Raw genomic sequence first — 229327 nt, 5'->3', positions numbered from 1 at the left:
GGGTGCGCAGGCGTACGGCGCCGAGGCGTTCGGCGCGTTCGGCGGCCTCGCGCAGGCACTCGCGGCCGTGGGCGCGTTCTCCGGCGCTGGTCAGCAGGCGGCCCTGGGTGAGGAGGGCGGCGATCAGTTCCGTCTCGGCCGGGGAGTTCCGCAGGAGGGCGACCGCCTCCTCGGCCAGGTCCAGGCCGCGCCGGCCGCCGGTCGCGCGGGCGAGGGCGCGCAGGGCCCGGCCGACCGTGCGCGGGGTGTTCCAGACGCGGGCCAGCCGCAGTTCCTCCTCCGCGAGGGCCAGGGCCTCCCGGGGGCTGCCGAGGGCGAGCCGGCACGCGGCGGCCGCGGTACGCCACGGCGTGACGACCGGGCTGAGGACGGCGCGGGCGGACTGGCGGCGGCCGCACTCCAGGAAGTCGTGGAGGGCGCCGGTGGCGTCGCCCTCGGTGAGGCGCAGGACGCCCCGGGCGTACAGGAAGCGGTTCAGTTCCCAGGAGTCGGGGGCCTCCCGCAGGTCGAAGCCGTCCGCGAGGCGCCGCGCCTCGTCCGTGCGGCCCGTCTCGACGAGGGCGAGCAGGGCGTGGGCGTCGGCGTTGACGGGGGCGACGCCGGGTCCGCGGGGGGTGGTGAGACGGTCGTACCGGCCGCGGGCGGCGGCGATGTCGAGGCGGACGTCGTGCAGGGCGCGCGTCATCGGGTGGAGGAGGGCGGGGCGCTGGCCGGCGAGGCCGCGTTCGACGAGCCGTTCCGCCTCGTCGAGTTCGTCGGCCCACTGGGCGACGGCGGCGGCGGTGCCCAGCAGGAAGGGCTCGGCGAGCGGGTCGGCCGGCACGGTCAGCAGGGTCCGCAGCCTGCTCATCGCCGCCTGCGCCGTACCGGCCCCGGCGGTGGCGGCGTACCGCACGAGCAGGGCCTGTCCGGTGGCGCCGACGAGTTCCGGGGTGCGTTCGGCGGTGTCGGTCAGCCAGCGGTAGGCCTCCCGGCGGACCGTCTGGTCCTGGTCGGACAGCAGCACGGAGGCGGTCCGCACGGTGCGGGCCAGTTCGGGGTGGTCGCCCAGCCGCTCCTCCAGCCGGCGCAGCACCTCCACGGCCGTACGGACCTCGCCGCGCCCCGTGAGGGCGGTGCCGAGCGCGATGGCCGTACGGACCTGGTCGTGGGGTTCGGCGGGCAGGTTCAGCGCCTCGGCGAGCCGGGGGATGCCGGCCGGGGCGTCGGCGGAGGCGTACTCCAGGGAGCCCAGCTCGGTCAGCAGCCGTTGCCGCAGGTCGTCGGGGAGGGGTTCCAGCAGGGCGCGGCGGAGATAGGAGACGGCGTCCTCGGGGCGCGCCTCGCGCACGGCGACGGTGGCCGCGTCGCGCAGGACGCGCAGCGCCCAGGGCAGGCCGACGGGGCCGGTGCCCAGCAGCTGCCCGGCGACCGCCTCGGCCCGGTCGCCGCGCCGCAGCATCGCCTCGGCGACCGCCCGGTGCGCCGCCTGCCGGCGGTCGGCGGACCATCCGCTGAGCACGGCGTCCCGCAGCAGCGGGTGCGCGTACCGGGGCCGGCCTTCGGCGTCCGGGCGGAGCAGCCCGAGCCGGGTCATCGCCGTGAGCCAGCCGGAGACGCGGGCGGGGTCGGCGCCGGAGGCGTCGGCGAGGAGGGCGGCCCCCTCGGTACCGCTCCCCCATCCGTCGAGCTCGGCCGCCGCCAGCACCCTCGCCACCTCGGCCGTCGCCGGGCCCGCGCTGTCCAGCCACCAGGAGACGGCCGCCGGGTAGGCGCCCGGGTACAGCGCGGCGCAGGTCCGCGGTACGGCCGCCGGGGGCGGGGTGCCGTCCAGGTCCTCCAGGAGGGCCCGCAGGAGCAGCGGGTTGCCGGCGCCCGCGCGGACGCAGTCCGCGGTCCAGGCCGGCGGGGCCGTGGGGAAGGCGGCCCGCACCAGGTCCGCCGAGGCGTCGTCGGTCAGCGGGGCCAGGGTGTGGGTGCGGACCAGGGACGGGGACAGGGCGTGGGTGAGACCGGTGGGCTGCCGGTCGATGTCGTACTGGCTGCGCTCGGTGGCGACCACCAGCACCGGTAATCGGTCGATGTGGCGGGCCGCCTCGACGAGCCAGCGGCGGGAGGCGCCGTCGGCGAGGTGGACGTCGTCGACGGCCACGAGCAGCGGGGACTCGGCCGCGTACGAGCGCAGCAGCCGCCACAGCCGGGCCGCGCTGCCCCGGTCGTCGAGCCCGGGGCCCAGGTCCGCGAACTCCGGTACCGGGCCGAGGAGATGGAGGACGGAGGAGAACGGCACGGCGGTGTCCTCGGGGGAGCAGCGGGCGCGCAGCACGCGCAGTCCGCGCTCGGCCGCGTGCGCGACGGCGGCCTCCAGCACGGCGGAACGGCCGGTTCCGGTGGCTCCGCGCAGCAGCACGAGCCGGCCGGCGCCGGCCCGGGCACGCTCGGCCTCGGACGCGAGCAGCGCCCGCGCGTCCTCGCGTTCGCGCAACGGTCCGGTCATCCCTGCCTCCTGCTGGGTGATGGGCGGTGGGTGAGGTGACGGGTGGTGAGGTGAGAGGTGGTGGGCGGTGACGTGAGGGCAGTGGGTGGTGGGCGGTGAGTGCCGGGCGATGACCCGAGGGGCGACGGGTGAGCGGCCCTACGCGTTCCTACGGCCGCTGTGGCGATGCTCACGGCGGTGCCCCAATCGGCCCACGAGCCCGCGCACACCTCTATGACCTGCGGTGATGTACGTACACCGTGGTAGTCGTGGCCCTGCCCTCGTGGTCCGCCTCGTGGTGCTCCACGATTGCGCTCGCCCCAGCCGCCGCAGAAGTGTGGGACCGACTCTCCCGCCACCGGCCGCCGCCGACCGGCGGGCCCGTGACCAGGGGGGAAACGGTTGCTCAGCACATCCCGCACACCACACACCGGTACCACCGCCGTCCGTCGGCGGATCGCCGTGTCCGTACAGGCCCCGGACCCCCTCTCCCGCGAGGGTGCGGTCAGCCAGCTGCGGTCCCGTCCGGAGGTCGAGCTGCGCGAGGAGTACGGGCACGAGACGGTGGCCCTGCTGATCGAGGACACACTGGACGAGGCGGCGCTGGCCCGGCTGCGCCGGATCGTGCGCAGCGAGGGCTCGCGGGCCGTGCTCGTGGTGGGCACGATCCGGGAGAACGAGCTGCTGGACGTCATCGAGTGCGGGGTCGGCGCCATCGTCTGGCGCCGGGAGGCCACCGCGCACCGTCTGGTGCAGGCGGTGGTGGCCGCCGCCCGGGGCGACGGGGACCTGCCCGCCGACCTGCTGGGCCGGCTGATCAGCCAGGTGGGCACCCTGCACCGGGGCGCGGCGAACCGGCCCGGCGCCCCCTCGCTGGGCCTCGCGCCCCGTGAGGTGGACGTCCTGCGGCTGGTCGCCGAGGGCCTCGATACCGGAGAGATCGCCAGCAAGCTGTCCTACTCCGAACGAACCGTCAAGAACGTCATGCACGGACTCACGACGCGACTGCATCTGCGCAACCGGGCGCACGCCGTGGCATATGCCCTCCGGGAAGGCTACATCTGACCGAACGGGCACTCGAAGGCGGACACGCGGGCAGGCAGCCGTGCCCGCCCGCCGACCCCGCCGCGCCTGCGGTCCGCCGGACGGAGGGGGCACGATCGGCGTCCGGGCAGGCCGCCCGTACGGCAAGGCAGTTGAGGAGCGCGACGGTGATCCACGAAGTGGACGAGGTCCTCAAGGGCCTGCTCGGCGGCGGCGCGCTGGCGGGCTCCGGCATCGAGGTCTCCTTCGAGGCACCGACCCGCGACTGGGCCGCCCGCCGCAACGCCCCCGTGATCAACACCTACCTGTACGACATCCGCGAGGACGTGGCCCGCCGCCAGCGCGGCCAGATGACCGTGCGGAACGAGCAGGACGTCGTCGTACGCCGACGCCAACCCCCGCGATGGTTCCGCCTGTCGTACCTGGTGACCGCCTGGACCAAGACCCCGCAGGACGAACACCGGCTGCTGTCCGCCGCCTTGGCGACGCTGCTGCCCCGCGAGCTGCTGCCCGCCTCCGAACTCCCCGGCTCGCTGGGCGCCCTGGGCCTCGCCGTCCCGCTGACCGTGGCCGGACTGCACACCGAGTCCCGTTCCCTCGCGGAGATCTGGTCCGCGCTCGGCGGTGAACTCAAGCCGTCCCTGGACCTGGTGGTGACGGTGCCCTTCCCGGCGTACCCCGAGTACGACGCCGGGCCGCCGGTCACCGAGGGCGCGGTGGTCCGCGTCCGCGGCCTGGACGGCGACCCGCCGGAGTCGGCGGAGCGCGCCCACCGCCCCCACCAGGTGGCGGCGGCCCGCGAGGCCCGGAGGCGGCGACGGTGACCGACGTGCGCACACAGCCCCCCGCCGTGCACCGCGAGCCCCTGCTCACCCGCCTCGACGCCCTGCGCGAGCGGGTCACCGCCCTGGTCGACCGGCGCGCAGCCACCGACCCGACGGCCGACGACCCCCTGCGCGGGCTGTACCTCTCGGAGCAGGCGGTACGCCACCTGCTGACCACGGTCGCGCCATCGCCACCGCCGCCCGGTGACCCCCTGGCCACCGACGGCCCCCTCCTCCTCCCCCTTCCCGTCGCCGGAGAGGACCGCCTCGCCGCCCTCGCCGCCCGCCTCCCCCTCACCGGCCTCGACGCGGCGATCCTCCTCATCGCCCTCGCCCCCGACCTCGACCGCGCCTTCGAGCCGCTCTACGGCTACCTCAACGACGACGTCGGCCGCCGCCGGGCCACCACCGGCCTCGCCCTCGAACTGTGCGCGGCCCCCGCCCACCACGCGCCGGCCCGAGCCCGTTTCCACACCTCGGCGCCCCTGCGCGCCCTGGGACTGCTGGACGTCGAGGAGCCCGAACGGCCCTTCCTCTCCCGCTCGTTGCGCGTCCCCGACCGGCTCCTCGCCCACCTCCTCGGTGACGACACCCCGGACGCCGCCCTGCACGGCCACCTCCTCCCCCTCCCCGATCCGCTCCCCACCGCCGACGACGACGAGCTTTTCGTCGACCGGCTCGCCACCCGCCTGCGGAACGGCCCCCTCACCACCTACCTGCGCGAACACCGCGAGGGCGACGGCCTGGCGGGCATCGCGGCCGCCCTGGACGCGGCCGGCCTCGACGCCCTGCGCTTCACCGGCCCCGAGGACCGCGTCCCCGAGCTGCTGCGCGAGGCTCGCCTGACCGGCCGGGCCGTCGTGCTGTCCGCCCTCCCCGAGCAGCCCGCCGCGCTCATCGGCCGGCTGACCGGGGCCACCGACATCACCGTGCTGCTGACGGACCCCCGCCCGTACGACCCGCACTGGTCGCCCCGCGACCCGCTGGTCCTCGAGGCACCGCGCCGCCGGGCGGGCGGAACGGCGGCCTGGGCTGCCGCGCTCGGCCCGCGGGCGTCGGACGTGGACCTGGCGACGGCCGTGGCGCCGTACCGGCTCGGCGGCGACCGGGTGGTCCGGGCCGCCCGCGCCGCCCGCGACCTGGCCGCCTTCGAGGGCGGCCCACTCACCGCCGCCCACCTGCGGCTGGCCGCCCGCCAGCAGTCGGCGTCCGGCCTGGAACGGCACGCCCGCCGCATCCGCCCCGACGTCACCTGGGACGATCTCGTCCTGCCCGACCGCCCCCTCACCCAGCTCCGCGAACTCGCCCTGCGCGCCCGCCACCGCGACCGCGTCCTCGGCGACTGGCGCCTCAGCGCGGGCGGCGGCAGGGGCCGGGGCGTCCTCGGCCTGTTCGCCGGGGAGTCGGGCACCGGGAAGACGCTGTCCGCGGAGGTCGTGGCCGCCGAACTCGGCCTGGACCTCTACGTCGTGCAGCTCTCCTCCGTCGTCGACAAGTACGTCGGCGAGACGGAGAAGAACCTCGAACGCATCTTCACCGAGGCCGACCGCACCGACGCCGTGCTCCTCTTCGACGAGGCCGACGCGGTTTTCGGCAAGCGCTCCGAGGTCAAGGACTCCCACGACCGGTACGCCAACATGGAGAGCGCCTACCTGCTCCAGCGGCTGGAGTCCTTCGACGGCATCGCGCTGCTCACCACCAACCTGCGCGCCAACATCGACGAGGCGTTCACCCGACGCCTGGACCTGGTGGTCGACTTCCCGTTCCCGGACGCCGAGCAGCGCCTCGCCCTGTGGCGGCACGGCCTCACCCATGTGCCGTGCGCCGACGGCATCGACCCGGAGCCGCTGGCCCGCCGGTTCGAGCTGGCCGGCGGTTCGATCCGCAGCGCGGTGGTCACCGCCGCCTACCTGGCCGCCGGCCGCGACGGACGGGTGGGTGCCGAGGACCTGCTGGAGGGCGCCCGCCGCGAGTACCGCAAGGCGGGCCGCCTGGTCCCCGGCGAGGCCACCTGGTAGGCGCCGCGGGCGGCCCGCGGCGGGCCTACTCCGCCCGCCACTTCTGGTTGGGCGTCCCCGAGCAGGTCCACAGTTGCAGCTTGGTGCCGTTGCCGGTGCCGCTGTCCTTGGCGTCGACGCACTTGTCGGCCTGCGGATTGACCAGGTCACCGGCGCCGCTCAGCACGAACTGCTGGGCGGGGTTGCCGCTGCACCGGGCGAGCTGGATGACGGCGCCGTCGTCGCGCGAGCCCCACGCGACGTCCATGCACAGGCCGAGCGCGCGGACGGTGCCGTCGTCGTGGAAGACCCACTTCTGGTTGGCGGACCCGGCGCAGTCCCACAGCTGGAGCGGGGTGCCGTCCTTGCCCTCGCCGTCCTCGGCGCCGGTGACGTCGATGCACCGGTCGGAGCCCTGGCCGATGATCACCGCCCCGGGGACCGGCTGGTCGTTCTCCGGTTTCGAACCCCCACCGGAGTCGTCCGAACCACCGCCCCCCGACGACCCCGACCCGGTCGTCCCCGAGCCGGTGTCCTGCTCCTCCTCGGGGGCGGACGGGGCCTCGGGCGAGGGCAGCGGCTCGGCGGGGGCGTCGTTCTTCGGCGCGGACGGCGCGGAGACGGCGGGACTGGGCAACGCGGTGCTGCCGGCCTCGGCGAGCTTCTCGGTGGCACGGCTGTTGACCTGCGGCTTGTAGGCCAGCCAGATCATCACGAACGCGATCGCCAGCGCCATGGTGACGCTCAGCGCGGTCGCCAGCCAGCGGGGCAGGAACCCGCGCTGCACGAACGTACCGTCCACCGACAGCGGCACCACCCCCGACCGCTGCACGGTCAGCGCGAACGGCCGCTGCTCCTTCGCCCCGAACCAGATCACCTGCCGGGGCCGCAGCGTCGCGTCGACGAACACCGCCCGCCCCGGCTCGATCTGCACACTCCCCGGCCGGATGTCGTACGACAAATGGTCGCCGGTGTCGGCCCCCGCGACGGACGCGGTGACCCGCGTGTTGCCGAGGTTGTCGATGGCGAGCCGGGGCCGGCCGCGGAACCTGCCCTTCACCGTCGGCGGCACCAGCTCGGCCCGCACCTCCGTGAACGGCGTCACCGTGAGGTTGCCCTCCGGGACGGTGACCGCGTCGGGGTGTTCGGTGGGCGTGATGCGCACCGCGTAGGCGTTCGGGCCGGCCGTCGCGTCCGGGGTGCGCGGCGGGGCGAAGGTCAGCTCGACCGTGCCCGTCGTCCCGGGGTAGAGCCGCAGCGTCTGCGGCTCCACCGTCGTCCAGGGAGCGACGGGGCCGACGGGTTCGAAACGGTACTCGTCGACGACGTCACCGGTGTTGCGCACCCGTAGCCGTACGGTCGTACTGCCGCCGGGGTCCACCGTCGCGGCCGCCGGTTCCAGGGAAGTCCACAGAGTCACCTGTCGACGCTAAGACGGCGGGTGGTGGCCCGTCAGGAGGCCCCGGGGCAGGACCGCTGCCCGAAAGGGACGTATCGCACTGCCCGTTCACACGGTGACGCCGGCCGCCTCCCGTCACGGCCTCTCCTCCACGCGTTGCCGGCGCCCGCGCCGGAGCGGAGACGGCGGCAGGAGCCGGAGTCCGGGGGCACGCCCCGGGTGCGGCCCGCCCCCGGGCCTGCCCTCGCGGGCAACAGCCCTGCCCCCGCCCCTGCACCGCAGGCCGTTTCGACCACGCGCTGCGCGCGTGACGGTGAGAGACGTCCTGACGCGTACCCCGAGGAGAGCACAGCATGCCGTCCTATCTGTCGCCCGGCGTATACGTCGAGGAGGTGGCCAGCGGCTCGCGCCCGATCGAGGGGGTGGGCACCTCGGTCGCGGCCTTCGTGGGGCTCGCGCCGACCGGCCCGCTGAACGAGCCGACGCTGGTCACCAACTGGACCCAGTACGTGGCGGCGTTCGGCGACTTCACCGACGGCTACTACCTGGCGCACTCGGTCTACGGCTTCTTCAACAACGGCGGTTCGGCGGCGTACGTCGTCCGCGTGGGCGGCTCCCCGGCGGGTGCGCCGGGAGACGCCCGGCCGTCCGCGGCGGTCACCGGTTCCTCGGCCCCGTCCGCGCTGCCCGCCGCCGAGCCCGCGCAGCTCGGCACGTTCACCGTCACGGCCACCGCGCCCGGGACGAGCGGCACGCTGAGCGTGGAGGTCGCCGACGCGGAGGGCGAGGGCCCCGCCGAGCGCTTCAAGCTGATCGTCAAGGACGGCGACAAGGCCGTGGAGACGTTCGACGTGACCGCCAAGAAGGGCAACCGCTCCTATGTGGTCACGCAGGTCAAGGAGCGCTCGAAGCTCATCACGGTCGCCGAGGCGGCGCCCTCGGCGCAGCTGGCCCGCCCGGACAACCAGTCGGTGACGCTGGCCGCGCCGCCCGCCGCCGCCCCCGCCGTACCGGCGGACGAGGAGGACGCGGCGCAGGCCGGCCCGGCGCAGTACCTCGGCGACAGCGCCGACCGCACCGGCTTCGGCGGCCTGGAGGCCGTCGACGAGGTGTCCATGGTCGCGGTCCCCGACCTGATGGCCGCCTACCAGCGCGGGGCGATCGACCTGGAGGCCGTGAAGGCGGTCCAGCTCGGCCTGATCGCGCACTGCGAGCTGATGGGCGACCGCGTCGCGGTCATCGACCCGCCGCCCGGCCTGAACGCCCGTCAGATCCGCGTCTGGCGCCAGGAGACGGCCGGCTACGACTCCAAGTACGCGGCGCTGTACTACCCGTGGATCAAGTCCTTCGACCCGGCCACCGGTCAGGCCCGCCTGGTCCCGCCGAGCGGCCACGTGGCCGGCGTGTGGGCCCGCAACGACGCGGAGCGGGGCGTCCACAAGGCCCCGGCGAACGAGGTCGTCCGCGGGGCCGTGGACCTGGAGATCCAGATCACCCGCGGCGAGCAGGACCTGCTGAACCCGATCGGCGTGAACTGCATCCGCGCCTTCCCCGGCCGCGGCATCCGCGTCTGGGGCGCCCGCACGCTCTCCTCCGACCCGGCGTGGCGCTACCTGAACGTCCGCCGGTACTTCAACTACCTGGAGGAGTCGATCCTGATCGGCACCCAGTGGGTGGTGTTCGAGCCGAACGACCACGCCCTGTGGGCCCGCATCCGGCGCAACGTCTCGGCGTTCCTGGTCAACGAGTGGCGTGCCGGCGCCCTCTTCGGCGCCCGGCCCGAGGAGGCGTTCTACGTCAAGTGTGACGAGGAGACCAACCCGCCGGAGTCGGTCGACGTCGGCCGGGTGGTGTGCGAGATCGGCATCGCGCCGGTCAAGCCGGCCGAGTTCGTGATCTTCCGGCTGGCCCAGTTCTCCAGCGGCAGCGGGGAGCTGGAGGAGTAGCCGAGCCTCCGCCTCCGTCGGTCGACCGCAGTCAACTCCCCCAGAAGGAAAGCCAGATGAGTCTCCAGCCGGGTGACGCCCTCACATCGCACAATTTCGGGCTCCAGATCGACGGCGTGATGGTCGAGTACCTCGCCGAGGTCAGCGGCCTCAGCCTCGAACAGGACGTCATCGAGTACCAGCAGGTCTCCGCGCAGGGCAAGCCGGTCACCAAGAAGCTGCCGGGCGTGAAGAAGGCGGGCACCTGCACGGTCGTGCGCGGCATGACCCAGTCCGCCGCCTTCAACCAGTGGATCACCGAGTCGATCAACGGCGTCATGGGCACCGCCCGCAAGAACGCCACGATCATGGTGATGGACTACCAGAACAATCCGGTCAAGCGGTACAACATGCGCAACGCCTGGTGCAGCAAGATCGACACCAGCACGGTGAAGGCGGGCGAGGCGTCCGCGCTGACCGAGACGGTGACCATCACGTTCGAAGAACTGGTCATCGAGTAATGCGGCGTACGGCTGTGCGGGTGCCGGCACCGGCGGGCGGGGAGCAGGAGACCACACCGCTCCCGCCGGCGGCGCCGGCGCCCACGCCTGCGCCGGTGCGGCAGCGTCTGCAGACGGAGTTCCCCTTCGAACTGCCGCGCGGCTACGTCGACGAGGCGGGCACGGTCCACCGCGACGGCGTGATGCGGCTGGCCACGGCACGGGACGAACTCGTCCCGCTGCGCGACATCCGCGTCCAGGAGAACCCGGCGTACCTGTCGGTGGTCCTGCTGGGCAGGGTCATCACCCGCCTGGGCACGCTCCCCCTCGTCCACGACGGGATCGTCGAGAACATGTTCGCCTCCGACCTGGCGTTCCTCCAGGACTTCTACCGCCAGATCAACGCGGAGGGCCACACCCGCGCGACCGTGGAGTGCCCGCACTGCGCGGAGCCCTTCGAGGTGGAACTCGGCGGGAGCCGCCTGGGGGAATCGTGACGTACGCGACCGACCGGCTGCACGAGGAGATCGCGTACGTCGCCTTCCACTTCCACTGGAGCCACGAGGAGATCCTGGACCTGGAACACCACGACCGCCGCCGCTACACGGAACGGATCGCCGCGCTGGTGGCGGAGGGCTGAGGGATGGGGTTCCTTGATCGGTTGAGGGGCGGGCGACGACCGGGCTCCGACGAGGCTGCGGGAGCGACGCGGGGTGCGGAGACGCCGGGTGCCGTGACGTCGGGTGCCGTGACGCCGGTGACCGGTGCGCGGGACGGCACCGGCGGCGTGGATGCGGTGCGTCCGCGTACCGCTGCCTGGCCGACGCTGCCTCCCCTCCAGCGGGCGGCGGCCCGGGGCACGGCGGGCGTCGCCGACGCCGGGTTCGGCAACCGGCTGGCCACCTGGCAGAACCCGTCCTTCACCGGCGGACGCCCGCCGGCCGTCCTGGACGGGGCACAGGGCCGCCTGATGACGACCCTGCCGCCCACCGTCGAACACCCCAGCCCCGACCACCCCACTCCGGAACCGCCGGTGACCGCACCGCCGCCACCGACGGTTCCGGCAGCCCCGGCCGCCGAGGCGCCGACGCCGACCGTCCGCGCGCTGCCGACGACGCGGCCGGCCACGGCACCGGTGCAACGACGCCCGCTGCCCGCCCGGGTCCCGCCCGCGGCACCCACCTCACCGCTGACCAGGTCGACCTCGGCCCCGGTGCAACGACGTTCGCTGCCCACCCGCATCCTGTCCGCGCCGACGCCGCACGGCTCCGGGGACGCCGGCGGGACGTCGGCACCCGGCGCCGGTGACACCGGCGGAACGACGGCACCCGGCCCCGGGAACACCGGTGGAACGGTGGCACCCGGCTCCAGTGGCACCGGCGGAACGACGGCCCCCGACAAGGAGCCCGGCCCATCTGCCGCGCCGCCGCCCCCGCCCCTGCCCCTGCCGCCCCCGCTCCAGCGGACGCCGACGGCCCGGCAGGACGCCGGCACGTCGCCAGGGCGCCCCGGCACCACGGCACCGGGCAACACGACACCGGACATCACGGGACAGGGCGACACGGCACCGGACAACGGCGGTACGACGTCCCACCCGGCACCGGTTCCGCAGCCGGCGCGGTCCTCGGTGCCGCGTGCGCGGTCCCTGCCCGACCGGCAGCTCCCACAGCAGCCCGCGTCGGCCAGTGCCCAGCCCTCGCCTCCGGCACAGACTGCTTCGAGGACGTCCGGCGCGGACACACCGGTCGTACAGCGGGCCCCGGCCGGGCGTCCGGCGACGGCAACCGGGTCGAGCGCGCCGGTCAGGTCGGGAACGCCGGTCGGGTCGGAGGTGACGGGAGCGGGGACGAGGGTGAGGTCCGACTCCGGTCCGGCAGTGGGGGCACGCCCGGCCTCCGGGGCTGGTCCGGCCGCGCCATCAGGTCCGGTTTCCGATGCCGGTCCGGTCACGCCATCAGGTCCGGCCGGCAGCACCGGTCCCGTCAGAGGACCAGGCCCGAACACCCACACCGGTCCCGTCACAGGGCCGGGCCCTGCCATCAACACCGGTCCCGTCACGGGAGGCCCGACCGGCAACACCGCTCCGGTCACCGGGGCCGTTCCGTCCGTCCAGCGCGCTCCGGCCGCCAGGACGCTCCCGGCGGTCGAGCACGCGCCGGCGCCTGCCGCACCGGCGGCCGCCCCGGCGAGGCCGGCTTCGTCGCCGCCCGCTCCCGCCGCCCCGGCCACCACGTCGGACACGACCGCCCCCGCTCCCGGCCGGACCGGCGCCGGAACGAACGTGCAGCGTGCCGCTGCCGGCCGTACGGCACCGCCTGCCGCACCCGAGCGGTCGGCCGGCGCCGAAGGCGCCCACGTCAGGGCGCCGGCCGCGTCCCCCGTCGCGGGCCCCGGCGCCGAGCCGTCCCCCGGTGCGTCGACCCCGCCCGTCGGCGGACCCGGCATGTCCACGGGCGCGACGGCACGCCGGGGAGTTCCGGCCCCGGTGACCAAGCCGTCCCCGCCGACGTCCGACGCGCCGACCGGCGTGCAGCGGTCGTCGTCGCCCTCCGGCCGTACGGAGTCGCACGCCCCGGCCGTACCCGACCCCGCTCCCGTACCCCCGACGACGCCCCAGGACCACACCCCGACCAGCGTGCGGCGGTCCGCCCCCGCCCGTGGGGGGCGGCCCGCCACACCCACCGACGCGCACCAGTCGCCCGACCCCGGCCCGGCTCCCCTCCTCCGGGCAACGCCTCACGTCCGCACCGCCACCGACGTGCAGCGGTCGGCCGATCCCCGCCCCGCATCCACCGAGGTACGGCGACCGGCCGCTCCCGCTCCCGGCCAGCCCGCGGCGCCCCACGGCCGTACGTCCACCCCCAGCCGTACGACACCGCCCACGCCGCACCACGTTCCGGACACACCCTCGGCACCACCGCCGGCAAGCCCCGCGATCCCGCCCGCACGCCCGGCCGTCCCGTCCTCGCCGGCCGCCAAGTCACCGGCTCCGCCCGCCGATCCGGCACCGAGCGTCCAGCGGAGCGCCTCCCCGGCACCCGCTCGCCCCCGCCGCGTCGGCCTGGGCGCCCCCGCGCGGGGGACCACGACCCCCATGAGCGGCTCCGCCGCACACCCCGCCACCGTCCAGCGCGTCTCGCCGTCCGCTGCGCCCGCGCCGTCCCCTCCGCCCGCGCCGTCCCCTCCGCCCGCGCCGTCCGGGCCGTCCGGGCCGTCCGTTCCGCCCGCGCCGTCCGCGAGCCCCGCGTCAGATGTTGCGTCAGGCCCGGTGCGGACACCCGGCGACCGTCCGGCCGAGCCCCTGCCCCCGGTGCGGCGCACCGCCGCCCTGGGCACCCCCCTGCCCACGGCCTCGCGTGCGACCGCAGCCCCGGCGTCTCCTCCCGGGAAGCCCGCGCGCCCCCTGCTCGGCGGCCCGCTGCCCACCCGCCCCTCGGACGCGACGCCGCTCCGAGCCCAGCAGGTCGTCCCCACCGTGCAGCGCACCGGCACCGGCGAAAGCGCCACCGCCCACCCGGCTCCCTACATGCCTCGCACCACCCCCGCGTCGCCCCCGCCCCCGGCCGTCTCCTCCCACACCCCCGGGCCCGTCGAGAGCCGCCACCCGACCATCCAGCGATCCGCACCACCCCGGGTCGCCCTCCCCACGCCACAACGCACCGCCGCGCCGCAACACACCACCGCGCCCGCCACCCCCATGCCCCCAGCCGTACCGACCCGGCGCCCGGCCGCACCCGTACTCGCACCCGCCCCGCTCACAGCGCCCGCGCCGACACCGACGCCGACACCGGTCGTACAGCGCAAGGCGGTTGGACCTGCCGTACCCCTGCGCCGCACCACCCCGGGCACGGACCCGCGCCCGGTCGTCCAACCCCGCCGAACCCCCACCGCTCCCCAGCCCACCGCTCCCCAGCCCACGGAGCCCACTCCCCGGGCACCCGTGACGGCCGCCCCCACCCCCACAGCCGCACCCATCCCGGCACCCGCGCCCGCACCGGCACCCGCGCCCGCACCGGCACCGGCATCGGCACCGGCACCGGCACCGGCACCGGCACCCACTCTCCAACGCGCCCCAGTCACCACCCCCACGCCCACCAAGCCGCCCGCGCCCAAACCCACCACCTCCTCCTCGACCAAGCCCCCCTCACCGTCACCACCCCCACCCCGGCCTTCGCCGCCCCCCACCGAACACCCCCCACCCCCCTTCGACCCCCGCTCCCTGACCGACTTCCAGCTGGACGAGCTGACCCACCGCCTCACCGGCCGCATCACCCGTCTGCTCCGCACCGAACTCCGCCTGGACCGCGAACGGATCGGCAGGCTCCGCGACCCCCGCCACTGACCCCTCGACCGCACGCCAGAACCCAGAAAGGCCGGCCCTCCGATGTCCCGCGATCTCGACCCGGGCTCCACCATCTTCTTCACCCTGACCATCGACGGCGAGAGCCTCGGTTACTTCAACGGGTGCGAGGGGCTGTCCTCCCAGGTGGAGATCGAGCACCGCCAGGAGGGCGGGAACAACGGGTTCGTCTGGCAACTCCCCTCCCGCGTCACCTTCTCCACGATCCGCCTGACCCGCCCCCTCACCCCGGACACGACGAAGGTCGCCAAGTGGATCTCGTCGATCACCACGGGGGTGACCCGCCCCACCGCCCAGATCGCGGCGCTGCGCGCCGACGGTTCGGAGGTGGCCCGGTGGGGCCTGATCGACGTGCTGCCGGTCAGCTGGCAGGGACCGTCCCTCGACCCCGCCAACCCGGGTGTCGCGACGGAGGTCCTGGAGATCACCCACCACGGCTTCACGGACTGAGGGAGGACAGCGAAGACATGCCCAGGGGAAACAAGGGCGGCGCCGGCAAGAGCCTGGTCCGTGCCACGCTCGCGATCCACGAACCACCGGTCGGTTCCAGCACCACGCCGGGCGGCCTCATCAGGTCCTTCGGGTTCGACTTCAACCCGGCCCAACTGCAACTCGGCCGCCGCGCCCAGTGGAAGGTGACCCCCACGGCCGCCGTCCGCGACGGATCCGTCCCGGAGTTCATGGGCCCGGAGCCGCGCGAGATGACGGTGGAGATCTTCCTGGACTCGTCCGACGAGCCGGGCAGCAACACGGTCCTGAAGAAGGTCGAGTCGCTCCTCGAATGCTGCGAGGTCACCACCAAGAGCATCGCCGCCAAGCAGCCCTCACCCCCGTGGGTCGTCTTCCAGTGGGGGTCCTTCTCCACGGCCCGTTTCACCGCCTACGTGAGCAGTGTCGACGCCACCTACTCCCTGTTCGGGACGACGGGCGTCCCGATCCGCGCCACCTGCCAGGTCCGCCTGCACGAGATCCCCAGCAAGACGAAGGGCCAGAACCCGACCTCCGGCGCCCTGACCGCCCAGCGCGTGCACCGGGTCGTGGCCGGCGACTCCCTCCAGTCCCTGGCCTGGCGCGAGTACGGCGACACCGCGGCCTGGCGGGCCATCGCCGAGGCGAACGGCATCGACGACCCGACCCGCCTGCCCACCGGCATCGAACTGGTCCTCCCGGCCGCCGAGGAGGTGCGTTTCTGATGGTGCGGTCGGCGTACTCCAGCGTCATCCAGGTCACCCTCGGCGGCCGTCCCCTCCCCGCCGACTTCGCGCCGCTCCTCGTCGAGGGCTGGGTCGACCAGGGCCTCGGTGTGCCGGCCGCCTTCCGGCTCACCTTCCGCGACCCCTACCACCAGATCCTCGGCAAACTGGGCGTGCGGTTCGGCACCCCGGTCGTCCTGGCCCCGGTCGCCGACGGCCAGGGCGCCGCCAACCCGCTGCTCACCGGCGAGGTCTGCGGCCTGGAGGCCGACTACGACGGCACCGGCACCTTCACCGTCATCCGCGGCTACGACCACGGCCACCGCCTGATGCGCCGGCGCCGTGTCGCCGCCTACCGCAACCAGAGCGCCTCCGACATCGCCCGCAAGCTCGCCGCCCAGGACGGTGTCCCCGTCGGGCGGATCGAGTCCACCAGGACGGTCTACGAGTTCATCAGCCAGGCCAACGTCACCGACTGGGACTTCCTCGCCCGCCTCGCCGACGAGAACGAGATGGTCATGTCGGTGGACGCCAAGGGGAAGTTCCAGTTCGTCCGGCCCGACCCCGCCTCCGGGGCTCCGCCCGTCTCCACCCCCGGTGAGAAGAGCCCCTTCGTGCTGGAGGCCGGTACCGACATCCTGCGCCTGCGCGCCGCCGTCTCCGCCGCCGAACAGGTCGGCACGGTCGAGGCGCGCGGCTGGGACGTCACCACCAAGAAGAAGCTCACCGCCACCGCCCCCGCCCGCACCAACCCGGGCATCAGCATCGGGACCACCCCCGGCGAGGCGGCCGCCCGGTTCAAGCCGGCCAAGCTGGTCGACGCGCAGGTGCCGTACGACCGGCAGTCGGAGGTGAAGTTCGCCGCCGAGGCCCTCGCCGACGACGTCACCGGCTCCTTCGCCGAGCTGGAGGTCGTCGCGCGCGGGACACCCAAGCTCCGTCCGGGGCTGCCCGTGGCGCTCGCCGACGTCGGCGCCCCCTTCGAGGGCAAGTACACGGCGACCTCCGTACGGCACGTCTTCGGCGACGGCAAGCACTACGAGGCCTGGGTCACCGTCAGCGGCCGGCAGTGGCGCTCGCTGTACGGGCTGTCCTCGGGCGGCGGGGACACGCAGAACGGCCTGCGGCTCCCCGGCACCGCCAACGCCCTCGTCACCGACGTGCAGGACCCGCTCGGACAGGGCCGCGTCAAGCTCCAGTTCCCGTGGCTGGACGACACCTACGTCAGCGACTGGACGCGGGTGGTCCAGTGGGGCGGCAAGGACGGCGGGTCGATCTTCCCGCTCGACGTCGGCGACGAGGTGCTGGTCGCCTTCGACCGGGGCGCCCTCGACCATCCGTACGTCATCGGCGGCCTCTACAACGGCAAGGACCGGCCGACGCCGGTGAAGGACGTCCCGCTGCACGACGGGGCACGGCGCCGGGCCGCCCGGCACACCCTGTCCGACCGGGACGGCAACCGTGTCGACCTGCTCAGCCAGCGGACCGGCGGCCGCAAGCAGGGCGTGCGCGTGACCAGCGGCGACGACAAGCTCGTCATCAACCTCGACCGGACGAAGACCGAGATCACCGTCGACAGCAAGGGCACGGTCAGCATCACCGGCACCCGGTCGGTGACCGTGGAGGCGGGCACGGACCTCACGCTCAGCGCGGGCCGCAGCCTGACGATCAAGAGCGGCGGGCCGCTCACCCTGCGCGGGCAGGGTCTGGTCAACCTCCGTTCGGTCGCCGGCGCGGTCAGCGTGAACGCCTTCGGCGCGCTCGACCTGAAGGCGGCCGGCGCCGCCACGCTCTCCGCCACCGGCACCGTGCAGGTCAACTCCGTCGCCAACGTGAGCCTGCGGGCCGTCACGCTCGCGCTCCAGGGCGCCGTGTTCGTCAACGCCAAGCCGTATCCGATCCCGTGACGGCCACCCAGCGGTCCGCCGGGAGAAGTCCGCCGGGAGACCGCCGGGAGAAGCCCGCCAGGAAAGGGATCGACAGGAATGAGGAGAAGGCAGGTGGCCCACTGATGGCCGAACAGTTCGTGGGGTCCGGCTGGGCGTTCCCGCTGCGGATCGGCCCCACCGGCGGCATCGCGCTGGTCAGCGGCGAGCGCGAGATCGAGGAGGCGATCCGGCTGGTCCTGGCGACCGCGCCGGGCGAGCGCCCGATGCGCCCGGAGTTCGGCTGCGCCATCCACGACCTGGTGTTCGCCCCGGTCAACGAGGCCACCGCCGGCCGCATCCAGCACGAGGTGTACGCCAGCCTGGACCGCTGGGAGCCGCGCATCGAGGTCCACGACGTCGAGGTCACCGCCGGCGCCGAGCAGGGCGTGCTGTTCATCGACGTCCGCTACTCGATCCGCGGCACGAACAACCCGCGCAGCCTCGTCTTCCCCTTCTACGTCATCCCGTCCCACGACGAGCCGGACTCCCCCGGCTCCTCCGGTACGGCTCCCGAAAGCGACCGCTGATGGCCCTGCCCTCCCCCAACCTCGACGACCGCCGCTTCCAGCAGTTCGTCGACGACGCCAAGCGCTACATCCAGCAGCGCGCGCCGGAGTGGACCGACCACAACGTCTCCGACCCCGGCGTGACCCTCGTCGAGACCGTCGCCCACATGGCCGACCAGATCGTCTACCGGCTCAACCGGGTCCCGGACAAGAACCACCTGGCCTTCCTGGACCTGGTAGGCATCCGCCTCTTCCCGCCCTCCGCGGCCCGCACCGACGTGACGTTCTGGCTGTCGGCACCGCAGGAGGAGACGGTGCTGCTGCCGGTCGGCACCGAGGTGGCGACGGTCCGCACGGAGAGCGAGGAGGCCGTCGTCTTCGCCACCGAACGCGAACTGGCCGTCGTGCCGTGCGCGTTGCGGCACCTGGTGGTGCAGCAGCAGGGCCGGCCGGTGACCGACCGGACCACCGACCTCGCCGAGGGCAAGGACCTGATGTGCTTCGCGGAGGCCCCGCGGCCCGGCGACTGCATGCTGCTCGGCCTGAGCGCGGCCGCCCCGCACTGCGCCGTCGCCCTCGAGCTGGACAGCCGCGTGGACGGCGTCGGCGTCGACCCGCGCCAGCCCCCACTGGTGTGGGAGGCGTGGACGGAGGACGGCTGGCAGGAGTGCGAGGTCGACCGCGACGGCACCGGCGGCCTCAACCGCCCCGGCGAGGTCGTCCTGCACGTCCCCGGCGGGCACGTCCTGTCCCGCTCCGGCGGCCAGGAGGCCGGCTGGCTGCGCTGCCGCGTCACCGAACCCCTCCCCGGCCAGCCCTTCTACACCACCTCCCCCACGGTCCGCAGCGCCGAGGCCTTCACGGTCGGCGGCACCGCCCCCACCGTGCACGCCGAGACGGTGTACGACGAGGCGCTCGGCGAGTCGACGGGCCTGCCCGGCCAGCGCCTGCGCCTCGCGCACACACCGGTCGTGGGCGACGACCCGCCGCTGCTGCTCCAGACCGCCGAGCACGACGGCTGGGTGGACTGGCAGGTCGTCCCCCACTTCGCCGCCTCCGGCCCGCACGACCGGCACATCACCCTCGACGCCGCCACCGGCGAGATCGCCTTCGGCCCGTCCGTCCGCGAACCCGACGGCCGGCTGCGCCAGTACGGCGCCGTCGCCCCCAAGGGCGCGGTCGTGCGCGCCCGCCGCTACCGCACCGGCGGCGGCCGCGCCGGCAACGTGGCCCGGGGCGCCGTCCAGGTCCTGCGCACCTCCGTCCCGTACGTGTCCGAGGTCGTCAACCGAGAGGCCGCGCGCGGCGGGGTCGACGGCGAGACGGTCGAGGAGGCGAAGGTCCGCGCCCCGATCACCCTGCGCGCCCAGGAGCGGGCCGTCACCCTGCGCGACTACGAGGAGCTGGCCCGCCGCGCGGCCCCCGAGACCGCCCGCATCACCTGCCTCGAAGGCAAGCCGGACGAGCACGGGTCGTACGCGGTACGGGTGTTGGTGGTCCCGCAGGCGGTCCCCGACCCAGGCGGCCGGCTGCGCTTCGAGCAACTCGTGCCGGGTGACACCCTGTTGGACCGCATCACCCGTCACCTCGACGAACGCCGGCTGATCGGGACGAGGCTGGCGGTCGGCCCGCCGTACTACCAGGGCGTCACCGTCGTGGCCACCGTGCACGCCTTCCGCGGCGTCGACACCGACCGGGTGCGCCGCCAGGCCCACGACGCCCTCTACCGCCACCTCGACCCGCTGACCGGCGGCGCCGACGGCCGCGGCTGGCCGTTCGGCCGCCCCGTGCAGTCCGGGGAGGTGTTCGCGGTGCTGCAACGCGTCCCGGGCGTCGAGCTGGTCGACCAGGTCACCCTGCACCCCGCCGACCCCCTGACCGGCAAGCGGGGCGAGGCGACGGACCGCATCGACCTGTCCGCGCCCTCCCTGGTCTTCTCCTACGACCACCGCGTCCGCGTGATCGGGGACGGCACGTGAGCGCCCGCGGGAAGGAGGCCCGCCGATGAGGGGCTCCGTCGACGGCCTCGGCTCGTCCGCCCCGATCGGCGCGATGCTGCCGGCCGTGTTCGCCGACGACGACCTCGCACAGCGGTTCGTCGCCGGGCTCGACGAGGTGATCGCGCCGATCCTCAACGTCCTCGACTGCCTGCCCGCCTACTTCGACCCGGCCCTCGCCCCCGCCGACTTCACCCGGTGGCTGGCCGGCTGGGTCGGCGCCGAGACCGACGGCACCGAACCGGAGCCGAGGCTGCGGGCCGCCGTCGCCGCCGCCGCGTACCTGCACCGGGTCAGGGGCACCCGGCGCGGCCTCGCCGAGGCGATCCGGCTGGCCTTCGGGGTCGAGCCGGACATCTCCGAGAGCGGCGGCGCCGCCTGGAGCGCCCGCCCCCTCGGCCCGTTCCCCGGCGAACCCCGCCCCCACCTGCACGTCACGCTCCGCCTGCCCGACCCCACCCCGGCGGACGAACACCGCCTGGACACCCTCGTGGCCGCCGCCCGGCCCGCCCACATGCCGTACACGGTCAAGGTGACCGCCGCCGAAAGGATCCCGGAGAGATGACCACCCACCACTGCGCCGAGTGCGGCACCCGGGCGGAGCCGGGCCAGTCCTTCTGCGACGCCTGCGGGGCCGTCCTGAGCTGGACGGACCGTGCGCCGGCCAGGACGGCGCCCGGACCGGCGCAGGAGACGCGCCGGCCGCCGGCCGCCCCGGAGCCGGAGGCACCGGGCACCCCGGCAGGCACCGGCGCCCCCACCCGTACGACGTCCGCCACGACAGGGACGGCGGACACGGAGATGTCGGCGGAGACGGATGTGGCGGCGGAGACGGCGGAGACGGCCGCACGGACGCCGGCCGGCCCGGCGGACCGGGTCACCACCCCGGACGACGAGGACACCACGGAGACCCCCCTCCCCGTCCTCCCGCCGGACGACCCCGCCACCGCGCCGGACGGCACCGGCACCCCGGCGACCGCCTCCCCGGTGGGAGCGGCCCCCGACGACACGGCACCCACCGAACCCGTCCCGGCGGCCCCCCCCCCCGCGTCCGCGCCCGCCCCCGACGACACGATGACCGCCCGGGCCCGCTCCCTCCTCGTCCCCGTGTCCGAGCCGGAGACCCGCCCGACCCCGCCGCCCGCCGTCGCCCCGGTGCTGCCGGGCCGGCCGGTGGCGAACCGGCCCCAGGTGCGCGCCCCCGGCCCCGAGCAGGGCGACGAGAACGGCGTCCCGTGCCCCTGGTGCGCCACCCCCAACCGCCCCGACCGGCACTTCTGCGCCCGCTGCGCGATGCCGATGACCCGGGAGGACCGTTCTCCGGAGCACCGCCCGTGGTGGCGCCGGGTGCTGGACTTCCGCAACCGTGAGACGCCCTGGGCCGGCGACCGTCCCCGTATGCGCCGTACCTTCGACCGCGTGGTGACCTGGGTGGTGGCCGCGGCCGTCCTCAGCCTGCTGGTCTGGGCCGGGGCGAACACCCCGGACGCGATCCAGGCCACCCGCGACCACTTCGCCAAGCGGGCCCCGGTCGCCCCCGACCTGATAGCCGCCTCCCGCTCCTACCCGGGCCACAAGCCGGAGCTGGCCTTCGACAAGATCAACAACAGCTGGTGGGGTCCCGGTGTCTCCCAGTCGGGCCGGGGCGAGTGGATCGAGGCCCGCTTCGCCGAACCCACCCGCCTGCTGGACCTGATCATCACGCCGGGCGTCTCGACCCGCGCCGACCAGCTCTCCCAGTCGGCCCTGCCGCACCGCGTCAAGGTGACCATCACCCGCAAGGACGGCACGACCACGACGCGGGACCTCACGCTCGACCAGAGCGCGGGCGGCCAGCGGCGCGCGTTCCGGGTCGGCGAGGTGACGAAGGTGCGCTTCACGGTGGAGTCGGCGTACGCGGCCTCCGCGAGCAAGCAGGTGGCCATCGCGGAGATCGAGTTCTTCGGCCGGTCGAACGCGAACGCGTCCTGACCGACGGGACGGGGTGGCCCCGCACGACGAGGGCGCCACCCCGGCCGGACACCCCGGACCCGGTCCAGGCGTCCGTACCGACCCTCACGTACGCACGAACACCGCGTACGCACGAACACCGGGTAAGCACGACCCTCGCGTACGCACAGCACGAGGCCCACCCCGCTCGACACGGGGTGGGCCTCGTAGTGAGAGCGCCGGGCAGGCCTTGCACCTGCATCTCCCCGCAGGAAGCGGGGCGTCTTTCCTTGGACCACCAACGCAGAACCGATTCACCGCTGTTGTGGCGACCAGCTCGTGATCAAGCTTACCGCATCCCGGGGGTGCTCCGAACCACCCGTCAGTGGAGCTCGTCCACGTCCAGGTCGGGGCCGACGACGAGGGTGACCGCACCCGCGGTGGCGTCCGCGGACGCGGAGGACCGCACCTTGGGCAGACGCGAGGAGAGGACCGCGGCCTGCTTCTCCAGGCCCGCCGGGTAGGTGACGGCCGTCTTGGTCACCGTCTCGGGCGCGTTGCCCGTCTCCGTGACGGTGAGGCCGGCCGCGCGCAGCTTCTCGGCGACGGCGGCGGCGCGTCCGGCGACTCCGGTGCCGTTGAGGACCCGGACGCGCACGGAGGAGGCGTACACGAGGTCCTTCACGGCCGCCTGCAACTGCGCCTTGGTCATCTCCTTGTCGTTCGCCAGGGAGGTGAACAGGTTGGCGGCCTGCGGGTACTGCCAGACGACGTTGGCCAGGTCCGTCGGGACGTCCGCCTCGCGCGGGTAGTTGGGGACGGTGAGGAAGGCCAGCCGGTCGCTGGGTATGCCCTTCAGCTCGTTGGCGAGGCCGTAGATCGGCTGGATGCCGGCCAGGTCCGGGTCCGTGGTGAGGGACTTGGTGCCGGCCTGGAGGAAGCCGTACAGCGCGTCGGGGCTGGTCAGCTTCGACTTGGCCTTCTTGACCAGGGAGTTCATGAACTCCTGCTGGCGGCCGATGCGGCCGATGTCGGAGCCGTCGCCGACGCCGTAGCGGACGCGGACGTAGCCGAGGGCGGTCTCGCCGTCGACGGTCTGGCAGCCGGCCTTCAACTCCAGGCGGGCCTTGTCCGACGTGATGTCCTGCTCGGGGCAGACCTCGATGCCGTCCAGGGCGTCGACCATGCCCTTGAAGCCGGAGAAGTCGATGGACATGAAGTTGTCGATGCGCAGGCCCGTGTGGGCCTCGACGGTCTTGATGCTGCACGCGGCGGCCTCGGCGACCTTGCCGCTGGTGCCGCCGATCGCGAACGCCTCGTTGATCTTGCCCTTGTGCGGGGAGGACGTCTTGCCGTTGCCCATGTCGCAGGCGGGTATCTCCACGTAGGAGTCACGCGGGAAGGACACCACCGCGGCCCACTTCCGGTCGGCGGGCACGTGCAGCACCATCAGCGTGTCCGACTGCATGGTGGTGAGGTCTTTTTTGTTGCCGTACTTGGCGTTCGCGCCCTCGCGGCTGTCGGAGCCCACGACCAGGATGTTCTTCGAGCCCGGGCTGAGGTTCTCCGGCCGGTCGGCGCCCAGCTTGTCGTCCACGTCGGCGGAGTCGATGTTGTTGTTGAGGTCCTGGTAGATCCACGCGCCGACCCCGCCGACCCCGAGGACGACGACCGCGGTCACCCCCGCGCTCCACGCCAGGACCCGCCCCCGCCGCGTCAGCCGGGTCTTCCCCGGCCCGCCGGTCCTGCCCGGCGCCCCGGTCCTGCCCGGCGCCCCGGTCCTGCCCGGCCCCCCGGTCCTGCCCGGCGGAGTACGCCGCCGCCTTCCTGTTCCGCTCACCGGCGCTCGCCCCTCCGCCTCGGCCGTCTTTCACCCCGTACACCGTGCTCGGATCGTGCGGCGTGGGTCACCGCCGAACGACGGAACACTACACGCAGGTGGGAATACGTCCCGAAAACACAGACGACTCATCCGCCTCGTGCGTTCCCGCCCCGCCCGCGGCCCCACGGCGGGGCCACGGGCGTCGGCGGCGGGAGGTGGTGCTCATGACGTCGTGCGCTCCCCGAGTCGACGGATCATGAGCGGGACGTCCTCGTCCCCGGCGTCCCGCCGCCAACACCCCACCCCTTACGGAGCGTTGATCAGGTCGTACGGCGGGACCGTCACCGTACGGGCACCCGGCGTGCCGCCGAGGACGACCTTGCGCAGCGAGACGTTGTTGTCGAGGTCGGTCTCCTTCAGGCGCTCGGCCGGGTTGGCGAGGACCTCGATGTAGTACGTGCCGTTGGGCAGGTCGGTGACGTCGAAGGACTGGCCCGGGCGGTACTGGGTGTACGTGTCGCCGGAACCGACGTCCAGGACCTCGCGGACGGAGATGGAGTTCTGCTGGCCGCAGGCGGTCGACAGGTCGGTGTTGTTCGGGTGCCAGTTGGCGTTCTTCACCGTGTAGTCGACGGCGTCGGTGTTGGCCAGGCAGAACGCCTCCTTGCCGCTGCGCACCTCCTTCGTCTTGTCCTCGCTCAGCAGGCGGTAGCTGGCGAAGTCGGTGAAGTGCCAGTGCTCGTGGCCGATGCGCGGGTCCCACTCCATGGTGCCGGTGGGGGTGTAGCCGACCTGCTTGCCGTTGGCGTCGTAGAAGTACTGGTAGGCGTCCATCAAATCCTGGCCGGGGCTGCGGAAGCCGTCCACGACGAGCGGGGCGGGGCCCGCGTTCCAGACGTTGGCGCTGAAGGCGAGGTAGTCCTTGCCGGGTACGTCGCCGTCCTCGCCGTCGGTGATCATGATGTCCCAGGCCGGCAGGGACCGCAGGTCGGGCTTGGGCACGTCGGCCGGGACGCCCGCGCGGCCGGTGGGCCGCTTGGCGTTGGCCGTCAGCGCGGGCGCGACGCGGGAGCCGTCGGTGTGCCCGCTGCCGTCACCGAGGTGGTGGGCCAGGCCGCGGTCCTCGAGGGCGTGGGAGAGGGCGGGCGGGGTGGGCGCGTCGGCGCCGCGCGGACCGTAGTGGTGGCCTCCGCCCCGCGCCTCGTGGCCGGCGTGCGCGGAGTGGGCGCCGTCGCCGCCGTGGCCCGCGGCGGACCGCAGGCCGACGCCGCCCCCGTCCTCCCAGCTCTGCTCGCGCACCGTCACCTTGATGGTCGGCCGGTCGTCGGGGATGGAGAACAGGTCCCGGTACTTCTTCGCCACCGACACCTTGGCCGTGTACTCGCCCACCGGCAGGTCCACCGGCTTGTCGTAGTCGACGGCGCTGGAGTTGGCCGCCCAGCCCTGCTCGATGCCCCACACCGAGCCGAGCGTGAACGGGTTGGTGGGGCAGCTCTCCGGGTAGTGCGAGGTCGCCGGGGCGTCCGGACGGATCCGCCCGGAGGCGTTGTTCGGGCAGAAGGTGCCCTTGCTGGTCGCCACCTCGGCCCCGGACGCGTCCGTGAGGGACACCTCCAGGAAGCCGGGCAGCCCCTTGAAGTCGTTCACCAGGCCGGCGGGCAGCTTCTTGGTCTTCGTCTTCTTCCCGTCGCGCAGGATCTGCTGGGCGACGACGGGGTCCTTGTACGACTTGCGCGTCACCTTGAACTCCAGCGGCGCGTTGTCGACCGACAGGTACGTGCCCAGGTCCAGGTAGACGCCGGGCTCCCCCTCCCACCGGTCGAGCGTCACGGACTTCGACGCGGCGATCAGCTTGAGCTCCGGCACGCCGGGCGTGCTCTTCGGCGTCGCGCCGGCGACGGGTGCCGCCCCGGCGACGGCTACGACGGTGAGCGCGGCCCCCGCGGCGAACGCCGCGCGCTGGAGCTTCTTGCGTTGTGGCTGACTGGTCATCGGTTCCTCGTCTGCGAGTGCCATGGTCAGTGGCATCGGACTGGACAGCCCACGGACGCGGCCCCGTACGGACGCACCCCACGCGCCCCGGCCACCTCTGTGAACATCCTGTGAGACAGGTAAAACCGTTGCCCTGGTTGCCTGTTGGGACAGAATTCACCTCACGCCGCGCTCTCCCACGGGGTCTCGGACCGGAAGCCGCACCCGCTTTCCGGGCCCGGCCCGCCTCTCACCGACGCGACCCCGCCCACCGCGACCGCACACCTCAACCGGCTGGTCGCGGGGGCCTCCTGGTCAACCCTCTTCCGCCACGCCCTCGACCAGACCTGGCTGACCCGCACCACCACAACCCCCATCGTGACGGTGACGCCCACGGGCCGATGGGCCCTGCGGGAGCGGTGGGGGGTGGCGGAGGAGGTGCTGCGGGGGCCGGGGGCGCGTCGGCGCCTGTCGTACGGCGGCGCCGTACGGGCGGCGCGTACGCCCCCCGGAGATGCCCCTCTTCCTCAGCCCGCGGCCGTCGCCTCCATGGGTGACGACCTGGGCGAAGCCGTTCGCTCCAGGTGGACCACGACGGTGCCGTGGAAACGCCGCACGGCGTCGTCGACGCTGCGGATGAAGCCGGACTCCGCGCTGCCCCGGCCGTTGCCCATGCCCTTGAAGAGGGTGAGCCGGAAACCGGTGATCTTCCCGCCGTTCTTCGGCAGCAGGTCCGCCGGTTCCGGGCGGAGCCGTTCCAGGGTGCCGCGCGGTCCGCCCGTCTCGTCGTCGACCAGCGTTTCCACGTGGAGGTCCGCCGGAGCCTCGGCCAGGCGTCGGACGAGCCGCTTGGCCCAGGTCAGGGGGTACCCCTGTACAGGTGCCGGGATCTCGATGGAGGTGCGCAGCTTTCCGGTCCGCAGGTCGGCGCCCACCGCGAGGACCCCGGGCGCGCCGTCGATGCGCAGCTCCGCCTGCAACCTCCCTTCCGCGCACAACTGGTCCGCCATGCGGGCCCGGCGGGCGGCGGGGTCGGTTCCACGCCTGGCCCGCTGGACGGGAAGCACCTTCTGCCCCAGGTCACCGCCGAGCCCCAGGCAGACCTGGCGGATGAGCCGCTCCCAGCTCTCCACGACCTCCAGGGCGCGCGGGTCGCCCTGGCAGAGGGTCTCGTCGTCGATGCCCTTGCGTACGGGGACCCAGGCCGCGCCCATGTTCTGGAAGCCGTGGCATCCGGAGTTTTCGTGCTGGAGGTAGTGGAGGAGTTCCTGGAGCAGCCAGGCGTGGGCGCTGTTGCCGACGCCCTCGTGCCGGATCAGCATCTGCGCCTGATGAGCCACCTCGGCCCAGGACAGGTGGCGCAGCGCCACCTTGTGCTTGCGGCGTCGGTCGATCTTGACGTCCACCAGGGGGCTGCCCTCGAGCGCCACGTCGTTGGAGAGCGTGATCACGGCCTCGTATCCGCGCCGTGCCGCGATGTCCATGTAGGCCTGCACCTGCTCGGACTTGAGCGCGTTGCCGTTGGTCTTCGTCTCGACGAGCGCGGTCCACAACTTGCCGGCCCGCTCGACGCGGATCACCCCGTCCGGGCGTCGTGGAGTCTCGCCGTGCGGCAGCGACACCTCGGTGAACGTCTCCATACGGCCCGCCGGGGCTCCGAAGGCCGCCGTGAGCCTCCTGCCGAACTCGGGCACCTGCGCCATCACGGACAGCAGCACCGACGTCGCCCGCGTCTCACGGTCGCGGTCGCTCTTGAGCGCGGAGACCGGGAAGAGCCGGGCCTGCTTCCAGGACTCGTTCTCCGCGAGGGACTTCTTCACCGTCTTCGGCAGGGTGACCTTCCTCTTCGCGGTGCGGGGCCGCGAGGTGGCCTTGCCCGCCTCCGTGTCGTCACCGGCCCGGCGCGGAGCGGGAACGGCCGGGAGGGCGGTCTCCTGTGCGGCCTCCCCGGCGACCGGAGCGGCCCCGGGCAGCCCGGCCCCCTGGGACTCGTCGGCCCTCTCGGCCCCGTCGGCGCCCGCGTCCTCGATCGCCTCGTCCTCGGCGGCGTCGTCCTGGATGTCGACGCCGAAGTCCGTGGCCAGTCCGGCCAGACCGGTGTCGTATCCCTGTCCGACCGCCCGGAACTTCCACTCGTCCGCGCGCCGGTACAGCTCGCCGAAGATGAACGCGCTCACCGACCCGGCGTCGTCGATCGAGAACCGGAGCAGGTCCTCCCCCGCGCCGTCGGCCAGCGTGACCCGGAGGTCCTCCAGTTCCCCGAACCGCGCGCCCTCGTACCGGCTGGCGGCGACCACGACCCGTTCCACGTCGGCCGGAATCGCCGTCAGGTCGAATCCGATGCGGTCCTCGCTGCCCTCCCCGGCCGGGACCTTGCCCAGGAGCTGCACGCTTCCGTCCGCGGCGACCGGGTTGTTGTAGAAGTAGAAGTCGGCGTCGCTGCGCACCTTCCCGTTGCCGTCGAGCAGGAGGACGGAGACGTCCGCGTCCCCCTCGCCGGTCGAACTGGCCCACCCCAGGCTCACGATCACCGCGTCGACGTTCTCGCTCAGCGCCGCCAGACCGACGTTGGCGCCTTTGACCATCTCGTGCACATGCCCCCCCCTAACGGCCCCCGCCGATGTGACGCGCGACACACGGCGCGCACGGGGAGACTCTAATGCCCGAAGGGGCGGGCCTCGAGGTGATCCGCGGGAATTGCCATGACGGCGGCAGGGGCCCGACGCAGGGCCACGACGGGCCCGGCCCGCCCTTCGTCAGTACCGCACCGCCCGCGGTACCTCCGCTCGGGTCCCGTCCGGGAGTTTGCGGGTGCTGCGGGCCGTGGCCTTTCGGGATGTGCCTGGCGGTACGTCGGGGACGGTGACGAGGACCGTGTCCCGCCACGTGCCGTCGGGGTCCTTGAAGTCGACCTGCACGGCGAAGGACCTGGTCGAGTCGTCGGGGTTGGTGGCGGTGACGTCGACCGTGGTGCGGCCGTCGGCGTCGGTGGACGGGGTGCCGAGTTTCACGTCGGCCTTGGCCTCGACGCCGCCCTTGATGCTGTCCAGCTTGCGGCCGGCCTCCGCGGTCGCCGACGCGAAGGCGGACGCGGCGCGGCCGCCGACCGACTCGGCGGCGGAGGCGGCGCGGCTGGCCACGGACGACGGGTCGCTCTCGTCCGTGCAGGCGGAGAGCACGAGGGCGCACGCCGTCGCCGTCAGGGCGGCTCGCCCCGCCCAGTGCGCGCGGTGAGAGGTCATGGGGTCTCCAGCCTGCGTACGTCGTGGGGTCGCCTCCAGTGAAGGGCCGGCCGCCCGTACCCGCACGTCGGCTCACCCGGACGGGCCACTCCTCGTGGTGGTGGTCGTCGGCGGGGCGGATGGTCGAGGGAGAACAGGAGAACAGCCGACGCTGGAACACAGAAAATGGGGTACGGCCATGAGCGAGCAGTCGTCGTCGCGGTCCCACACACCCTCTACCGAGGAGTCGCCCGTCTGGGATCCGTCCCACCAGGGCACCGGGCAGCCCGCGGCCGGCTGGGCCTCCGGTCCGGCGGGCGGCAGCGGGTGGGCCGCCGGTGGTGTCGTCTTCGCGGGGGTGCTGATGCTGGTGCACGGCCTCCTCGCCGTCTTCCAGGGCATCGCCGCGATCGCCGGGGACGACGTGTACGCCCAGATCGACGACTACGTCTACAAGATCAACCTCACCGGGTGGGGCTGGATCCTGCTGATCGTGGGAGCCGGCGCGGTCGCCACCGGCGCCGGCCTGCTCAAGGGGGCCGCCTGGGCCCGGGCCGTCGGCATCGCGCTGGCCGCGCTGAACCTGGTCCTTCAGTTCCTGTTCCTGCCGTACGCCCCGGTCTGGTCGATCGTCCTGATCGCGATCGACGTGTTCGTGATCTGGGCGCTGGCCGCGTACCGGCCGCCGAGGGCGACGGCCCGGCCGGCCTGAGCGGGCGGAGCCTCCGTCCGTCAGCCAGTCCGTCAGCCAGTCCGTCAGCCAGTCCGTCAGCCAGTCCGTCAGTCAGTCCGTCCGTCACTCCGTCCGTCCCTCGGCACGCCTCGTCACTCAGCGCCTCAGCTTCTTGTACTTCCGCATCAGTTCGACGATCCGTGCCTGGTCCGCGCCCCCGTTCAGCTCGGTCAGCAGCTCGTCCGGGCACAGCTCGTAGAAGTCGCCCCAGTAACGGCGGCCGCGGTTGTCCCATATGCGGTAGCCGCCGGGCACACCCCGGGCGACATAGCGCCGCTTGCTCACTCCCTGGCCTCCTCTGTCCCGTGGTCGACCTCACTGTGCCCGGCTCGCCCGGTCCCCGCGCGCGGTTTTCGCCCCCTTCCGCGTGGGTGCCGCGGGCTTGTTCGGACTCGTGCTTTCCGGCACCACCTCGACGGCCTTCCTCCGCAGCCACGGCAGTGGCGGCACCGAGGAGCCCATGTACGGCGTGATCCGCACCTCGAAGTGGAGGTGGGGGCCGGTGACGTTGCCGGTGGCGCCGGAGAGGCCGAGGCGTTGGCCCGCCTCCACCCGCCGGCCCTTGCGGACCTCGATGCGGGAGAGGTGGGCGTACTGCGTGAAGTACCCGTCGGGATGGCGGACCACGACCTGGTGGCCGAAGCCGTCGCCGCAGGTCGTCGCGCGGACGACGCCCGGGCCGACGGCGTACACGGGGGTTCCCGTGGCCACGGCGAAGTCCTGGCCGGTGTGGTGGTGGGCCCAGCGCGAACCGCGGTCGGCGTAGCCGGCGGAGAGCCAGTAGCCGCGGGTCGGGGCGGTCCAGTGCGCCGCGCCCGCCCCGGCGCGGGCGCGCGCGGGAGGGCGGCCCGCGGTGCGGGCGCGGGTGCGGGGGCGGACGGTGCAGTGGCCGGCCTGCCCCGTGGGGTCGACGGCGACCGGATCGCCGGTGCGGCGCGCCGTCGCCCCCAGCAGGTCCCGCAGTTCGGCGCGCACCGCCTCGCGGTGGCGTTCGGCCGCCTCGACCTTCTTGTGGCCGGCGTCGTCCTTGCGGAGCCGGTCGACTCGTGCGCGGGCCTGCTCGTGCGCCCGCACGAACCGGGCGGCCCGCTCGCGGACGCCCTCGCTCCCGGCACCGGCGGGCACCGCGGCGAGCGCCACCAGCAGGACGGCCGGCAGGACGGCGACAGCGGAACGGCGTAGGGAGTGTTCTCGTCGCATCTTGGGATCATCGGACCAGCGGCCGGCCGCACCCCGGCAGACGCGCCGCGCACTCAGCCGAACGGCCCCGCCGACCGCGACCGGGCGGCACGGCAACCCCGGCGGGGGCGGCGGCAACCAAGGGGCGTCCGTGAATCCCGTTCCCCACACGAGGAGTTCACCCATGCGCAGGCATCTCGCACGGTTGTTCACCGTGCTCGCGGCGTTGGCCGCGCTGCTCCACGCGACCGGCACCGCCGCTCCCCGCGCCGAGGCCGCCGACGAGTGGAACCCGCCCGCCCACCTCGTCCAGCCGCTCAACGAGGTCTGGAACCACGTCTCGACGACGTACCCCGACCTCTACGGGTTCCGCAACTACGGCTGGGACCAGGTCATGGCCAACAAGGGCAGCATCAACTACTGCGTCCGCTGGGAGTCCGACGCCCCGGTCAGCGCCGCCCTGCGCGACCGCGTCCACGCGGCGCTGAAACGGCAGTTCGCCCTGTGGATGGCCGCCCAGGTGCAGAACGGCCGGGGCTACAACAACTGGCCGTACACCACCGTGCCGGTCAACATCGTCGGCTGGGCCGTCAAGGACCGCGCCACCCTCCAGTGGACGGACAACTCCGTCGACATCTACACCAACGTCCTCGACGGCGGCGGCGCCCCGCAGTGCGCCCCCGACTGCGGCCGCTTCTTCCACCAGGACGGCAACTACTCCAAGTGCCCCGGCGGCACCGCCCGCCACTACGACCAGTCCCTGTGGCTGACCAAGGGCTTCCAGGGCGGCGCCGGGGGCGACTGGGGCCAGCGGCTCGGCCAGGAGTACTTCACCTCCGCCCTCGACCAGCCGAACATCCACATCTACCTGCACGAGGTCGGCCACACCTTCGGCCTCGACGACTTCTACGACTGGACCCCGACCGGCCAGTGCTGCTTCCTGATGAAGGCGGGCAGCGCCGCCCAGATCACCGAGTTCGACAAGTGGATGCTGCGCGACTTCTGGCGCCATCTGAAGGGGCGGTACGGGCTCTGACGTGCCGGCCGGGGCAGGCCCCGTTTCAGGTGCGGAAGGTGTGCACGTGCTCCGAGCCGGTGACCTCGAACTGGTGCATGTGGATCGTCCGCGACTGGGTGTCGGAGATCTTCTCGCACCACTCGAAGCGGCGGACGGGAACCAGTTCCGGGAAGGTGCCGGCCCACTCGACGCCGTTACTGGTGTGCGCGTAGGCGTACCAGAAACGGTTCACGTCGTCGGGGTCGTCACCGTAGACGACGACCTCCTGGCCGGGTTCGATGCGCCACCAGCCCTTCTTCAGCCAGTCGCCTCCGTCCGGGCAGTTGGGGAAGTAGCGCTCGAACATCGCCCAGATGGTGGCGTGGTAGCTGTTCCTGAACCTCAGTGACATGGCCCGTCCTCCTCACCTGTCACACGGAGGGAGCTTGCTTGCGGACTGCGGGCTTCGTGCCGTTGGACTGCGCCTCGGCGTTCATTCCGGAGGTGGGGCGGGCCTCACTGCGGCTCACCCCGCCTTCCCCGGCCACCGCCGCCCTGGCGGACGCCGCGCGGTCCAGCGCTTCCTCAGTGGTCTCGGTGGTCGGATCGGCCTGCGCGGAAGACTCGTGAATCATGGAAGTGCTCCAGACCTGGACCTGAAGAGAAGGGGTGCCCGTCGCCCCCCGGTCCCGGACTGCGGGGACGGGGTGGCTCAAGATGCCGCGTCATCCGTGAGACGCAGGCCGGACGAGTCCCTCGCCCTCCATTCTGGGCCCGCGTCCGGCATCACGCATGCGGAGCCCTTGTACGGCTGTACGGCGGCCAGCTCGCACCACACGTACTTGCCCCGGTGCCCGAACCGGGACAGCGGCTGCCAGCCCCAGACGTCCGCGCAGGCCCGCACCAGGGCGAGGCCCCGGCCGTCCTCCGCGTCGGTCAGCTCCTCGAACTTGGCGGGCGGGTCGGGCGGGTCGGGCGGTTCGGGGTCGGCGTCCCAGGCTCCGACGCGGAGGACTCCGTCGGCGTAGCGGACGCGGAGGGCGGCCGGGCCGGTGGTGTGCCGCACGGCGTTGGCGATCAGCTCCGTGGCGATCAGCTCGGCGGTGTCGGCGAGGTGGATCAGTCCGTGGAGGGTGAGGATCAGGCGGAGGGTGCGGCGGGAGACGGGAACGGCTCTGGGGTCGTTGGGGATGTAGAGGGAGTACTCCCAGGGTTCGGGCATGGCGGAACTCCGTTCGGCGACGGGGGAGGTTGAGGGCGCGGTGGCAGTGCCGCGGCCGTCGTGGCAGGACGGGGCGGTGCGCTTCCGCTGGGTGAGGTTCGCGTCACTGACGGTAGACCTGGATTTCCAGGTTGAGCAAGCTGATCGCGTAACCTTGCCTCGAACGAGTCGCGTCCCCAGGGGCGTTGGGAGGAGCGATCGATGGTGCTGAGGCGCGAACCGACGGCACGCCAGGTGCGATTGGCGGTCGAACTGCGCAGGCTCCGCGAGGCAGCCGGCCTCACCGGCCGAGAGGCAGCAGCGCTGCTCGGGGTGAGCTCCACCCAGATCAACCAGATTGAATACGGCCACACCGGTGTGAGCGAAAAGAGGCTGCGCAGCCTGGCCGCTCACTACGCCTGCATGGACGAGGCGTTCATCGACGCCCTGGTGGCGATGGCCACCGACCGGACGCGCGGCTGGTGGGACTCGTACCGCTGCGCGCTACCCTCGTCGTTCCTGGACCTCGCCGAGTTGGAGCACCACGCCACGTACCGGCGCGACGTTGAGTTTTTGCACGTCCCTGGTCTGCTTCAGACGGAGGACTACGCCCGGGCGGTGTTCTCTTACCGGGTGCCCGCACTGCCCTCCGAGGACCTTGAGTTGCGCGTCCGCCACCGAATGCAGCGCAAGGTGGTGATCGAGCGCCCGGAACCCACCCCTTACGAGGCGGTGATCCACGAGGCCGCGCTACGCATCAGAGTCGGCAACCGGACCGCAGCGCGGACCCAACTGGCCCGCATCCTGGAGGTGTCCGAGGCAGATCACATCACCGTGCGGGTGATCCCCTTCGACCTGGACGGGTTCGCTGGAGCCACAAACGCCATGATGTACGCGGGCGGGGCCTTGCCCAAACTGGACACCGCGATGCGTGACGGACCTCAGGGCTCGGCCTTCATCGACTCAGAAGCCCAACTCGGTGCATTTCGAGCACTGTTTCGTAAGGTGGAGTCGGCATCACTCGACCCCGAACGGTCGCGTGACTTCATCCACCAGTTGGCGAAGGAACTGTGAGGCAGCCCATGACCACCCCCGACAACTGGCAGAAGTCATCCTTCTCGGGCAGCGGCGACGGCAACAACTGCCTCGAACTCGCCTCCACCCCCACCACCACCCACCTCCGAGAGAGCGACGACCCCACCACCGTCCTCACCACCACCCGCACCCCCCTCACCCACCTCCTCGACGCCCTACGCGGCGGAGACCTCTGACGACCGCCGGAGGTGCGGGCACCGGGGGCAGGGCTACGGCCCCACCTCCACCGCGTCGCCCACCGACACCTTTCCCTCCCGTGTCACGGTGAAGTACGCCCCGAAGACCACCCCGTCCGGGCCCCGTCGGTAGTCGGCGAGGGTGCGCAGGGGTTCGGGGCCGTCGCGGTGGCCCGTCTCCTGGTCGACCATCGTGATGGCGCAGCGGACCGTGCGTTCGGTGAAGGTCAGTTCGACGTCGGCGATGCTGAGGTGGTGGGCGTGGTCCTCCGTGTGGGGGGTGGGCCAGCCGTCGATCACGATGTTCGGGCGGAAGCGGTTCATGGGGAGGGGCGGGGCGCCGCGCTCGAGCAGTTTTCCGTTCAGGAGGTCGAGGCCAGCGCGCGAGACCACGTGCAGGCGGCTGTGGTTGGGGGTCGTCCCGCCGTCCTTCGCCCTCGCCCGCAGCAGCCGGCTCGGCCGGCCCAGCACCCCCGTCAGCCACTGCGCCGCGGTGTCGCCCTGGTCGACGCCGACGTACGACCGGCCGGGCAGGTCCGTCTCGCCCGGTTCCCCGGAGCCGTCCAGCCGTAGTTGCCCGCAGCCCGGTGCGCGCAGGGTCAGCGAACCGTCGTCCGGGTCCCGCTCCGGGGTGATCAGGGCCAGTCGCGGGTCGCCCCACTGCCAGCGCGGCTCCCCCGCCTCGTCGACGATCACGTACGCACGGTCGTGGGCGAGGCCGTGGGCCGTGACCCGGGCCTGCGTGAGGGTGATCCCGGCGCAGCCCTTCACCGGGTAGTACGTGAGTTCCGCGACCCTCGCCGCCATGGGAAACGCCCCCTCGGTCCGTCATCGGGGCCGGGGCGGGAAACCGTCCCGGCCGATCTCCAGGATCGTGCGGGAGCCTCGCCGTCCCCGGTGCGTCGAGCAAGATTTTGCGGAAACCGGTGAATTCCCGCGCCCCCGCGTCCGTACTCCTGTGCGTCCGACCCCGCCGAGCACAGGCGGTATGACCGACCGGGCAAGGAGGAACGGTGCGCTTTTCGCGGAACGTGATGGGAACTGCCTTCGTGGGTGGAGCTCTGAGCTTGACCCTCGTGGCTCTCGCCTACCCGTCGATGCTGGGCCTGGAGACCGTCTCCACCTCGAACGACCGGATCATCGCCAACACCCAGTGGGGGCCGCTGACGGAGGGCGACCGGGCGTTCGTGGTGGCTGTACGGGCGGCCGGCCTGTGGGAGTACCCCGTCGGATTCATCGGGCTGCAGAAGGGGCAGAGCCCCGCGGTCAAGACGGCGAGCGAGCACCTCATCGACGGGCACGCGGCCCTGGACACCACCTGCCGCAAGATCGCGCCCATGCTGAACATCACGCTGCCCAACGTGGCCAGTCCACAGCAGATCGGCTTCGTCAACACGCTCCAGGCGGCCCAGGGTCAGCAGTTCGACATCGAGTTCGCCAACATCCTGCGCCAGACGCACGGTTCCATCTTCAACACCGTCGCGAAGGTCCGCTCCACCACCAAGAACACGCTGGTGCGGGCGCTCGCCGACCAGGCCAACGACACCGTCCTCGACCACATCACGGTGATGGAGAAGACCGGCATGGTCGACTTCGACCAGACGCTCTTCAACCAGACCACCCCGCCGAAGCTGCCCAAGTCGGACATGACCCCGCCACCGCCGGCCGCCGGTCAGCCGATGGTCGTCCTCACGCCGCCGCCGACCGCCACGTCCACGCCGGTGGACATCGACGGCGCGTCCGTGGTGGGCGGGGTGACCCCGGCCCCCACCCCCACGGTGGGCTGACGCCCCTACGCCAGCCAGACCGTCGTGTCCGGCCCGATCCGTCCGTCGCCGTCCAGGGGCACGCTGGTCAGCAGCACCTCGCCGGGCGGCAACGGCACCGACCGCCCGGACAGGTTGGCGACGCACCGCCAGCCGTCGGAGCGGGTGAAGGCCAGCACGCCGGGCGGGGTCTCCTCCGCCCAGGTCAGCTCCTCGCCCTCCAGCAGTTTGCGGCGCAGGCGCAGGGCCGTGCGGTACAGCTCCAGGGTGGAGCCGTCCGTGCCGTCCTGGGCCTGGACGGCGTACCGCGCGAAGCACGGCGGCTGCGGCAGCCACGCCCCGCCCGCGCCGAAGCCGTACGACGGACCCGTCGTCGTCCACGGCAACGGCACCCGGCAGCCGTCGCGGCCCTTGCGGACCCGGCCCGTCTGCTCCCAGAGGGGGTCCTGGAGGACCTCCACGGGCAGGTCGGCGACCTCGGGCAGCCCGAGTTCCTCGCCCTGGTAGACGTACGACGATCCCGGCAGCGCCAGCATCAGCAGGGTGGCCGCCCGGGCGCGGCGCAGGCCGGACTCCTCGTCGACGGGCGGGGCGTGGCCGCCGGACAGCAGCCAGGCGTTCTCGTCGGTGCCGGGCGGCAGCATCAGGCGGGAGGCGTGGCGCAGCACGTCGTGGTTGGAGAGCACCCAGGTCGCGGAGGCGCCGACGGCCCGCGCGGTGGCGAGGGAGGCGGTGATGACCTCGCGGATCGCCTCCGCGTCCCAAGGAGCCTTCAGATACTCGAAGTTGAACGCCTGGTGCAGCTCGTCGGGGCGGGCGTACAGGGCGCGGCGGGCGCCCGGGACCCAGGCCTCGGCGACCGCGGTGCGGGGCGGGGAGTAGCCGTCGAGGATGCGGCGCCAGTCCCGGTAGACCGCGTGGACCTCGTCGCGGTCGTAGAAGGGGTGGGTGCCCGGCTCCATCGACAGCAGCGCCTCCTCGTCGCTCAGCTCCGGGGCCCCGAGGTCCCGCAGCGGGTCGCGCAGGTCCTTGGCGAGGGCGTGGGCCACGTCGACGCGGAAGCCGTCGACCCCGCGGTCCGACCAGAAGCGCAGGGTGGTGCGGAAGTCCTCGCGGACCTCCTCGTGGTCCCAGTTGAGGTCGGGCTGCTCGCGGGCGAACAGGTGCAGGTACCACTGGCCGTCGGGGACGCGCTCCCAGGCGCTGCCGCCGAAGACGGACTGCCAGTCGGTGGGCGGGAGTTCGCCGTGCGCGCCGCGTCCGTCGCGGAAGACGTAGCGGTCGCGGGCGGGCGAGCCGGGGCCGGCGGCGAGGGCCTCCCGGAACCAGACGTGGCGGTGGGAGGTGTGGTTGGGGACGAGGTCGACGATCACCTTCAGGCCGAGGCGGTGGGCCTCGGCGACCAGCGCGCCGAAGTCGTCCAGGGTGCCCAGGCGCGGGTCGACGTCCCGGTGGTCGATGACGTCGTAGCCGCCGTCGGCCAGTTCGGACGGGTAGAAGGGGCTCAGCCAGAGCGCGTCGACGCCGAGGGCGCCGAGGTGCGGCAGCCGCTCGGTGACGCCTCGCAGGTCGCCGAGCCCGTCGCCGTCGGCGTCGGCGAAGCTGCGCGGGTACACCTGGTAGACGACGGCCTGGCGCCACCAGTCGGGGTTGCGGGAGGACAGGTCGGTCGCGGCAGCGGTGTCGTAGTCGGTCACGAACAGAAGACTGTCCACTTTGCCGGGAAAGGCAACGTGCACACCATGCGGATCGGATCATTCCTCACATGGGGAATTCGTGACGGAACCTTGAACTCCCCCTCCATAGGCCCAGGTTGACAGCTGTCCACCGCGCGACCCACGATGTGCCCACACTGCGGCGCATGTGACCAATGGGCCCAGTGTTTCTTTCTGATCTGACCCGTCACCCCGGCCTGCGCCCCTTTGGCCCTCGCCGGCTGTGACGGTCACTCGCCAAGATGGGATACGCATGTCCATAGCGAGACGTGTCACCGTGCGCCGCCTGCTGGGGACGGGCGCCGCCTCACTCGCCCTGTGCACGGCCTCCGTCGCCGCCGCGACCGGCGCCTGGGCCACCGGGACGCCCGGCGGCGACGGCTGGAAGTCCGGCGGCCAGTTCCAGCCGGGGACCGGCGCGGGCACGGAGACGGAGACCGACCGCTGCCAGTTCTCGCTCGACGGCAAGCGCTTCTTCGACTCCGTCCGCGTCGACGACCAGAACCTGAAGCCGACCGACGACGGCAAGGTCCACATCACGGTCCGCACCGCCGACAAGGCCACCACCTGCACCGCCTCCCTGGCCTCCTACCTGGCCCACGGCGCGGACTTCCGCACCTCCGGCGAGCAGGTCTTCGTCGACTTCGACACGGTGACGGTCAAGCCCGGGCAGACCGACACCCTCGACATCGCCGTGCCGGACGCGGGCTGCTACGCGCAGATCGACCTGTACCGGGGCGCGGTGAAGTTCGACGGCAAGCCGGACGCCAAGGACGGCTTCGAGCACGGTGAGCTGCCCAAGGGCCCGGACCGGCCGGTCATCAAGGACAAGCTGATCGCGGCCTGGAACGGCGGCTCGAAGGACTGCACGGTCGAGCAGCCGCCGGCGTCCACCCCGCCGTCCTCGCAGCCGCCGAGCGCCCCCGAGTCGCCGTCGGCGCCGGCCTCCGAGACGCCGCCCGAGAGCCCCTCGGACACCCCGTCGGGCACGCCGTCGGACACCCCGTCCGAGACCCCGTCGACGTCCACCCCGACGCCCAGCGCCTCGGAGTCCACCCCCGCTCCGGCCCCCACCCCCGACGGCGGTGGCGGCGACCTCGCGGAGACCGGTGCGAACGGCAGCACCGGCGTGATCGTCGGCGGCGCGGCGGCCCTGCTGGCGGGCGGCGCGGCGATCGTCCTGGCGACGCGGCGGAAGAGGGCGACCGGCTGAAGCCTGTCGTTCGGATCGGGTCGCGGGGAATCGACGTCGTCTCGGCAACGCCGCGGATGCGCGTGCCAAACCCGCGTCTGTGGCGTGGTCCGAACGACAGACCCCTTCGTCACTCGGTGACCTGATGACTCGACGCCGGCCGGGCTGTGGGAAACCGGCCGGCGTCGGCCGTCCGGCCGCCGTCCGGCGGCTACGGCTTCTCGACCGTCGTCAGCCACAGGCTGACGTACCGCTCCACGTCCACACCCAACGCCACGTCCACCAGCGGCTGTTCGCGGACGCCGTCGTGGATCTCCGACTCGCCGGGGCGGGGGCGGCGGTCGACGATCGTCTGACCACGGGTGGGGCCGGGGGCCAACGAGACCTCGACGGGCAGCGGTTCGGTGGTCAGGCCCGCCGGGTCGACGACCGCGCAGACCGCGCCCGCGTCACCGAGGCCGCCCGTGGGGGTGGGGTCGCCGGAGGTGGCCGGGTCGCGGTGGGCGAGGAGTTCACCGGCCAGCCTCAGCCGTGGCTCGGAGCTCGCGCGCAGCCGCTGGACGTCCGCCGCGGGGACCAGGACCTGCTTGAACACGTCCAGGCCGTACATCGTGATCGGCACCCCGGCGGTGAGCAGGATCGCGGCCGCCTCCGGGTCGTGCCACACGTTGAACTCCGCGACCGGCGTGGCGTTCCCCGTCGTCACCGCGCCGCCCATGAACACGATCCGCTCGATGTTCCGCACCACCTCCGGGTGCGTGCGCAGCAGCAGGGCGATGTTGGTGAGGGGCGCGGTGGGGATGAGGGTGACCGGACGCGGGGAGGCGAGGATCTCGCGCCGCAGCAGCGTCACCGCGTCCACGTCGACCGCGACCCGGGTCGGTGCCGGCAGCCCCAGGTCGCCCATCCCGTCCTGCCCGTGCACGTGCCGCGCGGTGCGGACCGGCTCGATCAGCGGGCGCTCGGCACCCCGCGCGACCGGGACGTCCCCCGCGCCGGCCTGCTCCAGCACGGTCAGGGTGTTGCGGACGACCCCGTCCACGTCGGTGTTCCCGGCCACGCAGGTCACCGCGCGCACGTCGAGACCGGGGTGCCGTACGGCGAACAGCAGGGCCAGGGCGTCGTCGACACCCGTGTCGCAGTCGATGATCACCGGAATGGGCCGACCGGTCACAGCGGCGCTCCTCTCACACGGATACGTCAGTACGGGTACGCCCGTACCGGTACGTCAGTGACCTTACGCAGCCGGCCACAGTTCGGACCCGCGATCCGCGACCCGGCCGGCGATCCGGTGCAGCACCTCGTCCACCGGCACCGCCCCCGGCCGCCGCCCGTCCCGCAACCGTACGGCCACCAGCCCGCCCCCGGCCTCCCGCTCCCCGATCACCGCCTGGTACGGCACCAGGCGCGCCGCCCGGATCCTGGCCCCGAGGGTGCCCTCGCCGGGACCGTCCACTCGCGCCCGCAGCCCTCGCGCCTCCGCCAGCCGCACGACCTCGTGCGCCCGCTCCTCCTGCGCCCCGGCCACCGGCAGCACCACCAGCTGCACGGGCGCGAGCCAGACCGGGAAGGCGCCGCCGTGCGCCTCGACGAGGTGGGCGACGGCCCGTTCCACGCTGCCGATGACGCTGCGGTGGACCATGACGGGCCGGTGTTTCGCCCCGTCGGCGCCGATGTAGTGCAGGTCGAAGCGTTCGGGCTGGTGGAAGTCGATCTGGACGGTGGAGAGGGTGGCCTCGCGGCCCGCGGGATCGGTGATCTGTACGTCGATCTTGGGACCGTAGAAGGCGGCCTCGCCCCCGACGGCCTCGTAGTCGACGCCGGAACTGTCGAGGACCTCCCTGAGCAGCGCGGTCGCCCGGCGCCACAACTGCGGGTCGGCCACGTACTTGCCGCCCTCGCCGGGGAGGGAGAGGCGGTGGCGGGAGGCACGGATGCCGAGGTCGGCGTAGGCGCGGGCGATCAGGGCGAGGGCGGCGCGGGCCTCCTCCACCGCCTGCTCCAGGGTGCAGAAGATGTGCGCGTCGTTGAGCTGGATGGCCCGGACGCGGGTGAGCCCGCCGAGCACGCCGGACAGCTCCGAGCGGTACATGCCGCCCAACTCGGCGATGCGGAGCGGTAGTTCGCGGTAGCTGTGGGAGCGGGAGCGGTAGATCAGGGCGTGGTGGGGGCAGAGGCTGGGGCGCAGGACGACCTGATCGGCGCCCAGGTCCATGGGCGGGAACATGTCGTCGCGGTAGTGGTCCCAGTGGCCCGAGATCTCGTACAGGTCGCGTTTGCCGAGGATCGGCGAGTACACGTGCCGGTAGCCGGCGGCCCGCTCCGCCTCCCGGACGTACTCCTCCAGGGTGTGGCGGACGACCGCCCCGTCGGGCAGCCAGTACGGCAGGCCGGCGCCCATGAGGGGGTCGGTGTCGAACAGGCCGAGTTCCCGGCCGAGTCGGCGGTGGTCGTTCGGGCGGGGGTCCTCGTGGACGCGGTGGTCGTTCGGGCGGGGGTCCTGGACGCGGGCATCGTTCGGGCGGGGGTCGTTCGGGCGGGGGTCGTTCACGGTGGGTTCCTCTCGGACGAGAGGCGAGCACCCGCACGACGAAGCCCCGGGGCACTCGCCCCGGGGCTTCGGACATCCAGTGGTCAGCGCGCCGGGACACTCTCCGGCGTCGTCGTGAGGGAGATGGGGGCGCGCTGCATGCGGGGACCGTAGCAAGGGGGCGGGAGGGCGGGCGATCGGTTTTCGCGGCCGTACGCACCGGGTGCTCGGCGGCCACCCGCCCGCACCAACCGCCGTAACCCGGACGGCCCGCCGCGCTGGTCGGCCCGCGGCCGTGATGGTGCCGTGAGAGGAGGCACCCCGCGCAGACCACCGCCCACGCAGACCACCGTCCCCGCGCACCACGCCCACCAGGAGGCAGCCCGATGACCCGCCGTCCCCTCCTCGCCTCCGCCTGCCTCTTCACCGGGCTGCTCCTCACCGCCAGCGCCTGCGCCACCCTCGGCCTGGAGCATCCGCCGACCGCCCGGCAGGCCCTGCCCACCGTCCAGGAGTCGTCGTCGGGCACGTCCTCCAACCCCGCCGCCGCCCCCGGCCTCACCGAGGCGCAGGCGCACGCCGCGCTGATCACCGACACCGACCTCGGCCCGCCCTGGACCCCGACGCGCGGGGCCGCCACCTGGCGGGACGGCCTGCTCAAGGCGACCACCCCGACCGCGGAGTGCCAGAAACTCCTCGACCGTCTCTACGCCGACGAGGTGCTCGGCGGCCCCGCCCGCGCGGTCGTCGCCCTCGACGACCCCCACAGCGAGGCCCAGCTGCGCTACCAGCTCACCGACCGCAGCCCGGCGCAGGCGGACCGCGCCCTGGCCTGGCTGGAGACGCTGCCGGAGAAGTGCGCGCAGTTCGCGGCGAAGGCGCCGGACGACACCGTGCTGGAGGTGACGGTCGCCGAGCTGCCCCTGCCGGAGGTCGGCGACGTCCGGCAGGGCCTGCGGGTCACACTGACCGACTGGAACACCGACGACGCCGAACCGCTCGTCCTCGCCGTCGACGTGGCCGCCGTCCGCGTCGGCCAGGACACGTTCGCCCTCACCAACGGCGGCCTGAACGACGTACCGAACGAGGCCACACAGGCGGCCGTCCAGCTGGGCGTGCAGCGGCTGACGGAGGTGAGGAAGCAGGGGCGGGTGGAGATCTGAGGATCAGGGGAGAGGGGCGGGCGAGAGGCGCAGGGGAGACGGGCAGGGGAGGGGTGCGGGGGAGAGGTGGTGAGATGAGCAGGTGAGGGATCCGTCCGGGACGGACGGTCCCGTCAGGCCGTAGCCCCCGTCAGTCGGGGTCGAAGCGGGTCGACCGGGCGACCACCTCGTGGGCCATGTCGAGCACCGTGCGGCCCTCCGCGAAGGCGTGCGCCCGGAGCAGTGCCAGGGCCTCGTCGGAGGCGACGCCCCGCTGGGCCATGACCATGCCGACGGCCTGGTACACCTCGTCGTGGTCGGTGGCCAGCGGGCTCAGCCAGAGGCCGTCGCCGAGCCGGCCGGCCTCCTCGCCGCGCGGCAGCGCCATCAGGGCCGCCGTCAGGACGTCGGCCACGAAACGCGCCGTGCGGATGTCGTCGGCGGCCAGCTCGCCGGGGACGTCCCGGTAGAGGTCGAGGGTGCCCACGCACACCGAACGGTCGCCCAGCGGCAGCGCGTACACCGCGCGCACCCCGGCGGCCGCCGCCTGCTGCGCGAACACCGGCCAGCGGGAGGCGTCCCGGCCGGCCGTCAGGTCGGAGGCGAAGACGGCGGCGCCGGTTTCCGCGGCCCGCAGACAGGGACCGTCACCCAGCGTGGCCTGCACCTCCATCAGATGCGCGGCCCGCTCACTGCTCGCGCTCAGCGGTACGGGCATCCCCTCGCCCCGCAACGACACGCTCGCCCCGCTCACCGGCAGCAGCCGCACCGCCGCCGCGCACAGCCGCTCCGGCACCTCACCCGGCTCGGCGTCCCGCACCTCCTGGGCGATCACGTCGGTGATCCGTTCCCGGTCCCGATCGCGCACGCCGACCACCTCCGCGTACGCCGGCCGCACACACCTTCCCCGTCGTCCGGCCGGGTACCCCCCGCCCGGCGGGAGAACCCGTGCCGCTACGCCTTCTCGTACGGATCCGCCGGCTGCTTCACCCGGGTCACCGTCACCGCGTCGAGGACCGGCGGCCAGGCCTCCGCGGAGCCCGGGGCGCCCTTCGGGTGCCAGGTGCCGGTGACGGTGACCCAGGTGTTGCGCCCACAGCCAGCCCATGACCACGGCGGTGCCGAGCGAGGCGAGCAGGCGGGCGAGGACCATCTCCGGCCGGCCCGGGAAGGCGATCGAGGTGGCGACGAGCACGACCGGGTTGATCGCGGGCGCCGAGAGCAGGAAGGCGAGGGCCGCCGCCGGGGCCACCCCGCGCCGCACCAGGCTCCCGGCCACCGGCACGGACGCGCACTCGCAGCCGGGCAGCACCGCCCCGGCCATCCCCGCGACCGGCACGGCGAGCGCCGGACTGCGCGGCAACAGCCGCTTGAGCACCCGCTCCGGCACGAACGCGCCGATCGCCGCCGAGACGACCGTCCCGAGCAGCAGGAACGGCACCCCCTGGACGGTGATGGCCGTGAAGACCGTCCACCAGGCGGCCACGGGCGGGGTGAGAGGTCGAGCGCGAGCGTCGGGCCCAGCACGGCCACGACGGTCGCGACGGTCGCGACGGCGAGGAGCGCGGTGCCGCCGAGGACGGCGTACACGCACGCCCGCACGGCGAACCGCAGCCCGTCGGCCACGGTGTGGTGGTTCTGCACGCCGGGATTCCCGCCCCCTCCGTGCGTACCGCCTGACGACGTCGTGGGTCGAGGTCGTCCGTCGATGTCGTCTGCCGATGTCGCGGGCACGCTAGTGAGGGCGGCTGTGGGCTGCCCAGGACTGGGCCGGGGGCAGCCTGTGACGGGGCGGGCCCGTCAGAGGGCCGGCGGGTGGACCGACGGGTACAGGGGTGGCTGTGCGGGTGCCGGTCCCAGGGTCGTCGTGCCGGGGGCCGTACGGTGGCCGAGCCCCGTCCGGTAGGCGTCGAGGGCGGCCTCCACCCGGCCCGTGCGCCGCAGCAGGTCCCCGAGGAGCCGGCACAGGTCGGCGAGGTCGCCGACGGCACCCGCGCGTTCCAGGAGGCTCAGGGCGCGGACGTAGTGCTCCTCGGCGGCCTCCGTGTCGCGGGCGTCCTCGGCGATGATGCCGAGCAGCCGGTGCGCGCCGGCGGAGTGCACGGCCCCGCGCTCGGGGGAGAGGTCCCCGAGCACGCCGTGCAGCAGCGCGGCGGCCTCCTCCGACCTGCCCCTGCGGTGCAGTACGTCGGCCAGCTCGACGGTGACCTGGCTGCCGTAGAGGGCCGCGCGCTGGGCGGCGAGCATGGCCTGGGCCTGCCTCAACTCGTCCTCGGCGCGGTCAAGTTGGCCGTTCTGGGCGTAGACGTAGCCGCGCATCCAGTGGCAGTTGGCGAGTTCGGTACGGAGCTGGAGCTGGCGGTAGAGCTCGGCGGCCTTGGCGAGGGAGGCGTCGGCCTCGGCGAGGCGGCCCTCGGCGAGGAGGGTGCGGGCGACGGAGCGGTGCATGTGCGCCACGAGGGCGGGGTCGCCGACCCGGGGGGCGAGGGCGAGGGCGAACTCGGCGGCCTGGGCGGCGCGGGCGTGGGCGCCCATGTCCATGTAGGGGCCGATGACGGAGGCGTAGAGCGGCAGGAGGGCGTCGGGGTCGTGCAGTCCGCCCCGGTTGAGTTCGTCGAGGGTGGACTCCAGCAGGTAGACGGCGTACCGGAGTTCACCGGCGAGGTAGTGGGCGACGGCGCGACCGCGCAGGGCGGGGACGCGGGTGGGCAGGGGCGCGCCGGCCAGGCAGCTCTCGGCGCGCTCGAAGTGCTCCCGGGCGGTCTCCAGGTCGCCGGTGCGGATCGCGCACTCCCCGAGCCCGAGCAGCGCGGTGGCCCGTGCCTCCGCCAGCCCGTGCTCCTCGGCCTCCGCGAGCAGGCGGGCGTACTGTGCCGCCGCGTCCTCCGCCTCCCCGGTGGCGAGGGCGCGCTGGGCCTCGGTGAGGCGCAGCCTGAGGTCGGTGGCGAGGCGGGCGGAACGCCCGGTCGCCAGTTCCTCGAAGTCCACGCCGAGCCGCTCGGCGATGTGCTTGAGCGCCTCGTCGGAGGGGCGCACCCGGCCCGCCTCCAGCGTCGAGACGTAGGCGGGGGTGTAGGTGGGTTCGGCCAGATGCCGCTGGGTCAGCCCGCGCTCGACGCGCAGCCGCTGCACCCGGCGCCCGATGACCTCCGGTTCGTCCCGCTCGCCCACGCCCCGACTCCCCCCGACCGCCCCTCGGCCCCTTGCCGTCGGGCTCGCACAGCCCCTAGGTTAAATGGCGGCTTAAGCATGCTTAATACATGGTTGACGCCGCCAGGCGTGGCAGAACTCGTCCTTTCGCCCGCCATTCGCTCTTTGACCGCCGTAGTCGCCGACGCTGCGAGGTTGCCGTGCCCGGACGCACCACCGCACCCTACGGACGTTCCACCGGCCGGTACGCCAGAGCCGTCGCGGCGGCCGTCGTCGCCACAGCGGCCCTGATCGCCGCGGCCAACGCGGTCCCGGCCCACCCGACGGACGAACGACAGACCCCGTCCGCGGCACAGGGGCAGGTGCGGGGCGGCTAGGCCGTGACACGGTCCGGGGCTGTCCGGCGGATCATGCGACTACTAGGCTGCGCCGATGGAACGCGCGACCGACGTGCCCGAAAGCTTCGACCCGCCCGTGGATCCGGTCCGGGCGAATGACTACGACGGCTTCGCCGAGGCGTATGCGGCGGAGAACGAGAACAACCTCGTGAACGCGTACTACGAGCGGCCCGCGATGTTGGCCCTCGCCGGGGACGTGGCCGGCCGTCGGATCCTGGACGCCGGCTGCGGCTCGGGTCCCCTGTCCGCCGCCCTGCGCGACCGCGGTGCCGTCGTCACCGGCATCGACGCCAGCGCCCGGATGCTGGCGCTGGCCGGGCGGCGGCTCGGCGACGACGCGGACCTGCACCTGGTCGACCTGCGCGACCCCCTGCCGTTCGACGACGGTGCGTTCGACGACGTGGTCGCGTCGCTGGTCCTGCACTACCTGGAGGACTGGGGGCCGACGCTGGCCGAGATGCGGCGCGTGCTCAGGCCCGGCGGCCGGCTGATCGCGTCGGTGGACCACCCCTTCGTGGCCTACACGTTCCAGGATCCCCGGCCCGACTACTTCGCGACCACCAGCTATACCTTCGACTGGACGTTCGACGGGCAGTCCTGCCCGATGAGGTTCTGGCGCAAGCCGCTGCACGCGATGACCGATGCCTTCACCACCGCCGGCTTCCGCCTTTCCGTCATCAGCGAACCCCGGCCCGACCCGGCCGCCCGTGAACTGTTCCCCGACGGCTTCCACGACCTGTCGACCAAGACCTGCTTCCTGTTCTTCGTCGTCGAGGTACCGCCGTCGGCCACCGGCTCGGACGACCAGCCAGTCGCGGATCCCGACACCACGACGGCCACGAGATCCGGCGGGCAGGCCCTGGGCCGGAACTCCGCACAGGGTGGTGCCGTCGGCGCCGGGGGGAGAGGGACTGACGGCCTCGCGAACGGGCGGCCACCAGCGACACCTTCCCACCCCGTCGAAGCCCGCCCCCCGCTGTCGCGTGGGAGCGGCTCAGCCCTGGGTCTGTAGTTGCCGCAGCTGTCGGCGGACGTGGTCCAGGGCGCCCTCGCGGCGGCCGGGGACGCGACCGCGGAGGTCGGCCAGGGCGGGGCCGAGGTCGCGGGCGCGGGTCGGGTCCGTTATGCGGCCCCACTGGTGGTGGGCCCGGTCCACGGCCGCCTCCACCGCGGGCGCGTCGACCGGCTGCCCGGCGGTCAGCCGCGCCGCCGCGACGGCCATCCAGGTACGGCAGCTGCGCTCCGCGTCCCCCGCGAACATCGCCAGGTCGGCCCGCACCTCGGTCCAGTGCAGCGCCTCCTCCGACCCCGGCCCGTGCGCGGCCGCGGCGGCCTGCTCCCAGCGGGCGGCCAGGGCGTCGGCGTCGGCGTGCTTCCCGGACTGCACGGCGGTGGTGATGGCGACGTGCGGGTCGCTTCCCGCCTGGTCCGGTCCCACCGGCCCGCCGGGGGGTGCCCCCTCCCCGGGCGCCTCAGGACGAGCCACGTCCAGGGCCGGAACGGGGGGCTGGGGGCGGTGGCCCCAGGGGACCGGAAGGGTCGGGGCGGCGGGGACGGCGTGGCCGGCGGGGGTGGCGGGGGTGGCGGGGGCGAACCCCGCGCCGGCACCGATTCCGACACCGGTACCCGCACCGGTTCCGAAACCGGTTCCGAAACCGGCACCGGCTCCGGTACCCGCCCCCACGCCGGACAGCACCAGGTCTCCCACTTCCCCCTCCCCGGCGATCCGGGCCAGCGCCATCTGGTGCAGTTGCTCCACCGCCGGACGGCCCCCGCTCCGCAGCACCGTCGCGACGGCCTTCATGTACGTGGGCGCGGCCACCTTCCGCCGTCCCGCCGGCGGGGCGATCCGGCCGTGCACGGCGACCCCGGGCCCACAGTCCAGGGCACGCCCCCGCAGCCACTCCCAGGTCTCCGCGTCCGCGTGCAGATCGAGCAGCAGCGTCGTCGACCCGGCCGACCGCAGCCGCAGTTCCTCCCGGAACCAGTGCCAGGGGAAGGCCGTGTACCGGACGGTCGCCGGCGTCGTACGGGCCAGCGCGAGGTGGGGCAGCCGCTGGCGGCGGTCGAGCTGGAGCTGGCCGGTGACGAACACGGTCAGCGGCCCGGGCGCGGCCGCGGCGGCCCGCAGCCGGGTGAGGACGGCCTGCGGCTCCAGCGGATCGGCGAGTTCGACGACGTTCGCGGTGTCGGTGCCGGCCAGCACGGCGGGCGGTACGGCCGCGAGCACGGGGAGTACGGAGGCCGCGTCCACCAGGCACCCCTTGCCCACGGGTGAGGCCGCGAGCAGCAGCACGGTTCCAGGCATCGTCCCTCCCCCTGTCGATCACGTACGTCAGCACCGTAACCGCTGCTGCTGCAAAGGTGGACCTCAGGACTGCAAACGTCCCCGTTCGGGGCCTTCGTGGGCATCCGCCCCCTGCCGCCGTACGGCGAAGATCGTCGTGTCGTCGGCGAGACGGCCGCCGCAGTGACGCAGGGTGCGGTCCCGGACGTGGGCGACCAGGCGGGCGGGCTCGGCGGTCCGGGGGTCGCGGGCGAGGGCCTCGGCGAGGTCGTCGGCGAGCGAGTAGAAGACGCCGGCGCGGTCCCGTGCCTCGGTGACCCCGTCGGTGACCAGCAGCAGCGTCTCGTCGGGGGCGAGGGCGACGCGCCGGACGCGCGGGGGCCCGTCGGCGGCGAGGTCACCGAAGCCGAGGGGGAGGCCGTCGCCGTGCGGCAGGGGCCGTACGCCCGCCGGGCCGACCGCCAGCGGCGGCTCGTGACCGAAGCCGACGACGTCCACCACGCCCCGCTCCCCCTGCGGGAAGCCGATCAGCACGGCCGTGGCGAACCGGTCCCCGTCGTCCCGTCCGAGGGCCACGGTGTGCTGCCGGTGCCGTCGCATCCGGGTCTCCAGCCGGGCGGCGACGGTCGCGAGGTCCGGCTCGTGGTACGCCGCCTCGCGGAAGGTGCCGAGGAGCGCGGCCGCCGCCTCCACCGCGCCCAGCCCCTTGCCCTGCACGTCGCCGAGGAGGACGCGGGTGCCGTGCGGGCCGGGCTGGATGTCGTAGAAGTCGCCGCCCATGCGGGCCTCGGCGTCGGCGGCGAGGTACACCGCCGCGTGGTCGAGGCCGCCCCAGCCGGGCGGCAGCGGGCGCAGCACGGTACGGCGGGTGGTCTCGGCGATCTGCCGCATGTGCAGCATCCGCCGCTCGGCGCGCACCCGCACGTCGGCCGCGAGGACGGACAGCACCCCGCCGACGAGGACGAGGACGAAGTCGGCGGAGCCCGCCCGGTACTGGTCCGGCCAGGCCGCGTCCGCCCCGACGTACGTGACGAGGGCGAGGACCGCGAAGAGGACCGTCGTCCACACCCCGCACAGGGCGGCGGCGATGGCGGCGACGAACACGCACCAGGAGACGATCCGGAACTCACCGGTGGTGTTGAAGTCGACCACGGCGATGACGACGAGCGTCACCAGCGGCACCAGCCAGGTGACGCTGCGGCCGCGGATCCGCAGCAACTGGTGGCGTTGCAGGACGTCCCGGCGCCGGGTCCGCGGGTAGCGGTCGAACAGCCCGTCGTCCCGCGGCTCCACGAGGTGCCCCGCCTCACGAGGGTCCCGCCGTATGAGGGGCCCCGCCGCATGAGAGCCCCGCCGCATGAGGGGCCCCGCCGCATGAGGCCGCTTCATGGGGTCAGCGAAACACGGGCGGGGGCCGACCGCATCCGGGCACGCGGCCCCTCGTGCCGGGCGTCCGACTTGCCACCGCACCCGCCCAGGTGTGCGCTGGAAGCCGGGGCGAGGAGAGAGGAGTGCTCTCATGGCTCAAGCGGCACCCGCACCGGACAGGCGGCCCCGTGCCCAGACACCGCCGCCCGACGTCTTCGACGAGCGGACCCACCGGATCGCGAAGTGGGCGGTACCCGTCGTCATCGGGCTCGTCTACGGCTACTGGGCCGCCGCCAACCGACGCGGCGGCGGACCCGTCACCGGCTGGAACATCCTGTTCGGCTTCGTGACCGCGCTCGTGTTCGTCGCGCTGTACGTCGCCGTCCGCGCCCTGGCCGCGCGGCTGAGGCGCGAGGGGCACGCCCTGCTGTGGTCGGCGTTCGCCGGCTGCGCGTTCGGCTTCCTGATCAACCAGAGCGGGGCGAGCGTGCTGTACTCCGCGGGCGTCGCGCTGGTGATCGCGGCGGGCTTCTTCGCGGTGCTGTTCTACCGCTACTACACGCACGAGGACGCGGAAGGCCGCCCCGTCCGCTGACGGACCCGCACATCCGTGGGCCCCGGCGACGCGTCGCCGGGGCCCACGTTCCCTCATCCCTCCACTCACCGCGCGAGCGGGATCCACTCCCACCCGCCCGACGAGGTTCCGGAAGCACTGAAACCCTCTCCCCACATCCATGAGACACCCGTTCGGGTGAACCCTCCACCGGAGGACACGGTCCCCGGCCGCCCCAGGGGCCCCGGCCCACCCGACCGGCGGCTCCCCGCTGGCGCACCCGCCCCCGCACCCCGTTGCCTGGATACGTGTCCCGAGCCCGCTGTCCCGTCAAGCCCCCGCCGCCGACCCGCCTGCGGACCGCCGTCTCGGCCGTCCTGATCGTCCTCGCCTGCCTCCTGCTCCCCTTCGGCACGCTGGCGGCCTGGGCCGCGTACGGCCTGACGGACACGGGCCGTTACGTCACCACGATGGCTCCCCTGGCCTCCGACCCGGCCGTACGGAACGAGGTCGTCGACACGGTGGTCGACGGCATCCTGCGCGAGGCCGCCGACGACCGCCTCCCCCTGCACCCCCAGGTGACGCCCTTCGTCCACGACGCGGTGCGCGCCTTCACCCACACCCCGGCCTACCGCAGGGCGTGGGACGCGGGCAACGAGGAGGCGCACAAGGCCGTCATGACGGCGCTGCACGACGACCGGGGCGGCGCGGTCACCGTGGACCTGGCCCCGGTGGCCACCCGCCTCAAGGACCAACTCGCCGCCGACCGCGTGCCCTTCGCCGACCGGGTCCCGGTCACGCACACCCGCGTCGCACTCCTCCCGGCCGGCGAGCTGGCCGCACTCCGGAAGGGCTACCGCGTGCTGGACATCGCCGGTTTCTGGCTCCCGCTCGCGGCGGTCGCCCTCGCCGTCACGGGCATCGCCGTGGCCGCCGGCCGGCGCCGGGCCCTCACCGCGACCGCGCTCGGCACGGCCATCGGCGGCGCCTTCCTCGGCCTGGCGGTGGCGATCGGCCGCCACCTCACCCTCGCGGACCTCCCCGACCAGAGCCACCGCCCGGCCGCGGCCGCCATCTACGACGCCCTCACCGCGACCCTGCGCACGGCGTCCTGGCTGCTGCTGGCCGCGGGCCTGACGGTGGCGGGCGGGGCGTGGCTCAGCCGGCACGTCCGCCCCCTCCACCGCGTCCACGCCGTCCGCGGCGATCCGGAACCGGCCTCGGCCCACCCGCCCGCCCCACTCGGCCGGCCGGACGACCCGCTGCCCGGACCCCCACCACCCCAGGCCCCGGCAGGTGCCTCGCCCCCTACACGCCCATAGGCCGCCTCATCCAGCCCCTTCACCCAGCTCTCTCATCCAGCCCTCTCACCCGGCACCCCCTGCCGCGCCACCCTCGCCAGAACCCCCAGCGCCCGCCCCAACTCCCCCTCCTCCGCCGACGCCAGCCCCAGCCTGACCGCGTTCGGGGTGCGGTGCGGGTCCACGGCGAAGGCGGTGCCCGGGGTGACGGCGATGCCGTGGGCGGCGGCCGCGGCGGTGAAGGTGTCCGCGCGCCAGGGGGCGGGCAGCTCCCACCAGGCGAAGTAGGCGTGCGGGCCGGTCCGTACGGCGAACCCGTCCAGGTGGGCCGCCAGCAGCCGTTGCCGGCGCGCCGCGTCAGCCCGCTTGGCCGCCACCAGCCGCGCGACCGTCCCGTCCCCGGCCCACCGCACGGCCGCCTCCAGCGCGAACCGCCCCGCACTCCACCCCCCGGACCGCACCGCGCCGGCCACCGCCTCGACCCGGTGCGGCGGGACGACGAGGAAGCCGACGGTCAGGCCCGGCGCGACCCGCTTGGACAGGCCGTCGACGACGTGCGTCAGCCCGGGAGCGTGGGCGGCGAGCGGGGTGGCGTCCGGCCGGAGGAAGGACCAGATGCGGTCCTCGACGACGGGCAGGTCCAGGTCGGTCACCGCGCGGACGAGTTCGGCGAGACGCCGTTCGCTCGTGGTCAGCGAGGTCGGATTGTGCAGGGCGGGCTGGAGGTAGAGGGCGGAGAGCGGAGCGGCGCGGTGGGCGGCGGCGAGGGCGTCCGGCCGTACCCCCTCGTCGTCCCCGGCGATCGGCACGAGCACGATGCCCAGCCGGGCGGCGACCTCCTTGACCAGCGGATACGTCAACTCCTCCACACCGACCCGACCGCCCGGCCGGACCAGCGAGGCGAGCGCGGCGGCGATGGCCTGCCGGGCGTTGCCCGTGAAGAGCACCTGCCGGGGCTCGGGACGCCAGCCGGGACGCCGGGAGGAGTCGGGCAGGCCGGGGGACGCGGGGAATCCGGGGGACCCAACGGGCCCGGGGAGCCCGGAGGAGTCGGGGAATTCGGCGGACCCGGCCGACCCGGGACGCCCGGCGGAGCTGGCCGACCCGGCGGGCCCGGGAAGCCCCAGCAGGTCGGCCGCGGCCTCGCGGGCCGTGGCGGTGCCGTCGGCGGCGGCCGGCCGCAGGGCCTCGGTCAGTACGTCGGGTCGGAGCAGCGGGGCGAGGGCGGGCGCGAGCAGGTCGGACTGTCCGGGTACGGAGGGGTAGTTGAGCTCCAGGTTGACCGGCGCGGCCGTCGCCGCCTCGACGAGGGCCCGCCCCTGTCCCACGGCCGGCGCGGCCCGTACGAAGGTCCCGCGTCCGACCTCACCCACCACCAGCCCGCGCCGCACGAGTTCGCCGTACACCCGCCCCGCCGTCGAGGCGGCGATCCGGTGCCGGCGCGCGAACCACCGCTGCGGCGGCAGCTGTTGGCCGGGGGCGAGCCGCCCGGCGGCGATGTCTGCGGCGATGCGGTCGGCGATACGCCGGTAGTCGTGCACGGGTCCCCCTGGGATTGCACCGAGGGCAAAGATCTTATTGCACCGATGAGTTGCCCGAACCTAGGGTCGACGCCATGGCACCCTTCCTCGCATACGAGGACAAAGGCGCGGATTCCTCCTCACGGAACCGCGTCCCCTTGGTCCTCGTCCACGGCCACCCCTTCGACCACACGATGTGGACCCCGCAGCTGGAGGCCTTCTCCCCGGCCCGCCGCGTCATCGCCCCCGACCTGCGCGGCTACGGCGCCTCGCCCGTCACCCCCGGCCTCACCCCCCTCTCCCGCTTCGCCCGGGACATCGAGGAACTCCTCGACGACCTGAGGGTGGACACCTTCGCGCTGGCCGGCCTGTCGATGGGCGGGCAGATCGCGATGGAGTGCTACGCCCGCTTCGGCGACCGCGTCCGCGGCCTGGTCCTCGCCGACACCTTCCCCTCCCCCGAGACGCCCGACGGCCGGACCGCCCGCAACGCGATGGCCGACCGCCTGCTGCGCGAGGGCATGCGCGGCTACGCCGACGAGGTCCTGGACAAGATGGTCGCCCCCTACGCGGCCCCCGACGTCAAGGCCCACGTCCACCGCATGATGACCACCACACCCCCCGAGGGCGCCGCCGCGGCCCTCCGCGGCCGCGCCGAACGCCCCGACTACCGCCCCCTCCTGGCCCGCGTCACCGCCCCCACCCTGATCGTCGTCGGGGCCGACGACGAGTTCACCCCGGTCTCCGACGCGGAGGCCATGCACGCACTGGTACCGGGCTCCGTCCTCCGGGTGATCGACGGCTGCGCGCACATGCCGAACCTGGAGCGGCCGGGGGAGTTCAACGAGGTGCTGGGGGACTTCCTGAGCCACGTCGACGAGCACGCCGCAGGGGCGTCCCCCGACCGCGCCACCACCACGTGATCTCCGACCGCCCCGCCACGTGATCGCCCGACCGCACCGCCACGTGATCGCCCGACCGCACCGTCACGTGATCGCCCGACCGCGCCGTCACGTGATCGCCCGACCGCGCCGCCGGGTAATCCCTTGGCCGTGCCGCCGGCCGCCCGGCTACCGTCACCTCCCATGCGCACCACCACCCTCTGGCGCCCCACCGGCCCCGAGGAGCTCGCCCTCGTCGAAGCCTCCGGGTGGACGGCCTGGCCGCCGCGGCTGCCCGAGCAGCCGATCTTCTACCCCGTGCTGAACGAGGACTACGCGATCCGGATCGCCCGGGACTGGAACGTCCCCGCGTCCGGCGTCGGATACGTCACCCGGTTCGAGGTCGAGAGCGACTTCCTGGAGCGGTATCCGGTGCGGCAGGCCGGGGGAGAGACCATCCTGGAACTCTGGGTGCCGGCGGAGGAGCTGGATGAGTTCAACGCGCACATCGTCGGACGCATCGAGGTCGTCCGGGAGTTCCGCTGACATGTCCGACGGGCGGCGGCGGGGGCGGCTGGCCGGCGGCTGGTGCGCGGGGCTGCTGTTCGCCGCGGTGAGCGTGGTCGTGGGGTGCCGGGCCGGTGACACCGACGCCTTCACGCCCGTACCGCAGCTGCTCGCCTTCCTGCCGTGGCTGCTCGTGCCGACCGGGCTCGGCCTGCTGCTGTCCCTGCTCGCCCGGTGGTGGACCGGGCTGCTGTGGGGGGTCGTCCTGCTGGGGCTGCTCGCCTGGTTCGTCGAGCCGTACGGCAAGGCCGACCGCCCCGACGGGGCGGCGGTCGCACGGCTGCGGGTGCTGACCTCGAACGTCGAGTTCGGGTGGGCGACGGACGCGCTGATCGCCACCGTGCGCCGGGAGAAACCGGACCTCGTGTTCGTCGAGGAGTGCGAGTACGGCTGCCAGGCGGCGGTGGCGCGGGAGCTGGGAACCGGCTACCCGCATCGGCGGGCCGTGCCGGGGGACACCTCCGTCGGGTCGGTCATCCTCAGCCGTTTTCCGCTGACGCCCACGGCCGGCGTCCCCGGCCGCATGGGCATGCCCGGTGCCGTCGCCGACGTCGACGGGCACCCCGTACGGCTCCAGCTCGCGCATCCCAAGCCGCCGCTGCCCCGCCAGGTCGCCCTGTGGAAGCGGGAACTGGGCCGGCTGCGGGACTTCGCCGACGCCCACCGCGACGACGGGCCCCTCATCCTCGCCGGCGACTTCAACGCCTCCCAGGACCACGCCGCCTTCCGCCGCGTCCTCGACACCGGGCTGTACGACGCCGCCCGCCTCGCCGGAGCGCATCGCGAGCCCAGCTGGCCCACCCGGACCACCCCCGCCTTCGGCACCCAGATCGACCACGTCCTCGTCTCCGAGGAGTTCTCCGCGCGCCGCGCCCGCTTCCTCGACCTCCCCGGCACCGACCACCGCTCGCTGCTGGTGGACCTCACACTGCACCGGCCGCCGCGCCGACCGCGGTGACCACGGCCCGGACCGTGTCGAGGAGTCGAGGAGTCGAGGTGTCGAGCACGGATCCGGGCCGTCGTCGGAAGGCGGAGGTCAGGCGCGTCGGCTAGCGCGTGTCTCTTTGATGGGTTGGTCAGTTGATCGGATGTGTCCGTCCGATTAGTGATCACCGATGCGATGTGGGACCGGATCGAGCCGCTGATGCCGGCGGATCCGGTCCGCGGGCGGCGATGGGCCGATCACCGCCGCACTCTTGAGGTCATCGCGTGGAAGTACCGCACCAACTCGCCCTGGCGGGACCTTCCCGACGAGCTCGGCTCCTTCCAGACCGCTCACAAACGGCTGATCAGATGGGCCGTCGACGGCACCTGGGAGATGATCCTCGCCGCTGTCCTGGCGGCGGCGGACGCCGACGACGACATCGACTGGACGGTGTCGGTGGACTCCACGGTCGTCCGGGCCCACCAGCACGCTGCCGGAGCACTCAAAACGGGGCGGCCCACTCCGGCGAGCCCGCCGATCACGCGCTCGGACGCTCCCGCGGCGGGCTGAGCACCAAGGTCCACCTGGCCGCAGACGGCCGCGCACGACCCCTCGCCTTCACCGTCACCGCAGGCCAGGCAGGTGATGCACCCGCCTTCGAGACGGTGATGTCCCGCATCCGCGTCCCCCGCACTGGCCCCGGCAGGCCCCGGACCCGGCCCCTGGCCGTTCTGGCCGACCGCGCTTATTCCTCACGTGCCATCCGCAGCCACCTGAGGCGCCGGGGCATCCGCGCGGTCATCCCACAGCCGTCCGACCAAGTCGGCCACCGCCTGCGGCGAGGCCGACTCGGAGGCCGTCCGCCCGGCTTCGACAGCGAGGCATACAAGCAGCGGAACACCGTCGAGCGGTGCATCAACCGCCTCAAGCAGTGGCGCGGCCTGGCCACACGAACCGACAAGCTCGCGATCGCCTACCAGGGCGCACTCCACCTCGCGAGCATCCTCATCTGGACCCGACGCTGACCAAAGAGACAGAACCTAGGTGTGCTGTCCGGGCAGGTTGGTGCCGCTAGGCGGAACTAGTGGTGCTGGTCGGCAGGGCCTGCTGATAGAGCGCTACCAACACACCGTGCACGGGCTGGTCGTCCGCATCCTCCTCGGCCTCATCGACCAGTTGGGCGAGGGTTTCGCCGAGTTCTCTTGCCTTCGCAGGGCTCAGACGCAGGTGGCGCAGTGTCAGGTGGGTGTCGACCGGAGAGTGGTCCAGCTCCTGGGCGACCGCGGCGAGCATCGCGGCGGTGCCTGCCGCTTGGGGTTCGGCGACGACCATCTGGCGGGCCGTGCGCTGGTAGTACTGCTCGGTGCCGCCGCGGACCTGGCGGGTCTCGGTGATGTGGACCAGCGCGGCTTCGCGGAGCACTTTGAGGTGGTGGGCCACGTTGCCCTTCTTCGCGTCGAGCTGCGCCGCAAGCTGGCTGGTGGTGGCAGGCTGGTGGCCCAGGGCGAAGAGCAACCGCTGACGCAATGGGTGAGAGAGCGCCGCGAACTGCTCAGGCGCACCGATCTCCAGGACGTCCTCAGGAGGCGGTGAATAGGGAGGCTGATCACGCATACCTAAAGCGTCTAAACTCTTTGACGCTTTCGCAAGGGCAGTGCTCTACTCCCTGCCATGACGACTCCGACGAAGCTTGCGCCGGCCCCTGTCATCGACGAGACGGCCCGGCTGCTCACCGAGCACTACGTTTTCCCCGAGATAGCTGAGCAGCTGGCCGGCCTGCTGCAACGACGCCTCACCGAGGGCGCCTACGACGTCGACGACGCCGAGGAGCTCGCCCGCCTGGTCACCGCGGACCTGCAGTCCGTCAACGGCGACCGGCACCTGAGACTGAAGCACCACGCCGCCCCGGCCTCCCCGAAGCAGGGGGCCGCCACCCGGGACGCCATGCGCCGGGACTTCGACTCCTCTCTGGGCGGTGCGCCCCGGATGCAGTTGCTCGACGGAGGGGTCGCCGTGGTGGAGCTGGCACCGATGCTGTTTCCGCTGGAGTGGGCCGCCGAACCGCTGAGCGCCGCGCTCACCCTGACCTCCCGCGCCCAGGCGCTGATCGTGGACCTGCGCGCCAACCGGGGCGGCGACCCGGACACGGTCGCGTTCGTCTGCAGCTACCTGCTGGACGAGCGCACCCACCTCAACACCATGTACTGGCACGGCGGCGAGCACAGCGAGCAGTCCTGGAGCCTGCCGCACGTTCCGGGCGCGCGCTTCGGCGGCAGCAAGCCGTTGTATGTGCTGTCCAGCGACAGCACCTTCTCTGCCGCTGAGGAGCTGGCGTACGACCTCCAGCAGCTCGGCCGCGCCGTAGTCGTCGGCGAGCCCACCCGCGGCGGCGCGCACCCGTGCCAGGGCTGGACCCTGCACCCACACCTTGAAGCCACCGTCCCCGTCGGCCGCGCCATCAACCCCGTCTCCCACACGAACTGGGAGGGCACCGGTGTGCAGCCAGATATCCCTTGCGCCGCTGCTGACTCCCTCGACCACGCTCACGCCCTGGCCCTCGCCCGACTGGCAGGCTGACCCAGTCCAGCTCATCGACAGCACTGCACGCAGCGCCCCCCAACGGTCGTAGGGGGGACGCCCTGAAGGCAGCTTTCGAGCGCCGGAAGCAGGCGCATGGGGAGGTCGTCGCAACTGGCTTGGTACACAGCGGCGAGCGTGGCTTCCCACAAGGAGAACCGTAGGAAGAAGCTGCTCAGCGGTTCCTGCTCGGGCACGGGGTGGCTGTCCTCGAACCATACGGTGGGGTCGGCGCGGGCCGACAGTGGGGCCCGTCCGGTGGCAAGACGGACGTTCGCCTTCAAGGACGGAGGACCAGCTTCCCCTTCGTATGACGGCCAAGCAGGTCCTCGTGCGCGTCGCGGGCCCGCGCCAGGTCGTACTCCGCGCCGACCAGGGGCCGCAGGCGACGCCGCGCCGTGAGGTCGAGCAGCTCCGCCAGCTCCGCACCGCCGGCGCCGTTCCTGGCGATGAGCGGGATGACCCAGAAGCCGGCGACGGTGATGTTGTCCACCGCCAGTCGGCTCGGCGCAATAGCGGAGGCTGTCTGCCGGGACGAGGCGCCGTAGGTCACCAGTCGGCCGAGGTGTCCGAGTGTGTCCAGGCCGGCGTCGAGGACGGGGCCGCCGATGGCGTCCAGGACGATGTCGACCGGGTGTCCGTGATTGGCGTCAAGGACCCGCTCTCGATAGCCTTCCGCGTCGCCGTCGATCGCCGCGTCCGCGCCGAGTTCGAGAGCAAATGCGCGCTTCTCGTCGGACGACGCCGTGGCGATGATCCGTCCTGCCCCGAACTCCCGGGCCAGTTGGACGACGAGACTGCCCGTCCCGCCCGCGGCGGCATGGACCACCACGCTCTCACCGGGCCTGATACGTGCGACCGACCGCAGCAGATGCCACGCCGTCAACCCCTGTACGAGAACTGCCAGCGCTTCGCCCGCAGCCACCCCCTGCGGTAACGCGACCAGGTGGCGGTCGGCGACGACCGTCTTGGCAACGTAACCGCCCTGCGGAACATAGCCGAGGACTCGTCGGCCGACGACCTCCATGCCAGGAATACGGGGCAGCGGGCCTTGGGGGGCGTAGGGACCGTCTGGCTTTGTTAGTGGAACCTGACACCACTTGTCGCTCAGGGCCGAGAACGCCTTGTTTCGCCGGAGGGCGATGTCTGTGAGTTCTGGCAACACTTGAGAGCTTGCGGTGGGAGCATGGACGTGCTCTGCGGGATGAGGCTGCGATGGCGCCACCGAAGTCCAAGGTCGATTTGTACGCGGCGATCCGCCGTGACGCCCGGGCAGGGATGTCGTACCGGGCCTTGATGCGTGAGTACGGAGTCGGATTCCGCACGGTGAAAGCCGCGTTGGAGTCGGTCTGGCCGGAGCCGCGGAAGAAGCCGCGGCCGCGCGACCCGCCTGGATGCCTACAAGCCCTTGATCGACGAGATGCTCCGGGTGGATCTGGATGCTCCGCGCAAGCAGCGTCACACGGTCAAGCGGATCTTCGACCGGCTCTTGGACGAGCACGGGGCGGAGGCGGTGACCTATCCGATGGTGCGGGCCTATGTCGCCGATCGGCGTCCCCAGATCGCTGTTGAGGCCGGCCGCGGGGTGGTACACGCGTTCATTCCGCAGTCCCACCGGCCGGGGGCCGAGGCGGAGGTGGACTTCGGCGACGTGAAGGTACGCCTGGCCGGTGAGCAGGTCACCTGCTTCGTGTTCGCGATGCGCCTGTCGTATTCGGGCAAAGCCGTGCACCGTGTCTTCGCCTCCTGCGGCCAGGAGGCGTTCCTCGAAGGCCACGTCCACGCTCTCAGCGTGCTGGGCGGAGTGCCAACCGGCAAGGTCCGCTACGACAACCTCCGCTCCGCGGTCTCCCGGGTGCTCAGCTCGCGCTCCCGCGCGGAGAACGAGCGGTGGACCACGTTCCGGTCGCACTACGGCAATTGCCTCCCCGGCATCGAGGGCGCTCACGAGAAAGGCGGGGTGGAGGGGCAGATCGGCTGGTTCCGCCGCAATCACATGGTCCCCGTTCCCGAGGTCGCCTCCCTCGCTGAGCTCAACGCGATGATCGAGCAGTGGGATGAAGAAGACGAACGGCGCCGGATCGGCTCCCGTCCACGGCCGGTGAGCGAGTACTTCGCCGTCGAACGGCCACTGCTGCAGCCGTTACCGGACGAACCCTTCGAGACGGGACGTCTGTTCAGCCTGCGGGTGGACCGCTTCAGCCAGATCAGTGTTCGCACCAACCGCTACTCGGTGCCGGTGCGGCTGATCGGCCGGACGGTGAGAGCGATACTGCACGCATCCGAGTTGGTCGTCTACGACGGTCAGCAGGAGGTCGCCCGCCATGAACGGCTGATCGCCAAGGGGAAGGCGCGGCTGGATCTTGACCACTACCTGGAAGCCCTGGTCCGCAAGCCCGGCGCGTTTCCCGGGGCCACCGCCCTCGAACAGGCCCGTTCCGTAGGGAAGTTCACGCCGGTCCACGACGCCTGGTGGAAGGCGGCGAAGGCTGCCCACGGTGAGCGGGACGGCACCCGGGCCCTGATCGAGGTCCTGCTGATGGGCCGCCACGTCCCCCACGAGCACCTGGTCGCCGGGCTTGCATCCGCACTCAGGGCCGGCGCCCTGACCGCGGATGCCGTCGCCCTGGAGGCACGGAAGGCGGCCGAAGCCGACGAGGTCGCGCCTCCGGTTGTCCCTGCGGAGCCGGAACGGACGAACGTGACCTCGCTGACCGAACGGCGACTGGCCCAGCTGCCGTCCGACACCCGGCCGCTGCCCTCGGTCGCGGCCTACGACCAGCTGCTGCGAGCCCGGCAGCTGGCCGACCGCCCCGCCATCCAGGGAGAGATGCCGTGACACTCAAACGCCACCGCGGGCTGACCGAACAGGCCGCGACCGCCGCCGTCGACCAGGCATGCCGCATGCTCCGGCTTCCCACCATCCGGGCCCAGTTCCCCGAACTCGCCGAAGCCGCCGCCCGGGACCAGATGTCCTATCGCGGCTTCCTCGCCGAAGTGCTGATGGCCGAGTGCGACGACCGGGCCCGCCGCCGCTCCGAACGGCGCATCAAAGCGGCGCAGTTCCCTCGGGAGAAGTCGATCAGGGCCTTTGACTTCGACGCCAACGCGAACATCGACGCAGCCGTCATTCACACCCTGGCGACCTGCGAATGGGTCAAGAAGGGCCTGCCGCTCTGCCTGATCGGCGACTCCGGCACCGGCAAGTCCCACCTTCTGATCGCGCTCGGCACTGAGGCCGCCATGGCTGGCTTCCGGGTCCGCTACACACTGGCCACCAAGCTGGTCGAGGCGGCGGACGAAAAAATCCTGACCAAGACCATCGCCCGCTACGGACGCGTCGATCTCCTCTGCATAGACGAACTCGGCTACATGGAGCTGGACCGCCGCGGCGCTGAGCTGCTGGTCCAGGTGCTGACGGAACGCGAGGAGAAAAACAGCGTCGCCATCGCCTCCAACGAATCGTTCGGCGGCTGGACCAGGACATTCACGGATCCGCGGCTCTGCGCGGCCATCGTCGACCGTCTGACCTTCGGCGGGAACATCATCGAGACCGGCACCGAGTCCTACCGGCTCGCACAGACCCGTGCACAACAGCAAGCCACCACTTGACCTCCGGATCCGGTCCCGCAGAACACACCTCGTGATCAAGAATGGACCAGTCGATTGCCACGCTGACCACAGATCACAGCCAGCGCGCTGAAGGAGGAAACTGAATTGGCCGCCCCCTGGGATGTTCTGGTGTCCACGAGCGTTGGTGCCGTCGCAACCATCATCGGCATCGTGGTGGGTGGCTTCGTCGGCCGCCGCAGCCAGAACCAGCAATGGCTGCGCGACACCCAGACAGCTGCCTACGGAGCCTTCCTCCAGGAGTTCACGGCGGTCGAGATCGAGTTGCGTGAGGCATACCTCGACGACCGGCCCAACAACGCCAACTGGCCACCGTTCAACGCCGCCTTGACCTCACTCAGCCTGGTCGCCACCCCCGACGTTGCCAATGCCGCCGGCGACCTGGCCGATGCGATCGGCCGCTTCGCGCTCCTGGTCGCCGACCGCGGCCCGAAGAACCGTGACAGCCTGCAGCGGATCACGGCAGAACTCGCATCCGGACAGCTCGCCTTCGTCAACGCGGCCCGCAGTTCCCTCGACGGCTCCCAGCAGCCCATCAACCGGCAGCTGGGAGGACCGCCGCCATGGCACGAGATCGAGCCCTACGTCCCCACACCACGCGCCGCTGACTGACGCCGCTCCTCAGTGCGGTGGGGCCAAAACTCGCTCCCGAAAACCGCTTCCAAGATCGCTAAGTGGGGCCGGGAATGACTCGGCCACTTCACGTCCCCGCAGCTCATCCCGGTCATGGAGAAGAACTCCCGGGCCGTGGCCACGATTCGACTAGCGCGCCTACGTCTTCCACGGCACCGTCGCCGCGGCTTCGATCCGCCTTTGGCTCAAGCCGTGATCAGCCGCATCACACGGCATCGGCCCGCCAGTACCTACGACCCCTGAACCACCGGAAAGAACCTGGGAGGCGTGCGTCACCGCCACTGGACGTCATCGCGCTGCTGGGCCGCGTCGGTCGCGGCGATCTCGGCAGAAAGAGCAGTCGTCCTCCACTTGGCCTTCGTGACACGATCTGGGTGTGACGACGTTGTTCCTGACGGTCGGCCTGCCAGGTGCCGGGAAGACCACGAGAGCTCGGCAGCTGGCCAAGGAGCACAGCGCGCTGCGGCTGACGCCGGATGAGTGGATGATCCCGCTGTTCGGCGATCCGCAGCCGGAGGGGAAGCGCGATGTGCTGGAAGGACGGCTGCTCTGGCTTGGTCTGGAGGCGCTGAGGCTGGGAACCCACGTGGTCCTGGACTTCGGATGCTGGTCTCGTGATGAGAGGTCCGCGATCCGCTGGTTGGTGACGTCTGCGGGCGCGTCCTGTCAACTTGTGTACGTGCCGGTGGACCATGAAACCCAACGTGCTCGGATCGCCCATCGCCAGTCGACCACCCCTGATCAGACCTTCGCGATGAGCGAGACGGACCTCTCGCACTGGAGGACGCTGTTCGAGGAGCCCGACGCCATGGAACTCGATGGACATGAGGTTGGGAGTCCACCTCCTGGGTGGTCAGGATGGCTGGAGTGGGCCGCCGATCGGTGGCCGTCGCTCGCGTGACTGTCCGGCCAACCTTGGTGCGGCCCACTACTGGCGCGGGAGCCTGGGGCCAGCCGTGGGCACACTTGGATAATTCGACAACGTAGCCGTGCCCGGCGCGCCGGGCACGGAAAGATCCGCCGGACAGGCTCTAGCGTCGGCCGCGCAGAAGCGATCCGAGCACCAAACCAGCGCCCAGACCGACCAGGGCGCCAGCCGATGCCCGCCATGCACGCGACGCCCCCGCAACGGGCGCGGCAGGTGGACTGGGGGCAGCCTACTTCCAGCCGCCGTGCGCTCCGAAAGCGTTGCTAGTTCTCATCGACATTTCCGAGCCCTGTGATGGCTAAGTGCTGCCCAAAACCGTCGACAAACGTTGCCAGCTCTCACCTACAGGACCAACCGTCGGTGTGCTCACCCGCGATCTGCTTGATGTCGCCGAAATTGACACCCGCGGCCTCCACCTGGACCAGAGTCTCGCCCGGCCCCGCCAACGGATCTGACACATCGGCCTCCTCCAGGACCTCCGGCCCACCGAACCTCCCGAACCGCATGGCACGCATGAATGCCCTCCTGTGAGATCACTGTTTCCAGCCCGTCTGAAGAGCTGTCCCGCACTGCTGGTCAACGGCCAAGCATGTGCGGAGTGCGGTCACCGGGCCGGGAAGCGGGTGCCTCAGGGTTCCTCTTCCAGGAGGAGCCCATTGGTCATGTAGCTGATCGTGCGGTACCAGCCGGCCAGAACGAGGGTTTCGAGCAGCTGGCCATCCTCGTAGTGCACAAAGCCAACCTTCCGGCCACTAACTACGGCCGGTGTACGGAGACAACCTCATACGGTACGAGGTCGAGCGTCGCGATCTCGAGTACTTGCTCCATGCACGCCCGCACATCGGCGTCTTCGCGCGCGGCCGCCAGATCCGCTTGCGAGCGCCACTGGTTGTAGTTGGCCACTCGAGTTCCCTCAAGACCCCGGTGAATATTGGCCTGCACATAGCCAGGCTGCTTCGGCATGACCTCCCGCGCCATGTACTGGAGCAGCTCGATGAGACGTTGCTGATTCTCGGGAGCGACAGTGAAGACATTGATGTAAGTGACCAGGTCGCCGCCCGTACTGATCTCGGTCATGCTCAATATCTCCTCGCAGGCCCTGTGAGAGATGGTGTCCTTCACAGGAAGCAACACGGATCGGCACCGCGTTTCTTCCAGGCCCTGGCACTGCCCAACGCGCGTGCCTGACAAGGAAGTTCGGACGCCATTCAGGACCTCCGGACGCCAAGCTTGGGGAGCACCGAACTGAACCCCTGTGCGCTGCGACAGTGGCCCGTCCCCATCCCGCACAGACCCGGGGCCCTGGACCGCTACCTGCGCTGGCGCACGCCAAGGCCCGCCACCCCGACGTCCTCGCCGCCCAGCGCAAGGAACACGCCTGCATCCGCAAGGAGAAGGGCATCCGCTGGGGCGGACGCCCCTCACCACAGCAGCCTGACCGCTCAACCCGGTGATCGGAAAAGGATCACCGGGCTGCTCAGCCATCGGCCACGCTTGTCGGGCCGGGAGGCGGTGGAACAGGGTTAGCCGATGTCAAGGACGTGGTACGGGCCTATGCCTGTCCCCGTGCCCGGTGCCGCTTTGCGTACGACCAGGTCACCGCGGTCATCAGGGCCGGGATGGCGAAAAGCGGGGCAAAAGCGAACCCCCAGACAGTCTGCGCCGTACCGCTCGACATGTACGTCTGGCTCTCGACGGTGAAAGCGACCATGAGTTGCCACAGTGCCACCAGGAACAGGACGCCCGAGGCGGTCCAGGCCAGCGGGGCGAGAACCCTGGGGCGCAGCGGCCTCCACCGGTCGCTGACGAGCAGCAGCGGAAACAGAGCGGCCAGCTCAGTGAGGACGGAGAGGCCGACGACGTACGCGATGCCCCAGCCCGGGATGTCGAAGACGTCGCGCAGCACTTGGTCGCTGTAGCCCACATAGACACCGGATGCCATGGCGATCCGCCACAGGCCGGAAGGGACGGCGCACAGAGCGATGGCGTGGGCGGCGAGGCGAGCCCAGACAGGCGCAGGTACGGAGGCGGGGAGAGGGGCGGTCGCTGTCGTCATGACGTACATGCTGGCCCTGGACATAGCGGCCGCGCTTCGTCCGCTACGGCGGACCGTATCCGCCCTGCGGATGAGGGCGCACCTGTTGAAGGAGGACCTGAGGCGGGCTCGATCGCCGCACGAGCTGGGTTGTCCAACCGTCCGGCGATCGAGCACATCACGACCAACCCGGTGAACGTTCGCGGTCACAACACTAGACGCCGATGTCCGCCCCGTCCTCACGCCACACGGCCACGACCGCGGGACGGACGAGCCTGCCGGGTCCGTCGGGCCAGGTGCTCGCCGGCTTCTCCACCGACGCCCCGTCGATCTCACCCGGGTGCTGCACGGCGACGAGGACGCGCCGCTCCTGGATGATCGGGCCGCAGGTCTCGGCGCCGTTCGGCACGGTCAGGAACTGCTTCAGCTCGCCGCGCCGCGCACCGCGCGTGGCGACACCGAAGAGACCGTCGTGCGAGCCGAGCTGGGCGCCGTCCGTGGAGATCCACAGGTTGCCGTACGGGTCGAAGGCCACGTTGTCCGGGCAGGAGATCGGGCTGACGTCGTCCTTCGGGAAGCCCGCGAAGTACGTCGCCGGGTCGTCCGGGTCGCCCGCGACCAGGAACAGCGACCAGGCGAACGTCGTGCTCTCCGGCCGGTTCCAGCGCTCGGTCAGCTCCAGGACGTGACCGTGCTTGTTGGCGTTGCGCGGGTTGGCCTCGTCCGCCTTGGCGTTCGTACCGACACCGCGGTTGGAGTTGTTGGTGAGGGCGACGTACACCTTGCCGGTGACCGGGCTGGGCTCGATGTCCTCGGGCCGGTCCATCTTCGTCGCGCCGACCTTGTCACCGGCGAGCCGCGTGAAGACGAACACCTCCGCGGCGGTCATGCCCGCCACGTGCGAGACGGCGCCCTTCGCGGTGGCCGTCGCCAGCGGGATCCACTCGCCGGCGCCGTCGAACTCGCCGTCCCCCGGCAGCTTGCCCGTGCCGTCGATCTCGAGGGCCGGGGAGTCGCCGGTGAGCTTGGCGACGTACAGGGTGCCCTCGTCGAGCAGCGAGAGGTTGTGCTCGCGCACGGCCCGGGAGGTGCCGTGCCTCATCCGCTTGCTGCTGACGAACTTGTAGAAGTAGTCGAAGCGCTCGTCGTCACCGGAGTAGACGACGGGACGGCCGTCGTGCGTGAGCCGGACGGTCGCGGCCTCGTGCTTGAACCGTCCGAGCGCGGTGTGCTTGCGGGGCGTGGAGGCCGGGTCGTACGGATCGAACTCGACGACGTATCCGAACCGGTGCACCTCGTTCGGCTCCTGCGCGACGTCGAACCGCTTGTCGAAGCGTTCCCACTTGCGCTCGCTGGCCCCGGTGCCGACGCCGTACCGCTTGTCCGTGGCGCGGCCGCTGTTCGCGAAGTACTGGTTGAAGTTCTCCTCGCCGTGGAGGGTGGTGCCCCACGGGGTGGTGCCGCCGGAGCAGTTGTTGAGCGTGCCGAGGACCTTGGTGCCCGTCGGGTCGGCGGAGGTTTTGAGGAGGTCGGAGCCGGCGGCGGGACCGGTGATCCGGAACTCGGTGGTGGCCGTGACCCGCCGGTTCAGCGGGTGGCGCGGGACGGCGACGAGCTTGCCGGTCCTGCGGTCCCCCTCCACGACGACGGCGGACAGCCCGTGCGCGGCCCAGGCGATCTCGACCTGCTGCCGGGTCGGGTTGGCGGCGTCGTAGCCGCGGAACATCAGGACCTCGTCGGTGTACTCGTGGTTGGCGACGAGCAGCTGCCGGTCGCGCTCCCCCGGCAGGGGCAGCAGCGCGAGGAAGTCGTTGTTGTAGCCGAACTGGCCCGCCTGGGCGGCCGGCGTCTGCTTCTCCGGGTCGAAGGCCGGCGCACCGCGCAGGATGGGCTCGCCCCAGCGGATCACGACGTTCTGGGTGTAGCCGTCCGGGACGACGACGGCGTCGGTGGTGTTCGGCGCGACACTGCTGTACCGCAGCCCACGCGCCCCCCTGCCCGGTTTCGCCGGTTTCCCGTACGACTGTGACGCCGCATCCGCATTGCCCGCCTGGTCCGCCTGCGGGGTCGCCGCCCCCGCCGGACGCGCCCCGGCGACGCTCGCCGCACCGGCGGCGCCCGCGACGGTGACGACGGCGGCGGCGCGCATCATCGAGCGGCGGCTGAGGGCCCCCGCGATGACGTCACCGACGTACTCGTTGTCGCTGGTGTTGGGCACCTCGTGGAAACAGGCGTCACCACACCGGAAACGACAGGTCATGGCGGATCGTCCGCCGGGATGCGACTGGTTCGGCGTTCCGATCAGCGGCAGCAGCTTGCGCACTTACATCTCCCCTTGCGTGCCCGTGGGTGTGGACGTGACGGTAGGGGCACGTACGTGCGGAAGCGCTGACGCCGGGTGAACGGTGGGTGAATCCCCGGCAGCCACAAGGGCGTTGGCGCGGGAGTGGGGCGGGGGCCGGCGCAGGGGTCGGCGGGTCACCGAGGCGGTGTTGACACACCCGCCTTCCGTCCACTCACCCCTCCCCAAGATCGCCACCGGGGGCCGCTAACCTTACGTGTCCGTCCTGGCCAGGGATTACGGGCATCAACTCACTCGAAGGGTTGCGCACATGGGCATTCTCACTCTCCTGCGGAACGCATTCGGCCGCTCACGCAAGACGCGCACGGCCGAGGCAGAGGGTGCGGAACGGGTTCCTTCGCAGGGAGCGCCTTCGCAGGCAGCGCCTTCGCCGGCGACCCCTTCGCCGGCGGCGGACACGAAGCAGCCGACGACCACCGAACCGACCGCTCCGGAGCCCACGGCCCAGGTGCCCGAGCCCCGCACGGCGTCCAACGACGAACACGAACTGGTCGCGGCGGCCTTCGACAAGGTGACGGTCCCGAGGCCGACCCGGTCCGGGGAGGAGCCGGAGGCGGGCACGGAGGAGCCGCCGGCGGACCGGACCGACGCGACGACGGCGGGTACGCAGGAGCCGGCACCGGTGACGCGGGAGTCCGCGGCGGAGCCGGTCACCGAGGAGCCGACGCCGACCGGGGAGCCGGTCGGGGAGACGCCGACGGCGGTTGCCGAGGAGCCGGTGACCGGGACCCGGGTGCCCGAGGAGCCGGTCAGCGAGGCGGCGGTCACCGAGGTGCCGGTCACCGAGGCGCCGGTCGCCGAGGCGCCGGTGGCGGACGAGCCGGTGGTGGAGGCCGTCACGCCGGAGGCCGAGCCCACGGTGGAGCCCGTCGCCGAGGAATCGTCCCCGCAGGGTGAGCCCGAGCCGGTCGCCGACACGCCCGCTCAGGGGGCCGAGGTCGAGACCGAGCCGGTCGCGGAGGAGGCGGCGCCGACGACTGAGGAGGCGACGCCGGAAGCCGAGACCGAGACCGAGCCGGTCGCGGAGGAGGCCACACCGGAACCGGAGGCCGACACCGAGCCGGTCGCCGAAGAGGCCACCCCGGAGTCCGAGCCCGAGGCCGTACCGGCCGCCGAGGGGTCGGCACCGGTGGCCGAGGAGACCACCCCGGAAGCCGAGCCCGCCCGGACGAGCGAGTCCGAGCTGACGGACGAGGCCGCGCCGGCCGACCAGCCCGCGGCCGCCGACCAGTCCGAGCCGGACGCGGAGTCCGAGCCGGTCGCAGCCGCCGAGGAGCCTGCGGCGGAGCCGCAGCCCGAGCCGACGGCTGAGACGTCCGCCGAGGCGGAGCCGCAGGCCGAGACCGCCGCGGAGCCCCAGCCGGAAGCAGAGCGGGAGCCGGAGCCCACCGCGGACGCGACGGCCCCGGCGGAGCCGACCGACACGGCGGACGCCGCTGAGCCCGTGGACGCCGTGGAGCCCGTGGACGCCGTGGCGCCCGCAGCCGCCGCCCCGGTGAAGTCCAGCGACCCCGCAACCACGGTCGACGCCCCCGTCCCCGCCCACCTCGCCACCGCCCACAGGGCAGCCGACGCCACCCTCGAGAAGCTGGACCTCTCCGGCGCCCGGGCCGACGTCTACCTCGTCCTGGACCGCTCCGCGTCCATGCGCCCGTACTACAAGGACGGCTCCGCGCAGGCCCTCGCCGACCAGACGCTCGCCCTCGCCGCCCGCCTCACCCCCGAGGCCGCCGAGCCCAAGGTCCACGTCGTCTTCTTCTCCACGGAGCTCGACGGCACCGCCGACCTCACGCTCACCGACCCCGAGAACAGGATCGACGAGCTGCACGCCGGCCTCGGCCGCATGGGCCGTACCAGCTACCACGCCGCCGTCGAGGCCGTCGTGGCGCACCACGAGAAGCACGGGAAGGCGGCGACCCCCCAGACCCCCGCACTCGTCGTCTTCCAGACGGACGGCGCCCCCGACGCCAAGACCCCCGCCACCCAGGCCCTCACCGACGCCGCGAAGAACCACCCCACCGTCTTCTTCTCCTTCGTCGCCTTCGGCGAGCACGACAACAAGGCCTTCGACTACCTCCGCAAGCTCAAGACCGACAACACGTCCTTCTTCCACGCGGGCCCCGCCCCCCGCGAGCTCACGGACCAGGAGCTGTACGAGGGCGTGCTCGCGACCTGGCGGCCGTAAGCCCCGGTCACCACCCGCGTCGCACCCCGCCGGGGGGTGGACGGACCCGCCGACCGGGCCCGTCCACCCCCCGAAACGCGTGTGAGTCGATCTTCGGGGGGCCAGTAGGATTTCGGGCATGGCGGCCACTGGAACCGAGAAGCAGGGTGCGAAGGCGTTCTACGTCTCGACCCCCATCTACTACGTCAACGACGCTCCTCACCTGGGCCACGCCTACACGACCGTCGCAGGGGACGTGCTCACGCGCTGGCACCGTCAGCGCGGCGAGAAGGTGTGGTACCTCACCGGCACGGACGAGCACGGTCAGAAGATCATGCGCACCGCCGACGCCAACGGAGTGACCCCGCAGGAGTGGTGCGACAAGCTCGTGGAGGAGGCCTGGAAGCCCCTCTGGGAGCACCTGGACATCGCGAACGACGACTTCATCCGCACCACGCAGCGGCGGCACACCGACCGCGTCCAGGAGTTCGTGCAGGACCTGTACGACAAGGGCGAGATCTACAAGGGCGGCTACGAGGGCCCGTACTGCGTCGGCTGCGAGGAGTACAAGCTCCCCGGCGAGCTGCTCGACGGCGAGGGTGACTTCGCGGGTCAGAAGCTCTGCCCGATCCACAAGAAGCCGGTGGAGATCCTCAGCGAGGAGAACTACTTCTTCAAGCTGAGCGAGTACGGCGAGAAGCTCCTCGCCCACTACGAGGCGAACCCCGGCTTCATCCAGCCCGAGTCCGCGCGCAACGAGGTCGTGAACTTCGTCCGGCAGGGACTCCAGGACCTCTCCATCTCCCGCTCGACCTTCGACTGGGGCATCCCGATCCCCTGGGACACCAAGCACGTGATCTACGTGTGGGTCGACGCGCTGCTGAACTACGCCACGGCGGTCGGCTACAACGAGAACCAGGAGAAGTTCGAGGCCACCTTCCCGGCCGACGTCCACCTGGTCGGCAAGGACATCCTGCGCTTCCACGCGGTGATCTGGCCCGCGATGCTGATGGCGCAGGGCCTGCCGCTGCCCGGCAGGATCGCCGCGAACGGCTGGCTGATGGTCGGCGGCGAGAAGATGTCGAAGTCGAACCTGACCGGCATCAAGCCGCAGGACCTGACCACGCACTTCGGCGTGGACGCCTACCGCTGGTACTTCCTGCGCGCGATCGCCTTCGGCCAGGACGGCTCCTTCTCCTGGGAGGACTTCTCCGCCCGGTACACGAGCGAGCTGGCGAACGACTACGGCAACCTCGCCTCCCGCGTCGCGGCCATGGTCGGCAAGTACTTCGACGGCCGGCTGCCCGAGGCCACCGCCGGCGGCGAGGCCGAGAAGGCGCTGCACGACGGCCTGGCCAGGGCGGTCGCCGAGGCCGACCGGAAGATCGGCGACGAGCTGGACTTCCAGGGCGGCATCCTGGCCGTCTTCGACTTCGTCAAGCAGGTCAACGGCTACATCACGGAGCAGGAGCCGTGGAAGGTGGCCAAGGACACCAGTGACGAGGGCAAGGCCCGTCTCGCCACCATCCTCTACACGGCCGCCGAGTCCCTCCGTGCCGTCGCCGTCCTCCTCAACCCGATCATGCCGGACACCTCCCAGCGGCTCTGGGACTCCCTGGGCGCCGAGCCGGCCCTGGGCGCACTCGCCGAACAGCGCGTGCAGGAGGCCGCCACCTGGGGCCTGCTCCCGCCCGGCTCCACGGTCACCAAGGGCGCGGTGCTCTTCCCCCGCCTGGAGGAGAAGCCGACGGCCTGACCGCCGTACACGTGACCAGGGGGCCCGGGACAACTCCCGGGCCCCCTGGTTGTCGCAGGACACGCCCGCAGCCCTCGCCGAACCCGGGCGAAGCGTGTGCCGCTCCCGGGCCCCTCGGGCGTGGGCTACTTCAGGACGCCCGCGCCCGTCGTCGTCGCCAGAGTCGTCGGCAGGTTCTTCGCCGAGGACTCCAGGCCCGTCGTGAGGGTCGGCGTCCAGTTGACCGTCGTCTTCAGGTCCTTCGACGAGGCGGCGTTGTACGCGGAGACGAGGTCGGTCACGGTGCCGTTGACGAGGTTGCCGCCGCCGGCGACCGAACCGGTGCCGTCGCCGCTGAGCAGCTTGGCGGCCTTCGCGCCGGAGGGCAGCTTCCAGTGGTTGTTCTCGGCGACGACCTGGGCCTTGGCGCGGGAGTTGATGCTGTACTGCGGCGCGTACCCGTTGAGGGTCGTGACGTCGTAGTAGTTGTTGTAGATGTGGATCTGGCCGATGCGGGCCAGCGGGGCGCGCTGGATGATGCCCTTCCACACGTTGTGGTGGATGGAGACGCGCAGCTTGCCGACGCTGTCGGTGTCGCTGCTGCCGATCAGCATCGTCTTGTCGTGGTTGGTGAACTGGTTGTGCGAGACGGTCACCAGGTCGGAGCCCTTGGTGATGTCGAGGGCGCCGTCGTGGATCTGGTACTCGCGGCCGAAGTACTTCGGGTTGGCGCTGTCGAAGTGCGGGGCGTCGGTGAACGTGTTGTGGTCCGCCCAGACGTGGGTCGCGCCGCGCAGGGTGACCGAGTCGTAGTTGGAGTTCCAGTTGCCGTCGTCGCCGTCGGTCGGGTCCCACTGCGGGAAGCAGTCCTCGGTGGCGGCGAAGGTGAGGTTGCGGACGATGACGTTGTCCACGTTCTGGATCTGGACCATGCCGCCGGAGATCCCGGCGTTGGTGCCGGGCACGCCGACGAGGGTGGTGTTGGCGGGGACCCTGAAGACGATGTTCTTCGCCTGCTTGGCCTGGGCGGCGGCGCGCGCCGTCTCCTGCGCGCCGGAGGGCAGCTTGGAGGTGCCGTAGGTGGCCGGGTCGAAGGCCTTCAGGTACGCCGACAGCGAGTAGCCGGTGCCGGACGCGTAGTCGGCGCAGGTCAGCTTCTTGCCGGAGTCGTCGGTGTTGGCATCGATCATGCCCTTGATCTTGATGATCCGGGGGGTGGTGTCGGACGCGGACCCGAGCGCCTTCACGAGCTGGGCGCGGGTCGAGACGGTGAAGGTGTGGGCGGCGTCGGCCTTCGTGCCCCCGGTCGTCCCCGTACCGGAGGACGCCCAGCCGTCCTTCGCGGCGAGCGTCTGGTGGTACAGGTCGACGGCGTCGGCGTTCGCGTTCAGCACGAACACACCAGCACCGGCCCCGGCGGCCACGACGGCGGCGGAGACGACGAGGGTGCGGCGCTTGCGGAGGGACCGACGGTGGGTGGTGGCTGCCACGGGGGAGTCCTTACGGGTGTGTCGAACGAGCCTTACGACCCGTCAGTGGGCGCCCGTGGAGGAAGAGTTGCCGCTTCGGAGGGATTTTTTTCCGCCCTCTCCCGCCGGTCTCCTCGGTTCTCCTCACCTGCGCTTGCCGGAGTTCCCGGTGGTCGGCGCCTGCCCCGGCCGGGCGTCCTCCCCGCTCAGGGCCGGCCCCCGCCGAAGCCGCCCTCCGGGGCCTCCCCCGCCGTCACCGTGGCGATCTCCCGCGCCGAGCCGAGGGCGCCCGTCGCCGCCGCGAGGCCGCCGGTGCCGTCCGGCGAGGGGACCGGGGCGCGCGTGGCGGCCACCACGTACCGGACCTCCACCAGGGTCGTGTCGTTGACGAGGTCGATGTTCTTGACCGACAGGTTCACCACCCGTCCGCCCAGCAGCACGGCGAGGTGCGCGCGCAGCGCGTCCTCGTCGGTGTGCGCGGAGTCCAGGCGCAGGGTGCGGGTGCGGTGGCGGGCGAAGAGGCGGGGGTGGTCGGCGACGTACAGCGTCAGGACGATCAGTGCGGTGAGGGTGACGGGCAGGGCCGTCGCGTCCTCGGGGATGCCGTTGAGCAGACCGATGGCGAGTACGGAGGACGTCTTTACGGTGCACCGGCACCCGGGGCGCCCGGTCACCCCGCGTCCGAGTGGCGGGCTCGACAGAACGGGGGCGTACGGTCACCCGCCGGGGCGGCGGTGCGGCCGTACGACCCCGCGGGGGTCGGTCCGAGGAGGCGGAAGGGGTCAGCCGACGGAGGGCGACGGGGACGCCCCGCCGGAGGCCGCGGCCGTGGCGGACGCGCCCGGCTGCACGGCGTCGTCGGTGCCGGTGTGGGTCGCCTCCGGGTCGACGCCCACGGTGATCGACGCCTGAACGCCCTTCGCGATGTTCTTCTTGTCGTACTTCAGCTTGAGCAGGCCGCCCTGGGTGCCGCTCTGGTCGTAGATCGTGTCCTCGGTGAGCGTGGTGCGCTCGGTGGTGCTGGTGGAGTACGGCGCCACCTCGGCGGAGGCGAGGACGGACTCCTCGTCGAAGAAGAACTGACCGGTGTGGCAGGTGTGCCCGCCCTCGTACCCGGCGTCCGTCCACGCGCCGTCGACGTGCACCTTCGTGTGGATGTGCACGCACCGGCCCCGGTACCACCCCGGGAAGACCGTCTTGAACGTGACCAGGCCCCGCTTGTCGGTCTTCCAGGTGCCACGCAGGTACCGCTCGTCGTCGGTGGGCTCCTCGTGGCCCCCGCCACCGCCGGCCCCGCCGGAGGGCGCGCCCGTCGGCGGCTCACCGGTGGGCGTACCGGTGGGTGTGCCCGAGGGGGCGTCGGCCGGCGCACCGCCGCCTCCGCCCGTGGACAGGCTCTCGTAACCGGAGTAGATGCCCAGCGCGTCGCAGTGCCAGATGTCCACGGCCACGTTCCGCAACGGCTCGCAGGTCTCGGAGTCGATGACCTTGATGCCGAGGCTGAGCGCAATCCCTTCCCTGTCCTCGGTGATGTCCTGGCGGATCTTGTCGGCGTCGATGTAGTAGGGGCCCTCGGTGGTCTCGGAGGTGAGCTTGTAGCAGACCTCGGCGGCACTGGCGCTGCCGGTCGCCGGGGCACCGGCCTTCGCCTTGCCCGTCTCCCCCGCGAACGCGCCCGCGGCCAGCGAGCCGCCCACCCCGACCGCGGCCACCGCCCCCGCACCGGTGACGACGACCTTGCGGCGCGTCAGATCCCGTTTGTGCCGGGGGCCCTGCTGGTTTTCCTTGTTTCCCGTCATGAGCGAGGAAGCTAGGAGACCGCCCTGTCAGGAGGGTGGGAAAGACCTGTGCGATCCCATGAGCCCGGCGACGGGCACCGGGGGGCAACACGTTTCCGGCCACTCTCCGAGCACTACCGCGCCCCCGCCCCGGCCGGCCGACGGGCCGCACGGGGGCGGCCCGTCGGCGGCCGGGGGCTTCTCCAGGCCCAGTGCCGTACGGGCCCGGCGCAGCTGGCGCAGTCCCTCCCGTGCCATCCGGGTGGCCTCCCCGTACTCCTCCGCCGTACGGGCCGTGGCCAGCCGGTCGCGGGCCGCCCGATGGCACTCCGCCGCGCGGATCAGCGCCCGGGCCGCCTCCTCGTCCGCGCCCGCCCAGACGCGCACGTCGGGCGGGACCAGACCGCCGCCCAGCCGTACGAGCCACTGGTTCGCCTCCACCTCCGCGTCCAGGTCGGACAGGCCCGAGGAGGGGTGGCGCCGGTGCGTCCGGCGCCGGGCCACGACGCCGACGACCGCGCCGGCGATCAGCAGCAGTGAGAGCGTGATCATGAACGCCATGGCTGGATTCCCTCCCTTGCCCCACAGGCCCCGCGGGCCCGCGCCGAACCCTGGTCGGCTCCGTCCGGTGTCCCATGAGACGACAGGCCGCTGTGGGTCCCCCTCGGGATTCCTGTGGGGCTCCGGTGAGGTTTCCCAGAGGCCCCCGGTCACCGGCCGGGGGCAGCGGGGCGGAGCCGGTGACCGGGGCCTTCCGCGCGTCAGGGCGTCGGCCTCGTCGACTTCCGCCGCGCATGGCCGCGGATAGCCGCGCAAGGCCGCGCAAGGTCGCGCATAGAAGAGGGACCTGAAATCGACGTGGATTTCAGGTCCCTCTTCAGCAGCCTTGCGAAAGGTGCCTGTCGGCCGACGCCTACTTCGGCTGCGGCTTGCGCACCGTGATGTGCAGCTCCCGCAGCCGCGCCTCCTCCAGCTCGGTCGGCGCGCCCATCATCAGGTCCTGGGCGTTGCCGTTGAGCGGGAAGGCGATCGTCTCGCGGATGTTGGGCTCGTCGGCCAGCAGCATGACGATGCGGTCGACGCCCGGCGCGATGCCACCGTGCGGCGGAGCGCCGAAGCGGAAGGCGCGCAGCATGCCGGCGAACTCCCGCTCGACGGTCTCGTTGTCGTAGCCCGCGATGTTGAAGGCCTTGAGCATGATGTCCGGCTCGTGGTTCCGGATCGCGCCGGAGGACAGCTCGACGCCGTTGCAGACGATGTCGTACTGCCAGGCCAGGATGTCCAGCGGGTCCTGGTTCTCCAGCGCCTCCATGCCGCCCTGCGGCATCGAGAAGGGGTTGTGCGAGAAGTCGATCCTGCCGGTGTCCTCGTCCTTCTCGAACATCGGGAAGTCGACGATCCAGCAGAACCGGAAGACGTTCTCCTCGAAGTGACCGGAACGCTTCGCGGCCTCGACCCGCACCGCACCCATGATCTTCGAGACCTCGTCGAACTCGCCCGCGCCGAAGAAGACCGCGTGGCCGGCGGCGAGGGAGAGCCGCTTGGTGAGCTCCGCGACGTTCTCCTCCGTCAGGAACTTCGCGATCGGGCCCGACAGCGAGCCGTCCTCGCCGACCCGCACCCACGCCAGGCCCTTGGCGCCCTGCTCGACCGCGTACTCACCGAGCTGGTCGAAGAACTTGCGGGGCTGGTCCTGGACCGCCGGCACCGGCAGCGCGCGCACGTGCTTGCCGGCGAACGCCTTGAACTCCGAGCCCTCGAAGATGTCGGTGATGTCCACCAGCTCCAGCTGGGCGCGCAGGTCCGGCTTGTCGGAGCCGTACTTCAGCATCGCCTCGCGGAACGGGATCCGCGGGAAGGGAGAGGTGACATGACGGCCGTTGCCGAACTCCTCGAACAGCTCGGTCATGAGCTTCTCGATCGGCTGGAAGACGTCCTCCTGCTCGACGAAGCTCATCTCGACGTCGAGCTGGTAGAACTCGCCCGGCGAGCGGTCGGCACGCGCGTCCTCGTCGCGGAAGCAGGGCGCGATCTGGAAGTAGCGGTCGAAGCCGGAGATCATCAGCAGCTGCTTGAACTGCTGCGGGGCCTGCGGCAGGGCGTAGAACCGGCCCGGGTGCAGACGGGACGGGACGACGAAGTCGCGGGCGCCCTCGGGGGAGGTCGCGGTCAGGATCGGCGTCGCCATCTCGTTGAAGCCGAGGTCCACCATCTTCTGACGGATGGCCGAGATGACCGCCGTCCGCAGCATGATGTTGCGGTGCATGCGCTCGCGGCGCAGGTCCAGGAAGCGGTACTCCAGGCGCCGCTCCTCGTTGACCCCGTCCTCGGTGTTGATGGTGAAGGGGAGGGGCTGGGCGGCGCCGAGCAGCTCGACCTCGGTCACCTCCACCTCGACCTCACCGGTGGGCAGGTCGGCGTTGACGTTCTCGGCGCCACGGGAGACGACCTGGCCGTCGACACGGACCGTCGACTCCTTGGTCAGCTTGTCGAGGGCCTCGTACGCGGGCGTGCCGGGACGGGCGACCAGCTGCGTGATGCCGTAGTGATCGCGCAGATCGATGAAGAGGATGCCGCCCAGGTCGCGCCGATTGTGCAGCCAGCCACTCAGCCGGACGTCGGTGCCGACGTCAGAGGCGCGGAGCTCGCCGCAGGTGTGGGACCTGTACCGATGCATCGTCGTTCATCCAGTCTTCGCGGATCGGGGGCACGTTTCACGTGAAACAACCCCAGGGTACCGGGCGGCCCAAGATCGGCTCTCCCCACTTATGCCGCCGCTGGTCTGGACGCACGAGGTCGTCGGCCGAGACGCGTACGGCCGTTGACCGAGACGTCCGAGGCCGTGATCGACGTCAGTGATCAGTGGCACGTCTCGATTACTTGTTCTTAAAGTGGGGCAATGCGCACTGGCGAGCCTCTGCCCGCCGTGGGGGAGGTCCTCGCCGCCCTCGCGACCGGCGTGTGGCATTGGAGCACCGCTACGGGGCTGGTCACGGTCGATGCCGAGGCGGCCCGGCTGCTCGGGCTGCCCGCCGAGGAGACCGTCCTCACCGAGGCCCAGACCCGGGCCCGCCTCCACCCGGTCGACTGGAACGAGATCACCGGCGTGGTCCAGCTCGCCGTGGCCGAGGGCACCCTCGCGGAGGTCCGGATCCGGATCATGGACGACCGGGGACGGGTCGTCCGGGTCGTCCGCAGCCGCTCCAAGCCGTCGTTCGATCCGGTGAAGAAGGCGTACGAGCTGATCGGGACCCTCCAGGAGGTCACCGAGCCGAGACCCGGCACCCCCGCCGGACGGACCGCCGTCACGGGCGACTGGCGGCGCTCCCGGGAGGCGTTCCTGCTGGACGCGGGCCGGGCGCTGGCGGAGGCCCGGTCCACGGAGGAGGTGCTGCGGGTCGCGGCGGCCCTGTCGATGCCGGGCTTCTCCCCGGACGGGCTGGCCGTCTTCGGGGTGGAGGGCGACCGGCTGACGATCATCGGCCACCACGGTCACCGGCCCGGTGACGAGGGCCCCTTCACCCAGATGTCCCTCCAGACGGACTACCCGGCCGCCGAGGTCGCCCGCACGGGCCGGGCCGTGTACCTCTCCTCGCCCGAGCAGTACAAGGAGCGCTACCCGCTCACCTGGCCGCTGGCCGCGCACTTCGGCCGCCAGTCCTGGGCGTTCCTGCCGCTGACGGTGGCCGGCCGCACGATGGGCGCCTGGATGGCCGCCTTCGCCTATCCGGTGGCGTTCACCCCGGACGAGCGGTCCGTCCTCACCACCGTGGCCCGCATGCTCGCCCAGGCCCTCACCCGGGCGGGTGCCGCCGAGACCCAGCGCGAGCTGACGGACGGCCTGCAACGCTCGATGCTGCCCACGCTCGGCCCCGAGATACCGGGCATGACCCTCGCCGCCCGCTACATCCCCACCGGTGGCGGCCTCCAGGTCGGCGGCGACTGGTACGACATGATCCCGCTGCCGAACAAGCGGTTCGCGCTGGTCATCGGGGACGTGCAGGGGCACGACGTGCGGGCCGCGGGCCTGATGGGCCAGCTGCGCATAGCCCTGCGGGCGTACGCCGCCGAGGGGCACCGCCCCGACGCCGTCCTCTCCCGCGCCTCCCGCTTCTTCTACGGCCTCACCCACGCCCAGGACACCGAGCGGGCCGAGCACACCGACACCTACGCCGACCTGCGGTTCGCGACCTGCCTCTACGTCGAGGTCGACCCCGTCACCGGGGTCCTGGAGACCGCCCGGGCCGGCCACCTCGACCCGGCGATCCGGATGGCCGACGGCACGGTCCTGGTCCACGACACGGCCGGTGGACTGCCGCTCGGCATCGACCCCGACTCGGACTACCCCACGACCCGCCTCATCCTGGAGCCCGGCGAGGCGCTGATGCTGTGCACCGACGGTCTGCTGGAGACCGGCGGCCACGACCTCGACAGCGGCTGGCGACGCGTCCGCAAGATCCTCGAGGCGCACGAGGGCGACCTGGAGGAGCTGGCCGACGCACTGGTCCAGGCGGTGCACGGGCCGTCGTCCCACCACACCACCGGCCCGTTCGCCGACCGGCGGGAGGACGACATCGCCGTCCTCCTCGTCTGCCGCCAGGGCCAGGGCAGCGGCCTCGGCGCCGCCGCACCCGCACGGCCGGCCGTCCGGCGCACCGTGCTCACGGTCGCGCAGGCCGAGCCCGAGCGGGTCGCCGAGGCCCGGCGCCAGGTACGCGAGCTGCTGCACGACTGGGCCTGCGACGACCAGATCGACTCGGCGGTCCTGCTGCTCTCCGAGATGCTCACCAACGTCCTCGTGCACACCGACGCCGACGCGCTGCTGCTCGCCGAGGTGACGGGCGGTTCCGGCGGACGCCGGATGCGGATCGAGGTCACCGACACCAGCGACGACCTGCCCCACAAACGACGCCCCGGCGAACTGGCCTCCTCCGGGCGCGGCCTGGTCCTCATCGAGCTGCTCGCGGACGAGTGGGGCGTGTCGCCCCGGGGCGAGGGCAAGACCATCTGGTTCGAGCTCTACGAGCCCGCCGGCTCGGGCGGGGACGGAGACGGGGACGGGCCCGGCTCCTGGCCGGGGGTGTAACGCTCCCGCAGCTCGTGCACGACCCCGAACGCCGCCGCCGTCAGCGGTACGGCGAGCAGCATGCCGAGAATCCCGGCGACCGAGGCCCCGGCCGTGATCGTCACCATCACCACCGCCGGATGCATCTGCACGGTCCGGCTCTGGATCATCGGCTGGAGCACGTGCCCCTCCAGCAACTGCACGGCGAGCACCGCACCGAGCACCCACAGCGCGATGACGAAACCGCGGTCGGCGAGCGCGACGAGCACGGCGACGGCACCGGAGATGAAGGCGCCGAGGTAGGGGATGTAGGCCCCGACGAAGACGAGCGCGCCCAGCCCGGCGGCCCCCGGGACGTCCAGGACGAGCAGCGCGACCGTGATGCACACGGCGTCGATGAACGCGATGAACGTGGTCCCCCGCATGAACCCCTCGACGGCATGGAAGGCCCGCCGCCCCATGGCCTCCATGGTGTCGGCGGTGCCGTGCGGCGCGACGGACCGCAGGGTGCCGACGGCCCGGTCGCCGTCCCGCAGGAAGAAGAAGACGAGCAGCAGCGCGAGTACGGCCATCGCGATGGTCTCGCCCACGACGCTGACGCCGCTGATGACCCCCGAGGCGGCGGTCCCGCCGAACTTCGTCAGCAGTTCCCGGGCGTTGGACGCGAGATCGTCGAGCGAGGTCCCGGCCGCCCCGAAGTGCCGGGCGAGATCCCGCGCCGCGCGCTTCAGCGAGGCGACGATCTCGTCCCCGCTGTCGACGAGCGCGACGACCACGATGTACACGGCCCCGCCGACCACCGCGAGTACCGCCACACAGGTGACACCGGCGGCGATCGACCGGTTGACCCTCGCCTTGACCAGCCGCCGGTGAAACGGCCTGAGCAGCGCCGACCCGAGCAGCGCCAGCAACACCGGCACGACCGCCGTACGGACCTCCGCGCACAACCGGATCCCGACATAGACCACACCCGAGACCAACAGGATGACGGCACACCAGGCGGCCAGTCGGCGGACGGGGTCGGGGAGCAACGGCACGCCTCCAGCGGATCACGCGCCCGGGCGCTTGTCCCGCGCGGACGGGCCACCCGGGTGACACCCTCCGCAGAATCGATGCCTCCGCTCCCTAACGGGTGAACGTACTTGCCACCGGCGCAAGTTGATCCTGCATATGCCTAGCTTCCGGGGAGGAGGTGATGCTCGATGCACGAGCAGAACGACACGCCGTCGGACGAACGGACGGGACGGCAGGACGCGATCGACATCAACGACTTCGTGTTCGCGGCCACGGGGGCGCGGGTGCGGAGACTGACCATGCCGGACGGGACGCACTGGTTCCCGGCCGTCGACGTGTGCAAGAACCTGGGGTACGCACATGTCGGATCCACTCTGCGCAACATTGCCGCAGCGACCAACTTCGCCAGTGCCGAGAGTGTGCTCCAGAAGCACAGTCTCAGCATTCCCGCAGGTCGAGAGTGGCGACGAGACATGAACCTCGTGAATCTCCCAGGCCTGGTCCGCCTGGTCAACGCCTGCACGAAACCCGAATCCCAACCCTTCAAGGCCTGGGTCTCCGAGGTCATCGCCACCATCCAGCGCGACGGCTCCTACGCCCTCGAACCCGCCCCCGTACAACCCGCCCCCAGCGGCGGCACCGCCTACGCCATGCCCCGGCAGGTCGCCGACGCCATCGTGCGGCTCGAGGAGCGGAACATCCGGGCCGACGAGATGCTGCTGGCCTTCCGGCAGGAGCACAACGACCTCCTGCGGGAGATCAGCCGCAGCCAGACCGCGATGGCGGAGGCGCTGCGCGACATCGCCACCGCCCTCAGGCAGCCCGGCGCCCCCGACCAGGAGTTGACGCCCCAGCAGCTCCTCGCCACCTGGAAGGCGAGGCACCTCGTCGTCACGGACGACGTCCACGCGGTCGCGGCCTACCTGGCTCCGGCTCTGGTGCGTGGCGAGGCCCGTTACCGCGTGGAGGAGATCGCGAACCGTACGGGACTGCCGCAGGACCGCGTGCACGACTGTCTGCGCATGCTGCTCAAGCGCGGCTGTGTGCGACAGACCGGGTGCGCTCCCGACGGCGCACCCGTCTACGTGCTGCCGTAGCGCCCCCCGACGCAAACAGGCCCGAAGCCGCACCAGAGGCGGCTTCGGGCCTTGTCGTACCGTACCGGAAATCAGACGGCCTGCGGTCCGCTCTCCGTCATCCCGTGCACCGCCGGGATGGTGCCGAGGCGGCCCTTCTGGAAGTCCTCGAAGGCCTGCATGAGTTCGTCCTTGGTGTTCATGACGAACGGCCCGTAGTGGACCATGGGCTCGCGGATCGGGCGGCCGCCGAGGAGGACGACCTCGAGGTCGGGGGTGTGCGAGTCCTGCCGCTCGTCGGCGCGGACGGTCAGCGACGAGCCCGCGCCGAAGACCGCCGTCTGGCCCAGGTGGATCGGGCGGCGCTCCGCGCCGACCGCGCCCTTGCCCGCCAGGACGTACGCGAGCCCGTTGAAGTCCTCGCGCCACGGCAGGGTGATCTCCGCACCCGGCGCCAGCGTCGCGTGGATCATCGTGATCGGCGTGTGCGTGATGCCGGGGCCCGCGTGGCCGTCCAGTTCGCCCGCGATGACGCGCAGGAGCGCGCCGCCGTCGGGCGAGGTCAGCAGCTGGACGTTGCCGCCGCGGATGTCCTGGTAGCGCGGGGCCATCATCTTGTCCTCGGCCGGCAGGTTCACCCACAGCTGGAGGCCGTGGAAGAGGCCACCGGACATGACGAGGTGCTCCGGCGGCGCCTCGATGTGGAGGAGGCCCGCGCCGGCCGTCATCCACTGGGTGTCGCCGTTGGTGATGGTGCCGCCCCCACCGTTGCTGTCCTGGTGGTCGAAGATGCCGTCGATGATGTAGGTGACGGTCTCGAAGCCCCGGTGCGGATGCCACGGGGTGCCCTTCGGCTCGCCCGGCGCGTAGTCCACCTCGCCCATCTGGTCCATCATGATGAACGGGTCGAGGTGGCGGTAGTGGATCCCGGCGAACGCCCGGCGCACCGGGAAGCCCTCGCCCTCGAAACCGCTCGGCGCGGTCGTGACGGCGAGCACGGGACGTGCCACGGCGTCGGCCGGTGCGGTCACGCGGGGCAGCGTCAGCGGGTTCTCGACGGTCACTGCAGGCATGTCGGTACCTCCTTGGGCGACGTACGTCCCAGTTTAGTTGAGCGTTGAACTTCCTGCCACCCAGAACGACGAAAGCCCGGAGGACATTCCCTCCGGGCTCCACCGCCTGACGACCCGCTCAGACGGTCAGATGACGTGGAATCTGCGACGTGGGATCTTCGGTCGCCGGACAGCCGTCAGCCGTACATCCGGCGCATCGCGAAGTCGACCATCTGCTCGACCGCCTTGGCGTCGAAGACCATCCGGTGCTCGCCCTCCATGTCGAGGACGAAGCCGTAGCCGGTGGGCAGCAGGTCGAGCACCTCGGCTCCCGTGATCACGAAGTACTTGGACTCCTTGCCCGCGTACCGGCGCAGCTCCTTGAGCGTGGTGAACATCGGGATCACCGGCTGCTGGGTGTTGTGCAGGGCGAGGAAGCCGGGGTTGTCGCCGCGCGGGCAGTAGACCTTCGAGGTCGCGAAGACCTGCTGGAAGTCCTCGGCGGCCATCTGTCCGGTCGTGAAGGCCCGCACCGCGTCCGCGAGCGAGGGCGGGGACGGCTCGGGGTACAGGGGCGGCTGCTGTCCGTATCCGCCGCCCATGGGCTGCTGCGGCGGGGCGTACTGCTGCTGAGCGCCGACGTTCTGGTCGTAGCCGTACATGGGCGCAAGCGTACCGAGCGCGCTGCGCGGGCGGGACGTCACGGGGGCCGACGGGGCACATGGGTACTTCACAGGCTTGTCCCTGGAATCCCACAGTGGACGCCCATAGCGTCCACTCGTCGAAGAACGCGCCATGGAACGGCCCAGCGCGGACCGCCACAGCACGGACGCGGGGCACCACACCGAGCGGACCACCACGGCGAGCGGACCACACCGCGAGCGGACCACCACAGCAAGGGGTACAGCGATGCCGCACCACCACCACGACGAAGACCACGAGCACGAGCACGACAGAGGGCTCTCCTACGACCTCCCGGTGCTCGCCCGGCGCCGGATGATCCGGCTGCTGGCGGGGGCGAGCCTGGTCCCGCTGGTGGGCTGTTCCGGCTCCGGGGAGGACACCGCGTCCGCCTCCTCGTCCACCTCGTCGGGCGCCGCCTCCGCGTCGTCCGGCGGTTCGTCCTCCTCGAGGGCGGAGTGCGCGACGATCCCGGACGAGACCGCCGGCCCCTACCCCGGCGACGGCTCGAACGGTGTGAACGTCCTGAAGGAGAGCGGTGTCGTCCGCAGCGACATCACCGCCGGCTTCGGCGACTCCGCGGGCGGCACCGCCGAGGGCGTCCCGCTGACCATCACGCTCACGGTCGTGGACGCCGCCTCCGGCTGCGGCACCCCGAAGAAGGGCGCCGCCGTCTACCTCTGGCACTGCGACCGGGACGGCAACTACTCCCTCTACTCCGAGGGCGTCACGGAGGAGAACTACCTGCGGGGCGTGCAGGAGACCGACGACAAGGGCCAGGTCACCTTCAAGAGCATCTTCCCGGCCTGCTACTCAGGCCGCTGGCCGCACATCCACTTCGAGGTGTACGGCAGCCTGGACGACGCCACGGCGGCCACGTCCATCACCAACACCTCGCAGCTCGCGCTGCCGAAGGACGTCTGCGACACGGTGTACGCCACGGACGGCTACAGCCAGAGCGTGACCAACCTCGGCCGGCTCTCCCTGGAGACGGACAACATCTTCAGCGACGGCCACGACCAGCAGCTGGCCAGGGTGACGGGCAGCGTCGACAAGGGCTACACGGCGACCCTCACGGTGCCCGTCTGACGCGTCACACCTTCCGGATCGGGGTTGCGACTTATTACCGACGGGTAGCATCATCGGAGCTACTTGTTGGTACGTGAACTAGAGCGAGGATCCAGTGCCTCGCCGATCTCTCTAACGGAGCCGGGAGCCGTCGCCATGGGGCACTACAAGTCGAATCTCCGCGACATCGAGTTCAACCTCTTCGAAGTACTGGGGCGCGACAAGCTGTACGGCACCGGTCCGTTCGAGGAGATGGACGCCGAGACCGCGAAGAGCATCCTCGAGGAGCTGACCCGCCTCGCGGAGAACGAGCTGGCCGAGTCCTTCACGGACGCCGACCGCAACCCGCCGGTCTTCGACCCGGAGACCAACACCGCGCCGGTGCCCGCGTCCTTCAAGAAGAGCTACCAGGCCTTCATGGACTCCGAGTACTGGCGCCTCGGCCTGCCCGAGGCGATCGGCGGCACCACCGCCCCGCCGTCCCTGATCTGGTCGTACGCCGAGCTGATCCTCGGCGCCAACCCGGCCGTGTGGATGTACTCCTCCGGCCCGGCCTTCGCCGGCATCCTCTTCGACGAGGGCAACGAGGTCCAGAAGAAGATCGCCCAGATCGCCGTCGAGAAGCAGTGGGGCTCCACCATGGTCCTCACCGAGCCGGACGCCGGCTCGGACGTCGGCGCCGGCCGCACCAAGGCGGTCCAGCAGGAGGACGGCTCCTGGCACATCGAGGGCGTGAAGCGGTTCATCACGTCCGGTGAGCACGACATGTCGGAGAACATCCTCCACTACGTGCTCGCCCGTCCCGAGGGCGCCGGCCCCGGCACCAAGGGCCTGTCCCTCTTCCTCGTCCCGAAGTACCTCTTCGACTTCGAGACCGGCGAGCTGGGCGAGCGCAACGGCGTCTACGCCACGAACGTCGAGCACAAGATGGGCCTGAAGGCCTCCAACACCTGCGAGATGACCTTCGGCGACCGGCACCCCGCCAAGGGCTGGCTGATCGGCGACAAGCACGACGGCATCCGCCAGATGTTCCGCATCATCGAGTTCGCCCGCATGATGGTCGGCACGAAGGCGATCTCCACGCTGTCGACGGGCTACCTGAACGCGCTGGAGTACGCCAAGGAGCGCGTCCAGGGCCCCGACCTGGCGAACTTCATGGACAAGACCGCGCCGAAGGTCACCATCACCCACCACCCCGACGTGCGCCGCTCGCTGATCACGCAGAAGGCGTACGCGGAGGGCATGCGGGCGCTGGTGCTGTACACCGCCTCCGTCCAGGACGCCATCGCCGTCAAGGAGGCGAACGGCGAGGACGCCTCCACCGAGCACGCGCTGAACGACCTGCTCCTGCCGATCGTCAAGGGCTACGGCTCCGAGAAGGGTTACGAGCAGCTCGCCCAGTCGCTCCAGACCTTCGGCGGCTCCGGCTTCCTCCAGGAGTACCCGATCGAGCAGTACATCCGCGACGCCAAGATCGACACCCTCTACGAGGGCACCACGGCGATCCAGGGCCAGGACTTCTTCTTCCGGAAGATCGTCCGCAACCAGGGCGCGGCCCTGAACTCCCTCGCCGAGGACATCAAGAAGTTTTTGGCGCTCGGCACCGGCGGCGAGCAGCTCGCGGGCGCCCGCGAGCACCTGGCCAAGGCCGCCGTGGAGCTGGAGGCGATCGTCGGCCTGATGCTGACCGACCTCGCCGCCACCGAGCAGGACGTCAAGAACATCTACAAGGTGGGCCTGAACACCACCCGCCTGCTGATGGCCTCCGGTGACGTCGTCGTCGGCTACCTCCTGCTGAAGGGCGCCGCGGTCGCGGCCGAGAAGCTGGAGACGGCCTCCGCCAAGGACCAGGCCTTCTACACCGGCAAGATCGCGGCGGCGAAGTTCTTCGCGGCCAACGTCCTGCCGGGCGTCACCCTGGCCCGCAAGGTCGCCGAGGGCGTCGAGCTGGACCTGATGGAGCTGGACGAGGCCGCCTTCTAGGACCCGCCCCGGCGGCTGCCACAAACTCCACACCGTCCTCACGAGGGCCCGCTCCCTTCACCGGGAGCGGGCCCTCGTACGTCGTTAAGGTGAACCCATGAGCGAACCCTCCCGCTTCGACCGCGGCCACACCGACGACCTCATGTCCTTCCTGACGGCGAGCCCGTCGCCGTACCACGCCGTGGCGAACGCCGCGGAACGGCTGGAGAAGGCGGGTTTCCGGCAGGTCGCCGAGACGGACGCCTGGGACGGGACGAGCGGCGGCAAGTACGTGCTGCGCGGGGGCGCGATCGTGGCCTGGTACGTCCCCGAGGGCGCCGCGCCGCACACCCCCTTCAGGATCGTCGGCGCGCACACCGACTCCCCCAACCTTCGCGTCAAGCCGCTGCCCGACACCGGCGCGCACGGCTGGCGGCAGGTCGCCGTGGAGATCTACGGCGGACCGCTGATGAACTCCTGGCTGGACCGCGACCTGGGCCTGGCGGGCCGGCTGACCCTGCGCGACGGCTCGACCCACCTGGTGAACGTCGACCGCCCGCTGCTGCGGGTCCCGCAGCTCGCCATCCACCTCGACCGGGCCGTGTCCACGGAGGGGCTGAAGCTCGACAAGCAGCGCCACCTCCAGCCCATCTGGGGACTGGGCAACGACGTCCGCGACGGCGACCTGATCGCCTTCCTGGAGGAGGAGTCCGGGCTGCCCGCGGGCGAGGTCACCGGCTGGGACCTGATGACGCACTCCGTGGAGCCGCCCGCCTACCTGGGCCGCGACGAGGAGCTGCTGGCCGGGCCCCGCATGGACAACCTGCTGTCCGTGCACGCCGGCACGGCGGCACTGGCGGCCGTGGCGACCAGCGAGGCCGACCTGCCCTGCATCCCGGTCCTCGCCGCCTTCGACCACGAGGAGAACGGCTCCCAGTCGGACACGGGCGCGGACGGGCCGCTGCTGGGCAGCGTGCTGGAGCGTTCGGTGTTCGCGCGCGGAGGGTCGTACGAGGACCGGGCGCGGGCCTTCGCCGCCACCGTCTGTCTCTCCTCCGACACCGGTCACGCGGTCCACCCCAACTACGCGGAGCGGCACGACCCGACCCACCACCCGCGCGTCAACGGCGGCCCCATCCTCAAGGTCAACGTCAACAACCGGTACGCGACGGACGGTTCGGGCCGGGCGGTCTTCGCCGCCGCCTGCGAGAAGGCCGGGGTTCCCTTCCAGTCCTTCGTCTCCAACAACTCCATGCCGTGCGGCACCACGATCGGCCCCATCACCGCGGCCCGGCACGGCATCCGGACCGTGGACATCGGCGTGGCCATCCTGTCGATGCACAGCGCACGGGAGTTGAGCGGCGCGGACGACCCGTATTTGCTGGCGAACGCGCTGGTGGCGTTCCTGGAGGGCTAGCCCCACCTGCGCAAAGGCGTGCTCCCGCATGGGAGTTCCCCGCCGGGGTACCCGGATTCGGACACCGGAACGACCGGTAGACCGGACAGGGAGGCGACACTCATGGGCCTCGGCGGGTGCATCATCCTCATCGCCGTGGGAGCCATCCTCACGTTCGCGACCGACTGGGACATGCAGGGGGTCAACCTCGACCTGGTCGGCATCATCCTGATGATCGTCGGCCTGATCGGCGTGACGACCTTCAGCAGCATCGCCCGGCGCCGCCGGGTGATGGTGCCTCCGGCCTCGACCACCGTGGTCGAGACCGACCGGCACCACCGTGACGGATACAGCGACGGGTACGGCGTGTGACCACTGCCGGGATCAGGCGTCCAGGCCGGCCAGGACCAACGGCAGCCGGTCGGCGCCGTTCTCGGTGAGCAGTACCGGGACACCCCAGTCCTGCTGGTGGACATGGCAGGCGGGGTACTCGTTCGCGGGATCGTCGTCGCAGGACGCGGCCATCGCGGAGACGTGCAGCACCCCTTCGCCCACCTCCGGGTCGAGCTCCAGCGTGCGGGAGAGATCCGTGTCCGCACCGGCCCCCGCCAGCAGCAGGCCGGGCGGCGTGGAGGACACCAGGAGACGGGTGGAGGGGCCGTACCGCGTGTCCAGCTTCTGGCCTGTGGGCGCCTCGAAGATCACGTCCAACTCCAGCCTGCCGGGCGCCACTTCGGTGGCGGCGCGCCGGGTGCGGTGGGCGACGGCCGCCACGCGGACCGCCTCCTCCGGCAGGCGCAGACGGGTGAGCCGGTGACGGGCCGACTCGACGACCACGATGTCGTCGCCGACGAGAACGGCGTCGCTGGGCTCCCGCAGGTCCGTCGCCAGAGTCGTGACCTCGCCCGTCGCCGGGTCGTAGCGGCGCAGGGCGTGGTTGTAGGTGTCGCTGACGGCGACCGAGCCGTCGGGCAGCGCGGTGACACCCAGAGGGTGCTGGAAGAGGGCCTGGCCGGCGGCGCCGTCACGGTGACCGAAGTCGAACAGGCCGGTGCCGACGGCGGTGTGGACCCGGCCGTCGGGGTCGACCCAGCGCAGGGCGGAGGTCTCGGAGTCGGCGAGCCAGAGCCGGTCGCGGGTGGCCGCGAGCCCGGACGGCTGCGCGAACCAGGCCTCGGCGGCGGGGCCGTCCACCAGGCCCTCGTTGGTGGTACCGGCCGCCACCGCGACTGTGCCGGCGGCCGGATCGTACGTCCACAGCTGGTGGACGCCCGCCATCGCGATCCACACCTTGCCGCCGAACAGGGCCACGTCCCACGGGGAGGACAGATCGGTCCCACGGGCCGGCCCCGAGGTCGGTGAGCCCTGCCACCACTGCCTTCCGGTCCCCGCCAGGGTCGTCACCGCACCGGAGGCGAGGTCGACGCGGCGCAGGGCGTGGTTGACGGTGTCGGCGACGACGACCGAGGTGTCGTCGAGGAGGGCGAGGCCCTGCGGCTCACTGAAGGCGGCCGTGTCCGCCGTGCCGTCGGCGAGACCACGCGTCCCGGAGCCGATCCGGCGCACGACGCTCTCCCCGTCGGAGGCCAGCTCCACCAGTTGGTGCCGGGTGGTGTCGCTGACCAGGAACGTCCCGGACGGCAGCAGGACCGCCTTGCCGGGGAAGCGCAGCGCCGTCGGCTCCGGCTCCGGCGCCACGTACGGGCCGTCGCCCCGGCGCAGGGTGCCCTTGGCCTCGTGCTCGGCCTCCAGCTCCGTCACCAGGCGCTCGATGGCGTGCACATGCCCCTCGCCCGCGTGCTGCGCGACGACGTACCCCTCCGGGTCGATGACGACGAGCGTCGGCCAGGCGCGCACGGCGTACTGCTTCCACGTGGCGAGCTCCGGGTCGTCCAGGACGGGGTGTTCGACGCCGTAGCGCTCCACCGCGTCGACGACCGCCCGGTGCTCCGCCTCGTGCACGAACTTGGGCGAGTGGACACCGATGACGACCACCGTGTCCCGGTGCTTCTCCTCCAGCTCGCGCAGCTCGTCCAGGACATGCAGGCAGTTGATGCAGCAGAACGTCCAGAAGTCCAGAATGACGACGCGCCCTCGCAGGTCGGCGAGGGTGTACTGCTGGTCGCCCGTGTTCAGCCAGCCGCCCTTGCCGATCAGCTCGGGGGCGCGGACACGGGCACGGCGGCGGGTCGGGGACGGGTGTGCGTCGGTCATGGATCAAGGGTGCCACTCGCCACCGACAGTCACGTCAGCGCGTGCCCCGTGGTCGCGTCCACATGGTCCGGTACGTCGTCGTGGCGGTCGCCGACGGTGGAGGTGCCGGTCGGCTCGAACACCAGGATCTCGGTGGGCACGGGCGCGTACGGCTTGTGCTCGGTGCCGCGCGGGACGGTGAAGACGGCGCCCTTGGGGAGGGTCACCGTACGTTCGCCGCCGGCCTCGCGCAGGGAGATGCGCAGCTCGCCGTCGAGGACCAGGAAGAACTCGTCGGTGTGGTCGTGGACGTGCCAGAGGTGCTCGCCCTCGACCTTCGCGACGCGGACGTCGTAGTCGTTGACGGCGGTGACGATGCGCGGGCTCCACTGCTCCGAGAAGGAGGCGAGGGCGGCGGACAGGACGACGGGTTCTTTGGTCATGGCGTCATCCTCGGCAGTGGCGCCGGGTCCGCACGAGTGCTAGGAATCGCACATGCCGCAAGGATCCTCTCCGCCGCACCGGGTCGCCGTCATCGTCGACGAGGGCACCAACCCGTTCGAAGTCGGCGTCGCCACCGAGTTGTTCGGGCTGCCCCGTCCCGAACTCGGCCGGCCGCAGCCGCTCTACCAGGTGACGCTGTGCACGCCCACGCGCGCGGTGCGGATGAACCACGGCTTCTTCACGCTGACCGGCACGGCCGGTCTCGACGCCGTCGACACGGCGGACACCCTCGTCGTGCCGGGCCGGCCCGACAACGTCGTCCCGCGCGGGGACGACGTCCTGGACGCCATCCGGCGCACCCACGCGCGCGGGGCGCGCGTCATGAGTCTCTGCACGGGCACCTTCGCGCTCGCCGAGGCCGGGTTGCTCGACGGGCGCCGTGCCACCACCCACTGGATGTGGGCCGACGCCTTCCGGGAGTCGCATCCCGGGGTGCGGCTCGAGTCCGACGTGCTCTTCGTCGACGAGGGCGACGTGCTGACCGCCGCGGGCAGCGCGGCCGCGCTCGACCTCGGGCTGCACGTCGTACGCCGCGACCACGGCGCCGAGATCGCCAACGCGTTCTCCCGCCGCCTGCTGTTCGCCGCCCACCGCGACGGCGGGCAGCGGCAGTTCGTGGAACGGCCGGTGCCCGAGGTGCCGGACGAGTCCCTGGGGCCGTTGCTGGCGTGGGCGCAGGAGCGGCTGGGGGAGCCGCTGACGGTGGCGGACCTGGCGGCCCGCGCGGCGGTGTCGCCGGCCACGCTGCACCGGCGTTTCCGCGCGCAGCTCGGCACGACCCCGCTGGCCTGGCTGACGGGGGAGCGGGTGGCCCTGGCGTGCCGGCTGATCGAGCGCGGGGAGGAACGGCTGGACGTGGTCGCGGCGCGGTCCGGCCTCGGAACCGCCGCCAACCTGCGGGCGCGACTGCGCCGTGAGACCGGCCTCAGCCCGTCGGCCTACCGGCGGCGTTTCGGACGGGCCGCCGGGGAAGCGCTGACCGTATGAGATTCCTCGTACGCGACCGGATCCTCGGCTTCGGCGACGACTACTGGATCGAGGACGACCGCGGCAACCAGGTCTACCTCGTCGACGGCAAGGCGATCCGGATGCGGGACACCTTCGAGCTGAAGGACACCCGCGGGCGGGTCCTGATCGACATCCACCAGAAGATGTTCGCCCTGCGCGACACGATGGTGATCGAACGGGACGGCGAGCCCCTGGCGACGATCCGCCGCAAGCGGCTGTCCCTGCTGCGCAACCACTACCGCGTCTCCCTGGCGGACGGACGCACCGTGCTCGACGTCAGCGGCAAGATCCTCGACCGGGAGTTCGCCGTCGAGTACGACGGCGAACTGCTGGCCGTGGTCTCCCGGCGCTGGCTGCACGTGCGGGAGACGTACGGCGTCGACGTCGTGCGGGAGGACGCCGATCCGGCGCTGCTGATCGCGGTGGCGGTGTGCGTGACCCACCTGGCGGAGAAGGAGCGGGAGGACTAGGACCCGCCGCCGGAGGGCGTACGGCCGTGGCCGGCTGCGTGAGCCGGACCGTGCCCGTCCCCGCAGTCGCCTCCGGGTTCCCCTGGGCCCCCGGGTTCCTCGGGGTTCGGCCCGGACGGCGCCGGGGCGTCCTCCTGCGGAGGGGTGGGGGGTTCCGAGCCGGGGGTTTCCGTGGGGGTTTCGGTCGGGGTTTCGGTTGTCGGGTTGTCCGTTTCCGGATACTCCGTCCCCGTACCGGGGGTGTGCGTGTCGGGGGTGTCCGGAGTGTCGGGGGTGTCGGGGGTGTCCGGGGGCACTGCCGGCTCCGTGTCCGTCCCGGGATCTGTCGTGTCCGATCCGCCCGGTGCCGGTGCCGGTGCCTCGTTGACAGGGGGCTGCGGCGCGGGGGGCTTCGGCGCCGGGTGCTCCGGCTCGTTCTCCGTTTCTCCGGGTTGCGCGGGTTCCGCGGGTTCCGCGGGTTGCGGCTCCGTGTCCCCGGGAGCGGGTTCCGCCGACGGGGGCGGAGGCGTGTCCTCCCCCGGCCTCTCGGTCACGTCCTCGCCCGTCGTTCCCGTCCCGCCGGTGCCCGTCACCGGCTCGGATGGGGCGGGCGTTGTGGTGGACGCGGCCGTGCGGGTGTCCGTGCGAACCTGCTCGGCCTCCCCGCTCCCGGCACCCCCGCCGGAGCCACCGTCCTCGGCCATCTCGGCGGGAACACCGACGCCGTCCTCCCCCGGTCGCGCCACAGGCGCCTCGGTCACCGGAACCTCGGTCACCGGAACCTCCGCCACCGGAACCTCCGCCACCGGCGACTGCGCCACCGGCACCCTTCCCGGCATGACGGGCGAGGCGTCGGCCGAGCCGAGGGCGAGGCAGATCGCCACGGTGCCCGCGACGGCCGCGCCCACCGCCACGGCGGTCTGCGTCTTCGCGCCACCGGTGGCGGCATGGCGCACCCCGTGCAGCAGCCCGCCGCCGTGCCCGCCCGCCGCGGTCGCCGTGGTCACCGCACCGGCGGACCCCGCGGTGAACGACAGCAGGAACCGGCCCGCCCCGCCCAGCGCGAAGACCAGCAGGGCCGGACCGACCAGCGCGGGCAGACGGTTGTTGGCGCGCATCAGGACCGCGAGCCGCCCGCGGCAGTCGTCGCAGGCGTCCACGTGGCCGAGCAGCCGCTCGGACTGCCGTGCCGTCGCCGCACCCCGCACGTACGCGGGCATCCGGGCGCAGTGCACCTGGCAGGCGGGATCGTCCGGGACACCGGTCTGGGTGCTGAGGTAGGCCTGCCGCATGCCCTCGCGGGCGCGGTGGAGCAGGACCGCCGTCGCGCCCTGCTTGGTGCCGAGCTGCGGCCCGATCGCCGCCAGCGGCTGACCCTCCGCCTCCGCCAGCCAGAGCGCCTTCACCCACCGTTCGGGCAACTGCCCCAGCACCCGCTTCAGCAGGTCGACGGAGGACACCTGGTCGGCGGGGTCGTCCCCGTGCGTGCCGGCCGCGGCGGGCGCCTCGTCGGTCTGCGGGTCGCGCGGTGTCTCCCGGGCGGCGCTCCCGGCGGCGATCGCGAGGTGCCGGACCGTCGTCATGAGATACGCGGGCACGTTGTCGATGTCGTGCCCCGCGGACAGCCGTCGCCACACCCGGAAGTGCGCCTCGGCGACGAGGTCCTCGGCGACCCAGGCGTTCCTGGTGAGCGAGCGCGCGTACGCGACGAGACGGGGCTGCTGCTCCTCGTAGATCCGGGCGTACGCGGCGGTGGAACCATCGTTCATGGCAGCAAGGCTCCCGTTGCCTGCGAAGGGGGCGATGAGTTTGTCAGCGTAGATGGCGAAACTTTCAACTACAGTTGCGGCAGCCTCGAAAGGTGATGCAGGTCACGCCCATTGCCGTCGTCATCGCGTAATGCGCGGCGCTCCGCACGGTCGAGAGGGCATACCGGCCCATGAATCGGAGACCGACCGTGCACATCACCCTGGACCAGCCCCTGGGCGCCCGCCTGATCACCCGCGATCAGGAGGTCGCGGTGCCCGTCACCCTGCGCTACACGTCCGACGACCCGCTCGCCGTGCGGTTCGTGTTCCCGGGCTGCGCCACGCTCGACGGCGAGACGGCGACATGGACCTTCGCCCGCACGCTCCTGGAGGAGGGACTGGACGCGTCCTCCGGTGTGGGCAGAGTGCACATCTGGCCGTGCGGGCCGTCCCACACGATCGTGGAACTCCACGCGGCGGAGGGCGTGGCCATGCTCCGTTTCGACTCCGCCGCGCTCCAGCGCTTCCTCCGGCGGTCGTACCGCGTGACCGAACCGGGCGGCGAGTTCCCCGGCACGGCCCTGGACCGGGGCCTGGCAGCCCTGCTCGACGGCGTATGAACCGCCTGCCCGTTCGGTGTATGAATCCGCTTGCCCGGCGCCGTACGAGCCGCTTGCCCGGCGCCGTACGAGCCGCTTGCCCGACGGCCTACGAGCCGCCTGCCCGACGGCGTGTCAACCGCGCCGCCCGGCGGCGTACGAGCCGCAGCGGCCGTCGGCAGGGGCCGCTCAGTGCCGGGGAGGCCGCAGTCCCAGTACCCGGTCCTTCAGGGCCGGGAACTGATCCCGGGTCGTCGCGACCTTCGCCGGATCGAAGTCCACCGTGAGCACCTGCTCGCCGGGACCGGCCTCCGCGAGCACCTCGCCCCACGGATCGACCACGATCGAGTGACCCGCCTGCGGAACCCCGGCGTGCGTCCCGGCCGTTCCACACGCGAGCACGAACGCCTGGTTCTCGACCGCCCGTGCCCGGGCCAGCAGCGTCCAGTGCGCCCGCCGGCGCTCCGGCCAGCCCGCCGGAATCACCAGGGTCTCGGCGCCGGCGTCGACGAGGCCGCGGAAGAGTTCGGGGAAACGGAGGTCGTAGCAGGTGGCCACACCGAGGGTGGTCCCGGGGAGCCGTACCGTCACGAGTTCGCTTCCCGCGCCCATCAGGACGGCCTCGCCCTTGTCGAAGCCGAAGCGGTGGATCTTGCGGTAGGCGACGGCCAGATCACCGGAGGGGGTGAAGACGAGCGACGTGTTGTAGAGGGGGCCGTCGGGGTCCCGTTCCGGGATCGAGCCGGCGTGCAGCCATACGCCCGCGTCGCTCGCGGCCTTGGCCATCGCCTCGAAGGTCGGCCCCTCCAGCGGCTCCGCCTCGCTGCCGAACTCCTCGTAGGCGAACGCCCCGGTCGTCCACAGCTCCGGCAGCACCACGAGGTCGGCGGCACCGGCCTGCTCGCGCACCAGCGAGGCGATCCGCACCCGCCGCGCTTCGACCGATTCGCCCTCTTCCACGGCGATCTGGATCAGAGAGGCGCGCACACTACCACCGTCCTGGCATTCGAGCCGTCCACACGGGCCTACGATCGTCACACGAAAGCACTGCCGGGGTGCCTCACAGCAGCGTAACTTAGCGTTTCAAGACACCCGCCGACAGCCACCTCCCGCTGGCAACGCCGCCATCACCTGCCCGCCCGTGTACCGACCGCCGAGGGGTCCCGTTCCGTGAGTCTGCATCCCACCCTCCAGCCCTACGCCGACGCCTGGACCCATTCCATCGAAGCGATATCCGAGCTGGTGCAGCCACTGGTGGAGGCGGAGTGGAACCGCCGCACTCCGTGCCCGGGCTGGTCGGTGCGCGACATCGTGTCGCACGTCATCGGACTCGACTGCGAGATGTACGGCGATCCGCGACCCATCCACTCCCTCCCGCGCGACCTGTTCCACGTCACCACGGACCTCCAGCGCTACATGGAGATGCAGGTCGACGTCCGCCGCCACCACACGGCACCGGAGATGACGTCCGAGCTGGAGTACACGATCATCCGCCGCAACCGCCAGCTGCGGAACGAGTCGCGCGACCCCGGCACCAAGGTGCGCGGCCCCCTGGGCACCGAGCTCACCCTCGAGGAGTCCATGCGCAACCACGCGTTCAACGTGTGGGTGCACGAGCAGGACCTGCGCGCCTCCCTGGGCCGCCCCGGCAACCTCGACTCCCCCGGCGCGCACATCACCCGTGACGTGCTCCTCGAGGCGCTCCCCGCCGTCGTCGCCGGCAAGGCCGACGCCCCGCGCAGCTCCGCGATCGTCTTCGACGTGCACGGGCCCGTCGAGTTCCTGCGCACGATCCGGGTCGACATCCAGGGCCGCGGCACCCTCGAGACGGTCCCCGCCCTCGGGCCCGCCGCCTCCTTCACCCTCGACTGGGAGACGTACGTCCGCCTCGCCTGCGGCCGGGTGACCCCGGAGGCGGTCGCCGACCGGGTCAAGGCGGAGGGTGAGCCGGAGCTGACGGCGGCGATCCTGCGGAACTTCGCGGTGACGCAGTAGCGGTACGACGCACCGGCGATACGACGCACCAGCGGTGCGACGCAGGAGCGGTAAACGGAGGCGGGCCCGTCGTGAGTGTCACGACGGGCCCGCCTCCGTGAAGCGTGCCGACGTCAGCTGATCTTCGCGTAGCCGAAGTTGATGAGCTTCTTCACGTCCGTCGTGCGGTCGGCCGCGGTGGGGGAGGTGAGGACCGCGCCCATGACCGACTTGCCGTTGAGCGTGGCGGCGAAGACGAGGCAGTACTTGGCCTCGGTACCGGAACCGGTCTTCACACCGAGCGTGCCGTTCCAGCCGAGAAGGGTGTTGGTGTTCGTCCACGGCGCCATCGTGCGCGTCGCACCGGTCTTGGTGATCGTCTTGGCCGTGTACGACTTGGCCTTCACGACGGCCTTGAACGTGGTGCTCTTCATCGCGCTCCGGGCGAGGAGCGTGAGGTCGCGCGCCGTCGAGTAGTTCGAGCCCTTGCTGATGCCGTCGAACGAGTCGAAGTGCGTGTGGGTCATGCCGAGCTGCTTCGCCTTGTTGTTCATCTTGGCGATGAAGTTGCTGACGCGCGCGGCCCGGGTGGTACCGGTGCCGAACTTGTCGGCGAGGGCGTACGCGGCGTCGCAGCCCGACGGCAGCATCAGCCCGTACAGCAGCTGACGGACGGTGACCTTGTCGCCGACGATCAGCTTGGCGTTGGAGGCGTAGTTGTTGGCGATGATGTAGTCGCTGTACGCCTTCTGGATGGTGACCTTGGCGTCCAGGTTCAGGTTCGTCTGCGAGAGCACGACCTTCGCAGTCATGATCTTCGTGGTGGAGGCGGTGAGCCTCTTGGTGTCGGCATACTTGGCGTAGAGAGCCTTGCCGGTGGCACCGTTCATCACGAAGCCGCTCTTGGCGGTGATCGTGGGCACCGTGACAGCCTGTGCCGGCGCCGCGGTGAGGCCACCGGTGACGAGCACGGCGCCAGTCGTCACGGCGACGGCAGCGGCCCTGCGGACACGGAGGCCCTTGCTGGCGGTTATCAACTGAAATACCCCGATTACGTCGAATGCCCCTACGGTGCGGCCGAGTTGAAGGGGAAAGCAGATGGGGCCGCATGTGTGTGACACGTAAGTAGCACAGAAGGTTGTGCGTCCGCTGCGGGGAAATTCTCAATTCCCCCTCCCGTCCCCCCTGCCGGTGATCTTCGTCCCCCGGGCGGCCCCTTCCCGGTCCGGATGGTGGACGCGGGGCACCCATGCGTACGCGTTGTATCTATCCTGTGGACATGCCTTCCGCCCCGGCGCCCGCCCCCGTCAAGCAGCCACCCGCCGCCGACCGCGTCTACGCCCACGTCAAGCAGGGCGTCCTCGACCGCCGTTACGAGGGGGGCACGCTCCTCACCGAAGGCGAGCTCGCCGAGGCCGTCGGGGTCTCCCGCACACCCGTGCGGGAGGCGCTGCTGCGCCTGGAGGTGGAGGGGCTGATCAAGCTCTATCCGAAGAAGGGCGCGCTGGTCCTGCCGGTGTCCGCGCAGGAGATCAAGGACGTGGTGGAGACCCGGCTGCTGGTGGAGGAGCACGCGGCGCGCAAGGCCGTACCCGCCCCGCCGGGGCTCATCGAGCGGCTGGAGGAGCTGCTCGCGCAGCAGAAGGCGCAGGCCGCCGCCGGCGATCTGGCCGGGGCCGCCGTCACCGACCGCTGCTTCCACGCCGAGATCGTCCGCAGCGGCGGGAACGAGATCCTGTCGCGGCTGTACGACCAACTGCGCGACCGGCAGCTGCGGATGGGCGTCGCCGTACTGCACTCCCACCCCGACCGGATCGCCAAGACCCTCGTCGAGCACGAGGAGATCCTGGAGGCGCTGCGCTCCGGTGACGCGGAGACGGCCGTCGGGCTCGTCCACCGGCACGTCGGCTGGTTCTCGCACCTGGCGCGGGGGGAAGTGCGATGAGGCCGGGCAGGCCGGTGAGCAACTCCACCCTTCCGGGTGACCCGCCCGGCGGACGGCGCGCCGTCGCCGTCTGGGGGATCGGTGTCTCCGTCTACTTCGTCGCCGTCATCTTCCGTACGTCGCTGGGGGTGGCCGGCCTCGACGCCGCCGACCGCTTCCATGTGAACGCCTCCGCGCTGTCCACCTTCTCGATCCTCCAACTGCTGGTCTACGCGGGCATGCAGATACCCGTGGGTCTGCTCGTCGACCGGCTCGGCACCAAGAAGGTGCTGGGCCTCGGCGTCGTGCTCTTCACGGCCGGGCAGCTCGGGTTCGCGTTCTCGCCGTCGTACGGCATGGCGCTCGCCTCGCGGGCGCTGCTCGGGTGCGGTGACGCGATGACCTTCATCAGCGTGCTGCGGCTCGGCACGCGGTGGTTCCCGGCCCGGCGCGGGCCGCTGGTCGCGCAGTTCGCGGGGCTGGCGGGCATGGCGGGCAACCTCGTCTCCACGCTGGTGCTGGCGCGGCTGCTGCACGGGGTGGGATGGACGGCGGCCTTCGCGGGGAGCGCGCTCGCGGGCGTCGTGGTCCTGGTGCTGCTGGTGCTGTTCCTGAAGGACCATCCGGAGGGGCACGAGCCCGAGCCCTTCCCCCACCGGGGGGCCGCGTACGTGCGGCGGCAGATCGCCGCGTCCTGGCGGGAGCCGGGGACGCGGCTGGGGCTGTGGGTGCACTTCACCACCCAGTTCCCGGCGATGGTGTTCCTGCTGCTGTGGGGGCTGCCCTTCCTCGTCGAGGCGCAGGGGCTCAGCCGGGCCACCGCCGGGGAACTGCTCACCCTCGTCGTGCTGTCCAACATGGTCGTCGGACTCGTGTACGGGCAGGTCGTCGCCCGGCACCACGGGGCGCGGCTGCCGCTCGCGCTCGGGACCGTCGGGGCGACCGCGCTGCTGTGGGCGGCGACGCTGGCGTATCCCGGTGAGCACGCGCCGATGTGGCTGCTGGTGGTGCTGTGCACCGTACTCGGGGCGTGCGGCCCCGCCTCGATGCTCGGGTTCGACTTCGCACGGCCGGCGAATCCGCCCGAACGGCAGGGAACGGCGTCCGGGATCACCAACATGGGCGGGTTCGTCGCCTCCATGACGACGCTCTTCGCGATCGGCGTCCTGCTGGACGCGACCGGGGGTGACTACCGGATCGCCTTCTCCGCGGTGTTCGTGCTCCAGGCGCTCGGGGTGAGTCAGATCCTGCGGTTGCGGAGGCGGGCTGCTCGACGGGAGCGCGAGCGGCTGACAGCGAGCCGGGTGTCTTCCGTGCACGTCCCCGTGTGACGGGGGCGGTGTTGAGGTCGGGTCCCGGGGGCTCCCTTCCCCGGCCCCGCTTCACCCCGCCGACCCACCGACCCACCGACCCCCCGCGCCGTCGTACCCGGCCGGGCGGAACGGTTGCCCACCAGGCGGTTCCAGGCCGGCGCGGTCCTGGTACCGACCGGCCACGGGGGCCGCGTCGGGGGAAGCGGTGCCGCCGGGCGGGCAAGGGGGAGCCGTCCGCCCGGCGGGCTGCGGCGGTTCGTCGGCGGTGCGGGGGACGGGCCGGTGTGCGGTTCGTCGGCGGTGCCGGGCACCGGCCGGGGTGCGGCCCGGGCGCCGGCCGCCGAAACCCGGTTGTCCGCACACCTGTACGGCGTCTACCGTCGGGGCCCATCGACGTGTAGCTCAGCAGCAGAGCACCGGGCTCTCAACCCGGAGGGCGCGGGGGCGGAACCCGCCACGTCGGCTCCACGACGTGTAGCTCAGCAGCAGAGCACCGGGCTCGGGACCCGGAGGGCACGGGGGCGGAACCCGTCACGTCGGCTTATGAACCACGACGCTGACCAGCAGCACCTCGTAGAGGCGAACCCGGGCTACGCGTCCGGCCAACTGGCCAAGGCGCTCAGGACCGCCCACACCCACCGGGACCCCGACACCCGCCACCGCGCGCGGGAGAAGAGCCGCGCCTGGCGGGCCGTCCTCGCCGGCATGGCGAACGGCCTGCTCGCCATCGGCTCCCGCACCCCGGTCGCCGGGCTGCCCGCCTGGGTGACGCCCGAGGTCGTCCGCGGCGGCTTCGCCACCGGCACACCCGCCGCCGGCGGTCCGCTGCACCCGTACGAGACCGAGGTCGCGCGGCAGGCGGGCATCCCGGAGGACCGGCGGGCCCTGTTCGCGTACTGGCTGTCCGAGGACGGGCTGAGCCGGCTCTACGACCTGCTGGACAGCGGACGTTACGAGGTGACCGTCCCCGAGGAGGCCGCCCTGCTCACCGTCGCCTGGCTCGCCCGGGCCGGGGAGACGGACGCGGCCCTGGAGCTCGTCGAGGAGCTGGCCCCCTTCGCGGACCGCCTGCGTTTCACGCCGCCGCCCGCCGACCGCCCCGCACCCGGCGCCGACGCGGTGCACCGCCGTACCGTCGACGACGCCTGGCACGACCTGGACCGGCGCCGGCCGAGCCGGGCCGTGGAGACGCAGCGCGAGGCACTCGCCGTCTGGCAGCCGTTCGGGGACGAACTGCTCGCGCACTGGCTGGAGACGGCCGAGGACGGGCAGGGCCCGACGGTCCTGACGCGCACGCCCGACGACGCCTGGCACGAGCGGGGCGCCGCCCTGCTGCGCCGCTACCGCGACCTCGCCCGCCGGCACACGTACTGCACCAAACACCTGAACCCCAAGCAGAACCTGGCGATCCTGCGGGGCGCCCTGGAGGAGACCGTCGCCGGGCGCCCGCTGGACGCGCGCCGGCTCGGGCTGCTGCGGCACGCGGTCACGTCCATGGTGCGGCGGCGCGGTCTGCCCGGCTCCCCGGAGCTGACGGCGCTGCGCCGGGAGCAGGCCGCGCAGGCGGCACTGCCCTCGCACCACGCGCTGGCCCAGCTCGTGCTGCGCCGGCTGTCCGGGCTGCCGCAGGAGGAGGGCGTCGCCGAGGTCGAGCCGCTCCTCACCCCGGTGAGCGAGGAGGAGGCGCGGGAGACGGGCCTGCCCGCGGGGGCGGCGATCCCGCGCGCCCTGCGCCGGCCCGTCGAGGCCGCGCTGAGCGCGCCGCTCGGCACGCTGGTGGAGCGCGGTGTCGTGCCGTCGGCGGAGGTGCTGGCCGAACTGGTCCCGCAGCTCGTCGCCGCCACCACCGCGCAGGCCTACACCGAGGAGTCCCTGCGCACCCTGGCCGCCGCCCACTACCGCGCCTTCCGCAACCGCCGTTCGCTGCTCCTGCTCAACCTGGAGCGGCAGGTGCGGGTGGAGGAGCTGCCGTGGGTGCGGGCCGTGGCCGGACGGCGCTCCGACACCGAGGCGGGCGAGGTGTCCGCCCTCGCGCTGCGGCAGCTCGGCGAGCTGGCCGTGCAGGCGTTCCCCGGCACGATCCTGCCCAACCCCCTCGTCCGTGAACTGTCCGTCCTCGCCCGCGAGGCCGACCTGGGCGCTCCCCTGGTCGAGGAGCTGGCCGCGGACATCTTCATGGGCACGTTCACCCCGAAGTTCCTCACCGCGGCACGCATCGCCGCGGAACTCCTCGGCGGTGGTTCGCTCTACGAGCGCTACTACGCCATCGACTACGGGGCCGTACGCAACCTGGCGATCTCCGAGGCCGGCGAGGCGCAGACCCGGACGGTCCGGCCCCGGACCTCACCGGCCTTCGCCAAGCTGTGCGCCGAACGGGCCAGGGCCTCCTCGTCCCGCACGCGACGGGAGTCCGGGTCGGTCGCCGCGAACGGCACGGTGATCGAGCAGGCGCAGATCCTCACCACGCACAACCTCGCCACCCTGGTCCACCGGGTCGGCATCGCCCCGGCCACGGGCTGGGAGGACCTGGCCCGCCGCGGCTTCGACACCGTCTGCCGCCTGACCGCCCGCGTCCACGGCAACCCGCGTCCCCTGGCCACCATCAAGGACGCCGCCTACGCCTGGCGCCAGACGCTGTTCCACCTGTCCCTGTGCACCCCGCAGGAGCAGGAGCGCACCCTGGCCTGGCTGTCCGAGGAGATCGACCGCCGCCCCGGCCATGTGGCGACCCGCCTCGCCCCCGCCCTCACCGGCCTGCGCCAGGTCGCCGAGGGCGGCTCGGCGGAGGAGGGCGAGGGCCGACGCCTGCTGGGCTGGAGCACCGGGGGCCACTGGATGCGCGCAGAGCCCACACCGACCCGGTGAGCACCTCAGCCGGCTCGTGAGGTCACTGCACGGGCCTTGGGGATGCCCAGGTAGCAATGTCCGGCCGCGAAGAGCCCGGGAGCCGCGCCCGGCCTCGACGTGTCGAGAGCCGGGCCCGGCCTTGGGGAGCGCGGACCCACGCCCGACTCGAAGAATTCGGTAGCCCCGCCCAGCCTGGGTCAGTCGGAAACCGCGCCCTGCCCTGGCGAGCCCGGGATCCACGTCCGGCCTTGGCGAGCCCGGATCCACGTCCGGCTCGAAGAATCCGAAAGCCCCGTCACAGCCTGGGGCAGTCGGAACCGCGCCCTGCCCTTGGGGAATTCGGATCCACGTCCGACTCGAAGAACCCGGAAGCCCCCCAGCATCGGGCAGTCGGAAACCACGCCCTGCCCATGGCGAGCCCGGGATCCACGTCCGGCCTTGGCGAGCCCGGATCCACGTCCGACTCGAAGAATCCGAAAGCCCCACCCAGCCTCGGGGAGTCCGAAGCCGCGCCCTGCCCCTGGCGAGCCCGGAAGCCCCGTCCAGCCTCGGGAAGTCCGAAGCCGCGCCCTGCCCTTGGCGAGCCCGGAAGCCGCGTCCGGCCGTGGGGAGCCGCGTGCCGTCCGGCGGCACGCGGCTCCCTCAGGTCGTCCAGGTGGACCCATGTGGCCGAGTGGCCACAGTCGCGCGGGTCATCCTGGTCATCCGGGTCGCCCGGGGCTCACCCCCAGGTGATCAGCCTCTTCGGCTGCTCGAGAATCGCCGCCACGTCCGCCAGCACCTTGGAGCCCAGCTCCCCGTCGACGAGACGGTGGTCGAAGCTCAGCGCGAGCGTGGTGACCTGACGCGGCTTCACCTTGCCCTTGTGCACCCACGGCTGGAGCCTGATCGCGCCGACCGCGAGGATCGCGGACTCGCCGGGGTTGAGGATCGGCGTGCCGGTGTCGACGCCGAAGACGCCGACGTTGGTGATGGTGACCGTGCCGCCCTGCATGGCCGCCGGGGACGTCTTCCCCTCACGCGCCGTCGCCACCAGCTCGCCCAGCGCCTCGGCGAGCTGCGGCAGCGTCTTGTCGTGGGCGTCCTTGATGTTCGGCACGATCAGACCGCGCGGGGTCGCGGCCGCGATGCCCAGGTTCACGTAGTGCTTGCGCACGATCTCCTGGCCGGCCTCGTCCCAGGACGCGTTGATGTCCGGGTTGCGCTTGATGGCGACCAGCAGGGCCTTGGCGATCAGCAGGAGCGGGTTGACCCGCAGGCCCTGCATGTCCTTGTCCTGCTTGAGCTCCTCGACCAGCTTCAGCGTGCGCGTGACGTCGACCGTCACGAACTCGGTGACGTGCGGCGCGGTGAACGCCGACCCCACCATCGCCTGAGCGGTCGCCTTGCGCACTCCCTTGACGGGGATACGGGTCTCGCGAGCCGCGTCGTACGTGACCACCGGGGCCGGGACGGCGGCGGGAGCGGCGGCCGGGGCCGGCGCGGGGGCGGCCGTCGGGGCGGGCTGCGGTGCCGCCGACGGCGCGGGCGCCTCGGCCGGGGCCGCCGCCGCGTGGACGTCCTCGCGCGTGATGATGCCGTCCGGGCCGGACGGGACCACCGTCGCGAGGTCCACGCCCAGGTCCTTGGCCAGCTTGCGCACGGGCGGCTTGGCAAGCGGGCGGGGCCGGTCCACGGCCGCGGCCGCGCCCTGGGCCGCCGCTCCGTGTCCGTTCAGCTCCGCCTGGACGGCCGCGGCGGCCGCCGATTCCTGGGCCGGGATCGCCGCGGCCTTGCGCGGCCGGCGCTTGGTGGAGGAGGCGGCCACGCCGTACCCGACGAGGACCGGCTGACGGCCGGAACCCTCCGCCTTGGGCTCGGCGGGCTTCGTCTCCGCTGCCGGGGCCGCTGCCGGGGCCGACGCCGTGGCCGGCGCCGGGGTACCGGCGGGCGCGGCGCCGCCCGCCACGTCCACCGCGATGATCGACGTGCCGACGTCCACCGTGGTGCCCTCGGGGAAGTGCAGCTCGCGGACCACGCCGTCGTAGGGGATGGGCAGTTCGACGGCGGCCTTGGCGGTCTCGACCTCGCACACCACCTGGCCGTCCGTCACCGTGTCCCCGGGCTGGACGTACCACTTGAGGATCTCGGCCTCGGTGAGTCCCTCGCCCACGTCGGGCATCTTGAACTCGCGTACGGACGCTTCCGTCATCGTCGTCACGACCCTCTCCTCAGTACGCCAGGGCACGGTCGACGGCGTCGAGTACCCGGTCCAGGCCCGGCAGGTACTCCTCCTCGAGACGCGCCGGCGGGTACGGGGCGTGGTAGCCGCCGACCCGGAGCACCGGGGCCTCCAGGTGGTAGAAGCAGCGCTCCGTGATCCGCGCGGCGATCTCGGCGCCCGAGCCGAAGAACACCGGCGCCTCGTGGACGACGACCAGACGGCGGGTCTTCTCCACGGAGGCCTGGATGGAGTCGAAGTCGAGCGGGGAGACCGAGCGCAGGTCCAGGACCTCCAGGTTCTTGCCCTCCTCGGCGGCCGCGGCGGCGACCTCCTGGCAGAGCTTCACCATCGGGCCGTAGGCGACGAGGGTCAGGTCGGTGCCCTCGCGGACGACCTGCGCCTTGTGCAGCGGGCCGGGGATGGCCTCGGTGTTGACCTCGCCCTTGTCCCAGTAGCGCCGCTTCGGCTCGAAGAAGATCACCGGGTCGTCGCTCTGGATGGCCTGCTGCATCATCCAGTAGGCGTCGCCGGCGTTCGACGGGGAGACGATCTTCAGGCCCGACACGTGCGCGAAGAGCGCCTCGGGGGACTCCGAGTGGTGCTCGACGGCGCCGATGCCCCCGCCGTAGGGGATGCGGACGACGACCGGGAGCTTGACCTTGCCCAGCGAGCGGGCGTGCATCTTCGCCAGCTGCGTGACGATCTGGTCGTAGGCGGGGAAGACGAAGCCGTCGAACTGGATCTCCACCACCGGGCGGTAGCCGCGCAGGGCCAGGCCGATCGCGGTGCCGACGATGCCCGACTCGGCGAGCGGGGTGTCGATGACGCGGGACTCGCCGAAGTCCTTCTGCAGGCCGTCCGTCACCCGGAAGACACCGCCGAGCTTGCCGACGTCCTCGCCCATGACGAGGACCTTGGGGTCGGACTCCAGGGCGTGTCGCAGCGACTCGTTGATCGCCTTCGCCAGAGCCATGTTCTTGCTGGTCGCAGTGCCGGCCATCTCAGTTGCCCCCCTCACCCGCGGCGAAGCCGCTGTCGGACTCAGTCGCGAACGACGCCTGGTAGGCGGCGAACTGGGCCCGCTCCTCGTCGACGAGCGCGTGCCCGTCCGCGTACACGTTCTCGAAGATGGCGAAGTGGTCCGGGTCCGGCATGGCACGGACCGCTTCGCGCACTCGCCTGCCCAACGCCTCGCTCTCGGCCTCGAGTTCCGCGAAGAATCCCTCGTCCGTGTGGTTTGAGGCCTCCAGATGGCGGCGGAGGCGCAGGATCGGGTCCTTCGCCTCCCAGGCGGCGCGCTCGTCGTCGTGCCGGTAGCGGGTGGGGTCGTCGGAGGTGGTGTGGGCACCCATCCGGTACGTGTACGCCTCGACGAGGGTCGGCCCCTCACCCCGGCGGGCCCGCTCCAGGGCCCACTTGGTGACCGCGAGACAGGCCAGGACGTCGTTGCCGTCGACGCGGACGCCGGGGAAGCCGTAGCCCTGCGCGCGCTGGTAGAGCGGGACGCGGGTCTGCTTCTCGGTCGGCTCGGAGATCGCCCACTGGTTGTTCTGGCAGAAGAACACCACCGGGGCGTTGTAGACCGCGGAGAAGGTGAACGATTCGGCCACGTCGCCCTGGCTGGAGGCGCCGTCGCCGAAGTAGGCGATGACCGCGCTGTCCGCGCCGTCCTTGGCGACGCCCATCGCGTAGCCGGTGGCGTGCAGCGTCTGGGAGCCGATGACGATCGTGTAGAGGTGGAAGTTGTTGCCGTTGGGGTCCCAGCCGCCGTTGTTGACGCCGCGGAACATGCCGAGCAGGTTGGTCGGGTCGACGCCGCGGCACCAGGCGACGCCGTGCTCGCGGTAGGTCGGGAAGACGTAGTCGTCGTCGCGCAGGGCGCGGCCGGAGCCGATCTGGGCGGCCTCCTGGCCGAGCAGCGACGCCCACAGGCCCAGCTCGCCCTGACGCTGCAGGGAGGTGGCCTCGGCGTCGAAGCGGCGGGTGAGCACCATGTCGCGGTACAGACCGCGCAGCTCGTCGGGGGTGACGTCGGCGACGTACGGGTCGAACTCGGCGTCCTTCACGCGCTTGCCCTCGGGCGTGAGCAGCTGCACGAGCTGCGGCTCGGTGCCCTTCTTGGCGGTGGCGCGGCTGGCGCGGGTGGTGCGGGTCGCGCCGGCGGCGCGCTTGGTGCCGGTGGCCTTGGCCGCCGCGGCGCGGGTGGTGCCGGCCGCCGCCTCGGTGCCGGTGGCGCCGGCCTTGCTTCCGGCGCTGCGTCGCGGTTTGCGCGCGGCAGTGCTCTCCACGGTCACGTGTGCTCCTCCGTCGGTCCGGCCCCCGGGGTTGCCGGGAACCAGTGCGGCTCACCTGCTTCCGACACCCGTGCACGGGGTGGGTGTCACTCGGCCGGAACAGGCGTGACAGGTGCCCCGGCGAGCGCCCTGCAGGATTCACGTTACCCAGTACGCCACATTTCTGTGAAACCCCGTCTGACCTGCGTTTTTGCTTGGATTTCCAAGTAAATCGGCAAAGACGGGAAGGCGCCTGGTCACAGCCCTGCGGGAGGCCGGAGCAACGGCACGTTATCCCGCTGACCCAGCTCACGGGAAGAGTTCGTGTCCGAAACCCGTGCGGCGCGTCGAGAAGGAAAAATCAAGGTATTTCCCGGCGGGGTGCCCCGGACCGCGTGGAGGAAATACGGCCGGGAGGCGCCGAGCCTCCGGCCGCGCGCCACCGGACCGCTTCCCGCCCGAGGCGCATCCCAAGGCGACCGACGAAGACCACTTGTGACGCCTGGTGACTTTCTGTGACAACGCCCAGCTCACGGGCCTGGATCGTGCCCTAGCATCGGCGCGTGCCGCGCTCCTGTGTACCACCCCTCGTACGTCATGCGCCCCCTCTGGGCGCCCTGCTCCGCCGATACGCCGCCGGGTCCGCCCTCGCCTGCGAGCCCGTCGACCAGGGGCTGCTCAACCGCGGCTACCGGCTGCGCACGACCCGCGGCCGCTACTTCCTCAAGCACCACTTCGATCCGGACACCGCCGACCCGGTCTCGATCGTGCGCCAGCACCGGGCCACCCAGCGCCTGGCCGACCTGGGCGTCCCCGTGGCGCCCCCGCTGCCCGGGCGCGACGGACGCACGGTCGCCGTCGTCGGCGGCCACGCCTACGCCCTGCACCCCTGGATCGACGGCCGCCACCGCCACGGCGCCCAGCTCACCCCCGCCGAGTGCGCCCGGCTGGGAGCGCTGCTGGGGGTCGTGCACGTCAGCCTGGAGCGCGTGATGCCCGCGCATGCGCGGGCGTGCGCCACGCGCGCCGAGAGCCCCGCCCCCGCCGACACCTTCGCCCTGATCGACGACCTCCTCGCGCGCGTGCGCCGCCACCGCCCCGCCGACTCCTTCGACGAACTGGCCCGCCGGCGTCTCCTGGAACGGCGCACCCTGCTGGAACGGCACGCGGACCGGCGCCCACCGCACGGCGGCCCGGTCGGCTGGGTCCACGGGGACTTCCACCCGTTCAACCTGCTCTACCGCGGCGACGCCCCCGCCGCCATCGTCGACTGGGACCGGCTCGGCGTGCAGCCCCGCGCGGAGGAGGCCGTCCGCGCCGCCGCGATCTTCTTCGTCCGGCCGGACGGCACCCTCGACCTGCCCAGGGCCCGGGCCTACGCGCGCGCCTACCGGCGTACGGCCGGGGCCACGCCCTCGGAACTCGCGGCGGCCGTGCACCGCGTGTGGTGGGAGCGCCTCAACGACTTCTGGATGCTGCGCTGGCACTACGAACGCGGCGACACCCGCGCCGACCCCCAGTTCCCGGCGGCCTCCGCCCTCGCGGTGTGGTGGACACGGGAGTACGACGCGGTGTGCGACGCGTTCACGGACTGACCGGGACGGCGGGGTCCGGGAGAGCACCCGTCACATCCACCGGTGAGAACCACCCATGCGGTCCAACCGCGAGTCCGCCCATGAGGTCCAACCGTGGGATCGACCCATGAGGTCCAACCGTGGGATCGACCCGTGAGGTCCCGGAAAAACGGCGACGCGCGCGTGGAGCCCTGTTCAGGCCCGCGCGCGCGTGCGTGCGACGGTGCGGACGACGGTCAGCCGATGTTTCCGAGGCTGGTGCTGCCCTGGTCCGTTCCGGCGTTCGAGGTTCCCTGTGTCGTACCGCCGTCATCGCCGGTCCCACCGTCCCCGGAGCCCGAATCGCTCGACTCGGTGTCGGTCGGCTCCTCCGACGGCTGCGTCTCGGTCGGCTGGTCCGACGGCTCGTCGGACGGCTCGCTGCTGTAGCTGGGGGACGGCGAGTACGACTGCGTGTACGAGGGCGCCTCCCAGTTCGACCCGGAGTTCGAGCCGGTACTGCCGTCGGAGGTGTCCTCCGTGGACTCGTCGGTCGGCGAGTCGCTCGGGGCCGCGCTGGTCTGATCGTCCGTCACGGACGGCGAGACACTCGGCGATGTCGGGGTCTTCTTCTCACCGCCACCCGAACCGCCGTTGTTCAGTGCCAGGGCGACGCCCGCGGCGATGGCGATCACCGCGAGGACGGCGAGCACCCACAGTTTGCCGCGGCCGCTGCCCTTGTTGCCGTGCCCCTCGAAGCCGCCGTCGTCGCCGCCTCCGTAGCCCGAGGGCAGGATCGGCTGGGGGATCTGCGAGGTGTTGGAGCCGTCGGCGCCGTGCGGCAGCACCGTGGTGCTCGCGAAGCCCGCCGCGGCGGCCTTGCCGGCGGGCGCGTCCACCGGCCCGGTGTTCCACGTGCCGGTGTGGCCGCCCTGGTCGTACAGCATCTGCAGGGCGTACTGGACGAGACCACGCATCTCCTCCGCGGTCTGGAAGCGGTCGTCGGGCTCCTTGGCGAGGGAACGCATGACGAGGCCGTCGAGTTCCGGCGGGCACGCCCCGTCCGAGGTCCGCGACGGCGGCACCGGAATGTCCTGGACGTGCTGGTAGACCACCGAGAGCGGGGTCTCACCGGTGAACGGCGGGCGCAGCGCGAGCAGTTCGTACAGCAGGCAGCCCGTCGCGTACAGGTCGGAGCGGTGGTCGACGGCCTTGCCGAGGGCCTGCTCCGGGGAGAGGTACTGCGGGGTGCCCATGACCATGCCGGTCTGCGTCATCGTCGTGGACGCGCCGTGCAGGGCGCGGGCGATGCCGAAGTCCATCACCTTCACGGCGCCGTTGTGCGTGATGATGACGTTCGCCGGCTTGATGTCGCGGTGCACGATGCCGTGCTGGTGCGAGTACGCCAGCGCCTCCAGCACACCGGAGACGATGATCAGGGCCTGCTCGGGGCCCGGCGCCTCGGCGTTGAGCAGCAGATCGCGGATCGTCCGACCCTCGACCAGTTCCATGACGATGTACGGCACGCTCTGGCCGCCCACGACGTCCTCGCCGGAGTCGTACACGGCGACGATCGCGTGGTGGTTGAGGCCGGCCACCGACTGGGCCTCGCGGGTGAAGCGGGCCTTGGACACCGGGTCCTCGGCGAGATCGGCGCGCAGCAGCTTGACGGCGACCGTGCGTCCGAGGCGCACGTCCTCGGCGGCGAACACCTCCGCCATGCCGCCCCGGCCGAGTCTGCCGGTCAGCCGGTACCGGCCGTCCCCGACAAGTCCGCCGTTACCCCACATCTCCGGCGCATCTGACATACCGCCGCCAGTCGCCTCGGGGTCGGACGGGCCCTGAGCGCGCTGCTGCTGTGCCATCAGTCCTCGCCGTCGTTTCTGCCCGCGGTGCGCGCGGTGTTGTTACGGTCTCCGTCGGCCACGCTACAGCCTCCGCGCAAGCCGCCGGTCCGGGACGAGCCCGCTTACCGGTCCGAGACGGACCGGCCATGAAACCCGCATTCCGTGCTCGCGTGCAAATTCCGTGTACCGGCCGTACGTCCGCCGTAACGCTTCCGCGACGCTTCTTTCGCGTACGGTCACGGAACGGGCACCGAGCTTGACGTGTCAGTGGCCTGGGGCAGACTTGGCCGGGAATAGCACTTTCGATCAATGGTGGGCCACGGCAAGCGACAGGTGCCCGAGGCCTTACGGGGGACGCAGAAGATGAGCCAGGACGGCGCACAGGGCCGGTTCGCGGGGCGGGCGCTCGCCGGTGGCCGCTATCAGCTGCGCGACTTGCTCGGCGAGGGCGGCATGGCCTCGGTCCACCTCGCCTACGACTCCGTGCTCGACCGTCAGGTCGCGATCAAGACACTCCACACCGAACTCGGCCGCGAGCAGGCCTTCCGCGAGCGGTTCCGCCGCGAGGCCCAGGCCGTGGCGAAGCTCACCCACACCAACATCGTCTCCGTCTTCGACACCGGCGAGGACGACGTCGACGGGATGACGACGCCGTACATCGTCATGGAGTACGTCGAGGGCCGCCCGCTCGGCTCGGTGCTCGACGAGGACGTGCGTCAGCAGGGCGCGATGCCCGCCGACAAGGCGCTGAAGATCACCGCTGACGTGCTGGCCGCACTGGAGATCAGCCACGAGAAGGGGCTGGTCCACCGCGACATCAAGCCCGGCAACGTGATGATGACCAAGCGCGGCGTCGTCAAGGTGATGGACTTCGGCATCGCGCGCGCGATGCAGTCCGGCGTCACCTCGATGACGCAGACCGGCATGGTCGTCGGCACCCCGCAGTACCTCTCGCCCGAACAGGCGCTGGGCCGTGGGGTGGACGCCCGCTCCGACCTCTACTCGGTCGGCATCATGCTGTTCCAACTGGTCACCGGGCGCCTGCCGTTCGACGCGGACTCGCCGCTGGCGATCGCGTACGCGCACGTGCAGGAGGAGCCGGTGGCTCCCTCCTCCATCAACCGCGCGCTGCCGCCGGCCGTGGACGCGCTCGTCGCCCGCGCGCTGAAGAAGAACCCGAACGAACGCTTCCCCACCGCCGTCGCCATGCGCGACGAGTGCCTGCGCGTCGCGGCCTCCTTCCAGGCCGCCCCGCCGAGCATCGTCCCCGGCGCGCAGACGTCGAGCGGCGCGGGCGTCGGCTCCGCGGTCTTCCCGCCGGTCGGCCAGGGCACCCAGGGCCCCACGGGCAACGTCCAGACGCCGTACCAGCCGCACACCCCGACCCCGAACAACCCGTACGGCCCCCCGGCGCCCTCGACGCCCGCCCCGTCGTACGGCTATCCGCAGCAGGGCGGCTACCAGACGCCCGCTCCGTCCTACGGCCACCAGCAGGCGCCGCACACGCCGCCCGCGTACAACCTCGCCCCGCAGCACTCGACGACCGTCTCCCCGGGCGGCGGACGCAAGAGCAACAAGCCGGTGATCATCGGCTCGACGGTCGTCGCCGTCGTGGCCGTCGGCGCCCTGCTCGGCACGCTCATGACCAACGGCGGCAGCGAGGACGACAAGGGATCCGGCGGCTCCAGCGCCTCGGCGACGGCGACCAAGGCGGCCGACTACCGCGGCCCGGACACGACCAAGACGATCGACGCGGCCGAGTGCTCAGAACCGCAGGAGTCGTACAACGACCCCGACAAGATCCGGGTGCCCGACTTCAAGTTCAAGTACATCAAGTCGGTCAAGGAGTGCTTCCAGGCCGCCGGTTGGACGATGAAGATCAAGAACTACGACGAGAACACGTACGGCGAGGGCGCGGTCATGGACCAGTTCCCGTCCGCCGGGACGGACGTCGACCCGGAGGACATGCCCGAGATCGAGCTGAGCGTGTCGACGGGCAACCCGGCGTCCTGACGCCGAGCGAAGCGGAGCACGTGCAGGTAGGGCTTTTCGGGCCTGCGCCGGGCGTAGCCCTGGCTGTCGCGCAGAGGTCAGAGCACGTAGAGCACGCGGCAGGGCCCGGCACCCGAGGTGCCGGGCCCTGCCGCGTCCACTGAGTCCACTGAGTCCGCCGCGTCCGCCCAAGTCCGCTGCCGGGTCCTACAGGTACGGGCCGCCCGAACGGCCGCCCGCGCGCGGGTCGTCGGCGCCCTCGTGGCCGCCCACACCCGGCGGCAGGGCGCGGCGCATCTGCTCCAACTGAGCGCGCGCGGCCATCTGCTGGGCGAACAGGGTGGTCTGGATGCCGTGGAAGAGCCCCTCCAGCCAGCCGACCAACTGAGCCTGGGCGATCCGCAGTTCGGCGTCGCTGGGGGTCGCGTCCTCGTTGAACGGCAGGGAGAGCCGCTCCAACTCCTCGACGAGCTCCGGCGCCAAGCCGTCCTCCAGCTCCTTCACCGAGCTCGCGTGGATCTCCTTGAGCCGGGCCCGGCTCGCCTCGTCCAGCGGGGCGGCGCGCACCTCCTCCAGCAGTTGCTTGATCATGCTGCCGATCCGCATGACCTTCGCGGGCTGTTCGACCTGTTCCGTCACCGGGGTCTCACGGGAGTCCTCGTCTGCGTCGATGCCGCCGAGTGCCATGCCGTCCTGGCCTACGACCAGGATTTTCTGGGCGTTCTCCGGCGACCTTTCGTTCCTCGGCATCTCCATGCCGCCATTCTCTCGCACCCGTACACCTCATCACCGTGGTGCCCCCTGTGAAAGGTGATCCACCGTTTCCGTTCGGCGTAGTCCGAAATGCGGTGATTATCAGCTGAGGTGAGGCTTGTGGTTACTTCTTCTCTGTTCGGCTGAACACCGGGAGGGGGTCACGGACGTGACTCCATGGCGGCGGGGGTTGTGCGGGCTGGGGGTGGGCCTGGTGGTGGCGGTCGGGCCGCCGTACCGGGGCGTCGCAGCGGACGAGTCCGCCGCGTCGTACCGGGCCATATCGATGCCACCGGCTGTCACCTCGTCCGCGACCGCTTCGTCGTACGACGGCGTCTCTTACGCCGCCGCGGCCCCGTCCGCGTCCCTGACCGCCTCTCCGGCCGTCTCTCCGTCCGCGTCTCCGTCCACCTCACCGTCCGCGTCTCCGTCCACCTCACCGTCCGCGTCCCCGTCCGCCTCCCCGTCCGCGTCCCCGGCCGGGCCCGACCGGGCCGGGAGCCGGGCCGGGGAGGGGCGGGTCCGGCCGGGACGGAGCGAGGAGGTGCACGAAGACGGTGACGAGGACGGTGACGTGGCGGAGTCACCGCCGGAGGATGAGGACCCCGTCGAGGACCCCGCGGCCGGGTCGCAGGCGCCCGGCGAGGCCGGGTTCGTGCCCTCCGCCTCGCCGCAGGCGGTCACCGCCGAGCAACCCGCCGGGCACGTGCTGCGGATCCTGCCCCTCGGCAGCGGCCTGGTCCTCATCGGCCTCGGTCTCGGCCTCGCCTTCCTCGGCCTGCGCCTGCGGCGCGGCTGAAGCGCGGGGCCGGCGCGAGGCCGGCACGAGACCGGCGTGGGACTGTCAGGGGGTGACCAGCAGGACCTTGCCGACGTGGCCGCTCTCCTCGACCACCCGGTGGGCGGCGGCCGCGTCGCTCATCGGGAGTTCGCGGTCGACCACCGGGCGGACCTGGCCGGTGGCGATCAGGGGCCAGACGTGCTCGCGTACGGCCGCGACGATCGCCGCCTTCTCATCGAGCGAGCGGGCCCGCAGCGAGGTCGCGCTGATCGCGGCGCGCTTGCTCAGGAGCGCGCCGATGTTCAGCTCGCCCTTCACACCACCCTGCATGCCGATGATCGCCAGGCGGCCGTTGACCGCGAGGCTCTGGACGTTGCGCTCCAGGTACTTCGCACCCATGTTGTCGAGGATGACGTCGGCCCCGGCGCCGTCCGTGGCCTGCTTGATCTCGGCGACGAAGTCCTGCTCGCGGTAGTTGATCAGGACGTCCGCGCCCAGTTCGGCGCACCGCCGCAGTTTCTCCTCGGTGCCCGCGGTGACGGCGACCCTGGCCCCGACGGCCTTGGCGAGCTGGATCGCCATCGTGCCGATGCCGCTGGAGCCGCCGTGCACGAGCAGCGTCTCACCGGGGCGCAGGTGGGCGATCATGAAGACGTTCGACCAGACCGTGCAGGTCACCTCGGGGAGCGCGGCGGCCTGCCTCAGGTCGACGCCCTCGGGCACGGGCAGCAGCTGCCCGGCCGGGACGGCGACCTTCTCCGCGTATCCGCCGCCCGAGAGCAGCGCGCACACCTCGTCGCCGACGGTCCAGCCGGAGACGCCGGGGCCGAGCGCGACGATGCGGCCCGAGCACTCCAGGCCGGGGTGGGGGGAGGCTCCCGGGGGCGGGTTGTAGAAGCCCTGCCGCTGCAGTATGTCGGCGCGGTTGACGGCACCGGCCACCACCTCGACCAGGACCTCGCCCTCGCCGGGTACGGGATCGGGGACCTGGTCCCACACCAGCGCCTCGGGACCACCAGGTTCGGGAATCGTGATCGCATACATGAGGGCGACGCTACTCCTGCGCCTCCGGCCGGTGTCCGTACCTCCCCCGGACCGGAAATCCGGCGTCCCCGGCCCCGGCCCGGGCGCACGGCTCCGCGGCCCGGCCCGGCCCGGCCCGGCCCAGAAATGTCACCTACCCAGCCACGGCCCCTCACGACCCGGCCCGGCAATCCCACCTCCCCGGCCCACAAATCCTGCGTCCCCCCGCCCGGAAACCCCGTGCCCCGGCCGGCGAATCCCCCGTCCCGGACCTGCGGATGCCGCATCGTCGGCCTGCGGAACCCGCGTCCCCGGCCTGGAAATCCCCGTCTCCGGCTCAGGCCCCCCGCGACCCCCGGCCCGGGAATCCCACGTCCCCGGCCCGGAAATCCCATGTCCCCAGCTCACGGCCCCCGCGATCCCCCGCCCAAATCCCCGCGGCCCCCACCCACGCACCCCGACCACGGGCGCGGCCGCGTCGGTCATTGGACCGATCCGCCGAAAACTCCTGTGCGCCGGCGATGAGTTTGCGCGACGGTGAAGGTCTCCCCCTGCGTAACCCCCTGCGCGGAAGGACATCCCACCATGAGCCAGCACACCGCCGGCCTGGCCATCGAGACAGCGGGCCTGGTGAAGACGTTCGGCGAGACCAGGGCCGTGGACGGCGTGAACCTCGCCGTGCCCGCCGGCACGGTCTACGGCGTCCTCGGCCCGAACGGCGCCGGCAAGACCACCACCGTCAAGATGCTCGCCACCCTCCTCAGGCCCGACGGCGGCGAGGCGCACGTCTTCGGTCACGACGTCGTCCGGCAGGCCGACGAGGTACGCGGCCTGGTCAGCCTCACCGGCCAGTACGCGTCGGTGGACGAGGACCTCACCGGTACCGAGAACCTGGTGCTGCTGGGCCGGCTCCTCGGGCACGGCAAGAAGACCGCCCGGGAGCGGTCGGCGCAGCTCCTGGAGGCGTTCGGGCTCACGGACGCGGCCGGGAAGCAGGTGAAGCACTACTCGGGCGGCATGCGGCGCCGCATCGACATCGCCGCGTCCATCCTCAGCACGCCGGACCTGCTCTTCCTCGACGAGCCGACGACCGGCCTCGACCCGCGCAGCCGCAACCACGTGTGGGACATCGTGCGGGCGGTGGTCGCGCAGGGCACCACCGTGCTGCTGACCACGCAGTATCTGGACGAGGCCGACCAGCTGGCGTCCCGGATCGCCGTCATCGACCACGGCAGGGTGATCGCCGAGGGCACGAAGGGCGAGCTGAAGGCGTCCGTGGGCGCCGGGTCCGTCCATCTGCGGCTGCGCGACGCCGAGCAGCGGCCCGAGGCGACGGAGGTGCTGCGGCGGGTGCTGGACGTGTCCGTGCAGCCCGAACCGGACCCGGTGGCCCTGACGGCGCGGCTGACCGGCGCGGCGGGTGACACGGCCGCCGAACAGGCCGCACGGGCTCTCGCCGAGCTCGCCCGGGCCGGCGTCACCGTCGACAACTTCTCGCTGGGCCAGCCCAGCCTGGACGAGGTGTTCCTCGCCCTGACCGGACACGACACCCACGACACGGCCGACGACGCGAAGAACGAGGTGGCGGCATGAGCACCGCGACGACCAACGACACGCAGGACCTCGCCCCGGTCCGCGTCGACTCCCTCGCCACGCTGCTCGTCGCCAAGGAGCGGCCGCCGCGCCCGAGCGCCTGGTCCGCCTCCCTCACCTTCGGCTGGCGGGCGATGCTCAAGATCAAGCACGTGCCGGAGCAGCTCTTCGACGTCACCGCGTTCCCGATCATGATGGTGCTGATGTACACGTATCTTTTCGGCGGTGCCCTGGCCGGGTCGCCGAAGGAGTACATCCAGTTCCTGCTGCCGGGCATCCTCGTGATGTCGGTCGTCATGATCACGATGTACACGGGTGTCTCGGTGAACACGGACATCGAGAAGGGCGTGTTCGACCGCTTCCGCTCGCTGCCGATCTGGCGGCCGTCGACGATGGTCGGCTACCTCCTCGGCGACGCCCTGCGCTACGCCATCGCCTCCGTCGTGATGCTCACCGTCGGCATGCTCCTCGGCTACCGCCCGGACGGCGGGATCGTGGGCGTCGTGTCCGGGATCGCCCTGCTGATCGTCTTCTCGTTCGCGTTCTCGTGGATCTGGACGATGTTCGGGCTGCTGCTGCGCACCGAGAAGTCGGTGATGGGCGTCAGCATGATGGTGATCTTCCCGCTGACCTTCCTGTCCAACGTGTTCGTCGACCCGGAGACCATGCCGGGCTGGCTCCAGGCGTTCGTCAACAACAGCCCCGTCACGCATCTGTCCTCGGCGGTGCGCGGGCTGATGGCGGGCGACTGGCCGACCGCCGAGATCGCCTGGTCGCTGGGCTGGGCGGGCCTGTTCGTGCTGGTCTTCGGACCGATCACGATGCGGCTGTACAACCGCAAGTGACAGCGGCGGTACCCGCCGCAGGTGACGGCGGCGGTACAGCCGTAGGTGACAGCGGCGGTACAGCCGCAGGTGACGGCGGGGATACGGCGCCCGGCACCCCACGCACGGCAGCGGCGGTACGGCCACAGGCACCCCGGCGGTACCACCGCGAACGAGCCCGGCGGTACGTCCGCACCTGTGCGGCGGTCAGGGACGAGGCGCCGTCGGCGGTGCCGTCGACGGTTCCGGCGGCACCCGCACGATGGTGACCAGACGGTCGGTCAGCTCCAGGACGCCGACGGCGGGATCGTCGTAGGCGAGCACCCGATGGCCGCGCACGACGCTCACCACCAGGTCGTCCGTCTCGCGCGGGGTGCGCCCCGCCTCGGCCTTGGTGACCGGTCGTTCGACGAGGTCCAGGCCGCTGCCCTGGTGCATGAGGTCCTCCATGACCCGGCCGGACGCGGGGCTGAGCACGGACAGACCGAGGAGGCGTCCGGCCGCTCCGGCGCTCGTGATCACCTCGTCCGCGCCGGACTGCCTCAGCAGCGGCGCGTTCTCCTCCTCCCGTGCCGCGGCCACGATCTTCGCGCGGGGGTTGAGCTGGCGGGCGGTCAGGGCGACGAGGACGGCGGTGTCGTCCCGTTCGGTCGCGATGATGATCTTTCCGGCCCGCTGCACCTCCGCCCGCCGCAGCACATCGCTGCGCGTGGCGTCGCCGACCACGCCCTCATAGCCCTCGGCCGTCGCCGCGGCGATCACCTTCGCACCGGGGTCGATCACGACGACCTGCTCCTTCCGCAGCCCCGAGGCACAGACGGTGCGGATCGCTGCCCGCCCCTTCGTGCCGAAGCCGACGACGACGGTGTGGTCACGCAAGGGGACCTCCGGGATGCTGGGCGAAACTAGGTACGGACGGGTGTTGCATGCTGACGGGTCCGACCCGCCGGGAACCATGGTGCCCACCGATCGGATCACCACCACAGGGGGCACACGATGCGAGACCACGAACGACAGCCTGCCGGAACGGGACAGCTCTCCCTCCTCAAGTCTCTCTGGTACCGCTCGCGGGCCGAGGCCCACGACGACGCCGAGGCCGGCCGCTCCATCACGATGCCCCTGCAGAGCGCCGTGCCCCCGCTCCTCCAGGTGCTCCGGCGCCTCGCCGTGGCCCTGTGCGTGCTGGCCCTCACCACATTGATCGTCTACGTCGACCACTCCGGCTACAACGACAACTCCGACGGCTCCGTCGACTTGCTCGACGCGGCCTACTACGCCACCGTCACCCTCTCCACCACCGGCTACGGCGACATCACGCCCGTCAGTGATGCGGCCCGGCTCGTCAACATCCTCGTCATCACGCCACTGCGCGTGCTGTTCCTGATCATCCTGGTCGGTACGACCCTCGAAGTGCTCACCGAGCGCACCCGCCAGCAGGTCCGCATCCACCGCTGGCGCACCCGCACGCGCAACCACGTCGTGGTCGTCGGATACGGCACGAAGGGCCGCCACGCGGTGGAGACGCTGATCGGGCAGGGCATCCCCAAGGAGCAGATCGTCGTGGTGGACACCCAGCGCAAGGCCGCGCTGGCGGCCGGCGACGACGGCCTGGTGGCGGTGACCGGGGACGCCACCCGCTCCGAGACGCTCCTGCGGGCCGAGGTCCAGAACGCCGCCCGGGTCATCGTCGCCCCGCAACGCGACGACACCGCCACGCTGGTGACCCTCACCGCCCGCCAGCTGAACCGGCGCGCCACGATCGTCGCCGCCGCCCGGGAGGACGAGAACGCGCCGCTGCTCAAGCAGAGCGGCGCGGACACCGTGGTCACCAGCTCCAGCTCCGCCGGCCGGCTGCTCGGGGTCTCCATGGTCAGCCCGACCGTGGCCCGCACCCTGGAGGATCTGATGACCTTCGGCAGCGGCCTGGACCTCATCGAACGCCCCATCACCAAGCAGGAGGCGGGTCAGTCGCCGCGCAGCTGCGCCAACCTGGTGGTGGCCGTCGTCCGGGGCAAGGAACTACTGCATTTCGCCGACCCCCGCCTCACGCACCTCAAGGCCGGAGACCGCGTGATCACGGTGAGCCGGGCGACCGTCCCCGAGCAGGCGTGACGGGGTGACCGGCGTGCGGGCCTCGCATGTTTCACGTGAAACAGGTCCGGGATGGCCTATCGGTGTGTTTCACGTGAAACACGCCAGAGCGGTACTTGCCTCGTCCTTGCGGTGTTTCACGTGAAACACACCGCGATCCCGGCCGCGGCCCACGGCAGGTCGAGCAGTTCCGCCTCCTGACCGGCCCGTGTCCCACCCGGCGGTACGACGGCGAGGGCATCGGCCGCCGCGATACCCCGCAACATCGCCGGGCCGTTGTAGTGCAGCGGCACGGCATGGTCGCCCCGAAGAACGACCGGGATCAGCCGGGTGTCGTGCGGATGTCCGTGCGCCGCATCCCGCAGCGGCAAGGTGTACGACTCCGGGGCCGGGCGGGCGGCCAGGGTGCGCAGCACGGGCTCCGCCAGGGTGAGCAGGCCGGAGACGGCCGCGAGGGGGTTGCCGGGCAGACCGACGAGGTGCTGGTCGTCCTTGAGGCGAGCCAGCAGCATCGGGTGGCCGGGGCGCACCTGGACGCCGTCGACCAGGAGCTCGGCACCGATGCGGCGCAGGGTGGGGTGGACGTGGTCGACGGGGCCCGCGGCCGTACCGCCGGTGGTGACGATCAGGTCGGCCGTGGACGTCGTGAGGGCCTGGTGCAAGGCCTTCGCGTCGTCGCCCAGCCTGCGCAGCGCCACGACCTCGGCGCCCAGCGCCCGCAGCCACGGGGGCAGCATCGGGCCCAGCGCGTCCCGGATGAGACCGTCGTGCGGGCGGCCCTCGGTGAGCAGCTCGTCACCCAGGACGAGCACCTCCACCCGGGGCCTGGGGACGACGGCCAGCGTGTCGTATCCGGCGGCCGCGGCGAGCCCCAGGACGGCCGGGGTCACCACCGCTCCGGTGGGCAGCAACTGGTCACCGCTACGGCACTCCTGGCCGCGCGGACGGATGTCCTGGCCGTGCTGGACCTCGCGGGTGGGGTGCAGGCGCCCGTTCTCGTCGGTGCGGCCGTGTTCGCTGCGCAGCACCGCCGTCGTGTCCACGGGGATCCGGGCGCCGGTGGCGATGCGGGCGGCCTCACCGTCGGCGAGGGGCGCGGGCTCGGCCTGCCCGGCCAGGACGCCTTCTTCCCGTATGTCCCAGGGGCCGGGGCCGGCGACCGCCCAGCCGTCCATCGCGGAGGTGTCGAAGGAGGGCAGGTCGGTGAGGGCGTTGAGGGGGGCGGCCAGGACAAGGCCGAGGGCGTCACCGAGGGTCACGGAGACGGGGGTGCGGCGGGCGGCGAGTGAGCGGGCGGCCCGGCCGGCGATCGTGCGGGCGTCGGTCCAGGGGGTGGCCCGGTGGCGGGAGTCCCCGGCGTGGGACGAGCGGGTGCCGTGTCCACCACCGTGGCCTTCACCGTGCCTCCCACCGGCGCCTGCGCCAGGGTCTTCACCGTGCCTCCCACCGGCGCCTGCGCCAGGGCCTTGACCATGCCTTCCGCCGTGGCCTTCACCGTGCGCTCCGCCGTCCCCTGCCCGGCGGCCTTCACCGTGCGAGGCCGTCGGTGCGGGCACGGGGCCGCGGTCACCGGCCGGGCGCGCGGAGCTGTTGCCGTCCTTCACGAGGGCGAGCGCCTCCTCGACGTCGAGGTCGTCGGCGTCCTGGCCGTCCCGGATGCCAGGGGCGGTCATCCGGCGTCCGGACGGGTGTCGGGCGTGGCGTCGGGAGCCACGTCGGGCCGGCCGGCGCCGGCCTCGTCGCCCTCCCCGGCCTCGTCGGCCCAGCGCACGGCCAGGGCCGCGGCCTTGCCGGCGGCCTCGGCGACGGCTTCGGGGCCGCCCTGGGCCCGTGCGGCCGCGTAGCCGACCAGGAAGGTGGTCAGCGGGGCGGCGGGCCGGGCCACCCCGTGGGCGGCGTCGCGGGCGAGGTCGAGGAGGAGGCCGGTGTCGACGTCGAGATCGATGCCCAGCTCGTCCTTGACTGCGGAAATCCATTCATCCAACACGTGGCCATGCTCCCTGATACGTGCCCTGGCGGTGGCGATGTCGTCCCAGGTGTCGCAGTCGAAGGACGCGACGGGATCGGGGACGCGGGTGAGGTCGAGTCCGGCGGTCAGCCGGCGCAGGGGGAGGCCGGTGAGGCCGCCGTGTTCCGCTCCGAGCGCCGCCAGTTCACGGCGCAGGGCGGCCGAACGGTACGCGGCGACGAGCGGCTGGTCGCGGCCGTCGGCGTCGGTGAGCAGCGCGCCCTCGGCTCTACTGCGGTCCAGGGCGGCCAGCAGCCGCCGGACGGTGTCCGCCGCGAGGAAGGGCAGGTCGGCGGAGAGGACGACGACGAGGTCGGTGGTGGTGTGGCCCAGTCCGGCGCCGAGGGCCGCGAGGGGGCCCGCGCCGGGTGGGTCCTCCCGGGCCCACCGCACGGGCCGGACGGTGGGGCGGGGCTCGGCGACGACGACGGTCGTCCGCGCGCCGGTACAGGCGGCCAGCACCCGGTCGAGCAGCGCGCGCCCGCCCACCCGTACGCCGGGCTTGTCGGCGCCGCCGAGACGGCGGGCGCCGCCACCGGCGAGCACGACGGCGTCGTACGCGTTGGCGGCCCGGCCCGACGGGCGGTCGGGGGCCGGGCCGGCGTCACGGGCGCCGGGGGGCTCGTTGGAGGTCACCCCCCGAGTATGCGCGGCGCCCCGATCACAGGGAACGCGGCAGGAGCCGCGCCGTCACAGTGTGCGCAGCAGCACCGCCGGTTGTTCCACGCAGTCCGCCACGTAGCGCAGGAAACCGCCCGCGGTGCCGCCGTCGCACACCCGGTGGTCGAAGGTGAGCGAGAGCTGGACGACCTGGCGCACCGCGAGCTCGCCCTCGTGGACCCAGGGCTTGGGGACGATACGGCCGACGCCGAGCATGGCCGCCTCGGGGTGGTTGATGATCGGGGTGGAGCCGTCGACGCCGAACACGCCGTAGTTGTTCAACGTGAAGGTGCCGCCGGTCAGTTCGGCCGGGGTGAGGGTCCCGGTGCGGGCCGCCTCGGTGAGGCGGGCGAACTCCGTGGTGAGGCCCTCGGCGTCCCGGGCGTGCGCGTCGCGGGCGACGGGCACGACGAGGCCCCGCTCGGTCTGCGCGGCGAAGCCGAGGTGGACGTGGTCGAGCTGGACGACCTCCCGCGCCTCCTGGTCGACCGTGGAGTTGAGCTCGGGGAAGCGTGCCAGGGCCGCGGTGCAGATGCGGGCCAGCAGGGCGAGCAGGGAGATCCTGGGTCCGCCGGCCGCGTTCATCGCCGTCCGGGCGCGCATCAGCTCCGTCGCGTCGGCGTCCACCCAGCAGGTCGCGTCGGGGATCTCGCGGCGGCTGCGGGAGAGCTTGTCGGCGACGGCACCGCGGACGCCCCGGAGGGGGATGCGGGTGCCGGCAGTGGCGGAAGCGGGGGCGGAGGCCGAAGCGGAGGCCGGGGTCCGGGCGGGTGCCGGGGTCCGGGCGGGTGCCGGTGCCTCGGCCGGCTGCCGCTCGGCGGGCACGGTGGGGCGGCCCTGCGCGGCGGCTGCCCGCAGTGCGTACTCCACATCGGCCCGCAGGATCAGCCCGTCGGGCCCGGAACCGGTCAGCTCCCTCAGGTCGAGGCCGTTCTCCCGGGCGAGCCGGCGGACGAGGGGGGAGATCACGGGCACGGGCCCGTCGGCCACCTCGGTGGTGCCGGTCTGCCCGTTCGGCGCCTCGGGCACCGTGGACACGGCGGGGGCCGGCCGGGTCTGCCGCACCCGGCGTCGCCGCGCGGGCGCCTGCGAGGTGCCGTACCCGACCAGGACGTTGCCCGAGCCGCTGCCCTCGGTCTCGCCGTCGGAGGCCGGCGCGCCGACCGCGACCGTCAGCAGCGGGGCGCCGACGGGCAGTTCCGTGCCCTCCTCGCCGAAGCGGGCGGTGACCACGCCGCCGTAGGGGCAGGGCACCTCGACCATCGCCTTGGCCGTCTCGACCTCGACGACCGGCTGGTCGACGGCGACGACGTCACCGACCTGGACCAGCCAGCGCACGATCTCCGCCTCGGTGAGCCCCTCCCCGAGGTCGGGCAGTTTGAACTCCAGCACCTGTGCCATCAGCTCTCGGCCTCCCACTGCAGACGCGCCACGGCGTCCAGGATGCGGTCGACGCCGGGCAGGTGGTGACGCTCCAGCATCGGCGGCGGATAGGGGATGTCGAACCCGGCCACCCGCAGCACCGGTGCCTCCAGGTGGTGGAAGCAGCGCTCCGTGACACGGGCCGCGATCTCCCCGCCCGGACCTCCGAAGGAGCCCGATTCGTGGACGACGACCGCGCGGCCGGTCCGCCGTACCGAGGCGCAGACCGTCTCGTCGTCGAACGGCACCAGGGAGCGCAGGTCGACGACTTCGAGGTCCCAGCCCTCGGCCCGCGCCGCCTCGGCGGCTTCGAGGCAGACGGGCACCGACGGCCCGTACGTGATGAGCGTGGCGCTCCGGCCCGAGCGCCGCACCACCGCGCGGCCGATGGGTTCAACGGTCCGCGGGTCCTCCGGGTTCCAGGCGTCCTTGGACCAGTACAGGCGCTTGGGTTCGAGGAAGACGACCGGGTCGTCGGAGGCGATGGCGGCGCGCAGCAGGCCGTAGGCGTCGGCGACGGTGGCGGGCGTGACGACATGGAGCCCCGGAGTCGCCATGTAGTACGCCTCGGAGGAGTCGCTGTGGTGCTCGACGCCGCCGATGCCGCCGCCGTAGGGGACGCGGACGGTGATCGGCAGGGGCATCCGGCCGCGGGTGCGGTTGCGCATCCGGGCCACATGGCTGATGAGCTGCTCGAACGCCGGGTAGGCGAAGGCGTCGAACTGCATCTCCACGACCGGCCGCAAGCCGTACATGGCCATGCCGACGGCCGTACCGAGGATGCCCGCCTCGGCGAGCGGGGTGTCCGTGCAGCGGTCCTCGCCGAACTCCTTGGCGAGTCCGTCGGTGACCCGGAAGACGCCGCCGAGGGTGCCGACGTCCTCGCCCAGGACGTGCACGGACGGGTCGGCGGCCATCGCGTCGCGCAACGCGCGCGTGAGGGCCTGCGCCATCGTGGCGGGCTTGACGGCGACGGTGGTCATCAGTGCGCCCCTTCCTGTTCCGCGTCGAGCTCGGCCCGCAGCAGGGCGCGCTGCTCGCGCAGTTGGGGCGTGGGCTCGGCGTACACGTCGGCGAACAGGTCCATGGGGTCCAGCGTCGCGTCCTGGTTCATACGGGCGCGCAGATCGGCGGCCAGGGTCTCGGCCGCGTCCCGCGCGGCCTGCTTCGCCTCCTCGTCGAGCAGCCCGCGCGCGGTCAGCTCGCGCTCCAGCAGCAGGATCGGGTCGTGTGCGCGCCAGGTCTCGACCTCGGCGTCGCCGCGGTAGCGGGTCGCGTCGTCGGCGTTGGTGTGGGCCTCGATGCGGTAGGTGACCGCCTCGACGAGTGTGGGGCCGCCGCCCGCGCGCGCGTGCCGTACGGCGTCGCTCAGAACCTCGTGCACGGCGGCCGCGTCGTTGCCGTCGACCAGTCGGCCGGGCATGCCGTACCCGACGGCCTTGTGGGCCAGGGAGGGGGCGGCGGTCTGCTTGGCGAGCGGGACGGAGATCGCGAAGCCGTTGTTCTGGACGAGGAAGACGACCGGTGCCTGCCAGACGGCGGCGAAGTTCAGCGCCTCGTGGAAGTCGCCCTCGCTGGTGCCGCCGTCGCCGACCATGGCGAGCGCGACCACGTCGTCGCCCTTGAGACGGGCGGCGTGGGCGAGGCCCACGGCGTGCGGGAGCTGGGTCGCGAGCGGCGTGCACAGGGGCGCCACGCGGTGCTCGTAGGGGTCGTAGCCGGTGTGCCAGTCACCGCGCAGCAGGGTCAGGGCCTCGACCGGGTCCACGCCGCGGGCGACGGCCGCGAGGGTGTCACGGTAGCTGGGGAAGAGCCAGTCCCGCTCCTCGAGGACGAGCGCGGCGGCGACCTCGCAGGCCTCCTGGCCGGTGCTGGAGGGGTAGACGGCGAGGCGGCCCTGCTTGGTGAGGGCGGTGGCCTGCGCGTTGTACCGGCGGCCGCGTACCAGCTCGGCGTAGAGCCGGCGCAGCAGCTCCGGGTCGGCCTGCGCGGCCGCCTCGGTGCCGAGGACGCGGTGGGGCTCGGCGTCGGGCAGCAGCGGCGCGGGGTCGGTGCGGGGCTGCCAGGCGGGCGGCGGTGTGGGCCGATACGCGCCCCGCTGCTCCATGACCGTCATGACGGCACCTCCTCTTGGGAGTGGCTACGGGAGGCGTGTCGGCTGTGACCCGCCTCACCTACCGATTGTTCGGTCGTCGGCACATTTTGGCTACATGCACCCCCAGGCTGTGGACAAACGGTTCTGCACAGCCTGAGATGGACGCAGGACGTCCACGGCGGAGAGGCGGGGGGACATGGCATCTGAACAAATGGCCGACAGCCCGGACGGCGGCTCCCCCCTGCCACCACCCCGCCCGCTCGACGCCATCGACCAGGACATCCTGCAGATGCTCCAGGCGGACGGCCGCGCCTCGATACGGTCGGTCGCCGAGCGGGTCCACGTCTCGCGCGCCAACGCCTACGCGCGCATCAACCGACTCCTCGACGACGGCGTCATCCGCGGCTTCGGCGCCCGCGTCGACCACGAGCGCGCGGGCCACGGCACGTCCGCGTACATCACGCTGAAGATCGTCCAGAACTCCTGGCGCACGGTCCGCGAGCAGCTCAGACAGCTGCCCGGCGCCTCGCACATCGCCCTGGTGGGCGGTGACTTCGATGTGCTGCTCCTGGTGCACACGCCCGACAACAGGGCGCTGCGCGAACTGGTGCTCACCCGGCTCCAGGCGATCCCGGAGGTGCTCAGCACCCGCACGCTGCTGGTGTTCGAGGAGGAGGACCTGGAGCCGCAGAGCTGACCGTCAGGGCTCCTTGCGCAGCCCCGAGAAGACCAGCCGCACCACCGCGTCGGCCACCTCGCGCTCGCCCATGCCCCGCCCGTCCGGCCGGTACCACTCGACGATCGAGTTGATCATCCCGAAGACCAGCCGGGTCGCGAGCCGCACCTCCACGTCACCGCGCACGTCCCCGTCGACGGCGGCCGCCTTCAGCAGTGCGGCGACCCGGTGGTCGAAGTCGCGGCGGCGCTCCAGGGCCCACCGCTCGGTGCCGGTGTTGCCGCGCACCCGCAGCAGCAGCGTGACGTAGGGAAGCTCGGATATGAGCACCTCGACCATGCGCCGTACGACGTACTCCAGGCGTTCGGCGGCCCGCCCCACGCGCGCGTGCTCCTCGTCGAGGATGCCGAAGAGGCCGTCCAGCGCCCGGCTGACCGCGCGGCGCAGCAGTTCCTCCTTGCCGGCGACGTGGTGGTAGATCGACGACTTGGAGATGCCGGCCGCCTTGGAGAGGTGCTCCATGGAGGTGCCGTCGTAGCCGCGCTCGTTGAAGACCCGCACGGCGACCGACAGCAGGGTCTCCGGGGTGTACGTGTCGCGCTTGGCGGTGGTCACGAGGCGCCCTCCCGCTTCTCGGTGGCGTAGGAGTGCCGGTAGAGCGCGAGGGACGGCGCGTAGCGGCCGGAGGGGTCGCGCTGGTGCAGGTCGTCCAGGAGGGAGCAGGCCCAGCTGCGGCCCAGTCTGCGGCTCCACTCGAAGGGCCCGAGGGGGTAGTTCACGCCCAGGCGCATCGCGGTGTCGATGTCCTCCTCGGTGGCCACGCCCTTGGCGACGGCGTCGTGCGCGAGGTCGACGATCCGCGCGACCGTACGGGCGACGATCATGCCGGGGACGTCGCCGATGACGCTGACGTCCTTGCCGAGCGCCTGGAACAGGCCGATGGCCTCGGACAGGGCCTGCGGGGAGGTGTCCTGGGAGGCCGACAGGGCGATGCGGGTGGCCTTGCGGTAGTCCAGGGCGAGGTCGAAGTAGACGACGTCACGGAACTCCACGGAGGTCTGCCCGTCGGCGAGCGCCAGCTGGCCGTCGCCCGGCAGCACCAGGCGGGTGCCGTGGTCCTCTTCCTCCTCGCGGACCTGGATGCCCGCCTCGCGGATCATCGCGAGCAGCTCCGAGGCGGGGCCCAGGTCACCCTCGGCGACGACGTACGCGGGCGGCTGGTGCCTCTCCGCGGTGTGCGGTTCGGCGCGCTCGGCACCGTCCCGGTAGTCGTACCAGCCCTGGCCGGTCTTGCGGCCGAGGCGGCCGGACTCGACCAGCCGGCGCTGGGCGAGGGAGGGGGTGAAGCGCACGTCCTGGAAGAAGGACTGCCAGACGGAGTGCGTGACGGACTCGTTGACGTCCTGCCCGATCAGGTCGGTCAGTTCGAACGCGCCCATCCTGAACCCGCCCGACTCGCGCAGGACGGCGTCGATGGTGGCCGGGTCGGCGCCCTGGGCCTCGTAGACCGCGAACGCCTCGGCGTAGAAGGGCCGTGCGATGCGGTTGACGATGAAGCCGGGGGTGTCGGCGCAGGCGACCGGGGTCTTGCCCCAGGCCCGGGCGGTCTCGTACGCGCGCGTGGCCGAGGTGACGTCGGTGGCGAAGCCCGAGACGACCTCGACCAGCGGGAGCAGCGGCGCGGGGTTGAAGAAGTGCAGGCCCACGAGGCGGCCCGGGTTGCGCAGGGCGCCGCCGATCGCCGTGACCGACAGGGACGAGGTGTTGGTGGCGAGCAGACAGTCCTCGCCGACGACGTCCTCCAGTGCCCGGAACAGCTCCTGCTTGGCGTCCAGCCGCTCCAGGACGGCCTCCACGACCAGCGCGCAGTCCGCGAGGCCGGCGAGGTCCTCCACGGGCGTGAGACGGGCGCGGGCGGCGTCCCGCTCGGCGGTGGTGAGCCGGTCCTTCTCGACGAGCCGGTCGAGGCGGGCGCCGATCGCGGCGGCCGCTTCCCGGGCACGGCCGGCGGCGGCGTCGTACAGCCGCACGGGATGGCCCGCGACCAGCGCGACCTGGGCGATGCCCTGGCCCATGGTGCCGGTGCCGACGACGGCCACGGGGCTGCTGAGGTCGAGTGCTGTCATGTGCGCGATCCTCCCGCACGGGCTTGTCCACAGATGCGGCGGACCCCCTTGTCCCGACCGATCGTTCGGTTACTCTAACTCTGACCGCCTGTTCCTGTCCTTGTTTCCCCCAGCTCATGAGCTCGACGAAGAGTTCTCAAGACGAGGAGTTGGTCCCGCATGGCCGCCGAACTCACCGCGCACGATCTGATCGCCAAGCACCGGCCCACCCTCGACCAGGCCCTGGAAGCGATCCGCACCCGCGCGTACTGGTCCCCGCACCCCGAGCACCCCAAGGCCTACGGGGAGCACGGCAGTCTGGACGCGGCGGCGGGCAAGGCCGCCTTCGACGCCCTCCTCGGCACCCGCCTCGACCTGGGCCAGCCCGGCACGGACGACTGGGTGGGCGGCGAGGTCTCCCCGTACGGCATCGAGCTGGGCGTGACCTACCCGCACGCGGACGTGGACGTGCTGCTGCCCGCCATGAAGGCCGGACAGCGCGCCTGGCGGGACGCGGGCGCCGAGATCCGCGCGGTGGTCTGCCTGGAGATCCTCAAGCGGATCAGCGACCGGACGCACGAGTTCGCGCACGCGGTCATGCACACCTCCGGCCAGGCCTTCATGATGGCCTTCCAGGCGGGCGGCCCCCACGCCCAGGACCGCGGCCTGGAGGCCGTGGCCTACGCGTACGTCGAGCAGGTCCGCACACCCGACACGGCCGAGTGGACCAAGCCGCAGGGCAAGCGCGACCCGCTCGCGCTGACCAAGCGGTTCACGCCGGTCCCGCGCGGAATCGCCCTGGTCATCGGCTGCAACACCTTCCCGACGTGGAACGGCTACCCGGGCCTGTTCGCCTCCCTCGCCACCGGCAACGCGGTCCTGGTCAAGCCCCACCCGCGCGCGGTGCTGCCGCTGGCGCTCACCGTGGGCGTCGCGCGCGAGGTGCTCGCCGAGGCCGGATTCGACCCCAACCTGGTCGCGCTGGCCGCCGAGCGGCCCGGCGAGGGCATCGCCAAGACCCTGGCCACCCGCCCCGAGATCAGGATCATCGACTACACCGGCTCGACGACCTTCGGGGACTGGCTGGAGGCCAATGCCCGGCAGGCGCAGGTCTACACGGAGAAGGCCGGCGTCAACACCGTGCTCGTGGAGTCCACCGCGAACTACAAGGGCATGCTCTCCAACCTGGCCTTCTCGCTGTCCCTCTACAGCGGCCAGATGTGCACCACCCCGCAGAACCTGCTCATCCCCCGCGACGGCATCCGCACCGACGAGGGCCCCAGGACCTACGACGAGGTCGTCGCCGACCTGGCCCGCTCGGTCGACGGCCTCCTCGGTGACGACGCGCGGGCGAACGCCCTGCTCGGCGCGATCGTCAACCCGGACGTCAAGGCCCGCCTGGAGGCCGCGGCCGGCCTCGGCGAGGTCGCGCTCGCCTCCCGCGAGGTGCGCAACGCGGAGTTCCCGGACGCGGTCGTGCGGACGCCCGTGATCGTGAAGCTGGACGGATCCAAGCCGGACGACGAGGCCGCCTACATGAGCGAGTGCTTCGGACCGGTCTCCTTCGCCGTCGCCGTCGACTCCGCCCAGGACGCGCTCGGACTGCTGCGGCGCACGGTCCGCGAGAAGGGCGCGATGACCGTCGGCGCGTACACGACCGACGCGGAGGTCGAGCAGGCCGTCGAGGAGGTCTGCCTGGAGGAGGCGGCCCAGCTGTCCCTCAACCTCACCGGCGGGGTCTACGTCAACCAGACGGCCGCCTTCTCCGACTTCCACGGCTCGGGCGGCAACCCGGCGGCCAACTCGGCCCTCACCGACGGCGCGTTCGTCGCCAACCGCTTCCGGGTGGTGGAGGTGCGCCGGGAGTCCTAGGGCCAGTCGTTCGTATCGGGTCGCAGGGCGTCGACGGTGTCTCGTCGGCGCCGGCGAGCGGGGTTCGGTGCGTGCAGCTGCAAGGCGGAGGAGGGCGTCGACGCGGAGCGTCGGCAACCGACGACTAGGCCGCAGACGCGCGTGTCAGGCCCCGCCTCTGCGGCGTGACCCGGTCGACATGCCCTAGACGGTCGCCGCGCCCCCGCCGGCGCTCCAGTGGTACAGCGTCATGGCCACGCTGGTCGCGAGGTTGTAGCTGGAGACCTGGGGGCGCATCGGCAGGGCCAGCAGATGGTCGGCCCGCGCGCGGAGCGCGCGGGACAGCCCACTGCGCTCCGATCCGAAGGCGAGGACGGCGTCGTCCGGGAGCTTCACACCCCGGATGTCCTCGCCCTCCGGGTCGAGCGCGAACACCGGGCCGGGCGGCAGTTCATCGACGGTCAGCCGTTCCACGGCGGTCGCGAAGTGCAGCCCCGCCCCGCCGCGCACGACGGTCGGGTGCCAGGGATCGAGGGTGCCGGTGGTGACCACCCCGGTCGCCCCGAAACCGGCGGCCAGCCGGATCACGGCTCCCGCGTTGCCCAGGTTGCGCGGCTCGTCGAGGACCACGACGGGCGCGGTGCGCGGCATCCGGGCCAGCACCCGCAGCCGCGCCTCGCGGGACGGCCGTACGGCCAGGGCGGCCACGGCGGTGGGATGCGGGCGCGGCACGAGCGAGGCGTACGTCTCCTGCGGCACCTCCGTCAGCAGCGCGTCCAGCGTCGCCCGCACGTCGGGGGCGAGCTCGTCGGCGAGCGCGAGCACCGCCCGCCGGTCGACGGCGACCGCCATCTGGACCTCGGCCCCGAAGCGCACGGCGTGCTTGAGGGCGTGGAAGCCGTCGAGCAGCACCGAGGCGTCGGCGAGCCGGCGCCACGGGGCGAGGGGGTCGGTCATGCCGTGAAGCCTACGCGGCTGGGTTCGGCGTCCTGGGACGTCCGCCCGTCCCGCTGCCCCGGCACGACGGCGCGGTCCCGCGACAGGGCCGCGTCACGCGCGCGTGCCGCCCAGCCGCCCAGCCGGCGCAGGAACGGCGTCGGCAGGAACACCGCGTCGGTCGCGATCATCGCCAGCGAGAAGAACGGCAGTCCGAGGACCACGGCGATCACCGCGTGCTCGGTCATCATCGCCACCAGCAGGACGTTCTTCACCCGCCGGTTGAACAGCGTGAAGGGGAAGGCGACCTGCACGACGACCGTCCCGTACGTCACGAGCATCACCATCGTGCCGCTGGAGGACAGCAGGTCGCCGAGGGCGGGCCAGGGCGAGAAGTAGTCGAGGTGCAGCGGGTAGTAGACGGCGGTGCCGTCCTGCCAGCGCGAGCCCTGGATCTTGTACCAGCCGGCCGTGGCGTAGATCAGGCAGGCCTCGGCCATGATCACCAGCAGGGCGCCGTTGTGCAGGACGTTGGTGACGACGTCCAGCAGGATCCGGGGCTCCGCGGACTGCGTCAGGCGTCCCACGGCCCACCACAGGCCCTGCGCGGCCCACGCCGCCCACAGGATCGCCGGCACGATCCAGTCGCCGTCGAGGCGGCCCGTCCCGGTCGCCGCGACCAGTACGACCCCGGACACGCACCACAACACGGGCCCGACCCGGTCGGTCACCCGCTCCCCCCGCGCGCGGGCCTCGGCCGCGCGCCGCGCCCGCCGCGCGTCCAGCGACCACACCTGGCCGCAGCGGGTGAACACGAGGTAGATCGACATCAGGTGCAGCACGTTGTCGCCGCCGTCGCCGACGAAGACACTGCGGTTCTGCAGCGAGAGCACGCCCACCATGAACAGCACCGACATCGTGCGGGTGCGCCAGCCGAGCAGCAGCAGCGCGCTCGCCAGCACCGCGAGCGCGTACACCGCCTCGAACCAGCCCCGCCCGTCCGACCACATCAGGGCCGTGAAGGCGCCGTTGCCGTCGATCAGCCGCCGGCCCAGCTCCCAGCTCCACGGGCCGTCGGGGCCGTAGAGCTCCGTGCGGTGGGGCAGCTCGCGCAGCAGGAACAGCAGCCAGGTCAGGCTGAAGCCGATGCGGATCACGGCGGTCTGGTACGGCCCGAGCGCGGACTCGGTCACGCGGGCTATGACGGCGGACACCGACAGGGACAACCGGTTCATCGCACGCCTCCCTCGGCCTCGGCGGCCGGCACCGACCACCAGGGCAGCACGCGGTACGCCGGCGTCGACGACACCTTGTCCGCGCTCCACGGGGGAGCCGGCACGTTGGTGGTCCTGGACCGCACCTGGACCCGCTCTATGAGGCCGCCCTTCCCGGCCGCGCCGCCGCGCTCCAGACGCAGCACGACGATGCGGCGCAGGTACTCCTCGGAGAGGGCGCCGCGCGGGCTCAGCGCCCGGTTGTCGGAGTCGTGCGAGCCCAGGTAGAAGTCCCACGCGCGGCGCAGCTCGTTCTGCTGGGTGTGGCTGGGCATCAGGTTGCCGTCTATGTCCCGGCCGTCCTGCGCGGAGAGGTCGTACCAGGCGGTGGTCCGCGAGGAGCCGTCCGCCGTGCGGATGTCGGCGCGGACCTGGACGGCGATGTTCTGCTGCAACGGGTTCGGCGCGAACAGCTTCCAGTTCTGCTCGAACTCCGGGTAGACCCACTCGTCGATCGCCTTGCCGTGCGTCTTGGTGACCGTGTTGGACGGCGCGACGTGCAGGAAGACCATGCCGAGGTGCACGCAGACGGCGACCGCGACGACCGCGAGCGCCAGGGCGGCGACCGTCTGGTAGCGGGGGGAGAGCGCGGCCACACCGGTGCGGGGGTCGGGGGCGGGGACGGGCCTGGGATCGGGGGCGGGCGTGGGTATGGCGGCGGGGGCCGCGAACTCGCCGGGTGCGGCCCCGGGGCCGGCCTCGACGGCCTCAGCGGCTGGACCGGGGAGGGAACGGGGTCGGGCGTCGGTGTTCTCGTCTCCGGAGGAACCAGGGTGCGCCTCCGGGAGCCCGGCCCGGGCGGCGGCCGGGTGGTCCTTCACCGGCGGCCCGTCCGTGGGCCGCCCCGCCCCAGGTCCTCGCGCCGCCTCCGCCTTCGCCTGCGCCTCCCGCGCAGCGCCAGAGCCTCCGTCGTACGCGTCCATTCCGCCCCGTTCCCCGATTCCGGTCGTCTTCCGACTGCTGTGCCGCGCCCCGGCGGCCCGCTCGGCCGCACACCACCGCGCCCCTGCGCGTCACCGCGCACAGCCGGACGGCCTTCGTACGGGCGTCGCACGGTCGCCGCACGGAACGGTACTCAGCCCCACCCGCACCGCGCAGCCTTCCCCCAGGACCGGCCCGGCCCGACGAGCGCCGCGCCACGTGGTCCGGCGGGCGCGCGCGGGTTGTCCACAGGCAGGCCCGCAGGTTGTCCACAGCGGTTGACACCTTACGACGGCCGACTCACCATGGAATCGCACGGACCGAACGATCGGTCGGGAGAAGGCTCGGTCAGAGCCCAAAGGTCGAGGGGGACCGCATGGCGACAGCAGCCGCGCACCAGCCGGCCCGCACACAGCAGCACGCGGCCTACGACGGCACAGCGGACGCCGTCGGCGTCGAGGACGTCCACCAGCGCGCCTTCGACGCCGCCGTGGCCGCCGACGAGCGCATCGAGCCCCGCGACTGGATGCCCGACGCCTACCGCGCCACCCTGGTCCGCCAGATCGCCCAGCACGCGCACTCCGAGATCATCGGCATGCAGCCGGAGGCCAACTGGATCACGCGCGCGCCCTCCCTGCGCCGCAAGGCCATCCTCATGGCGAAGGTCCAGGACGAGGCGGGCCACGGCCTGTACCTCTACAGCGCCGCCGAAACCCTCGGCACCGGCCGGGACGAACTGCTCGACAAGCTGCACACCGGCCGCCAGAAGTACTCCTCGATCTTCAACTACCCCACGCTCACCTGGGCGGACGTCGGCGCGATCGGCTGGCTGGTGGACGGCGCCGCGATCACCAACCAGGTGCCCCTGTGCCGCTGCTCCTACGGCCCGTACGCGCGCGCGATGGTCCGCATCTGCAAGGAGGAGTCCTTCCACCAGCGCCAGGGGTACGAGCTGCTGCTGGCCCTCAGCCGCGGCACCCCCGAGCAGCACGCGATGGCGCAGGACGCGGTGGACCGCTGGTGGTGGCCGTCGCTGATGATGTTCGGCCCGCCCGATGACGAGTCCGCGCACTCCGCGCAGTCGATGGCCTGGAAGATCAAGCGCCACTCGAACGACGAGCTGCGCCAGCGCTTCGTCGACATCTGCGTCCCCCAGGCGGAGTCCCTGGGCCTCACCCTCCCCGACCCGGACCTGCGGTGGAACGAGGAGCGGGGGCACCACGACTTCGGCCCGATCGACTGGTCGGAGTTCAAGGAGGTCCTCAAGGGCAACGGTCCGTGCAACGAACAGCGGATCACCCAGCGCAGGCGGGCACACGACGAGGGCGCCTGGGTACGGGAAGCCGCCGCGGCCTACGCGGCCAGGCACAGCGGTGCGGCGGGCACCGGCGGGACAGGAGCGAAGCAGGCATGACGAACACCGACTGGCCCCTGTGGGAGGTCTTCGTGCGCTCCCGCCGCGGCCTCTCCCACACCCACGCCGGCAGCCTGCACGCGCCGGACGCGGAGTTCGCCCTGCGCAACGCCCGCGACCTGTACACCCGGCGCGGCGAGGGCGTCTCGATCTGGGTCGTGCCGTCCGCGGCGATCACCGCCTCCTCACCCGACGAGAAGGACCCGTTCTTCGAACCGGCCGCCGACAAGCCGTACCGGCACCCGACGTTCTACGAGATCCCGGAGGGGGTGAAGCACCTGTGACCACGACCCTCGACGCGAAGACCGCCGCCCTCGCCCTCGGCGACGACGCCCTGGTGCTCTCCCACCGTCTGGGGGAGTGGATGGGCCACGCGCCCGTGCTGGAGGAGGAGGTCGCCCTCGCCAACATCGCCCTCGACCTGCTGGGCCAGGCCCGCGTCCTGCTGTCGATGGCCGGCGACGAGGACGAACTGGCCTACCTGCGGGAGGAACGCGCCTTCCGCAACGTGCAGCTGGTCGAGCAGCCCAACGGCGACTTCGCCCACACCATCGCCCGCCAGCTGTACTTCTCCACCTACCAGCACCTGTTGTACGACCGGCTGGCGGCCGCGGAGGGCCCGTTCGCGGGGCTCGCGGCGAAGGCGGTCAAGGAGGTCGCCTACCACCGCGACCACGCCGAGCAGTGGACCCTCAGGCTCGGCGACGGCACGGACCTCAGCCATGAGCGGATGCGGCTGGCGTGCACCGCCCTGTGGCGGTTCACCGGAGAGATGTTCCGGCCGGTGGACGGCATCGACACCGACTGGGCGGGGCTGGAGACGGCCTGGCTGGAGTCGGTCGGGGAGGTGCTGCGCCGGGCCGGTCTCGATCTGCCCGAGGGGCCGCGGACCGGGGCGTGGAGCGCCGGCGCGGGCCGCCAGGGCCTGCACACCGAGTCCTTCGGCCGGATGCTCGCCGAGATGCAGCACCTGCACCGCAGCCACCCGGGGGCGTCATGGTGACGCTCACCCCGCTGGAGGCGGAACTCCTCGAGGTCGCCGGCTCGGTGCCCGACCCCGAACTGCCCGTGCTCACGCTCCTGGAGCTCGGCGTCCTGCGCGCGGTGCACGTGCGTGACGGCGAGGCCGTCGTGGTCGAGCTGACCCCGACCTACACCGGCTGCCCGGCCGTGGAGGCGATGTCCGTGGACATCGAGCGGGCGCTGCGCGACCACGGCGTCCGTGACGTCACCGTGCGCACGGTGCTCACGCCGGCGTGGTCGACGGACGACATCTCCGCCGAAGGGCGCCGCAAGCTCCGGGAGTTCGGCATAGCGCCCCCGCGCACCCTGTCGGCGTCGGAACCGGTCACCCTCACCCTCGGCCCGACCCGCGGGAACACCCCGGTGGAGCCGGCCGACGACCCGGTCCGCTGCCCGCACTGCGGTTCCGCCGACACCGAGCTGCTCAGCCGCTTCTCCTCCACCGCGTGCAAGGCGCTGCGGCGCTGCCTCACCTGCCGTGAACCCTTCGACCACTTCAAGGAGTTGTGATGGCCCGCTTCCACCCGCTCCCAGTGGCAGCGGTGGACCGGCTCACCGACGACTCCGTCGCCCTCACCTTCGCCGTCCCCGCCCACCTGCGCGAGGAGTACCGGCACGCCCCCGGCCAGCACCTCGCCCTGCGGCACACCGCCGACGGGACCGAGATCCGGCGGACGTACTCCATCTGCTCGCCCGCGCCCGAGCCCGGCGGTGAGGGTCCGCGCACCCTGCGGGTGGGCGTGCGGCTGGTCGAGGGCGGGGCCTTCTCGACGTACGCGCTCAAGGAGATCGCCGTCGGCGACGAGCTGGAGGTGATGACACCGGCGGGCCGGTTCACCGTCGAGCCTGCGCCCGGCCTGTACGCGGCGATCGTCGGCGGCAGCGGCATCACACCCGTGCTGTCGATCGTCTCCACCCTGCTGGCGCGCGAGCACGAGGCCCGGTTCTGTCTCGTCCGCAGCGACCGGACGGCCGCCTCGACGATGTTCCTGGAGGAGGTCGCCGACCTCAAGGACCGGTATCCGGACCGGCTGCACCTGGTCACCGTGCTCTCCCGGGAGGAACAGCAGGCCGGGCTGCCCTCCGGACGGCTGGACCGGCAGCGGCTGACCTCACTGCTGCCGGCGCTGCTGCCCGTGGCAGACGTGGCGGGATGGTTCCTGTGCGGGCCGTTCGGGCTGGTGCAGGGCGCGGAGCGGGCGCTGCGGGAACTCGGCGTCGCCCGTTCCCGCATCCACGAGGAGATCTTCCACGTGGACGTCACCGCCCCCTCCACCGCCCCCACGGGCGCGCCTTCGCACGCCACGGTCACCGCCCGCCTCGACGGCCGGGGCGGCAGCTGGCCCGTGCGGGACGGGGAGTCGGTCCTGGAGGCGGTCCTGCGCAACCGCCCCGACGCGCCCTACGCCTGCAAGGGCGGAGTGTGCGGGACCTGCCGGGCCTTCCTGGTCTCCGGCGAGGTGCGCATGGACCGCAACTTCGCGCTGGAGCCGGAGGAGACGGAGGCGGGTTATGTCCTCGCCTGCCAGTCGCATCCGCTGACGGAGACGGTGGAGGTGGACTTCGACCGCTGACGGGCCGGGCCGGGAGAAGCCGGGAAGGGCCGGTGTACGGCGGGGAGCCGGGTGCGCCAGGCCCTTCGGCACCGGGTCCCGCTCGGGGTGACGCCCATCCGCGACGACCGGCGGGAAGGGTCCGGCGAACCGCGGACAAGCGGGGGAAGGACCGACCGGTGAGGACCGGCCCGGGACCGCCGAGAAGTCGAGGACGGGCCGGTGGACCACGGAGGAGCCGCGGTGCCGGAGCCCGGGAAGGGGCGAGTGAACCCCTGCGGCGGGAAAGCCCCCTCCCCCTGCCCGGCCGTTCCCTTCTCCTAGAACCTGTTCTATCTTGACGCTCCGTCAGATCAGCTGACCCGTCAGGAGGACAGGCCGTGGACTTCACCTTCACCGAGGAGCAGCAGGCGGCGGCCGAGGCCGCGCGCGGAGTCCTCGCCGACGTCGCACCGGACGGCGTGCCCAGCCCGGCCCTCACCAGGGGTGCCGTCGCCGACCACTTCGACCGGACGCTGTGGGCCAGGCTCGCCGACGCGGACCTGCTGAGTCTGCTGCTCCACGAGGAGTCCGGCGGGGCCGGCCTGGACGCCGTCGCGCTCTGCCTGGTGCTGCGCGAATCGGCGAAGGTACTGGCCAGGGTCCCGCTCCTGGAGACCAGCGCGGCCGCGGCCGCCGTACAGGCCTACGGCGGGTCTGAGCTGAAGTCCGCGCTGCTCGCGCGGGCCGGCCGGGGCGAGGTCGTCCTGACCGTCGCCGCACACGGCCGCACCGGCCACGACGCGGCCGAACTCGCCGTGACCGCCCGGCAGGACGAGGAGGGCACCGCCCGCTCGGACGGAGCCGGGAGCGGGGGAGACTGGGTGCTCGACGGAGTCCAGACGGCGGTGCCGTGGGCGTACGACGCCGACCACATCCTCGTCCCCGCCCGCACCGGGGACGACCGCAGCATCCTCGCCCTGGTGCCCCGCGGACACGCGGGAACCGCACTCGCCGAACAGATCTCCACCACCGGCGAACGGCTCGGCGAACTGCGCCTGGAATCGGCGCGGATCAGCGCCCGCGACGTCATCACCGCCGACGGCGCCTGGGAGTGGCTGCGCGGACTGCTGGCGATCGGGACCTGCGCGCTGGCGCTCGGCCTCGGCGAACGCGTCCTGCGCATGACCGGCGACTACACCAGCGAACGGAAGCAGTTCGGGCATCCGATCGCCAGCTTCCAGGCCGTCGCCGTCCAGGCCGCCGACCGCTACATCGACCTGCGCGCCATGGAGGTCACCCTGTGGCAGGCCGCCTGGCGGATCGCCTCCGGGGCCCAGGGCGCGCTGCCCGCCTCAGGCGACATCGCCGTGGCCAAGATCTGGGCGTCGGAGGGCGTCCGGCGGATCGTGCAGACCGCGCAGCATCTGCACGGCGGGTTCGGCGCCGACGTCGACTACCCGCTGCACCGCTACCACGCCTGGGCCAAGCACCTGGAACTGTCACTCGGCCCGGCCGCGGCGCACGAGGAGGCCCTGGGCGACCTGCTGGCCGCCCATCCCCTCGGCTGACGCCCGCCCTACACGACGAAGCCCGGCTGCCCCTCGTCGGTCACGACCGGGCGGCCGACCGCCGCCCAGTACTGCATGCCGCCGTCGACGTTCACCGCGTCGATGCCCTGCTGGACGAGGTACATCGTGACCTGGGCCGAACGGCCACCGGAACGGCAGATCACATGGACCCGCCCGTCCTGCGGAGCCGCCTCGGTCAGCTCGCCGTACCGCGCGACGAACTCGCTGATGGGGATGTGCAAGGCCCCTTCGGCATGGCCCGCCTGCCACTCGTCGTCCTCGCGGACGTCCAGCAGGAAGTCGCCGTCCTTGAGGTCACCGACCTGGACCGTGGGCACACCAGCTCCGAAACTCATACCCCCGACGCTACCCGAAGCCACGCACACCCTCACGGGCCCGCCACCGCCACCCGACCCGCGGGCCCCTACCCCACCAGCTCCGCCAGCTCGGCCTCCTTCTTGGCGACCTCCGCCAGCAGCTGATCGGCGATCTCGTCCAGCAGACGGTCGGGATCGTCCGGGGCCAGCCGGAGCATCGCGCCGATCGCGCCCTCCTCCAGCTCCCGCGCGACCAGCGCGAGCATCTCCTTGCGCTCGGCGAGCCATTCCAGACGGGCGTACAGCTCCTCGCTGGGACTGGGCCGCCGCTCCGCGGGCGCCGGACCGGCCGCCCACTCCTCGGCCAGCTCGCGCAGCAGAGCCTCGTCGCCGCGGGCGTAGGCGGCGTTGACGCGGGTGATGAACTCCTCGCGCCGCAACCGTTCCGCGTCCTCCTGCGCCAGATCGGGGTGGGCCTTGCGGGCCAGCTCGCGGTAGAGCTTGCGGGCCTCGTCGCTGGGCCGCACCCGCTCCGGGGGCCGCACCGACTGGTCCGTGAGCATCGCCGCGGCCTCCGGGGACAGCCCGTTCCCGTCCATCCAGCCGTGGAACAGCTCCTCGACCCCGGGCATCGGCAGCACCCGCGCCCGCGCCTCGGCCGCCCTGCGCAGGTCCTCCGGGTCGCCGGTACGGGCGGCCCGGGCCTCGGCTATCTGCGCCTCCAGCTCGTCGAGCCGGGCGTACATCGGACCGAGTTTCTGGTGGTGGAGCCGCGAGAAGTTCTCGACCTCGACGCGGAAGGTCTCCACCGCGATCTCGAACTCGATCAGCGCCTGCTCAGCGGCCCGCACGGCCTGCTCCAGCCGCTCCTCGGGCCGCGACTGCTCAGCTTCGGGGGTCGTCACCCGACCAGCGTAGGCCAAGCCCGGCACAGCACCGGGAGCCCGCCGCGAGGAGTACGAGGGGAACAAGCTGCTCAAGGCCGTCGAGCGGCGCTTCGGCGTGGCCGCCCGCCACCCGGGGAGGAGTGGGTGTCCAGGCTCGGCGAGACCGAGAGGTCGCTCGGCGTCATCGTCTCCGCCGCGGCGACACCCCGCATCGGGACCCCGCCGTCACACTCCCAGCTCCGCCGCGATCCTCCCCGCCCGCACCGCCGCCACCAGCTCCGCGTGGTCCGCCTCGGTGCGGTCGGCGTAGGCGACGGCGAACGCCGCCATCGCCTCGTCCAGCTCCTCGCTCTTGCCGCAGTAGCCGGCCACGAGGCGGGGGTCGGCGCTGTGGGCGTGGGCACGGGCCAGGAGGGCACCGGTCATCCGACCGTAGTCGTCGATCTGGTCGGCGGCGAGGGCGGCGGGGTCGACGCTTCCCTTGCGGTTGCGGAACTGGCGGACCTGGAAGGGACGGCCCTCGACCGTCGTCCAGCCGAGCAGGATGTCGCTGACGACCTGCATCCGCTTCTGGCCGAGGACCACCCGGCGGCCCTCGTGACCGGCCTCCGGTGCCTCGAAGCCGGCGCTCAGCAGGTGCGGCACCAGGGCCGACGGCCGCGCCTCCTTCACCTGGAGCACCAGCGACTCGCCCCGGTGGTCCAGCAGCAGCACGACGTACGACCGTGTGCCCACGCTGCCGGTGCCCACGATGCGGAAGGCGACGTCGTGCACCGCGTGCCGGGCGAGCAGGGGCAGGCGGTCCTCCGAGAGCGTGGTCACGTACTGCTCCAGGGACGCGGCCACGGCCGAGGCCTCCGCGTCGGACACCCGCCGCAGCACCGGCGGCGCGTCGACGAAGCGGCGTCCGCCCTCCGGCGTCCGCTCGGTCGCCCTCGCCGCGAATCGCCCACTGGTGTTGGCCCGCGCCTTCTCCGAGACCCGCTCCAGGGTGCCCAGCAGGTCGTGGGCGTCGGTGTGGGAGACCAGCTCCTCGTCCGCGATGGCGTTCCACGCGTCCAGCACCGGCAGCCTGGCCAGCAGCCGCATGGTGCGCCGGTAGGCGCCGGCCGCGTCGTGTGCCGCCTTGCGACAGGTGTCCTGGTCGGCACCGGCCTCCCGGCCCGCGAGCACCAGCGACACGACGAGCCGCTTGAGGTCCCACTCCCAGGGGCCGTCGACCGTCTCGTCGAAGTCGTTCAGGTCGATCACCAGACCGCCGCGGGCGTCGCCGTACAGGCCGAAGTTGGCCGCGTGCGCGTCGCCGCAGATCTGGGCGCGGATCCGGGTCATGGGGGTGCGGGCGAGGTCGTACGCCATGAGGCCCGCCGAGCCGCGCAGGAACGCGAACGGCGTGGCCGCCATCCGGCCCACCCGTATCGGCGTGAGCTCGGGGATGCGGCCCCGGTTGGACTCCTCGACCGCCATCACCGCGTCGGGGCGGGAGGCGTCCAGCTCGAACCCGGCGTGCGCCGCGCGCGGCACCCGGCCGCGCAGCGCCTTGCCCTCCTCCTTCGGCGCCCCCGCGACGGGCCACTCGGCGAAACCACGCACCCGGGGAAGCCGCGGCCCCGTGCCCGCGCCCGTCCCCACTCCGCCCTCGGTCACCACGACCGCCTCCCCCGCACGTCACACATGGCTCGTACACAGGGCTGGTAACACCGGCCCGACGAGCCGAACATCAACTCGTGCCGACCGTACAGCCCGGCAGCCGGCCCGCGTCAGGCCCTGTGGACAACTCTCCGCCTGTGGACAACCCCGGGTGCAGCCCCCCACACCCCGTGAGATACCTCACGCACGGCAAAGCCCGCGCCCGCCCGCCCCACCCTGCCCCGTCCATGGCTGAACACGAAGAAGCCCCGCAGGTCCAAGACCTGCGGGGCTTCCACTGTTGTGCGCGAGGGGGGAGTTGAACCCCCACGCCCTTGCGGGCACTGGAACCTGAATCCAGCGCGTCTGCCTATTCCGCCACCCGCGCATTGGGTGTGTCCTCGGGCTTGTGGGCTTTTCTGCCCGGCGCCTTCCGACACGCAGAACATTAGCACGCAGGGAAGGGTGCGTTCACATCCCTTTCCCCGGGGCAGGGGTCACCAGGGAGGCGTCCGGCAACCTCCGTACGTCTCGGCGACGACCGGTTCACGTATCAACCTCGTACCTATGACGACCGTCTCCCCAGGAGCCGGACGAGGTCCACAGTCAGGTGCGGGACACTTGTCCTCGGCCGCCTCTACGATCCTGGGCATAAGCAGGTACAGAGGAGGGCGTCGACACCCGTCGACGGGGCCGACAGGGGGAACCAGCCGATTCACCGGCGCGTGGATACGATCAGTAAGCAGTACCAGGTAAGCAGCAGGACGCGGGACGCAAGTCACGACGGAGGAGGTGCCCCATGGGAGTCCTGAAGAAGTTCGAGCAGCGTCTCGAGGGTCTGGTCAACGGCACCTTCGCCAAGGTCTTCAAGTCCGAGGTCCAGCCCGTCGAGATCGCGGGAGCGCTCCAGCGGGAGTGCGACAACAACGCGACGATCTGGAACCGCGACCGCACGGTCGTGCCCAACGACTTCATCGTGGAGCTGAGCACGCCCGACTACGAGCGTCTCAGCCCCTACTCGGGCCAGCTCGGCGACGAGCTGGCCGGCATGGTGCGCGACTACGCCAAGCAGCAGCGCTACACCTTCATGGGGCCGATCAAGGTCAACCTGGAGAAGGCGGACGACCTCGACACCGGCCTGTACCGGGTGCGCAGCCGTACGCTCGCCTCCTCCAGCAGCCAGCAGGCGCCCGAGCGCGCACCGGCCGGCGGCCAGCGCCCCGGCGGCTACGGCTACCCGCCCGCCGGTGCCACCGCGGCACCGCCCATGCCGTCCGCGCCGCCGCCCGGCGCCCCCGGCGCCCGGCCCGGCGGCTACGGCTACCCGCCCGCCGCGGGGGCCCAGCGCCCCGGCGCGGCCGGAGGCGGCGGCCTGGCCGGCGCCCCGCAGCCCGGATCCCGCACCCGGCACTGGATCGAGATCAACGGCACCCGCCACCAGATCTCCCGCCCGACGCTCGTGCTGGGCCGCAGCACCGAGGCCGACGTGCGGATCGACGACCCCGGCGTCTCCCGCCGGCACTGTGAGATCCGGACCGGAACGCCCTCGACGATCCAGGATCTCGGCTCCACCAACGGCATCGTGGTGGACGGGCAGCACACCACCCGCGCTACGCTCCGCGACGGCTCGCGGATCGTCGTGGGCAGCACCACCATCATTTACCGGCAAGCCGAAGGGTGAAGCGGGGGCAATGTCAGAGCTGACCCTCACGGTCATGCGGCTGGGTTTCCTGGCCGTACTGTGGCTGTTCGTGATCGTGGCCGTGCAGGTCATCCGCAGCGACCTGTTCGGTACGCGGGTCACCCAGCGCGGCGCGCGCCGGGAGGCCGGGCGCCAGCAGCAGGCCGCCCGGCAGGCCGCCGCGCCCCCGCAGCAGCGCCAGCAGGCCGCCGGTGGCCGCCAGCGCCGTAACGCCCCCTCCAAGCTCGTGGTGACCGAGGGCACCCTCACCGGCACCACCGTCGCGCTCCAGGGCCAGACGATCACGCTGGGCCGCGCGCACGACAGCACGATCGTGCTGGACGACGACTACGCCTCCAGCCGCCATGCCAGGATCTACCCGGACCGCGACGGCCAGTGGATCGTCGAGGACCTGGGCTCCACCAACGGCACGTACCTCGACCGAACGCGGCTGACGACTCCCACACCGATCCCGCTGGGCGCGCCGATCCGTATCGGCAAGACCGTCATCGAGCTGCGGAAGTAGTACGACAATGAGCGAGCGGAGCGAGCACGCAGCGGCGGCCGGCACTCCGGGCCCCGGCGCGCTCCCGACCGGAGGGTGGGCAGTGTGGCTCGACACGACCGGCTGTACCCGGGGCCGACGGGCGAGGTGGGCATGAGTCTGTCACTGCGCTTCGCCGCCGGATCGCACAAGGGCATGATCCGGGAGGGCAACGAGGACTCCGGTTACGCCGGTCCGCGCCTGCTCGCCATCGCCGACGGCATGGGTGGCGCCGCCGCCGGTGAGGTCGCCTCCTCCGAGGCGATCTCCACGATCGTCGCGCTCGACGACGACGTGCCCGGCTCGGACGTGCTCACCTCGCTCGGCGCGGCCGTCCAGCGCGCCAACGACCAGCTGCGTGCCATGGTCGAGGAGGACCCCCAGCTCGAGGGCATGGGGACGACGCTGACCGCCCTGCTGTGGACGGGCCAGCGGCTCGGTCTCGTGCACGTGGGCGACTCGCGCGCGTACCTGCTGCGCGACGGCGTGCTGACGCAGATCACACAGGACCACACCTGGGTGCAGCGCCTGGTCGACGAGGGCCGCATCACCGAGGAAGAGGCCACCACCCACCCGCAACGCTCCCTGCTGATGCGGGCGTTGGGCAGCGGCGAGCACGTCGAGCCCGATCTGTCGATCCGCGAGGTCCGGGCCGGTGACCGCTACCTGATCTGCTCCGACGGCCTCTCCGGGGTCGTCTCCCACCAGACGCTCGAGGACACCCTCGCCAGCTACCAGGGCCCCCAGGAGACCGTGCAGGAGCTGATCCAGCTCGCGCTGCGCGGCGGCGGACCCGACAACATCACCGTCATCGTCGCCGACGTCCTCGACCTCGACACCGGCGACACCCTCGCCGGGCAGCTGTCCGACACCCCGGTCGTGGTCGGCGCCGTCGCCGAGAACCAGCACCAGCACCAGCTGCACGACAACGGCATCATGCAGACCCCGGCCGGCCGCGCCGCCGGCCTCGGACGCCAGGGCCACGGACACGGCGGGGCCGGCGAGTTCGGCCCGCCCGGCTCCGGTGACGTGACCGGTTTCATCCCCACCGGCGGCTTCGGCGACTACACCGACGACGACTTCGTCAAGCCCCGCAAGAACCGCAGGTGGCTGAAGAGATCGTTCTACGCCGCCCTCACGCTCGCCGTCATCGGCGGCGGGCTGTACGGCGGCTGGCGCTGGACGCAGACGCAGTACTACGTCGGCACCAAGGGCGAGCACCTCGCGCTGTACCGCGGCATCAGCCAGGACCTGGCCTGGGTCTCGCTCTCGAAGGTGGAGAAGGACCACCCCGAGATCGAACTCAAGTACCTCCCCGAGTACCAGCAGAAGCAGGTCGAGGCGACGATCCCCGCGGGCAGCCTGTCCACCGCCCGCAAGAAGATCGACGAGCTGGCCGTGCAGGCCTCCGCGTGCAAGAAGCAGGTGGAGTCGGCCACGACCCGGACCCAGAAGACCTCCAAGACCGGCGAGGGCGAGGCCGGGGGCACCACGGGAACCACTCCCTCCTCCCTCACGTCCAAGGCAACACCGAGCCCCTCGGTGTCCGCGTCCCCGACCGCAACCGCGACCGCCACTCCCAGCCCCGGCCCCACCCTCTCCGAGGAAGAGCAGAAGGTCGTCTCGCTGTGCGGTAAGCAGTAGGCAAGCCGTGAGAGGCCCCGTCACACGATGAGCAGTACAACCAACACGCCGACGCACCACACGTCCACGATCGGCTCGATCGGTACACCGAGCCGGCGCAACACCGAGCTCGCGCTCCTGGTGTTCGCCGTCGTCATCCCGGTGTTCGCCTACGCCAACGTCGGCCTCGCCATCAACGAGCAGGTGCCGTCCGGCCTGCTCGCCTACGGCCTGGGCCTCGGCCTGCTGGCCGGCGTCGCCCACCTCGTGGTCCGCAAGTTCGCGCCGTACGCCGACCCGCTGCTGCTGCCGCTGGCCACGCTGCTGAACGGACTCGGACTCGTCGCCATCTGGCGTCTGGACCAGTCCAAGCTGCTCCAGTCCATCCAGCAGGCCGGGACGGCCGCGCCGCGCCAGCTGATGTACACGGCGTTGGGCATCGCCTTCTTCATCGTGGTGCTGATCTTCCTCAAGGACCACCGCGTCCTGCAGCGCTACACCTACATCTCCATGGTCGGCGCGCTGTTCCTGCTGCTGCTGCCGCTGGTGCCGGGACTCGGCCGGAACATCTACGGTGCCAAGATCTGGATCCAGGTCGGCAGCTTCTCCATCCAGCCCGGTGAGTTCGCCAAGATCGTGCTGGCGGTGTTCTTCGCCGGCTATCTGATGGTGAAGCGAGACGCGCTCGCGCTGGCCAGCCGCCGCTTCCTCGGCCTCTACCTGCCGCGCGGCCGCGACCTCGGCCCGATCCTGGTCGTCTGGTTCATCTCGATCCTGATCCTGGTCTTCGAGACCGACCTGGGCACCTCGCTGCTGTTCTTCGGCATGTTCGTCATCATGCTGTACGTCGCCACCGAGCGGACCAGCTGGATCGTCTTCGGTCTGCTGATGTCCGCGGCCGGCGCGGTCAGCGTGGCCAGCTTCGAACCGCACGTCCAGCAGCGCGTCCAGGCCTGGCTCGACCCCATGAAGGAGTACACGCTCTCCCGGGCGGGCGAGGTCGGCCACTCCGAGCAGGCGATGCAGGCCCTGTGGGCGTTCGGCTCCGGCGGCACCCTCGGCACCGGCTGGGGCCAGGGCCACTCCGAGCTGATCCGCTTCGCCGCCAACTCCGACTTCATCCTCGCCACCTTCGGCGAGGAGCTGGGCCTGGCCGGCGTCATGGCGCTGCTGCTGCTGTACGGCCTGATCGTGGAGCGCGGTGTGCGCACCGCCCTCGCCGCCCGCGACCCGTTCGGCAAGCTGCTCGCCATCGGCCTCTCCGGCGCCTTCGCCCTCCAGGTGTTCGTCGTCGCCGGCGGTGTGATGGGCCTCATCCCGCTCACCGGTATGACGATGCCGTTCCTGGCGTACGGCGGTTCCTCCGTCATCGCCAACTGGGCGCTGATCGGCATCCTCATCAGGATCAGCGACACGGCACGCCGCCCCGCCCCCGCCCCCGCCTCCAACCCCGACGCCGAGATGACCCAGGTGGTCCGCCCGTCATGAACAAGCCCCTGCGCCGGATCGCGATCTTCTGCGGACTCCTGATCCTCACCCTGCTCATCCGCGACAACTGGCTCCAGTACGCCAAGGCCACCGACCTGGCCGACGACGACGAGAACCGCCGCGTCAACATCGAGCGCTACGCCACCCCGCGCGGCGACATCATCGTCGACGGCAAGGCCATCACCGGCTCGGTGGAGAACACCAGCGGCGACTACAAGTTCAAGCGCACCTGGACCAACGGACCGATGTGGGCGCCGGTCACCGGCTACTCCTCGCAGGCCTTCGGCGCCAACCAGCTGGAGAAGCTCGAGGACGGCATCCTCACCGGCAACGACGACCGGCTCTTCTTCCGCAACACCCTCGACATGATCACGGGCAAGAAGAGGGAGGGTGGCAGCGTCGTCACCACCCTCAACGCCGCCGCGCAGAAGGCCGCGTACAAGGGGCTGTCGGCCCGCGGCAAGGGCGCCGTCGCCGCGATCGAGCCGTCCACCGGCAAGATCCTGGCGCTGGCCTCCACCCCGTCGTACGACCCGTCGAAGTTCGCGGGCACATCCAAAGCGGACGAGAAGGCCTGGAACGAGGTCCAGAAGGCGAACAACCCCGACGACCCGATGCTGAACCGGGCGCTGCGCGAGACGTACCCGCCGGGCTCGACCTTCAAGGTCGTCACCGCGGCCGCCGCGCTGGAGAACGGCGTGGTCTCGGGCATCGACGACGCCACGAAGACGCCGGACCCCTACCCGCTGCCGCAGTCGACCACGCCCCTCACCAACGAGCACGGTGAGTGCGAGAACGCCACGCTGCGGTACGCGCTGATGGTGTCCTGCAACACCGTCTTCGCGAAGATGTCCGACACCGTCGGCAACGAGAAGATGATCGAGCAGGCGGAGAAGTTCGGCTACAACGACAAGGAGCTGGACACTCCGGTCCGCGCCGCCGAGAGCGTCTACCCGCAGGACAACAGGCCGCAGAACGCCATGGGCGGCATCGGCCAGGCCTCCAACCGCGCCACCCCGCTGCAGATGGCCATGGTCGCCGCGGCCGTCGCCAACGACGGCAAGCTGATGAAGCCGTACATGGTCGACCAGCTCAAGGCCGCGAACCTCGACACCATCGAGACGACCGAGCCGCAGGAGCTGTCCCAGGCCGTCTCCTCGGAGACCGCGCAGAAGCTCCAGCAGATGATGGAGACGGTCGTCAACGACCCGCAGGGCACCGGCGGCAAGGCGAAGATCAGCGGCGTCACCGTCGGCGGCAAGACCGGTACCGCCCAGCACGGCCTGAACAACAACGAGAAGCCGTACGCCTGGTTCATCTCCTACGCGAAGCTGTCCGACGGCAGCGCGCCGGTGGCCGTCGCGGTGGTCGTCGAGGACGGTTCCGCCAACCGTGACGACATCAGCGGTGGCGGTCTGGCGGCCCCCATCGCGAAGGCTGTGATGGAAGCAGTCATCGGCAGCAAGAAGTGACCCCCATCACGTCGCCTACACATCGGTGCACGTTGCGATACCGGTCCTGTATCGGGTGACGGGCTTGGCCAGGTCACACAGCGCCGTCCGGGTACGGTATGCCCGGACGGCAGCCTCCGGCCGCACACGTGTGCCGGTCGGGACCGACGGAGAGGGCTGGTAGGTAGCTATGGAAGAGCCGCGTCGCCTCGGCGGCCGGTACGAGCTGGGCCACGTGCTCGGCCGTGGTGGCATGGCCGAGGTCTACCTCGCGCATGACACCCGCCTCGGCCGCACCGTGGCGGTGAAGACGCTGCGCGCGGACCTCGCGCGCGACCCTTCCTTCCAGGCCCGGTTCCGCCGGGAGGCCCAGTCGGCCGCCTCGCTCAACCATCCCGCGATCGTCGCGGTCTACGACACGGGCGAGGACTACATCGACGGGGTCTCGATCCCGTACATCGTCATGGAGTACGTCGACGGCTCCACCCTCCGTGAGCTGCTGCACTCCGGCCGCAAGCTGCTGCCGGAGCGCGCCATGGAGATGACCATCGGCATCCTCCAGGGTCTGGAGTACGCCCACCGCAACGGCATCGTCCACCGCGACATCAAGCCGGCGAACGTCATGCTGACCCGCAACGGCCAGGTCAAGGTGATGGACTTCGGCATCGCCCGCGCCATGGGCGACGCCGGCATGACGATGACGCAGACGGCGGCCGTCATCGGTACCGCCCAGTACCTCTCCCCGGAGCAGGCCAAGGGCGAGCAGGTGGACGCCCGCTCCGACCTGTACTCCACGGGCTGTCTGCTCTACGAGCTGCTGACCGTCCGCCCGCCCTTCGTCGGCGACTCCCCCGTGGCCGTGGCCTACCAGCACGTCCGTGAGGAGCCGCAGGCGCCGAGCGTCTTCGACCCCGAGATCACGCCCGAGATGGACGCGATCGTGCTGAAGGCGCTGGTCAAGGACCCGAACTACCGCTACCAGTCCGCCGACGAGATGCGCGCCGACATCGAGGCCTGCCTCGACGGCCAGCCGGTCGCGGCCACGGCGGCGATGGGCTCGGTCGGCTACGGCGGCTACCCCGACGACCAGCCGACCACGGCCCTGCGCTCCACGGACGCCGGCGCCACCTCGATGCTGCCTCCGATGAACCCGGACAACGGCGGCTTCGGCTACGACGACCGCCCCGACCGGCGCCGCCAGAAGAAGTCCAACACCTCGACGATCCTGCTGGTCGTCGCGGCGGTGCTGGTGCTCGTCGGCGCGATCCTGATCGGCAAGTGGGCCTTCGGCGGCGGCGCCACGGACAAGCCGTTCAAGGCACCGAACTTCGTCGGCCAGACCGAGGAACGCGCCCGCACGATGGCCACCAACGTCGAGCTGACGGTGCAGGTCACCAACAAGCCGTGCGAGGCCCAGCCCAAGGGCAGCGTCTGCGAACAGGACCCCGCGGCGGGCGCCGACGTCAACAAGGGCGACACCGTGAACCTCGTCGTCTCGACCGGCGCGCCGAAGGTGGCCGTGCCCAACGCCACGGGCAAGAGTCTGGAAGAGGCCAAGACGCTGCTGGAGGGCGACAAGTACCAGTTCGTCGTCGAGACGAAGGAAGAGGTCTCCCCGCAGGAGCCCGGCACGGTTCTCTCCCAGGACCCCGAGCTCGGCACCGAGGTGGAGAAGGGCTCCACGATCACCCTCACCATCGCCAAGGCGGAGGAGAAGGCGACCGTTCCCGACGTCACCGGCAAGACCTGTGACGAGGCCAAGGCGCAGATGCAGGCCAACGACCTCGTCGGCAACTGCACCGAGGTCGACACCCAGGACCCGAACCTGGTGGGCAAGGTCATCCAGACCACCCCGTCGGCGAATTCGCAGGCGGACAAGGGCTCGCAGGTCCAGATCCAGATCGGTCGCAGCTCCCAGACCCAGGTCCCGGGCAACCTCCAGGGTCTGAGCCTGAAGGACGCCAAGAAGGCCATCCAGGACGCGGGGCTGAACGTCGGCAACATCACCGGTTCCAACGACGACAACGCCGTCGTCCTCAGCTCCGACCCGCAGCCGGGCAGCACGGTGAACAAGGGCCAGACGGTCAACCTGGTCACCGTCGGCGGCAACGGTGGCAACAACAACGGCGGCAACAACAACAACGGCGGGACGATCTTCTTCGGAGGAACCGGCGGCGACGACGACTGACCGCACCGCCCCACCCCGCCACCCACCGCAATGACATCGGGCCCTGCCGGATCAACCGGCAGGGCCCGATGCCGTCTCGGCTCGGCACACTTCCCTCGGCACGCTTCCCTCAGCGCACTCTCCATCAGCGCGCTTCCCTCAGCGCACTCTCCATCAGCGCGCTTCCCTCAGCGCGCTCTCCATCAGCGCGTTTCCCTCAGCGCAGTTCCTTCGGCGGCGTGCGGTCCGCGTCCACCTTCTCCACGCGCTCCAGCTCGCCCCACACCACGTACCGGTAGCGGCTCGTGTAGACGGGGGTGCAGGTGGTCAGGGTGATGTACTTGCCGGCCTTCTTCTTGCCGGACTCCTCGGGGACGGCGCCGAGGACCTCGACGTTGTACTTCGAGGTCTCGGGCAGGACGGCGTACACCGTGTAGACGTACCAGTTGTCCCGCGTCTCGAAGACGATCGGGTCGCCCTTCTTCAGCTTGTCGATGTTGTGGAACTTCGCGCCGTGACCGTCGCGGTGGGCGGCCAGGGAGAAGTTGCCGTCCTTGCCGGCCATGGGCAGCGCGGCCTTGACGGGGTCGGTGTAGTAGCCGGCGACGCCGTCGTTGAGGACCTTCGAGGAGGTGCCCTTCTCGACCAGGACCTCGCCGTTCCGCATCGCGGGCACGTGCAGGAAGCCGATGCCGTTCTTGGTGTCGAGGGCGCCGGGGCCGGTGTCCTCCTGGGACCAGGTGTCGCGGACCTTGTCGCCCTGTTGGTCCGCCTTGCGGTCGGCGAGGACGTTGGTCCACCACAGGGAGTAGACGACGAAGAGGCCGAGCACCAGCCCGGCCGTGATGAGGAGTTCGCCGAAGACACTGACCGCCAGGGCGATCCGCCCGCCTCGGCGCCGCGGCGCGGGCGGGGACGCGGTCGCGTCGGTGTGCTCTGCGTGCTCAGTGTCGTCGGTGGTCGCTGCCACGGTCATCTGCCCCTACTCGACGAGCGCATCCGGCTTGCCCTTGCTGCGCGGCCGTTCCTCGACCATCTTGCCCCAGACGATCAACCGGTACTTGCTGGTGAACTCCGGTGTGCACGTCGTCAGGGTGATGTACCGGCCCGGCCCGGTGAATCCGGAGCCCGGCGGCACCGGCTCGAGGACGCTCACGTTGCTCGGTGAGGTCACCGGCAGCATCGACGCCATCTTGTAGACGTAGTACTCGTCCTGCGTCTCGACGACAATCGCGTCGCCGGGCTGGAGCTTGTTGATGTACCGGAACGGTTCGCCGTGTGTGTTGCGGTGGCCGGCGATCCCGAAGTTGCCGGTCTTCGCGTCGGGCATGGCCGTCTTCAGCGCGCCCTCGGCGTAGTGCCCGACCATGCCCTTGTCGAGCACCTTCTTGTTGCTGATGCCCTCGGCGATCGGGACCACCACGTCCAGCTTGGGGATGTGCAGGAGGGCGAAGCCCTGCCCCGGCGAGAAGGTCCCCGGGTTGCGCCTGCCGTTCGCCCAGTCGTCCTGGAGGCTGCTGGCCTCCTTGTCCGCCTGCGCGTGCGCCCGGACGTTCGTCCACCACAGCTGGTAGGTGACGAACAGCAGCATCAGCACGCCGGTGGTGATGAACACCTCGCCGACGGCCCGGCTGACGACCACGGCCGCGCTCGGCTTGCGGGCCTTCGCCCGTCGGCGGGCCTCGACCCGCGAGAGGGGACGCGACGTCGGCTGCGCCGATCCCACGGTCTCCGAGGAGGCGCCGCCGTGACGCCCGTGACGACCCTTGGCGGCCTTTCTACGGGCCGCTCTGCCGCCCGGTGTGACTCCAGTGGCAGCAGATGCCGCCGGGGCGTCAGAAGCGGACATGGACTCGCCGCCGAACACGGACTGCGGCGGCTGCGGAATCCGCAGGGCCACCGTCTCCTCGTCGATGGGAGGCTCGTACGGCGCCCCGCCGTACAAGTCCTCGCGCTCGGGGCGCAGCGCGGTCACGCCGTGGCCCTGCCCACCACCGGGGCCAGCCCCGCCGACCTCGCCACCGCGCCCTGGTCGCCGCACTCCACCAGCCAGTTGGCCAGCATCCGGTGCCCGTGCTCGGTCAGCACCGACTCCGGGTGGAACTGCACGCCCTCGACGGGCAGCTCGCGGTGGCGCAGGCCCATGATGATGCCGTCGTGCGTACGGGCGGTGACCAGCAGCTCGTCCGGGACCGTCGCCGGCTCGGCCGCCAGGGAGTGGTAGCGGGTCGCCGTGAAGGGCGAGGGCAGTCCGGCGAAGACGCCGCTGCCCTCGTGCTCGACCAGCGACGTCTTGCCGTGCAGCAGCTCCGGCGCCCGGTCGACCACACCGCCGTACGCGACCTGCATCGACTGCATGCCCAGGCAGACGCCGAAGACCGGCACGCCGGTCGCCGCGCAGTGACGGACCATGTCGACGCAGACCCCGGCCTCCTCGGGCGTGCCCGGGCCCGGGGAGAGCAGGACGCCGTCGAAGCCGTCCTGGGCGTGGGCCGTGGAGACCTCGTCGTTGCGCAGGACCTCGCACTCGGCGCCCAGCTGGTACAGGTACTGGACCAGGTTGAAGACGAAGCTGTCGTAGTTGTCGACGACGAGAATGCGCGCGCTCACTGGTTGTCCACCGTCACATCGTTGAAGGGAAGCAGCGGTTCGGCCCACGGGAAGACGTACTGGAACAGGGCATACACCACGGCCAGAACCAGCACGATCGAGATCAGCGCCTTCACCAAGGCGTTTCCCGGCAGATGCCGCCAGATCCAGCCGTACATGCCGTCCCTTCCGTCGCGCCACGGCACCAGACTCACGCCGTACGTCACCAGACTAACGGCGGAGAGCCTTCGGTTTGCCTGCCTCCACGGGCTGTGTGGAGTCCAGGTGCGCCCAGACGATCAGCCGGTGACTGTGCCCCCATTCGGGATCGCACGTGGTCAGCGTCAGATAGCGCCCGGGGCGCGTATACCCCGACTTACGTGGCACAGCGTCGATCACCTCGATGTCCGTGGGCACAGTTTTGTAGGGCCCCTGATCGATCCGGTACGTGAACCAGGTCGTCCCGTCCGTGAGCACCACCGCGTCCCCGCGCCGCAGCTTCGGGAAGTCCTTGAAGGGGTCGCCGTAGGTGCGGCGGTGTCCGGCGACGGAGAAGTTGCCGGTCTGCCCGAGCCGCGCGGTCCCCGCGTAGTGTCCGAGCCCCTTCTTCAGGGTGCCGGTGGCCGTCCCTTCGAGGACGGGCTTGTTCCACGTGAAACCAAGCCGCGGGATGTACATGATCGCGAAGGGCTCGCCGTTGCGGTACGGCGGCGGCGGTGCGGGGCTCGACGCGGGACGGTGCGCCGGCGCACCGTCCCGCGCGGGTACCTGCGCCCACTGGTCCCGCAGGCGGTCGATCTGGTCGTCCATCACGTGGTCGGCCTTCACGCCCGTCCAGAACAGCACGTGGACGACGAACAGCACGATCACGGTGCCGACGGTGATGCACAGCTCGCTGACGGTCCGGACGATCACGCGCACCGGCGGCTCCCGTAAGGCGGCTACTCCGGCTACTCCACTGGCTTCGCGTAGTGCAGATCCACTGTGCCCGAGTAGCCCGGCAGAGTCACCGTGCCGTCCTCGGTGACTTTCCAGCCGAGCCCGTAGACGTTGACGTACACCATGTAGTTCTGGATCGCCGGCGAGTCCGCGAGCGCCTGCTGGAGCTTCTCCGGGTCACCGACGGCCTGGATCTTGTACGGCGGGGAGTAGACGCGGCCCTGGAGGATCAGGGTGTTGCCCACGCAGCGCACGGCGCTGGTCGAGATCAGCCGCTGGTCCATGACCTTGATGCCCTGGGCGCCGCCCTGCCAGAGGGCGTTCACCACGGCCTGGAGGTCCTGCTGGTGGATGACCAGGTAGTCGGGCTGCGGCTCGGGATAGCCGGGGAGCTTGGCGGTGGCGTTCGGCGGGGCGTCGTTGAGCGTGACCGTGATCGCCTTGCCCTTGACCGCCTGCGTGCCCGCAGCCTTCTCCAGCCGGGCGAGCTTCTCGTCCTCGGCCTGCGTGCTGCCGTCGTCGGCGTCGGCGAGCGACTCGACGTCGTCGCGCAGGGCCGCGTTGGACTCGTCCAGTTCGCCGTTCTTGTGGCTGCGTTCCTGGATCAGGTCGGAAAGTTTCAGCAAGGACGTGTCCGTACGGATATTGGTGCCCTTGGCCGTGTTGAAGCTGGTGAAGAAAATGAGCCCCGCGAGGGCGAAGACACCCACGGTGAGCACCCGCACCGGCCGGAAGCGAGGTCGGCGGACGGGAGCGGAACCCGTTGAACCCGTCCCGGGGGAGTCGGCAGAATTGCTCAACGTACCCTTATCTCCTTCGGCGCCGTAGAAGCACTACGCTAACGGACGCCCGGGGGAGAGCTCAGTGTCCCCTTGTACGCTGCCCCGAGCCCGACCGAGTTCCCTGCGCGGCCACGCAGCGCATCGACAGGAGAGACCCTCGTGCCGAAGTCACGTATCCGCAAGAAGGCCGACTACACGCCGCCGCCGGCGAAGCAGGCGACCGCGATCAAGCTGAACAGCCGCGCCTGGGTCGCACCGGTGATGCTGGCCATGTTCCTCATCGGGCTCGCCTGGATCGTCGTGTTCTACGTGACCGACGGATCCCTGCCCATCGACCAGCTCGGCAACTGGAACATCGTGGTGGGCTTCGGCTTCATCGCCGCCGGATTCGGCGTCTCCACCCAGTGGAAGTAGTCCCCGGGCCACCTCTGCCCAGGGCTATCCGCTGAGTTATCCACAACCCCGGGAGATTTCCACACCCCGCCTGGGGAAAAGAAAGACGATCTGTGGATAACCCGTCGAGGGTTGACACCGGTACGACTGACACACCGGCTTCCGCAAGACTGTTCGCCCCCTGCCTGACCTGCGTAAACACCAGGTCGGTGACAGGGGGCACAGGTGTTCTCGCACGCTGTGCACAAGATCGGGCACGCTGTGGAAACAGAGGCGCTCAGGTGAGCTGGCCGGTCCTCAGGAGGGTCAGCACCACAGCCACGACGAGCACCAGGGCACAGGCACCGAACTGCACCAGCGCCCGCCGCTCCCGCGGGGCGTGGACCATGCCGTACCCGATGACGACGCCGGCGACGAGACCGCCGATGTGGGCCTGCCAGGAGATGTTGAACCCGGGGCTGAAGGTGAAGATCAGGTTGATCACCAGCAGGGCGATGATCGGACGCATGTCGTAACGCATCCGGCGCATCAGGACGGCGGTGGCGCCGAAGAGGCCGAAGATGGCGCCCGAGGCGCCGAGCGAGGGCTGGTTCGGGGCGGCGAGGAGGTAGGTCAGCGCACTGCCCGCGAGGCCGGAGACGAAGTAGAGCGCGAGGTAGCGGGCGCGGCCGAGGGCCTCTTCCAGGGGGCCGCCGAGCCACCACAGGCTGAGCATGTTGAAGACGATGTGGATGTAGCTGCCGTGCAGGAACATCGACGTCAGCAGCCGGTACCACTGTCCCTCCGCGACGCCCCCGAACTCCCCGAGGAGGGGGATGTAGGCGCGTCCGATCAGGTCGAAGCTGTCGGTGAAGCGGTCGCCGACGGAGAGCTGGACCAGGAAGGCGGCCAGGCAGAGACCGAGGAGGATCTTGGTGACGAGGCGGGGGTCGGCGGTCATGGTGCCCCCGGCCAGGGTGCGCGGCCGGGACGCCGAGGGTGCGTGACCGGTGCCGGAGCCGCTGCGGACGCAGTCCGGGCACTGGAAGCCGACGGAGGCGCTGACCATGCACTCGGGGCAGATCGGGCGCTCGCAGCGGGTGCAGCGCACGCCGGTCTCGCGGTCGGCGTGCCGGTAGCAGGCGGGCAGGCCGCTGTGGGCGTCGTCCTGGCGGCTGCCTGGCGCCTGGTCCATGGGATCCCCCAGAGTCGTCGTAGGCAGGGCTGTGCCCCGCTCATCCATACGGACGAGCGGGGCATTTGGTTCCCCGGAGGGAACCGTCCGTCGTGCGGTCAGCGCTGCTCGACGACGACCGACTCGATGACGACGTCGTTGAGCGGGCGGTCCGTGCGCGGGTTGGTCTGCGTGCTCGCGATCGTGTCGATGACCTTCTGGCTGGCCGCGTCGGTGACCTCACCGAAGATGGTGTGCTTGCGGTTCAGCCAGGCCGTCGGGGCGACGGTGATGAAGAACTGCGAGCCGTTGGTGCCCGGACCGGCGTTGGCCATGGCCAGCAGGTAGGGCTTGTCGAAGCGCAGGTCCGGGTGGAACTCGTCCTCGAACTGGTAGCCGGGACCGCCGGTGCCGTTGCCCAGCGGGTCACCGCCCTGAATCATGAATCCGCTGATCACCCGGTGGAAGACCGTGCCGTCGTAGAGCTTCGCCGTGGACTTCTCACCCGTGGCGGGGTGGGTCCACTGGCGCCCGCCGGTGGCGAGGTCGACGAAGTTCTTGACCGTCTTGGGGGCGTGGTCCGGGAAGAGCCGGACCTCGATGTCGCCGTGGTTGGTCTTCAGGGTGGCGTACAGCTGCTCGGCCACGATCTGCCTTCCGTTGTCTTCCTGTAACCCCCCGATCCTCGCACGCCCGGGGCCGTACGTCGCCCGGCGACCTCTCCCCGCGCCGGAAGAGGCCGCTTCGGGGCAGGGAAATGCGCCCGAGTCGTCCGGGACAGGAGCGAGCGGAGCTGATCCGTGGCATTGTCGACGACAAGCTCCCGTTGCCCCGTATTCATCCCCTCTTGTATCCGATCACAACAACCCGGGACGTTCGGCACCCGTATGCCCGTCCGCGCATGCCCCGAAGGCCGTCGGCAGGCATGATCCGTAAAAGGGTGGAAAGTCGAAATACCGTACGCCACCGAGGAGGAGGAACCCGTGACCCGCATCGACAGCGTGCGCGCCGCGACCGGCTCGGCAAAGGACAGCGTGCTGCACGCCGCGGACGTGGTGGCGCCCTACGCCGACACGGCCAAGGAGAGGGCCGCGCTCTATGCGCACGAGGCCCGCGTACGGCTCGCGCCCAAGGTGTCGCAGGCCGCCGAGCAGGCCCGCGTCCAGTACGACGCCCATGTCGCGCCCCGTCTGGAGCAGGCGCGGGCGCACGTCCCGCCGAAGGTCGACCAGGCCGCTCACGAGGCGGCCGCCCGAACGCGCCTGGCCGCACGGCAGGCCGCCGACTACTCACGGCCGAGGATCGAACAGGCGATGGCCGCGGCCGGGCCCGTGAAGGACGAGGCCGCCGCCCGGAGCGTCGCCGCGCTGGCCGCGCTGCGCGGCCAGGTGACGCCGAAGGAGATCCAGAAGCTGGCGCGCAAGCACCGGCGGCGGGCCAGGGCGGGCAAGCTCGCCAAGGCCCTGGCCGTGGTGGGCGTCGTCGGCGCCGGAGCCATGGCGGCCTGGAAGTGGTGGGACAAGCAGGCCAACCCGGACTGGCTGGTCGAGCCGCCCGCCGCCACGGAGGTCCCCGCCGGCGGTCTGACCTCGGTCGACGGCACCGGCGAGACGACCGCCCTCGACCCCGAGGTACAGGCCAAGGAGGCCGAGGAGGAGGCGGCGAACCGCGAGGACCGCAGCTGAGGCGGCACTGAGGACCGCAGCTGAGGCGGCCGAGGCTTCACTGAAGCCTTGCCGCGGCCTCCGCTGCGGCTGCCGCTGAGGCCTTCGGTCATCCGCGCTGAGGCCTTCGGTCCCAAGGGCTGAGGCCTTCGGCCGCGAGGGCTGAGGTCTCCGGCCGCCAGGAAGTACGGCGATACGGCGCACTGCGGAAGAACGCAGCGGCGTTTCACGTGAAACACCCCTCCGACCTCGTTTTCCGAGGTCGGAGGGGTGTTTCTGCTGCTGTGGAGCCTAGGGGAGTCGAACCCCTGACATCTGCCATGCAAAGACAGCGCTCTACCAACTGAGCTAAGGCCCCTCGAGAGAAGCGTCCGGCCGGAGAAACCTCGTACCGGCGGGCGCCGCAGACCAGAGTACCGGGTCACCCCCCGGATCTAGCAAAAAGATTGGGGGTCCCCGCGGATGACCACTCTCCGTAAGATGCTCGGCGTGGTTCGCTACAGCGAACCGGCGGTTTTTTGGGGAAGCGATGGGGAGACGCACATGGACGCCGCACAGCAGGAAGCCACCGCAAGAGCGCGGGAACTCCAGCGGAACTGGTACGGGGAGCCGCTGGGGGCGCTCTTCCGTAAGCTCATCGACGATCTTGGCCTCAACCAGGCTCGTCTCGCGGGGGTACTGGGACTGTCGGCGCCGATGCTCTCCCAGCTGATGAGCGGCCAGCGGGCGAAGATCGGCAATCCGGCCGTGGTGCAGCGTGTGCAGCTGCTCCAGGAGTTGGCGGCCCAGGTCGCCGACGGCAGCGTCAGCGCCGCCGAGGCGACCGAGCGCATGGACGAGATCAAGAGGTCGCAGGGGGGATCGGTGCTCAACAACACCACGCAGACGACGAGCGGTTCGGGGGCGCCCACGGTCAAGCGGGTGGTCCGCGAGATCCAGTCGCTGCTGCGCTCGGTGGCCGCCGCCGGCGACATCATCGAGGCCGCCGACTCCCTCGCCCCGAGCCACCCGGAACTGGCCGAGTTCCTCCGGGTGTACGGCGCCGGCCGCACCTCCGACGCGGTGGCGCACTACCAGTCGCACCAGAGCTGATCCCAAGGCCCGGTGACCGAAGGGGGTTCGGTCACCCGTGTCTCGGGGGTTGTATCGCTCATCTCGGGGGGTCGCATCCCTCATCTCGGGGGTTGTATCGCTCGTCTCGGAGGTCGTATCGCTCCTCTCGGGGGTAGCGAGGGGGTAGCAGGGGGAAACCGCGGGAAACCGCAGGGGGAGGAGCGACGCACTGCCATGGGTGAGGTCTTCGCCGGACGGTACGAACTCGCCGACCCGATCGGCCGTGGAGGAGTCGGCGCCGTCTGGCGTGCCTGGGACCACCGGCGCCGTCGCTATGTGGCCGCCAAGGTGCTCCAGCAGCGCGATGCCCACGCGCTGCTGCGCTTCGTCCGCGAGCAGGCGCTGCGGATCGACCATCCGCATGTCCTGGCGCCCGCCAGCTGGGCCGCCGACGACGACAAGGTCCTGTTCACCATGGATCTGGTCGCCGGCGGTTCGCTGGTCCATCTGGTCGGCGACTACGGCCCCCTGCCGCCCGCGTTCGTCTGCACGCTCCTCGACCAACTCCTGTCCGGGCTCGCCGCGGTCCACGCGGAGGGCGTCGTGCACCGCGACATCAAGCCCGCCAACGTGTTGCTGGAGGCCACCGGAACGGCCCGGCCGCGGTTGCGGCTGTCGGACTTCGGCATCGCGATGCGACTGGGCGAACCACGCCTGACCGAGACCAACCTCGTGGTGGGAACGCCCGGTTACCTCGCGCCCGAGCAGATGCTGGGCTACGACCCGGACTTCCCCGCCGACCTGTTCGCCGTGGGCCTGGTCGCGCTGTATCTGCTGGAGGGCGCCAAGCCGGACGCCAAGGCGCTCGTCCAGTACTTCGCGGAGCACGGAACTCCCGCCGCGCCCAAGGGCATTCCGGAACCGCTGTGGCAGGTCGTGGCCACGCTGCTGCAACCGGATCCGCAGGCCCGTTTCCGCACGGCCACCGGAGCGCGCAAGGCGCTGGCCGCGGCCGCCGAACTGCTGCCCGAGCCCGGCCCGGACGACGAGCGGATCGAGATCTTCGACCACATCGGGCCGCTGCCCGCGGGATTCGGTCCGAGAGGCCCGCTCAAGCCCGCCTCGGGCGTCACCGTGACACCGTCCCCCTTCGAGCGGACGTCCCCGCAGCAGAACACGGGCGACTCATCCTCGGCCCACCGGCCCTCCGCCGACCGAACTCCCGCCGGCCCGGGCACGGATTCCCTCGCGGCGTGGCCCGGCACGGGCTCCGTCAGCTCCGGCGCCGGCACGGGTGCCGTGACGTACGGCTCGGACACGGGCTCCGTCGCGTCCGGCTCCTTCCCCTCCGGACCGGGAACCCCCGGACCCGCAGCACCCGGACCCGGAACCTCCGGCCCCCGAACACCGGAAGCGGGCAGCGGAAGCGGCCCGGACTCCGTACCGGGCGACCCCCGTCAGTCCGCACGACCGGCGCACTCACCAGCGGCCCCCGCCCCCACTTCCGGGACTCCCGCCCCCTCCATGTCGGACACCGGCAGCTTCCACCTGCCGCCACCTCAGTCCACCCACACGCCCACCCCCGTGGCCGCTCCCCCTCAGCCCACCCACACTCCCGTCCCGGCGTCCGCATCCCCTCCGCCCCCGCGCCACGCCACCGCCGTCTCCCCGTACGAACCCACCTACGCGCTGCGCTCCCACGAGCACCGCGCCGACGCCTCCACTGCTTCGTACACCGCTCAGGACCCGCAGGAATCGCAGCAATCGCAGCAATCGCAGGAACCGCAGGAACCGCCCTCCGCCCAGCCGTTTTCCGCGCCCGCGGCCCCCCGACGGCCGCAGCCGGCCCGCCGGGGGCACCGCCGCGCCCGCGCCCCCCGCCGTCCCGGCCCGCCCGCCAAGGTCGCGCTGCCGCTCCTGCTGCTCGCGCTGGTCTGTTACGCCGTGGGGTTCTGGGCCTTGTCGCGGATCTGAGCGGCGGCCCGGCGCCGGGCCGTGACCGTCCACACGCCGAGCACCAGCAGCAACGCACTGCCGGTGCCGATGCCGCCCGCGGCGACCGCCTTCATGGCGGTACGGCCGTCCCCGCCGTCCCCGCCCGCGGCCGGAGCGCCGGCCTCCACGCCCTCCCCCAGCCGCGCGCCTGCCTCGAAGACGCCGCGCGGCAGTGACCGGCCCGCGTACCCCGGCCCGGACTGCGCCGCTCCGTCGACCCGCACGCGCAGTCTCAGACCGTACGGACCCTCCCCGAAACGGTCGGCGACTCGCGCGGACAGGTGCAGTACGAGGTAGTAGGAGCCGGCGAACCGCAGGCTGTTGGCCGGGTCGGTGGGGGCGTACCGGTTGACGTACCGGACCGGAGGCAGCGGGGCCAGGGATGCCGACGTCTGTCGGCCGCCGTAGCCGATGCTCGTGTCCTCGACCTCGGCGCGCACCGGGCTGTAGAGGGTCATGTCCAGCGCGGGCACCACGAAGCCGGTGTCCTTGTCCGCGCTGTCCAGGTCGACGGTGGCGTACAGCTGCTGTCCCCAGCCGACGGGCACCTTGTAGAAGAGGGTCTGTCCGGGAGTGATGTCGTCGCGCCAGACGCCCTGCTCCAGAGCGGTCGCCCCGGCGAAGCCCTCGCCACCCCGGCGGCGTACGGGCTCGGCGACGGGAGGCGCGGGGGTGGCGGAATTCCACGCCTCCGGCACGCTCGTGGCGCCGGCCTTCTCCAGGGGCGGCTCGGAGACGGGCGCGAGTTCCAGCTCCCAGGGCTGGTCGGACTCGGGGCCGCTGCCGGTGTCGGTGCGCTCGACGACGACGTAGTACGTGCCGGCCTCCTGGCACAGCCCCTTGCCGGCCTTGATCTCCCGTGCGCCCCAGGCCGTGAGCGGGCGCGGGCTGCGCGACGCCCCGATGGTCACGGAGTCGTAGGAGCAGCCGACGCTGTCGGCGTTCTGCACGGAGACCCTGATCCCGTCGCCGCTCGCGAGCGTGGCGTCGGCGCGCGGCACGGCCGTCACGGAGACGTACGCGTTCGAGGCGGCGTCGAGTTCGAGGCGGTAGTAGGCCTTGCCCCGCTCCGTGAAGGAACTCCGGTAGGTGGTGCCGGCTTCCAGGCGTTCGGCGTCACCCGTGCCCGTCGCGGCCGGAACGCGCCGGGCGCCGTCGTCGAAGCCGTAGGACGGCACGGCCGCCACGGCGACGGCCCCCGGGAGCGCCGCCGACGACACGCAGGCCACCGCCACCACGGCGGTGACCCGCACGACGGCCCTGCCCACCACGGCCCTGACCGCCGAGGCTCGCCACACGGCGGCCCTCCGCCCCGCACGCCGGCCCATCACACGCCCCCTCGTCCTCGCCGGCACCTGGTCCTGCCCGGACCCGGCCGTGGCCCATCCTGCCCCGCCGACCCGCGCACCACCCCCGCATTCCGCACGAGCGTCCGATACGCACGCCTCTGTCCGGGCTTCCGCCGAGGGCTCGGCGCCGTGGCCCAGGCTCTGCCCACACGTCCTGTAGCCGGGGACAGCGCTCCGCGCAACACAAAACCCCGACCGCGAAGAGCGGCCGGGGTCTGTTCAGTTTCCGGTATGGGTACTCACGAACCCGTGGGCACGGAGTCGGTCGCCTCCGTCCACAGATCCTGCTCGGCGCGATCCGCCTGGATCTGGCGGTACACGAGGAGCCCGCCGATGGCGGCCAGTGCGACCAGGAGAAGCTTCTTCACCGCGCGACCTCGTCTTTCGTTGACGTAGGGGACCTCTGGCGCCCGACTATACACACCGACCGATACCGATCGGTGACCTGCGTCGGGCCCTCAACTCCCGCCCTCGACGGAGCATTAGCCGGCTCGGGGCGCAGCGGATGACACGCTCCGATCGGAGGGTGATCACATCTTCACGGAGAGCGATTTCATCCCCTATCGCCCCGTCTCCAGCACTTTCCTACCCCTTTGCACCCATCCGAGTGGTGTTCATCGGAACATCCCCACGCCGCGAGCGTCGGTCCACCACTTCGCAGCCCCCATACACATCATGAGGAAAGTACGCAAATCGCCCAGCCCGAAAGTGAGGGGACATGGCCGAGAACCGGGTCATGAAGCTGTGGACCACCATCATCACCGCCCTCGTCGCCCTGTGCGCCGCGCTCGGTTTCGTCACGACGACCTCCGCGACCGCGGTAGCGCAGACCGAGTCGACGCGCAACAGCGACAAGAGCGACAGCACCGTCCACCCGTCCGTGCCGGCGGTGTCCCCCTGGTCCTGGTTCTTCGCCCGGTCCCTGCCCCCCACGATGAAACAGCGCATCCGCGCCGAGGCCCACGGCAAGTCCCCCAGCTGCCGCCACCGCCCCCTCCCGGAAGCGGAACCGGCCGGCCACCTCCCGGCGGCGTGTGACCCCGAAGCCACCACGGACGACCTCAGGACGCCGATCCCGATGCAGCGCTGAGCCTCCGGCCCCGCCACCCGAAAACATCCGGCACCGCGCCGGCACAGACCGAACGAACAGCGCCACTCACGCCGGCACCAGCGGCGCTTGATGGCAGCACCAACACCAACACCAGCACCAGTGCTTGAGAGAAACACCAGCACCAGCACGACGTAACGGCGACTTGCGTACAGCCGGTACAGCGCCTACGAAGCAGGCCCGGAAGCTCCCCCAGGAGCCACCGGGCCTTCGGCGCGGGCGGACGTCGGGCGGGCTCGTCAGCGCGGTTCTCCGTCAGCGCGGTTCTCCAGGAGAGTGACGTACCGGTCGAGGAAGTGGGCAGGCGACGCGAGCCAGGTTCGTACGCCCCTGCCAGGGCGGCGCCCCATGATCAGCCGTAGGCTGGGCCGCGGTTGTCAGCTTGTCGGCGGGACGGCGAACGACGGACGCGGACGACGACGGATCGGTGAGCATCGGTGCCCAGGGCGTACGGCGGAAACGAAAACGAGGAAGACCCGCTCGACCAGCGGCACGGCCGCGGCACCGTCGTCCGGCACCCCCGCACACCGGTCGTCCGCGACAACCGGCGGCACCAGTGGGAGAAGGACCGCGCACGCGCGCCCCTGACCGAACGGGCCGGGACCGGAGCGACGGAACGCGACACCGGTCTGGAGTCCCAGGCCCTCGTCTTCCATGCGGCGTACCGCGAGATCAAGGCGCCGAGGGACCTCGCCGACGCGTTCGGCGTCCAGGACGGCACCGTACTCGTCGAACGCACCTACCGGACCAGACGCGCGAGCGAGAGCGCCCCTTTCGGTCTCGTGACCTCCTACCTGGTCCGCGACATGATCGCGGCCAACCCGGACCTGCTGGACGAGAGCAGGGAGCCGTGGCCGGGAGGCACCCAGAACCAGCTCCACACCGTGGGCATCGAGGTGGACCGCATCGAGGAACGCGTCACCGCGCGCCCGCCGACACCCGATGAGGTCCGGGAGCTGGACCTGCCGGCCGGCACGCCGGTGATCCTGCTGCGCAAGACCTCCTACGACATCGACGACCGCGTGGTGAACATCTCCGACGTCACGCTGCCCGGCGACCGCACGGAGCTGCTGTTCACCACGCGCCTGGAGAGGTGGTGAGTGCGGTGGGCGCTGCCGTGAACGCCGCCGCGAGCCGGCGCATCGTCGTCGTCACCGCGGTGCACGCCCCGTCGGCCACGTATCTGCCGGAGGCCTACAAGTCGCTGTGCGACCAGGAGTTGCCCGACGGCTGGGAGTGGCACTGGGTGATCCGCGAGGACGGCACGACGGACGAGGTCTCCCCGTACGTCCCCGACGACCCGCGCGTGACCTTCCGCCAGGGACGCCGGGGCGGGCCCGGTGTCGCCCGCACCATCGCGCTCGCCCACGCCGAGGGTGAGTACGTGAAGGTCCTGGACGCCGACGACCGGCTCACCCCGGGCGTCCTGGCCCGCGACCTGGCCGCTCTCGAGGGCGACCCGGCGATCGGGTGGGCGACCTCGCGGGTCCTCGACCTCCTTCCGGACGGGTCGACGGCCGGTTTCCCGGGCGACCCGCCCAACGGGCCGATCGAGCGCGGTGACGTGCTCGACTACTGGAAGGCGAACGACTTCCGGGCCCAGGTGCATCCGGCGAGCCTGTTCGTACGCCGGGACCTGCTGCTCGCGCTGGGCGGCTGGATGGCGCTGCCCGCGTCGGAGGACACCGGGCTGCTGCTCGCCCTCAACTCGGTGAGCCGCGGGTGGTTCTCGGCGGAGGTGGGGCTCCTCTACCGGAAGTGGGGCGGGCAGGCCACGGGACAGGCGGCGCACGTGGACCCGGACGAGCGCGATGCCCGCATGGCCGTCGTGGAGGCGAGGGCCAGGGCGCTGGCGTCGTTCCGGTGGCAGCGCCCCTGATCGGCTACCGGACGACGATGGCCTGGGACGGGCACCTCTCCGCCGCCTCCCGCACCCGCGGATCGTCTCCCGCGTCCTCGCGCCCCGGTATGACGGCTCCGAATCCGTCGGCCTCGGTGAAGACGGACGGCACCCGGTAGACGCACTCGCCGGATCCGTAACACCGTTCGGGGTCCACGGAGATCTTCATGTGCGCTCCAGTCGCGACGGGAACCAGCAGACCATCAGGACCTCACTGCCCTCCGAGCGGCTCGCTCAACCGGCTCCGCCACCGGCGCCGGCCATCCAGTGGGCGACCCTGCGCAGGGTGGCCTCGTCGAGCCGGTCCACGAGAGTGCGGACGGCCGTCACGTCCTCCGGCGTGAGGTCGTAGAGGCCCGCCTTGCTCAGGCCGGCCATGAGCACCTGGTGCCGGCGGTCGTGCATCCGCTCCGCCAGCCTGCTGGGCTGACCGGCGCCCTGGGACGGCGGACGGGACGCCGTATCCGGGGCCACGGCGGCCACAGCGGCCACGGCCGCGTCGGTCACCGGGGCAGCCGGGTCCGTCACGGGGGCGGCCGCGTCGAAGCGCTGCCACGTGCCGTCCCGCGGACCCCACAGCGCGACGGTCACCTCGTCCCCCCGCGCCCGCATGACCTGGGCCATCTCACCGATCGCGTACACCACGGGTGAACGGTCGGGCGATTCCGCACCCAGCCGCCACGTCCCCGAAGACGGTTCGTAGAACATCGCGGCCCAACGGGGGACCCCCGGCGGCTGCGGGCTCTGGGAACGGGTCTCCATGGCATCCACCCCTTCGCAGGCGACACGGCAGGGCGAACCATAACTGACTGACCGTCAGCTATCCAGGGGTCCAGGGGTACGGGGGCGCGCGTGGCCCGGCGCGGAGTGCCGGCGGTGGTTCGAGCCGCGCTGCCACACGCCGCACCGTTCGGCACCGGTCCCTCCCCTCGTGCGGACCGCTGCCGAACGGTGCGGGTGGCGTCGGTCCGCGCCGCGGGGGCGTGGACCGAGGTAAGCCGGGAGCCCGTGGTGAATGTGGCAGCAGTCCGGACGGGGGACTGCTTCACGGGTCCCCGTACGCTCATGCGACGGGAGCGTCGCGACCGTCTGGGACATCCGGCGGAAGTTGGCCGGGAACATGCGGCGCCATGAGCTGTCTCCAAGCGCTGAGCTGGTGGCCTGTGCGGGCGACGCCCGGTTGATGCGCAACTGCGACGGGATCCTGCCATCTGAGGCTCGTTCCGAGGAGGTTCCGGAGTCCGGTCACCCGCTTAACCGCAGGTCAGCCGTATAAAGTGGGTTTTCCGGACCGGATGCCAGCTGCGGGGGAGTAAAGGGGTGGAGACCTTGAGTTCCGGCTCCGGGGCACGCACGGCCTTCGCGGAACGTCTCGCGCTGCTGTACAAGGAGGCCGGCAACCCGCCGCTCAAGCGCGTGTCCGAAGCCGTCGCCCGCCTCCAGCGGATCGACGAACGAGGGCGGCCCGTACGGGTGTCCGCCCAGCGGATCAGCGACTGGCGACGGGCCAGGAACGTGCCCGCCCAGTTCGCCGCCCTGGCGGCTGTGCTGCACGTCCTCATCCCCGAAGCCCGCCGCTCGCGGCCCGTGCCGGTGTCCACGGGTCTGTACGACCTGACCCAGTGGCAGCGCCTGTGGGAGCGCGCGCTGGCCGACCCGGTCGGTGACAGCCCCGAGGCGTCCGTGGAGGAGAAGCCCCCCGGCGAACCCCCGCCCGTTCCGGGTGGCGTCTGCCCGTACCGGGGCCTCGCCTCGTACCGCCAGGAGGACGCCCGGTGGTTCTTCGGCCGCGAGCGGAGCACGGAGGCCCTCGTCGCCCAGCTCCGCTCGGCGGAGGAGACGGGGGGCCTGGTGATGCTCGTGGGCGCCTCGGGGGCGGGCAAGTCCTCCCTGCTGAGCGCCGGCCTGGTGCCCGCCCTGCGGAACGGCCCACCGGGCGGGACGACGTCCACCGCCACCGAGGACGGCCGGGGCAGGAAGGTGCTCCAGCTCGTCCCGGGAGCCGATCCCCTCGCGGAGCTGACCCGCTCCATCCCCGAGCTCGCCGAGGCCCTGCCCGACCTCACCCGTGCCACCGCCGGGGAGCCCGGTGCGGCGACGGAACCCGGCACCCCGCACTTCGCGCAGGCGGTACGGAACGCCCTCACGGCATGGGCGGACTCCGAGTCCTCGACGCACTCCGAACCCTCCTCCTCCGAACCCTCCCCCTCCTCCTCCCCCTCCTCCGGCCCCTCCCCTTCCTCCCCTTCCTCCCAGCCCTCCCGGCCCTCCCAGCCCTCCCGGTCCTCCGCGGGCTCCGAGCCCTCGGGACCTCCCCGAGAACGCCCGGTCGTCATCGTGGACCAGTTCGAGGAGACCTTCACCCTCTGTCCGGACGCGGCGACCCGGCGCACCTTCATCCAGCTCCTCCACGCCGCCTGCACGCCCGCCGCCCCGGGCGACCCGGCCCCCGTCCTCGTCATCCTCGGCATCCGCGCCGACTTCTACGAACAGTGCCTCGGCTACCCCGAGCTGGCCGACGCGCTGCAACACCGGCACATGGTGCTCGGCCCGCTGACCATCACGGAGCTGCGCGAAGCCGTCAACGGACCCGCCAAAGCCGTAGGACTGGAACTCGAACCGGGCCTCGCCGAACTGATCGTGCGTGAGGTCAGCGCGGACGGGCCCCGCGGCGCGCACGACGCGGGTGTGCTGCCGCTCCTCTCCCACGCCCTGCTCGCCACCTGGCAGCGACGGAAGGCGGGCAGGCTGACGCTGGCCGGCTACCGCGCCGCCGGCGGCATCCAGGGAGCGGTGGCGGCGACCGCCGAGCGCGCCTGGTCCAGCCTCGACCCGGCGGCACGTACGGCCGCGCGGCTGCTGCTGCTGCGCCTGGTCCGGCTGAGCGAGGACACCCAGGCCACCCGTCGGCGCGGGACCCGGCGCCAACTGGCGGCCGAGTCGACGGACCCGGGCAAGACCGAGGAGTCCCTCGAGGCGCTGGTCCAGGCCCGGTTGGTGACGCTCGACGCGGACACCGTGGAGATCACCCACGAGGCCCTGCTGCACGCCTGGCCGCGGCTGCGCGACTGGATCGACGAGGACCGGGGCGGCAACCTGCTGCGTCAGCGCCTGGAGGAGGACGGCAGGGCCTGGGAGAGTTCGCACCGCGACTCGTCGCTGCTGTACCGGGGTTCCCGTCTGGAACAGGCCCGCGCGTGGGCGGAGTCGGCCGGTGACACGTATCTGACCCGGAGCGCCGTGGAGTTCCTGGCCGCCTCGGTCAGGCTGCGCAAGCGCACGGTGTGGATCAGCCGTGCCGCGGTGTCGACCCTGGTCGTCCTCGCGATCCTGGCCGTCGGCGCGGCGGTCGTCGCGTGGCAGCAGCGCAACGACGCCGTGTTCGAACAGGTCGTCGCCGAGGCCGACCGCGTCCAGTACACGGACCCGTCGCTGTCCGCCCAACTCGACCTGGTGGCACACCGCCTGCGGCCGGACGACGAGGGCACGATCAACCGGCTGATCTCGATCGTCAACGCACCGCTCGCCACCCCGCTCCTCGGCCACACCGGCGCCGTCTACCTCACCTCCTTCAGCCCGGACGGACGACTCCTGGCCACCGCCAGCTACGACCGGACCGTACGGCTGTGGGACGTGAGCGATCCGACCCGCCCCGAGCCACTGGGCAAGCCCCTCACCGGTCACACGAGTTGGGTGAGCAGCGCGGTCTTCAGCCCGGACGGCGACACCCTCGCCAGCGCCGGGGACGACGGCACGATCCGGCTGTGGGACGTCCGGCATCCCGGCCGTCCCAAGCCGCTCGGCACGCCCCTGACCGGACACAAGGGCACGATCTACCTGCTCGCCTTCAGCCCGGACGGGCGGACGCTGGCCTCCGTCGGCGAAGACCGCACCGTACGTCTGTGGAACATGGCCGGCCCCGGCCGGCCGAAGGCGCTCGGCGCCCTGACCGGCCACGCCGCCGCCGTGCGCTCGGTCGCCTTCTCTCCCGACGGACGGACGCTGGCGGCCGGCGGCGACGACGACACCATCAGGCTGTGGAACGTGGCCGCCCCGGCCCGACCGCAGGCCCTCCGGACACTGACCGGCCACACCGACCTGGTGCACTCCGTGGCCTTCAGCCCCGACGGCCGTACCCTCGCCAGCGGCGGCGCCGACGACACCATCCGCCTCTGGGACGTGACCGACCCCCGCCGGGCCGCCCAGCTCGGCCCACCGCTCACCGGCCACACCGCCCCCATCTGGTCGGTGGCCTTCAACCCCGACGGCACCACGCTCGCCGCGGCCAGCGCCGACAGCACGGCGAGTCTGTGGAACGTCAGCGATCCGGCGTACCCGGCGCAGGTCGGCGAGCCGCTGGCCGGGAGCAGCGGCGAGATGTACGCCCTCGGCTTCAGCCCCGACGGCCGCACCCTCGCCACTGGGAGCGGCGACAGCAAGGTCCGCCTGTGGTCGATCCCGACGTCGGACATGATCGGCCGCAGTGGGGCGTTCCGCCCGGACGGGCGGGTGCTCGCCACGGCCGCGCGCGACGGAAGCGTCCGGCTGTGGAACGTGGAGACTCCCCACCGGCCCGTGCTGCTGAACGAACCGTTCATGCCCGGGGACGGCGGCCAGCGCTCGCTGGTGTTCTCCCCCGACGGCCACACCCTCGCGGTGCTGACGGGCAGCCGCTCGGTCTATCTGTGGAACGTCACCGACCCGGCCCACCCGGTCTCCTACGGCCCGCCGCTCACCCTGCGCACCCGGTTCATGGGCCCCGAAGCGCTGGCGTTCAGCCCCGACGGCCGCACCCTCGCCACCGCCTACGACGACCGCACCCTCCAGCTCTGGAACGTCGCCGACCCGTCCCGCCCCGTCCCGCTGGGCGCCCCGCTCACCGGCCACAAGGGCTACGTCAACGCCCTCGTCTTCAGCCGGAACGGCCGGAACCTGGCCAGCGGCAGCGCGGACGGCACCATCCGCCTCTGGGACGTGACCGACCCCCGCCGCGCCACGCCCCTCGGCGCGCCCCTCAAGGGCCACGCCGGACCGGTCAACACCCTCGTGTACAGCCCCGACGGCCGCAGCCTGGCCAGCGGCAGCGACGACGACACGGTCCGCCTGTGGAACGTCACCGACCCCCTCGAGGCCACCGAACGCCACTCCCCCCTCACCGGCCACACCGAAGCGGTCGTGTCCCTGACCTACAGTCAGGACGGCCGCACCCTGGCCAGCGGCGGCAACGACAACACGGTCCGCCTGTGGAACGTCACCGATCCCTCCGACGCGACCCCCATCGGCCAGTCGATGAGCCCCAACGCCAAGACGGGCAACTTCCTGTCCTTCAGCCCCCGCAACCACATGATCGGGGTGTCGAGCGGCACGGACACCGTCCGGCTGTGGAACCTCGACGTCGACAAGGCCATCGACCACATCTGCTCGACCACGCGGGGCGTCCTGACCCAGGACAAGTGGCACGAGTACCTGCCCCGCCTCTCGTACGAGCCCCCCTGCGACGAGTGACGGTGAAGTGATCCCCATCACAACACCTGAGTGCACCCGAGCAGTCCCCTCCCCCCGGCCCACCAGCCTTGTTAGCCTTGGCCATAGCCCGGTCGCTGGTGCATCCCCCGTCGCTAGCGGCCGGGCCTTCGCATGCCCCGCGCGACGAGACGGCCGCCCTGCACGCCGGCGGCTGCCGACGCCCACACCTGCCAGGCAGCCTCGGAGTCGCCGAAGAGCACCACGGGCCCACACCGCGACGTCTCCCACGACTCGGCGAACCGGACATCCGGCCGCGGCTTGCCTCGCCCGGCGATGACCGACCCGGTGAGCCTCTCTCGGACCGAACTCCCCAAGGTCCCGCTCCCCGGCGGACCAGCCTGCCCGCACCGGTCGGTGTCAGCCGTAGACGTCAAAGACCCCCAACCATGATCGGTTGGGGGTCTTTTTCGCTGGTGGGGCTAACAGGATTTGAACCTGTGGCCTCATCCTTATCAGGGATGCGCTCTAACCAACTGAGCTATAGCCCCGCCGCGCTCTGCGGTGTGTGTCCCGCGCGCTGACTCCTGAAGATTAGCGCACGACCGGGGCAGTCCCAAAATCGATAGTCGGGGCAGGTCACTCGTCCTCGGCCAGCGTCAGTTCGATGCCGCCCACGAAGCCCGCGGAGAGGTTGTAGATGAACGCGCCGAGGGTCGCGAGGGCCGTCGCGAGGACGACGTCGATGACCGCGATGATCGACGTGAACATCAGGACGTGGGGGAGGGACAGGAACGACTGGAGGTCGAAGCCGTTCGACTCGTTCGAGCCGGTCGCCTCCGAGATCGTGCCACCGACCGTCGAGAACACGCCCATCGCGTCCATGACCATCCACAGGACGGCAGCCGCGACGATCGTGCAGATGCCGAGCGCGATGGAGAGCAGGAAGCTGACCTTCATCACCGACCACGGGTCGGCCTTCGCCACGCGCAGCCGCGCCTTGCGCACGCGGGGCGTGGTGCTGGCGCCGGTGCGCGGACGGCGTACCGCCGCGGCCGGGGACTGCGTCGGGTAGGCCTGCGGCGGGTGGTAGGGGCCGGAGGGCTGCTGTGCTCCCCGGTCACCGGGGAGCGGGGAGGCCTGCTGGGCCTCGGTGGCGGCCTGCGGCTGCGGCTGGGCGCCCGGAGCGGCCGGACCCGCTCCAGCCGCGTACTGCTGGGTCTGCGGGCCTCGGGTGTCCGTCACAGTTCCCCCCTGGGATCCATGTGTGTCGGGCGAGGGCGGATTCTTCGCGCCCTTCGCCGGCGCGCCCTTCACGGGCGCCTTGATCGCCTGAAGGTTCGTCGTGTGCTGGTCCGTCGCGCGCGCGTCGACCCCGCCGGCGTCGGTCGCGCGCGCGTCCCTCGCCCCCGCGGCGGAGCCACGGCCGCCGTCGTCCGTTTCCCTACCGGCGGACGAACCGGTAGAAGGGCCGGCAGAGGTGCCGGACGGCGTACCGACCGAACCGGCGCCCGTGGCTCCGCTCACGATGACTCACTCCTCGTGCTACTCGGCCGAGGGCGTCTCACCCTCGTCCGTGCCGCTGGTCGCGGCGTCCTCGGCGGTCTCGTCCACAGCGATGTCACCGTCGACCTCCTCCGCCTCGCGCCCCGCCTCGGCGTTACGTGCGATACCGACGACGGCATCGCGCTTGCCCAGGTTGATCAGTTGGACGCCCATGGTGTCACGGCCCGTCTCCCTGACCTCGTTGACTCGCGTACGAATCACACCGCCGCCGAGCGTGATGGCGAGGATCTCGTCGGTCTCCTCGACCACCAGCGCGCCGACGAGCGAACCGCGGTCCTCGACGATCTTGGCGGCCTTGATGCCGAGGCCGCCGCGACCCTGGACGCGGTACTCGTCGACGGCGGTCCGCTTCGCGTACCCGCCGTCGGTGGCAGTGAACACGAACGTACCGGGTCGAACAACATTCATCGAGAGCAGCTCGTCGCCCTCACGGAAACTCATGCCCTTGACACCCGAGGTGGCACGGCCCATCGGACGCAACGAGTCGTCCGTGGCGGTGAATCGGATCGACTGGGCCTTCCTGCTGATCAGAAGCAGATCGTCGTCGGCCGAGACGAGTTCGGCACCGATCAGTTCGTCGTCGGAACCGTCCTCCCGCTCCCGCAGGTTGATCGCGATCACGCCGCCCGAGCGGGGCGAATCGTAATCCTTCAGCGGCGTCTTCTTGACCAAGCCCGCCTTGGTGGCCAGGACCAGGTACGGCGCCGCCTCGTAGTCGCGGATGGCGAGGATCTCGGCGATCGCCTCGTCGGGCTGGAAGGCCAGCAGGTTGGCGACGTGCTGTCCACGCGCGTCACGCCCGGCGTCGGGCAGCTCGTACGCCTTGGCGCGGTAGACGCGGCCCTTGTTGGTGAAGAACAGCAGCCAGTGGTGCGTGGTCGACACGAAGAAGTGGTCGACGATGTCGTCTTCCTTGAGCTTCGCGCCGCGGACGCCCTTGCCGCCGCGCTTCTGGGCCCGGTAGTCGTCCGTCTTCGTGCGCTTGACGTAGCCGCCGCGCGTGACGGTGACGACGATGTCCTCCTCGGCGATCAGGTCCTCGATGGACATGTCGCCGTCGTAGGGCACCAGCATGGTCTTGCGGTCGTCGCCGTACTTCTCGACGATCGCGGCGAGCTCCTCGCTGACGATGCCGCGCTGGCGGACCGGGGAGGCGAGGATCTCGTTGTACTGGTTGATCTTCGCCTGGAGTTCGTCGTGCTCCTGGACGATCTTCCGGCGCTCCAGGGCGGCCAGGCGGCGCAGCTGCATCTCGAGGATGGCGTTCGCCTGGATCTCGTCGATCTCCAGGAGCTCCATCAGGCCGGTGCGCGCGATGTCGACGGTGTCGCTGCGCCGGATCAGCGCGATGACCTCGTCGATGGCGTCCAGGGCCTTGAGGAGGCCGCGGAGGATGTGGGCGCGCTCCTCCGCCTTGCGCAGGCGGAAGCGCGTCCGGCGGACGATGACCTCGATCTGGTGCGTCACCCAGTGGCGGATGAACGCGTCCAGGGAGAGGGTGCGCGGGACGCCGTCGACCAGCGCCAGCATGTTGGCGCCGAAGTTGGTCTGCAGGTCCGTGTGCTTGTAGAGGTTGTTCAGGACGACCTTGGCGACCGCGTCGCGCTTCAGCACGATGACCAGACGCTGGCCCGTACGGGACGACGTCTCGTCGCGGACGTCCGCGATGCCGCCGATCTTGCCGTCCTTCACCAGGTCGGCGATCTTCTGCGCGAGGTTGTCGGGGTTGGTCTGGTACGGCAGCTCCGTGACCACCAGGCACTGGCGGTTCTGGATCTCCTCGACCTCGACGACCGCGCGCATGGTGATGGAGCCGCGGCCCGTGCGGTACGCCTCCTCGATGCCCTTGCGGCCGACGACGAGCGCGCCGGTCGGGAAGTCGGGGCCCTTGATGCGCTCGATCAGCGCGTCCAGGAGCTCCTCGTGCGAGGCCTCCGGGTTCTCCAGGTACCACTGGGCGCCGGCCGCGACCTCGCGCAGGTTGTGCGGCGGGATGTTGGTCGCCATGCCGACCGCGATCCCGGCCGAGCCGTTGATCAGCAGGTTCGGGAAGCGGGCCGGCAGGACGGTCGGTTCCTGGGAGCGACCGTCGTAGTTGTCCGTGAAGTCGACGGTCTCCTCGTCGATGTCGCGGACCATCTCCATCGACAGCGGCGCCATCTTGCACTCGGTGTAGCGCATCGCCGCCGCCGGGTCGTTGCCCGGGGAGCCGAAGTTGCCGTTGGAGTCCACCAGCGGCATCCGCATCGACCACGGCTGGGCGAGACGGACCAGGGCGTCGTAGATCGAGGAGTCGCCGTGGGGGTGGTAGTTGCCCATGACGTCGCCGACCACGCGGGCGCACTTGTAGAAGCCGCGCTCGGGGCGGTAGCCGCCGTCGTACATGGCGTACAGGACGCGGCGGTGGACGGGCTTGAGACCGTCACGGACGTCGGGCAGCGCACGGGACACGATGACGGACATCGCGTAGTCCAGGTACGAGCGCTGCATCTCCGTCTCGAGCCCGACGGGCTCGACGCGCATCGCGACTTCGCCGCCCTCTTCAGGGGTGACTGGGGTGTTCTCGTCGGCCATTGCTGGTGAGGATCCTTTCCGATGCGGTCAGCTGAGACCGACTCAGATGTCGAGGAAGCGGACGTCCTTGGCGTTGCGCTGGATGAACGCGCGGCGGGCTTCGACGTCCTCGCCCATGAGGACCGAGAACAGGTCGTCGGCCTGGGCGGCGTCGTCGAGGGTGACCTGGCCGAGAACCCGGTGCTCCTGGTCCATCGTCGTCACGCGCAGTTCCTCGGCGTTCATCTCGCCGAGACCCTTGAAGCGCTGGATCGAGTCCTCGCGGATGCGCTTGCCGCGCTGCCGGCCCATCTCGATCAGCGCGTCGCGCTCGCGGTCCGAGTAGGCGTACTCGATGTCGTCCCGGCCCCACTTGATCTTGTACAGCGGGGGGCGGGAGAGGTACACGTGCCCGGCCTCGACCAGCGGCCGCATGAAGCGGAACAGGAAGGTCAGCAGCAGGGTGCTGATGTGCTGACCGTCGACGTCGGCGTCCGCCATCAGGATGATCTTGTGATAGCGGAGCTTCTCGATGTCGAAGTCCTCGTGCACACCGGTGCCGAAGGCGGAGATCAGCGCCTGGATCTCCTGGTTCTGGAGGATCTTGTCGATCCTGGCCTTCTCGACGTTGAGGATCTTGCCGCGGATCGGGAGGATCGCCTGGTACTGCGGGTTGCGGCCGGACTTGGCCGAGCCGCCGGCGGAGTCACCCTCGACGATGAAGATCTCGCACTTGATGGGGTCGTTCGACTGGCAGTCGGAGAGCTTGCCGGGCAGGGACGCCGACTCCAGCAGGCCCTTGCGGCGGGTCAGGTCACGGGCCTTGCGGGCCGCCACGCGCGCGGTGGCCGCCTGGATGCCCTTGCGGACGATGTCCGCCGCCTCGACCGGGTTGCGGTCCAGCCAGTCGTTGAGGTGCTCGTAGACCGCCTTCTGGACGAAGGTCTTCGCCTCGGTGTTGCCCAGCTTGGTCTTGGTCTGGCCCTCGAACTGGGGCTCGCTCAGCTTGACCGAGATGATCGCGGTCAGACCCTCGCGGATGTCGTCACCCGTGAGGTTGTCGTCCTTCTCCCGCAGCAGCTTCTTGTCGCGCGCGTACTTGTTGATCAGGTTCGTCAGCGCCGCGCGGAAGCCCTCTTCGTGCGTACCGCCCTCGTGCGTGTGGATGATGTTCGCGAAGGAGTAGACGCCCTCGGTGTAGCCGCCGTTCCACTGCATCGCGACCTCGAGGGACAGGCTCCGGTCCTTGTCCTCGGCCTCCAGGTCGATGACGGTGGGGTGCACCGCCTCGCCCTTGCGGGAGTTGAGGTACTTCACGAAGTCGACGATGCCGCCCTCGTAGTGGTACGTGACCGTCTTGACCTCGGACTTCTCGTCCGCACCCGCCTCGTCCGCCCCGGCCGTCGCCTTCGCCGACTCGCGCTCGTCAGTGAGTTTGATCGTCAAACCCTTGTTGAGGAACGCCATCTCCTGGAAGCGCCGCGAGAGCGTCTCGAAGGAGTACTCGGTGGTCTCGAAGATGTCGCCGTCGGCCCAGAAGGTGACCGAGGTGCCGGTCTCCTCGGTGGCCTCGTGCTTGGCGAGCGGGGCGGTCGGGACGCCCATCTTGTAGTCCTGCGTCCAGCGGTGGCCGTCGGTCCTGACCTCGACGGAGACCTTGCTCGACAGGGCGTTCACGACCGAGACGCCGACGCCGTGCAGACCACCGGAGACCGCGTAGCCGCCGCCGCCGAACTTGCCGCCCGCGTGCAGCACGGTCAGCACGACCTCGACGGCCGGCTTGCCCTCGGAGGGGACGATGCCGACCGGGATGCCACGGCCGTTGTCGACGACGCGCACCCCGCCGTCGGCGAGGATCGTCACCTCGATCGTGTCCGCGTGGCCGGCCAGCGCCTCGTCGACGGAGTTGTCGACCACCTCGTACACGAGGTGGTGCAGGCCGCGCTCACCGGTGGAACCGATGTACATACCGGGTCGCTTGCGGACCGCGTCCAGACCCTCGAGGACGGTGATGGCGCTGGCGTCGTACGAGGCGGTGACCTCGCCGTTCGACGAGGTCACCGCGGCGTTGGCGCCGGCGTCGGTGGACGGGATGTTCTCGTTGGGGTTGCCGGAATCGGCCACGAAGCGCCCTTTCTGGCACAGCACGAGCCGGGCTCGTCGGCGGGTTGCCGGAGCGGCTGCGGCATGTTGCGTTGGTAAGCCTTGATCAGCGTTGCTCAGCTTTTCCCGGACGGTCCCCACGATTGGGGCGGGATTGGCTTCCAGTCTACCGGTAGCGCTGACAGTGATGGGGGTTTGCCGGTACCTGAGTCCTCATGTGCCGCCCTCAACCGGTCTCGGCCGGGTCCCCATATCTAGAAAGGGGCTCCAAGAGGCTCACAGAGGCACTCAGCGCTTCCGGGTGTCAACCCTTGGCTACCGGGGAGTCAGCTCCGGATTCGCACCCGCGTGCGGGCACCCGAATCGACGGCCGGGACGGTACGAGCGGACCGCCCCGCCCGCCGGATACGTGAATTACGTCACCCATAGGTGTCGCCGGGACCCGTGCTGCCCGGGGCGCGCAAGGGGCCGTAGCGACGCACGGGACCACCGGGGCCCTGCACCTTGATCTGCCGCACCCTGCCGTGCCCCAGATCCTCGTTGAGACGCGCGACCAGCGTCGGGGCGAGCAGGCGCAGGTTCGTCGCCCAGGCCGTGGAGTCGCAGCGCACCACCAGCACGCACTCGTCCTCGTCGTACCGCTCCGGCTCACAGTGCTTGGCCACGTCCTCGCCGACGATCTGCGGCCAGCGGCCCATCACCCCGCCGACGGCGGCCGGCGCCTCCCAGCCGCGCTCGGTCAGCAGCCGGTTGATCGCGGCGCCGAGCGCCATCGGGTCGCGGCCGTCCGCACGCGCACCCGAGCGCAGACCGCCGCCGCGCCGGGCCTGCTTCTTCTGCTGCGCGGCGGCCCCCCGCGCGCGTGCCTGCTCGCGCGCGGCCCTGAGCGCCACGCGCGCCAGGTCGACCCCCGAGGGCTCGGGCGTCCTCTTCGGCTCCTGCTCGGTCATACGCGCTCCACCGTCCCGTCGGACACGGTGTACCGCGCCCCCGTGAGCACGTGCGGTACGTCGTCGTCGACCGCGGCCGTCACCAGTACCTGCTCACCGGGCGCGACCAGCTCCGCCAGCCGCTCACGCCGGCGGGTGTCCAGCTCGGCGAAGACGTCGTCGAGGACCAGCACCGGCTCGTTGCCCTCGGCCCGCAGCAGGTCGTAGGAGGCCAGCCGCAACGCGAGCGCATAGGACCAGGACTCGCCGTGGGAGGCGTATCCCTTGGCGGGCAGCTGACCGAGTTTGAGCGTCACGTCGTCCCGATGAGGGCCCACGAGGGTGACGCCCCGCTCGACCTCCTGCTTGCGGGTGTCGGCGAGCGCGGCCATCAGCTGCTCGAAGAGGTGCTCGCGCGTGTGCGCCTCGCCCGGCGCCGACGACTTGTACTCCAGGGCGACCGGCCCGCCGCCGGGGGCCAGTTGCTCGTACGCCTTGTCGGCGAGCGGCTGGATCGCGGCCACCAGGTCGAGCCGCTGGGCGAGCAGCTCGGCGCCGACGCGCGCGAGGTGCTGGTCCCACACGTCGAGCGTGGACAGATCCATGGAACGACCGCCGTGGCGACGGGCCAGCGCGGCCGACTTCAGGAGGGTGTTGCGCTGCTTCAGCACCCGCTCGTAGTCGGAGCGCACACCGGCCATGCGCGGGGAGCGCGCGGTGATCAGCTCGTCCAGGAAGCGCCGCCGCTCGCCCGGGTCGCCCTTCACCAGGGCGAGATCCTCCGGCGCGAACAGCACGGTCCGTACGATCCCCAACACGTCACGTGGTCTGACCTGCGAGGACCGGTTGATGCGGGCGCGGTTGGCCTTGCCCGGGTTCAGCTCCAGCTCGACCAGTTGCTGCCGGTCGCCCTGGCGGACCTGCGCCCGGATGACCGCGCGGTCGGCGCCCATGCGCACCAGGGGCGCGTCGGAGGAGACGCGGTGGCTGCCGAGGGTGGCGAGGTAGCCGACTGCCTCGACGAGGTTCGTCTTGCCCTGCCCGTTGGGGCCGACGAAGGCCGTGACGCCCGGGTCGAGCGGGACTTCGACCCGGGCGTAGGAGCGGAAGTCGGCCAGCGACAGATGCGTGACGTGCATGGTCGTTTCGCCGACCTCCCCCAACGTTGTGGACCGCCGAGCGGCCCTGTGGATTACTTCTTCTCGACCGCGTGGCCGCCGAACTGGTTGCGCAGCGCCGCGATCATCTTCATCTGCGGCGAGTCGTCCTGACGGGAGGCGAACCGCGCGAACAGGGACGCGGTGATCGCCGGCAGCGGCACCGCGTTGTCGATGGCGGCCTCCACGGTCCAGCGGCCCTCGCCGGAGTCCTGTGCGTAACCGCGCAGCTTGTCCAGGTGCTCGTCCTCGTCGAGGGCGTTGACCGCCAGGTCCAGCAGCCAGGAACGGATGACCGTGCCCTCCTGCCAGGAGCGGAAGACCTCGCGGACGTCGGTGACCGAGTCGACCTTCTCCAGCAGCTCCCAGCCCTCGGCGTAGGCCTGCATCATGGCGTACTCGATGCCGTTGTGGACCATCTTCGCGAAGTGGCCGGCGCCGACCTTGCCGGCGTGCACCGAGCCGAAGTCGCCCTCGGGCTTGAGGGCGTCGAAGACCGGCTGCACCTTGGCGACGTTCTCCGCGTCGCCGCCGTACATCAGCGCGTAGCCGTTCTCCAGGCCCCAGACGCCGCCGGAGACGCCGCAGTCGACGAAGCCGATGCCCTTGGCCGCCAGTTCCTCGGCGTGCTTCTCGTCGTCGGTCCAGCGGGAGTTGCCGCCGTCCACGACGACGTCGCCCGGCTCCAGCAGCTCGGCGAGCTCGTCGATGGTCGACTGGGTGGGAGCACCGGCCGGGACCATCACCCAGACGACGCGCGGACCCTTGAGCTTGCCCACAAGCTCAGAGAGGCTGTGGACGTCGGCGAGGTCCGGGTTGCGGTCGTATCCGATGACGGTGTGGCCTGCGCGGCGAATCCGCTCGCGCATGTTGCCGCCCATCTTGCCGAGGCCGACGAGACCGAGCTCCATCAGTTGTTCCTTAGGTCGCTGTGTGGCGTGTGGGGCACCTTCGTACCCATGTCCGAGCCTAAACCCGGACCGTCACGCACACCTGTGGGCATACGCGCTCATACGTACGCCCAGCTTTCCGCTCTCACCTGCGGGTTTCCCCAGCACTCGACCGGTTGTCCACCGACCTGTGGACAACCCGTCGGGCCGCGGCACCGGCGTCAGCCGCTGAGGCGCACCGGCATGATCAGGTACTTGTAGGCCTCGTCCGCCTCGGCGTCCACCGCCGGCTTGCCGCTGAGCAGCGCGGGCTTGGTGGACGTCGTGAAGGACAGCTGGGCCACCGGGGAGTCGATGGCGCTCAGGCCGTCCAGCAGGAAGGTCGGGTTGAAGGCGATGGAGATGTCGTCGCCCTCGAGCTGGGCGTCGACCCTTTCCACAGCCTGTGCGTCGTCGCTGGACCCGGCCTCCAGGATGAGCACGCCCTGCTCGAAGCTGAGCCGCACCGGGGTGTTGCGCTCGGCGACCAGGGCGACGCGCTTGACGGCCTCCACGAAGGGGGCGGTCTCGATGACGGCGATGCTGTTGAACTCGGTCGGGAACAGCGTGCGGTACTTCGGGAGGTCGCCCTCCAGCAGACGCGTCGTCGTCCGCCGGCCGGCGCCCTCGAAACCGATCAGACCCTCGCCCGCGCCCGAGCCGGACAGCGCCAGCGTGACGCTGTCGCCGCTGGTCAGCGCCTTGGCGGTGTCGAGGAGCGTCTTGGCGGGCACCAGGGCGACCGCGGAGGCGTCCGGGTTCTCCGGCTTCCACAGGAACTCGCGGACCGCGAAGCGGTAGCGGTCGGTGGAGGCCAGCGTGACGGTGTCGCCCTCGATCTCGATGCGCACACCGGTCAGCACGGGCAGCGTGTCGTCGCGGCCCGCGGCGATGGCCACCTGGGCGGCCGCGGAGGCGAAGACCTCACCGGGGACCGTGCCCGTCGCGTTCGGCATCTGCGGCAGCGACGGGTACTCCTCCACCGGGAGCGTGTGGAGGGTGAAGCGGGAGGAGCCGCAGACCACCGTCGCCCGTACACCGTCTGTGGAGATCTCCACCGGACGGTTGGGGAGGGCGCGGCAGATGTCCGCGAGCAGGCGGCCGGAGACGAGGACCGTGCCCTCCTCCTCGACCTCGGCCTCCACCGACACCCGCGCGGAGACCTCGTAGTCGAAGCTGGAGAGGCTGAGGGCGCCGTCCTCGGCCTTCAGCAGGAGGCCGGCGAGGACAGGCGCCGGCGGACGGGCCGGGAGGCTGCGCGCCGCCCAGGCCACTGCCTCCGCGAGTACGTCGCGTTCCACCCGGATCTTCACTCTTGCCGCCTCCTGCTGTTGCCGGCGCTTCTCGCCCTGCCTGGCCTTCGTCGTCTGTCTCGGTGTCGTCGGCCCCTGTGAGGGGAAGGACCACCGGGGTCCAGTCTGACGCACCGCACTGACAGTAGGTGCCTCTCGGGGTCAAGTCGTGACGAGGGGCAGCCGGAGGCCGAGGGGCGAGTTGTGCACAGGACCCACTTCGAAACGGATTCCTGGCTCTCTCTAGTCGGGAGTAGTAGTAGGGCCTGTGGATACCGTGGATAACCGCGTCTTCGCAGCTCAGCGGCGAGATTTTGTCCACGGGCCCTGTGGGCGGAGGCGGTGGACAACCGGGGTCCTCTGTGGAGAACGGAAAGTTCTGCACATCCCGTGCACAGGCCGAGGCGACTTCTCCCCAGGTGCGTCCCCAGGTTTACCCGTCTTTCCCACAGCCCAACCCGGCAGCTTCGTGTGACGCCTTTCACTCGACACGGTGAGGAGGCGCGTCGGCTTGCCGAACAGTGGACAGGCATGTGGAGAAGCGGGCGATCGCTGGGGACAACCGGCTCGAGCCTGTGGGTTGCCGGTGGACAACTTCGTGCACAGGGTGTGGACCACCGTCTTGTCCACAGTCTGTGGAGATCCTTCGTCCACGAATCCACAACCGGCTGACCTGGTCTGATCGTCTTTCAACAGGGATACCTGTGGACACGATCTGGACAACTCCGCGGTCCCCAGGTTGTGGAGGGGAAAAAGTCGCCGAATCTGTGGAGAGCGGCCGTAACCCGGCAGGTAATCGAACACCGGGTGACCTACGGGCTGCTCCCCGGTCCCGCTCTCTGCGGCCGAGGGGGCGTGCCGCGGATCCGTTGATGGCGTCCGAAGGGTCCGCCGCGGGTTCGTCGGGGGCTCGTCGGGGGTTCGTCGGGGGCGCCGGGCGGGCTTCCGCTGCGGTGCCCCGCGCTGCGGTGCGCCGCGCTGCGGTGCGCCGCGCTACGGAGCGGTGCCCATGGGCTGCCGGGCGTGCCCACGCGCTGCGGGGCGGCGCCCGCGCGCCGCTCGGCGGTGCCCGGCGGGCCGGCCCGCGGGCAGCACCCCGACCTGCCGCCCGGCGACGCCCGTAGGACTTCCCCTCGACACGCGGAAGGGCGCCCCCGGGATCAGCTCCCTGAGGCGCCCTCGTCGGGTTCGTACGGCTCTGTCAGCCGGCCTTGATCCGGTTGGTCAGCTCGGTCACCTGGTTGTAGATGGAGCGCCGCTCGGCCATCAGATTGCGGATCTTGCGGTCCGCGTGCATCACCGTCGTGTGGTCGCGGCCGCCGAACAGCGCGCCGATCTTCGGCAGCGACAGGTCGGTCAGCTCGCGGCACAGGTACATGGCGATCTGCCGGGCCGTGACCAGGGCGCGGCCGCGCGAGGTGCCGCACAGGTCCTCGACCGTGAGGCCGAAGTAGTCGGCGGTCGCGCTCATGATGGCCGTGGAGGTGATCTCGGGCGCCGAGTCCTCGCCGCCGGGGATCAGGTCCTTCAGGACGATCTCCGTGAGCCCCAGGTCCACCGGCTGCCGGTTGAGCGAGGCGAACGCCGTCACCCGGATCAGCGCGCCCTCCAGCTCGCGGATGTTGCGCGAGATCCGGGAGGCGATGAACTCCAGCACCTCGGGCGGGGCGTTCAGCTGCTCCTGCACCGCCTTCTTCCGCAGGATCGCGATCCGCGTCTCCAGCTCCGGCGGCTGGACGTCGGTGATCAGACCCCACTCGAAACGGTTCCGCAGCCGGTCCTCCAGCGTCACCAGCTGCTTGGGCGGCCGGTCGCTGGACAGCACGATCTGCTTGTTGGCGTTGTGGAGCGTGTTGAAGGTGTGGAAGAACTCCTCCTGCGTCGACTCCTTGTCCGCCAGGAACTGGATGTCGTCGACGAGCAGGATGTCCATCTCGCGGTAGCGCTTGCGGAAGCTGTCGCCCTTGCCGTCGCGGATGGAGTTGATGAACTCGTTGGTGAACTCCTCCGAACTCACGTACCTCACGCGCGTGCCCGGGTAGAGGCTGCGCGCGTAGTGCCCGATCGCGTGCAGCAGGTGCGTCTTGCCGAGGCCCGACTCCCCGTAGATGAACAGGGGGTTGTACGCCTTCGCGGGCGCCTCGGCGACGGCGACCGCGGCCGCGTGCGCGAAGCGGTTGGACGCGCCGATGACGAACGTGTCGAACAGGTACTTCGGGTTCAGCCGCGCGGTCGGCTCACCGGGACCGCTCGCCGGCGCGGGCTGCGCGGCCAGCGGACCGGGCGCCCCGCCACCGGGCTGACCGGGGCCGACCGGGCCACCGCGGCGCGGGTGCCCCCCGCCCGACGGCTCGGGCAGCTCCCGCCGGCCCGGATCCCGCTGGTCGTACTCGGAGCGCTTCTGCTCGTACGGCGAGGGGTCGTAGGGCGGTCGGTCCATCGGCTGGGGGCGGTAGTCCTGCCCGGGCGAGCCGTAGGCGTCCTGGGACGGGGACCCGTAGGAGTCCGGCCCGGGACCGCCGTAGCCGTCCTGCGACGGTGACGCGTAGGGGTCGCGCTCGGGGAAGCCGAGGCGCTGCTGCTGCCAGCCGTACTCGTCCTGGGTGGGCCGCGGCCAGGCGCCGGGCTCGGGGCGCTGGTACTCCGACGGGTACGCCGGCCGGACGGTGGGCAGCTGGTCCTGACGGGAACCCTGGTCGCCAGAGGACGGGCGCTGCTCGGCGCGGTGACGGCCGTAGCCCTCGTACTGGCTCTCGTAGGGCTTGTCGTACTGGTTGTCGTACGGGCCGGAGGGGAGTTCCGGCTCCTCGTACCGCGGCTGCACGGGGGGCGCCGGCGGGGCCGGGGGCTCGCCCGCGGAGTCGTCGACGGTGATCGCGATGCGGATCGGCCGGCCGCACTCGCGGCTCAGGGTCTCGCTGACGATGGGGGCGAGACGGCCCTCCAGTACGCCCTTCGCGAACTCGTTGGGTACGGCGAGCAGGGCGGTGTCGGCGACCAGCGCCAGCGGCTGGCAGCGCCGGATCCAGTGCTCGTCCTTGGTCTCGACGCCCTGCCCGCGGCCCTCTCCGAGGAGATGCTCCAGTACGCGTGGCCACACTGCGGCAAGATCGGCAGGTACGTCAGCCACAGGGCACGCTCTCTCACAGGTCCCACGAACGTGTGACGGTGGGACGGGTCGGTTTCACATCGGGTCGGGCCAGAGACATGGCAACGAATCGGAGTTCAGCCACGGTAGTCAGCGCGGCGGGTACGGTTCAAGTTGTTGTCCCCAGGCTGTGGATAGTGTCTCCCGGTGACCGTTGGTTTGACCGGATGGCGTAGCCGCGCGTACCGTAACCAGGTCGAGTTGTCGATGGCTGCTGCCGCCTGCCTCCGATGGGCACAGATCGCGTCAGGTGATCGGGAAGCGGTGCACTCGGGCGTTAACGCGAGCTACTCGTGGGCGCACGGTGACAGCCAGGACGGCACCCCGCCACTACCGATTGATTTCTGGAGCCCCCGAGTGAGCAAGCGCACCTTCCAGCCGAACAACCGTCGTCGCGCGAAGACCCACGGCTTCCGGCTGCGTATGCGCACCCGTGCCGGCCGCGCGATTCTCGCGTCCCGCCGTAGCAAGGGTCGCGCCCGTCTGTCCGCCTGATCCCGGTCAGGTCATGCCGTCGTGCTGCCCACCGAGAACCGGCTGAGGCGGCGCGAGGACTTCGCGACCGCGGTACGACGAGGCCGTCGGGCCGGACGTCCGACTCTCGTCGTCCACCTTCGAAGCGGTGCCACGGACCCGCACTCGCCTGGGGAGAGCGCTCCCCCGACGCGTGCGGGTTTCGTCGTCAGCAAGGCCGTGGGCGGTGCGGTCGTGCGCAACACGGTGAAGCGCAGACTGCGCCATCTGATGCGCGATCGAGTCGCCCTGTTTCCCCCCGGTAGCCTGGTAGTCGTACGGGCGCTGCCCGGTGCGGGCGACGCCGATTACGCACAACTGGCTCAAGACCTTGATGCCGCCCTTCAACGGCTGCTGGGAGGGGGCGCTCGATGAAGTACCCGCTGCTGGCCCTGATCAAGCTCTACCAGTGGACGATCAGTCCACTGCTCGGGCCGGTGTGCAAGTACTACCCGTCGTGCTCCCACTACGGCTACACGGCCATCGACCGGCACGGCGCGATCAAGGGAACAGCCCTCACCGCCTGGCGCATCCTGCGGTGCAACCCGTGGTCGCTGGGGGGCGTGGACCATGTCCCGCCGCGCAAGCGCCCCCGGTGGCACGAGATGCTCCGCGACGCCTGGCGGGCACGCAAGGGCGGGCCCTCCGCCGCCGAAACGGCCACCGAGGAGAATCATCCTTCGAGCCCGGCCGCAGAGACCCCGTCCCATGCCCAAGGAGCATGATTAGTGGACACGATTGCAAGCCTCTTCAGTTTCATCACGACACCTGTCTCCTGGGTCATCGTCCAGTTCCACACGGTGTACGGCGCCCTCTTCGGCCCGGACACCGGATGGGCCTGGGGCCTGTCCATCGTGTCCCTGGTGATCGTGATCCGGATCTGCCTGATCCCGCTCTTCGTGAAGCAGATCAAGGCGACCCGGGCCATGCAGACGCTCCAGCCCGAGATGAAGAAGATCCAGGAGCGCTACAAGAACGACAAGCAGCGTCAGTCCGAAGAGATGATGAAGCTGTACAAGGAGACGGGTACCAACCCGCTGTCCTCGTGCCTTCCCATCCTGGCGCAGTCACCGTTCTTCTTCGCCCTGTACCACGTGCTCAACAGCATCGCCAACGGTGACACCATCGGTGTGATCAACCAGAGCCTGCTGGAGAGCGCGCAGAAGGCACACATCTTCGGCGCTCCGCTGGCCGCGAAGTTCACCGACAGCTCCTCGGACGTGGCCGCGCTCGACGCCTCGCTGACCAGCGTCCGCATCGTCACCGCGATCATGATCGTCCTGATGTCGGCCTCGCAGTTCTTCACGCAGCGCCAGCTGATGACGAAGAACGTCGACACCACGGTGAAGACGCCGTTCATGCAGCAGCAGAAGATGCTGATGTACGTCTTCCCCATCATGTTCGCCGTCTTCGGCATCAACTTCCCGGTCGGTGTCCTCGTCTACTGGCTGACCACCAACCTGTGGACCATGGGTCAGCAGATGTACGTCATCCACAACAACCCGACCCCGGGTTCCAAGGCCCAGGCCGCCTACCTGGAGCGCCTGCACAAGCGGGTCACGCACCACGGCAAGACGCGCGGACGCGGTGAGAAGGCCATCGTCAAGGCCATCGTGGCCAAGGGCCGCGACCGCAACGAGTACGAGCGCAAGTTCATCAACGGTCTGAGCAAGGCGGGGCTGGTGGCCCAGGCCGACGGCACCGTCGCCAAGGGCGAGGCCCAGGTCGTCACCCAGGCCGAGGACGGCGCGCCCACGAACGCCGCCGCCGCCAAGCGCCAGCAGCCCAGGCGCCAGACCAAGGCCCAGCGCCAGACCGGGGGTCCGAAGGCGGCCGGCGAGACCACCTCGCTGACCAAGTCCGACGAGCCGCAGGATGCCAAGCCCGTCGGCTCCGCCAAGGCGAAGCCCGCCGGCGGCGGTCGCAGCAAGGCCCAGTCCGGGCAGCGCAAGGGCGGCCCGCAGCGCCCCAAGTCCCCGTCCAAGAAGTAAGAAGGAGCCCATCCCGTGACGGAAGGCACCACCTCCGCCGCCGCCGAGGGTGCAGACACCCTGACCCGCCTGGAGCAGGAGGGCGAGATCGCGGCGGACTACCTCGAGGGTCTGCTGGACATCGCCGATCTCGACGGCGACATCGACATGGACGTCGAGGCCGACCGTGCCTCTGTGTCGATCATCAGCGACACGGGCAGCCGCGACCTGCAGAAGCTGGTCGGCCGGGACGGCGAGGTGCTGGAGGCGCTTCAGGAGCTGACGCGCCTGGCCGTGCACCGGGAGACCGGTGACCGCAGCCGGCTGATGCTGGACATCGCGGGCTACCGCGCCAAGAAGCGCACCGAGCTCTCCGAGCTGGGCGCCAAGGCCGCGGCCGACGCGAAGAACAGCGGCGAGCCGGTGAAGCTCAAGCCCATGACACCCTTCGAGCGCAAGGTCGTCCACGACGCGGTCAAGGCGGCCGGCCTGCGCAGCGAGTCCGAGGGTGAAGAGCCGCAGCGCTTCGTCGTCGTACTCCCCAACTGATTCGGTACGTACGTTCCTCCGGCCCCGTCTGTTGCGCAGGCGGGGCCGGTCTTTGTCAGCCTGGTAGTTCTGGTGGTCGGCGCCGAGCGCGCCGATGCGGTACGGAAGGACGGTCCCCGTGACGGAGGCAGCGGAGCTCCCCCCTGCGCCCGAGCAGGCACGCGAGGTATTCGGTGATCGCTTCGCGGATGCGGTCCGGTACGCCGAGCTCCTGGCCGAGGCCGGCGTGCAGCGTGGGCTCATCGGCCCCCGGGAGGTGCCCCGCCTCTGGGAGCGGCATCTGCTGAACTGCGCGGTGCTCTCCGAGGCGGTACCCGAGGACGTGACGGTGTGCGACGTCGGCTCCGGCGCCGGCCTGCCCGGGATCCCCCTGGCACTCGTCCGCGAGGACCTGAAGATCACGCTGCTGGAGCCGCTCCTGCGGCGCACCACCTTCCTCACCGAGGTCGTCGAGCTCCTCGGCCTCGACCATGTGACCGTCGTCCGCGGCCGCGCCGAGGAGGTCATGGGCAAGCTGCCGCCGGTCCATGTGGTGACCGCCCGGGCAGTGGCGCCGCTGGACCGCCTGGCCGCCTGGGGCATCCCACTGCTGCGCCCCTACGGCGAGATGCTCGCGCTGAAGGGCGACACCGCCGAAGAGGAGCTGAAGAGCGCGGCCACCGCACTGAGCAAGCTCGGCGCGGTCAGCACCTCGATCCTGCACGTCGGTGAGGGCATCGTCGATCCGCTCTCCACGGTCGTGCGGGTCGAGGTCGGGGAGAGCCCCGGCGGTGTGCGGTTCGCGGCCAAGCGGGCCAAGGCGGCCCGGACGGGGCGCACGCGTCGCCGTCGCTGATCCGGCCTGCAGACAGCCGTACTCCACACAAGCTGCCAAACCCACGCACGACGGAGTGTCGCGGCAGTTCGGTCGTGGGCGCTGTGCATCGTGTTTCACGTGAAACGTCGCTCATTGCTGCACGGCATCATCAGCCGGGGTCGGGCCGCGGCCGAACCCCGCGACCGCAAGCCTCTCGGCTCACTCGATAAGGGACCGGAGTTGTCCACAGAGGTGGATTTCTCCACAGAACACCAGGCCTCACTGGTTCATGACCCCGAAGACATGGGAGGCTCTGTTCATTGCGAGCCTGAAGTCGAGGAGAGTGAATCGTTGCGGTCCGACGCCAACATCGCGGGACCGATGACCGATCCGGTCCCCGGTCCCCGTACCGAGTCGATGGGGGAGGATGTTTCACGTGAAACACCGCCCCCGATGGACGACACTCCGATCGGTCGTGCTGCCCAACTGGCGGTGGAGGCACTGGGCCGCGCCGGCGAGGGCCTGCCACGGCCCGAGCAGACCCGCGTCATGGTGGTCGCCAACCAGAAGGGCGGCGTGGGCAAGACGACGACGACCGTCAACCTCGCCGCTTCCCTGGCTCTGCACGGTGCTCGTGTCCTGGTGATCGACCTCGATCCGCAGGGCAACGCGTCCACCGCCCTCGGAATCGATCATCACGCCGAGGTCCCGTCCATCTACGACGTGTTGGTCGAGAGTCGTCCGCTCTCCGAAGTCGTCCAGCCGGTTCCCGATGTCGAGGGCCTGTTCTGTGCTCCTGCCACGATCGATCTCGCCGGTGCGGAGATCGAGCTGGTGTCCCTGGTGGCGCGAGAGAGCCGACTGCAGCGAGCGATCCAGGCGTACGAACAGCCGCTGGACTACGTCCTCATCGACTGTCCGCCCTCGCTCGGCCTGCTGACGGTCAACGCGTTGGTGGCGGGCCAGGAGGTTCTGATCCCGATCCAGTGCGAGTACTACGCGCTGGAGGGCCTGGGCCAGCTGCTTCGCAACGTCGACCTGGTGCGGGGGCACCTCAACCCCACACTGCATGTGTCGACCATCCTGCTCACCATGTACGACGGCCGGACGCGTCTCGCGTCGCAGGTCGCGGAGGAGGTGCGCACCCACTTCGGCGACGAGGTGCTGCGGACGAGCATTCCCCGCTCGGTCCGTATCTCCGAGGCGCCGAGCTACGGGCAGACGGTGCTGACTTACGATCCTGGATCGAGTGGTGCCCTCTCCTATCTTGAGGCGGCCCGAGAGATCGCGCTGAAGGGCATCGGTGTCAGTTACGACGCTACGAACGCCCATATCGGCGCACAGAACAATCCGAGCATGGTGGAGGGGATTCAGTGAGTGAGCGACGGAGGGGGCTGGGGCGTGGTCTAGGTGCACTGATCCCTGCTGCCCCGACGGAGAAGACGCCGGCTTCGGCCGCAGTGGGTGGTGGGGCATCAGCGTCCCCCGCAGCGGTTCCGCTGCTGACGACCGACCGCGGAGTGGCGGCGGCGAAGGTGGCGACGCTGTCGCCTGTTTCACGTGAAACCGAGGAACCGTCGGCCAACAGCGCCGTAGAGACGCCCGCGCCTCCCCTGGGCGCTCACTTTGCTGAGATCCCCCTCGATGCCATCGTTCCCAACCCGCGCCAGCCGCGGGAGGTCTTCGACGAGGACGCGCTGCAGGAGCTGATCACCTCCATCAAGGAAGTCGGTCTCCTCCAGCCGGTCGTGGTACGGCAACTGGGTCCCGCGCGCTATGAGCTCATCATGGGTGAGCGGCGCTGGCGGGCCTGCCGTGAAGCGGGCCTGGAGGCGATCCCGGCGATCGTGCGGGCCACGGAGGACGAGAAGCTCCTCCTGGACGCCCTCCTGGAGAACCTCCACCGGGCTCAGCTGAACCCGCTGGAAGAGGCGGCCGCCTACGACCAGTTGCTGAAGGACTTCAACTGCACCCACGACCAGCTGGCGGACCGCATCGGCCGGTCTCGTCCCCAGGTCTCCAACACGCTGCGTCTGCTGAAGCTCTCGCCGGCGGTCCAGCGCCGGGTCGCGGCCGGGGTTCTCTCCGCAGGCCATGCCCGGGCCCTGCTCTCCGTCGAGGACTCGGAGGAGCAGGACCGGCTGGCCCACCGGATCGTGGCCGAAGGGCTCTCGGTGCGGGCCGTCGAGGAAATCGTGACCCTCATGGGCTCCCGGCCCCAGACCCCTCAGCGCTCCAAGGGGCCTCGTGCCGGCGGCCGGGTCTCTCCGGCCCTGTCCGAGCTCGCCACCCGTCTCTCCGACCGCTTCGAGACACGGGTGAAAGTCGACCTGGGGCAGAAGAAGGGCAAGATCACCGTCGAGTTCGCCTCGATGGACGACCTCGAGCGCATCCTCGACACGCTCGCTCCCGGAGAGGGACCCGTCCTTCAGAAGGGTGTCGTCGAAGGCGAGTCCGAGGCCACGGAAGACTGAGGCGCCCAGTCGGGCGTCCCGACCTGCCGACCGAAAGAGCGAGCCGTGTCCGGTGCTCACCGGACACGGCTCGCTCTTTGCTTTCATGCAGTACTGAGGGAATCGCATCGTGGATACGATGCGTTGGGGTAATGGCGCATCCACCGGGCAGCGACCTCTGAGGGGGAGGCGGGGGCCATGCGAACGATGAGCCGGACCGGACTGATGACTGCGGGACTGGGCCTGGGCGCGGTGGGAGGCTTCGTCGGCAGCCTGCTCAGGGAACGGAGTGCTCTGACAGCCGCTCGCGGTGCCGCGGGCGAAGGAAGCGAGGAACAGCCTTCATGGGGCGTCGGCTCGTACCGCTCACGTTGGACAACCTTCAGGACCTTCCCCAGCGCTGCCGCTCGTGCGTCTTCTGGGAGCTGGACCCCGTCAGCGGCGAAGCCGCGGTAAGGGCGGGCACGGCCGCCCTCGAGAAGGAAGCCTGGATCTCCGCCGTCCTGCTGGACTGGGGTTCCTGCGGCCGGGTCGTCTACGTCGACGACGTCCCCGTCGGGTTCGTGCTCTACGCCCCGCCCGCGTATGTGCCTCGCTCGACGGCGTTCCCCACGAGCCCGGTGTCTCCGGACGCGGTGCAGTTGATGACGGCGTTCATCATGCCGGGGTACCAGGGCCAAGGGCTCGGCCGGGTGATGGTGCAGACAGTCGCCAAGGATCTCCTGCGCCGGGGGTTCAAGGCGATCGAGGCATTCGGCGACGCCCGCTGGAAGGAGCCTTCCTGTCTGCTGCCGGCCGACCATCTGTTGGCAGTGGGGTTCAAGACGGTCCGACCCCACCCGGCCCACCCACGGCTGAGGCTGGAGCTGCGCACCACGCTCTCCTGGAAGGAAGACGTGGAGATGGCCCTCGACCGGCTCCTAGGGGCGGTACAGAAGGAGCCGGCGCTGCGACCGCTGTGAGCGGTACCCGGACAGTGGCGAGGGCGGCTATGGCTCCTGGCACAGTGAACGGGGAGAAGCGAAAGGGGCCGACCCTTATGGGCCGGCCCCTTCGTGTTTCACGTGAAACATCGGCCATCGCAGCGACGACCGCTCAGAACGTCACTCGGCGATGAAGTCCTCGAGGTCGCGGACGATCGCGGCCTTCGGCTTGGCACCGACGATGGTCTTGGCGACCTCGCCGTTCTGGTAGACGTTCAGGGTCGGGATGGACATGACGCCGTACTTGGCGGCCGTACCCGGGTTCTCGTCGATGTTGAGCTTGACGACCTCGATCTTGTCGCCGTACTCGTTGGCGATCGCCTCGAGGGACGGAGCGATCTGGCGGCACGGACCGCACCAGGCGGCCCAGAAGTCCACCAGGACGGGCTTGTCGCTCTTGAGGACGTCCTGCTCGAAGGAGTCGTCGGTCACGTTCTTGAGGTCGGCCACGGCGGGCTCCTTAACTGGTGTGCGGTGGGGCGGGAGAGGGTCAGACTGCGGTCTTCTCGGGCTCGGCCTGCTCCTCGTCCGCGAGGGCGGCGAGGAAGCGCTCGGCGTCGAGAGCGGCGGAGCAGCCGGTACCGGCCGCGGTGATCGCCTGGCGGTAGGTGTGGTCGACCACGTCACCGGCGGCGAAGACACCGGTCACGTTCGTCCGGGTGGAGGGCGCGGCGACCTTCAGGTAGCCCTCCTCGTCCAGGTCGAGCTGGCCCTTGAAGAGCTCGGTGCGCGGGTCGTGGCCGATCGCGATGAACAGGCCGGTCACCGGCAGGTCGGAGAGCTCACCGGTCTTGAGGTTGCGCAGCTTCAGTCCCGACAGCTTCTGCTCGCCCTGGATCTCGGCGACCTCGCTGTCCCAGATGAACTTGATCTTCGGGTCGGCGAAGGCACGCTCCTGCATCGCCTTGGACGCGCGCAGGGTGTCCCGGCGGTGGACGACCGTCACGGACCTGGCGAAGCGCGAGAGGAAGGTGGCCTCCTCCATCGCGGTGTCACCGCCGCCGATCACGGCGATGTCCTGGTCCCTGAAGAAGAAGCCGTCGCAGGTGGCGCACCACGAGACACCACGGCCGGAGAGGGCGTCCTCATTGGGCAGGCCGAGCTTGCGGTGCTGCGAGCCGGTGGTGACGATGACGGCCTTGGCCTGGTGAACCGTACCGGCGGTGTCCGTGACGGTCTTGATCTCACCGGAGAGATCGACGGAGACGATGTCGTCGGGCACCAGCTCGGCGCCGAATCGCTCGGCTTGGGCGCGCATGTTGTCCATGAGCTCGGGGCCCATGATGCCGTCCCGGAAGCCGGGGAAGTTCTCCACCTCGGTGGTGTTCATCAGGGCGCCGCCCGCGGTGACGGCCCCTTCGAACACCAGCGGCTTCAGCGACGCTCGTGCGGTGTACAGCGCCGCCGTGTAGCCGGCGGGCCCGGAGCCGATGATGATCACGTTACGGACGTCGCTCACGGCTGGATTCCTCGTCTCTGGTCTGCGTCGTTCGACCGGTGGGAGCTTCTCTGAACTCTCACCCCACCCAACGGATCCTAAGGGGCGCGCATTCCCGGTGTGTCCGGGCACACGCAGGGGGCGACACCGTACGGGATACCACGCAGGGCGGAGACGAAGCCTGGTCTGTCAACGGCGGGTGTAGGTGTCCTTGAGAAGGACTTCGGCGGTGCCGGCCGAGGGGTGCTCCACACAGGTCGCGTCCATGAGGTAGGCGGTGACCTTGGTGCTGTCGGAAGCGTCAGGCAGAAGGACGAGAAGAGCGTCCTTCCCCTGGTAGGTGCCCGACTCGGTGGCGAGGGCAGCGTCGCTCGGGCCGATGCCCTTCTGGACACACAGGGGGACCGTGGGCCGCTGGAAGACCATGGGGCCCTTGCTCTCGGGATTGCCCTGGGCTCCCACTGAGTCCGGGCTCCGCGAGCTCTGGGCCTTGGCGAGGAGATCCGAGACCTGCTCTTCCAGAGTGCTCTCGGCGAAGGTGTCGGCGGCAGTGGACGTCGGCCGTTGTGCAGAGGTGCCGGATCCCCCGTCATCCGTCAGGGACGACACCAGGACCGAGCCGAGCCCCAGGGCGGCGACAGTGAAGACGGCGCCGAGGGCAGCGACCTTGCGGTGCCCGCTCCGCTGGCGTTCCTTGCGGCCCGGACCGGTGGTGGAGCTGCGGGCCTGCCCTGTGGGGCGGGACGCTCCGCTCGATGTTTCACGTGAAACATGCCTTGTGGCGTCGGTATCGGCGGTGTCCTCGGAGTCGGACTGCGCCGTGGAGACCGGAAGGTCCTCCGTGGAGACCGGGAGGTCGTCCTCGGAGGTGCCCGCGGTCTCCGTGGCCGTCGCGTTCAGCAGGGCCTCCGCGGCGAGCGCGGCGTCGATGCGGTGGGCGACGTCGTCCGGCATCCGCGGCGGTCCGGGCAGCGTGCCCAGGAGACCCCGGATCTCCTCCAGCGACGCGTGGACGTCCGCACAGAGGTCGCACGTGTCGAGATGCCTCCGGACGTCGGCGCTGCGGGAGGGCGGCAGCAGGCCCTCGGTGAGGTCGGAGATCTCCGCGACGTCCGGGTGTCCGGTCGTGTCCGTCGTCGATGTCACGCTCGCCCACCTCCGCCCTTCACAGCAGCTGAATCGCCCGTCCCGGCGCCGTCCGGACCCTCGTCACGAGGTCCCGCTGCGGGTGGGACGGATGTCCCCTGCGCCCGGTTCCGTCCCACCGTGCTTTCTCTCTTCTCGCCGGTGTTCTCCGGTCGGAGATGGCTGAGCAGCGGCAGCAGCTTGGCTCTGCCCCGGGCACAGCGGCTCTTCACCGTCCCGGTCGGCACGTCGAGCATGCGGGCGGCCTCGGCGACCGGATAGCCCTGCATGTCGACGAGGACGAGCGCGGCGCGCTGGTCGGGCGGGAGCGTGCCGAGCGCCTCCAGCAGCTGGCGGTGCAGATCGTTGCGCTCCGCGGGGGCCGAGGCCGACTCGTGCGGCTCCAGCAGCTGCTCCAGGCGCTCGGTGTCGTCGACCGGTGAGGTCTTGCGGGAGGCCACCTTGCGGGCACGGTCGAGGCAGGCGTTCACCGTGATGCGGTGCAGCCAGGTCGTGACGGCGGACTGGCCGCGGAAGGTGTGGGCGGCCCGATAGGCGGACGCCAGGGCGTCCTGTACGGCGTCAGCGGCCTCCTCGCGGTCTCCCAGGGTCCGCAGCGCCACCGCCCACAGCCGGTCCCGGTGGCGCCGTACGAGCTCCCCGAAGGCGTCCGGGTCGCCCTCCAGGTGGCGGGCGAGGAGGTCCTGATCGCTTACGTCGCCGTATGCGCTGCCCTCTGCCATCGGACCCCCTCCCCCCTGTTCCTCAGCTGGTTACCTTGATGTCCGCCACCCGGCCACGGTAGGTGCCCTCCTCGGTCAGCGGCAGCTTGGTCAGCCAGACCAGCAGGTAGCGGGTCGTGACCGACTCGGTGGGCTGGAGCGTCACCGTCGTGCCGGAGCCTTCGGCGACCTTCGTGTACGCGTCGAGGGACGTGGGTTCGGAGCCCGCTTCGCCGGAGGCGGCACGGAGCTGGACCGAGGTCTGTCCCACGAAGGTGACGGTCACCTTCCCGACCTGCTGGACCTTGCCGAGGTCGAGGATGAGGCCGAGCCCCGATTTCAGGTTCCCGAAGTTGGCGCCCTGGTAGAAGTTCGTCTCCCAGTAGGTGGAGGCGCTGTCGTCGTAGGCCTTCTGCACGTCGGCAGGCTTCTCGGAGCCGTCCCCGAGCGGATCGAAGTCCCGGGCGCCGCTGATGGCGATGGGCTGGCTGGCGGGCTTCGACGGGCTCTTCTCGTTGTCCTCCGTCGTCTGCGTCTGGTTCGTCTCGTCGGACTTGCCCTGGTCCATCAGGGCGTCCGCGAGCTGCCAGCTGCCGAGGCCGAGAGCGGCGATGAGCAGGGCGGAGACCGCCCACTTCAAAGCCTTGCCGGTACGGCTCTGCAACGGAGGCGGCGGGGTCGGAACCGGCTGGGTGATGCCCGGGTGCGCAGCGGGGCGGCCGTAGGTGCCCTGCTGGTACGTGGTGCGCTGGTACTCGGGCGGCGCGGTGAACGCCGGCTCCGGCGGGCGGATACGCGGCATCTCGGCGATCGCCTTCACCAGCTCCTCCGGAGTGGTGCAGGCGGCCTCGTGCCGGGAGGCGGTCGCCCCGTCGTTGGCGAGGGCGCGCATCGCCAGCTCCGACAGGCCGCGGTGGATGCCGGCACGCACCTGGTCGGGGGCGATCAGCCCGATGTCCTTCGGCAGCCCGGACAGGCCGTAGGCGTCGCTCTCGTACGGCCAGCGCTGGGTCAGCGCCGCGTAGAGCAGGGCGCCGATCGCCTCGGTGTCGGTGCGCTGAGGGGTGTCGGAGCCGATGCCGCGCAGGGCGGCGTTCACGGCGAGGCCGCGGATACGCCACTGGCCCGTGGAGGTGCGCAGCACGGCGTTCGGGTTGAGGCGCAGGTGCGCGAGGCCTTCACGGTGGGCGGCGGCCATGGCGGAGGCGATCTGGCTGACCATCTGGTAGGCGTCGTGCGGCTCCAGCGGCCCGGAGGCGAGGAGCGTGGTCAGCTCGGTGGCGTCGGGCAGCCACTCGTGGACGACGTAGACGAGGTCGTTCTCCTCGACGGCGTCCAGCACCTGGACGAAGCGCGGATCGCCGAGCAGCGCCGAGGAACGGGCCGCGGCCAGCACCGAACGAGCCCGGGTGTGGTCCGCGGGCAGGACGTGGACGCCGACGGCGCGGCGCAGTTTCTCGTCGACCGCACGCCAACTGCTGAAACCGTCCAGACGGGTGACACAGTCCTCGAGGCGGTAGCGTCTGGCGAGCTTGTGACCGCTGTGCAGTTCCGGCGCCGAGGCCTTCCCGGGACGCTCCGTCCCGCCACTCCCCTGTGCCTCGTCGCTGTCCGTGTCCCGCTCCCGGTTCTTGGCCACCCCGTCGGCCGTGGACTGGTCCGCCTCGGCGGTCAGCGGCTCGTCACCGCTGTTGTCTGCCACGTCGACGGCAGCCGTACTCCGTTCCGCCACCGTCGTTCCTGCCTCCCCATTCATTGCGCGCCGCCCGACCTCGTGCGCGCCGTCCGACGCCGAAACCAATTGTGCCCACAGTCCGCCGCTATGCACGACACGCAGCGGCGGACGATGGTTGTGCGCCTACCCCCTGCCTCAGCGACCCAGGCGTCCGCGGACCATGCCGACGAGCGAGTTGAGCTCCTCGATACGCATGCGGCGGGCGGCGACGTAGAAGATGCCGAGCAGAACCGCCCCGCCGGCCAGCAGCGCGGCGAAGGAACCGAGGACGCCCTGTCCCAGGCTGTGACCGATGCCGTAGCAGGCGGCGCCACTGAGCAGCGCGGCCGGCACGGAGGCGATGCTCAGCCGCGCGTAGGTCCGCAGGACGCGGGAGCCGTCGAGGTCGCCGCCGAGCCGCCTGCGCAGCCGGTTCCAGGCGACGCCGACGCCGATCGCGTAGGCCAGCCCGTAGGAGGCGGCCATACCGACCACCGCCCAGCGCGCGTCGAGCACGAAGAAACAGACCGCCGAGGCGCCGGCGTTGACGGCGGCCACGATGACCGTGTTGTAGAAGGGCGTCCGCGTGTCCTCGTAGGCGTAGAACGCGCGCAGGACGACGTACTGCACGGAGTACGGGATCAGGCCGAGGCCGAAGGCCATCAGCATGAAGCCCATGTTGGTGGCCTCGCTGGTGCCGGAGGAGCCGAAGATCAGGGTGCACATCGGGATGCCGAGCGCGAGGAACCCGAAGGCGATGGGCACGATCGCGACGGCCGTGGTGCGCAGGCCCTGGGAGATGTCGTCCCGGACCGCGCCGCCGTCGCCCTCGGCCGCCGAGCGGGAGAGGCGGGGCAGCAGGGCGGCCATCAGCGAGACGGTGATGATGGCCTGCGGCAGGCCCCAGATCAGCTGGGCGTTGGCGTAGGCCGCGAAGCCGGTGCCGTCGACGGGCGAGTCCTTGCCCGCCGCGGTGGACAGCTGGGAGACGACGATCGCGCCGGCCTGGTTGGCGAGGACGAAAAGGAAGGTCCACTTCGCGAGCGTGACGGCCTTGCCGAGGCCGTGGCCCTTCCAGTCGAAGCGCAGCCGCAGCCGGAAGCCGGTCTCCCGCAGGTACGGGATCATCGCCAGGGCCTGGACGACCAGACCCAGCAGGACGCCGACACCGAGGAGCCGCTGGCCCTCCGGCGGGATGGTCGTGACCTTCATGCCGGAGTCCGCGGCGGTGCCGTAGACGTAGATGAACATGCCCAGCGTCACGATGATGACGATGTTGTTCAGGACCGGTGTCCACATCATCGCGCCGAACCTGCCGCGCGCGTTGAGGATCTGCCCCATGACGACGTGGACGCCCATGAAGAAGATCGAGGGCAGGAAGTAGCGGACGAAGGTGATGCCGACCTCGTTGGCGGCGGGGTCGTCGGCGACCGGGGCCGACAGCAGCCGGATCAGGACGGGTGCCGCGGCGAGCGAGGCGACGGTGAGCAGGCCGAGTGCCACGACGACCAGGGTCAGCAGGCGGTTGGCGTACGCCTCGCCGCCGTCCTCGTCCTCCTTCATGGCGCGGACGAGCTGGGGCACGAAGACGGAGTTGAGGCCGCCGCCGACGGTGAGGATGTAGATCATCGTCGGCAGCTGGTAGGCGACCTGGAAGGTGTCACCGAGCAGGCCCACGCCCAGCGCCGAGACGATCAGTGCGGAGCGGATGAAGCCGGTGAGGCGCGAGACCATCGTGCCCGCCGCCATCACGGCGCTGGACTTCAGCAGGCCCGCGGCGCGTCCGCCCTTCTTCGCGGCGGGGGCCGCGGTGGGAGCGGCGGCGGGAGTGGCGGTCAGGTTCATGGTCGCGTCGGCGCCCGGCGACGGCTCCGCGGGCACCGGCGGACGGGGAGCCGCTGGCGCCTGGTACTGCGGCGCCGGTCCCTGGCCGCCCGGGGCAGGAGCGGGGCCCGGCACCGCCGGGGCGTCCGTCGGCGGCCGGGTGCCGCCCTGCTGCTGGTCCCGGAAGAGGTGCGCGAAGGCGTCGGGCTCGTGCCGCTCCTCGCCGGAGTGCGTGACCAGGTCGTCCACGCCCACGAACTGGGTCGTGCGGGGATCGTCGCCGTACGGCAGGTACTGGGTCGGGCCCTCCGGCTCGGGCGCCGGGGTCTGGGCCCACACCCGCGGGTCCGGGGCGTACGGGGACTGCTGCGGCTGGGCGTACAGCGGCTGTTGCGGCTGTTGGCTGCCCGGGGGCGGCGGGGGATGCGCGGCACGGTCGTAGAGCGCCTCGGCGACCGGATCCTGCGCGGTGAGGTCCTGGGCCCGGTAGGGGTCCTGGTCGTAGGCGTCCTGGAGGTACATGTCCGCGGGGTGCTGCGGCGGCACCTGGCCGTGCTCGGGCGGCGGGCCCTCGGGGTAGCCCGAGCTGCCCGCGGCCTGGCCGCGGTCACCGTCGTACGGCGCGTTCATGGTTACCCCACCTCATCGTCCCGGGCCCACCGGCCACGACATCCTCAACGGTCCACTCTCTCACCCGTCCCGGACGGGTCCCTGCTTTCCGCTGCGGTGTCCGGCGTCCCGTCACTCGGCTGCACCGGGTCGTCTGCCCCGGACCGGGCACCGGATTCTTCGGTGCGACGGTCCTCGGAGTCCTCCTCGGAGACCTCCGAGGACGCGGCGGTCTCGGCGGCGTCGCCCGCCTCTTCGGGGGCGTCCTCCCCGGCCTCGCGGGCCGCGGCGCGCTTGCGCTGGGTGTACATACGGAAGCCGGCCAGCACCAGCAGCAGCACACCGCCGCCGATGACCAGCATCACGGTGGCCGTGATCTCGGTGACCTTCACGTCGAAGGTGACCGGCGCGCCGTACTCGCGGCCGTCCTGGGTGTAGAGCTGGGCGACCACCGACGTCTGGCCGTTGACGTTGGCGGACGTGGTGAACTTCACCGTCGTGCTGTGTCCGCCGGAGACCGCGATGGGCTCCTGGTCGTAGGCCTTGCCGCCGATCTCGAGGCGGGTCGAGTTGGTCGAGGTGAGCCGCAGCACCAGGTGCTCGACGCCCTGTACCAGGTTGTTCTGCACGGTGACGGGGATCGTGGCGCTGCGCCCGGAGAGCTTGGTGTCCGACTTCTGGATCAGCTTGACCTGGTCGGCGAGGGTGTCGAGGTGGTCCTGGACGCCCTGGCGGAAGGAGCTCGCCGCGCTGGTCCGGCCCCGCCACGACGTGGCCATCTCACGGTTGATCGCCCGGCCGAAGGGGGTCACGACCCGGGACTCGTCGGTGAGGATGACCTTGAAGTTGTCGAGCTTGGCCTGCGTGGTCGCGATCTCCTCGAAGGCGGACCGGGGCAGCTCCCGCTTGCGCAGCGCGGAGGGGTACTTCGAGCGCGCCGGCACCTTCGTGGTGGCGCGGGGGTCGGGCTTTGCCGTCGCGGCCGCCGTGAGCTGCTGCGACTGCGACCAGGTCCCGCCTTGGAGGGCGGTGACCGCCTGCGTCATCGCCTGGGCCTGGCTCGCCGTCGGCATCCGCTGCGGGGCCACGACGATGCTGCGCTGCTTGCCCGTCTGCAGGTTCAGCTCCAGGCTCTGGGCCAGGAACTCCTGTACGGCGAGCGTGGACGCCGAGGCCCTCGTCAGATCACCCTGGAACGCCGTGGAGAGCCGCGTGTCCGCGACCACCGCCGTGGTGCCGCCGCCGATGGGGCGGGCCGCGGAGGGCGTGTACGACAGGCTGCCCGTCTCCTCCAGGCTGTCGCCGCGTGCGATCACCTTGTCGGCACCGGCGGAGGTGGCGACCTTGACGATCGACGGGTCGACGGCACCCTCCACCGGCCAGGCGAAGTCGGTGCTCGGGGTGACGTGGAGCACCGTCTCCACCGTGGTGGCGGCGACATCGGTGGCCGCCTTGAGCTGGCTCAGCGAGCCGGTGACACCGGTGCCGTTGTGGGCGAGGGAGGCCAGGTCGGGGTCGGCGAAGGGCAGGGCGACGACCTCCTTGCCCTGCACGGCGCTCTGCAGGTCGCCCAGCCACTGCTTGGCGATCGCCTGGTGGGTGCCGGCCGTGGTGGTGGTGCCGGCGCCGCGGACGTCGTAACGGCCAGTCATGGCGTCCACGGACGCCAGCAGGTCCGGGTCGATCACCCAGGTGACGTCGAGAGCCTTGCCCAGGGTGACGAGCTGGTCCAGGCGGCCGCCGGGCGAGATCTCCTCGGCGAGGTCGTCATGGAGGAAGACGGGCGTCTGCTGCTCGTTGGAGCCCGTCTCCGCCGTCATGTGGACGGTGGACATCAGCGGCCACAGCACGGTCGTCTTCGTCGCGGTGTCCGCCTTGCCGGGATGCCAGGGCAGGAACGTCCGCTGGATGCCGAGCATCTGCTCCCACGGCTTCGCGGCGGTCTCGCCCGAGAGCGAGACGCTCAGGGGGTAGACCCCGTCGTCCTCGAGATCGAGCTTGTCGACCGGTACGGAGATGCTGAAGTGCTGGGCGACGCCCGGCGTGAGCTTGGCGAACGTGGCGACGTACTTGCCGCCCACCTCGGACCCGGCGGCGCCCGACAGGTCGTCGGCGTTCTTGGCGACGGTGTCGATCGCCGACCGGGTGGTGAGCGCGGATCCGACCCGCAGGTCGACCTGTGCGTCGGTGACTGCCTGTTTGCCGTTGTTGGTCACTGTGCCGGACACGGTCAGCGTGTCCCCGTCGGTGGGGACGCTGGGGCTGAGTGAATCCACGGAGACGGCCACCGTGCCCGCGCCGGATGCCTCTCTGGCGGACGCCTGTCCGTCGGCCTGCGCCGGGGAGGCGGGCAGCTGGAGCAGACCGGCCAGCAGAGGCGCCCCCGCGAGCAGTGCTCCGGTGCGCCGCAGCCACCGGCGGGCAGGTGAGGGAGTCATCCCCGGGATGTCTGCCGCCTCGGCCACGCGTTCGTCCGTCCCTCGTCGTCGTTCAGTGGTCCTCGGAAAGTGCGTCCACGCATGGTAACGATGTGCGCTGAGGGTAAGTGCCGCGGAGTGCTCCACAAGATCGGAGGAAACGGCCGGGCCGCCCTCTATGTGCCCGTATAAAGAGGAGAGCCCGGGTACGTCAGGAGTGCTCATCTTGCGCGGCTGTCGGGGGAGGTGTCCGACCCCCTTAATCGAGGCGCCCGTGGCGCGCCGGGCCACGTACCCTCTTCTGTTGTGCCGAACGCCAACGAAGACAACCCCAGTGCCCTGAGCCAGGTGCAGCACCGCGCGGTGAGTGAACTGCTGCGGGTCGCCCCTGTCGCCGACGACCTCGCCCGCCGTTTCAAGGAGGCCGGGTTCTCACTCGCCCTGGTCGGCGGCTCGGTCCGGGACGCGCTGCTCGGCCGGCTCGGCAACGACCTCGACTTCACGACGGACGCCCGTCCCGAGGACGTCCTGAAGATCGTCCGGCCGTGGGCGGACGCCGTCTGGGAGGTCGGGATCGCCTTCGGCACCGTCGGCGCGCAGAAGAGCGGCTATCAGATCGAGGTCACCACCTACCGGTCGGAAGCCTACGACCGGACTTCCCGCAAGCCCGAGGTGTCGTACGGCGACTCCATCGAGCAGGACCTCGTCCGCCGTGACTTCACCGTCAACGCGATGGCCGTGGCGCTCCCGGAGAAGGTGTTCATCGACCCGCACGGCGGCCTCGACGACCTCGCGGCCCGTGCGCTGCGCACCCCGGGCACTCCCGAGGAGTCCTTCTCCGACGACCCGCTGCGGATGATGCGCGCCGCGCGCTTCGCCGCCCAGCTCGACTTCGAGGTCGCCCCCGAGGTCGTCACGGCGATGACGGAGATGGCCGGCCGGCTGGAGATCGTCTCCGCCGAGCGGATCCGGGACGAGCTGAACAAGCTGATCCTGTCCGCACACCCGCGCAAGGGGCTGACGCTGCTGGTGGACACCGGCCTCGCCGCGCACGTTCTGCCGGAGCTTCCCGCCCTGCGGCTGGAGAGCGACGAGCACCACCGCCACAAGGACGTCTACGAGCACACGTTGATCGTTCTGGAGCAGGCGATCGCACTGGAGGAGAACGGCCCCGACCTCACCCTCCGACTGGCCGCGCTCCTCCACGACATCGGCAAGCCGCGCACCCGCCGCTTCGAGAAGGACGGTCGGGTCTCGTTCCACCACCATGAGGTGGTCGGCGCGAAGATGACCAAGAAGCGCATGACGGCCTTGAAGTACTCCAACGAACTGGTGAAGGACGTCTCACGCCTGGTCGAACTGCACCTGCGCTTCCACGGGTACGGCACCGGCGAGTGGACCGACTCCGCCGTCCGTCGCTATGTACGGGACGCGGGGCCGCTGCTCGACCGTCTCCACAAGCTGACCCGCTCGGACTGCACCACGCGCAACAAGCGCAAGGCGGTCGCTCTGTCGCGCGCGTACGACGGGCTCGAGGAGCGCATCGCCCAGCTGCAGGAGCAGGAGGAGCTGGACGCGATCCGTCCCGACCTCGACGGCAACCAGATCATGGAGATCCTGGGGGTCGGCCCCGGTCCCGTCATCGGCAAGGCGTACAAGCATCTGCTGGAACTGCGACTGGAGAACGGGCCGATGGAGCACGACGCGGCGGTGGCGGCGCTCAAGGAGTGGTGGGCCGAACAGAGCTGAGGCAGAGAAACGAGGTCATGTTTCACGTGAAACATGACCTCGCGCAGATACAGCGAGGGGCGATGTTTCACGTGAAACATCGCCCCTCGGTGTGGGTGCCGTGCGACTACTTGACTTCCTTGAGGCAGAGGACGACGTTGTGGCCGCCGCCCACCTGGTAGTAGGAGATCGTCGCTTCCTTGACGGCTTCACACTTGCTGTCGTCGCTGGTGTCGTCGAACTTCTCGACGACCTGGAACTGGGCATCGCCCGACGAGCAGTCGACCTCGTTGAGGTCCGCGTTGGTGTCCGTGCCGTCGTTGTGCATGCAGGCGCCCACCGAAGTGGTCTCGGCGTCCGTCCGGTCCGCCCACCAGCCGATGCCGAACTTCACGCCCAGGACGAGTATGCCGACCACGACGATGCCGAGGATCCGCACCACCTTCTTGCGCCCGCGGCCCGTCGGCGCGGGCGGCGGGGGAACGGGGGCGCCCTGGTTCGGGAACGGCGCGTACGGCTGCTGTGGGACTCCCGGCTGCTGGGGGATTCCCGGCTGACCGGGCTGCTGACCCGCGGGTCCGGTGGGCGTCTGGGCGTACGGGTTCTGGCCCGCGGGCGGAGTGGTCACTTGGGGGTCCCCCTAGAACAGTGGTGCGCATGGCGCGAAATAAGACGCACGTAAAGTACAGGCCGCCACTGACAACGCCCTAGCTGAGGACCACGCTGTGGCGCTTATGTGACACTTACCGGACGCCGAAACGGGCCATAGCTGTAGCAACTGCCCCGTAGATCACGGCCACCGTGACCACCAGCGCCACCGACCGGCCGTCCGGCGGCAGCATCAGGGCGGCGACCCCCGCGGCGCCTACGAAGGCGACGTTGAAGAGCACGTCGTAGAGGGAGAAGATCCGACCGCGGAAGCCGTCGTCGACCGAGGACTGCACGATCGTGTCCGTGGCGATCTTCGCGCCCTGGGTGGTCAGACCCAGCACGAACGTCGCCACCAGCATGGGAGCCGTGGCGAAGGGGACGCCGAGGGCCGGCTCCAGGACCGCGGCGGTCCCCGCGCACACGACGATCCAGCCGCCCGGACCGAGCCGTCCGACCGCCCCCGGTGTCACGACGGCCGCCGCGAAGAAGCCGGCGCCGGAGATGCCCAACGCCACCCCCAGCAGGGCCAGTCCTTCGTCGGGATCCGAGGTCAGGGCGTACCGGCACAGCATCAACAGCATCACCAGCAGCGCGCCGTAGCAGAACCGCATCAGCGTCATCGCGCCGAGCGCCCAGGCGGCCTTCCGGCGGGCCGGCTCGGCGAGATGGCGTACACCCGCCACCAGGTCGCGTGCGGTGCCGGCCATCGCCGCCGCGAGCCGGGACCGCACCAACGCGGGGTCGGGCCCGAGCAGTTCCCTCGCCATGCGCAGCGAGGCGAGCGCCGCGCACAGGTACAGCGAGGCGCCCAGCAGCACGACGGCCGCGTCGGAGTCCGCGACCACCAGCCGGACGACGAAGGCGAGGCCGCCACCCGCCGTCGCGGCCAGGGTTCCGGCGGTCGGGGAGAGGGAGTTGGCCATCACCAGGCGCTCGGCGTCGACCACGCGGGGCAGAGCGGCGGACAGGCCCGCGAGGACGAAGCGGTTGACCGCGGTGACGCACAGCGCGGAGGCGTAGAAGAGCCAGTCGGGGACGTGGCTGATCATCAGGACGGCCGTCACCGAGGCCAGGAGGGCCCGCAGCAGGTTGCCGTGGACGAGGACCTGGCGGCGGCGCCAGCGGTCCAGCAGGACGCCGGCGAAGGGGCCGACGAAGGAGTAGGGCAGCAGCAGGACCGCCATCGCCGAGGCGATCGCGGCGGCCGAGGCCTGCTTCTCGGGGGAGAAGACGACGTACGTGGCGAGCGCGACCTGGTAGACGCCGTCCGCGCACTGCGAGAGCAGTCGTACGGCCAGCAGACGCCGGAAGTTGCCGAAGCGCAGCAGCACGCGCAGATCACGGACGACGGGCATGGGGCACAGCCTCACATACGGAGAGGGTCCCCGGGCCATCAGACCCGAGGACCCTCTTCAGCCCTGGCAGGAGCGACTCAGCGACGAGCTTTAGCGCTCGACCTCACCCTTGATGAACTTCTCGACGTTCTCGCGGGCCTGGTCGTCGAAGTACTGGACCGGCGGGGACTTCATGAAGTAGCTGGACGCCGAGAGGATCGGGCCGCCGATGCCGCGGTCCTTGGCGATCTTCGCGGCGCGCAGGGCGTCGATGATGACACCCGCGGAGTTCGGGGAGTCCCAGACCTCGAGCTTGTACTCCAGGTTCAGCGGGACGTCACCGAAGGCGCGGCCCTCGAGGCGGACGTACGCCCACTTGCGGTCGTCGAGCCAGGCGACGTAGTCGGACGGTCCGATGTGGACGTTCTTCTCGCCGAGGTCCCGGTCGGGGATCTGGGAGGTGACGGCCTGCGTCTTGGAGATCTTCTTCGACTCGAGGCGGTCGCGCTCGAGCATGTTCTTGAAGTCCATGTTGCCGCCGACGTTCAGCTGCATCGTGCGGTCCAGGACGACGCCCCGGTCCTCGAACAGCTTCGCCATGACGCGGTGCGTGATGGTCGCGCCGACCTGGGACTTGATGTCGTCACCGACGATCGGGACGCCCGCCTCGGTGAACTTGTCCGCCCACTCCTTGGTGCCGGCGATGAAGACCGGGAGGGCGTTGACGAAGGCGACCTTGGCGTCGATGGCGCACTGGGCGTAGAACTTCGCCGCGTCCTCGGAGCCGACGGGCAGGTAGCAGACGAGGACGTCGACCTGCTTGTCCTTGAGGACCTGGACGACGTCGACCGGGGCCTCGGCGGACTCCTCGATGGTCTCGCGGTAGTACTTGCCGAGGCCGTCGAGGGTGTGGCCGCGCTGGACGGTGACACCGGTGGTGGGCACGTCGCAGATCTTGATGGTGTTGTTCTCGGACGCGCCGATGGCGTCCGAGAGGTCCAGGCCGACCTTCTTCGCGTCCACGTCGAACGCGGCGACGAACTCGACGTCACGCACGTGGTAGTCGCCGAACTGCACGTGCATCAGGCCCGGGACCTTGGACGCCGGGTCGGCGTCCTTGTAGTACTCCACGCCCTGCACCAACGACGCGGCGCAGTTGCCCACGCCGACGATGGCTACGCGAACCGAACCCATTCCGGTTGCTCCCTGTGTGTACGAGTGAGGCCCTGAGTGGGCGCTCACGTGGCGGTGTCGTCGGGCGTATCCGTCCCGGGGGTGTCCCCGGGACGGGGCAGGCCGCCCGTCGCTCCAGATGTGGTGTCCTGCTGAGCGGACCCCCCGGAGGCGGAGCCCCTCAGGTCCCGTCCGGCCCGCTCGCTCTCGATGAGCTCGTTCAGCCAGCGCACTTCGCGCTCCACGGACTCCATACCGTGGCGCTGGAGCTCGAGCGTGTAGTCGTCGAGGCGCTCTCGGGTGCGCGCCAGAGAGGCGCGCATCTTCTCCAGACGCTCCTCCAGCCGGCTGCGGCGGCCTTCCAGGACGCGCATGCGCACATCGCGGGAGGTCTGCCCGAAGAAGGCGAAGCGAGCGGCGAAGTGCTCGTCCTCGTACGCGTCGGGACCCGTCTGCGAGAGCAGCTCCTCGAAGTGCTCCTTACCTTCCGCCGTCAACCGGTAGACGATCTTGGCGCGGCGGCCCGTGAGGGGAGCGGTGAGGGGGTCCTCCGGGGTGTTCCCCGCCTCCTCGATCAACCAGCCGTTGGCGACCAGCGTCTTGAGGCAGGGGTAGAGCGTGCCGTAGCTGAACGCGCGGAACACACCCAGTGACGTATTGAGTCGTTTGCGCAGCTCATAGCCGTGCATCGGGGACTCGCGGAGCAGGCCGAGTACGGCGAACTCGAGGATCCCGGAACGCCGGCTCATCGGTCGCCTCCTCTCTGCCGCGGCCCGTGGTGACGGGCGCCCTGACGTTTTTATGCCGCGCTGATGTATCGACTCGATACATCACGACGATAGAACGGCCTCCCGAATGCGACAAGAGGGGGGATGGTGAACGGGATCACATCACCGATTCATCCGAGCCTCTTTGTCTGGTTTGAGGTGAACCACGGGACTAGGCGGGTTTTGACGGTGCGTAGTCTGTGCGCCATGCACACCACCGGGACTCGCGTGACGCCGGGGGGCGTCGAGTTCCCCGGTGCGGTACGGGTGAATGCGCCAGCGAGCGCATCCGTACTTCGGGGGGACAGGAAACCAGCCGCCGTTTCCAGGCGCGCACGGGTGCGCCTGCCCGAGGAGTAATCGTTCGATGAGCGAGCACCGTCGCAAACCGCCGCAGCCGCAGGGAGGCGGACGTGCCGCGGCCCGACGCGGCCCGTCCGGCTCGTCCTCCGGCCGCCGTGCGGCACCGCGAGGCGCCACCGGGTCTCCTTCCGACTACGGGTTTGGCCACGAGCCGGAAGACGAGGAGCGGTCGTACAGCGGCCGCGCCGATGCCCGGCGGGCGGCACAGAGAAGCACGGGTGGCCGGCGCAGAGCGGCCGAGCCCTCGGGAGGCCGCCGCGGCGGCCCGGCCGGTCCCCCCGGCCGGGGCAGGGGGCGCGCCGCGCCCGGCAGGAATCGCCTGGTCGACTATCCGCGCGCCGACAAGTACGGATGGCGCCGCTGGGTGCCGTCCTGGAAGCTCGTCGCCGGCCTGTTCGTCGGCTTCGTCGGCAGCCTGGTCGCCGTGGCGGGCATCGGCTACGCCATGGTGAGCGTCCCGAAGGTCGACGAGACGGCGACGGCGGAGAACAACGTCTACTACTGGAAGGACGGCAGCCAGATGGTTGCCACCGGTGGTGAGACGAACCGCCAGATCATCGACCTCGCGCAGATCCCCGAGGCGATGCAATGGGCGGTGATCTCGCAGGAGAACAAGACCTTCCGCGACGACAGCGGCATCGACCCCAAGGGCATCGCGCGCGCCGTGTTCAACATGGCCCGGGGCGGTCAGACCCAGGGTGGCTCGACCATCACCCAGCAGTACGTCAAGAACGCCATGCTGAACGACCAGTCGCAGACGATCTCCCGGAAGTTCAAGGAGATCTTCGTGTCGATCAAGGTGGGAGCCACGGTCGACAAGGACCAGATCATGGCCGGCTACCTGAACTCCGCGTACTACGGGCGCAACGCCTACGGGATCCAGGCCGCGGCCCGCGCCTACTTCAACAAGGACGCCATCGAACTCAACCCGGGTGAGTGCGCCTTCCTGGCCGCCATGCTGAAGGGCGCCACGTACTACGACCCCGCGGGTTCGGTGTCCATCGACACGTCCGCGACGCCCCAGGCCAACCGCAAGCGCGCGCTGGTGCAGATGCAGGACACGCTCGACAAGATGGTCGAGTACAAGCACCTGAGCCCCGAGGTCCGGGCCAAGTACACCACGCTCCCCAAGTGGCAGAACCCGCGCTCGAACACCCAGCTGAGCGGGCAGATCGGTTACCTCGTCGACCTCGCCAACAGCTACGTGGTGACCCACAGCGAGGAAACGGGGATCACCCAGGACAAGCTGCAGCAGGGTGGCTTCTCGATCTACACGACCTTCGACAAGAAGAAGGTCGAGGAGCTCACGAAGGCTGTCTCCAAGGTCTACAAGGCCAACATCAAGCCGGAGCAACGCCCGGACACGGACACGCACGTCCAGTTCGGTGGCGCGTCCGTCAATCCGGAGACCGGTGCCATCGAGGCCATCTACGGCGGTGAGGACGCGACCAAGCACTTCACCAACAACGCCGACCAGACCGGTGCCCAGGTGGGTTCGACGTTCAAGCCGTTCGTGCTCGCGGCCGCGATGTCGTGGGGCGTGCGCGATCCCGACCTGGGCTCCTCGCAGGCGCAGGACGAACGCACCATCGTCTCTCCCAAGAGCCTGTTCAGCGGCAAGAACAAGCTCAAGATCAAGAACTACGACGGGACGATCTGGAAGAACGAGAAGGGCGAGGAGTGGCTGCAGACCAACGACGGCAACGTCTCGCTCGGCTCTCCGCCGGACTACAAGATCGACCTGCGTGAGGCGATGCGTGAGTCGGTGAACTCCGCCTTCGTGCAGCTCGGCATGGACGTCGGCCTGGACAAGGTGAAGGAGGCCGCCGTCAACGCCGGCGTGAAGGAGAGCACCCTCACCGGCAACACCTTCCCGTCGTTCTCGATCGGCATCTCCGACCCGAGCGCGATCCGGATGGCCGGCGCCTACGCGACCTTCGCGGCCAGCGGCAAGCAGCGGGACCCCTTCTCCGTCCAGAAGGTCACGAGCAAGGACGGCGTGATCTACACGCACAAGCCCGACACGAAGCAGGCTTTCACTTCGAAGGTCGCCGACAACGTCACGGACGTCCTGAAGACCGTGGTCGAGAAGGGCACGGGTACCGCCGCCCAGCTGGACGGCCGTGAGGTGGCCGGCAAGACCGGTACCACCGACGGCAACAAGTCGGCCTGGTTCGTCGGCTACACGCCGCAGCTGTCGACCGCGATCACGATGTTCCGGTACGACGACGACGAGACGAAGAAGAACCGCACCTTCCTCGAGATGTTCGGAACGGGTGGCCAGGAGAAGATCCACGGCGCCTCGTTCCCGGCGGAGATCTGGCACGACTACATGGAGAAGGCCATGAAGGGCCTCCCCGTGGAGACGTTCCCGGCCCCCGAGCCCATTGGCGAGGTCCTCAACGAGGACCCGGCGCCGACTCCCACCCCGTCGGTCACCGAGACGGAGGAGGAGAGCCCGTCGCCGTCCCCGACTCCCAGCGAGACGGAGACCGAGCCCTCGCCCTCCCCGAGCGAGACGTGCACCAACTTCTTCAACTGTGACGACACCGCGGGCGGTGCGAACGGCGGAGCGACGGATGGCGGTACGGGCGAGACGAGTCCGTCGCCGTCCCTCACCGAGACCGAGGACGCCACCAGAGGTAATCAGAACGGCGGCATCTTCGGAGGCCCAGCCGGTTAGTGCACCATCGCCCGACGAGGGCGTTTCACGTGAAACATGCGGATGTTTCACGTGAAACGAGGGCCGTCCCGCTGGAGCAGCGGGGCGGCCCTCGGCCTTTTCCTAGGTCCGTACGGCAGGATGTGGCCCATGCCCAGTGCAGAATCGACGCCGGCGCGCGTCCACGAGCCGGACCCGGTGCGGCCGACCAGGGACGACGAGGTCGCTGCGGCCGGCAGTGAGCTGATCGGCGGTCCCCTCGGACGGCGGGCCCTGACCGGGACGTCCTGGCTGACTCCCGTACGGGTCGTCGCGCTCGTGGCGATCGGGATGTTCGCCCTCGGACTGATCCAGAAGGCGCCCTGCTACAACGGCGCCTGGTTCTTCGGCGCCAGCTCCCAGTACACGCACGCGTGCTACTCGGACATCCCCCACCTCTACCAGGGGCGTGGGTTCGCCGACGGGCTCGTGCCGTACTTCGACAAGCTCCCCGGCGACATGGACTACCTCGAATACCCGGTGCTGACCGGCGTGTTCATGGAGGTGGCCAGCTGGCTGACACCGGGCAGCGGCAGCATCCAGTACCAAGAGCAGTGGTACTGGATGGTCAACGCCGGGATGCTGATGGCGTGCGCGGCGGTCATCGCCGTCTGTGTGGCCCGTACGCACGCCCGGCGCCCCTGGGACGGTCTGCTGGTCGCTCTGGCGCCCGCCTTCGCGCTGACCGCCACCATCAACTGGGACCTGCTGGCGGTCGCTCTGACGGCCGTGGCGATGCTGATGTGGTCGCGGGGCCGGTCGCTCGCCTTCGGTGTCCTGCTGGGGCTCGCCACGGCCGCCAAGCTCTATCCGGTCTTCCTGCTCGGGCCGTTGTTCGTGCTGTGCTGGCGTGCGGGGAAGTGGCGGGCGTTCGGCACCGCCCTGGGCGCGGTGATCGTCTCCTGGCTGGTGGTGAACCTGCCGGTGATGCTCTTCGCCTTCGAGGGCTGGTCGAAGTTCTACACGTTCAGCCAGGAGCGGGGAGTCGACTTCGGCTCCTTCTGGCTCATCCTGGCCCAGAACTCCAGCGACCCCCTCACCACCGAAAGCGTCAACACGCTGGCCACGCTGCTGGTCGGGGTGAGCTTCCTGGGCATCGCGGGGCTCACGCTCACCGCTCCGCGCCGGCCCCGTTTCGCCCAGCTCGCGTTCCTGATGGTGGCGGCCTTCATCCTGACCAACAAGGTCTATTCGCCGCAGTACGTACTGTGGCTGGTGCCGCTGGCGGTGCTGGCCCGGCCGAAGTGGCGGGACTTCCTGATCTGGCAGGCGTGCGAGGTGGCGTACTTCCTGGGGATCTGGATGTACCTCGCCTACACCACCAGCGGAGATGCCCACAAGGGTCTGCCGACCGACGGCTATCACTGGGCCATCGCGGTGCACCTGCTGGGGACGCTGTACCTGTGCGTCATGGTCGTGCGGGACATCCTGATGCCGGAGCGGGACGTGGTGCGGCAGGCCGGCGACGACGATCCCTCGGGCGGTGTGCTCGACGGTGCGGAGGACGTCTTCGTCCTCGGCGCGGCGGCCCATCCTCCCCAGCACACGGCCCAGGGAGACGGACCGCCTGTGGAGTGGGGCAAACAGGGCGCGACCGACGGTTCGCCCTGAGCGAACAGCGCGCTGCCCGGTCATGCGAAAGGCCGTACACGAAGGCGTCGTGTACGGCCTTTGCCGTGCTCGTAGCTGTGGAGGTCAGCGGTCCACGAGCCGGTCGAACTGGGTGGTGGTGTGCCGCAGATGGGCCACCAGCTCGTCGCCGACCGTCGGTTCCGGAGCGTCCGAGGGCACGAACAGGATGGACACCTGCATGTGCGGCGGCTCGGCGAACCAGCGCTGCTTGCCGCCCCAGACGAACGGTGAGAGGTTCCGGTTCACCGTGGCGAGACCGGCACGGGCGACGCCCTTGGCGCGCGGCATGACGCCGTGCAGGGCCTTCGGGGCCTCCAGGCCCACACCGTGCGACGTACCGCCCGCCACGACCACCAGGAAGCCGTCGGAGGCGGCCTTCTGCTGCCGGTAACCGAAGCGGTCGCCCTTGGCGACGCGCGTGACGTCCAGGACGGCACCGCGGTACTCGGTGGCCTCGTGGTCCCCCAGCCACAGTCGCGTGCCGATGCGGGCGCGGAAGCGGGTCTGCGGGAACTGCTGCTGGAGCCGGGCGAGTTCATCGGCCTTGAGGTGGCTGACGAACATGGTGTGCAGCGGCAGCCGGGCCGCGCGCAGCCGGTCCATCCAGCCGATGACCTCCTCGACGGCGTCCGAGCCGTCGGTGCGGTCCAGCGGCAGATGGATGGCGAAGCCCTCCAGCCGGACGTTCTCTATGGCGGCGTGCAGCTGGGGCAGGTCCTGCTCGCTGATGCCGTGCCGCTTCATCGAGGACATCACCTCGATCACCACGCGGGCGCCCACGAGGCCGTACACACCGTCGACCGACGACACCGAGCGCACGACGCGGTCGGGCAGCGGCACGGGCTCCTCGCCCCGCCGGTACGGCGTCAGCACCAGCAGGTCACCGCCGAAGAAGTCCTTGATGCGCGCGGCCTCGTACGTCGTGCCGACGGCGAGGACGTCCGAGCCCAGCCGGGTCGCCTCCTCCGCCAGCCGCTCGTGCCCGAAGCCGTAGCCGTTGCCCTTGCAGACCGGGACGAGCCCGGGGAACTGCTCCTGCACGTGCTTGTGGTGCGCCCGCCAGCGCGCGGTGTCGACGTAGAGCGTGAGCGCCATGGCCGGACCTGGAACCTTTCTCGTGGCTGCGGTGTATCAGGGTGAGGGAGCTGTCGGAGCTGGTGACGCCGTCGGGGATGACGCCATGGAAGCGGCGAACGGCGCTCAGCGGCGTGACATGTAGATGTCGAGCGCCTTGTGGAGCAGCTTGTTCAGCGGGAAGTCCCACTCGCCGAGGTACTCGGCGGCCTGGCCGCCCGTGCCGACCTTGAACTGGATCAGGCCGAACAGATGGTCCGACTCGTCCAGCGAGTCGGAGATGCCGCGCAGGTCGTAGACGGTCGCGCCGAGCGCGTAGGCGTCGCGCAGCATCCGCCACTGCATGGCGTTCGAGGGGCGGAACTCCCGGCCGATGTTGTCGGAGGCGCCGTACGAGTACCAGACGTGCCCGCCGACGATCAGCATCGTGGCCGCCGACAGGTTCACGCCGTTGTGGCGGGCGAAGTACAGCCGCATGCGGTTGGGGTCCTCGGTGTTGAGGGCCGTCCACATGCGCTGGAAGTACGACAGCGGGCGGGGCCGGAAGTGGTCGCGCACGGCCGTGATCTCGTAGAGGCGCTGCCACTCCTCGAGATCCTGGTAGCCGCCCTGGACGACCTCGACGCCTGCCTTCTCCGCCTTCTTGATGTTGCGGCGCCACAGCTGGTTGAAGTTCTTGTGGACCTCTTCGAGGGAACGGTTCGCCAGCGGCACCTGGTAGACGTACCGGGGCTGGACGTCGCCGAAGCCGGCGCCGCCGTCCTCGCCCTGCTGCCAGCCCATGCGGCGCAGCTTGTCGGCCACCTCGAAGGCGCGCGGCTCGATGAAGTCGGCCTCGATGTCGCGCAGCCGCTTCACGTCCGGGTTCTGGATGCCGGCCTTGATGGAGGGGGCCTCCCAGCGCCGGATGATCACCGGCGGGCCCATCTTCACGGAGAACGCGCCCTGCTGCTTGAGGTGCGCGAGCATCGGTTCCAGCCACTCCGTCAGATTCGGCGCGTACCAGTTGATGACCGGGCCCTCGGGCAGGTAGGCCAGGTAGCGCTTGATCTTGGGGAGCTGACGGTAGAGGACGAGGCCGGCGCCCACCAACTGGCCGCTCTTGTCGAACCAGCCGAGATTCTCCGAACGCCACTCGGCCTTGACGTCGGCCCAGGCCGGAACCTGCATGTGGCTCGCCGACGGCAGGCTCTGGATGTACGCCAGATGCTGCTCGCGACTGATCGTCCTCAGGGTCAGGCTCATTCGGGGCGCTCCTCGGGCTGGTGTGTCCCCATGGGTACAGGGGCTCCGGCTCTAGCGCCGAAGCCTACTGCGCCTGGGGAGCGGCCCGTTTGGGCATACGGCAGCTTCGCCCCGGCCCCTGAGCGGCCGGGACGGTCCGCCGGGGCGCGCAGGTGTCCTCTGCGTCCTACGCGCCTGCGGTCGGGAACGGTGTCCGGCGCGGTGCCGGACCGGCGTCGGTCAGCTCACCAGAGCCCGCCGAAGAGGCCGCCGTGCGCCATACCGAGGAAGAAGCCGACGCCGGAGGCACCGAGGCCCAGGATCAGACCGAAGCGTTCACGGGTGGTCTCGGAGACCCACTGTCCGTACGCGCCGGTGAAGATCCCCACCAGACCGGCCCACGAGCTGAGCAGGTGGAGGCTCTGGAACATCGCCGTGACGAAGGACACCACCCCGAGCACCAGGGTCACGGCCATCAGCGTGTCCTGGAGGGGATGGCGCTTGCCGTCGGTGGCGAAGAGGGATCCGGCGGTGTTGGGTCGCAATGCCTGTGCCATGAGGCACCTCCTGCGGAAAGCGGCGCATCGTAGCGCCATACACACCCGATGTGTACAGATTGGCGGTCCCCCCGGCCGGATTTCAACCGGAAGCCGGTGTGCAGGTAGTGTGTACCGTCTGCACCGGTGTCTGTTCAGGCACAGCCAGGGACTCCGCCCAGCACAGAGCGGGGACGTCGCCAGCCGACCCCCGATTGTCAGTGGCGGCCGATACCGTTGCGTACGCATCACAACCCTCCTGCCACGGAACGACCGTGGCCGCTGAGTCCAAAGGAGGTGGGTTCCACATGCGTCACTACGAGGTGATGGTCATCCTCGACCCCGATCTCGAGGAGCGCGCAGTCTCCCCGCTGATCGAGAACTTCCTCTCCGTCGTCCGTGAGGGCAACGGAAAGGTGGAGAAGGTCGACACCTGGGGCCGTCGTCGTCTCGCGTACGAGATCAAGAAGAAGCCCGAGGGCATCTACTCGGTCATCGACCTGCAGGCCGAGCCTGCGGTCGTGAAGGAGCTCGACCGCCAGATGAACCTGAACGAGTCGGTCCTCCGGACCAAGGTCCTCCGTCCCGAGACCCACTGAGCTTCCCGCTCAGCTGATCTCGGGAATCTGAGTAGCAGCACAAGCAGCCAGCAGCAGCAAACCCGCCGAGAGGTTCCCCCATGGCAGGCGAGACCGTCATCACGGTCATCGGCAATCTTGTCGACGACCCCGAGCTGCGCTTCACCCCCTCCGGTGCGGCGGTCGCGAAGTTCCGTGTCGCGTCCACTCCCCGCACCTTCGACCGCCAGACGAACGAGTGGAAGGACGGCGAGAGCCTGTTCCTGACCTGCTCGGTCTGGCGCCAGGCGGCGGAGAACGTCGCGGAGTCGCTCCAGCGAGGCATGCGCGTCATCGTGCAGGGCCGGCTGAAGCAGCGGTCCTACGAGGACCGCGAGGGTGTCAAGCGCACGGTCTACGAGCTGGACGTCGAGGAAGTCGGTCCCAGCCTGCGCAACGCCACGGCCAAGGTCACCAAGACCTCCGGCCGCGGTGGCCAGGGTGGCGGCGGTGGCTTCGGCGGCGGTGGCGGCCAGGGTGGCGGCGGCTGGGGCGGTGGCCCCGGCGGCGGTCAGCAGGGCGGCGCTCCCGCCGACGACCCGTGGGCCAGTGGCGCTCCCGCCGGTGGCGGCCAGGGCGGCGGTGGCGGCTGGGGTGGAAACTCCGGCGGCAGCGGTGGCGGCTACTCGGACGAGCCCCCCTTCTAGGCCTTCGGGCCCGGATGTCCGGGCCTGTTCAGGTCGAGGGTGGGGCCGTATCCCAACTTCTTGATCACACAGGAGAATCACCATGGCGAAGCCGCCTGTGCGCAAGCCGAAGAAGAAGGTCTGCGCTTTCTGCAAGGACAAGGTCACGTACGTGGACTACAAGGACACGAACATGCTGCGGAAGTTCATTTCCGACCGCGGCAAGATCCGTGCCCGCCGCGTGACCGGCAACTGCACGCAGCACCAGCGTGACGTCGCCACGGCCGTCAAGAACAGCCGTGAGATGGCGCTGCTGCCCTACACCGCCACCGCGCGATAAGGGAAGGGTGACCGACACATGAAGATCATCCTTACCCACGAGGTCTCCGGCCTCGGCGCCGCGGGCGACGTCGTCGACGTCAAGGACGGTTACGCTCGCAACTACCTCATCCCGCGGAACTTCGCGATCCGCTGGACCAAGGGTGGCGAGAAGGACGTCGAGCAGATCCGTCGCGCTCGCAAGATCCACGAGATCCAGACCATCGAGCAGGCCAACCAGGTGAAGGCCCAGCTCGAGGGTGTGAAGGTCCGTCTGGCCGTCCGCTCCGGCGACGCCGGTCGTCTCTTCGGTTCCGTCACCCCGGCCGACGTCGCCTCGGCGATCAAGGCTGCCGGCGGTCCCGAGGTCGACAAGCGCCGCATCGAGCTCAGCGCGCCGATCAAGACCCTGGGCGCCCACGAGACGTCCGTGCGTCTGCACCCCGAGGTTGCCGCCAAGGTCAACATCGAGGTCGTCGCGGCCTGATCGCTGCGCTCGGGTTGAACAGCTTCGGCTGAACAGCTGGAAGGGGCCGCACCCGCTGGGTGCGGCCCCTTCGGCGTGCTCGGGCCATGTTTCACGTGAAACGCCGGTTTCACGTGAAACGGTCACCGGGTTGCGCCGGTGACCACCCAGCGTCCGGAGCGGGTACGCAGCCAGAGAGTCAGCATCCGGACCGCCATCATCAGCGTCATCGCTCCCCACAGCGCGGTGAGCCCACCGCCGAAGGCAGGAACCAGCAGGGCCACCGGAGCGAAGACGGCGAGAGTGAGGACCATCGCCCACGCGAGATAGGGGCCGTCGCCCGCGCCCATCAGGACGCCGTCCAGGACGAAGACGATGCCGCAGATCGGCTGGGAGAGCCCCACCACCAGGAGGGCGGGGAGCGCCACGTCCTTCACCACCTGGTCGCCGGTGAACAGCGGAAGGAAGAGCGGTCGGCTGATCACCACGAGCAGACCGAGTACGACACCTACGGCGATGCCCCACTCCACCATGCGGCGGCAGGCGTCGCGGGCGCCCTGGGCATCGTTGGCGCCGAGATGGCGCCCGATGATCGCCTGCCCTGCGATGGCTATGGCGTCGAGGGCGAAGGCGAGCAGGCTCCACAGGGAGAGGATGATCTGGTGGGCCGCGATATCGGCGTCACCGAGGCGTGCGGCGACCGCTGTGGCGATCATGAGGACGGCCCGCAGGGACAGGGTGCGCACCAGCAGGGGTACGCCGGCCTGGGCGGAAGCCCGTATGCCGGCGGCGTCGGGCCGCAGGGAAGCTCCGTGGCGGCGGGCTCCCCGGATCACCACCGCAAGGTAGGCCGCGGCCATGCCGCACTGGGCGATGACGGTGCCCCAGGCGGAGCCCGCGATGCCGAGATCAGCGCCGTAGACCAGACCGGCGTTCAGGGCGGCGTTGGCGACGAAGCCCGCGACGGCGACATAGAGCGGAGTCCTTGTGTCCTGGAGGCCGCGCAGGACACCGGTCGCGGCCAGGACGACGAGCATGGCCGGAATGCCGAGTGCCGAGATGCGCAGGTAGGTCGTCGCGTACGGGGCGGCCGTCTCCGAGGCGCCGAAGAGTTCCACGAGCGCGGGGGCCGTGGGCAGGACGGCCGCGATCACGGCGGCGCCGAGCAGCAGCGCAAGCCAGATGCCGTCCATGCCCTGGCGGATGGCCGCCGGAAGGTCGCCGGCGCCCACGCGACGGGCGACGGCCGCCGTGGTGGCGTAGGCGAGGAAGACGAAGACACTGACGGCGGTCATCAGGAGCGCGGAGGCGACTCCGAGACCGGCGAGTTGCGCGGTGCCGAGGTGGCCGATGATGGCGCTGTCGACCATGACGAAGAGGGGCTCTGCGACGAGTGCGCCGAAGGCCGGGACGGCCAGTGCGACGATCTCTCGATCGTGCCGTCGTCGGGTGGCCTTGGTGGTCGCGGGAGCGTGTGTCATGACCACCAATCTAATCGTCCACAGGTAAGAGATGCAATGGATGAGTGACCCTTACTGGCAGTCTCGGTGTGTGTCCTCTCGCGCACCGTTCGAAGCGATCTTGGCCCGACTGGGGAAGTTTTTCTTCTGCACAGCCGGTGGACGGTAAATGGGCAGGTCAGCGGAGTTCTATGGGGAAAGTCGAGGGCTTGTTCACAGGGCTGTCCACCGGGTCGTGCACAGGTTTCGCCGAGTTCTCCACAGCATCGGGGCCGTCGTCCACATGGCCTGTGGATAACCAGATTGGCTGACGGTGCCCGCAGGCCTACGGTTGTCCGGCGCCCGCTCCGCCCGCTGCCCGTGAAAACCTCACAAAACCGACGTGCCCCAAGCGGAGTTGGGCCTCTCAGTTGTCAGTGCCGTGCCGTAGAAATGAGGGGCACGGTGAGGTCCGCTCCGCGGACGGGAGGAGGTGGCTCGGTGAGCATTTCCGAGCCCTTGGACGATCCGTGGGCCGACAGCGGTCCCAGTGATCGTCTTCCCTCCGCCCGGCGGCGTGGCGACGGGGGCCGCGGCCGGGACGAGCAACACGACCGCGGTCGGGACACCGGCGAATGGGACGGCGGCGGTACGGCCTTCGAGCGGGTGCCACCGCAGGACCTCGACGCGGAGCAGTCGGTCCTCGGCGGCATGCTCCTGTCCAAGGACGCCATCGCCGACGTCGTCGAGATCCTCAAGGGCCACGACTTCTACAAGCCCGCGCACGAGACGATCTTCCAGGCGATCCTCGACGTCTACGCGAAGGGTGAACCGGCCGACCCGATCACCATCGCCGCCGAGCTCACCAAGCGGGGCGAGATCAACAAGGTCGGCGGCGCCTCGTATCTGCACACGCTCGTCCAGACGGTGCCGACGGCGGCGAACGCCGAGTACTACGCGGAGATCGTGCACGAGCGCGCGGTCCTGCGCCGCCTGGTCGAGGCCGGCACCCGCATCACACAGATGGGATACGCGGGCGACGACGACGTCGACGAGATCGTCAACCGCGCCCAGGCCGAGATCTACGCGGTCACCGAGCAGCGCACCAGCGAGGACTACCTTCCGCTCGGCGACATCATGGAGGGCGCCCTCGACGAGATCGAGGCGATCGGCTCGCGCAGCGGCGAGATGACCGGTGTGCCCACGGGCTTCACCGACCTCGACTCGCTCACCAACGGTCTGCACCCCGGCCAGATGATCGTCATCGCGGCCCGCCCCGCCATGGGTAAGTCCACGCTGGCGCTGGACTTCGCCCGGGCCGCGTCGATCAAGCACAACCTGCCCAGCGTCATCTTCTCCCTCGAAATGGGCCGCAACGAGATCGCGATGCGTCTGCTGTCCGCCGAGGCCCGCGTCGCCCTGCACCACATGCGCTCTGGGACGATGACGGACGAGGACTGGACACGCCTGGCACGCCGGATGCCCGAGGTGTCCTCCGCGCCGCTCTACATCGACGACTCCCCGAACCTGTCGATGATGGAGATCCGCGCCAAGTGCCGTCGGCTCAAGCAGCGCAACGACATCAAGCTCGTGATCATCGACTACCTGCAGCTGATGCAGTCCGGCGGCTCCAAGCGCTCCGAGAGCCGCCAGCAGGAGGTCTCGGACATGTCCCGGAATCTCAAGCTCCTGGCCAAGGAGCTGGAGGTCCCCGTGATCGCGCTCTCGCAGCTGAACCGTGGTCCCGAGCAGCGCACGGACAAGAAGCCGATGGTGTCCGACCTGCGTGAGTCCGGCTCCATCGAGCAGGACGCCGACATGGTGATCCTGCTGCACCGCGAGGACGCGTACGAGAAGGAGTCGCCGCGCGCGGGCGAGGCGGACATCATCGTGGGCAAGCACCGTAACGGCCCGACGGCCACCATCACCGTGGCGTTCCAGGGCCACTACTCGCGCTTCGTGGACATGGCGCAGACGTGATCGTGCAAAGGATGTCCTCGCACGCCTCTGTCTCGACGAACGCCACTCACTCCAGGGGTCGGGGCCGGTCTGGACCTGCCGCTCGTCCCACCAGGTGATGCCAGCGTCGTGCAGTGGTCCGATCACGTCCTTGGCCTTGGCCGCGTCAGAGGCGTGGCGCCGCCGAGTACGAACTCGAAGGGGTGCTCGGCCCCGGCCGCACGGTGCTTACGCACGTATCCGACCGGATCACGTACTGCGGCCACATCCGGCAGATGACCATGCCGGGCCGTCTCGAAGAGCGGCACCGCGCCATCCCACCGCGCTGCCCGCCGCATGGGCGGGCGACGCGGCCAGAATCCGCGATCCAGACTGGCGGACAGGGCCGCTGCACCGTGGCAGGCAGCAGCGTCACGTCCCGGACCTCATCGTGCCGACCATGGTGGTTCACCGAGTCGCCGGACCAGAAACGCCTCAACAGCTCCAGGGCCGGTCGCGTGCGCGGTGCAACCGAGCCGGCTCCTCCGGTGTCACTCGCGGAGCGTATGGCCCGTGACTCCCGGACGGGCGCTCAGCGCCTCGTCTCGTACCTGGTCAGGATCACTCCGCAGGGAAACGTCCGCGTCTCCACCAGGTTCAGGTTCACCCAGCTGTCCAGCGCGGTGAAGACCGGCGTGCCGCCGCCCACCAGGACCGGCGCGGTGGCCAGCACGTACTCGTCAATCAGCCCGGCCCGCATGGCCGCCCCGGCGAGCGTCGCGCCGCCGATGTACATCGGGCCCCCGTCCTCGGCCTTGAGCCGGGTGATCTCGGCGACCGCGTCGCCGGTGACCAGGCGGGTGTTCCAGTCGACCTTGTCGATCGTCGAGGAGAACACGACCTTCGACATGTCCCGCCAGCGGCGCGCGAACTCGATCTCCGCCGGGGTGGCGTTGGGCTGCTGGTCGCCGGTCGGCCAGTAGGAGCTCATCGTCTGCCACAGCTTGCGCCCGTACAGCGACAGGTCGGTCGCCTGCAACTGGTCGGACCAAAACTGGAACAGCTCGTCGCTCGGCACGCTCCAGCCGATGTCGTCGCCGGGCGCGGCGATGTAGCCGTCCAGGGTCAGGTTCATGCCGTAGATCAATTTCCGCATGGCGCCAGCCTTCCGTGAGTCGGTCTCACGCGTACTGACCGGCGCGGCGCGGGAAACTCATCGGTGCGCGATCTGAGCTCGCATGTAGTCCTCGTGCGCGGTGGCTCAGCCGCAGACTCATCGTCAGCAGTCCACTCGGCCGCGCGGTGGTGAACGTGCCCTTGGTGCGCGGGCGGAAGCGCTATTCAGAGTGCACCACCTCGCCGATCCGCCTCCCCGCACGCCGAAGAAAGGGGGCGGCCCTGGGGAAAATGAGCTCGACGCCTGCCGAGCGGCCGGGTGGACTGGCCCCATGACGACATCTCAGGAAGAACTGCTCCCCGGCACACGGCGGGCACTGCTGCACCGCATTGCCGTGGCCCAGGCCGAAGGGCGGGCTCCGTCACTCGTCGCCGCGGTCGTGCGGGACGGACAGGCCGTGTGGCACGGGGCGCGTACCTCGGTCGACGGGCACGGTCCGGACGAGAACGTGCAGTACCGGATCGGCTCGATCACCAAGACCTTCACCGCCGTTCTCGTGCTGCGGCTGCGCGACGAGGGGGCGCTGGACCTCGAGGACCCGCTGGAGAAGCATCTGCCGGGCACCGGCGCGGGGGAGGCCAACGTCGCCCAACTACTCGCCCACACCGGGGGACTGGCGGCCGAATCACCGGGCCCGTGGTGGGAGCGGACGCCGGGGGCGCTGCGTCCGGAACTCACGGATGTCCTCGGTGACCAGCCCGTCCTGCATCCGGCGGGCCGGCGATTCCATTACTCCAACCCCGGCTACAGCCTCCTGGGCGCCCTCGTCGAGAAATTCAGGGGAGCCCCCTGGGACGAGGCACTACGGCGTGAAGTGCTCGAACCTCTGGGCCTGAATCGCACGAGCGCACGGCCGCAGCATCCGCATGCGGGCGGTTGGGCGGTGCACCCATGGGCCGATGTGATGCTGCCCGAGCCCACCGAGGACTTCGGGCGGATGGCGGCGGCCGGCCAACTCTGGTCCACGACCGGCGATCTCGCACGGTTCGCCGCCTTCCTGACCCGTGGGGACGACCGGGTGCTGAGCGCGGAGACACTCCGGGAGATGCGGACGCCCGCGGCTCCGGCCGAGCTCACGGACCTGGCCAACGGCAGTTCGTACGGGCTCGGTCTGCGGATCGAGAACCAGGACGGACGCCTGCTGGTCGGCCACTCCGGGTCGGTGCCGGGCTTCCTGGCGAGTCTCACCCTCAGCGAGGCCGACGACGTCGCCGCGGTGGTGCTCGCCAACTGCACCTCCGGCCCGATGGTGTCTCAGGTGGCCGCGGATCTCATCCGCATCGTGGCCGAGGCCGAGCCGCGGATCCCCGAGCCCTGGCGGCCGCTGCGGGAGGCCGACCGCTCAGTGCTGGAGCTGGCCGGCCAGTGGTACTGGGGCACCAACCCCTTCGCCCTGCGCGTGACGGCTGACGGGTTCCTCTCCCTGGGGCCACTCTCCGGCGGCGGACGACGCTCACGGTTCCGGCGGAACGGTGAAGGGACCTGGACGGGGCTGGAGGGGTACTTCGCCGGAGAGGTTCTTCGTGCCGTACGGCGTCCGGACGGCACGGTGGACCATCTGGACCTCGGGTCGTTCGTGTTCACGCGCCAGCCGTACGACGAAAGGGCTGACGTGCCCGGTGGGGTGGACCCGCAGGGATGGCGGGGGATCGGCTAGCCGACGCCCGAGTGCCCTTGAGCGGAGGAAGCGCCATGTTTCACGTGAAACATGGCGCTTTCGCTGTGGCCTCTGGTCGTCTCAGAGCTGGAGCTTGAAGCCCACGTGGGAGGCCACGAAGCCCAGCCGCTCGTAGAAGCGATGGGCGTCGGTGCGTGTGTTGTCCGAGGTCAGCTGCACCAACTGGCAGTTCTCGCGACGGGATTCCTCGATCGCCCACTCGATGAACCGCGTGCCCAGACCGCTGCCCCGTTCGTCGGCGTGGACCCGTACGCCCTCGATGATCGACCTGGTCGCCCCACGCCGGGACAGGCCGGGCACGATCGTGAGCTGGAGGGTGCCGACGACCCTCCCGTCACGCACGGCGACCACCAGCCGCTGGTTCGGGTCGGCCCTGAGCCGCTCCAGGGCGGTCAGGTAGGGGGTGAGGTCGTCCGGCGACTCGCGCTGTGCGCCCAGGGGATCGTCCGCGAGCATGCCGACGATCGCGGGGATGTCCTCGGGGGCGGCGGCACGTATTTCAAGATCTCCCATGGTCGCACCCTATGCAGCCGCGGGCGCCTTCAGTGACTCCACGACCCGCACCAGCGGGGCCAGTTCAGGGTTCTTCGCCGCTTCGTCGAGGGCCTCGCGCAGCGCCGCGTCGTTGGTCGGGCGGGCCTCGTCGAGCAGCTCGAGGCCGGCCTCGGTGACGTTCGTGTAGATGCCACGGCGGTCGGTGGGGCACAGGTAGCGCTCGAGGAGCCCCCGGTCCTCGAGCCGGGTGACCAGGCGGGTGGTGGCGCTCTGGCTGAGGACGACCGCGTCGGCGACCTGCTTCATCTGCAGATGGCCCCCGTCGCCGTCGTGCTGGCGGCTGAGCACGTCGAGCAAGGAGTACTCGCGCACGCTCAGGTCGTGCCGGGCCTGGAGCGCGCGCTCGATGTGGGCCTCGATCCTCCCGTGCAGCAGGGAGAGGGCGCACCAGCCCTGGGCGAGGGCGGTGAGCGCGGGGTCCGTCGCAGTCATGGGTCTCTTCCTCCGTCCCGGAGTGGCTGGATCCAGGGTAGAGCAGTTCCGCAATTGTCGGCGGTTGCTTATTGCCCGCGTCTGCAACTATTGTAGACGCAGGCAAAGCGCATCTGCAATCGTCTGGGAAGGTGTACCCCTCCATGCCTCTCGCGCTTCTGGCCCTCGCGATCGGGGCCTTCGGAATCGGAACGACAGAGTTCGTGATCATGGGCTTGCTGCCCGAGGTCGCGGGCGACTTCGGGGTCTCCATCCCCACGGCCGGTTTCCTCGTGACCGGCTACGCGCTCGGCGTCATGTTCGGCGCCCCGCTGATGACCGTCCTCGGCACCAAGGTCTCCCGCAAGCGGATGCTGATGCTGCTGATGGGCCTGTTCATCGTCGGCAACCTGCTGTCCGCCGTCGCCCCGGCCTTCGCCGTGATGCTGATCGGCCGTGTCGTCGCCTCGCTCGCGCACGGCGCCTTCTTCGGTATCGGCTCCGTCGTCGCGGCCGACCTGGTGGCGCCGGACAAGAAGGCCGGCGCCATCGCCATGATGTTCACCGGCCTCACCGTCGCCAACGTCGTGGGTGTCCCGCTGGGCACCCTCGTCGGGCAGAGCGTCGGCTGGCGCGTCACCTTCGCGATCGTCGCCGTCCTCGGGGTCATCGGCCTGGCGGGCATCGCCAAGCTGGTCCCGGAGATGCCCCGCCAGGAGGGCGTACGCCTGCGTCACGAACTGGCCGCGTTCAAGAACGCCCAGGTCCTCCTCGCCATGGCGATGACCGTCCTCGGCTTCGGCGGGGTCTTCGCGGCCATCACCTACATCGCGCCGATGATGACCCACGTGACCGGCTTCGCCGACGGCTCCGTCACCTGGCTGCTGGTCCTCTTCGGGCTCGGCATGGTCGGCGGCAACCTCGTCGGCGGCAAGTACGCCGACCGCGCCCTGATGCCGATGTTGTACGTCTCCCTGGGCGCCCTGGCGGTCGTCCTGGCGCTCTTCACCCTGACCGCCCACCACAAGGTCCTGGCGGCCGTCACGATCGCTCTGATCGGCGCCCTGGGTTTCGCGACCGTCCCGCCGCTGCAGAAGCGCGTCCTCGACCAGGCGCACGGCGCTCCGACGCTCGCCTCGGCGGTCAACATCGGTGCCTTCAACCTCGGCAACGCCCTGTCCGCCTGGCTCGGCGGCCTGGTCATCGCCGCCGGCCTCGGCTACACCGCCCCGAACTGGGTCGGTGCCGTTCTCGCCGCGGCCGCCCTGGTCCTCGCCTTCGTCTCGGCCGCGCTGGAGCGCCGCGACGGTGATCCCAGCACCGTCGTCGCCGGGGGCACGCCGGCCGGGCAGCCGACGGTCGTCCACCACTGAGCGCCGCCCGTCCGCCGGGCCAGGGCCGTCCCGGCGGACCGGTCGCCTCCCGGCCGCCCCAAGGGCATCAGCGCCTCCGACCGCACCAGAACCTCAGCAACACAACCTCAGCAACACCACGAAGGAGTACTCCCCCATGAGCACCACCCCCGCCGTCGCTCCGCTGACCATCCACGACGCCGAAGTCCTCGTGACGGCCGCCCGCCGCGCCGCCGAGGCCGCCGGGGTCACGGTCAGCGTCACCGTTCTGGACGCGGGCGGTCACCTGCTGGCCTTCCGACGGGACGACCGCGCCGTGCTGATCTCCGGCGAGACGAGCACCCGCAAGGCGTACACGGCGCTCCAGCTCGACACACCCACCGCCGACCTCGTCGACGCCGTGCAGCCCGGCGGCCTCTTCCACACCCTGCCCACCGCGCTCGACCGGCCGCTGCTGTTCATCGCCGGCGGCCTGCCGGTCCACCGCGACGGCCGCCTCATCGGCGCCATCGGGGTCGGTGGCGGCGCCCCGGAGCAGGATCACGGCTTCGCCACCGCCGCGGTGGAGGCGCTCGCCTGACGACGGCCGTCTCCCCCGAGCACACCCGAAGAACGCCGGTTCCCGACGACCACGGGAACCGGCGTCGTCGTATCCGAGTGCGTCAGCCGGCCGCCACCGTGAGCGGAGCGAACCGCCGGCTCCAGTCACCCGGCAGCTCCTCGGTCCCGTAGGTCATGACGGCGTTGAAGGCGACGGACTCCATACCCCGTGCCTTCACCCACGCCAGGAGTTCCTGGTGGCGCACGTCGATGTCGGTGCGCAGGGGGCGGTCGGTATGGGCGGCGAGGGAGGCCACGAGGGCCTTGGCCGTCTCGGTGTCCCGGGCGATCAGCGGGCCCACCACATGGGTGCCCATGTTGGGCCAGGCGGCCGCGTAGCCGATGATCCGGCCGTTGTCCTCGGCGACCCGTACCTGGTCGGCGAAGGCGGGCAGCCGCGCGATCATCTGCGTGCGGTCGGTGCCGAACACCTCCTCGTCGAGACTGAGGATCGCGGTGAGGTCCTCGGCCGTGGCCGCGCGGGTGACGACGCCGGGCGTCGGCCCGTCGGACGTGAAGTGCCCGACGACCATCTCGGCCCGGCCCGTGGCCTTGAACCCCAGCTCCTCGTACAGCGGACGACCGTGCGGTGTGGCGTGCAGGGTGAGGGGGGTGGGGCCCATCACGGAGAGGACGTGCCGCATCAGGTGCCGGCCGATACCGCGACGGGCGTGCCGTTCGGCGACCAGCACCATGCCGATGGCACCGAGCGCGGGCCGGCCGTGCGGACCGTACTCGGTGACGACGCAGGCGCTGACGAGACCTCCGCCGGGGTCGTCGATGCCGTACCCCTTCCCGGCGGTGAGGAGGAAGCCCCACTTGTGTTCCTCGCGCGGCCACCCCCGGTCCTCTGACAGGTCGGCGCACGCGGTGAGATCACGGTGCGTCAGGCGGCGAATGGGGAGAGCGGCGGTGGAAGGAGTCGGCACGCAGGTCAGGCTGTCCGACCGGTGCCCTTGGCGTCCACCTGTTTCCCCGGAGAGATACGTGCTTTTGGCCATGTCGTGGCCCACTCCCCTGGGGGCCGTCAGACCGAGGACGTTTCACGTGAAACGTCGCGAGCAGTGTCCCGTCGAGATCCTCTGCCACAGCTTCGAGCGACTTCGTCAAAACGCTGACATGCCTGCCGTTAGCCTCGGCCCATGGCGAGACTTCATCTCTTCGATCTCGACGGCACGTTGTTGCACGGAACATCGGCACCGGTCGAGATTTCGCGGCAACTCGGCCTGGAAGCGGAGACGGTCGCATTGGACCGAGCGATCGCGGCGGGCCGTATCGGGCCGCCGGAGTACGCCAGGCGCGTGCACGCGCTCTGGGCACAGCTCACTGACGCGCACGTGACGGCGGCGTTCGAAGCCGCTCCCTGGCTGACACGTATTCGCGAGGTCTGGACGGAGATCAGGAGCCGGGGGGAGTACTGCGCGGTCGTATCGCTCTCGCCGTCGTTCTTCGTGGAGCGGCTGACCGGGTGGGGCGCGCACGCCGCCTACGGTTCCCGCTTTCCCGCGGTGCCTTTCACCGAGCCCGTGGACCCCGAGGGAGTACTGAGCGCCGCCGCGAAGGTGCTGATCGCCGATCGGCTGTGCGCGGAGTTCGGGCTGACGCGGGAGGACTGCGTCGCGTACGGCGATTCACTCTCGGACAAGGACCTGTTCGGTGTGGTGCCGGTCTCCGTGGCGGTCAATGCGGACAGCCATCTGTCAGATCTCGCGACCCACTCCTACGTGGGGAAGGATCTGTGGGATGCCTATGCATTAGTTGGGTGCGCCCGGTAATTGAGGGAACCGACGATTCGCACCCCGGCCGTCCCCGAGGGAGGGAAGGGGGGACTTGTGCGCCGAGCGGCGCCCGGTATGGTCGACTCCGGTTCGTGTCCCGGATGTGATGCACGAGATGTGGTGCACACATTCCGTGCGGACCGGGAGCAGGGCAATGCAGCCTAACGGGACGGAGAGATCGAAGACCCGCGATTCCGGTTATGCGGTTGGGGCATCCGTACGGGGTGGGATGCTGCGGCAAGAGGACTGCGGCCCATGTCGCACTCTCGCCTTACGCGACGTACGCAGCAGAGATACGGGTGGACCGTGGTCGTATCGGACGCGGTTCGGAACGGAACGGAACAGAGAAGCAAGCCGTCTGCGGGGGAAGCAGGCACCTTCCGATCGTGGAAGTGCGCAGACCGACCGAAAGATGTTCGAGGCGAGGCACACCATGGACGCTCCGACCACCAGGTCGGCCGACAGCGGCACGTCCGGCGGCGGGGACGGTTGGTTCACGCCGCGCAAGGCGCCGGAACCGGCTGCCGGCAACGAGCAGGGAACCTCCGAAGGCCGCCGCCTGGCCGCGCTGCGCCCCGTGGGCAGGGGCACGGCGGCCGCCGACGGCGAACCACCCCAGGACGAGGCCGCCGAACCGGGCTCCCGAATACCCGAGACTCCCTCAGCGCCGACGGCACCCGCGAGCGACCAGCCGCAGAAACCCGCAGAGCCCCGGGACTCCGTCCACGTGCAGGACGTCGACTCCCAGGTCCCGGAGGAGGCCCCGGCAGAGGCCCCGGCGGAGGTTACGGCGGAGCCTCGAGCGCCTCTCCAGCCGCCGGCCGGCGCCGAACCCCGCGTCCCCGCCCAACGGTCCACCCCCGCCGGACACG

Annotated in this window: 193 protein-coding genes, 5 tRNA genes and 6 pseudogenes (2 of these 204 running past the window's edge); 101 read left to right on the top strand and 103 right to left on the bottom strand. The window is 71.3% G+C overall.

Annotated elements, in window-relative coordinates; genetic code table 11:
• On the bottom strand, nucleotides 1-2476 hold the 5' portion of the coding sequence (locus ACF1A1_RS06440) for an ATP-binding protein (RefSeq protein ID WP_391646032.1). It extends 248 nt beyond the left edge of the window; only the first 2476 of its 2724 coding nucleotides appear in the window; the start codon lies at nucleotides 2474-2476; its stop codon lies beyond the left edge, outside the window.
• 381 nt (nucleotides 2477-2857) lie between these two features.
• On the opposite strand from ACF1A1_RS06440, the gene ACF1A1_RS06435 reads away from it, so the two are divergent.
• The 3 genes from ACF1A1_RS06435 (at nucleotide 2858) to ACF1A1_RS06425 (ending at nucleotide 6341) form a co-directional block, all read left to right on the top strand.
• Nucleotides 2858-3520, top strand: a complete 663-nt coding sequence (locus ACF1A1_RS06435) for a LuxR C-terminal-related transcriptional regulator (protein ID WP_391646030.1) — start codon at nucleotides 2858-2860, stop codon at nucleotides 3518-3520.
• 146 nt (nucleotides 3521-3666) lie between these two features.
• On the top strand, nucleotides 3667-4323 hold the full coding sequence (locus ACF1A1_RS06430; protein WP_391646028.1) for a DUF4255 domain-containing protein: 657 nt from the start codon (nucleotides 3667-3669) through the stop codon (nucleotides 4321-4323).
• A gap of 5 nt (nucleotides 4324-4328) precedes the next feature.
• Nucleotides 4329-6341, top strand: a complete 2013-nt coding sequence (locus ACF1A1_RS06425) for an ATP-binding protein (RefSeq protein WP_391646026.1) — start codon at nucleotides 4329-4331, stop codon at nucleotides 6339-6341.
• 25 nt (nucleotides 6342-6366) lie between these two features.
• Here the strand turns inward: ACF1A1_RS06425 and ACF1A1_RS06420 are convergent, their stop codons facing one another.
• A complete protein-coding gene (locus ACF1A1_RS06420) occupies nucleotides 6367-7740 on the bottom strand; it encodes a ricin-type beta-trefoil lectin domain protein (RefSeq protein WP_391646024.1) in 1374 nt (457 codons plus the stop codon).
• Between the two features lie 332 nt (nucleotides 7741-8072).
• On the opposite strand from ACF1A1_RS06420, the gene ACF1A1_RS06415 reads away from it, so the two are divergent.
• From ACF1A1_RS06415 to ACF1A1_RS06365, 11 genes are all read left to right on the top strand, one after another.
• Complete coding sequence (locus ACF1A1_RS06415) at nucleotides 8073-9665, top strand: phage tail sheath subtilisin-like domain-containing protein (protein WP_391646022.1); 1593 nt, start codon at nucleotides 8073-8075, stop codon at nucleotides 9663-9665.
• 56 nt (nucleotides 9666-9721) lie between these two features.
• Entirely contained in the window at nucleotides 9722-10165 is a 444-nt protein-coding gene (locus ACF1A1_RS06410) for a phage tail protein (RefSeq protein WP_390659605.1), read from the top strand.
• Nucleotides 10165-10641, top strand: coding sequence for a hypothetical protein (locus ACF1A1_RS06405; protein ID WP_391646020.1), 477 nt, complete (start codon nucleotides 10165-10167; stop codon nucleotides 10639-10641). The genes ACF1A1_RS06410 and ACF1A1_RS06405 overlap by 1 nt, the downstream gene beginning before the upstream one ends.
• On the top strand, nucleotides 10638-10784 hold the full coding sequence (locus ACF1A1_RS06400) for a DUF6760 family protein (RefSeq protein WP_391646018.1): 147 nt from the start codon (nucleotides 10638-10640) through the stop codon (nucleotides 10782-10784). Before ACF1A1_RS06405 ends, ACF1A1_RS06400 begins: the two co-directional genes overlap by 4 nt.
• Before the next feature lie 3744 nt (nucleotides 10785-14528).
• Complete coding sequence (locus ACF1A1_RS06395) at nucleotides 14529-14954, top strand: phage tail protein (protein WP_391646016.1); 426 nt, start codon at nucleotides 14529-14531, stop codon at nucleotides 14952-14954.
• A 17-nt stretch (nucleotides 14955-14971) separates the two neighbouring features.
• Nucleotides 14972-15697: a LysM peptidoglycan-binding domain-containing protein gene (locus tag ACF1A1_RS06390; protein ID WP_391646014.1), complete on the top strand. Its 726-nt coding sequence runs from the start codon at nucleotides 14972-14974 to the stop codon at nucleotides 15695-15697.
• A complete protein-coding gene (locus ACF1A1_RS06385; RefSeq protein WP_391646012.1) occupies nucleotides 15697-17604 on the top strand; it encodes a VgrG-related protein in 1908 nt (635 codons plus the stop codon). Before ACF1A1_RS06390 ends, ACF1A1_RS06385 begins: the two co-directional genes overlap by 1 nt.
• 104 nt (nucleotides 17605-17708) lie before the next feature.
• Entirely contained in the window at nucleotides 17709-18152 is a 444-nt protein-coding gene (locus tag ACF1A1_RS06380) for a GPW/gp25 family protein (RefSeq protein ID WP_391646010.1), read from the top strand.
• A complete protein-coding gene (locus tag ACF1A1_RS06375) occupies nucleotides 18152-20110 on the top strand; it encodes a putative baseplate assembly protein (RefSeq protein WP_391646008.1) in 1959 nt (652 codons plus the stop codon). Before ACF1A1_RS06380 ends, ACF1A1_RS06375 begins: the two co-directional genes overlap by 1 nt.
• Nucleotides 20111-20135: 25 nt before the next feature.
• On the top strand, nucleotides 20136-20693 hold the full coding sequence (locus tag ACF1A1_RS06370; protein WP_391646006.1) for a phage tail protein: 558 nt from the start codon (nucleotides 20136-20138) through the stop codon (nucleotides 20691-20693).
• Entirely contained in the window at nucleotides 20690-22099 is a 1410-nt protein-coding gene (locus ACF1A1_RS06365; protein ID WP_391646004.1) for an NADase-type glycan-binding domain-containing protein, read from the top strand. Before ACF1A1_RS06370 ends, ACF1A1_RS06365 begins: the two co-directional genes overlap by 4 nt.
• 340 nt (nucleotides 22100-22439) lie before the next feature.
• On the opposite strand, the gene ACF1A1_RS06360 is transcribed toward ACF1A1_RS06365, so the two are convergent.
• The 4 genes from ACF1A1_RS06360 to ACF1A1_RS06345 form a co-directional block, all read right to left on the bottom strand.
• Nucleotides 22440-23738 (bottom strand): LCP family protein, encoded by a 1299-nt coding sequence (locus tag ACF1A1_RS06360; protein ID WP_391646002.1) that lies wholly within the window; start codon nucleotides 23736-23738, stop codon nucleotides 22440-22442.
• Between the two features lie 447 nt (nucleotides 23739-24185).
• Nucleotides 24186-25871, bottom strand: coding sequence for a lysyl oxidase family protein (locus ACF1A1_RS06355; protein ID WP_391646000.1), 1686 nt, complete (start codon nucleotides 25869-25871; stop codon nucleotides 24186-24188).
• Between the two features lie 506 nt (nucleotides 25872-26377).
• On the bottom strand, nucleotides 26378-28435 hold the full coding sequence (locus ACF1A1_RS06350; RefSeq protein WP_391646399.1) for a TerD family protein: 2058 nt from the start codon (nucleotides 28433-28435) through the stop codon (nucleotides 26378-26380).
• 171 nt (nucleotides 28436-28606) lie between these two features.
• On the bottom strand, nucleotides 28607-29092 hold the full coding sequence (locus ACF1A1_RS06345; RefSeq protein WP_391645998.1) for a hypothetical protein: 486 nt from the start codon (nucleotides 29090-29092) through the stop codon (nucleotides 28607-28609).
• Between the two features lie 178 nt (nucleotides 29093-29270).
• Here ACF1A1_RS06345 and ACF1A1_RS06340 point away from each other — a divergent pair, with 178 nt between their 5' ends.
• Entirely contained in the window at nucleotides 29271-29783 is a 513-nt protein-coding gene (locus ACF1A1_RS06340) for a hypothetical protein (RefSeq protein ID WP_391645996.1), read from the top strand.
• A 117-nt stretch (nucleotides 29784-29900) separates the two neighbouring features.
• Here the strand turns inward: ACF1A1_RS06340 and ACF1A1_RS06335 are convergent, their stop codons facing one another.
• Both ACF1A1_RS06335 and ACF1A1_RS06330 read right to left on the bottom strand, forming a co-directional pair.
• A complete protein-coding gene (locus tag ACF1A1_RS06335) occupies nucleotides 29901-30089 on the bottom strand; it encodes a hypothetical protein (protein WP_391645994.1) in 189 nt (62 codons plus the stop codon).
• 30 nt (nucleotides 30090-30119) lie between these two features.
• The gene (locus tag ACF1A1_RS06330) at nucleotides 30120-31004 is read right to left on the bottom strand and encodes a M23 family metallopeptidase (RefSeq protein ID WP_391645993.1); all 885 of its coding nucleotides are present in this window, start codon (nucleotides 31002-31004) and stop codon (nucleotides 30120-30122) included.
• Nucleotides 31005-31167: 163 nt separating this feature from the next.
• Between ACF1A1_RS06330 and ACF1A1_RS06325 the strand changes: the two genes are divergently transcribed.
• A complete protein-coding gene (locus ACF1A1_RS06325; RefSeq protein WP_391645991.1) occupies nucleotides 31168-32019 on the top strand; it encodes a hypothetical protein in 852 nt (283 codons plus the stop codon).
• A 25-nt stretch (nucleotides 32020-32044) separates the two neighbouring features.
• On the opposite strand, the gene ACF1A1_RS06320 is transcribed toward ACF1A1_RS06325, so the two are convergent.
• From ACF1A1_RS06320 to ACF1A1_RS06310, 3 genes and pseudogenes are all read right to left on the bottom strand, one after another.
• Entirely contained in the window at nucleotides 32045-32392 is a 348-nt protein-coding gene (locus ACF1A1_RS06320) for a hypothetical protein (RefSeq protein WP_391645989.1), read from the bottom strand.
• 19 nt (nucleotides 32393-32411) lie between these two features.
• The gene (locus ACF1A1_RS06315) at nucleotides 32412-32615 is read right to left on the bottom strand and encodes a hypothetical protein (protein ID WP_391645987.1); all 204 of its coding nucleotides are present in this window, start codon (nucleotides 32613-32615) and stop codon (nucleotides 32412-32414) included.
• A gap of 182 nt (nucleotides 32616-32797) precedes the next feature.
• Nucleotides 32798-33202: pseudogene (locus tag ACF1A1_RS06310) on the bottom strand (ATP-binding protein); the annotation flags it as partial.
• A 201-nt stretch (nucleotides 33203-33403) separates the two neighbouring features.
• Here ACF1A1_RS06310 and ACF1A1_RS06305 point away from each other — a divergent pair.
• Both ACF1A1_RS06305 and ACF1A1_RS06300 read left to right on the top strand, forming a co-directional pair.
• On the top strand, nucleotides 33404-34255 hold the full coding sequence (locus ACF1A1_RS06305; protein ID WP_391645985.1) for a helix-turn-helix domain-containing protein: 852 nt from the start codon (nucleotides 33404-33406) through the stop codon (nucleotides 34253-34255).
• Nucleotides 34256-34263: 8 nt separating this feature from the next.
• Nucleotides 34264-34452 (top strand): DUF397 domain-containing protein, encoded by a 189-nt coding sequence (locus ACF1A1_RS06300; RefSeq protein WP_391645983.1) that lies wholly within the window; start codon nucleotides 34264-34266, stop codon nucleotides 34450-34452.
• Nucleotides 34453-34485: 33 nt separating this feature from the next.
• Here ACF1A1_RS06300 and ACF1A1_RS06295 read toward each other — a convergent pair whose 3' ends face one another.
• Nucleotides 34486-35259, bottom strand: a complete 774-nt coding sequence (locus ACF1A1_RS06295) for an MOSC domain-containing protein (RefSeq protein WP_391645981.1) — start codon at nucleotides 35257-35259, stop codon at nucleotides 34486-34488.
• Nucleotides 35260-35486: 227 nt separating this feature from the next.
• Here ACF1A1_RS06295 and ACF1A1_RS06290 point away from each other — a divergent pair, with 227 nt between their 5' ends.
• On the top strand, nucleotides 35487-36239 hold the full coding sequence (locus tag ACF1A1_RS06290) for a DUF4142 domain-containing protein (RefSeq protein WP_391645979.1): 753 nt from the start codon (nucleotides 35487-35489) through the stop codon (nucleotides 36237-36239).
• Between the two features lie 5 nt (nucleotides 36240-36244).
• Here the strand turns inward: ACF1A1_RS06290 and ACF1A1_RS06285 are convergent, their stop codons facing one another.
• A complete protein-coding gene (locus tag ACF1A1_RS06285; protein ID WP_391645977.1) occupies nucleotides 36245-37915 on the bottom strand; it encodes an alpha-amylase family glycosyl hydrolase in 1671 nt (556 codons plus the stop codon).
• A 271-nt stretch (nucleotides 37916-38186) separates the two neighbouring features.
• Here ACF1A1_RS06285 and ACF1A1_RS06280 point away from each other — a divergent pair, with 271 nt between their 5' ends.
• A complete protein-coding gene (locus tag ACF1A1_RS06280; protein ID WP_391645976.1) occupies nucleotides 38187-39146 on the top strand; it encodes an LAETG motif-containing sortase-dependent surface protein in 960 nt (319 codons plus the stop codon).
• A 190-nt stretch (nucleotides 39147-39336) separates the two neighbouring features.
• Here the strand turns inward: ACF1A1_RS06280 and ACF1A1_RS06275 are convergent, their stop codons facing one another.
• Both ACF1A1_RS06275 and thrS read right to left on the bottom strand, forming a co-directional pair.
• Nucleotides 39337-40299 (bottom strand): nucleoside hydrolase, encoded by a 963-nt coding sequence (locus tag ACF1A1_RS06275; RefSeq protein WP_391645974.1) that lies wholly within the window; start codon nucleotides 40297-40299, stop codon nucleotides 39337-39339.
• Nucleotides 40300-40362: 63 nt separating this feature from the next.
• Nucleotides 40363-41676: a threonine--tRNA ligase gene (thrS, locus tag ACF1A1_RS06270; protein ID WP_391645972.1), complete on the bottom strand. Its 1314-nt coding sequence runs from the start codon at nucleotides 41674-41676 to the stop codon at nucleotides 40363-40365.
• A 365-nt stretch (nucleotides 41677-42041) separates the two neighbouring features.
• Here thrS and ACF1A1_RS06265 point away from each other — a divergent pair, with 365 nt between their 5' ends.
• Entirely contained in the window at nucleotides 42042-42818 is a 777-nt protein-coding gene (locus ACF1A1_RS06265) for a hypothetical protein (RefSeq protein WP_391645970.1), read from the top strand.
• Nucleotides 42819-42948: 130 nt separating this feature from the next.
• On the opposite strand, the gene ACF1A1_RS06260 is transcribed toward ACF1A1_RS06265, so the two are convergent.
• The 3 genes and pseudogenes from ACF1A1_RS06260 to ACF1A1_RS06250 form a co-directional block, all read right to left on the bottom strand.
• Nucleotides 42949-43905 carry a GAF and ANTAR domain-containing protein gene (locus ACF1A1_RS06260; protein WP_391646397.1) on the bottom strand — a complete coding sequence of 319 codons (957 nt, stop codon included), beginning with the start codon at nucleotides 43903-43905 and terminating at the stop codon, nucleotides 42949-42951.
• Nucleotides 43885-44441: pseudogene (locus ACF1A1_RS06255) on the bottom strand (permease); the annotation flags it as partial. The gene ACF1A1_RS06260 and the pseudogene ACF1A1_RS06255, both read right to left, overlap by 21 nt.
• A gap of 156 nt (nucleotides 44442-44597) precedes the next feature.
• Nucleotides 44598-45968 carry a tetratricopeptide repeat protein gene (locus ACF1A1_RS06250; protein WP_391645968.1) on the bottom strand — a complete coding sequence of 457 codons (1371 nt, stop codon included), beginning with the start codon at nucleotides 45966-45968 and terminating at the stop codon, nucleotides 44598-44600.
• A 179-nt stretch (nucleotides 45969-46147) separates the two neighbouring features.
• On the opposite strand from ACF1A1_RS06250, the gene ACF1A1_RS06245 reads away from it, so the two are divergent.
• Nucleotides 46148-46324 (top strand): hypothetical protein, encoded by a 177-nt coding sequence (locus ACF1A1_RS06245; protein ID WP_391645966.1) that lies wholly within the window; start codon nucleotides 46148-46150, stop codon nucleotides 46322-46324.
• Nucleotides 46325-46379: 55 nt separating this feature from the next.
• Nucleotides 46380-47141, top strand: a pseudogene (locus ACF1A1_RS06240) (class I SAM-dependent methyltransferase); the annotation flags it as partial.
• A gap of 198 nt (nucleotides 47142-47339) precedes the next feature.
• Here the strand turns inward: ACF1A1_RS06240 and ACF1A1_RS06235 are convergent.
• Both ACF1A1_RS06235 and ACF1A1_RS06230 read right to left on the bottom strand, forming a co-directional pair.
• Nucleotides 47340-48653: a hypothetical protein gene (locus ACF1A1_RS06235; protein ID WP_391645964.1), complete on the bottom strand. Its 1314-nt coding sequence runs from the start codon at nucleotides 48651-48653 to the stop codon at nucleotides 47340-47342.
• A 63-nt stretch (nucleotides 48654-48716) separates the two neighbouring features.
• Nucleotides 48717-49925 carry a PP2C family protein-serine/threonine phosphatase gene (locus ACF1A1_RS06230; RefSeq protein WP_391645962.1) on the bottom strand — a complete coding sequence of 403 codons (1209 nt, stop codon included), beginning with the start codon at nucleotides 49923-49925 and terminating at the stop codon, nucleotides 48717-48719.
• A 226-nt stretch (nucleotides 49926-50151) separates the two neighbouring features.
• Between ACF1A1_RS06230 and ACF1A1_RS06225 the strand changes: the two genes are divergently transcribed.
• Both ACF1A1_RS06225 and ACF1A1_RS06220 read left to right on the top strand, forming a co-directional pair.
• Complete coding sequence (locus ACF1A1_RS06225) at nucleotides 50152-50595, top strand: transglutaminaseTgpA domain-containing protein (protein WP_391645960.1); 444 nt, start codon at nucleotides 50152-50154, stop codon at nucleotides 50593-50595.
• 266 nt (nucleotides 50596-50861) lie between these two features.
• Nucleotides 50862-51875, top strand: coding sequence for a hypothetical protein (locus tag ACF1A1_RS06220; protein ID WP_391645958.1), 1014 nt, complete (start codon nucleotides 50862-50864; stop codon nucleotides 51873-51875).
• Between the two features lie 32 nt (nucleotides 51876-51907).
• On the opposite strand, the gene ACF1A1_RS06215 is transcribed toward ACF1A1_RS06220, so the two are convergent.
• Entirely contained in the window at nucleotides 51908-53395 is a 1488-nt protein-coding gene (locus ACF1A1_RS06215; RefSeq protein ID WP_391645956.1) for a PLP-dependent aminotransferase family protein, read from the bottom strand.
• Between the two features lie 74 nt (nucleotides 53396-53469).
• Here ACF1A1_RS06215 and ACF1A1_RS06210 point away from each other — a divergent pair, with 74 nt between their 5' ends.
• The 4 genes from ACF1A1_RS06210 to ACF1A1_RS06195 all read left to right on the top strand — a co-directional run bounded on the left by ACF1A1_RS06210 (nucleotide 53470) and on the right by ACF1A1_RS06195 (nucleotide 56772).
• On the top strand, nucleotides 53470-54297 hold the full coding sequence (locus ACF1A1_RS06210; protein ID WP_391645954.1) for an alpha/beta fold hydrolase: 828 nt from the start codon (nucleotides 53470-53472) through the stop codon (nucleotides 54295-54297).
• Nucleotides 54298-54459: 162 nt separating this feature from the next.
• The gene (locus ACF1A1_RS06205; RefSeq protein ID WP_391645952.1) at nucleotides 54460-54801 is read left to right on the top strand and encodes a hypothetical protein; all 342 of its coding nucleotides are present in this window, start codon (nucleotides 54460-54462) and stop codon (nucleotides 54799-54801) included.
• A 1-nt stretch (nucleotide 54802) separates the two neighbouring features.
• Nucleotides 54803-55780, top strand: coding sequence for an endonuclease/exonuclease/phosphatase family protein (locus tag ACF1A1_RS06200; RefSeq protein WP_391645950.1), 978 nt, complete (start codon nucleotides 54803-54805; stop codon nucleotides 55778-55780).
• Between the two features lie 162 nt (nucleotides 55781-55942).
• Nucleotides 55943-56772, top strand: a protein-coding gene (locus ACF1A1_RS06195; protein WP_391646395.1) for an IS5 family transposase whose coding sequence is annotated in 2 segments (ribosomal slippage) — nucleotides 55943-56278 and nucleotides 56281-56772 — 828 coding nt in all. Because the reading frame shifts where the segments join, the coding sequence is not laid out codon by codon here.
• A 46-nt stretch (nucleotides 56773-56818) separates the two neighbouring features.
• On the opposite strand, the gene ACF1A1_RS06190 is transcribed toward ACF1A1_RS06195, so the two are convergent.
• Nucleotides 56819-57274 (bottom strand): helix-turn-helix domain-containing protein, encoded by a 456-nt coding sequence (locus ACF1A1_RS06190; RefSeq protein ID WP_391645948.1) that lies wholly within the window; start codon nucleotides 57272-57274, stop codon nucleotides 56819-56821.
• 144 nt (nucleotides 57275-57418) lie between these two features.
• On the opposite strand from ACF1A1_RS06190, the gene ACF1A1_RS06185 reads away from it, so the two are divergent.
• Nucleotides 57419-58324, top strand: a complete 906-nt coding sequence (locus ACF1A1_RS06185; RefSeq protein ID WP_391645946.1) for a S41 family peptidase — start codon at nucleotides 57419-57421, stop codon at nucleotides 58322-58324.
• Nucleotides 58325-58604: 280 nt separating this feature from the next.
• Here the strand turns inward: ACF1A1_RS06185 and ACF1A1_RS06180 are convergent, their stop codons facing one another.
• Nucleotides 58605-59351, bottom strand: coding sequence for a zinc-binding alcohol dehydrogenase family protein (locus ACF1A1_RS06180; protein ID WP_391645944.1), 747 nt, complete (start codon nucleotides 59349-59351; stop codon nucleotides 58605-58607).
• A gap of 188 nt (nucleotides 59352-59539) precedes the next feature.
• Between ACF1A1_RS06180 and istA the strand changes: the two are divergent.
• The 4 genes and pseudogenes from istA (at nucleotide 59540) to ACF1A1_RS06160 (ending at nucleotide 63488) form a co-directional block, all read left to right on the top strand.
• Nucleotides 59540-61163 (top strand): annotated as a pseudogene (gene istA, locus ACF1A1_RS06175) (IS21 family transposase).
• On the top strand, nucleotides 61160-61936 hold the full coding sequence (gene istB / locus ACF1A1_RS06170; RefSeq protein ID WP_391645942.1) for an IS21-like element helper ATPase IstB: 777 nt from the start codon (nucleotides 61160-61162) through the stop codon (nucleotides 61934-61936). Before istA ends, istB begins: the two are co-directional and overlap by 4 nt.
• 105 nt (nucleotides 61937-62041) lie before the next feature.
• On the top strand, nucleotides 62042-62566 hold the full coding sequence (locus ACF1A1_RS06165; protein WP_391645940.1) for a hypothetical protein: 525 nt from the start codon (nucleotides 62042-62044) through the stop codon (nucleotides 62564-62566).
• Between the two features lie 397 nt (nucleotides 62567-62963).
• Nucleotides 62964-63488, top strand: coding sequence for an AAA family ATPase (locus ACF1A1_RS06160; RefSeq protein ID WP_391645939.1), 525 nt, complete (start codon nucleotides 62964-62966; stop codon nucleotides 63486-63488).
• A gap of 365 nt (nucleotides 63489-63853) precedes the next feature.
• Here the strand turns inward: ACF1A1_RS06160 and ACF1A1_RS06155 are convergent, their stop codons facing one another.
• The 4 genes from ACF1A1_RS06155 to ACF1A1_RS06140 form a co-directional block, all read right to left on the bottom strand.
• The gene (locus ACF1A1_RS06155; protein ID WP_391645937.1) at nucleotides 63854-64030 is read right to left on the bottom strand and encodes a hypothetical protein; all 177 of its coding nucleotides are present in this window, start codon (nucleotides 64028-64030) and stop codon (nucleotides 63854-63856) included.
• Nucleotides 64031-64271: 241 nt separating this feature from the next.
• Nucleotides 64272-64592, bottom strand: a complete 321-nt coding sequence (locus ACF1A1_RS06150; RefSeq protein ID WP_031117185.1) for an antibiotic biosynthesis monooxygenase — start codon at nucleotides 64590-64592, stop codon at nucleotides 64272-64274.
• Between the two features lie 475 nt (nucleotides 64593-65067).
• Nucleotides 65068-65580, bottom strand: coding sequence for a hypothetical protein (locus ACF1A1_RS06145; RefSeq protein ID WP_391646393.1), 513 nt, complete (start codon nucleotides 65578-65580; stop codon nucleotides 65068-65070).
• A 184-nt stretch (nucleotides 65581-65764) separates the two neighbouring features.
• A complete protein-coding gene (locus ACF1A1_RS06140) occupies nucleotides 65765-67873 on the bottom strand; it encodes a PhoX family protein (RefSeq protein WP_391645935.1) in 2109 nt (702 codons plus the stop codon).
• A 487-nt stretch (nucleotides 67874-68360) separates the two neighbouring features.
• Here ACF1A1_RS06140 and ACF1A1_RS06135 point away from each other — a divergent pair, with 487 nt between their 5' ends.
• Complete coding sequence (locus ACF1A1_RS06135; RefSeq protein WP_391645933.1) at nucleotides 68361-70097, top strand: VWA domain-containing protein; 1737 nt, start codon at nucleotides 68361-68363, stop codon at nucleotides 70095-70097.
• Nucleotides 70098-70215: 118 nt separating this feature from the next.
• Nucleotides 70216-71832 (top strand): methionine--tRNA ligase, encoded by a 1617-nt coding sequence (gene metG / locus ACF1A1_RS06130; protein WP_391645931.1) that lies wholly within the window; start codon nucleotides 70216-70218, stop codon nucleotides 71830-71832.
• A gap of 125 nt (nucleotides 71833-71957) precedes the next feature.
• Here metG and ACF1A1_RS06125 read toward each other — a convergent pair whose 3' ends face one another.
• The 5 genes from ACF1A1_RS06125 to aspS all read right to left on the bottom strand — a co-directional run bounded on the left by ACF1A1_RS06125 (nucleotide 71958) and on the right by aspS (nucleotide 77735).
• Nucleotides 71958-73301 carry a polysaccharide lyase family 1 protein gene (locus ACF1A1_RS06125; RefSeq protein WP_391645929.1) on the bottom strand — a complete coding sequence of 448 codons (1344 nt, stop codon included), beginning with the start codon at nucleotides 73299-73301 and terminating at the stop codon, nucleotides 71958-71960.
• A gap of 185 nt (nucleotides 73302-73486) precedes the next feature.
• Nucleotides 73487-73954 carry a DUF4956 domain-containing protein gene (locus ACF1A1_RS06120; RefSeq protein WP_391645927.1) on the bottom strand — a complete coding sequence of 156 codons (468 nt, stop codon included), beginning with the start codon at nucleotides 73952-73954 and terminating at the stop codon, nucleotides 73487-73489.
• Between the two features lie 108 nt (nucleotides 73955-74062).
• Entirely contained in the window at nucleotides 74063-75079 is a 1017-nt protein-coding gene (locus ACF1A1_RS06115) for an intradiol ring-cleavage dioxygenase (RefSeq protein WP_391645926.1), read from the bottom strand.
• A gap of 27 nt (nucleotides 75080-75106) precedes the next feature.
• The gene (locus ACF1A1_RS06110; RefSeq protein ID WP_391645924.1) at nucleotides 75107-75619 is read right to left on the bottom strand and encodes a hypothetical protein; all 513 of its coding nucleotides are present in this window, start codon (nucleotides 75617-75619) and stop codon (nucleotides 75107-75109) included.
• A gap of 352 nt (nucleotides 75620-75971) precedes the next feature.
• Complete coding sequence (aspS, locus tag ACF1A1_RS06105; RefSeq protein ID WP_391645922.1) at nucleotides 75972-77735, bottom strand: aspartate--tRNA ligase; 1764 nt, start codon at nucleotides 77733-77735, stop codon at nucleotides 75972-75974.
• Nucleotides 77736-77957: 222 nt separating this feature from the next.
• Between aspS and ACF1A1_RS06100 the strand changes: the two genes are divergently transcribed.
• Nucleotides 77958-80144, top strand: a complete 2187-nt coding sequence (locus ACF1A1_RS06100; protein WP_391645920.1) for a SpoIIE family protein phosphatase — start codon at nucleotides 77958-77960, stop codon at nucleotides 80142-80144.
• Here ACF1A1_RS06100 and ACF1A1_RS06095 read toward each other — a convergent pair.
• Complete coding sequence (locus ACF1A1_RS06095; protein WP_391645918.1) at nucleotides 80078-81160, bottom strand: AI-2E family transporter; 1083 nt, start codon at nucleotides 81158-81160, stop codon at nucleotides 80078-80080. The genes ACF1A1_RS06100 and ACF1A1_RS06095 overlap by 67 nt on opposite strands.
• Nucleotides 81161-81325: 165 nt before the next feature.
• On the opposite strand from ACF1A1_RS06095, the gene ACF1A1_RS06090 reads away from it, so the two are divergent.
• A complete protein-coding gene (locus tag ACF1A1_RS06090) occupies nucleotides 81326-82234 on the top strand; it encodes a BRO family protein (protein ID WP_391645916.1) in 909 nt (302 codons plus the stop codon).
• Between the two features lie 71 nt (nucleotides 82235-82305).
• Here the strand turns inward: ACF1A1_RS06090 and ACF1A1_RS06085 are convergent, their stop codons facing one another.
• Nucleotides 82306-83286: a pirin family protein gene (locus ACF1A1_RS06085; RefSeq protein ID WP_391645914.1), complete on the bottom strand. Its 981-nt coding sequence runs from the start codon at nucleotides 83284-83286 to the stop codon at nucleotides 82306-82308.
• A gap of 176 nt (nucleotides 83287-83462) precedes the next feature.
• Nucleotides 83463-83927, bottom strand: coding sequence for an SseB family protein (locus ACF1A1_RS06080; RefSeq protein WP_391645912.1), 465 nt, complete (start codon nucleotides 83925-83927; stop codon nucleotides 83463-83465).
• 247 nt (nucleotides 83928-84174) lie between these two features.
• Here ACF1A1_RS06080 and ACF1A1_RS06075 point away from each other — a divergent pair, with 247 nt between their 5' ends.
• The 4 genes from ACF1A1_RS06075 (at nucleotide 84175) to ACF1A1_RS06060 (ending at nucleotide 88744) form a co-directional block, all read left to right on the top strand.
• On the top strand, nucleotides 84175-85035 hold the full coding sequence (locus ACF1A1_RS06075; RefSeq protein ID WP_391645910.1) for an intradiol ring-cleavage dioxygenase: 861 nt from the start codon (nucleotides 84175-84177) through the stop codon (nucleotides 85033-85035).
• A 135-nt stretch (nucleotides 85036-85170) separates the two neighbouring features.
• Entirely contained in the window at nucleotides 85171-86997 is a 1827-nt protein-coding gene (locus ACF1A1_RS06070; protein ID WP_391645908.1) for an acyl-CoA dehydrogenase, read from the top strand.
• 97 nt (nucleotides 86998-87094) lie between these two features.
• On the top strand, nucleotides 87095-88393 hold the full coding sequence (locus ACF1A1_RS06065) for a M18 family aminopeptidase (protein WP_391645906.1): 1299 nt from the start codon (nucleotides 87095-87097) through the stop codon (nucleotides 88391-88393).
• 102 nt (nucleotides 88394-88495) lie between these two features.
• A complete protein-coding gene (locus tag ACF1A1_RS06060) occupies nucleotides 88496-88744 on the top strand; it encodes a DUF6458 family protein (protein ID WP_391645904.1) in 249 nt (82 codons plus the stop codon).
• A gap of 12 nt (nucleotides 88745-88756) precedes the next feature.
• On the opposite strand, the gene ACF1A1_RS06055 is transcribed toward ACF1A1_RS06060, so the two are convergent.
• Nucleotides 88757-90586 carry a thioredoxin-like domain-containing protein gene (locus ACF1A1_RS06055; protein WP_391645902.1) on the bottom strand — a complete coding sequence of 610 codons (1830 nt, stop codon included), beginning with the start codon at nucleotides 90584-90586 and terminating at the stop codon, nucleotides 88757-88759.
• Between the two features lie 29 nt (nucleotides 90587-90615).
• The gene (locus tag ACF1A1_RS06050) at nucleotides 90616-91008 is read right to left on the bottom strand and encodes a cupin domain-containing protein (protein ID WP_391645900.1); all 393 of its coding nucleotides are present in this window, start codon (nucleotides 91006-91008) and stop codon (nucleotides 90616-90618) included.
• A 52-nt stretch (nucleotides 91009-91060) separates the two neighbouring features.
• On the opposite strand from ACF1A1_RS06050, the gene ACF1A1_RS06045 reads away from it, so the two are divergent.
• Both ACF1A1_RS06045 and ACF1A1_RS06040 read left to right on the top strand, forming a co-directional pair.
• Nucleotides 91061-92056 carry a helix-turn-helix domain-containing protein gene (locus tag ACF1A1_RS06045; protein WP_391645899.1) on the top strand — a complete coding sequence of 332 codons (996 nt, stop codon included), beginning with the start codon at nucleotides 91061-91063 and terminating at the stop codon, nucleotides 92054-92056.
• Complete coding sequence (locus tag ACF1A1_RS06040) at nucleotides 92053-92547, top strand: LURP-one-related/scramblase family protein (RefSeq protein WP_391645897.1); 495 nt, start codon at nucleotides 92053-92055, stop codon at nucleotides 92545-92547. The genes ACF1A1_RS06045 and ACF1A1_RS06040 overlap by 4 nt, the downstream gene beginning before the upstream one ends.
• On the opposite strand, the gene ACF1A1_RS06035 is transcribed toward ACF1A1_RS06040, so the two are convergent.
• On the bottom strand, nucleotides 92544-94295 hold the full coding sequence (locus ACF1A1_RS06035; RefSeq protein ID WP_391645895.1) for a sigma-70 family RNA polymerase sigma factor: 1752 nt from the start codon (nucleotides 94293-94295) through the stop codon (nucleotides 92544-92546). The genes ACF1A1_RS06040 and ACF1A1_RS06035 overlap by 4 nt on opposite strands.
• Nucleotides 94296-94483: 188 nt before the next feature.
• Between ACF1A1_RS06035 and ACF1A1_RS06030 the strand changes: the two genes are divergently transcribed.
• On the top strand, nucleotides 94484-94894 hold the full coding sequence (locus ACF1A1_RS06030; protein WP_391645893.1) for an SsgA family sporulation/cell division regulator: 411 nt from the start codon (nucleotides 94484-94486) through the stop codon (nucleotides 94892-94894).
• A 168-nt stretch (nucleotides 94895-95062) separates the two neighbouring features.
• Here ACF1A1_RS06030 and ACF1A1_RS06025 read toward each other — a convergent pair whose 3' ends face one another.
• The gene (locus ACF1A1_RS06025; RefSeq protein WP_391645891.1) at nucleotides 95063-95860 is read right to left on the bottom strand and encodes a carbon-nitrogen family hydrolase; all 798 of its coding nucleotides are present in this window, start codon (nucleotides 95858-95860) and stop codon (nucleotides 95063-95065) included.
• Between the two features lie 183 nt (nucleotides 95861-96043).
• Between ACF1A1_RS06025 and ACF1A1_RS06020 the strand changes: the two genes are divergently transcribed.
• Nucleotides 96044-96868, top strand: coding sequence for a maleylpyruvate isomerase family mycothiol-dependent enzyme (locus ACF1A1_RS06020; protein ID WP_391645889.1), 825 nt, complete (start codon nucleotides 96044-96046; stop codon nucleotides 96866-96868).
• Nucleotides 96869-96981: 113 nt separating this feature from the next.
• Here ACF1A1_RS06020 and ACF1A1_RS06015 read toward each other — a convergent pair whose 3' ends face one another.
• Nucleotides 96982-97884 (bottom strand): D-alanyl-D-alanine carboxypeptidase family protein, encoded by a 903-nt coding sequence (locus ACF1A1_RS06015; protein WP_391645887.1) that lies wholly within the window; start codon nucleotides 97882-97884, stop codon nucleotides 96982-96984.
• A 242-nt stretch (nucleotides 97885-98126) separates the two neighbouring features.
• Here ACF1A1_RS06015 and ACF1A1_RS06010 point away from each other — a divergent pair, with 242 nt between their 5' ends.
• The 5 genes from ACF1A1_RS06010 to ACF1A1_RS05990 all read left to right on the top strand — a co-directional run bounded on the left by ACF1A1_RS06010 (nucleotide 98127) and on the right by ACF1A1_RS05990 (nucleotide 102949).
• Nucleotides 98127-98792 (top strand): GntR family transcriptional regulator, encoded by a 666-nt coding sequence (locus ACF1A1_RS06010; protein WP_391645885.1) that lies wholly within the window; start codon nucleotides 98127-98129, stop codon nucleotides 98790-98792.
• Between the two features lie 14 nt (nucleotides 98793-98806).
• Complete coding sequence (locus tag ACF1A1_RS06005) at nucleotides 98807-100102, top strand: nitrate/nitrite transporter (RefSeq protein ID WP_391645883.1); 1296 nt, start codon at nucleotides 98807-98809, stop codon at nucleotides 100100-100102.
• 373 nt (nucleotides 100103-100475) lie between these two features.
• Nucleotides 100476-100547: transfer RNA gene (locus ACF1A1_RS06000), tRNA-Glu, on the top strand.
• A 5-nt stretch (nucleotides 100548-100552) separates the two neighbouring features.
• A tRNA-Pro gene (locus ACF1A1_RS05995) sits at nucleotides 100553-100624 on the top strand.
• Nucleotides 100625-100627: 3 nt separating this feature from the next.
• Nucleotides 100628-102949 carry a hypothetical protein gene (locus ACF1A1_RS05990; RefSeq protein WP_391645881.1) on the top strand — a complete coding sequence of 774 codons (2322 nt, stop codon included), beginning with the start codon at nucleotides 100628-100630 and terminating at the stop codon, nucleotides 102947-102949.
• A gap of 703 nt (nucleotides 102950-103652) precedes the next feature.
• Here the strand turns inward: ACF1A1_RS05990 and ACF1A1_RS05985 are convergent.
• From ACF1A1_RS05985 to pdhA (ACF1A1_RS05975), 3 genes are read right to left on the bottom strand one after another with little or no spacing between them, the layout of a single operon-like run.
• Nucleotides 103653-105131: a dihydrolipoamide acetyltransferase family protein gene (locus ACF1A1_RS05985; protein WP_391645879.1), complete on the bottom strand. Its 1479-nt coding sequence runs from the start codon at nucleotides 105129-105131 to the stop codon at nucleotides 103653-103655.
• Nucleotides 105132-105141: 10 nt separating this feature from the next.
• Nucleotides 105142-106134 (bottom strand): alpha-ketoacid dehydrogenase subunit beta, encoded by a 993-nt coding sequence (locus tag ACF1A1_RS05980; protein WP_391645877.1) that lies wholly within the window; start codon nucleotides 106132-106134, stop codon nucleotides 105142-105144.
• A 1-nt stretch (nucleotide 106135) separates the two neighbouring features.
• Nucleotides 106136-107428 (bottom strand): pyruvate dehydrogenase (acetyl-transferring) E1 component subunit alpha, encoded by a 1293-nt coding sequence (pdhA, locus tag ACF1A1_RS05975; protein ID WP_391645875.1) that lies wholly within the window; start codon nucleotides 107426-107428, stop codon nucleotides 106136-106138.
• A gap of 542 nt (nucleotides 107429-107970) precedes the next feature.
• Between pdhA (ACF1A1_RS05975) and ACF1A1_RS05970 the strand changes: the two genes are divergently transcribed.
• Nucleotides 107971-109002 (top strand): phosphotransferase, encoded by a 1032-nt coding sequence (locus ACF1A1_RS05970; RefSeq protein WP_391645873.1) that lies wholly within the window; start codon nucleotides 107971-107973, stop codon nucleotides 109000-109002.
• A 215-nt stretch (nucleotides 109003-109217) separates the two neighbouring features.
• Here the strand turns inward: ACF1A1_RS05970 and ACF1A1_RS05965 are convergent, their stop codons facing one another.
• Nucleotides 109218-110825, bottom strand: a complete 1608-nt coding sequence (locus ACF1A1_RS05965) for a protein kinase (RefSeq protein ID WP_391645871.1) — start codon at nucleotides 110823-110825, stop codon at nucleotides 109218-109220.
• 345 nt (nucleotides 110826-111170) lie between these two features.
• Between ACF1A1_RS05965 and ACF1A1_RS05960 the strand changes: the two genes are divergently transcribed.
• Nucleotides 111171-112820: a protein kinase gene (locus tag ACF1A1_RS05960; RefSeq protein WP_391645869.1), complete on the top strand. Its 1650-nt coding sequence runs from the start codon at nucleotides 111171-111173 to the stop codon at nucleotides 112818-112820.
• Nucleotides 112821-113006: 186 nt separating this feature from the next.
• Here the strand turns inward: ACF1A1_RS05960 and ACF1A1_RS05955 are convergent, their stop codons facing one another.
• Nucleotides 113007-113555, bottom strand: a complete 549-nt coding sequence (locus tag ACF1A1_RS05955) for a bacterial proteasome activator family protein (RefSeq protein WP_391645867.1) — start codon at nucleotides 113553-113555, stop codon at nucleotides 113007-113009.
• A gap of 541 nt (nucleotides 113556-114096) precedes the next feature.
• Here ACF1A1_RS05955 and ACF1A1_RS05950 point away from each other — a divergent pair.
• Nucleotides 114097-114351 carry a hypothetical protein gene (locus tag ACF1A1_RS05950; RefSeq protein WP_391645865.1) on the top strand — a complete coding sequence of 85 codons (255 nt, stop codon included), beginning with the start codon at nucleotides 114097-114099 and terminating at the stop codon, nucleotides 114349-114351.
• Between the two features lie 45 nt (nucleotides 114352-114396).
• On the opposite strand, the gene ACF1A1_RS05945 is transcribed toward ACF1A1_RS05950, so the two are convergent.
• Complete coding sequence (locus ACF1A1_RS05945; RefSeq protein ID WP_391645863.1) at nucleotides 114397-115377, bottom strand: NAD(P)H-quinone oxidoreductase; 981 nt, start codon at nucleotides 115375-115377, stop codon at nucleotides 114397-114399.
• 564 nt (nucleotides 115378-115941) lie between these two features.
• Between ACF1A1_RS05945 and ACF1A1_RS05940 the strand changes: the two genes are divergently transcribed.
• A complete protein-coding gene (locus tag ACF1A1_RS05940) occupies nucleotides 115942-116949 on the top strand; it encodes an ATP-binding cassette domain-containing protein (RefSeq protein ID WP_391645861.1) in 1008 nt (335 codons plus the stop codon).
• A complete protein-coding gene (locus tag ACF1A1_RS05935) occupies nucleotides 116946-117794 on the top strand; it encodes an ABC transporter permease (protein ID WP_391645859.1) in 849 nt (282 codons plus the stop codon). The genes ACF1A1_RS05940 and ACF1A1_RS05935 overlap by 4 nt, the downstream gene beginning before the upstream one ends.
• 186 nt (nucleotides 117795-117980) lie before the next feature.
• Here ACF1A1_RS05935 and ACF1A1_RS05930 read toward each other — a convergent pair.
• A pseudogene (locus tag ACF1A1_RS05930) lies at nucleotides 117981-118652 on the bottom strand (potassium channel family protein); the annotation flags it as partial.
• Nucleotides 118653-118769: 117 nt separating this feature from the next.
• On the opposite strand from ACF1A1_RS05930, the gene ACF1A1_RS05925 reads away from it, so the two are divergent.
• Nucleotides 118770-119885: a potassium channel family protein gene (locus ACF1A1_RS05925; protein WP_391645857.1), complete on the top strand. Its 1116-nt coding sequence runs from the start codon at nucleotides 118770-118772 to the stop codon at nucleotides 119883-119885.
• A gap of 116 nt (nucleotides 119886-120001) precedes the next feature.
• On the opposite strand, the gene ACF1A1_RS05920 is transcribed toward ACF1A1_RS05925, so the two are convergent.
• Genes ACF1A1_RS05920 through pdhA (ACF1A1_RS05900) form a run of 5 tightly spaced genes read right to left on the bottom strand, consistent with a single transcriptional unit; the run spans nucleotide 120002 to nucleotide 126070 of the window.
• On the bottom strand, nucleotides 120002-121537 hold the full coding sequence (locus ACF1A1_RS05920; RefSeq protein WP_391645855.1) for a molybdopterin molybdotransferase MoeA: 1536 nt from the start codon (nucleotides 121535-121537) through the stop codon (nucleotides 120002-120004).
• Entirely contained in the window at nucleotides 121534-122508 is a 975-nt protein-coding gene (locus tag ACF1A1_RS05915) for an NTP transferase domain-containing protein (RefSeq protein ID WP_391645853.1), read from the bottom strand. Before ACF1A1_RS05915 ends, ACF1A1_RS05920 begins: the two co-directional genes overlap by 4 nt.
• A gap of 54 nt (nucleotides 122509-122562) precedes the next feature.
• Entirely contained in the window at nucleotides 122563-123933 is a 1371-nt protein-coding gene (locus tag ACF1A1_RS05910; protein WP_391645851.1) for a dihydrolipoamide acetyltransferase family protein, read from the bottom strand.
• Nucleotides 123933-124937: an alpha-ketoacid dehydrogenase subunit beta gene (locus ACF1A1_RS05905; protein ID WP_391645849.1), complete on the bottom strand. Its 1005-nt coding sequence runs from the start codon at nucleotides 124935-124937 to the stop codon at nucleotides 123933-123935. Before ACF1A1_RS05905 ends, ACF1A1_RS05910 begins: the two co-directional genes overlap by 1 nt.
• Nucleotides 124937-126070: a pyruvate dehydrogenase (acetyl-transferring) E1 component subunit alpha gene (gene pdhA / locus ACF1A1_RS05900; RefSeq protein WP_391645847.1), complete on the bottom strand. Its 1134-nt coding sequence runs from the start codon at nucleotides 126068-126070 to the stop codon at nucleotides 124937-124939. The genes ACF1A1_RS05905 and pdhA (ACF1A1_RS05900) overlap by 1 nt, the downstream gene beginning before the upstream one ends.
• A 190-nt stretch (nucleotides 126071-126260) precedes the next feature.
• On the opposite strand from pdhA (ACF1A1_RS05900), the gene ACF1A1_RS05895 reads away from it, so the two are divergent.
• A complete protein-coding gene (locus ACF1A1_RS05895) occupies nucleotides 126261-126746 on the top strand; it encodes an Lrp/AsnC family transcriptional regulator (RefSeq protein ID WP_391646391.1) in 486 nt (161 codons plus the stop codon).
• Nucleotides 126747-126749: 3 nt separating this feature from the next.
• Here the strand turns inward: ACF1A1_RS05895 and ACF1A1_RS05890 are convergent, their stop codons facing one another.
• Nucleotides 126750-127340 (bottom strand): TetR/AcrR family transcriptional regulator, encoded by a 591-nt coding sequence (locus ACF1A1_RS05890; protein WP_391645845.1) that lies wholly within the window; start codon nucleotides 127338-127340, stop codon nucleotides 126750-126752.
• Nucleotides 127337-128851 carry a 3-hydroxyacyl-CoA dehydrogenase gene (locus ACF1A1_RS05885; protein WP_391645843.1) on the bottom strand — a complete coding sequence of 505 codons (1515 nt, stop codon included), beginning with the start codon at nucleotides 128849-128851 and terminating at the stop codon, nucleotides 127337-127339. Before ACF1A1_RS05885 ends, ACF1A1_RS05890 begins: the two co-directional genes overlap by 4 nt.
• A 159-nt stretch (nucleotides 128852-129010) precedes the next feature.
• Here ACF1A1_RS05885 and paaN point away from each other — a divergent pair, with 159 nt between their 5' ends.
• Nucleotides 129011-130702: a phenylacetic acid degradation protein PaaN gene (gene paaN / locus ACF1A1_RS05880; RefSeq protein WP_391645841.1), complete on the top strand. Its 1692-nt coding sequence runs from the start codon at nucleotides 129011-129013 to the stop codon at nucleotides 130700-130702.
• A 183-nt stretch (nucleotides 130703-130885) separates the two neighbouring features.
• Here the strand turns inward: paaN and ACF1A1_RS05875 are convergent, their stop codons facing one another.
• Genes ACF1A1_RS05875 through ACF1A1_RS05865 form a run of 3 tightly spaced genes read right to left on the bottom strand, consistent with a single transcriptional unit; the run spans nucleotide 130886 to nucleotide 133712 of the window.
• A complete protein-coding gene (locus tag ACF1A1_RS05875) occupies nucleotides 130886-131638 on the bottom strand; it encodes a TrmH family RNA methyltransferase (RefSeq protein WP_391645839.1) in 753 nt (250 codons plus the stop codon).
• The gene (locus ACF1A1_RS05870) at nucleotides 131635-132852 is read right to left on the bottom strand and encodes an HTTM domain-containing protein (protein ID WP_391645837.1); all 1218 of its coding nucleotides are present in this window, start codon (nucleotides 132850-132852) and stop codon (nucleotides 131635-131637) included. Before ACF1A1_RS05870 ends, ACF1A1_RS05875 begins: the two co-directional genes overlap by 4 nt.
• Nucleotides 132849-133712, bottom strand: a complete 864-nt coding sequence (locus ACF1A1_RS05865; protein ID WP_391645835.1) for a DUF5819 family protein — start codon at nucleotides 133710-133712, stop codon at nucleotides 132849-132851. Before ACF1A1_RS05865 ends, ACF1A1_RS05870 begins: the two co-directional genes overlap by 4 nt.
• A 476-nt stretch (nucleotides 133713-134188) precedes the next feature.
• On the opposite strand from ACF1A1_RS05865, the gene paaA reads away from it, so the two are divergent.
• The 6 genes from paaA (at nucleotide 134189) to ACF1A1_RS05835 (ending at nucleotide 139352) form a co-directional block, all read left to right on the top strand.
• A complete protein-coding gene (gene paaA / locus ACF1A1_RS05860) occupies nucleotides 134189-135226 on the top strand; it encodes a 1,2-phenylacetyl-CoA epoxidase subunit PaaA (protein WP_391645833.1) in 1038 nt (345 codons plus the stop codon).
• On the top strand, nucleotides 135223-135510 hold the full coding sequence (gene paaB / locus ACF1A1_RS05855; RefSeq protein ID WP_133043987.1) for a 1,2-phenylacetyl-CoA epoxidase subunit PaaB: 288 nt from the start codon (nucleotides 135223-135225) through the stop codon (nucleotides 135508-135510). Before paaA ends, paaB begins: the two co-directional genes overlap by 4 nt.
• The gene (paaC, locus tag ACF1A1_RS05850; protein ID WP_391645831.1) at nucleotides 135507-136229 is read left to right on the top strand and encodes a 1,2-phenylacetyl-CoA epoxidase subunit PaaC; all 723 of its coding nucleotides are present in this window, start codon (nucleotides 135507-135509) and stop codon (nucleotides 136227-136229) included. Before paaB ends, paaC begins: the two co-directional genes overlap by 4 nt.
• Nucleotides 136223-136759: a 1,2-phenylacetyl-CoA epoxidase subunit PaaD gene (gene paaD, locus ACF1A1_RS05845; protein WP_391645829.1), complete on the top strand. Its 537-nt coding sequence runs from the start codon at nucleotides 136223-136225 to the stop codon at nucleotides 136757-136759. Before paaC ends, paaD begins: the two co-directional genes overlap by 7 nt.
• Complete coding sequence (locus tag ACF1A1_RS05840) at nucleotides 136759-137823, top strand: 2Fe-2S iron-sulfur cluster-binding protein (RefSeq protein WP_391645827.1); 1065 nt, start codon at nucleotides 136759-136761, stop codon at nucleotides 137821-137823. The genes paaD and ACF1A1_RS05840 overlap by 1 nt, the downstream gene beginning before the upstream one ends.
• 359 nt (nucleotides 137824-138182) lie before the next feature.
• Complete coding sequence (locus tag ACF1A1_RS05835) at nucleotides 138183-139352, top strand: acyl-CoA dehydrogenase family protein (protein ID WP_391645825.1); 1170 nt, start codon at nucleotides 138183-138185, stop codon at nucleotides 139350-139352.
• A gap of 8 nt (nucleotides 139353-139360) precedes the next feature.
• Here the strand turns inward: ACF1A1_RS05835 and ACF1A1_RS05830 are convergent, their stop codons facing one another.
• The 4 genes from ACF1A1_RS05830 to ACF1A1_RS05815 all read right to left on the bottom strand — a co-directional run bounded on the left by ACF1A1_RS05830 (nucleotide 139361) and on the right by ACF1A1_RS05815 (nucleotide 142573).
• The gene (locus ACF1A1_RS05830) at nucleotides 139361-139690 is read right to left on the bottom strand and encodes a rhodanese-like domain-containing protein (protein WP_391646389.1); all 330 of its coding nucleotides are present in this window, start codon (nucleotides 139688-139690) and stop codon (nucleotides 139361-139363) included.
• A gap of 86 nt (nucleotides 139691-139776) precedes the next feature.
• Complete coding sequence (locus tag ACF1A1_RS05825) at nucleotides 139777-140574, bottom strand: J domain-containing protein (protein ID WP_391645823.1); 798 nt, start codon at nucleotides 140572-140574, stop codon at nucleotides 139777-139779.
• A 207-nt stretch (nucleotides 140575-140781) separates the two neighbouring features.
• Nucleotides 140782-142206: a DUF2252 domain-containing protein gene (locus ACF1A1_RS05820; protein ID WP_391645821.1), complete on the bottom strand. Its 1425-nt coding sequence runs from the start codon at nucleotides 142204-142206 to the stop codon at nucleotides 140782-140784.
• 283 nt (nucleotides 142207-142489) lie between these two features.
• Nucleotides 142490-142573: transfer RNA gene (locus tag ACF1A1_RS05815), tRNA-Leu, on the bottom strand.
• A gap of 411 nt (nucleotides 142574-142984) precedes the next feature.
• Between ACF1A1_RS05815 and ACF1A1_RS05810 the strand changes: the two genes are divergently transcribed.
• From ACF1A1_RS05810 to pknB, 6 genes are all read left to right on the top strand, one after another.
• Entirely contained in the window at nucleotides 142985-143866 is an 882-nt protein-coding gene (locus tag ACF1A1_RS05810; RefSeq protein WP_391645819.1) for an FhaA domain-containing protein, read from the top strand.
• Nucleotides 143867-143876: 10 nt separating this feature from the next.
• Nucleotides 143877-144392 (top strand): FHA domain-containing protein, encoded by a 516-nt coding sequence (locus ACF1A1_RS05805; protein ID WP_391645817.1) that lies wholly within the window; start codon nucleotides 143877-143879, stop codon nucleotides 144390-144392.
• Between the two features lie 132 nt (nucleotides 144393-144524).
• Nucleotides 144525-146054, top strand: coding sequence for a Stp1/IreP family PP2C-type Ser/Thr phosphatase (locus ACF1A1_RS05800; protein WP_391645815.1), 1530 nt, complete (start codon nucleotides 144525-144527; stop codon nucleotides 146052-146054).
• Nucleotides 146055-146081: 27 nt separating this feature from the next.
• A complete protein-coding gene (locus tag ACF1A1_RS05795) occupies nucleotides 146082-147521 on the top strand; it encodes an FtsW/RodA/SpoVE family cell cycle protein (protein ID WP_391645813.1) in 1440 nt (479 codons plus the stop codon).
• Nucleotides 147518-148993 carry a penicillin-binding transpeptidase domain-containing protein gene (locus ACF1A1_RS05790; RefSeq protein WP_391645811.1) on the top strand — a complete coding sequence of 492 codons (1476 nt, stop codon included), beginning with the start codon at nucleotides 147518-147520 and terminating at the stop codon, nucleotides 148991-148993. The genes ACF1A1_RS05795 and ACF1A1_RS05790 overlap by 4 nt, the downstream gene beginning before the upstream one ends.
• A 169-nt stretch (nucleotides 148994-149162) precedes the next feature.
• The gene (pknB, locus tag ACF1A1_RS05785; protein WP_391645809.1) at nucleotides 149163-151160 is read left to right on the top strand and encodes a Stk1 family PASTA domain-containing Ser/Thr kinase; all 1998 of its coding nucleotides are present in this window, start codon (nucleotides 149163-149165) and stop codon (nucleotides 151158-151160) included.
• 196 nt (nucleotides 151161-151356) lie between these two features.
• Here pknB and ACF1A1_RS05780 read toward each other — a convergent pair whose 3' ends face one another.
• Genes ACF1A1_RS05780 through ACF1A1_RS05755 form a run of 6 tightly spaced genes read right to left on the bottom strand, consistent with a single transcriptional unit; the run spans nucleotide 151357 to nucleotide 155467 of the window.
• Nucleotides 151357-152115 carry a class E sortase gene (locus tag ACF1A1_RS05780; RefSeq protein WP_391645807.1) on the bottom strand — a complete coding sequence of 253 codons (759 nt, stop codon included), beginning with the start codon at nucleotides 152113-152115 and terminating at the stop codon, nucleotides 151357-151359.
• 6 nt (nucleotides 152116-152121) lie between these two features.
• A complete protein-coding gene (locus ACF1A1_RS05775; protein WP_391646387.1) occupies nucleotides 152122-153192 on the bottom strand; it encodes a class E sortase in 1071 nt (356 codons plus the stop codon).
• Entirely contained in the window at nucleotides 153111-153749 is a 639-nt protein-coding gene (locus ACF1A1_RS05770; RefSeq protein WP_391645805.1) for an aminodeoxychorismate/anthranilate synthase component II, read from the bottom strand. The genes ACF1A1_RS05775 and ACF1A1_RS05770 overlap by 82 nt, the downstream gene beginning before the upstream one ends.
• Entirely contained in the window at nucleotides 153746-153955 is a 210-nt protein-coding gene (locus ACF1A1_RS05765) for a hypothetical protein (RefSeq protein WP_391646429.1), read from the bottom strand. Before ACF1A1_RS05765 ends, ACF1A1_RS05770 begins: the two co-directional genes overlap by 4 nt.
• Nucleotides 153956-153959: 4 nt before the next feature.
• Nucleotides 153960-154649 carry a class E sortase gene (locus tag ACF1A1_RS05760; RefSeq protein ID WP_391645803.1) on the bottom strand — a complete coding sequence of 230 codons (690 nt, stop codon included), beginning with the start codon at nucleotides 154647-154649 and terminating at the stop codon, nucleotides 153960-153962.
• Nucleotides 154650-154678: 29 nt separating this feature from the next.
• The gene (locus ACF1A1_RS05755; RefSeq protein ID WP_391645801.1) at nucleotides 154679-155467 is read right to left on the bottom strand and encodes a DUF881 domain-containing protein; all 789 of its coding nucleotides are present in this window, start codon (nucleotides 155465-155467) and stop codon (nucleotides 154679-154681) included.
• Between the two features lie 141 nt (nucleotides 155468-155608).
• On the opposite strand from ACF1A1_RS05755, the gene crgA reads away from it, so the two are divergent.
• The gene (gene crgA, locus ACF1A1_RS05750; RefSeq protein WP_189931486.1) at nucleotides 155609-155863 is read left to right on the top strand and encodes a cell division protein CrgA; all 255 of its coding nucleotides are present in this window, start codon (nucleotides 155609-155611) and stop codon (nucleotides 155861-155863) included.
• A gap of 256 nt (nucleotides 155864-156119) precedes the next feature.
• Here the strand turns inward: crgA and ACF1A1_RS05745 are convergent, their stop codons facing one another.
• The gene (locus ACF1A1_RS05745; protein ID WP_391645799.1) at nucleotides 156120-157016 is read right to left on the bottom strand and encodes a rhomboid family intramembrane serine protease; all 897 of its coding nucleotides are present in this window, start codon (nucleotides 157014-157016) and stop codon (nucleotides 156120-156122) included.
• Between the two features lie 98 nt (nucleotides 157017-157114).
• Nucleotides 157115-157642, bottom strand: coding sequence for a peptidylprolyl isomerase (locus tag ACF1A1_RS05740; RefSeq protein ID WP_391645797.1), 528 nt, complete (start codon nucleotides 157640-157642; stop codon nucleotides 157115-157117).
• 336 nt (nucleotides 157643-157978) lie between these two features.
• On the opposite strand from ACF1A1_RS05740, the gene ACF1A1_RS05735 reads away from it, so the two are divergent.
• Nucleotides 157979-158680: a DUF5324 family protein gene (locus tag ACF1A1_RS05735; protein WP_391645795.1), complete on the top strand. Its 702-nt coding sequence runs from the start codon at nucleotides 157979-157981 to the stop codon at nucleotides 158678-158680.
• 264 nt (nucleotides 158681-158944) lie between these two features.
• Here ACF1A1_RS05735 and ACF1A1_RS05730 read toward each other — a convergent pair.
• Nucleotides 158945-159017, bottom strand: a tRNA-Ala gene (locus ACF1A1_RS05730).
• A 185-nt stretch (nucleotides 159018-159202) separates the two neighbouring features.
• Between ACF1A1_RS05730 and ACF1A1_RS05725 the strand changes: the two genes are divergently transcribed.
• Both ACF1A1_RS05725 and ACF1A1_RS05720 read left to right on the top strand, forming a co-directional pair.
• Nucleotides 159203-159751 carry a helix-turn-helix domain-containing protein gene (locus tag ACF1A1_RS05725; RefSeq protein WP_391645793.1) on the top strand — a complete coding sequence of 183 codons (549 nt, stop codon included), beginning with the start codon at nucleotides 159203-159205 and terminating at the stop codon, nucleotides 159749-159751.
• A gap of 195 nt (nucleotides 159752-159946) precedes the next feature.
• Complete coding sequence (locus ACF1A1_RS05720) at nucleotides 159947-161686, top strand: protein kinase (RefSeq protein WP_391645791.1); 1740 nt, start codon at nucleotides 159947-159949, stop codon at nucleotides 161684-161686.
• On the opposite strand, the gene ACF1A1_RS05715 is transcribed toward ACF1A1_RS05720, so the two are convergent.
• Entirely contained in the window at nucleotides 161650-163035 is a 1386-nt protein-coding gene (locus ACF1A1_RS05715) for a hypothetical protein (RefSeq protein ID WP_391645789.1), read from the bottom strand. The genes ACF1A1_RS05720 and ACF1A1_RS05715 overlap by 37 nt on opposite strands.
• A 260-nt stretch (nucleotides 163036-163295) precedes the next feature.
• On the bottom strand, nucleotides 163296-163424 hold the full coding sequence (locus ACF1A1_RS05710) for a DLW-39 family protein (RefSeq protein WP_003999697.1): 129 nt from the start codon (nucleotides 163422-163424) through the stop codon (nucleotides 163296-163298).
• 350 nt (nucleotides 163425-163774) lie between these two features.
• Here ACF1A1_RS05710 and ACF1A1_RS05705 point away from each other — a divergent pair, with 350 nt between their 5' ends.
• The 3 genes from ACF1A1_RS05705 to ACF1A1_RS05695 all read left to right on the top strand — a co-directional run bounded on the left by ACF1A1_RS05705 (nucleotide 163775) and on the right by ACF1A1_RS05695 (nucleotide 166043).
• The gene (locus ACF1A1_RS05705) at nucleotides 163775-164146 is read left to right on the top strand and encodes a DUF6344 domain-containing protein (protein ID WP_391645787.1); all 372 of its coding nucleotides are present in this window, start codon (nucleotides 163775-163777) and stop codon (nucleotides 164144-164146) included.
• Nucleotides 164147-164601: 455 nt separating this feature from the next.
• The gene (locus ACF1A1_RS05700; protein WP_391645785.1) at nucleotides 164602-165264 is read left to right on the top strand and encodes a UTRA domain-containing protein; all 663 of its coding nucleotides are present in this window, start codon (nucleotides 164602-164604) and stop codon (nucleotides 165262-165264) included.
• 5 nt (nucleotides 165265-165269) lie between these two features.
• Nucleotides 165270-166043 (top strand): glycosyltransferase family 2 protein, encoded by a 774-nt coding sequence (locus ACF1A1_RS05695; protein WP_391645783.1) that lies wholly within the window; start codon nucleotides 165270-165272, stop codon nucleotides 166041-166043.
• A gap of 4 nt (nucleotides 166044-166047) precedes the next feature.
• Here the strand turns inward: ACF1A1_RS05695 and ACF1A1_RS05690 are convergent, their stop codons facing one another.
• The gene (locus ACF1A1_RS05690) at nucleotides 166048-166233 is read right to left on the bottom strand and encodes a ferredoxin (RefSeq protein WP_391645781.1); all 186 of its coding nucleotides are present in this window, start codon (nucleotides 166231-166233) and stop codon (nucleotides 166048-166050) included.
• Between the two features lie 65 nt (nucleotides 166234-166298).
• Entirely contained in the window at nucleotides 166299-166826 is a 528-nt protein-coding gene (locus ACF1A1_RS05685) for a hypothetical protein (RefSeq protein ID WP_391645779.1), read from the bottom strand.
• A 558-nt stretch (nucleotides 166827-167384) separates the two neighbouring features.
• Between ACF1A1_RS05685 and ACF1A1_RS05680 the strand changes: the two genes are divergently transcribed.
• Nucleotides 167385-171569: a hypothetical protein gene (locus tag ACF1A1_RS05680; protein WP_391645777.1), complete on the top strand. Its 4185-nt coding sequence runs from the start codon at nucleotides 167385-167387 to the stop codon at nucleotides 171567-171569.
• A gap of 432 nt (nucleotides 171570-172001) precedes the next feature.
• Here ACF1A1_RS05680 and ACF1A1_RS05675 read toward each other — a convergent pair.
• The 9 genes from ACF1A1_RS05675 to dnaA all read right to left on the bottom strand — a co-directional run bounded on the left by ACF1A1_RS05675 (nucleotide 172002) and on the right by dnaA (nucleotide 185186).
• Nucleotides 172002-172078, bottom strand: a tRNA-Ile gene (locus tag ACF1A1_RS05675).
• 88 nt (nucleotides 172079-172166) lie between these two features.
• Nucleotides 172167-173054, bottom strand: a complete 888-nt coding sequence (locus ACF1A1_RS05670) for a DUF3566 domain-containing protein (protein ID WP_391645775.1) — start codon at nucleotides 173052-173054, stop codon at nucleotides 172167-172169.
• Between the two features lie 18 nt (nucleotides 173055-173072).
• Complete coding sequence (gene gyrA, locus ACF1A1_RS05665; RefSeq protein ID WP_391645773.1) at nucleotides 173073-175667, bottom strand: DNA gyrase subunit A; 2595 nt, start codon at nucleotides 175665-175667, stop codon at nucleotides 173073-173075.
• Nucleotides 175668-175709: 42 nt separating this feature from the next.
• Nucleotides 175710-177770, bottom strand: a complete 2061-nt coding sequence (gyrB, locus tag ACF1A1_RS05660) for a DNA topoisomerase (ATP-hydrolyzing) subunit B (RefSeq protein ID WP_391645771.1) — start codon at nucleotides 177768-177770, stop codon at nucleotides 175710-175712.
• A 398-nt stretch (nucleotides 177771-178168) separates the two neighbouring features.
• Nucleotides 178169-178699: a DUF721 domain-containing protein gene (locus tag ACF1A1_RS05655; protein ID WP_391645769.1), complete on the bottom strand. Its 531-nt coding sequence runs from the start codon at nucleotides 178697-178699 to the stop codon at nucleotides 178169-178171.
• Nucleotides 178696-179817, bottom strand: coding sequence for a DNA replication/repair protein RecF (gene recF / locus ACF1A1_RS05650; RefSeq protein ID WP_391645767.1), 1122 nt, complete (start codon nucleotides 179815-179817; stop codon nucleotides 178696-178698). Before recF ends, ACF1A1_RS05655 begins: the two co-directional genes overlap by 4 nt.
• Before the next feature lie 53 nt (nucleotides 179818-179870).
• Nucleotides 179871-180746 carry a phosphogluconate dehydrogenase (NAD(+)-dependent, decarboxylating) gene (gene gnd, locus ACF1A1_RS05645; RefSeq protein ID WP_391645765.1) on the bottom strand — a complete coding sequence of 292 codons (876 nt, stop codon included), beginning with the start codon at nucleotides 180744-180746 and terminating at the stop codon, nucleotides 179871-179873.
• Nucleotides 180747-180946: 200 nt separating this feature from the next.
• Nucleotides 180947-182077 (bottom strand): DNA polymerase III subunit beta, encoded by a 1131-nt coding sequence (dnaN, locus tag ACF1A1_RS05640; protein ID WP_391645763.1) that lies wholly within the window; start codon nucleotides 182075-182077, stop codon nucleotides 180947-180949.
• 1180 nt (nucleotides 182078-183257) lie between these two features.
• The gene (dnaA, locus tag ACF1A1_RS05635; RefSeq protein WP_391645761.1) at nucleotides 183258-185186 is read right to left on the bottom strand and encodes a chromosomal replication initiator protein DnaA; all 1929 of its coding nucleotides are present in this window, start codon (nucleotides 185184-185186) and stop codon (nucleotides 183258-183260) included.
• Nucleotides 185187-185561: 375 nt separating this feature from the next.
• Between dnaA and rpmH the strand changes: the two genes are divergently transcribed.
• The 9 genes from rpmH (at nucleotide 185562) to ACF1A1_RS05590 (ending at nucleotide 192447) form a co-directional block, all read left to right on the top strand.
• Nucleotides 185562-185699, top strand: a complete 138-nt coding sequence (gene rpmH / locus ACF1A1_RS05630) for a 50S ribosomal protein L34 (protein WP_003956500.1) — start codon at nucleotides 185562-185564, stop codon at nucleotides 185697-185699.
• A 21-nt stretch (nucleotides 185700-185720) separates the two neighbouring features.
• Nucleotides 185721-186092: a ribonuclease P protein component gene (gene rnpA, locus ACF1A1_RS05625; protein WP_391645759.1), complete on the top strand. Its 372-nt coding sequence runs from the start codon at nucleotides 185721-185723 to the stop codon at nucleotides 186090-186092.
• Nucleotides 186089-186442, top strand: coding sequence for a membrane protein insertion efficiency factor YidD (gene yidD / locus ACF1A1_RS05620; protein ID WP_391645757.1), 354 nt, complete (start codon nucleotides 186089-186091; stop codon nucleotides 186440-186442). Before rnpA ends, yidD begins: the two co-directional genes overlap by 4 nt.
• Nucleotides 186443-186445: 3 nt before the next feature.
• Complete coding sequence (gene yidC, locus ACF1A1_RS05615; protein ID WP_391645755.1) at nucleotides 186446-187708, top strand: membrane protein insertase YidC; 1263 nt, start codon at nucleotides 186446-186448, stop codon at nucleotides 187706-187708.
• 15 nt (nucleotides 187709-187723) lie between these two features.
• Nucleotides 187724-188236: a R3H domain-containing nucleic acid-binding protein gene (locus ACF1A1_RS05610; protein WP_264932761.1), complete on the top strand. Its 513-nt coding sequence runs from the start codon at nucleotides 187724-187726 to the stop codon at nucleotides 188234-188236.
• 118 nt (nucleotides 188237-188354) lie between these two features.
• The gene (gene rsmG, locus ACF1A1_RS05605; protein WP_391645753.1) at nucleotides 188355-189071 is read left to right on the top strand and encodes a 16S rRNA (guanine(527)-N(7))-methyltransferase RsmG; all 717 of its coding nucleotides are present in this window, start codon (nucleotides 188355-188357) and stop codon (nucleotides 189069-189071) included.
• Nucleotides 189072-189335: 264 nt separating this feature from the next.
• On the top strand, nucleotides 189336-190409 hold the full coding sequence (locus ACF1A1_RS05600) for a ParA family protein (protein ID WP_391646385.1): 1074 nt from the start codon (nucleotides 189336-189338) through the stop codon (nucleotides 190407-190409).
• On the top strand, nucleotides 190406-191506 hold the full coding sequence (locus ACF1A1_RS05595; RefSeq protein WP_391645751.1) for a ParB/RepB/Spo0J family partition protein: 1101 nt from the start codon (nucleotides 190406-190408) through the stop codon (nucleotides 191504-191506). Before ACF1A1_RS05600 ends, ACF1A1_RS05595 begins: the two co-directional genes overlap by 4 nt.
• 323 nt (nucleotides 191507-191829) lie before the next feature.
• The gene (locus ACF1A1_RS05590; protein WP_391645749.1) at nucleotides 191830-192447 is read left to right on the top strand and encodes a GNAT family N-acetyltransferase; all 618 of its coding nucleotides are present in this window, start codon (nucleotides 191830-191832) and stop codon (nucleotides 192445-192447) included.
• A 141-nt stretch (nucleotides 192448-192588) separates the two neighbouring features.
• On the opposite strand, the gene trxA is transcribed toward ACF1A1_RS05590, so the two are convergent.
• The 7 genes from trxA to ACF1A1_RS05555 form a co-directional block, all read right to left on the bottom strand.
• Nucleotides 192589-192918: a thioredoxin gene (gene trxA / locus ACF1A1_RS05585; RefSeq protein ID WP_189931557.1), complete on the bottom strand. Its 330-nt coding sequence runs from the start codon at nucleotides 192916-192918 to the stop codon at nucleotides 192589-192591.
• Nucleotides 192919-192958: 40 nt separating this feature from the next.
• Nucleotides 192959-193927: a thioredoxin-disulfide reductase gene (gene trxB, locus ACF1A1_RS05580; RefSeq protein ID WP_391645747.1), complete on the bottom strand. Its 969-nt coding sequence runs from the start codon at nucleotides 193925-193927 to the stop codon at nucleotides 192959-192961.
• Nucleotides 193928-194095: 168 nt separating this feature from the next.
• Entirely contained in the window at nucleotides 194096-195052 is a 957-nt protein-coding gene (locus tag ACF1A1_RS05575) for an anti-sigma factor family protein (protein WP_391645745.1), read from the bottom strand.
• A complete protein-coding gene (gene sigM / locus ACF1A1_RS05570) occupies nucleotides 195049-195774 on the bottom strand; it encodes an RNA polymerase sigma factor SigM (RefSeq protein WP_391645743.1) in 726 nt (241 codons plus the stop codon). The genes ACF1A1_RS05575 and sigM overlap by 4 nt, the downstream gene beginning before the upstream one ends.
• A gap of 22 nt (nucleotides 195775-195796) precedes the next feature.
• Nucleotides 195797-197485: a protein kinase family protein gene (locus ACF1A1_RS05565; protein WP_391645741.1), complete on the bottom strand. Its 1689-nt coding sequence runs from the start codon at nucleotides 197483-197485 to the stop codon at nucleotides 195797-195799.
• 138 nt (nucleotides 197486-197623) lie between these two features.
• The gene (gene murJ, locus ACF1A1_RS05560) at nucleotides 197624-199921 is read right to left on the bottom strand and encodes a murein biosynthesis integral membrane protein MurJ (RefSeq protein ID WP_391645739.1); all 2298 of its coding nucleotides are present in this window, start codon (nucleotides 199919-199921) and stop codon (nucleotides 197624-197626) included.
• Between the two features lie 44 nt (nucleotides 199922-199965).
• Entirely contained in the window at nucleotides 199966-202365 is a 2400-nt protein-coding gene (locus tag ACF1A1_RS05555) for a DUF6049 family protein (protein WP_391645737.1), read from the bottom strand.
• Between the two features lie 258 nt (nucleotides 202366-202623).
• On the opposite strand from ACF1A1_RS05555, the gene ACF1A1_RS05550 reads away from it, so the two are divergent.
• On the top strand, nucleotides 202624-204066 hold the full coding sequence (locus ACF1A1_RS05550) for a CCA tRNA nucleotidyltransferase (protein ID WP_391645735.1): 1443 nt from the start codon (nucleotides 202624-202626) through the stop codon (nucleotides 204064-204066).
• A gap of 106 nt (nucleotides 204067-204172) precedes the next feature.
• Here the strand turns inward: ACF1A1_RS05550 and ACF1A1_RS05545 are convergent, their stop codons facing one another.
• The 4 genes from ACF1A1_RS05545 to ACF1A1_RS05530 all read right to left on the bottom strand — a co-directional run bounded on the left by ACF1A1_RS05545 (nucleotide 204173) and on the right by ACF1A1_RS05530 (nucleotide 207952).
• Complete coding sequence (locus tag ACF1A1_RS05545) at nucleotides 204173-204673, bottom strand: hypothetical protein (protein WP_391645733.1); 501 nt, start codon at nucleotides 204671-204673, stop codon at nucleotides 204173-204175.
• 115 nt (nucleotides 204674-204788) lie between these two features.
• Nucleotides 204789-206051, bottom strand: coding sequence for an MFS transporter (locus ACF1A1_RS05540; protein ID WP_391645731.1), 1263 nt, complete (start codon nucleotides 206049-206051; stop codon nucleotides 204789-204791).
• A gap of 90 nt (nucleotides 206052-206141) precedes the next feature.
• A complete protein-coding gene (locus ACF1A1_RS05535) occupies nucleotides 206142-207224 on the bottom strand; it encodes an inositol-3-phosphate synthase (RefSeq protein WP_391645729.1) in 1083 nt (360 codons plus the stop codon).
• Between the two features lie 44 nt (nucleotides 207225-207268).
• Complete coding sequence (locus tag ACF1A1_RS05530) at nucleotides 207269-207952, bottom strand: helix-turn-helix transcriptional regulator (protein ID WP_391645727.1); 684 nt, start codon at nucleotides 207950-207952, stop codon at nucleotides 207269-207271.
• Between the two features lie 385 nt (nucleotides 207953-208337).
• Between ACF1A1_RS05530 and ACF1A1_RS05525 the strand changes: the two genes are divergently transcribed.
• Nucleotides 208338-211016, top strand: a complete 2679-nt coding sequence (locus ACF1A1_RS05525) for a transglycosylase domain-containing protein (RefSeq protein WP_391645725.1) — start codon at nucleotides 208338-208340, stop codon at nucleotides 211014-211016.
• Nucleotides 211017-211136: 120 nt separating this feature from the next.
• Nucleotides 211137-212645: a glycosyltransferase family 87 protein gene (locus tag ACF1A1_RS05520; protein WP_391645723.1), complete on the top strand. Its 1509-nt coding sequence runs from the start codon at nucleotides 211137-211139 to the stop codon at nucleotides 212643-212645.
• An 84-nt stretch (nucleotides 212646-212729) separates the two neighbouring features.
• On the opposite strand, the gene ACF1A1_RS05515 is transcribed toward ACF1A1_RS05520, so the two are convergent.
• The 3 genes from ACF1A1_RS05515 to ACF1A1_RS05505 all read right to left on the bottom strand — a co-directional run bounded on the left by ACF1A1_RS05515 (nucleotide 212730) and on the right by ACF1A1_RS05505 (nucleotide 215521).
• On the bottom strand, nucleotides 212730-213761 hold the full coding sequence (locus tag ACF1A1_RS05515; RefSeq protein ID WP_391645722.1) for an alanine racemase: 1032 nt from the start codon (nucleotides 213759-213761) through the stop codon (nucleotides 212730-212732).
• A gap of 105 nt (nucleotides 213762-213866) precedes the next feature.
• The gene (femX, locus tag ACF1A1_RS05510) at nucleotides 213867-214985 is read right to left on the bottom strand and encodes a peptidoglycan bridge formation glycyltransferase FemX (protein ID WP_391645720.1); all 1119 of its coding nucleotides are present in this window, start codon (nucleotides 214983-214985) and stop codon (nucleotides 213867-213869) included.
• Nucleotides 214986-215209: 224 nt separating this feature from the next.
• A complete protein-coding gene (locus tag ACF1A1_RS05505; RefSeq protein ID WP_391645718.1) occupies nucleotides 215210-215521 on the bottom strand; it encodes a hypothetical protein in 312 nt (103 codons plus the stop codon).
• 287 nt (nucleotides 215522-215808) lie between these two features.
• Between ACF1A1_RS05505 and rpsF the strand changes: the two genes are divergently transcribed.
• The 4 genes from rpsF (at nucleotide 215809) to rplI (ending at nucleotide 217548) form a co-directional block, all read left to right on the top strand.
• Nucleotides 215809-216099: a 30S ribosomal protein S6 gene (rpsF, locus tag ACF1A1_RS05500; RefSeq protein WP_004950685.1), complete on the top strand. Its 291-nt coding sequence runs from the start codon at nucleotides 215809-215811 to the stop codon at nucleotides 216097-216099.
• Between the two features lie 80 nt (nucleotides 216100-216179).
• The gene (locus ACF1A1_RS05495) at nucleotides 216180-216764 is read left to right on the top strand and encodes a single-stranded DNA-binding protein (RefSeq protein ID WP_391645717.1); all 585 of its coding nucleotides are present in this window, start codon (nucleotides 216180-216182) and stop codon (nucleotides 216762-216764) included.
• A gap of 82 nt (nucleotides 216765-216846) precedes the next feature.
• Nucleotides 216847-217083 carry a 30S ribosomal protein S18 gene (gene rpsR / locus ACF1A1_RS05490; protein WP_130439187.1) on the top strand — a complete coding sequence of 79 codons (237 nt, stop codon included), beginning with the start codon at nucleotides 216847-216849 and terminating at the stop codon, nucleotides 217081-217083.
• Nucleotides 217084-217101: 18 nt separating this feature from the next.
• Nucleotides 217102-217548 (top strand): 50S ribosomal protein L9, encoded by a 447-nt coding sequence (gene rplI, locus ACF1A1_RS05485; protein WP_391645715.1) that lies wholly within the window; start codon nucleotides 217102-217104, stop codon nucleotides 217546-217548.
• Nucleotides 217549-217670: 122 nt separating this feature from the next.
• Here the strand turns inward: rplI and ACF1A1_RS05480 are convergent, their stop codons facing one another.
• The gene (locus ACF1A1_RS05480) at nucleotides 217671-219008 is read right to left on the bottom strand and encodes an MATE family efflux transporter (RefSeq protein WP_391645713.1); all 1338 of its coding nucleotides are present in this window, start codon (nucleotides 219006-219008) and stop codon (nucleotides 217671-217673) included.
• Nucleotides 219009-219467: 459 nt separating this feature from the next.
• Here ACF1A1_RS05480 and dnaB point away from each other — a divergent pair, with 459 nt between their 5' ends.
• Nucleotides 219468-220946 (top strand): replicative DNA helicase, encoded by a 1479-nt coding sequence (dnaB, locus tag ACF1A1_RS05475; protein WP_391645711.1) that lies wholly within the window; start codon nucleotides 219468-219470, stop codon nucleotides 220944-220946.
• Between the two features lie 57 nt (nucleotides 220947-221003).
• Here the strand turns inward: dnaB and ACF1A1_RS05470 are convergent.
• A pseudogene (locus ACF1A1_RS05470) lies at nucleotides 221004-221412 on the bottom strand (LLM class flavin-dependent oxidoreductase); the annotation flags it as partial.
• 84 nt (nucleotides 221413-221496) lie between these two features.
• On the bottom strand, nucleotides 221497-222060 hold the full coding sequence (locus ACF1A1_RS05465) for a dihydrofolate reductase family protein (RefSeq protein ID WP_391645709.1): 564 nt from the start codon (nucleotides 222058-222060) through the stop codon (nucleotides 221497-221499).
• Nucleotides 222061-222352: 292 nt separating this feature from the next.
• Here ACF1A1_RS05465 and ACF1A1_RS05460 point away from each other — a divergent pair, with 292 nt between their 5' ends.
• On the top strand, nucleotides 222353-223738 hold the full coding sequence (locus ACF1A1_RS05460; protein WP_391645707.1) for a serine hydrolase domain-containing protein: 1386 nt from the start codon (nucleotides 222353-222355) through the stop codon (nucleotides 223736-223738).
• Nucleotides 223739-223819: 81 nt separating this feature from the next.
• Here the strand turns inward: ACF1A1_RS05460 and ACF1A1_RS05455 are convergent, their stop codons facing one another.
• Nucleotides 223820-224272 (bottom strand): GNAT family N-acetyltransferase, encoded by a 453-nt coding sequence (locus ACF1A1_RS05455; protein ID WP_391645705.1) that lies wholly within the window; start codon nucleotides 224270-224272, stop codon nucleotides 223820-223822.
• Between the two features lie 9 nt (nucleotides 224273-224281).
• The gene (locus ACF1A1_RS05450; protein WP_391645703.1) at nucleotides 224282-224746 is read right to left on the bottom strand and encodes a MarR family winged helix-turn-helix transcriptional regulator; all 465 of its coding nucleotides are present in this window, start codon (nucleotides 224744-224746) and stop codon (nucleotides 224282-224284) included.
• A 143-nt stretch (nucleotides 224747-224889) separates the two neighbouring features.
• On the opposite strand from ACF1A1_RS05450, the gene ACF1A1_RS05445 reads away from it, so the two are divergent.
• Together ACF1A1_RS05445 and ACF1A1_RS05440 are read left to right on the top strand one after the other, a co-directional pair.
• Entirely contained in the window at nucleotides 224890-226098 is a 1209-nt protein-coding gene (locus tag ACF1A1_RS05445) for an MFS transporter (RefSeq protein WP_391645701.1), read from the top strand.
• 136 nt (nucleotides 226099-226234) lie between these two features.
• The gene (locus tag ACF1A1_RS05440) at nucleotides 226235-226657 is read left to right on the top strand and encodes a heme-binding protein (protein WP_391645699.1); all 423 of its coding nucleotides are present in this window, start codon (nucleotides 226235-226237) and stop codon (nucleotides 226655-226657) included.
• Nucleotides 226658-226739: 82 nt separating this feature from the next.
• Here the strand turns inward: ACF1A1_RS05440 and ACF1A1_RS05435 are convergent, their stop codons facing one another.
• Entirely contained in the window at nucleotides 226740-227606 is an 867-nt protein-coding gene (locus ACF1A1_RS05435; protein ID WP_391645697.1) for a GNAT family N-acetyltransferase, read from the bottom strand.
• A 213-nt stretch (nucleotides 227607-227819) separates the two neighbouring features.
• On the opposite strand from ACF1A1_RS05435, the gene ACF1A1_RS05430 reads away from it, so the two are divergent.
• Together ACF1A1_RS05430 and ACF1A1_RS05425 are read left to right on the top strand one after the other, a co-directional pair.
• Nucleotides 227820-228452, top strand: coding sequence for an HAD family hydrolase (locus ACF1A1_RS05430; protein WP_391645695.1), 633 nt, complete (start codon nucleotides 227820-227822; stop codon nucleotides 228450-228452).
• Between the two features lie 436 nt (nucleotides 228453-228888).
• A protein-coding gene (locus ACF1A1_RS05425) for a globin domain-containing protein (protein ID WP_391645693.1) crosses the window boundary here: on the top strand, nucleotides 228889-229327 show its 5' end (the start). The gene runs 1115 nt beyond the window's last position; only the first 439 of its 1554 coding nucleotides appear in the window; it begins with the start codon at nucleotides 228889-228891; its stop codon lies beyond the right edge, outside the window.

It is taken from the genome of Streptomyces sp. NPDC014995, assembly GCF_043080745.1.
Lineage (GTDB): Bacteria > Actinomycetota > Actinomycetes > Streptomycetales > Streptomycetaceae > Streptomyces.
The sequence above is the reverse complement of the archived record's forward strand: the minus strand, read 5'-3'. Positions and strand labels throughout refer to the sequence as shown.

What these genes read in the sequence shown, in the direction of transcription:
- ACF1A1_RS05525 (WP_391645725.1), top strand. Translation starts at nt 208,338, where the DNA reads ATGAGCGAGCACCGTCGCAAACCGCCGCAGCCGCAGGGAGGCGGACGT.
- ACF1A1_RS05805 (WP_391645817.1), top strand. Translation starts at nt 143,877, where the DNA reads ATGTCAGAGCTGACCCTCACGGTCATGCGGCTGGGTTTCCTGGCCGTA.
- pknB (WP_391645809.1), top strand. Translation starts at nt 149,163, where the DNA reads ATGGAAGAGCCGCGTCGCCTCGGCGGCCGGTACGAGCTGGGCCACGTG.
- ACF1A1_RS06370 (WP_391646006.1), top strand. Translation starts at nt 20,136, where the DNA reads ATGAGGGGCTCCGTCGACGGCCTCGGCTCGTCCGCCCCGATCGGCGCG.
- rpsR (WP_130439187.1), top strand. Translation starts at nt 216,847, where the DNA reads ATGGCGAAGCCGCCTGTGCGCAAGCCGAAGAAGAAGGTCTGCGCTTTC.
- ACF1A1_RS05460 (WP_391645707.1), top strand. Translation starts at nt 222,353, where the DNA reads ATGACGACATCTCAGGAAGAACTGCTCCCCGGCACACGGCGGGCACTG.
- paaA (WP_391645833.1), top strand. Translation starts at nt 134,189, where the DNA reads ATGGCGACAGCAGCCGCGCACCAGCCGGCCCGCACACAGCAGCACGCG.
- ACF1A1_RS06145 (WP_391646393.1), bottom strand. Translation starts at nt 65,580, where the DNA reads ATGTACGTCATGACGACAGCGACCGCCCCTCTCCCCGCCTCCGTACCT.
- gnd (WP_391645765.1), bottom strand. Translation starts at nt 180,746, where the DNA reads ATGGAGCTCGGTCTCGTCGGCCTCGGCAAGATGGGCGGCAACATGCGC.
- ACF1A1_RS06385 (WP_391646012.1), top strand. Translation starts at nt 15,697, where the DNA reads ATGGTGCGGTCGGCGTACTCCAGCGTCATCCAGGTCACCCTCGGCGGC.
- ACF1A1_RS06080 (WP_391645912.1), bottom strand. Translation starts at nt 83,927, where the DNA reads ATGTACGGCTACGACCAGAACGTCGGCGCTCAGCAGCAGTACGCCCCG.
- ACF1A1_RS06330 (WP_391645993.1), bottom strand. Translation starts at nt 31,004, where the DNA reads ATGCGACGAGAACACTCCCTACGCCGTTCCGCTGTCGCCGTCCTGCCG.
- ACF1A1_RS05430 (WP_391645695.1), top strand. Translation starts at nt 227,820, where the DNA reads ATGGCGAGACTTCATCTCTTCGATCTCGACGGCACGTTGTTGCACGGA.
- ACF1A1_RS05955 (WP_391645867.1), bottom strand. Translation starts at nt 113,555, where the DNA reads ATGGAGATGCCGAGGAACGAAAGGTCGCCGGAGAACGCCCAGAAAATC.
- ACF1A1_RS06350 (WP_391646399.1), bottom strand. Translation starts at nt 28,435, where the DNA reads ATGGTCAAAGGCGCCAACGTCGGTCTGGCGGCGCTGAGCGAGAACGTC.
- rpsF (WP_004950685.1), top strand. Translation starts at nt 215,809, where the DNA reads ATGCGTCACTACGAGGTGATGGTCATCCTCGACCCCGATCTCGAGGAG.
- ACF1A1_RS06305 (WP_391645985.1), top strand. Translation starts at nt 33,404, where the DNA reads ATGGTGCTGAGGCGCGAACCGACGGCACGCCAGGTGCGATTGGCGGTC.
- ACF1A1_RS05530 (WP_391645727.1), bottom strand. Translation starts at nt 207,952, where the DNA reads ATGAGCCGGCGTTCCGGGATCCTCGAGTTCGCCGTACTCGGCCTGCTC.
- yidD (WP_391645757.1), top strand. Translation starts at nt 186,089, where the DNA reads ATGAAGTACCCGCTGCTGGCCCTGATCAAGCTCTACCAGTGGACGATC.
- pdhA (WP_391645847.1), bottom strand. Translation starts at nt 126,070, where the DNA reads ATGACGGTCATGGAGCAGCGGGGCGCGTATCGGCCCACACCGCCGCCC.
- ACF1A1_RS05705 (WP_391645787.1), top strand. Translation starts at nt 163,775, where the DNA reads ATGGCCGAGAACCGGGTCATGAAGCTGTGGACCACCATCATCACCGCC.
- ACF1A1_RS06185 (WP_391645946.1), top strand. Translation starts at nt 57,419, where the DNA reads ATGACGACTCCGACGAAGCTTGCGCCGGCCCCTGTCATCGACGAGACG.
- ACF1A1_RS05455 (WP_391645705.1), bottom strand. Translation starts at nt 224,272, where the DNA reads ATGGGAGATCTTGAAATACGTGCCGCCGCCCCCGAGGACATCCCCGCG.
- ACF1A1_RS05540 (WP_391645731.1), bottom strand. Translation starts at nt 206,051, where the DNA reads ATGCCCGTCGTCCGTGATCTGCGCGTGCTGCTGCGCTTCGGCAACTTC.
- paaD (WP_391645829.1), top strand. Translation starts at nt 136,223, where the DNA reads ATGGTGACGCTCACCCCGCTGGAGGCGGAACTCCTCGAGGTCGCCGGC.
- ACF1A1_RS06380 (WP_391646010.1), top strand. Translation starts at nt 17,709, where the DNA reads ATGGCCGAACAGTTCGTGGGGTCCGGCTGGGCGTTCCCGCTGCGGATC.
- ACF1A1_RS05535 (WP_391645729.1), bottom strand. Translation starts at nt 207,224, where the DNA reads ATGGGTTCGGTTCGCGTAGCCATCGTCGGCGTGGGCAACTGCGCCGCG.
- ACF1A1_RS06295 (WP_391645981.1), bottom strand. Translation starts at nt 35,259, where the DNA reads ATGGCGGCGAGGGTCGCGGAACTCACGTACTACCCGGTGAAGGGCTGC.
- ACF1A1_RS05945 (WP_391645863.1), bottom strand. Translation starts at nt 115,377, where the DNA reads ATGTATGCGATCACGATTCCCGAACCTGGTGGTCCCGAGGCGCTGGTG.
- ACF1A1_RS06050 (WP_391645900.1), bottom strand. Translation starts at nt 91,008, where the DNA reads ATGACCAAAGAACCCGTCGTCCTGTCCGCCGCCCTCGCCTCCTTCTCG.
- ACF1A1_RS05495 (WP_391645717.1), top strand. Translation starts at nt 216,180, where the DNA reads ATGGCAGGCGAGACCGTCATCACGGTCATCGGCAATCTTGTCGACGAC.
- ACF1A1_RS06075 (WP_391645910.1), top strand. Translation starts at nt 84,175, where the DNA reads ATGCCGCACCACCACCACGACGAAGACCACGAGCACGAGCACGACAGA.
- ACF1A1_RS05445 (WP_391645701.1), top strand. Translation starts at nt 224,890, where the DNA reads ATGCCTCTCGCGCTTCTGGCCCTCGCGATCGGGGCCTTCGGAATCGGA.
- ACF1A1_RS06055 (WP_391645902.1), bottom strand. Translation starts at nt 90,586, where the DNA reads ATGACCGACGCACACCCGTCCCCGACCCGCCGCCGTGCCCGTGTCCGC.
- ACF1A1_RS06235 (WP_391645964.1), bottom strand. Translation starts at nt 48,653, where the DNA reads ATGCCTGGAACCGTGCTGCTGCTCGCGGCCTCACCCGTGGGCAAGGGG.
- ACF1A1_RS06035 (WP_391645895.1), bottom strand. Translation starts at nt 94,295, where the DNA reads ATGAACGATGGTTCCACCGCCGCGTACGCCCGGATCTACGAGGAGCAG.
- ACF1A1_RS05965 (WP_391645871.1), bottom strand. Translation starts at nt 110,825, where the DNA reads ATGGCACAGCAGCAGCGCGCTCAGGGCCCGTCCGACCCCGAGGCGACT.
- ACF1A1_RS05875 (WP_391645839.1), bottom strand. Translation starts at nt 131,638, where the DNA reads ATGACCGACCCCCTCGCCCCGTGGCGCCGGCTCGCCGACGCCTCGGTG.
- ACF1A1_RS05935 (WP_391645859.1), top strand. Translation starts at nt 116,946, where the DNA reads ATGAGCACCGCGACGACCAACGACACGCAGGACCTCGCCCCGGTCCGC.
- ACF1A1_RS05465 (WP_391645709.1), bottom strand. Translation starts at nt 222,060, where the DNA reads ATGCGGAAATTGATCTACGGCATGAACCTGACCCTGGACGGCTACATC.
- sigM (WP_391645743.1), bottom strand. Translation starts at nt 195,774, where the DNA reads ATGGCAGAGGGCAGCGCATACGGCGACGTAAGCGATCAGGACCTCCTC.
- ACF1A1_RS06040 (WP_391645897.1), top strand. Translation starts at nt 92,053, where the DNA reads ATGAGATTCCTCGTACGCGACCGGATCCTCGGCTTCGGCGACGACTAC.
- ACF1A1_RS06210 (WP_391645954.1), top strand. Translation starts at nt 53,470, where the DNA reads ATGGCACCCTTCCTCGCATACGAGGACAAAGGCGCGGATTCCTCCTCA.
- ACF1A1_RS05980 (WP_391645877.1), bottom strand. Translation starts at nt 106,134, where the DNA reads ATGGCCGGCACTGCGACCAGCAAGAACATGGCTCTGGCGAAGGCGATC.
- ACF1A1_RS06225 (WP_391645960.1), top strand. Translation starts at nt 50,152, where the DNA reads ATGGCTCAAGCGGCACCCGCACCGGACAGGCGGCCCCGTGCCCAGACA.
- ACF1A1_RS05450 (WP_391645703.1), bottom strand. Translation starts at nt 224,746, where the DNA reads ATGACTGCGACGGACCCCGCGCTCACCGCCCTCGCCCAGGGCTGGTGC.
- ACF1A1_RS06205 (WP_391645952.1), top strand. Translation starts at nt 54,460, where the DNA reads ATGCGCACCACCACCCTCTGGCGCCCCACCGGCCCCGAGGAGCTCGCC.
- ACF1A1_RS06260 (WP_391646397.1), bottom strand. Translation starts at nt 43,905, where the DNA reads ATGGGCTGGCTGTGGGCGCAACACCTGGGTCACCGTCACCGGCACCTG.
- ACF1A1_RS05990 (WP_391645881.1), top strand. Translation starts at nt 100,628, where the DNA reads ATGAACCACGACGCTGACCAGCAGCACCTCGTAGAGGCGAACCCGGGC.
- ACF1A1_RS06045 (WP_391645899.1), top strand. Translation starts at nt 91,061, where the DNA reads ATGCCGCAAGGATCCTCTCCGCCGCACCGGGTCGCCGTCATCGTCGAC.
- metG (WP_391645931.1), top strand. Translation starts at nt 70,216, where the DNA reads ATGGCGGCCACTGGAACCGAGAAGCAGGGTGCGAAGGCGTTCTACGTC.
- ACF1A1_RS06290 (WP_391645979.1), top strand. Translation starts at nt 35,487, where the DNA reads ATGGGAACTGCCTTCGTGGGTGGAGCTCTGAGCTTGACCCTCGTGGCT.
- ACF1A1_RS06070 (WP_391645908.1), top strand. Translation starts at nt 85,171, where the DNA reads ATGGGGCACTACAAGTCGAATCTCCGCGACATCGAGTTCAACCTCTTC.
- ACF1A1_RS05690 (WP_391645781.1), bottom strand. Translation starts at nt 166,233, where the DNA reads ATGAAGATCTCCGTGGACCCCGAACGGTGTTACGGATCCGGCGAGTGC.
- ACF1A1_RS05600 (WP_391646385.1), top strand. Translation starts at nt 189,336, where the DNA reads ATGGGAGGCTCTGTTCATTGCGAGCCTGAAGTCGAGGAGAGTGAATCG.
- ACF1A1_RS06355 (WP_391646000.1), bottom strand. Translation starts at nt 25,871, where the DNA reads ATGACCAGTCAGCCACAACGCAAGAAGCTCCAGCGCGCGGCGTTCGCC.
- gyrA (WP_391645773.1), bottom strand. Translation starts at nt 175,667, where the DNA reads ATGGCCGACGAGAACACCCCAGTCACCCCTGAAGAGGGCGGCGAAGTC.
- aspS (WP_391645922.1), bottom strand. Translation starts at nt 77,735, where the DNA reads ATGCATCGGTACAGGTCCCACACCTGCGGCGAGCTCCGCGCCTCTGAC.
- ACF1A1_RS05505 (WP_391645718.1), bottom strand. Translation starts at nt 215,521, where the DNA reads ATGGCACAGGCATTGCGACCCAACACCGCCGGATCCCTCTTCGCCACC.
- ACF1A1_RS05940 (WP_391645861.1), top strand. Translation starts at nt 115,942, where the DNA reads ATGAGCCAGCACACCGCCGGCCTGGCCATCGAGACAGCGGGCCTGGTG.
- ACF1A1_RS06155 (WP_391645937.1), bottom strand. Translation starts at nt 64,030, where the DNA reads ATGCGTGCCATGCGGTTCGGGAGGTTCGGTGGGCCGGAGGTCCTGGAG.
- ACF1A1_RS06065 (WP_391645906.1), top strand. Translation starts at nt 87,095, where the DNA reads ATGAGCGAACCCTCCCGCTTCGACCGCGGCCACACCGACGACCTCATG.
- ACF1A1_RS05655 (WP_391645769.1), bottom strand. Translation starts at nt 178,699, where the DNA reads ATGACCGAGCAGGAGCCGAAGAGGACGCCCGAGCCCTCGGGGGTCGAC.
- ACF1A1_RS06395 (WP_391646016.1), top strand. Translation starts at nt 14,529, where the DNA reads ATGTCCCGCGATCTCGACCCGGGCTCCACCATCTTCTTCACCCTGACC.
- ACF1A1_RS06200 (WP_391645950.1), top strand. Translation starts at nt 54,803, where the DNA reads ATGTCCGACGGGCGGCGGCGGGGGCGGCTGGCCGGCGGCTGGTGCGCG.
- ACF1A1_RS06060 (WP_391645904.1), top strand. Translation starts at nt 88,496, where the DNA reads ATGGGCCTCGGCGGGTGCATCATCCTCATCGCCGTGGGAGCCATCCTC.
- ACF1A1_RS05795 (WP_391645813.1), top strand. Translation starts at nt 146,082, where the DNA reads ATGAGCAGTACAACCAACACGCCGACGCACCACACGTCCACGATCGGC.
- paaB (WP_133043987.1), top strand. Translation starts at nt 135,223, where the DNA reads ATGACGAACACCGACTGGCCCCTGTGGGAGGTCTTCGTGCGCTCCCGC.
- ACF1A1_RS05725 (WP_391645793.1), top strand. Translation starts at nt 159,203, where the DNA reads ATGGACGCCGCACAGCAGGAAGCCACCGCAAGAGCGCGGGAACTCCAG.
- ACF1A1_RS05715 (WP_391645789.1), bottom strand. Translation starts at nt 163,035, where the DNA reads ATGGGCCGGCGTGCGGGGCGGAGGGCCGCCGTGTGGCGAGCCTCGGCG.
- ACF1A1_RS06325 (WP_391645991.1), top strand. Translation starts at nt 31,168, where the DNA reads ATGCGCAGGCATCTCGCACGGTTGTTCACCGTGCTCGCGGCGTTGGCC.
- ACF1A1_RS06280 (WP_391645976.1), top strand. Translation starts at nt 38,187, where the DNA reads ATGTCCATAGCGAGACGTGTCACCGTGCGCCGCCTGCTGGGGACGGGC.
- ACF1A1_RS05520 (WP_391645723.1), top strand. Translation starts at nt 211,137, where the DNA reads ATGTGGCCCATGCCCAGTGCAGAATCGACGCCGGCGCGCGTCCACGAG.
- ACF1A1_RS06415 (WP_391646022.1), top strand. Translation starts at nt 8,073, where the DNA reads ATGCCGTCCTATCTGTCGCCCGGCGTATACGTCGAGGAGGTGGCCAGC.
- ACF1A1_RS06345 (WP_391645998.1), bottom strand. Translation starts at nt 29,092, where the DNA reads ATGACCTCTCACCGCGCGCACTGGGCGGGGCGAGCCGCCCTGACGGCG.
- ACF1A1_RS05870 (WP_391645837.1), bottom strand. Translation starts at nt 132,852, where the DNA reads ATGAACCGGTTGTCCCTGTCGGTGTCCGCCGTCATAGCCCGCGTGACC.
- ACF1A1_RS06010 (WP_391645885.1), top strand. Translation starts at nt 98,127, where the DNA reads ATGCCTTCCGCCCCGGCGCCCGCCCCCGTCAAGCAGCCACCCGCCGCC.
- ACF1A1_RS05885 (WP_391645843.1), bottom strand. Translation starts at nt 128,851, where the DNA reads ATGACAGCACTCGACCTCAGCAGCCCCGTGGCCGTCGTCGGCACCGGC.
- ACF1A1_RS05440 (WP_391645699.1), top strand. Translation starts at nt 226,235, where the DNA reads ATGAGCACCACCCCCGCCGTCGCTCCGCTGACCATCCACGACGCCGAA.
- ACF1A1_RS05790 (WP_391645811.1), top strand. Translation starts at nt 147,518, where the DNA reads ATGAACAAGCCCCTGCGCCGGATCGCGATCTTCTGCGGACTCCTGATC.
- ACF1A1_RS05800 (WP_391645815.1), top strand. Translation starts at nt 144,525, where the DNA reads ATGAGTCTGTCACTGCGCTTCGCCGCCGGATCGCACAAGGGCATGATC.
- ACF1A1_RS06315 (WP_391645987.1), bottom strand. Translation starts at nt 32,615, where the DNA reads ATGATTCACGAGTCTTCCGCGCAGGCCGATCCGACCACCGAGACCACT.
- ACF1A1_RS06410 (WP_390659605.1), top strand. Translation starts at nt 9,722, where the DNA reads ATGAGTCTCCAGCCGGGTGACGCCCTCACATCGCACAATTTCGGGCTC.
- ACF1A1_RS06150 (WP_031117185.1), bottom strand. Translation starts at nt 64,592, where the DNA reads ATGACCGAGATCAGTACGGGCGGCGACCTGGTCACTTACATCAATGTC.
- ACF1A1_RS06405 (WP_391646020.1), top strand. Translation starts at nt 10,165, where the DNA reads ATGCGGCGTACGGCTGTGCGGGTGCCGGCACCGGCGGGCGGGGAGCAG.
- ACF1A1_RS06180 (WP_391645944.1), bottom strand. Translation starts at nt 59,351, where the DNA reads ATGGAGGTCGTCGGCCGACGAGTCCTCGGCTATGTTCCGCAGGGCGGT.
- ACF1A1_RS05960 (WP_391645869.1), top strand. Translation starts at nt 111,171, where the DNA reads ATGAGCCAGGACGGCGCACAGGGCCGGTTCGCGGGGCGGGCGCTCGCC.
- ACF1A1_RS06365 (WP_391646004.1), top strand. Translation starts at nt 20,690, where the DNA reads ATGACCACCCACCACTGCGCCGAGTGCGGCACCCGGGCGGAGCCGGGC.
- murJ (WP_391645739.1), bottom strand. Translation starts at nt 199,921, where the DNA reads ATGAACGCGCCGTACGACGGTGACCGCGGCCAGGCCGCGGGCAGCTCG.
- ACF1A1_RS06375 (WP_391646008.1), top strand. Translation starts at nt 18,152, where the DNA reads ATGGCCCTGCCCTCCCCCAACCTCGACGACCGCCGCTTCCAGCAGTTC.
- ACF1A1_RS05910 (WP_391645851.1), bottom strand. Translation starts at nt 123,933, where the DNA reads ATGGCACAGGTGCTGGAGTTCAAACTGCCCGACCTCGGGGAGGGGCTC.
- ACF1A1_RS06320 (WP_391645989.1), bottom strand. Translation starts at nt 32,392, where the DNA reads ATGTCACTGAGGTTCAGGAACAGCTACCACGCCACCATCTGGGCGATG.
- ACF1A1_RS06085 (WP_391645914.1), bottom strand. Translation starts at nt 83,286, where the DNA reads ATGCCTGCAGTGACCGTCGAGAACCCGCTGACGCTGCCCCGCGTGACC.
- ACF1A1_RS06300 (WP_391645983.1), top strand. Translation starts at nt 34,264, where the DNA reads ATGACCACCCCCGACAACTGGCAGAAGTCATCCTTCTCGGGCAGCGGC.
- ACF1A1_RS05515 (WP_391645722.1), bottom strand. Translation starts at nt 213,761, where the DNA reads ATGGCGCTCACGCTCTACGTCGACACCGCGCGCTGGCGGGCGCACCAC.
- ACF1A1_RS05810 (WP_391645819.1), top strand. Translation starts at nt 142,985, where the DNA reads ATGGGAGTCCTGAAGAAGTTCGAGCAGCGTCTCGAGGGTCTGGTCAAC.
- ACF1A1_RS06265 (WP_391645970.1), top strand. Translation starts at nt 42,042, where the DNA reads ATGACCCGCCGTCCCCTCCTCGCCTCCGCCTGCCTCTTCACCGGGCTG.
- ACF1A1_RS06110 (WP_391645924.1), bottom strand. Translation starts at nt 75,619, where the DNA reads ATGGCGTTCATGATCACGCTCTCACTGCTGCTGATCGCCGGCGCGGTC.
- paaN (WP_391645841.1), top strand. Translation starts at nt 129,011, where the DNA reads ATGGCCGCCGAACTCACCGCGCACGATCTGATCGCCAAGCACCGGCCC.
- ACF1A1_RS06090 (WP_391645916.1), top strand. Translation starts at nt 81,326, where the DNA reads ATGCACGAGCAGAACGACACGCCGTCGGACGAACGGACGGGACGGCAG.
- ACF1A1_RS06340 (WP_391645996.1), top strand. Translation starts at nt 29,271, where the DNA reads ATGAGCGAGCAGTCGTCGTCGCGGTCCCACACACCCTCTACCGAGGAG.
- rplI (WP_391645715.1), top strand. Translation starts at nt 217,102, where the DNA reads ATGAAGATCATCCTTACCCACGAGGTCTCCGGCCTCGGCGCCGCGGGC.
- femX (WP_391645720.1), bottom strand. Translation starts at nt 214,985, where the DNA reads ATGAGCCTGACCCTGAGGACGATCAGTCGCGAGCAGCATCTGGCGTAC.
- ACF1A1_RS05480 (WP_391645713.1), bottom strand. Translation starts at nt 219,008, where the DNA reads ATGACACACGCTCCCGCGACCACCAAGGCCACCCGACGACGGCACGAT.
- ACF1A1_RS05780 (WP_391645807.1), bottom strand. Translation starts at nt 152,115, where the DNA reads ATGACCGTGGCAGCGACCACCGACGACACTGAGCACGCAGAGCACACC.
- ACF1A1_RS05720 (WP_391645791.1), top strand. Translation starts at nt 159,947, where the DNA reads ATGGGTGAGGTCTTCGCCGGACGGTACGAACTCGCCGACCCGATCGGC.
- ACF1A1_RS06390 (WP_391646014.1), top strand. Translation starts at nt 14,972, where the DNA reads ATGCCCAGGGGAAACAAGGGCGGCGCCGGCAAGAGCCTGGTCCGTGCC.
- ACF1A1_RS05925 (WP_391645857.1), top strand. Translation starts at nt 118,770, where the DNA reads ATGCGAGACCACGAACGACAGCCTGCCGGAACGGGACAGCTCTCCCTC.
- ACF1A1_RS05745 (WP_391645799.1), bottom strand. Translation starts at nt 157,016, where the DNA reads ATGGACCAGGCGCCAGGCAGCCGCCAGGACGACGCCCACAGCGGCCTG.
- ACF1A1_RS05685 (WP_391645779.1), bottom strand. Translation starts at nt 166,826, where the DNA reads ATGGAGACCCGTTCCCAGAGCCCGCAGCCGCCGGGGGTCCCCCGTTGG.
- ACF1A1_RS05920 (WP_391645855.1), bottom strand. Translation starts at nt 121,537, where the DNA reads ATGACCGCCCCTGGCATCCGGGACGGCCAGGACGCCGACGACCTCGAC.
- ACF1A1_RS05895 (WP_391646391.1), top strand. Translation starts at nt 126,261, where the DNA reads ATGGCCGACAGCCCGGACGGCGGCTCCCCCCTGCCACCACCCCGCCCG.
- ACF1A1_RS05905 (WP_391645849.1), bottom strand. Translation starts at nt 124,937, where the DNA reads ATGACCACCGTCGCCGTCAAGCCCGCCACGATGGCGCAGGCCCTCACG.
- recF (WP_391645767.1), bottom strand. Translation starts at nt 179,817, where the DNA reads ATGCACGTCACGCATCTGTCGCTGGCCGACTTCCGCTCCTACGCCCGG.
- ACF1A1_RS06100 (WP_391645920.1), top strand. Translation starts at nt 77,958, where the DNA reads ATGCGCACTGGCGAGCCTCTGCCCGCCGTGGGGGAGGTCCTCGCCGCC.
- ACF1A1_RS06115 (WP_391645926.1), bottom strand. Translation starts at nt 75,079, where the DNA reads ATGACGGGAAACAAGGAAAACCAGCAGGGCCCCCGGCACAAACGGGAT.
- ACF1A1_RS05590 (WP_391645749.1), top strand. Translation starts at nt 191,830, where the DNA reads ATGGGGCGTCGGCTCGTACCGCTCACGTTGGACAACCTTCAGGACCTT.
- ACF1A1_RS05840 (WP_391645827.1), top strand. Translation starts at nt 136,759, where the DNA reads ATGGCCCGCTTCCACCCGCTCCCAGTGGCAGCGGTGGACCGGCTCACC.